Genomic DNA, 230,686 nt, shown 5'->3' with positions numbered 1-230,686 from the left:
CATCTCCTGCATGAGGGATTGCAGATAGGCCAAGTACCTCTACTGGAATCGAGGGGCCTGCATGCTCTACCATATCACCATTATCGCCTACTAAAGCACGTACGCGGCCATATTGGAAACCGGCGAGAAGAATATCACCTTTACGCAAGGTACCACTTTGCACCAATACAGTAGCAACGGGCCCCCTTCCTTTATCTAAACGAGATTCAATAACTACACCTTTTGCAGCACCATCAGTAAATGCAGTTAGCTCTAAAACTTCTGATTGCAATAGTATTGAATCAAGTAAATCATCATCCCCATTCCAGATTTAGCAGAAATATTAACAAACATAGTATCTCCACCCCATGCTTCTGGAATCACTTCATGAACCGTCAATTCATTCATAACTCGTTCTGGATCAGCATCGGGTTTGTCCATTTTATTAATAGCAACTATGATGGGTACTTTTGCCGCTTTTGCATGCTGGATTGCTTCTACAGTTTGGGGCTTAACTCCATCATCTGCTGCAACAATCAAAATTACAATATCAGTTACTTTAGCTCCACGAGCTCGCATCGCTGTAAATGCAGCATGGCCTGGTGTATCTAGGAAGGTGATATCGCCTTTAGGGGTACTCACATGGTAAGCACCTATATGTTGGGTAATACCGCCTGCTTCACCTGAAGCAACTTTAGTACGACGAATATAGTCAAGTAAAGATGTTTTTCCATGATCAACATGCCCCATAATCGTCACAACAGGAGCCCTAGATTCGTGATGGCTTCCCTCAGTAATAGACTCACCTAAACCGGCCTCGATTGCGTCTTCTTTAATAACACGGGCTTTATGGCCCATTTCTTCAATAACAATCACTGCAGTTTCTTGATCAATCACTTGGTTTATAGTAGCCATTGCACCAAGGGACATCATAACTTTTATCACTTCTGCAGCTTTTACTGACATTCTTTTCGCCAATTCAGCAACGGTAATCGTTTCTGGAAGTAAAACTTCTCTTACTACGGGTGCAGTTGGCAAAGCGAAACCATGCTTTAATGATTCCTCAGCTTCTCTATATTTATCAGACTTTTCAGTTCCCTTACGTTTTTTGAATTTACTACGCCCACCGCGTCTATGAGTCTCTTGATCCTCTTCATCACGATCGTAAGTTTGGTATTTTGGCTTTTTCTTAGCTTTTCTAAAATCAGATGAATCAGGCTCAGGTACCTGCTCTGTGTGTTTCTTCTTAATAGGCTTTTCAAGTTTATGATCTTCTTTTAGTGATAGCTCAGCTATTTCTTCAAGCGCAGAGGTCTCTTCAGTAGTATCCGACACCGACTTTTCTAAAAATTGTTCTACCTTTTCTTCTTCACTGACAGGCTCTTCATTTTGTGTTTCTTGATTCTGTTCCACATTTGTTTCAGATGGCGTCTGTGCTGCTTCAAGAACTGATTCTGTAGATTCTTCTATAGAAGAAGTTTCAAGCACAATTTCCTCAGGCTGTTGTTCGGGTACAATTTCTTCTGCGGTGACTATAGGCTCTTCGGGTTCAGGTTGCTCTATGACAGGACTTCGCTTGACAAAAACTTTCTTTTTGCGAACTTCAATATTAACGGTCTTTCCACTATAAGCATCATGGCCAATAGTTACTTGCGATAAGCTTTTTCGTCTTAAAGTAATTCTTTCAGGCGCGACATTCGTATCGCGCAAAGAAGTTTTCTTCAAGTGATTGAGAAGAATTCGTTTTTGCTCTTCATTCACAGTTTGTTGATCATCTTTAAAAGATAATCCTGCTTCCTGTAACTGGTTCAATAGGCGCTCAACCGGAATACCCACAACTTGAGCTAATTGCTTAACCGTCACATCCGCCATATTTTAATCCCCTTTCTGCAGTAACTTTATTATCTGCGTATCATTTGTACTACAATATTATCAAAATATCCATGGCTCTATAAAAACCATGGCTCTCTAGCCTTCATAATTAAAGCAGCGGCTTTATCTTCTGTCATGCCATCAAGTTCTAATAACTCATCTACAGATTGCTCTGCTAAATCTTCCATAGATATAATTCCTCGAGTAGCTAATTGATTAGCGAGATCGTGGGTCATCCCTTCCATTGTGAGCAAAGAATCGTCAGGTAAACCAGATAAATCTTTATTGGAAGAAAGAGCCATAGTAAGTAAGTTATCGTTCGCTCTATTCCGGAGCTCTTCAACGATTTCTTCATCAAATTCTTCGATAGCTAAAAGCTCTTCTTTAGGTACATAGGCAATCTCTTCGAGCGAAGAAAAACCATGTGCTACTAATAATGTAGCTATTTCTTCATCAATTTCCAGTGCAGAAGTAAATAATTTAATAATTTTGCTAGACTCTTCTAAGTTCTTATTTTCAAACTCGTCTGTAGTCATAACATTCAGAGTCCAACCTGTTAATTGGCTTGCTAAGCGAACATTTTGGCCATTTCTACCAATTGCTTGCGATAACTGATCTTTTTCTACAGCAAGATCCATAGTATGTGTATCTTCATCAACTACAATAGAAGATATATCTGCTGGTGCCATGGCATTTATAACTAATTGAGCTGGATTATCATCCCATAGAATGATATCAACTCGCTCGCCACCAAGCTCACTGGAAACTGCCTGAACACGGGCGCCGCGCATACCAACGCATGCACCTACTGGATCAATACGGCCATCATTCGTTTTAACTGCGATTTTTGCTCTATTTCCTGGATCACGAGCAGCGGCTTTAACTTCAATAACATTTTCACCGATTTCAGGTACTTCAATGCGGAAAAGTTCAATCAGCATTTCATTACGAGTACGGCTGACAAATAATTGAGGCCCTCGTGCTTGTGGTGTTATTTCATATAAATAGGCTCGAACTCTATCATTGGGACGAAACATCTCATGGGGAAGCATTTCCGTTCGAGGTAAGAATGCTTCTGCTTTTCCACCTAGGTCAATAATAATATTGTCTCTAGTTACTTTTTTTACAGTGCCATAAATCAACTGTCCTAGCTTGCCTCTAAATTGATCGATCACTAACTCACGTTCTGCTTCTCTAACCTTTTGCATAATTACTTGACGAGCTGCTTGAGCTTCAATCCGACCAAACTCAATGGAAGGCATTGATTCTTCGATACGATCGCCTACGTTTACTGAAGGGTTACGAGTCCTGGCTTGTTCTAAAGTAAGCTGGCGATCTGGGTATTCAAGATCATCATCATTCACGACATCCCAATATCTAAAAGTTTCATGATCCCCAGTACGTGGATCTAATTTAATTCTGACTCCAATATCTAGCCCAAAGATCTTGCGAGTTGCAGACTCTAATGCGGCCTGAATAGCAAGTATAATAACGTCCTTACTTACACCTCTTTCGTTTGATAACGCCTCTGCAACCAGTAACAATTCTTTGCTCATTGTTCGCCTCTCTATACTGTCAAACTTGCTTTCACAATATTTGAAAAAAGTAATTCGTGATCTTCATTGCCTAGATTAAGCACTATAGAAGTTTCAGAAGCTGAAACTAGAGTGCCAATTAATTTACGTTTACCGCCAAGTGGCTTAAAAGTTTTCACCTGAATCTCCTGCCCCAAGTATCGTTGATATTGCCAACTTTTAAACAGAGGCCTAGGGATACCAGGAGAGGATACTTCTAAACTATAATTACCATGAATTGGATCCTCTACATCAAGTAAAGCACTTACTTGATGGCTTACTGCTTCACAATCATCAATTGTTATTCCATCAGATTTATCGATGTATATTCGCAATAAAGAATGCTTACCTTGTGAAAGATATTCACATCCCCAAAGTTCATAGCCCATATCAGCAATTGAAGGAGCTAATAAATGTTCTAACTCATCTTGTATCATAATATTTATTAATTTCAATAAGGCATATCAGCCTAATACAAATACAGTACAGTAACCTAGCTGAAGATAAACATCCATGCCGAAATCCTATAGGCAGAAATTTCGCAGAATGACTTTATTCTCCAGGGCTACTATTATCTTTGTGCAGTTACAAATTAAATATAATCCTAAAAAGTTGATTTACTGTGAAGGATTGTATGTAAACCGTTTCACTGTAATCTAATTACCTTTTTTAAGATAATAAAAAACCCCATAAATGGGGTTCTTAATAAGTGGTAGCGGGGGCAGGATTTGAACCTACGACCTTCGGGTTATGAGCCCGACGAGCTACCAGGCTGCTCCACCCCGCGTCAACTGATGAGAAGTATACTGAGACTCTTCGTTCTTAGCAAGTACTTTCGTTCAAGTTTGTTAATTAAATGTGTTCTGCATCAAAAAAAGCCCAATTTATGATGCAGAAATAGGTTATTAGGGATTAAGAAGCAAAAGCATTGATACACATTACTATTAAAGCACTGGGAAAAATACCCAAATAAAGCAATGATAAGCAGTTGAAAGAGAAAATAAAAACGTTACCTTTATTTACAATAACCGGCTCATTACTAATAGGCTTATCGAAATACATTAATTTAACAATACGCAAGTAATAATAAGCACCGATAACTGTAAAGAATAGACCCACTACTGCAACCCAAGTCATTTGTGCATCGACTAAAGCTTTCAGCACGAGTAATTTGGTTAGAAATCCAACTGTAGGAGGAACACCTGCCATTGAAAACATAATGATTAGCATCATAAATGCAAGCCAAGGGCTTCTCTTGCTAAGTCCCTTTAAATCGTCAACACTGTCAATTTCCATTCCTTGACTTGACATTAAGACAATCAATCCAAAAGCAGCAGCTGAAGTAATTGCATAAACTACAATATAGTAAAGAGCTGCTGAATATCCTGACGCACTTGCTGCTAGAATACCAAACAAAGCATATCCTATATGGGAAATCGCTGAATAAGCCAGTAAGCGTTTAATACTACTCTGAACTACTGCAAATAAATTTCCTAACCCTGTTGACAACAGCGTAATTACCAGCAAAATTTGTTGCCATTGCGTACTGATATCTACCAATCCAATAGTAAGCAACCTAAAAGTCATACCAACTGCAGCGATTTTGGGTGCAGCACTAATAAATAATGTAACGGAACTGGGTGCTCCTTGATAAACATCAGGAGCCCACATATGAAAAGGTACAGCAGCTAATTTGAAAGCAACTCCTGATAAAATGAATACTAGCGCAAAAGATAGTAATGCATTTTGTTGTTGCCAATTTGCTGCAATTGCATTGGCAACATCCAAGAGATCTAATTTCCCGGTAGCGCCATAAATTAAAGACATACCATATAAAAGCATAGCCGATGCAATGGATCCCATTACAAAATATTTCATTGCAGCTTCAGAAGAATCACCATCTGTTCTGCGAATAGCTGTCATGGCATACAAAGGTAACGATAATAATTCTAAACCTAAAAATACAGTTAACAAGGAATGAGCAGAAACAAGAAGCATCATACCTAGTGCAGAAAACATACCTAAGACATAATAATCACCAGATGGCATTTGACGCTCATCTATATAGTTTCTTGAATAGATGAAGCTAAGCAAAACAGTAATGTAGATAAAAAACTTCATGATATTAGCTACATCGTCACTAATAAATAAACCACTCAAAGTAATAACTTTATACATCCCAATGTAAAAAAAGCTAATTAAGGCAGCTATAATCAATCCGATACAGGATATAAAATAGGCGATTGACTTATATCGATGCCTTAAAAATAAATCGGCAAGCAATGCGATACAGGCTGTAGCTAAAACAACCATTTCAGGAAGTGCTACATGAATATTTTCTAGTAATGCTGTCATATTGATTAACCTTGATTACAGTTTTGATTGGCTTGCTAATGCTAGAGTATGACTTACAGTTTGATGGATATACTCTAACAATGGCTTAGGATATACACCCATAACAATTACTGCCAAAGCAAGCAAGATATAGGCACTTAACTCAAAGCCCGTAAGGTCTTTTAATGCTGCAACCTTCTCATTAGCTATAGGACCAAAAATGACTCGTTTATACATCCAGAGGTTATAACCTGCTGAAGTAATTAACGTTGTTGCGGCCCAAAATGCAACCCAGAAGCCCGCTTTAAGCGAACCTATAATTACCATAAATTCTCCGACAAATCCCGAGGTTCCTGGAAGCCCCGCATTTGCCATACAGAAGAGCATAAAGAACGAAGCGAAAATAGGCATCGTATTTACGATTCCTCCAAAATCCGCTAATTTTCGTGTATGCATTCGATCATAAATATACCCGACACCAGCAAAAAGACCGCTAGAGACAAAAGCATGTGAAATCATTACGACAATTGCACCTTCTAAGATCAAACCGGCTCCACTTAAACCTGATTGTTTCGCAATGGCAAAAATGGCAAAAGATCCAAGGGTTACAAACCCCATATGCGAAATTGAAGAGTATGCAATAAGTCGTTTCATATCTTTCTGAATAATTGCCACCAAAGCAATATAGACAATCGCGATTAAAGATAGAGCAATCATTACCCCAGCATATCGACTACATGCATCAGGCACTATGGGTAAAGAAAAACGAATAAATCCGTAAGCTCCTAATTTTAGTAAAATTGCCGCTAAAACGACAGATCCACCCGCTGGTGCTTCTGTATGAGCATCTGGTAACCAAGTATGAACAGGAAACATAGGAATTTTTATGGCGAAACCTAAGAAAAAGGCAATAAAAATCAATGTTTGTGCTGTCATACCAAGTTTAATGGCATAAAAGGCTTCAATATTAAATGTACCAGCGATATATCCCATATATAAAAAGCTTGCCAGCATTAGCACCGAGCCCAAAAAGGTATATAAGAAAAACTTAATGGCAGCATAAACGCGATTATCTGAACCCCAGATACCGATAATCAGATACATGGGAATCAGTGTTGCTTCCCAAAATATATAGAATAAAATGGCGTCTAAAGCTGAAAATACTCCAACCAATAGGCCCTGCATAATTAAAAATGCAGCTAAATATTGAGAAACTCTATTGGTGATGCTCTCCCAAGTAGCTAAAAGCACAATTAAGTTAGTAAAAACACTAAGCACGATGAGTAGCAAAGATAATCCATCAATACCTAGGCTATAGCTAATCCCTAAAGCCGGTATCCATGGAAACTCTTCTAGATATTGCATTCCTAATATTTTGGTATCAAAACCTGCAATAAGAGGGATACAAAGCAACAAGCAAAGTATTACCGTGAATAAAGCCAAGTAGCGTGAAATATTCGGGTTACGATCATCTCCTACGAGAAGAACAAAAACACCGCCTATTATGGGCAACCAAATTAGTAAATTGAGCAAATAATGCATACCTTCACCCTATATTCAGCCGAGTATCAACCAGCATAAAAATCCAAATAACCCCAATACCATTACTGCCGCATAATGATACAGATAACCACTTTGTATCGCGCGACCTTTAGCTGAAAACCATCTAATAAGTCGACTACTGCCATTTACAACCATTCCATCGATTAATTTCTGATCACCGACGTTATAAAATATTCGTCCTATTCCCTTGGAGCCTTTGACAATAAATAAATTGTTAAAGGCATCGAAGCCATATTTATTAACAAGTATTTTATAAATTAGTGAAAAGCGACGTGCTAGTTGTCCTGGGATAGATGGAGCAGCTATATAGCAAACCCATGCAATAGCTACACCAATTAAAGTAATCCAAAGTGCCAAGGATGACACTGAATGCAACATACTTTCAAAAGGTGAAGTAATTTCATGAGCCATCTCTGCAAGCACATTATGTTGCGGGAGTACAAACAAAGAGGAGCTAATTAGGCTCGGGGTATCAAATAGCATAGGCATATAAAGTACATAGCCCAATATAACAGAAGGGATAGCTAGTAGAACAAGCGGGAGCCATACAACCCATGGTGATTCATGGATATGAGTTAAGGTGTGCTCATCCATACGTGGTTTACCATGAAAAGTCATAAATAAAGATCTAAAAGTGTAGAGTGCCGTTACTCCTGCCCCAAGGAGTACACAATAATACGCATAACTACCTCCTGGAATCTGTGATAATTGCGCTGCTTCAATAATTGTATCTTTTGAATAAAATCCTGCGAAAGGCGGAAACGCGCATAAAGCTAAAGAGCCTATAAAATAAGTCACATAGGTAATGGGCATTTTATTCCACAAGCCACCCATTTTTCTCATATCTTGTTCATGATGCATACCGATGATTACTGAACCGGCACCAAGGAACAACAACGCTTTAAAACATGCGTGTGTTAGCAGATGAAAAATACCTGCACTATAAGCCGAAGCCCCCATGGCCACCATCATATAACCTAATTGAGACAGAGTTGAATAAGCAACAACCCGTTTAATGTCATTCATAACCAAAGCTAAAATTCCGGTGAAAAGCGCACCGCTGGCACCAATTACCAATACAACACTTAATGCAGTAGTAGAGTACTCAATAAGCGGGGAGATACGCGCTATCATAAATACCCCAGCTGTAACCATAGTTGCAGCATGTATAAGTGCGGAAATTGGAGTCGGACCTTCCATAGATTCAGGTAACCATACATGCAAAGGTATTTGTGCCGATTTACCCATGGCCCCAACATATAAAGCCAAACAAATTACAGTCATCAATGACCAGGGATGTCCTTGAAATAACTCTATATTTTGAGTTGCTAAGTAGTTTGCATTTTGAAATACAGTTGCATAATCAATACTCCCTGTATACGCAAAAACAAGCCCAATACCTAACAGGAAACCGAAATCGCCTACGCGATTCACAATAAATGCTTTCAAGCTGCCTTCATTAGCAGACTCTTTCTGATACCAAAATCCAATAAGCAAATAGGAAACAAGACCTACACCTTCCCAGCCAAAAAATAATTGTAAGAAATTGTTCGCAGTCACCAACATCAACATCATAAAGGTAAATAGCGAAATATAGCTAAAAAACCGTTGATATCCATCATCATCTTCCATATACCCAATACTGTATATATGTACTAGTAACGATACAAAGTTAACGATAACCAGCATAACGGTACTTAACGGATCAATCAAAAATCCTATATTAAACTCAAATGGAAGAATTAGCCCACCTGTTGCCCAATGATATACGACTGTGTTCTCCGTTGGGATGCGTCCTGAGAAAAGTTGACACGCTATATATACGGATACTGCGAAAGAGATCGCAACACCCAAAATGGTGACAGTATGAGCTCCAGCTCTTCCTATTTGATTACGAAAGAAGCCAGCAATCATAGAGCCTACGAGGGGCGCTAAAACAATTATTAGACAAAGTTGTTGGATACTCACAATGTTAACCTTTTAAATGATTCATCTTATCAACGTTAATGTTACCTCTATTTCTAAAAAGCAACATCACTATGGCTAAACCTATAGCCGCTTCTGCAGCAGCCACAGTTAATATAAAAAAGACAAAGACTTGTCCACTAATTTCGCTATAATAATGTGAAAATGCAACAAAATTCGTGTTCACTGCGAGTAACATTAATTCGATGCAAACTAGCAATAAAATGATGTTTCTTCGATTCATCATAATGCCAATAAGCCCAAAACCAAATAATATAGCTCCTAAAATTAGGTAATGATTAACAGGTATCATCTAGAATTCCCCAATATTTATTTTTCTGCTTTCATATTAATTAATTCTACTCGCTGATTTTTATGCGTTAGAATCTGTTGTTTGACATTTTGTCTTTTCGATTTTCTTGGGCCTCTATGCACCAAAGTGATTGCGGAAATGATTGCTATTAGTAATAAAGCAGCTGCAATCTCAAAAGCCAATAAATAATCGGTATACAACACCATACCTAAAGCTTCAGTATTTGATAATGGTCGTTGCGCTTCAGTGGCATTTTGTTTTTCCTCTAGTAGTTGTGAGCTAATTGCATAACCTTTAACCTCTACGTTTTTCTTAAAGGTCCCTGAAGGAATAGACACCATTAGAAGTCCAATGAACAAAGCTACAAGAATCAGCCCAAAGGGTAAATAACGTTTATGGCTCTTCATTATTTCAACATCAATGTTAAGCATCATGACGACAAATAAAAATAACGTCATCACTGCGCCTACATAAACCAACACAAGAATAAGCGCGAGAAACTCCGACTCAGCAAGTATCCACAAAGCAGCACTGGCGAAAAAAGCGAGTACGAGGAATAACACGCTACGTACTGGGTTATCTTGGATAATTACCATAAAGGCAGCGCCAATTGCTAATGCTGCAAAGACATAAAAAATTACTTGAACTAATAAATCATGCATAAAAATTACCTCATCATCGGTATTTTTCGTCAGCAGCTCGATCCGCTGCAAGTTTTGGTTCCATCAAATCACCAAGTGCCAATAGCTTTTCTTTGGTCATAATGTTTTGACCTCGCTCACTTACATGATAATGATGTATGGGGGTAACAACAATAGAATCTACAGGGCAAGATTCCTCACATAAACCACAATTAATGCATTTAAACATATCAATATCATATCGTGTGGTGCGACGGGTACCATCTTCACGTGGCTCTGCTTCAATTGTGATGGCCAAAGCAGGACAAACAGCCTCACATAACTTACACGCGATACAGCGCTCTTCACCATTTGGGTAACGGCGCAACGCGAGCAACCCTCTAAAACGGGGAGAAATGGGTGTTTTTTCTTCGGGAAATTGCACTGTTATTTTTTTCTTAAAGAAATATTTACCGGTTAACTTTAAACCCAATAATAATTCTATTAAAAGAAAACTTCGTAAGTAATATTTTATATTTTGATATGCTTTTTTCATCGGCTTCTCTATTAATCATCAAAACCAAGGTTTGAGATGTGTTATAACCATTAAGGCAGTTACAATAATCCAAACGATGGTGACTGGAATAAGTACTTTCCAACCTAAACGCATAAGCTGGTCATAACGATAACGAGGAAAAGTTGCCCTGATCCACAAATATACGTAAAGGAAAAAGCATACTTTTACGAGCAACCAAACAAAACCAGGAACAATAAAAAAAATGTCTTCTAAAATCGGCATCCCCTCAAATGGAGACATCCAGCCACCGAGAAACAAGACACTAAGTAATACTGAGATTAGAATCATGCTGGCATATTCGGACAAGAAAAATAGTGCAAATCCTATCCCAGAGTATTCGACGTGGAACCCTGCAACAATTTCAGACTCTCCTTCAGCCAAATCAAAGGGAGCTCGATTTGTTTCAGCAATTCCTGCGATCCAAAATACAAAAAGAGTGGCAGCAATGGAATAAACCACCAGTGTAAAATACCCCCTCTCTGCGAATTGACCACGTCCGTTAGGTTCATGCTTCCTGCTGCGAGCAATACTCCTACCAAAGCAAAACCCATCGCAATTTCATAAGAGACAGTCTGTGCAGTACTTCTTAAGGCACCAAACATCGCATATTTAGAATTAGATGCCCAACCTGCAATGAGCACCCCATAAACACCTAACGAGCTCATTGCAAAAATATAGAGCACGCCTGCATTAATGTTTGCTAGAACCACTCCTTCTTGAAATGGAACGACAGCCCAGCCGACCAATGCAGGCACCAATGCAAACAATGGTGCAGCAATAAATAGGTATCTATTCGATCGCGTAGGAATAATGATTTCTTTTGTAATCAATTTAACAAGGTCAGCAATAGGCTGAAGCAACCCTTTAACACCTACTCGGTTTGGACCTATACGAGCCTGGATGTATCCTATTACTTTACGCTCAGCGTAGATCAAATAGGCTACACAAAGTAACAAAGGGATTACTATCACTAGTATTTTAATGATGACCCAAATTAATATGCTAATATCTTGCAGCATTTCTTTACCTGCCTAGCGCTTAATAGTTATTGCAGCAAATGAATGACCCAAATCTACCGTCTCAGGCATCGCGTTTGCAACCCATACAACATCAGCCGCAATGCGCTCATCACGTTTAAGCGGCAATGTTATCTCAATATCTCCCTGAGATACAGTAGCAACATCATCTAAATTTAATCTATCTGCTGTTTCAGGATTGATGCGTATGCATGCTGATTCTGCTGCAGCACATAATTGCAGCTCTTTAGCATTTCTGACAATTGCATCACTACGGTATAGAGGCCACTCGCCCACTCGTGCCAAAGATTGATTCATTAATGGCAAACACTCAGGATAATAAGGTTTATATTCATGCTCCATCGTAATTGCAATAATATTTTTTATTTCAGTTAAGACATCTTCAGTCGACATATACTCAAAATCATGGCAGTGGAGCAAATTGCCTAGCACTCTTAAAATCTTCCATGCGGGACGAGAGTCCCCATGTGGGGACAAAGCCCCTTTTACAGTTTGCCAAGTGTTATCGACATTAATATACGTCCCTGAAGTTTCTGCATAAGGAGCTATAGGTAAAATTACATCTGCATAATCATGCATTGAATCATGTTCATAAGCACTAAGCAGCACAACAAACTCTGCGGCAAGCATTGCTTGTCTTGCACCAAATGGATTAGCGAAATCAAAGCCAGGTTCAACACCCATTAAAAAATATGCTTTCAGTTTTGCATTGATCGCTGACTGGACATCCATGCCTGGACTGGAGATCGATTTTCCAGCTGTTGTCCTATGTGGAACCATTCCTGCCATCCATGCGCCAGCACTATTAGCACCTTGGGTTAGTCTTAAGACTTTTGCACCACTTAACTTTTCGATCAGGAAAATAAAGGTACGCAATAAGGAAGCCTCTGGGTGATTTTCGCAAAGTGCACCAGTCACTAGGCATGCATTATCTTCTTTTAAAGCTTTAGCTACATTTCGAACGGCTTCATCTGGCTCTAAGCCTATTAATAATTTTTGTATTTCCTGTGGTAAATTCTTTATATTATCTGTAAGAGCTAAAATAAGTTTGGCTAAGTGCATTGGCATTTCCAAAGGGGAAATTATAAAGCGCTCAGTCAGATCAAAACGGTATTCGAAATCTACTGGATTAATTGCATAAATTTTGGCTCCATTACGAAACGCCTTACGCAGTCGAACACCTGCCAAAGGAACTTCGCGATCGATGTTGCATCCAACAAGTAATATTGAATTTTGATTTTCGATATCCGCATAAGTTAAAGAACTTTTAGGTGTTGTTGTTTGATTGTCTTGATCTTTAAAATCAACTTGTTGCACTCTGTGATCGAGATTATGCACGCCAATTTCGCGCATAAGTTTTTGCAATAAAAACAGCTCTTCTAACGTAGACGAACTTGATGCAAATGCACCTACTTGCTCCGGTCCATTATTTTTTATAACCCGGGCGAGCCCATCTGCTGTAAATTTTAGTGCTGTTTCCCAATCAACGGTTTCCCATTGGCCATTGCGTTTAATTTGTGGCTGAGAGGCCCTGGTTGTACTTTTTAAGCCAAGATAACTGAATCGATCCCGGTCAGAGAGCCAGGTTTCATTAATCACTTCATTTTCTTTAGGAACAACACGCATTAACTCGTTTCTACGTGTATGTAAGTAAACATTTGATCCCAAACAATCATGTGGTGCAATACCTTCATGTTGGGTCAACTCCCAAGCTCTTGCTGTAAAGCGAAACGGTTTAGAGGTTAATGCTCCGACAGGACACAAATCAATAATATTACCAGAAACCTCGGACTTCATACTATGCTCAACGTAGGTGCCGATTTGCATGTGCTCACCACGTCCCGTCGCGCCTAGCTCTCTTAATCCCGCGATTTCTTCGCCAAAGCGAACACACCGAGTACAATGGATGCATCGGGTCATTTCAGTAGAGATAAGCGGGCCTAAATTATCGTCATCCACGGAACGTTTTGTTTCTTTATACTCTGATGAACCTGAACCGAATCCCATAGAGTTATCTTGTAATTCACATTCCCCACCTTGATCACATATTGGGCAATCTAAAGGGTGGTTAATAAGGAGAAACTCCATCACCGCTTTTTGGGAATGTAATGCTTCTTTGGATTTAGTAAATACTTTCATCCCATTGGTAATTGGCGTTGCGCAAGCAGGAACAGGCTTTCTGCCATTTTCAACTTCAACTAAACACATACGGCAGTTTGCTGCCACTGATAGTTTTTTATGATAGCAGAAGCGTGGAATATGTATGCCTGCCTCATCTGCAACCTCAATGATCATTTGACCATTTTCTGCTTCAAATACTTTACCGTCGATTTCAATAGTAGTAGTCATAGTCAAACCTTTTATTTTATGCTGCGACGATTGAGCGTTTATGTTTCACAAAATATTCAAATTCATCGCGGAAATGCTTAATAAAACTTTGTACAGGCCAAGCCGCTGCCTCACCTAATGCACAAATTGTACGTCCTTCGATATTATTCGCAACATTGACTAATCTCTCTACATCCCCAGGTTCGCCATGGCCCTCTTTGATGCGGTGTAATAAACGGACCATCCAGCCTGTCCCTTCCCGACATGGGGTACATTGACCGCAAGACTCATCCATATAGAACTCTGCAATACGATACAGCGCATCTACCATACAAGTAGTTTCATCCATGATGATCACCGCACCAGATCCTAATCCTGAACCAGCTTTTTGAATGCTGTCATAATCCATATCCAGGCCCATCATAATATCGCCTGGCAAGACAGGCATCGACGTCCCCCCTGGGATCACTGCTTTTATCTTTCGTCCTCCGCGAACTCCACCGGCTAACTCTAGGAGCATTTTAAAAGGTGTACCTAGCGGGATTTCAAAATTTCCAGGCTTATTTACGTGACCACTAACGCTGAAGCACTTAGCTCCTCCATTATTCGGTTTACCAATTTTCAAAAACCACTCACCGCCTTTCTCCATGATAACGGGGACGGAAGCAAAAGTTTCAGTATTATTTATTGTCGTAGGTTTACCGTATAAACCATAGTTTGCAGGAAATGGTGGTTTAAATCGTGGTTGACCTTTTTTTCCTTCGAGAGAATTAAGTAAAGCCGTTTCTTCCCCGCAAATATAGGCACCTGCACCTAAGTGATTGTACAAATCAAAATCAATGCCAGAGCCTAAGATATTTTTGCCCAATAAACCTGCAGCATAAGCTTCTTTTATGGCCATCTCGGTATGTTCGTAAGGGAGCCAAAACTCACCGCGGATATAGTTATAACCAACCGTTGCCCCCATGGTATATCCAGCTATAGCCATGCCCTCAATCAGCTGATGAGGATTAAATCTCAATATATCTCGATCTTTACAAGTGCCTGGTTCACCTTCATCTGAATTGCATACCACGTATTTTTGTACTGGATTATTTCGATTCATAAAGCTCCATTTTAATCCAGTAGGGAATCCTGCGCCGCCTCGACCTCGTAATGCAGAAGTTTTCAGTTCGTCAATAATATGCTGAGGAGAAGTTTGTTCTTTTAATATTTTTCTCCAAGCACTGTATCCACCAACACTTTCATATGCAGATAGCTTCCAAGGCTCTGGTAGATGAAATGTTCGATAGCAAACTTGATTTAATTCAACCACGGCAACCACCTCTATCTTTTATTGGTATTGTTCCAACACTTTGTCAATTGATTCAGGAGTCAAATTTTCATGATAGTCCTTATCAACCTGCATCATCGGTGCATTAACACAAGCCCCCAAACACTCCACTGCTCGCAAGGTAAAGCGCCCATCATCCGTAGTTTCACCCAATTTTATATCTAATTTTTTTTCTAGATGTTTCACAACCGCAGCTGAATCGCAGAGCATGCATGAAATATTGGTGCATACATTTATTAAGTGCCTGCCTAGTTGTTTGTGCTCATACATCGTATAAAAACTGGCCACTTCATATACTGCAATTGCAGGCATATCAAGGTAATCGGCGATTGCATCCATTAGTTCAGTAGTTAAATGGCTATGCTCTTCTTGGACAATCCGTAAAGCACTCATTACCGCAGATTGTTTTTGATCCATAGGATATTTTGCTACCCAATGATCAATTTCTTTTATTCTCTCGGCCGCGACTAGTTGACGCAAAATTTTTGCTGAATTATCAGACATTTCTAAACCTTCTATTTAGGGGGTCGTGCAAAAAACTTACATGACTCACATCATATCTTATATCATCATCTTGACATTTCATTTGCAAAATGTTTCATGTATCACTACTCATATGTGCTTGTACTTCATCAAACGTGTCAACTCGATAGCAATTCAAGCACAAGTCATATAAATTTCTACGATTTTAATTAAAATCATCCAAGGTTATAGCTAAAACCATGCAATGACAACGTATAAAATTAACGATCAATTTCACCAAATACTATATCCTGGCTTGCCAAAATAGCGACACCATCGGCGATCATGTGTCCGCGAGTCATTTCATCATAACTTGATAGATGAGCGAACCCAGGAGCACGAATTTTCATTCTATAAGGTTTGTTAGCTCCATCAGAGACCATATAAATGCCAAACTCGCCTTTAGGAGCCTCAACTGCACTGTATACTTCACCTGCGGGTAAACAAAAACCTTCAGTAAATAACTTAAAGTGATGAATCAACTCTTCCATGTCGGCTTTCATTTCAACACGTCGGGGAGGAGTAACTTTATGATCATCTACTCGAACTGGTCCAGGATTTGCCCTCAACCATTCAATACATTGTCTAATGATGCGATTTGACTGTCTTAACTCTTCTACACGAACTAGATAGCGATCATAGCAGTCACCTGTTTTACCTACAGGAATATCAAAATCAACACGATCATAAGCAGCATAACTTTGTTTTTTTCGTAAATCCCAGGCAATTCCAGACCCACGAAGCATAGGACCTGTAAATCCCCATTGAAGTGCATCTTCAGGCGAAACAACACCAATATCAACTGTTCGTTGTTTCCAAATTCGATTATCGGTTAATAATGTTTCATACTCATCGACGCAACGAGGAAAACGCTCAGTAAATGCCCACAAAAAATCAAGCAAGCTGCCATTACGGTATTCATTTAGCTTTTCAACCTCACGATCATTATGCCATTTTGATGTTTGATATTTAGGCATAGCATCAGGTAGGTCTCGCGCTACACCACCAGGTCTATAGTATGTAGCATGCATGCGCGCCCCAGACACAGCTTCATAGCAGTCAAATAAATCTTCTCGCTCTCTAAAGCAATATAAAAAGACCGTCATAGCGCCGATATCAAGTGCAATGGCACCCAACCATAAAAGATGGTTCAAAACTCGCGTTACTTCATCAAACATAGTGCGGATATATTGAGCACGCAAGGGGATTTCTATACCTAATAGTTTTTCGACCGCGCGCACATATGCATGTTCATTACACATCATAGAGACATAATCGAGCCTGTCCATATAACCAATGTTTTGTATATAAGGTTTGGTTTCTGCTAGTTTTTCTGTAGCCCTGTGTAATAAACCAATATGAGGATCAGCCCGTATGATCGTTTCGCCTTCAAGCTCAAGAACTAAACGTAACACACCATGTGCCGCTGGGTGTTGTGGACCAAAATTTAAAGTATAGTTTTTCAATTCAATCATTTTCGCTACCTTTGTTACCAATATAACGGTTATCATTACGAATAACCTTAGGTACTAAAACTCTAGGCTCAATATCTACTGGAGCATAAATGACTTTTTCAGTTTTTGCATCATAGCGCATTTCAACATGACCACTAAGTGGAAAATCTTTACGAAATGGGTGTCCGATAAAACCATAATCCGTCAAAATACGTCTTAAATCAGGATGTCCTTCAAATAAAACACCATACAAATCATAAGCTTCACGCTCAAACCAATTTGCTCCTTTCCATAAATCATGTACTGATGGAATAATTAAGTGCGACTCATCAGCAAATACTTTGACACGTATGCGATGATTTTTTTTAGTTGAGAGCAGGTGGTACACTACAGCAAAACGAGGTTTATCAAGTGTATAAGCTTTGGCCTCTTGACGCTCAACTCCGCGACAAAAACCTTTCTCTGTTGCTGCATCTGTTTCCCAATCATATTGACCATAAAGCAAATAATCTACCGCACAAAGGTCAATAAGTTGATCAAAACAAAAAGCATCTAAATCACGTAACTCGAGCATTACGGCCTTCAGATTTGATGCCTCAACTTCAATGGTTACTTCATCATGAGCGACTGATGTAGTGCTGATGTAACTTGCTAATTCACTCTTGAGTTGTTCAACCAAATAATCATTTTTTGTCATCTAATATGCACCTTTGATAATCTTACGCTTCTAAGATTTTTTTATGCCTGATTTTGTTTTGCAATTGAATTATTCCATAAAGTAGCGCTTCAGCAGTTGGAGGACAGCCTGGCACATAAACATCTACAGGAACAATACGATCACATCCACGCACTACCGAGTAGGAATAGTGATAGTATCCACCCCCATTAGCGCATGATCCCATGGAAACAACCCATCTAGGTTCAGGCATTTGGTCATAAACTTTGCGCAAAGCAGGAGCCATTTTATTACATAATGTGCCTGCAACTATCATCACATCAGATTGACGTGGACTAGGGCGAAAAATAATTCCGAACCGATCCAAATCATAACGGGCAGCACCAGCATGCATCATCTCTACTGCACAACATGCTAAACCAAATGTCATAGGCCACATAGAGCCACTACGTGCCCATCCAACAAGTTTTTCGACAGAAGTCGTAACAAACCCACTTTTTTGCAATTCAGCAACCGCCATAGCTAGCCTCTAAGCAGTTAAATATTAATAAAAAAAGAGTACTCCCAATCGTATACCTCTACTTCTAGAGAACGATCGGAAGTGAATATTTGTGCACCTAAAGATCATTCCCAGTCAAGTGCACCACGTTTCCATTCATAAATAAAGCCAATCACCAACAATCCTAAAAATAACATCATTCCCGCAAAACCAAACCAACCTATTTTGCGCAAAACTAAAGCCCAAGGAAAGAAGAAAGCTGTTTCCAAATCAAAGATAATAAAAAGTATCGCTACGAGATAAAAGCGAACATCAAAAGGGATATGTGCATTTTCAAAAGCACCAAATCCACATTCGTAAGGTGCGTTTTTGGCGTTATCAGGCATATGCTTTGAAAACAGGCTACCAGCGCCTATCATCGCTAAACCTAATGCAACTCCAATAATTATGAAAATGAGAACTGGAAAATATTGAGATAGCATTTTTGTACCTTGCACGGATTAAAATGGTGCCGAAGGCCGGACTCGAACCGGCACGGCTTACGCCACCGCCCCCTCAAGACGGCGTGTCTACCAATTTCACCACTTCGGCTTGTTTTTTTATTTATTATTACGTCTAACCATTTCTTTTTACTTTACAAAATATAGTAAAAAGATTTACTTATTCTTTTTATCATTGTTATCAATCGGAACTGGAATCGAATTCGCCGGTACAGTAGTTTGCTGCGGAATTACTTGTTGTTCCGTTTTTTGATATTGCATGGATACTAAATAAGATAACAATAAACTGGTGACAAAAAAAGTTAGTGCTAAAGCACCCGTTAGTTTAAATAAAAAGCTTCCAGTTCCTTGGCTACCAAATAACGTATTTGAAGCGCCTGAACCAAAAGCTGCGCCTATATCAGCGCCCTTACCATGCTGGATAAGAACTAAGCCAATTAAGACTACTGCAACGATTACATGAATCATTAATATCAATTGATACATTTCACAATTTCCACAAACTGTTTCGCGTTCAGCGATGCTCCACCTACCAAACCACCATCAACATCTGGCATCGAAAATAGTGCTTTTGCATTATTTTCATTTACACTACCACCATAGAGGAGGGGTAGTTGTTCTGCATCGCTATCATTTATTTCTGCTACTAACTTTCTAATGAATTTATGAACTTCCTGAGCCTGCTCCGGTGATGCAGTTTTTCCTGTACCTATTGCCCACACAGGTTCGTAAGCTACTACACAATTACGAAAGCAATTTTTATCTTGTTTACTTACTGCCAGTAATTGATTTGCTATTACTTGTTCCGTATGTCCTTTTTCACGCTCAATCAGAGTTTCACCGACACAAAGAACAGGTATCATACCATGTTCTTTTACATGGTGGAATTTTTGCGCGACAAAATTTTCATCTTCATGAAATCCATGTCTTCTCTCAGAATGACCTACCAAGATATAACGACAGCTAAAATCTTTTAACATTGGAGCAGATATCTCTCCTGTATAAGCGCCAAAATCTTTTGGATACACATTCTGCGCCCCTAAAGCAATAGTACATCCCGCAATCAAGTCTTTTACTTGCGGTATATAAATTGAAGGCGGCATAATTACTACCTGGGTATTTTGAACAGATTGCAGTAGCTCTTTAATCTCATTGGTTAATTGAACTACCTGGTGTAGCTGACCATTCATTTTCCAATTGCCAGCGACTATTTTCTGTCTCATTAATTGACCCTCTTATTCTCCATTGCGGACTATACCCAAACTCAGCCAAGATGTGTAGTCTTATTGCATTTTTTTTATTAAATGCTTTTCTGTTATGAATTAAGTATGATCCAATAATCTACTTAACGAACTCATGCTCATCAATTTGACTTATTTCATCACAAAGCTTTTGTGCGTATTGTTTTACTAAAGATTCGTTTATGCCTTCTACCATAACCCGTAGCAGAGGTTCTGTACCCGATGGTCTAAGCAGAACTCGCCCTTCACCTTTTAAACTTTTTTCTAAAACTTTAATTCGTTCAATTACTTGAGGATTTTTTGCTAAAAGCTCTGCATGATTCGTTTTGAAATTCACAAGACTTTGAGGTAATAAAGTAATACCCTGGGTAAGCTGTTGTAACGTTTTACCTTGTTTCACCATCATAGATAGTACTTGCAATGCAGCAACAATTCCATCCCCTGTTGTTGTTTTGTCCAAACAGACAATATGACCAGAGGGTTCCCCACCAATTTTCCAATCATTTTTGTGTAAGGCCTCTAAAACATATCGATCACCAACCTTTGAACGAATAAATGGGACACCTAGATCATTAAGAGCGCGTTCTAAGCCATAATTACTCATCAATGTTCCAACTACTCCTCCGTGTAATACACCACGCTGGTGTCTATCTTTGGCAATAATATATAAAATTTGGTCCCCATTAACAATGTTACCTTCTGAGTCGATTAATATGGCGCGATCTCCATCACCATCAAGACCGATGCCTATATCGGCTCCCGTACTAATTACTTTTTGTCTTAATAATTCAGGTGATGTTGAGCCACAATTTTCATTGATGTTAAAGCCATCAGGGCGATTCGCTATCGAGATAACTTGGGCGCCAAGTTCAGCAAATACATTGGGAGCAACGTGATAAGTCGCGCCATTAGCACAGTCAACAACAATTTTTAACCCTGATAATCGGGTAAGAGATGGGATAGTAGATTTACAAAACTCAATATAGCGTCCTGTTGCATCATTGATTCGAGTTGCCTTGCCCAATTTTTCAGAAGGCACTGTTTGCATCTTTTTTTCCAGCTCTTCTTCTATAGCTAATTCAACACTATCCGGTAGCTTTCCACCTTCTGCAGAAAAGAATTTGATCCCATTATCTTCAAACAGATTATGCGAAGCGCTGATCACAACACCCGCATTAGCTCTTAACGTTTGTGTTAAATAAGCAATGCCTGGAGTTGGCATCGGACCTAATAATGCAACATCAACTCCGGCTGCAGATAGGCCCGCCTCTAAAGCGGACTCTAACATATAACCAGACACGCGAGTATCCTTTCCTATAACGACTTTTTTACGGTGTCCATTAGCCAATACTTGTCCAATAGCCCACCCTAACTTTAGTACGAATTCAGGATTAATATTTGATAGTCCTACATGCCCACGAATACCATCCGTACCAAAATATTTTCGCTGATTCATCCTACTTACCTCTCATTTACTCGATACTGCCAGGGAATGGAACATCCGCATGACAGATCATATTGATCATATGTAATGCTTGTTTTGTTTCATCGACATCATGCGTTCTTATAATTCCAACGCCTTTCAATGCAGCATATACAGCCACTGTAATACTGCCGATTAAACGATCGTCAACCTCTTTTCCAAGTATCACTCCAATAGTGCTCTTACGTGATGCACCTAAAAGCAATGGCAATCCAAATGAAGCAAAAATATCAAGCTTTTTAACCAAGAGCAAATTATCTTGTACGCGCTTTCCGAAACCAAAACCAGGATCCAAAATAATATTTTGCCGATTTATTCCTTGACGCTCACATTCAGTAATACGTTCTTTAAAAAAATTTATTATTGCTGGAAGTACACCTTCTGAATAATAAGGCTCATTCTGCATATTCTCAGGTTCCCCCTGCATATGCATTAAACAAATGGGTACTGCAAGTTTTGCAGCCATTGCAAGTGCTCCACCGGTGCGTAATGCATAAACATCATTAATTAGATTAGCACCAGCATTTACAGCAGCTTCCATCACTTCAGGCTTATTTGTATCGATAGAAATGCAAATATCTGAATCAAATCGAATTTGTTCAATTACGGGAATAACTCGTTTTAATTCAGCATCCACGGATATTTGCTGTGCACCAGGCCGAGTGGATTGTCCACCAATATCAATTATATCTACTCCTTGGGTAATTAATTGAAATGCATGTTCACATGCATGATTTGCTGATAAAAACTGGCCTCCATCAGAAAAAGAATCTGGCGTAACATTTAAGATACCCATAATTAATGGTTTTTCAGGAAGGCTATCTGGCATGAGTTGGTGTTGATGCTTCAACCAACTCATAAATTGCTTTGAATCCACCTGCTTCTCTCACCTATGGCTCATAATTTCAGTGCTCTTCAGCAGGATTTACTATTACTTCAGGATCAGTTGGTTTTTCAGGTAATTTATTATTATTGATTACCTCAGAACCATCTAGGGGTTTAGATGACCCCCAGTCTTGTGGTGGTGAAGGCTCTTTACCCGACATAATTTCTTGGATTTGTTGAAAATCTATTGTTTCATATTTTATTAGGCTTTGAGCCATTAAATGGAGTTTATCCATATTAGTGACCAAAATTTCTTTGGCTCGCTTATAGTTTCTATCAATAATTGCCCGCACCTCATCATCGATTTGTTGCGCGGTTCTATCTGACATTTCTTTATGTTTATTCATAGAGCGACCTAAGAATACTTCCTCTTCCTCTTCACCAAAAGTAAGTGGTCCTAAAGTCGATAACCCCCATGTTGTAACCATTTTACGAGCTATTTCAGTAGAACGCATAATGTCATTTGAAGCACCTGTAGTCACACTTTCAGGACCAAAAATAAGTTCTTCGGCAATTCGTCCGCCAAATAAGCTAGATAATTGGCTTTCGAGGCGACGTTTACTATGACTGTATCTGTCTTGCTCCGGGAGAAACATCGTCACACCCAGCGCACGTCCGCGAGGAATGATAGATACCTTATAGACAGGATCATGTTCGGGTACACATAGACCTACAATCGCATGACCTGCTTCGTGGTAGGCGGTTAGCTTTTTCTCATTATCATCCATCACCATGGAGCGTCGCTCGGCTCCCATCATGATTTTATCTTTAGCGTTATCCAACTCCATCATACTGATTTTACGCTTATTAGCTCGTGCAGCAAATAAAGCTGCTTCATTGACAAGATTTGCTAAATCTGCACCAGAAAAACCGGGAGTACCTCGAGCAATGGCCATCACATCGACATTAGTGTCTACAGGGGTTTTTTGCAAATGTACTCTTAATATTTGCTCTCGTCCTCGTATATCAGGCAAAGGTACTACAACTTGGCGGTCAAAACGGCCGGGACGCAATAATGCAGGATCCAAAACATCTGGGCGGTTAGTTGCGGCTACAACAATAACGCCTTCATTACCCTCAAAACCATCCATCTCAACAAGCAATTGGTTCAATGTTTGTTCGCGCTCATCATGGCCACCACCAAGTCCCGCTCCTCTATGACGTCCTACAGCGTCGATTTCATCTATGAAAATAATACAAGGAGCGTGTTTTTTTGCTTGCTCAAACATGTCACGAACCCTAGAAGCACCTACCCCCACAAACATTTCGACAAAATCAGAACCTGAAATAGTGAAAAAAGGTACTTTAGCTTCGCCTGCAACAGCTCTGGCTAAGAGCGTTTTACCGGTTCCCGGAGAACCAACCAGGAGTACCCCACGTGGAATGCGTCCTCCAAGATTTTGAAATTTAGTAGGGTCACGCAAAAAATCAACCAATTCTTTAACTTCTTCTTTTGCTTCATCAACCCCAGCTACATCTGCAAAAGTAACTTTGACTTGATCTTCACCCAGCAAACGTGCACGCGATCTGCCAAAAGACATCGCACCGCGGCCACCACCTCCTTGCATTTGGCGCATAAAAAAGACCCAAACACCAATGAGAAGCAACATCGGAAACCAGTTGATAAACAAATGCAGGAGGAAACTTTCTTGTTGTTTTTCCTGACCACTTACATCAACTTTACTTTTTAACAATTCACCAAGTAGTGCATTATCTTGCATCGGCATGTAAGTTACAAAACGTTTGTTATTTTTGGTGATCCCTTTGATGATTTTATCATCTTCAATAGTGACTGAATTGACCATACCTTGATCAACTTCTTTCAAAAACTGGCTGTAAGAAAGTTTCTCAGCAACCGAGTTTCGAGGGCCGAAATTACTGAAAACTGAAACAAGCACTATTGCTATAATCAGCCATAAAAATAAATTCTTAACCATGTCGTTCAAAGTATTAACCTCGTTAGTGACGAACTGCTTTATATTGTGCAATCAAAATTATTAGATCATAAAGTTACTATAAATTGTATCCCTTTGCCAGCAAATAGGTTTCTTTTGAGCGAGCACGTGAAGCCAATGGCTTACGGATGACTACTTTTTCAAAAGAAGACCTCGCTTGTTTTACTAAATCATCGAAACCTGAACCATGAAAGACTTTAGTTAACATGGCTCCACCAGGTTTTAACATTTTTTCAGCAAAATCAAAAGCCAGCTCAACCAAATACATTGCACGCGGAATATCAATTGCTTTACTTCCACTCATATTTGGGGCCATATCTGATAATAACAAGTCTACACTGCGTTCAGGAATCAAATTTATTAATTTTTGGAATACTTCTTCTTCTCGAAAATCACCAAGAATAAAATGGACATCAGGCAAAGCATCCATGGGTAAGATATCTAAAGCGATAATATGTCCACTGCCTTTCAATTGCTCAGAAACATACTGCGTCCATCCTCCTGGAGCTGCGCCAAGATCGACTACTGTCATTCCTGGTTTAAGTAATGACTCCTTATCATCTACTTCCTTTAATTTGTATACTGCACGACTGCGATAACCCTCTGCTTGCGCTTTCTTTACATACACATCATCAAAGTGTTCTTGCAACCAGCGTTTACTGCTTTTAGTACGCTTCATAAATTTTTATAAAGATTTCAATATGTATTATGATACTGAATTTCACTACCTTTTCCCAGCAAAACGTGCAATAATTTGCCATTTTATCATTTACCCTCCAAATGACTTAGGTTAATTGGAAGATATTTAGGATTATTATAGTGGATACGTCACAGAAAAAATCACTTAAAGCAAAAGCGCATCATTTAAAACCAGTTGTTCTTCTTGGTGCCAAGGGCTTAACTGAAGCAGTGATTGCGGAAACGGATGTTGCCTTACTTTCCCATGAGCTCATTAAAGTAAAAATAAATGGCGCAGAAAAAGAAGACCGACTTAGTATGGCTCATGAATTATGTCATCAATTGAAGGCTGAATTGATACAAATGATCGGTAACACGGTTATTGTGTATCGTAAAAATGAAGAGAAACATAAGTGACAGAACTCTAAGTATTGTATACACTAGACCTTACTATTTGGCAAATAACATATTCCCTTCACCAGCTAGTCCCTACAATTACTTAAGGACGGCATAAGGGATAACTACATTATCGTATGGCCTATGATATTAAAATACATACCAAATGCGCTTACTTTGTTGCGCTTAATATTAATCGTTCCTTTTTTATTCTACTTATACCGTCATGAATATGTTATCGCTTTTTATTTATTTATTCTCGCTGGTCTTAGTGATGGTTTAGATGGTTTCTTAGCAAGAAGCTTTAACTGGCAAAGTTTTTTTGGCTCTTTTGTCGATCCCTTAGCCGATAAACTATTAATCGCTTCCAGCTTCATTTCATTAGCGTTAATCGGCATACTACCTTGGTGGTTAGTTGCATTAGTCTTTCTTAGAGATTTAACTATTTCTCTTGGGGTGGTAGCATGGTACCACTTTATTCGCCAAAAACTAGAATTTCAACCTACCGTTTTGAGCAAAGTCAATACTGCATTGCAACTCACTTTAGTGACTTCATGCCTCTTTGAATTAGCTTATTTTCCTTTTCCTAACTATCTATCGACCACGTTGATCTGTTTGACGACTGCAACCACAGCAATTACCTACATTGATTATCTTTGGACCTGGGGTAGAAAAGCCTGCCCTAAAAAAGAAATGTCAAAATGAATAAGCAGTTAGCTTTAGCAATAAAATTGAATGATCAAGCAAGCCTAGAGGATTTTAATTGGGGAAATAATAGGCTGCTGCAACAACAACTGGAAAACATGCTCCATTACAGAGAAAATCGCTTACTTTATCTCTGGGGTGTTTCAGGAAGTGGCAAATCACATTTATTACAAGCATGTTGCCAAGAAGTTAACTCAACTCAATCAGCTATCTATCTTCCTTTGACCCTTCTTAAAGAGTGGGGACCACAAACTATAGAAGGAATTGAAGATCAAACATTAATCTGTATTGATGACATTCATATTATTGCTACAGACTCTATTTGGGAAGAAGCTTTATTTCATTTGTATAATAAAGTTAAAGATACAGAGAGAAATATTTTAATTATTTCTGGGAATCAATCACCGGCAACCATTCCGATTAAACTTGCAGATTTACGTTCCAGATTAAGCTGGGGTTTAGTCATTCAACTAATGGAGCTCGATGATGAAGATAAAATTAATACGTTAAAACACCATGCATTAAAACGAGGCTTTGATTTACCAGAGAGCGTTGGTCAATTTCTACTTAATAGGTGCTCAAGAAATATGCATGATCTACATCATATACTTAATCGTCTGGATGATGCATCTCTCGAAGCACAACGAAAAATAACGATTCCCTTTGTAAAAAATATTTTAAATATTTAATGAATCTCCTCATGCTTGAGGTTTCAAACGACACCCAAGGACATGATTTCTTGATTTTCACGAACAACAGGTGAAACTGAGGATTTAAGAAAAGAATAAAAATTGGTACTTACTCGCAGATCCCCCACCGCTTTATTTTGAGTTGTATTTGAAGTCAAGGGTCGTTCGCACCTATTGATTCGATGCTCTAATTGAGCAAGTCTTTCAGTGACTCTTGCTGTACCAATCACTTTTTCTTTTAAACTTGCTAATTTCTTTGCTTCTATTTCCAACGCGTTTTTATCACATAATCGCTGTACTTTTTCCTCATTCAATCCAAACCAATTAGTCACTAATTTTTCCAATCCCGGACGCTCAACATACCAATAAATGCTGAGTGCGGCCAATCCCACAAGCACGCTAAAAACAATTATCGGCCAAAAAGTCGGGAGTACCGAATCCCAAACAAGGCTTGAAATAAAAAGAGCAACAGATTGCCCTGCAAAAAAACCACCACCAAAGAAAAACAGTCCCGATACTCCAGAAAGAGCAGTCTTAATCATTTGTACATTCTTGCTATTTAAGGCCTCATCAAATTGCTTACTGGCTCCGGCAAGAAACATTAAACGTTTCTGCAAGATAGAGAGTATTAATTCCAACTGTTGCAAATCTTCTTGTGACATCGCTACAAGAGTATAGCTGTTAATTTTCTTCCTAATTGCCTTGATCTTTTGTAATTGGGATAGATAAGCATCTAATAATTTATACTCACTTAGTTTAACGCCCAAAGCATTAGACACCTTAACTAAGTCAACTCCCAAAAAAACAATAATGGAGAGCAAAATAAAAGCAAGTCCTATCCCTAGCACAATTGAAGGTGACATAGCAAACACACTCAACATGGTTACAACACCATCAAAACCTTGGCACGCAGTGACTAAAATTCCGGCTGACGTGAGAAAAAGAAATTTGGTCTTGCTCATTGCAGAGGAATCATTATTATCTCTTTTCTCTATTCTTTCACACTCACCTTTCATAGATAGGGCTAAATCACACAAAAACTCTGTTTGTAGAGAGACAAGAATAAATTCTATCTTTTGACTTTTTTTAGACGTTTCAAATGACTGAATTGGATTAATGCTTAACCATGCAATTAAAGCTTTAAACTTTATAGAAGTAGAAGGTAAGATTTTATTTCGTCGTACACCGCTGGCAAGTAAATATTTTTTTATCCACTTTTGTGAACTCAGACTGATTGTAATGTCCATCACAACGTTTAACTTCAAATTTAACCAAAACACTTAATGCTACAACAAATCTGCTCAAATAGATATTCATTGAAAATGAATCCAGGGTTTCAACTCTTTACTTCGCTAACAAAATACGTTCGCTAGGAAAATTGAAAATCAGGTACCAGGAACCCACAAAAAATAGAGGAGAACCTAATAAGAAATAAATTGAAAATTGTATTTATATAATTTATTGAATGTACCATCTGACCAAAACTGCAATATTATTGTATTGATTTGCGCCACCTTCGCTTTGTTGGCAGGAAGTGTAGCAATACCTAACCCATTGCCTACTTTAAAGTGGCTCTTTAATACCTTGCTATATTCTGGATACTGCGAATGGAGATACAACACTGTCAAGTAGTTTCCAAATAAGGCATCTATTTCGTTATTATATAAGGCATTTACTAAATCAACGGGTCGTTTATAACCAATAACAGTATATTTATTTAACTCATTTTGAGACAAATAATTAAGGTACTCTCTTCCTTGTAATACGCCAATACGTTTATTCTCTAATTCATTGATGCTGTTAATCGGGTTATCGATTTTCAGCAAAAAGCCACCCTCAGAAATCATATAAGGTAAAGTAAAAAGATATTTTCCTTCTCTGTCCGGGGTAATAACTAAGGCACCGAGTGCAAAATCAATTTTTCCGGAATCCAAGGCCCCAAATAAATCATAGTAGTGCATGGACACATAATGACAATCCCACTTGAGACGACTACAAATAATATTCATCACATCAATATCAAGACCGGTAACACCAACCATTTTATCATTGACTGCATAAGGTGGATCATAAATAGGCGTGCCAATGATAACAGCTGCCTTCACAGGAAATTGAATAGTAAAAAAAAGTAAGAGAATACAGAAAAAATGTTTCATTTCTGAACTTTTTAAGGTTTTATAAATTATAAGCTCATACCGGATAAACTTCAAACTACGAGTTGCACAGTAATTCAAAATTATTATTTCTTTAGTTATCGTGTTACAGCAAAAAACCCTTTTTAGTAATTCTCGCTCGTATATGATTCCTTAGCTCCTAGCTCAAATGAAACAAAATTTATTCTTTTTGTACATTTTTAATTCATAACTTATAATTAAAGTACAATAATTGACCGATGGAACGAGCATGAAAAAAACGATAATCGCAGTTCTAGTACTTGTACCCACCCTACTCTTAAATGGTTGCTATGTCACCTCTTACCCAGGAGGATACTATTATAGTGGTAATTCTGGTTATTATCCAAACTACTACTACTCTGGATGGGGTGGTGGATGGGGTGGTGGATGGGGCAATAATTGGTATGGTCGTGGTTGGCATGGTGGCGGTTGGCATGGCGGCGGTTGGCATGGTGGCGGTTGGCATGGCGCTGGTTGGCATGGCGGTGGTTGGCATGGCGGCGGTCATTGGCGCTAATAGCTTCGTTTAAAAATCCTCATAAGTGCGTCAACTTATAAGTACCTATGACGAAAAGCCGGAGGTTTAAAAGGCAATCAACTAGCTAGCTCCATCCTACCAGATACCGTCACATAGACCCTGGCTTTCGCAGAAGGTGATGCCTTATAACCATCACCTTCTGCGAAAGCGAAAGGTCTAAAATGTAATAACCTTGTTAGAAATCTCACTGCGATTTAAATACAAATTTTTACTTAACAATAATTATCCAATCAAGAATTAGAGTGATTTTCTAACCCAGAGGACTTGATAAAGCATCTGGAGACAGAATATTCAACTTCATTCACTTCCTGATGAACGTTGGTATTTTTTGTTGCTATATAGCGACTTAATCGAGGTGACAATAACCACATAAACAGTGCAATTATTAGAGTCACGATACCGATACAGGCAAATACGTGAGTATAAATCATCAAAGAACCAATTCCTGGCTTAATTTGCTCAGGAAGTGCCGTATATGAAGCAACCGTCGCACCAATAAATCCAGCTATTGCAGAAGTCAAAAACCACATGCCCATCACAAAGCCTGTAATTTGTGTCGGGACTAGCTCTGCAACCATAGCCACACCTAAAGCAGAAACCAACAGCTCACCAAGACTTTGGAACAAATAGCTTATAATGAGCCACCAAGAAGAAACCATTCCATGTTCCGTATAAAAGTAACGGGCAAAAAAGAGCATCAGAAAGCTCAATCCACACATGGTCATGCCTAAAGAAAATTTATAAGGAATAGAAAATGTAATTCCCTTTTTATTGAGTAGACCATAAAAGTACGCTAAAACTGGACTCATCAATACAATCCAAATAGGATTCAATGCCTGAAAGCTTTGCGCGTCAATAGTAATGCCAAAGAAAACGGGGGTGACATTATGTACGGCAAATAAATTGAGCGACGTTGGCATTTGCTGATATAACGTAAAGAAAATGACTGCTTCAAACATTAGTGCTAAGGCAACTAACATGCGATTCCTTACCACTTTATTTTCTTTTCGCAGTATAAATATATAATAACCAATTACGGCAAGTGTAATCACCCAAAATAAATTTTTTGTGAGCATTACATGCTGCAGTAAATATGCCGAGCATTCGGTGAGAAAAATCACTCCAAAAAGTATTATTAACCAATGAAGGGCGGAGATCTCACGCTTATCTGCATCAGTATTAATATGAGCAATAAATTGGTGTTGTAGCCAATAATTTGCTAATCCAATTAACAAACCAATCGCACTCATCATATACGCATAAGAGTAACCATACCGGCTAGAAATTGAAGGACCTGCAAATAATGCAATCATACTACCCAAATTAATTGCCATGTAATATAAAGTAAAACCCTCATGTAGCCGAGGATCATTCTCCTCATAACATTTCGCCAACAAGTTCGATGGGTTTGCTTTAAATAAACCATTTCCCACACATATTAAACCTAGTGCAAAAAATACGTGTTCTTTATCAGTTATCGCTAATGAAAAATATCCCGCCGCCAATACAATAAGACCGAGAACTATCGTGCGTTTGGTACCTAGCACCCTATCGCCTAAGTACCCGCCAATAACTACCATACCGTAAACAAGAGCTGAAAAAGCGCCGAATGTATAATATGAAACCGTATCTGTATATCCCAAGTATCGGATAAAAAAAAGTGTTAAAATTCCTTGTACCGTATAAAACCCAAACCTCTCCCATAATTCCAACATAAAAATCATATGAAATGCGCGCGGTTGCTCACGAAGGATATTTACCATAAGCGTTCTTCCTTAAGGGGTAAATTTTTTGAAACCTAGAAAAACAGTTGGACACATTGGGGGCAAGATAAGGAGGTTAAAACAGTAAACTTTGGAATTTTTTTAAAAGCAAGAGCTCTCTGCACAGTTAAAAAATTCAAAAAAATCCAGTAGGTTAAGTTCCTTATAGTGCCTCATATGACTTGACTGCTCTTTCTAAGCTAAAGTAAAGGAGTTTTAATTTTTTTGCAATAGACCTTGTAGCTGCAAAACCTCTTTTGTGACTTAAAAGTGGCGTAAATTTTTAAGAAGAGAGCTTAGAAGAGCTTGCTAATTCATCTCAAACTCAACTATATTTCACATAAACATTCAATAAATTGTGACAAAAACAATCATCATGTCTAAAAAAGCCATTTATTTAGCTGGAGGCGGAGCACGCGGCGCTTATCAAGCAGGAGTACTTAAAGCAATTGGACAAATCTTGCAAGTTAAAACTCTTCCTTTTGATGTAGTCAGTGGGGTTAGCGTAGGCAGTATCAATGCTGTTGTACTTGCTGAAAATGCAGATGACTTCCCCACTGCGCTTGATAAATTGGAAACTATGTGGAGTGAAATTCATTGCCAACAAATCTACAAAGCCAGCAACTTTGCATTAGGCAAATCAGTAGTACGAAATATGAGTACCATGATGATCAAGCAGCGCCAAGCAGCACATTTATTGGATACTACCCCGCTGAAACAAATGATCGAAGAAGAGCTTGATTTTTCTAAAATCACCCAAAATATAGCTAATGGAACTCTAAATACACTAGAAATTATTAGTAACTGCTATGAAACACGTCAGACAATTTCTTTTTATGAGCATCATAATCCTGAATTTATTGATTGGAATTACCCACGACACAGCAGCAAGCGTGCCAACATTAAAGCGGAACATATCTTAGCATCCAGTGCCTTACCCTTATTTTTTCCTACAGTATTACTGGATGGATTTCATTATGGCGATGGGAGTATTGGCTTAGCATCACCACTTCGTGGTGCCATTCGTTTTGAAGTAGACAAAATTTTAATTTTAGGAACTCGAGCCATACCGACATTCGTTGAACAGGAAAATTTACGGAATAACGACGATATTCCTTTTTCGCATATCTTTGGAAACATGCTAAATGCCCTTTTTTTGGACAATCTTGATCGTGATATTGAAATGGTAAATCGAATGAATGAAATTGCCATGCTCCTATCCATCTGGAAAAAACGCCGTTCTCCTTGGCGGCCTATTACAACATTACACATGCGTCCTAGTAAAGATTTAGCACCTTTAGCTCAAGGACATTTTAAAGCGTTACCCACATTGTTAAGATATTTGCTTAACTTTTTAGGCGAAAAGAAGCATTCTGGTGATCTTCTAAGCTTTGTTCTTTTCGAACAAGATTTCACAAGAGAGATTCTTCAGCTCGGTTTTCAAGATACGATGAACAACGCGAAGGAAGTGGCTGCCTTTTTTGAGTGACATCTGTGGATTAGCCACCACATTGTGGCGTAAAATAAACGAGCCAATCCTGTAGCGCTCATAGGTTATGAGCGCAAAAACCTCAAAACCTCTTCGGTCTCAGGAAGAATCCCATGCCAGATAAAAAATGCTTCTGCTGCTTGTTCCACCAACATCCCCAAACCATCAACAGCGTCACAACCCATGTTTCTGGCATATTGAACAAAAGTGGTTATATCCTGATGTTTGTAAGACAAATCATAACAAAAAGGTTTTGCAGCCATCGTCTCCAAAGGTAGAACAACAAACCTCTCTGTCAAGCTTGCAGAAGTAGCATTAATAACAATATCAAATACACCCTCAATTTCATCTAAGCTGATACACTTAGCCTGTGGAAAATCAAGTTGCAGTGCAGCTGCTTTCTCGGGGGTACGATTGGCGATGATGAGCACCGCAGGATGCTCGTCTAATAATGGATAAATAATCCCGCGTGCCGCGCCCCCAGCACCCAATATTAATATATTCTTATTGTGTACTGAAATGTAACGACTCAAATCACGAATAAAACCAATACCATCGGTATTATCTGCATGCAGCTGATCTGCCTTTATCCATAAAGTATTCGCTGCCCCAGCTTGCTGGCAGCGAGGGCTATGCTGTTGTGCCATTGCAAAGGCGCGTTGTTTAAAAGGTAAAGTTACATTAAGCCCTTTGCCCTGTTGATTAAAGAAATCCATCACTTGTTGTTCAAAAGTACGATCTTCTGCTTTAATTTTTTCATAAGTTATTGCAGCATTGATCTGCTTAGCAAAATACTGATGGATAATAGGGGATAGACTATGGGCGATGGGATTACCCATGACTGCATAACGCTGAGGCAATTCACTCTCCTTTTTATTACAATAGAAGGCACATATGGTGATGAGTTTAATAATATCAGAAACATGATTGAATCATCATGATGACTTCCCCAATTTTTTGATCTAATTCCAGTAATTTAATTTTATAGAGCAACCTTTCGCAGCAATTTCACAGAATTTTGGTACCACAAAGACAAACGAATACAAGAATCCTTTAACTTTTCTTGCAAAAATTCATAATTTTACAATAATTAAAATAAACCCTCCTTCTTCGTATCATCTTTGTTGCCATAAAGTGATTACGAATAAAATTAAATTTGAATTAAGGAAAATTCAATGAGCGATTTTTCCGAACAAGAAAAAAACATCTTAAGAAATAGTCCATTGTTGAAGCATTTGTCTGAAAGAAACTATCAGTTATTCATGGCAATTTCTTCTAGGGCAACTTTTGGAAAAGGAGATCTCTTGCTTAAAGAAGGAGAAATAAGTGATGATTTTTTTATTATTATTTCAGGGACAGTTGGTCTTTATAAGAAAGAAGATGAGAATTCTGATCCTGAATTTATAGAAACATTAGCTACTGGTGAAACGATTGATGAAATGAGAGCCATTCAAAATCGAACTTGTGCGCTTACAGTAATCGCCACTGAATCGGTTGTTGTACTACACACCTCCATTAGTCAATTGCATGCTTTAGAAAATCAACGCTGCCATAAAGCTATTGTGGAAGCTATTATTAAAATAATTAGTGACCGATTATTTCACAGCAATGAAACCATTTTAAATAAGATTCACGAGCAAAAAAGAAAAAGTAAGCAACTTCTCTTTTCGCTCTTTACTATGCTTGTGCTAATTATTTTCTTATGTGAATTGGGTATAGGACTTTATTATACATTGAATCCCATGGATTTTTGTAATTGGATTAGTGCGCTTCCTGCTGAAAGCGCTAAAGTTTCATTATAAACAGTTCAAGCCTATGAAGTGCTAGGACGTTTTCAAATGAAGACATCCTTCAAAGTAGACCCACTGCTTTTGGTGAACATGAGTTCTTAATGTTCTGTCACACAACACTCATACTTAACCCACGCGTTTTTTGGCCAAGTTCCAAATGAGCATCAACTCATTAAAAGATTGTCCCTGTAAATTATTTAATTTCTTTTCTTTTGCAACGGTCTTCACTGCATGCAATCTATGCTCAAATTTGCCTAATGCTTTTTTAAGTGTCTCTTCAGGGGAAAATTGACAATAAACACATAAGGAAAATACTGCATGTAGTAGATCACCAATTTCTTCTTGTAACGCAGATTGGTTCATGCCTTGTTTTGACTGTAAATGTTCTGAAATTTCCATACACTCACTTTGAATTTGCTCCATAATTTGAGTTGTCGTTTCCCACTGGAAGCCAAAATCAGCAGCCTCTTGCTCTAAGAATAATACTTTTTCCAATAAATTCATTTAACTCACCTCGCAGAGAACAAAACCGTATCATACTTTTGTAATACAGGTTTGATAATAATTAATGTGCGTTTGATATCATTTTATGCTTTATCTCCAAAACATTGATTGCGATTTAGACCATCCGCTTCGCGAGGTGACAAAGTTGAGAACGCTGGAATAAGAAGGTTTCCCTCTGCAAAAGCAGAGGGTCTAATATAGAGCATGCTGCAAAATAAAATTTAGAATCAAACCTATTGCATCGAGATCTTCCGCTTTGCGGAAGGTGGTAAATCTCTTATTGCAAAAACACTTAACGGTATTCCAAACTTTTAGAAACAACTTCGGCTAAATCACGTGATAGGTTTTGCTTCGCTAATCGTTCTAACTGGTTGTGCATTAAACTCTGCCTGGATTTATCATAACGCTGCCACCGAGTAAATGGATTAGCGGCACGCGCTGCAATCTGCGGATTAATCTTATCTAAGGTAATTAATATATCTGCTAAAAAGCTATATCCGCTGCCATCGACGGCATGAAAATTACGTGGATTTGCCATACAAAATGCACTCACTAAGGCTCGAACTTTATTAGGATTTTTAATATTAAATGCAGAATGTTGTAATAAGGTTTTGACATGAGTTAAGGTATCTGGTAACTCACTGGTTGCTTGAATTGTAAACCATTTATCCAAAACCAAATCATTTTTAGCCCATTGTTTATAAAAATCTTCAACCGCCTGCTCACGTAATCCTTGGTTAGTGCAATTGGCTAATAATGAAAAGCTCGCTATTTGATCAGTCATCGTTTGTGCAGAAATAAATTGCTGCTGACACATCTCTAAAGCAGACGCTTCTTTAGCCTTCATCATGAGCCACAAACAGATATTACGTAATTTTCTACGGCCATAAGCTACCCCATGCATCTGATGATCTTCTGCTTGCCATAATTGGTGATAAAGTGTTTGGGCTGCATCATACAAATACCAACCCAATTGTTGACGGAAAAAATCTCGAGCAGTCTCCACTGCGCTCACATCAACACCATTTAATGTTGCTGCAACCTCTTCAAAACCAGGAGGGGTCAATAATTCTGCGCGTAAATCAGCATCTAATGACTCATCGAGTAAGACATGCTTGAATGCGGAACTCAAGGCAGAAGGAATCTGCCATGTATTTGATGGCTGTTCTAAATAATCCTTAATACAACTCAACACAAGACTTTGAGCGGCATCCCATTTAGCGTATCCATCTGTTTCATATCGCAATAAGAAAAGCAACTCATCTTGGCTTAAATCATGTTTCAATTTGATAGGGGCAGAAAAACCTCTTAATAAGGAGAAAACAGGTTTTTCACTTAAATCAGAAAAGCTAAAACTTTGCTCTGCTTCTTTTAACTCTAAAATGTCGCTATCTACAGGCATCATGTGGCCTTTAGAATTAAAAAGGGCCATACGAATAGGAATATGGAATGGTTTCTTATTATGGCATTCAGGCGTTGGAGGGCAATGTTGTTGCATCTTTAAAATTAATTTGCCTTTTTCATAAGTACTAATGACCTTAACCTCTGGGGTTCCTGCCTGGCTATACCATCGTTTAAATTGAGTTAGATCTACTTGGTTCGCATCCTCCATTGCCGCTACAAAGTCATCAATAGTAACAGCTTGACCATCATGGCGTTCAAAATATAAATCCATACCACGACGAAACCCGTCTTTCCCAAGCAAAGCATGCTGCATGCGAATTACCTCAGCACCTTTATTATAAATGGTTGCCGTGTAAAAATTATTTATTTCCTGGTACGAGTCTGGTCGCACCGGATGCGCCATCGAACCAGCATCTTCTGGAAATTGTGCACTACGTAATACTCGCACGTCCATAATGCGATTCACATCACGTGAATTCATGTCACAAGAAAATTCTTGATCGCGAAAAACAGTTAGTCCTTCCTTTAGACTTAATTGAAACCAATCTCGACATGTAACCCGATTACCCGTCCAATTATGAAAATATTCATGAGCAACCACTCCTTCAACATCAGCAAAATCTTGATCAGTAGCTGTATCTGGACGAACGAGAATGTATTTGGAATTAAAAATATTTAATCCTTTATTCTCCATTGCGCCCATATTGAAATCACTGACGGCTACGATCATAAAAATATCCAAATCATATTCTCGTCCATAGACCTCTTCATCCCAGCGCATAGCATTTTTCAAAGACTTCATTGCATGAGCACATTTATCCTCATTTCCGGGTTCAACATAAATATGCAAATCAATAGTCCGCCCAGAACAAGTAACAAATTGATCACTGACACGGGCCAAATCACCCGCGACTAAAGCAAATAAATAAGAAGGCTTTTTAAAGGGGTCATTCCAAATCACCCAATGACGTCCATCCGCCGAAGCGCCAGAATCAACTAAATTCCCGTTAGACAACAAAATAGGATATTGCTTTTTATCCGCCGAGATACGCGTGGTATAAGTCGCTAATACGTCAGGGCGATCTGGAAAATACGTAATTCGTCTAAATCCTTCTGCCTCACACTGAGTACAAAATAAATGATTGGAACGATACAGCCCCGATAATTGTGTATTATTTTGTGGATAAATACGTGTCACTATAGTTAAAGTGAATTCATCAGGACAATTTTCTATGATGAGTGCGTCAGATTGTAAGGTATAAGCAGAAGGTTCTAATTTTTGACCGTTCAAATGTAGACTTACTAACTCCAATTCGTCACCATATAAATGCAAAGGCCCTTTATGGCGACGAATTAATTTAAGTTCGTTGCTAACCAACGCATGATCGTCATATAAGTCAAAATTTAAATTCACAGTATCTACTGTAAAAAAGGAGGCTGGTAATTTTTCAAAAAAACAGTAGTGTTTGGCATGATTGTGACATCCTTTGCGAAAAAGCGATTAATTTATTGAGTTATATAAAAATTTACTTAGTTTAGCCTATAATAATTATAAAGGGGTAGCTTCTTAGATCAAACATTATAAAGAGTGAGAAGTTAACTAAAAACATTTATTGCTTTTATCCGTGAGAAGTATTAAATGTAAAGAAACATATGTTTATATCCTTCACAAGGATATGTATAAGGGGATGGCACATGAATACTCAAGACTTTTTAACCGGATATACCAAACGTTTTGTTGATAATAAAGAAGAAGAATTAAGTTTGGAAGAATACCTGGAATTGTGTAAGAATGACCCTTCTGCTTATGCCAATCCAGCGGAACGATTATTAATGGCGATAGGGGAGCCAGAAATGATCGATACGCGTCATGATCCTGTGTTATCAAGAATTTTCTCTAATAAAGTGATTCCGCGGTATCACGTGTTCCAAGATTTTTACGGCATGGAAGAACCAATTGAACAAATTGTCGGCTTTTTAAAACACGCAGCGCAAGGATTGGAAGAAACAAAGCAAGTCCTTTACCTTTTGGGACCTGTTGGAGGTGGTAAATCTTCAATTGCTGAAAAATTAAAAGACTTGATGGAAAAAGTTCCCTTTTATGCCATTAAAGGTTCGCCTGTATTTGAGTCTCCGCTTTCTTTATTTAATCCAACAGAAGATGCAGAATTATTGCGAGAACGTTTTGGCATCCCTTCCCGCTATTTACGCTACCTCATGTCCCCCTGGGCTGTAAAAAGACTGCATGAATTCAATGGAGACATCAGCAAATTCAGAGTGATTAAAGTAAAACCTTCCCGACTCAAACAAATTGCAATCGCCAAGACAGAACCTGGAGATGAAAACAATCAGGATATCTCCTCACTGGTAGGTAAAGTTGACATTCGTAAATTAGAAGAATTTTCCCAAGATGATCCAGATGCTTATAGTTTTTCCGGAGGGCTATGCCGAGCCAACCGTGGTCTTTTAGAATTTGTGGAAATGTTTAAAGCACCTATTAAAGTGTTGCATCCTTTATTAACAGCAACTCAAGAAGGCAATTACAATCCAACTGAAGGTTTATCTTCCATACCCTTTGAAGGAATTATTTTAGCTCACTCCAATGAGTCAGAGTGGCAAACATTTAGAAACAATAAAATAATGAAGCATTTATTGATCGCATCAATATTGTCAAAGTGCCTTATTGTCTGCGTATTTCTGAAGAAAATAAGATTTATCAAAAACTTATTGATAACAGCTCATTAACACAAGCTCATTGTGCGCCAGGTACGTTGGATATGTTAGCCCAATTTTCCGTCTTAACACGTTTAAAAGAGCCACAAAACTCAAGTATTTACTCTAAGATGCGTGTATACAATGGAGAAAGTTTAAAAGATACTGATCCAAAAGCCAAATCATACCAGGAATATCGTGATTTTGCCGGTGTTGATGAAGGAATGAGCGGTGTCTCTACTCGTTTTGCGTTCAAAATACTGTCAAAAGTATTTAATTTTGATCATAGCGAAGTCGCAGCAAACCCAGTACATTTAATGTATGTGTTAGAGCGCCAAATTGAACAAGAACAGCTCCCCCAAGAAATACAAGAATCTTACTTAGGCTTCATCAAAGAGTATCTTGCTCCTAAGTATGTTGAATTCATAGGTAAAGAAATTCAAACAGCTTATCTGGAATCATACTCTGAGTACGGACAAAATATCTTCGATCGCTACATCACTTATGCTGATTTCTGGATACAAGATCAGGACTATCGTGATCCAGATACCGGTGAAATTTTTGATCGGGCTTTATTGAATCAAGAATTGGAAAAAATTGAAAAGCCAGCAGGTATATCAAATCCAAAAGATTTTCGTAATGAGGTAGTGAATTTTGTGTTACGTGCTCGTGCAAATAATCGAGGCAAGAATCCTGTTTGGAACAGTTATGAAAAATTAAGAACCGTTATTGAGAAAAAAATGTTTACCAATACCGAAGACTTATTGCCAGTTATCTCCTTCAATGCTAAAGCCTCAGAGGATGATAAGAAAAAACATGAGGAATTCATTTCGCGAATGATAGATAAAGGGTATACACGCAAACAAGTACGCTTGCTTTGTGAATGGTATTTGCGAGTACGGAAGTCACAATAATTAAAACCTCTCATCTGCGAAGGGAGCCAGGATGGACTCAAAACTGTTTGGCTTCCGAGGCTATAATTGTGCTTCACTAAAGCTACAAATATTCACCAAAAATGATTTTGTATGGGGATAAATTATGTCGCAATTGATTGATAGACGACAAAACGCAGGGAAAAAAAGCACGGTGAATCGTCAACGTTTCCTTCGTCGTTATAAAAATCAGATCAAACGTGCTGTCTCCGATGCTGTTGGAAAACGTAGTATTACTGAAATTGACCAAGGTGAACAAATTACGATTCCAGCAAAAGACATTTCTGAGCCCATGTTTCGCCGAGGCCAGGGTGGACACATAGAGCGCGTATTGCCCGGTAATGACAACTTTATAGCGGGCGATAGAATAAAAAGACCTAGCGGTAGCTCTGGTGGAGGTGGCGATAGTTCTAGTGCGAGTGATAGTGGCGAAGGCGAAGATAATTTTGTTTTTGAATTATCACGAGAAGAGTTTCTTGATTTGTATTTTGAAGATCTTGAGTTACCTGATTTGGTTAAAAAAGAACTCGCACAAATTAGTACATTCAAAACCGTACGTGCTGGAGTAACAACCAGTGGCATCCCTAACAATATTAATGTTCTTCGTTCCATGAAACAAGCAACAGGACGAAGAGTAGCCTTAGCATCACCCTATAAAAGACAATTAAAAAGTGCTGTCGAAGAATTGGAGAAGCTGCAAGCACAACCTGTTCTAGATACAGATGAAATAAAAAAATTAGAAAAAAGAATTGAATTTTTGAAAAAGAAAATCCAAACCGTCCCGTTCATAGACACTATTGATCTTCGCTATAATTATCGTATCCGCATACCTTCTCCTTCTACGCAAGCGGTTATGTTCTGTGTTATGGATGTATCTGGATCAATGGATGAGGCTAAAAAAGACATTGCAAAACGTTTTTTTATCTTGCTTTATATGTTTCTCACTAAGAATTATGAAAAAATTGAATTAGTGTTTATCCGACACCACACCTCAGCCAAAGAGGTCAATGAAGAAGAGTTCTTTTATTCTCGAGAAACAGGAGGGACTGTAGTCTCCAGTGCATTGGAACTGTTAAGTACAATTATTGAAGCACGCTATCCACCTGAATCTTGGAATATTTACGTCGCTCAAGCATCAGATGGTGATAATTGGAATGCTGACTCACCTTATTGCCAAGAGTTACTTCAAGATAAGATTATGCCTTTATTGCAATATTTTGCTTACATTGAAATCATGCCACGCCATCATCAAAGTTTATGGGAGGTTTATCAGCTGGTTAAAGAGAGCTATCCCAATTTTGCCATGGAAAATATTGATACGGTAGCAGATATATATCCTGTGTTTCATGAGCTATTTAAAAGGAAAACTGTATGAGAAAGAAACCATTATCTACAGGCGCAGAATGGACCTTTGAATTAATCCAGGATTATGATCGTGAAATCGCACGTATTGCCAAAGACTTTAAGCTTGATACTTATCCTAACCAAATAGAGGTCATTTCTGCTGAGCAAATGATGGATGCCTACGCATCCGTAGGTATGCCTATAGGCTATCATCACTGGTCATTTGGCAAACATTTTGTAAGTGTTGAAAAAAGCTATAAACGTGGACAGATGGGTTTAGCTTATGAATTAGTGATTAACTCTAATCCCTGCATTTCCTATCTTATGGAAGAAAATTCTATGCCTATGCAAGCCTTAGTTATTGCTCATGCATGCTATGGCCATAATTCATTTTTTAAAAATAATTATTTATTTAAGATGTGGACCTCAGCCGATGCTATCATTGATTATTTAGTATTTGCCAAAAAATACATCAGCGATTGTGAAGAGCACTACGGTATTAATGAGGTTGAAGCAATACTTGATGCATGCCATGCCCTGATGAATTATGGAGTGGATCGTTATAAACACCCTGCCCCATTATCCATGCAAGAAGAAAAGATTAGGCAACAAAACCGCGAAATATACATGCAATCTCAAGTAAATGAATTATGGCGAACAATCCCACACAACAAGCAAGTGGTAAGTCAGTCTCAGAAAAAGAGTTTCCCAGAGGAGCCTCAAGAAAATATTTTATATTTTATCGAGAAAAATGCCCCCCTATTAGAGCCCTGGCAACGAGAAATTGTACGTATAGTCCGCAAAATGGCGCAATATTTTTATCCCCAAGGCCAAACTAAAGTCATGAATGAAGGATGGGCCTGTTTTTGGCATTATACGATTTTACATGCATTGTATGATGAAGGCTTGGTTACTGACGAATTTATGTTGGAAATATTACAAAGCCATACTAATGTCATCATGCAACCCCCTTACAATAGCCCCTATTACAGCGGCATTAATCCCTATACATTGGGATACCATATGATGCAAGACATCAAACGAATCTGTGAAAGTCCTACTGAAGAAGATAAACGCTGGTTTCCTTATTTAGCAAATACGAACTGGTTAACTAGTTTAGATACAGCCATGCGTAATTATAAAGATGAAAGTTTTATTGCCCAATATTTATCACCTAAATTGATTCGCGACTTAAAATTATTCCATATTGTTGATGACGATCGCAGTCCAGATCTTTACGTCAATGCCATACACAATGAATCAGGATATCAGAAAATAAGAGAAGCCTTATCAAGACAATATAATTTAGGATATTTTGAACCAGACATCCAAGTTTATTCCATTGATTTACAAGGTGACCGTTCCATGACTTTAAGATATGCACAACACAATCGAGTTCCCTTGGGTAATACAACCACAGATGTGCTCAAACATCTTTATTCCTTGTGGAAATTCCCCATAGTGTTGCAAGCAGCAAATTCTGAAAATGAAATTACTCAAGAATACCATTGCCCCCCTAAACCGCTACCGAATACTTAATGCTTTAGCATCGCGTGGAACAATTCTTAAATCTTAAAACGGCAGAAAATAAAAATGCCCCACTTAAGGGGCATTGACAATTACTCTGAGGCCATTTCAATAGCAAAAGCTAAAGCCAATTTAGAAAAATTAGTCATGTGTTCTAGGCTTAATTTTTCCATGGTGTCAGCAGAAGAATGAATGTAAGGATTATGATCTTCAAAATTAGATTCACAAGGGAATGCTGCTGGAACCCCTATATCATCCCATGAAGCATGATCACTACAACCATAGCCACACTCTGAATAATCAACCGGAACATGTACATAAGTCTTAATTAATTGAGCAACAAAGTTACTTAATTTCTCATCTGTATAATCAGTAAATACCCACATAGTAGGATCTTTAGGATCTACGCGATAACCAGTCATATCAAATTGGATTGCTGCTTTTACCGGGATAGATTTTGATCTAAAATGCTTAACCACATACTGAGAGCCTACTAAACCGCGTTCTTCTGCAGCGTACCAAATGATATAAATGGGGCGCTTAAACTCTAGTTTAGAATTTAATAATACGCGTGCCATTTCCATATTCGATGAGGAGCCGCTACCATCATCACCAGCCCCTGGCATACGTCCATCAAGCGTGTCCATATGTGCCCCAATCACTACCGCAGGTGCTTTAATGTCTTTACCAATAACCGTCACCAAGGAGGGTTGTTTGTATCGGCCTGTTTCTACAAAGAAAGTTTCAGTATCAGTACGACCACTTTCAATAACCATTCTGTTAAACTTGTCTTCTAACCAGTGAGCGGCGAATACCCCGGTTTCTTTAGTTGCAGAACGATTATGCATTGCGGTTAATTGGGATAGGGTATGCCAAATATTATCAGGGACTATCTTTTCTAATTCGTGATTAACTTCTTTTTGATGTTTAATTTCATAAGCAATATCACTTAGATGTTTTGTCTTAATTGTCTTTTGTTGTAACAGACCTTGTGCGGATTGTTTTTTTACTGCAGTTTGCGCACCTTGAATTTTATGAGTCACATTGACAAATCGTCCACAATTGACTTGATCCGCCAAATGACTTAAAGCATCCAAATCAGTCGTGGAAATATCAATGATTTTAAAATCCTTATTTTCTGCCAAAACCTCATAGGGTGTAGCAATTTTTGCTGCAAGACATTGAGGTACTTGCACTTGCTCATGAATAGCATTCGCTGCTAAAACATTCGCACTCGCAAACATCGAACCCGCTGCGATATAGGTCATCCATTGATTCAAACGCATTTAAACTCCTAGATTAAATTAATTTTTAAACGAGATTAACTCGTGGCCATTTACTTTACCTAAATTCTACAATGGGATCTACTGCTTAATTAAAGTGGCGTTACAACAAACAATGAGCACATGTTCTTTTTTTGTTCTATATGCTATTGATAATCATTTTCATTTAGGATAAAGTGATGACCCTAATCTACTCAATGAGCAAATATATGGCAATCAATAAAAAAAATTTTCCTATAAAAAAAATTCCCTATTATCTGCTTCTAACGCTTCTGACAACAGGCGCTAGTTTAATCCTTGGCTTTTTAAGTTTTGGTGGCATGTATGCATTGATTCCCGCCTTGTCATTAGCATTTGCCACTTTTGGCCTTTCGGTCGCTTATGAAGGGGAAATTTATTTACAAAATATTAAAGGTGCCTTTAAAAAATTATTTAAAAGTAATTACTTAGAAAATCATCTGGCTAAGGAGTATCTATTAAAAAATTTCCCCGAGAATACCGATGATCCGCATTGCCCTAAGTTTTTCAAGGATTATGAAAAACAGCTGCAACTGCTTAATCTGTTTCATCAGAAACAACTAGATAAGGAAAGCCAAAAGCAAAAAAAACAAATCGAAAAAACTCTTGCAGACATGGAAAAATGGTTTGCGCTACAACTTTTCGCCCCTAGAAATGCCCCAGATAAAGAAAAGCCTTCTGGATATGTACTTGAGCTAAGAGAATGGCTTGCAGAACAGGGGCAAAGCGAATGGCAAGCTCGCTTGGAAAAGCGCCAATCTACGTTTAACTATGTCAAAGGCTTTAGTGCTCTTGCTGCCTCCTTTATGGGTTTAGGCAGTACCTACCTCATCGTTGAAGCATTTAGCGTGATTCCTTTTTTTGCCGCTATTCCTTTTGCGTTATGGCCATTTATAATCATTCCCATGTCGGTCATTGCCGGAGCTGCATATGGCATGTTGACCTATAACACCATCACCGATCTGATTAACAACGATACCTTGAATAAATGGTATCAAAAACTTCGTGATGATTTGAGCCAAGGCTTAACAGTTCGTAATGTGTTTATGGCATCTATGGCCTTATTTTTGGCTGGTTTAGCAGTTGCACTTACGATTTGTACTGCAGGGACTTGGTGGACTATTGCAACAAATGCACGTCCATTATTTGAATGGATGAAAAAGATGCCTAGCTTTATTATGGGCGTGATTAATCCGATTATTACGGGATTGTCCGCTATATTCTTTAACATCCAAAATACCGCTGAATCTCTAGAAATGGTGGATGAGGCGACTCGTTCGAATAAAAATATATTTCGTAGTGTTTATGAATCAGTCATTGAAAACCTGTCTCATGTCCGGGATACAGAAAATTGGTTTCAGATTTTAAATCCATTTCGCCTCCTTTTAAAACTAACCCTTACCCCACTACGAATTCTGCTCTTTTTAGGTCATCTAGTCAGCATTGCCGTAACATCAGATCGCATGCCTGGCGTACCGCAAATTGTATCCGCGCTAGTAGGAATTATTAGTGAGGGTTTTGAAGATGCACACTATTTTGCTGGCCATGAAGAGAAGTCTTCTCAGGGCTCTAAAAAAACCGCATCGTTATTGGAAGAGCGTTTAGCAGGAGAAGCAGACAATGAGCCTAATACAGATATCCCAACTCGTCTTCTAAAAATTATAGCATCGCCTTTATACGCCTTAGCCGCAGGCTGGGATTATTTGGCCAGTCAATTCAACTCAGGCTCTACTAAAAAAGAAGTACTTACTTTTGCGCGAGCATGGGATAAACAACGCGGAATAGAAAAAGATGTAACGGTAGAAGTTCCTACAGACGCCAAACATCCTTCACAAGAATGGAAAGTAGAACATACTACCTTCTTGATTGAAAAATACTCACGAAAGCACTTAAACCAAATCAAAATTGGTACTAAATTAGCCAAAGATAAAAACAACGCGCTTCATGAGTTGAAAGAAATGGTTCGTGCAACAGCATCTAAGCGGAATTCACTCGAAAACATCCTGACTGATGCGAAAAATAATCCTGTATATAACCAACATCGACTATTTGCACTCTCTAAAGATGAAAAAACAGCAACACAGGAATTTGTTGAACGATTACCTGAGCGCGTTAACGCCATGGTATAAATTTTTTACTATCCCCGCTCTATCATCTCTGCTTGCATCAAGCAGAGATGAGACTCCTACGCAAACTGATGGAGATTAGGATGTAACATCTCCATAAATCTGGGTAGAGGGTTTTCTCTGCGCTTGTACTCAGGCTCCATAGATCCATAACCAGCCCATCGCTCGGGGATGGACACTGCTGTATATCGCTGCTCATCAAGGCCACCTTGCATTGTCAAGGTGCTGCTTCAAGCACTTGCGAATAATAAAGAAGAAATAAACCCTCAAATAGTGGCGCAACACCTCTTTCTATTGCGGAGCAAAATGGTCATGTAGCGATTGTAAATCTACTGCGTAATACACTTGAAAGTGGCAAAGAAAAAATGTCATTTTTTACCCAAAACACAAAAAAGCAGACACAAATCGATACCTTACAAGAAATGCAAAGGCCTGTTTATAGGATCAAGTAATTAATTAAGAGTGCGTCCAAACTTTCACTACCATTGACTTAAGAGGTTCATCTTGTTCGCGAAAACAGAAATCTATTTCTAGATAAGCATTGTGTCATCTACATAGCCTGCAGATTTCACAATGCTCGACGCGTTTTCATTTCTTTATTAGGATCTGAAAACAACGCTTTTATATGAAGACATTTCTTGCAATTGATGTGGGTCAAGCTCCATTTTTTGTAAATTTTTCAATGTATTATAATAATCTAGAAGCAACGATGAAAACTTAGATTTTTTTGTTTCCACCAGAAGAGAAGACTTATCAAATAACTGATACAAGGTATTATTTACTGCTTTCTCAATCTTATTGGGAACAGATACAGGAAAAGACCACAAGTTCTCTAGATAGTCAATTTTGGTTTGTACCGTTTCACAAGCAGGTGAAGTCAAAGCCAACAAAACGGCCCGCATTTGGGTAAATGCTAATCCTTTTGGATCTTTAATCTGTAAATCATGAGCATGGGATAGCATGTCATCAAAGACCATACCCAGATGCTTTGTGGCATGCCTGTATTCTTCATTTTGGGTCTGTTGGTCAACATAAGTTCTCATGCCCTGCAATAAAGAACGTAATTGAGATAATTCTTTCTTTGGCAATCTTGAGGATTGCTCACAAAAGCAAAATTGTACCATCAAACGATTCATTTCAGCATGACAATATCTATTAATGTCATCATGCTCCATTACCTGTAGTAAGATTTGAATTACTTGCTCAACGCTAACTAGTAAATTTTTAACTACTTTACTACGACTCTCCAAATTATTTAAAAATTTTTGTCCAAAAAAAGTGGTATTTTTTTGTTCATTAAGCTTTTTATTATCTAATCCTTTTAGTTCAAATAAAGCCTTGGCTTGCAATTCCAAGAGAATTTCCAAATATTTATTAGGCAAGATATAAAGGTGATTTTGTATATGATCCACTAAAACCATTCGATCAAAAAAGTTAGTGTGAGAAAGTTGATTTTTGGAGCGACGCATTAAATTTCGTTCATATAGTTTTTGTTCTTTACTAATCTGATTTGTTAAGTCGCTTAGCTCTTCAAGAAGAGATTGACAGCCATCTTGATATGAGTAGGTATTTTCTTGCTCTGTCAAGGCATACTTAAACTCCTTGCAAAACCTACGAATTGCTTTCACGCCCTGGAGTGCAGAAAAATGTCCCTCTGCAACAATGAGTTTCATCTGCTGATAACTATCCCATAGTAACTTTTTGCATTGCGCTTCAGCATTGCCTTTTTTGTCGGTTAAAATAAACTGTAGTTTATTCTCACAGTTTTTTAAGATTTGATTTAGATCACTCAATAATTTTTGATTAAACAAATAAAATTTTGCATTTTCATTCACGATTTCATGTTTTAAAGCTTTAGAAAACTCTAAATCTTGATTATTAAAAAGTGATAAATGGCATCTGAGCTCTTCATTTATAAATTGAACTCGAGACAAATTAAGTTGGGTACGTTGTAGATTAATTTCATCAATTTCTTGGGCAATACCAACGTGCAAACCTTGAGTGATACTGTCTTCGATTCTATCATAAATTGAGTTTTGTTTTTCATTTTGCGGCAACGAAGTTTGCGCCGTATGCAACTGCTCTTCGAGACGAATTTTTTTTAATTTTAAATTTTCATCTCTCCCTGCAATTGTCAGTTCAAACTTGGTGGTAATACGATTAATTACAGGTAATTTAAAGGAACTCGGCTCTTCTAATAACAAAGCAAGGTTGTTTCTGCTTGATTCACCTGGGCCGTACAATGATTCTAAGTAGTGCAATATGATTTTTATCTGTGGAGAAAGCCCACTCCATTCTTTCTTATCAAATATTTTTTGTATGTCTGAATAAACAAAGGCTTGATACACTGCTTGTGCACTAAAATAATTCCCCATTTCCGTCAGCTGTTTTGCAAGTAACACGAAGCGCTCAAATAATAATCGACAAGAAGCAGTATCCAGCCGTTTTAACAGCTCATTTCGAATATACTCACTTTGATAACTGGATAACTGGACTAATTCTTTGGTAATCGCTTGAATGGACTCACCTTGGTTTAAGCGTTCATTAACCGTTTTAGCAAACTTTGAATAGGCGTCATTTGCCATTCTAGTCATCGTACCTGCTAATAAAGAAATTGCTGTACGATTCACTGAACGAACATGATGCGCCATCTTTGGTTCGTCATGAATTTGCTCATTTATTTTCTTATCAAGTAACAACTCATCCCATTTTGTTAATAGAATTGAAAACGATGGCACATGTTGATTCGGTAACGTGTTACTTGAAAGTGAATAATCGAATTCAAAGCTTTGTGAATCTTGTAGTTCGCACAATGAGTCTTGCATCATATTATGACGTAAACAGTGCAACATCTGTTGTTTAAGTTGTGTCACAGAGTCTTTTGGCGTTTTAAATCGTGATTGCATGGGATAGTTTTCTCGTTAAGATAGTTTGATTAGATTATTATGTTGACATGATGTTAATTTAGAGCCCGATCCGGGCATTTTAAATATTACTGGGACGATTGTAAATCAAGGTGATCGTTTTTTGTTTTTACAATAGCAATATCAGGCATCAAAAGAAAAAAACACCATTGATGCCATAGGGATACAGGTAGGTCCCCTCCCCGAGAATTGAACGTTAGTTACTTTGCATTAATAATTCTCGAGCGTGGGAACGTGTTTGTTCTGTAATTTTTAATCCACCAAGCATACGTGCAATTTCATCAATTTTTTCAGCATGTTGCAGTAAACTAATATGAGTAAATGTTTCTTTATGATCACTTTGTTTTTCAACCATGAAATGATTATGTGCAGCAGCAGCGACTTGGGGTTGATGCGTAACACAAAAAACTTGTAAGCGTTCACCCAATTTACGAAGCATTTGACCTACCAAAGCAGCCGTTGCCCCTCCAATTCCAACATCTACCTCATCAAACAGCAAGGTGGGAGTTGTCCCTTGTTGTGCAGTAATCATTTGAATGGACAAACCAATTCGAGAAAGTTCTCCACCAGAGGCAATTTTACTTAGTGAGTCAAGCTCCATGCCGGGGTTAGTGCACACTTTATACTCAACTTTATCCATCCCATGCACTTGCATTTTTTCCAGAGGAGTTATTGCAATTTCTACTTGTCCCTTAGGCATGCCCAGTTGTTGGATACTTAAAGTGATTTCTTTCGCCAGCTTTTGGGCTTGTTGTTGTCTCGTCTTGCTCAGTTTTAAAGCAGCCATTTCATAGGCATGAAGCAATTGATGAAGCTGTGAGTGTAATCGGGTTAATTGACGCTCATTATTTTGTAAATTTTCAAGTTCATTTTGTAACTGTTGCACATGAGTATGCAACTGGCTACTCTCTACATGATATTTACGAGCAAGTTGATGTATGCTACTCATTCGTGTTTCTATTTCATGCAAACGTTCCGGATCTAAATAAACGCGCTCCGAAAATTGTTGCATTTCATCAACTGCTTCTTCACATTGAATTAAAGCACCATTAATTAACTCTTGGGCATTTTTGATTTGGGTTTGTTCTTGTGGCAACTGACTAAGCAAATGCAAAACCTGGTGTAGGTTTGTACAAATATCGGGTTCATCATCTGCATTTAATAGTGCATGAATTTGCTGGCAATTCTGTAAATAGTCCTTAGCATGATGCAACAGTTGATGCTCTTGGTATAAGGTTTCAATTTCACTTTCATGGAGATTTAATGCCGATAACTCCTCAATCTGGAATTGCAGTAACTCGATTTTATCTGCTTGTTGCTCCTGACTTTGCAAAACTTCTATTTCCTGTTGCAGCTTTTGACATTGTTTGTAAAGTTGAGCTACTTCTTCAAGCAGGAGCTGATTCTTGCCATATTGATCCAATTGCTGGCGATGCGTGGCATGCTGCATTAACGCCTGATGCTGATGTTGTCCGTGAATATGTACTAATTTTTCACTTAACTCTTTCACTTTTTGCAAAGGAAAAGGTTGTCCATTAATATACGACTTAGAACGTCCCTCAGCATAAATCACGCGACGTAAATAAATGTCACCATCATCACAAGGGATATCATGATCCGCAAGCCATTGTGCCGGTTCAGAATCGTGACTCACAAAAAAACCTGCGGTGATATCGCATTTTTCTTGACCAGGACGAATCACTGAAGCATCCGCCCTCTCACCTAAAGCGAGCATCAATGCATCAATCATAATGGACTTCCCCGCTCCGGTTTCACCGGTAAATGCAGTCATTCCCTGCGTAAAATCTAACTCCAAATGGTGCACAATTGCAAATTGTTTGATGCACAAAGTTGTTAGCATATACTATCCTTGATGTTTGGATTCCCAACCAAGTTTCGATCGTAATGTATCATAATAATGATAATCAAGAGGGTGAAGTAAACGTAAATGGTGGCTGTTTTTTTGAATTGCTACTTTTTGTTCAGGCTTGACCATTCGTGACTCATGACCATCACAACTCACTCGTAAATCAGTTTCGTTAAATTGACTGATATGCAGCTCAATTTGTGACTCGCCATCAATTACTATTGGCCGAGAACTCAAACTATGAGAAAACATAGGTACAAGAACAATGGCATTGAGTTGCGGGTGCATAATTGGGCCTCCTGCAGATAAAGCATAGGCAGTAGATCCTGTAGGAGTTGATAAAATCATACCATCCGAACGATAATGACTGACTAATTGTTGATTCACATAGACTGAAAATTCAATGAGGTGGGTTTCCTTACCACGCCCTAAAACAACATCATTAAGCGCATCTCCCTCAAAATAAATATGATCTTCATCATAAATGCGCGTATGTAACAAAAAACGTCTTTCTTCTGTATATTGTCCTGCTAGAACAGCACTTAATTGGGTTTCAAGTTCATTGGGTAAAATATCGGTAAGAAAACCCAGACGCCCTCTATTAATACCAATGACTGGTGTATCTACCTTAATTGCCAGGCGTGCCGCTGAAAGCAAGCTTCCATCACCACCAATAACAATAATTAAATCCTGCTCTTCTCCCATATTTTCCCGGGCTAATATGGGTAATTCCACACCAAAGCCAGTAGCTGTATCAATATCCTGAAAAATTTGCACCTTCTGACTTTTCAGGAAATCAATTAAACGATATAAGCTCTCACTGACTCCTTGATTGGCACGATGTTGGCGTGCAAACAAGATAACCCGTTTGAATGAGGTGTTATTCTTCACTATTTGCTGTTCTTGATGCTTTTTTTCGTTCATGTTCTTTCAATGATTTTTTTCTTATGCGAATGGAGTTAGGAGTCACTTCCACCAACTCATCATCATCTATAAATTCCAATGCTTGCTCTAAAGTTAATTTCACTGCAGGCGTCAAGATGATATTTTCATCAGAACCCGAAGCGCGAATATTCGTTAATTGCTTTTCTTTAGTGACATTCACTACTAAATCATTATCACGAGAATGAATTCCAACAATCATCCCTTCGTAACAAACTGTTTGGGGTTCCACAAACAATCGTCCACGTTCTTGTAAATTGAACAGAGCGAAAGCACGTGCCATACCTTGGCAATTAGAGATCAATACACCATTAGTTCGCTTGCCGATTCGCCCTTTAATCGCTGGCCCATAATGATCATAAACATGATACATTAAACCTGTGCCCGAGGTAGACGATAAAAATTCATTATGAAATCCAATAAGGCCGCGGGTAGGAATCATATAGTCAAGGCGTACACGCCCCTTTCCATCCGGGACCATGTTTTGTAACTCACCACGACGTTCACCTAATTTTTCCATAATAGTACCTTGGTGATTTTCTTCTACGTCTACAGTGAGATGCTCATAAGGCTCTTGTTGCTCTCCGTCCACCTCACGAATAATCACCTCAGGTTTACTTATAGCTAATTCATAACCTTCACGGCGCATGGTCTCAATAAGAATGGATAAATGCAATTCACCGCGACCAGAAACTCTAAATTTATCAGGATCATCACAATCTTCAACACGTAAAGCAACGTTATGCAATAATTCAGTTTCTAGACGCTCACGAATTTTTCGTGAAGTCACAAATTTGCCTTCTTGGCCAGCAAAAGGCGAGTCATTCACCTGGAAAGTCATGCTGATGGTTGGTTCATCAACCGAAAGTACAGGCAATGCCTCAACGACACTCAGATCACAAATCGTATCAGAAATCTTAAGTCCCTCAATTCCCGTAATTGCAATGATATTGCCTGCATTTGCTTCCTCAACTTCGATACGCTCAAGGCCTTTAAATCCTAATAGTTGCAGCAGACGGCCCGAACGAATGTTGCCATCCTTATCAATAATTTTTACTGCCGATTTTGCTTTAATTTGTCCACGAGTGATTCGTCCTATACCGATAGTACCTACATAGGATGAATAATCCAAGGAACTGATTTGCATCTGGAAGGGTCCATTTGCATCTACTTTAGGGGGCTCAACTTTTTCAATAATTGTTTGCAATAAAGCACTCATATCTGAGGCCTCATCTTCCAAGTGCAGCTTCGCATAACCATTTAAGGCAGAAGTATAAACAACAGGGAAATCCAATTGCGCATCTGTCGCGCCCAGATTATCAAATAAATCAAACACTTGATCCATGACCCAATGAGGTCTTGCGCCTGGACGATCAATTTTATTAATGACTACAATAGGATTTAACCCACGCGCAAAAGCCTTTTGTGTCACAAAACGTGTTTGTGGCATAGGGCCATCGACTGCATCAACGAGCAATAACACACTATCAACCATGGATAAAATACGCTCAACTTCACCGCCAAAATCAGCATGGCCAGGAGTATCAACTATATTGATTTGATGGTTTTTCCAATAAACACAAGTGTTTTTTGCAAGAATAGTAATCCCTCGTTCTTTCTCCAAGGCATTAGAATCCATTACCCGTTCAACTTTAGGGGCCCTCTCATTTAATGTGCCCGTTTGTTGAAGCAATTTATCAACTAGAGTGGTTTTACCATGGTCAACATGCGCGATAATGGCGATGTTGCGAATTTGATCAATCATAAAATAACCTTTGATGGAAAAAGCAAGTACTTGTACATAGATTTAACATTATACCTCAACAGAACACTAAAACCTATCTGATTCTTATTTTTTAGTATAGCAATCTACACTTCTTGCTTGAGTCAATAAAAAAAACCAGTTTTCCAGATACAATTGATTGTTTTATTAAATTAATTTCTAACTATTCCTGCGAGATGCTACTAATTATTTTTTAGCTGCTAAAATAAGAATGAGGGGTTAAAAAAAGGGAGTAATTATGAGACAGCTAATTTTACATCCCACCGATATTAGCCAATGGCATGCATTAGTTAATGAGGCTCAAGCTGCAACGCAGCTTATTTTGAGCGAAAACACTGAAAGTTATTTAGTATTTCTACTTATGCGCTTTTCTCAAGGGCCTAAACTAATTGAATCCATAGTTGCACTCGATTTTCTAGAGTCTATGCATAGACCGCGAACACTGCAAATGGAATTACTACGCGATGTAGGGGATAAAAGTTTATTATTTTGTGGCCTTTTTCCAGGAATTGCCAAAAGAAGGCATGTGAGTCTTGAGTATTTTTCTGAAATGGGACAAGCAGCCTATTTGACTGTTGGAGAATTAGAAGGCAAACACTCTGAAAATATATATTTTCAATTAAGTGAGCAATTTCTAATCTTAAAACAGATATTACAGGCGATGCGCGGTGAATGTGCCGAAATCATTCAAGCTGATCCTAAAATTTTATCGTCCATAAAAGTAAAATTACAATAAAGACAAACCCTGGGTGAGCCTAGCAAGCCCAGGCATGCCTTTAACCTTTATCTCTTGTCTTTTAAGGTGAACCTTGATGAGAGGCTTAATTTATTGACTTTCAACTCTTAGCTTAAATCTAGAACATTTCTTATGTGTTAAAAATATACAAATACATAACGCTCTATGTTATGTTAAATAAACAGTCATTTTGATTCATTCAAATGTATACCGAATTGACAAAACACAAAAAGACACAGAGGAGAATAGAGTATGGCAGGTATTTTAAGTTTTTTTTTAGACGTTCCAGTTAAAAAACCAAGCTCAGAAGCAGAAACCTTTTCTGAGAAAAGGAAATCGGATTTTTTACCCGATACATTCCGCATTGCTTTGAACAATATGAAATCAGAAGAGAATTTAGCAAAATATTTGCATAAGCAAGCGCAACTCCATCCACAAGAATATCGCGAAGCCATTCAGAGCTATTTCAAAGAGAAACTCGATAAGAGAACAGCTCTGATGCGCCATGTCAGTTTTTTTGACTCTGAAAACACATCAACATTGAGCTTCATGAATGTGGTACAAGGATTTAAGGACTTAGGTTTTGGTACGCTTTCTGCATATTTAAATACCGCTCTAGTTATAGGCGGAGGCATCTTAGGTACCCAAAAACTAGAGCCGCCTATTGAAAAGGTTCATAACTTAACACATCCTGTCTCTCATACCGCTCTTTTTAATCAGAACCCATCTAAATTTAATAACATTGCCCATGAAAAATTTATAAAAAATATGATCGAAAGAAAGATGAAAGGACGCGATAAGCTTGGGGAAGAAGACATCATTGCTTTAGTTGATGAAATAGGAAAACAACACCCCAAAACGGGCTTGGGCAAAGTATTCGCGGAATTTTTAAGGCCACTCCAGATTGTAGCATTCACTAACGTGATGAATTTATGTGGTGGCTTTCTAACACAACAAGATTTAGCAGATTTCTTTAGTGGTACACTTTTTTATGCTATAGCTGAACCAAGCTCTGTTGCTCATCGAGTGATGACGATGCGCTAAGTGACTCATTGAGGTTTTCGAAACGTTGAACTAAACCCCATAGTTCAACGTTATTCTACTCAAAAATTATTAACTAAAAGGACCTTAGAAGGATGTGTGTAACCTAATTGACTCATTTAATCGATTAGTAATCATTTCCTCCATTTCAGTGTTTTTATATCTTTGAGCCCAATATAAAGGGGTCTGGCCTCTTGGATCTTCCACCATTGGATTAGCTCCATGTTGCAGCAAGAGCGCTACAATTTTACTGTCATTACGGCTTGCTGCTTCAAGAAGAGGACAATTTCCGCCTTGCGAAAACTCATTAACATCTCGACCTTCGAGAATAAGAGCTCTCACGACACCAATCTGGCCAATCTCTACAGCTTTCAATATAAGATTCATATTCGTTTTAATTTCCATTTTTACTGTCCTCAAAGTGTAAATAATTAAAATTATTACATCAAGTTTATTTATTATTCAAAAACCTAAACAACAGGTGATGTTTTGTGGTTAGTTGCTTCAGGCGTATGAGCCTCCAGTTGAGCCTTGTTTAAAATTGATTCTAAACGCTGTTTGGTATCAACAGTAACTTTTATTGAAGTATCTTTAGAGATGTTATTTGATCTATCTATTATTAATTCACTGTAGTTTGACAGTTTTGGATTTTGTTTTTGTAATTCATCATAGTATCCTTTGAGATAGTCACCCATATTAGGGGGTACTGCAGCGGTTTTGGAAAAAGCACTTACAGCATTCATAAGAGCATTAGCCATATTCTCAATCTGAACTTCTCGGGTAATGTCTATAGGTCTTTGACTGGCTAATTTATTTAAAATGTTAATGTATTTTTTCACTTCAGGATTTTCAAAAAATTTTTCTCTGGTTCCTTCTGCACGAATAAAACCTACATCACTGATAATACGAGTTACCATCTTATCAATTTCAGCCCTATTAAATTTTTCGTTTGCAGGCGCGCTATATATTTTATTCTTTATTTTATCTTGAACCCATTGGTCTTGATCTTTCAAAATCGCTGCAATCGCAGGGTGCTGTTTTAATTTATCACCCAGTAATTTGTTTATAGCAACATTTAGAGCCACTTCCTTAACCCCATTTATAGTTAAGTCTTGCAGACAATTTTCGGTGATTAAAGAGTCTATGACTGCAGATACCGCTGCTTTATCAGTATCTGATACAATATAAGGTTCCTGGAGTGTATCTAATTTCGCTTTGACCTTGTCGCAGATCTCGTTTTTTATCAAATCCATACTGCTTTGTAATTGCTCATTTCTAGTTACTAAAAGTTGTTGGCTGTATTGAATTAATCTCGCTTTTTCATTTACAAACGTCCCTTCAGGTATAAATTTTGCAATCACTTCAAGATCCTCAGGAGTAACTTTATCGTTAATATTCGGATTTTTTATAATGTTTTGGAAGTTTAAATCATTTTTAAAGACAGCAAATAATTCTTTAAGAAGTTGATTACCACGCTCGGTATTTGGAATAGTTCTTAATAAAGGACCAAATAAAGAAATGTTTTTACTCTGAATCACATGATTAACAAAACTGGTTACTGCTACTTCATCATAGTTTGTATCAGAAATAGCAAGAAGTTTTTCACGATCATTTTCTGGGAGTTTAGGATTAGTATATTTTTTTATAAGATAGGAAAAAGATGGAAAATCCAGCGTTGTTGCTTCATTACTTTCAGATTGAACGGAAACTTTAATACTTTTGAGTGCAGCACAATAGTCAACCTTCCCATCACCTTGGCTCCAAGACATGTTAATTGCAGTCACAATATGCTTAGTCATTTCAAAAATTGGGTGCTCACAATCCACTGAGTAACAGCCCCATAAATTATTCCATTGTGGATAGTATTTTCTATTATAGGATACTAAGCCGCTATCCATAGCGGCTTTAGAAAAACCAACAGAGTAAATTTGGTTTGATCCAGGTGTTTTTCTTTCAAGAAGATCTTTACTTTCAGCAACATAACCATCATGTTGCCTGGCTAGATCCCCTGCAAATTTAGAATCCTCACACGTATAAACGACCTTATTGTGGGGAGATACATATAGGCCTGATTCATCGTAATAACTGGCATTCATCCCGTCTTTTTGTATATTAGAACCTATAGTTGCATTATAAAAAGCTTTTCTATCAACAATAATTGTATTGGTATCAATTTGTAAATGCCGTTTTCCTTGATTGTTAATAATGGCTCTATTTTTTATTAAATCAGCAGTACTACCCAAAGCTTCCAATTGATGCAAATAGTCTTTTTCATCTGAAGTTGCTGCCTCTTCATAGAAATCTTGTATTGTTATTCCCTCTGTCTTGCATTTTTCTGCAAGGTAATCAAAATATTCTGCTTTAATTTTTTGATAATCCTCGGAATTATAGTTTTGCCCAGTATAGTTTTCGCCGCTTTTCCAATGAGGAATCATCAGTGCTGAAAGAACAATTTGTGGCGGTTCGCGTCCAATTCCCCGGGCTGCATCATCAAAACTTTTTTTCATGATCCTGATATTAGCTACCTGACTATCGATAAATCTCTTCACCCCATCTTTATCGAACTTCCATCGTTCTTGCATTCCAAAAGTACTCAAGGTAACAACATCCTTAGATGCAACAGGTGTATTTCGCGTCATTTAATGCTCCAATATTATGCTTATATCGCATAATTCAAGCACTAAGATTGATATTTGAACAATTAATTATATTTATATATCATATTGAATTAACTAATATCTATTATTTATCATAAAATTAAGTACATTTTGTTGTTGGGCTTATGAAAAAGAAATAACAAGCTGGACTACGAAATTATTGTGGGGTACTTTGATGTAAATGCATGTGCTAATTGAATTAAACAACGTGAACAGCGCTTAGAACATCGAATGATTTAAATCATTCGATGTTCTAAGCGCTTCAACTATCCCTTATGAAACAACATGGTGATATCTATAGGATCAAAAGTATATTTCTGATTACAAAAATCACAACGAATAGATACTTCCCCCTGTTCTTTGAGTAATTCTTTTGCATCCTCTTCACCTAAAACAGTAAGCACTTGTTTCATTTTATCAAGGCTACAGCGGCATTTAAAACGAGTTTCACGCCGCTCAAATATTCTTATTTCCGTTTCATGATAAAGTCGGTACAATAATATTTCATTATCTAAAGTCAGTAACTCGTCTTCACTCACTGTTTGACCCAATTGCACTGCATATTCCCAGAATTGTTCCCTGTGTTGCGTATCTTGACCCGGCATTAGCTGCAACAACATTCCTGCAGCAGCACGTTCATTCACCGCCAACCAGACTCGCGTAGAAACTTGCTCCGATTGAGCAAAATAGTTCATTAAGTTCTCACTCATCGAAGTAGATTGAATAGGAACCATACTCTGGTAAGCATTGGTTTGATTATTTTGATTAATGGTTAAAACCATTTGCCCTTCGAGAAATGCATTCGCATACTCTATCGTTTCCAGACCTTCAATAAATTGAGCAAAGGCTCTTACGTTAAGTTCATGATCACATTGGACTAATAATAAAGGAAGCCGATTATCTCCTTGAAACTGTAGATTTAAACTCCCCTGAAATTTGATACTCGATGCTAAAAGCAAACAAGAAACAAGTGCCTCTCCTAGTAAATTTTTAACCATTGGAGGATAATTTCGTTGACTCATAATGGTTTGATAAGTGTCTTCAATGTGAACGATTTCACCACGAATATTTGCATGTTCAAAAATAAAGCGTTGCAGGGTATCTGATTGTTTCATAAACGAGCTCTAAAAAATTACGGCAATCACTAAGACTCAGTTGCAATCTCGAAGTATAACATAATTTTTTTGTAATTTTCCTGGAGAAAAAATGATTTTGAACTATGCTTTTAAAGTCCACACTAAAATTTTAAGGATGAAATCATGATAGACAAAAACATACTTGCCCCCTTATTCAAAACTATAGACAAAGTCGTTTTTGGGATTGAAGAGGTGGAAGAGCCTCAAACCAAACCTGATTTTATTGAAATAGACACTGAAGAAGAGTTTGATGTAGAGCGCTCAACGAATTAATTGTTGATTCCTAATACCTATGCGGGCAATAATCGCTCTTTTTTGAGTGAGAAGTCTTTAATATGTTGAACAGCCAACAAATGGCAGCAGTGCGTCATATAGATGGACCTTTATTAGTCCTTGCTGGAGCTGGAAGCGGTAAAACACGAGTAATCACGCAAAAAATAGCTTATTTAATTAATACATGCGGCTATGCCGCGAATACTGTATGTGCAGTAACATTTACCAACAAAGCAGCCAATGAAATGCGTGCTCGGGTTGCAGCCGTTTTACCACCAGCAACTCGAAGAGGTTTAAAAGTAGCAACCTTCCATACTTTAGGCTTGAGTATTATCAAACGCCACCTTGACTTGTGTAATTTAAAAAAGGGCTTTTCAATTTTTGACAGCGAGGATTGCGTACAAATATTGCGTGGATTTTTACCTGCGAATAAAGCAACAGAAAGAGAGTTTATCCTGCAAATTCAACAACGAATCTCACGTTGGAAAAATGATCTCCTCACTCCGGAACAAGTGATACACAATCCTTCTGATGCTCCCTATTATGAAGAAGCTGCGTTACTTTATCCTCGCTATCAGCAGGCACTCAAAGCATATAATGCGGTAGATTTTGATGATTTGATTCGTCTTCCTGTAAGCCTTTTAAACGAACATTCTTCCGTATCAAACTATTGGCAGAATAAGATTCGTCATTTATTAGTCGATGAATATCAGGATTCAAATACCAGTCAATACCTTTTAGTAAAACAACTAACTGGAATAAGAGCTCACTTTACCGTTGTAGGTGACGACGATCAGTCAATTTATGCATGGAGAGGAGCAAAACCTGAGAATTTAAAGCAATTACAGCAGGATTATTCGCAATTAAAAATAATAAAACTGGAACAAAATTATCGGTCGACAAATATCATTTTACATTCAGCAAATCATCTTATCGCGAATAATCAACATCTATTTGAAAAAAAGTTATGGAGTGAATTCGGCCATGGTGAATTATTAAGAGTTATTCGTTGTAAAGATGAAAATGATGAGGCAGAACAGGTTGTTGCTGACTTAATTAGCCATAAAATACGCGCTAGAACTCAATATGGCGATTATGCAATTCTATACCGTGGCAATCATCAATCCCGTATTTTTGAAAAAGTGCTACGCCATTATGGAATCCCTTATCACATTAGTGGTGGTCAATCCTGGTTTGCTAAAGCAGAAGTAAAAGATGTCTTTGCCTACTTGAAATTATTGTGCAATGCGTCAGATGATGCTGCGTTTTTGCGAGTCATCAATACCCCCAAACGAGGGATCGGTGAGACAAGCCTCGATGCTCTGGGCCATTATGCGCAAAATAAAGGTATAAGCCTTTATGCAGCAGCGGATCATCTTGCACTTAGTGAATACATCGCAGAAAAACCACGTGCTGCTTTACTTTCTTTTAAATCATGGATGGAACGAATAAAGCTACAAGTCATCACGGGGTCTATAGTAGAACAACTCAAACAAATGGTAGAGGACAGTAATTATGAAGCTCATATTTATGAGCTCTGCGATACTCCTGCTAAAGCACAAAAAAAGATGGATAATGTTTGGGAGTTATTAGAGTGGATTGAGCGTTTGTTAACCAAAAATCCAGCACAAACTTTAGCTGAGGTAATTAACAAGCTCATTTTAATCGATATTCTTGATCAAGCTGAAGAACAAGATAGTGATACTTTGCAGCTTATGACCTTACATGCATCAAAGGGTCTAGAGTTTCCTTATGTTTACTTAGTAGGTATGGAAGAAGAATTGCTACCACACCGAGTCAGTATTGATGAAGACCAAATCGAAGAAGAAAGACGATTAGCCTATGTTGGTATTACTCGCGCCCAAAAAGGTTTATGCTTTACGTTAGCCAAACAAAGACGTCGTGCCGGTGAATTACAAGACTGTTTGCCAAGCAGATTTTTAGACGAACTTCCTCCCGAACACCTTGAATGGTTTGGAAAAAATGTAGAACGCTCCGAAGAACAATCAAAACATTTAGCAAAAACTCATTTAGCTGGATTAAAAAGCCTGCTACTTGAACAGTAAGTTACAAAGATCGTTGTAGCGACAATGCAGCACAGGCTACAATAAGAGGTACGATTCATCGCGATTGCTCTATTGATACCATGAGAAAAAACATCATCCTATTCACTGTTGCATTAGCCATGTTCATGGAAGCAGTAGATACAACCATTATTAATACAGCAATTCCTGTGATGGCCCGCAGTTTAGCGGTCGATCCCATAGATTTGAAGTTAGCACTCATCAGCTATCTTTTGAGCCTAGCAATCTTTATTCCTATTAGTGGCTGGGTAGCAGACAAATTTGGCATCAAAATAGTTTTTATTACTGCCGTCACGATATTTACTTTAAGTTCGATTTGGTGTGGATTCACGCATAACTTATCGGAGTTGATTTTGGCCCGTATTGCTCAAGGAATCGGTGGTTCATTTACTGTACCTATAGGGCGCCTCATTATTTTTCGAACCAGTGCACGGCATGAATTAATTTCAAAAATGACCCTGGTAATTATGGTTGCCTCTGTCGGTATGATGCTAGGACCATTATTAGGCGGGATTATTACTTATCATTTTTCTTGGCGTTGGATCTTTTGGGTCAATATACCTGTAGGAATAGTCACCATCGGTTTAGCAAGTAAATTACTTCCTAACTTGCCTTCTCACCCTGTTCCCTCTTTAGATAAATTAGGATTTGTTCTATTTGGCAGCGGACTGGCTGTTTTAACTTTTGGTTTATCCATGTTCAGTGAGTCCAATGTAACCCTAACGCAAACATCGATGATGCTAACCACCGCATTAGTGTTATTGTGTGGATATACCAAACATTCTTACAAAAGAAAGCATCCTATTGTTCAGGTTGAACTTTTGTATACGCGTACCTTTTGCATTTCCGTACTAGGTAATCTATTAACGCGCTTGAGTTTTGGTGGTGTGCCATTTTTATTACCTTTATTGTTACAAATTGGTTTAGGCTACTCACCAAGCTTATCCGGCCTATTACTCACCCCTATAGCATTGGGGGTATTTTTAGTGAAACCTTTTTCTGTTTATATCCTGCGTTGGCTTGGCTATAAAAATTTATTAATGATTAATACCTTTCTTGTGAGTTTATCTTTATTGTCTTTTTTTTCAATTAACTCAAACTCCTCCATTTATGGTATTGCAATTTTAACTTTTGCCTATGGTTTTTTGGTTTCACTACAGTACACCGGCATGAACTCCCTTGCATATGCGAACATTACTGAAAAGGACCTAAGCGCAGCCACCAGCATTATGAGCACTATTCAACAGTTATCGCAAAGTTTTGGTCTCGCTGTTTCAGCGATATTGGTTGATTTTTTCACCTATAAATACTCTGTACATCAGGCTTTTTCAGTTAAAATATTTCATGATACGTTTATAACGCTAGGAATACTTACTTTTTTTTCAGGAATTATTTTTACATTCCTAAAAAAGGAAGATGGTTTAGAGCTTATTGAAACTCCTGCAAGTAAATCCTCATAAAAACTTACATCTTCATAAATGAACAAAAGCGTTAATAGGTTATCTATTTGGCTCGATTCATCACAGTTTTTAGAGAAATATGATCAATCACGTGTAATGTATTAGAATTTTTAGTCAAAATGATCTATGATAGAAATGCATTATCGTTGTTTTGCAAAAAAAAAATTTTTTGAGAAAAAAACAGCACAATTAATAAAATAATGCTACAATGTATTAGTTACAATTTAGGAAATTAAAATGTCAGATAAAATTCGTGGTACAGTAAAGTGGTTTAATGAGTCCAAAGGTTTCGGTTTTTTAGAAAGTGGCGGTAAAGATTATTTTGTTCATTTCAGTGCAATTCTAGGCACCGGGTTTAAAACTCTTGCAGAAGGTGCAACCGTAGTGTTCAAACCAAGTAATGGTCAAAAAGGTCCGCAAGCTGAAGAAGTTGAAGTAGTAGCCTAATACATTTATTTAAAACCCTATTTGCTTTAATACATCGTTATTTCTGGAGTAGGGTTTTTCAAAAAATCATTATTGCCCTCAAATAATAAACAAGTATTGAATAGCATAATAATCAAAATTCAAACTTGATCATCATGCTTTATATAAAAACAAGTCTATTATCAACAGCTAAAATACAAGGAATCGTATTATGGTTAAAAAAATTGGCGTTGTGGTTGGAAGTTTGCGCAAAGAGTCCTTCAACCGAAAAATGGCGCATCAGCTCATTTCTCTATCCCCCCCTCCCTGGAATTACAGATTATTGAAATTGGTGATTTACCTTTATACAACCAAGACCTTGATGATGAAAATAGACCGCCAGCCGCTTGGACGCAGTTTCGTGAGCAAATACAAACATGTCAAGGGGTGCTCTTTATAACACCTGAATACAACCGTTCCGTTCCTGGTGTCCTGAAAAATGCAATTGATGTGGGCTCTCGTCCTTATGGTCAAAGTGTATGGAGCAAAAAACCTGGTGCGGTGATAAGCATTTCTCCAGGTGCTATTGGTGGATTTGGCGCAAATCATCATTTAAGACAATCGTTTGTATTTTTAGATATCCCCATATTACAGCAACCTGAAACCTACATCGGCGGGGCTGGAGATTTATTTGATGCCCAAGGAAAAATAAAAAAGGAAGACACTTTGAAATTCATTAAAAAATTCATAGACGCTTATGCTGCTTGGGTTGAACTAAATACACAGAAATGAACAGAATACCTTTAATAAGCCCTAGCCTGGATTAGAGCATAGTAGAACCGGTATGTCGCTATGCTTCACCCAGGCTAGAATATACGAAGAAATGACTCTAGACCGATTTTGCGGAGTGATTTTCATTCGAAAAATGTCAGATAGAGCCTTGCCTTGATCGATTATGATCTATTGTGCTCTCTGCGTGCAACTTAATGGATCCTCTGGGTGGAAAATATAACTCTAAGAATATAGAATAGATAATACAGCCGTGTTCCCTATCCTAAGTCCATTATAAAACAGCAGGCATAAAATCCATGACAAATTACCTCGAGCAGTTTGAACAACGCAAACAAGATCATATTAAGTTGGCTTTAATGCCTGAAAACCAAACTGCTGATTTAAGTACTTTGGACAATATTAATTTAATTCATGAAGCACTTCCTGATTTAAATTTTGATGAAGTCTCTATTAGAGGAAATCGATTTGGTCGCGAAGTTGAAAAACCTTTTCTTGTTAGTTCTATGACCGCAGGACATCGACGCGCAAAACACATCAATCGAAACCTTATGGAAGCCTGCGCAAAAAATGGTTGGGCAATGGGCGTAGGCTCACAAAGACGGGAACTTACAGATTCTAAAGCAGCTTTTGAATGGCAATATTTACGTCAAGATTTTCCAGAAGTAAGTTTATACAGTAACTTGGGGATAGCTCAATTAATTGAAACATCCGTTACCGACATACAGCGCTTAACGGATGCTTTGCAGGCTGATGCATTAATTATTCATTGTAATCCCCTGCAAGAATGCATACAACCTGAAGGAACCACAACCTATAAAGGATGTTGGGATGCGTTGGCCCATCTAGTAAAAAATTTTGAGTTGCCCATTATAGTCAAAGAAACTGGTTGCGGTTTTTCACGTGAAACAATGACACGCTTAAATGATATTGGCATTGCAGCAATTGATGTAGGAGGATTAGGCGGAACTCACTGGGGACGAATTGAAGGGCATAGAGCCACTGGTGACCCAATGAGACAACAAGCCGCCATAACTTTTCGCAACTGGGGAATTGACACTGCAACCTCAGTAAAACTTGCAATGGAAATTAACCCCTCTTACGAAATTTGGGGATCTGGTGGAGTATATAACGGGTTAAATGCTGCTAAGCTTTTTGCACTTGGGGCAACAACAGTTGGTTATGCAAAACCAATGCTTGAAGCAGCACTAAAATCATCTGAACAAGTTAGTTTATGCATGCAGACAATAGAGTACGAATTAAAAGTAGCTTTGTTCTGTACTGGAAGTAGAACCCTATTAGACTTAAAGAAAAAATTGGGTTGACCTCAGTTCGACATAAGCATTGCCAAATTTTCATTAAATGAGGATGTTTTTAGGGAAGCATTTTCGGCATGAGCATATAAGCAGCTAAGCCCGATAAGAGGTAAATAAGAAAATTATCAAGCCTCCGATGTCCGGGTGTTCAATTTGGCAAATTGATTTTGCTCAATAACTATTTCAACAGTGCTATGTTGCCCAAGCAAATATTTTTGAAAAGCTACTGTTCGTTTTTGCAATAGAGCCGGTAGCAGTTTCATAGGCCTTAGGCCCTACTACACAGTCGTTTTAAAAATATGCACATTTTTATGAATCCTACTTTTATACTAAGTCGCATGAATAAAAATACCGAATTACCAAGGTATGTTATCCAGTTTAAATGAGCCATTTTTTGGTTAACTACCTGCAATATTTGTTGGTGTATAAAAATGATTGTTTGTTTAAAAATATTCTTCGTCTTAAAGAAACAGGAGATGCTGTCCAATATCGTTTTGCCAGTATATGAAATCGATAATAGTCTATACATAGGAACTATTCCCACAAAAAAACCCCCGCTTAAAGAAGCATGTTTGGGGTTTTTCTTTGCTTGATATAAAATGATTTTTAGGATGTTTAACCACAACACATTTAGATTGCGATTGCGTGTTAATTGCATCACAATATTTACAAAACTCAAATCATGGGTTATCTGTTCGCTCACTTTAGTATCAAAACGTTTCAGTGAGCCCGCACTAAAATTCTCTGTTTTGAAGCTTTCGATGATTGTTTCGGCAGCTAATCTTCCACTTTGCAAAGCATATTGTATTCCTTCGCCAGTAAACGGATTGATAAATCCTGCTGCATCACCAGTGAGTAAAACTCTGTCTTTTACATTAATTGTAGTGGGGTCATAACAAGATAAAGGCCAACCAGCTATTTTAGTTATTTGCATTCCCTGGCTCATTTTTGATTTAAAAAAAGGATCATTTTCTATCATTTCCAACAGCATGGCTTTTAAATTAGTTTCATTTTTGGGAAATGTTTTTAATACCATACCAATGCCCACATTAGCGGTTGTAGATGATGTGGGAAAAAACCAGAAGTATCCTGGAAAAGTGTTTCGTGTAAAAAAAAGCGTTGCTTGGTGCGATATACAATTAATATTTTCACAGTAGGCGCGCACTGCTACAATTTTATGTTTTGGATTTGGTTTTTTACCTTGAAGAATTCTCGCAACCATACTATTGCTTCCATCTGCACCAACCAACATTTTGATTAAAAAGTGTCTTTTTTTACCGAGTTGCTCGCATTCAACCCTAACATCCTGTTCATTAACGAAATAATTCACAAGCTTACAGTCAGTAATAACGTTAACTCCCTGTTGCTTTGCGGCGTTAACTATCCAACTATCAAGCAAAACACGTGGAATGACTCTACCATAATTAACAAAATCTTTGATTTGAGGGATATTGTCCGTTATCAATTTCTGGCCATCTACATAAACGGTGGCTTCTGTGATCATGTTAGTTGCTTTGAACTCAGGAAGATCGGTAATACCAAGCGTCATTAGTTCCTTTAAAGACATTGGAGAAACAAAATCTCCGCACACCTTATCTCTTGGGAAAGAATGAGAATCTATAAGCATTACTTTTTTGCCCGCTTGTGCCAAATAATAAGCACATATCGCCCCAGAAGGACCAGCACCTGCGATTAAAACGTCCGCATCAAAATTACTAGCTTTTAGTGAGTCGTCCTTCGCTAAAATCGACTTATCCCGACAATATGCCATATTATTCATTTCTCAAATATTCCATTAAATGAATACAACATTAGGTCTTGTAGTAAGCGTTCACTTACCTCTTCATGTAAGTATATAAAAAATATACGCCCTGACAAAAAGCAGGATCAAAGTTAAATCAAAATGAGAGCTGATTCATGAAAGACAAAAAACACCAACCTATTTAAAGCTGATACTTTATTATTAAATGGATGAAATCCTTTATAAATGACTTATAGAACAGTTAATATAACTTTGTATCGCTATTATCCAGTGCATTTTGAATAAAGTCTAATTTGAGAAGTAAGTCTTTAATCTCGTGTACAGTGAGTTGCTGCGTATTATGAGAAGTATAATCTTCATAATTAGAGATAATTTCCTCACCTTCGACAAAATATTTTTGTAATTCAAATCCCTATTATCTGCTTGGATACGATAATATCGTCCCATATCTTCTGCTTTGGCCATTTCTTCCCGAGAAATTAAAGACTCATATAACTTTTCACCATGTCGCGTCCCTATAATTTTCACTTCACTATAGCTTTGAAAAATTTCAATTAACGCTTGAGTTAAATCAGCAATAGTGGATGCAGGTGCTTTTTGAATAAAAATATCACCTTGGTTTGCATAAGAAAAAGCATGTAATACCAAATCAACAGAATCTTCAAGCGACATTAGAAATCGAGTCATTTTAGGATCAGTTATCGTCAACTCTTGTTTTGCTTTGATTTGCGCAACAAAAAGAGGGATCACAGAGCCTCTTGAGGCCATAACATTGCCATAACGTGTAGCGCAGATAATCGGGCCATTTTCAGGAACAACTCGTGATTTGGCAACGACGATCTTTTCTGCCATTGCTTTGGAGATACCCATGGCATTAATGGGATAAACTGCTTTATCTGTACTCAACACCACTATTTTTTTAACTGAACGGGCTATGCCTGCAGCCAAAACATTATCTGTACCCAAAATATTAGTTCGCACTGCTTCCATTGGATAAAACTCACAAGAAGGAACTTGCTTCAACGCTGCTGCATGGAATACATAATCTACTCCAATCATTGCATCAGCTACTGATGCATAATCACGAACATCACCAATGTAAAATTTTACTTTATCATTATTCAGCTCGTTACGCATATCCTCTTGTTTTTTTTCATCACGGCTAAAAATTCGTATTTCACGAATGTCTGATTTTAAAAAGCGCTGTAAAACAGCATGCCCAAAGGAGCCTGTTCCACCTGTAATCATCAGAACTTTATCTTTGAACATACTCATTTATCCTCATATAAACTTTTTGATTCATACATTAACGCAATCAATTGTGACCAATCAGGAGCATCGTAGCCGGTTGCATTTTTAAAACGTTCGCCATTGAGTGAACGATCAATCCTAATTTCTTCATCCGCTATAATGCTTATTTTTTTCTTATAAATCTCTGCGATCAAAGAAAGCAACTCATATTTACTAATAGGTGCCGCTGCAACATGATATAGTCCGCACAGTTCGGGTTTAGGGATAACGTAATCACGCATAACTCGTGCTAATTCGAAGGTAGGCAATCCTGAAAAAATAGCATTTACGTATCCTTTAGTCGCTATCTCCTGAGAAAGAAACCACTCTACTAATGCGGTTTTACTGTTGAATTCATGCCCTATTATTGAAGTACGCAGCGTAATTGCATTTGAACTTTCAGTAATTTCACCAATAAATTTTGATTTACCATATAAGTCTTCAGCATCTGAATTATCATTTTCAGTGTAAAAGCCTCTTTTCCCAGAAAAAACGCAGTCTGTACTAATATGAATCAACCTTACCCCTGCTAATTGACACAGTCGTGCTAATTGATGAGGTAACATTGCATTAATAGGCAACGCCGATAAAGGATCCTTAGCACTGGATAATTGTTTAATTAATCCAATACAATTAATGACAACATTAGGACGAACTTGCTCAAGAACCCCGCATAAAGCATCTAAATTAAGTACATCGATATCAGAAATGAGGAAAGGGTGAAAAGCGCTTGGAAAATATTTTAAACCTTCTTTACTTCTTAAAGTACCCCAAACTTCAAAATCCTTCTGCTGCTGGTTAAACGTATGAAACACTGCACTTCCCAGCATACCAGTTATACCTAAAACCAGAATTTTCAAAATCAGTTTACCTCTTTTTTAATTTTATTATTCAGAATTTCAATGAGTCGACGACTCTGCGTTGTCATTTCAAAATGCTCCAAGAAGAAATCTCTCGCTGCGCCTCCCAGCTTTTCTCGCTCTGAAACAGGCATATGATATAATTTTTCCATATTTTTGGCTAGCGCATCAGCATCCTCGGCAGGTGAAACTAATCCTGCTTGTGCCTCTGTGACAATACGCGCCCCCTCTCCATCTAATGCCGCTAAAATAGGTCGTCCTGCAGCTAAATAAGCCTGAATTTTACTGGGTATAGTATACGAAAAGAGCTCATCTTTTTTTAAACTGACTAAAAGAGCAGCTGCTTTCGAAAAAATAATGGGCATTGCAGCTGCTGGAAATCGACCAGGAATTAATACATTTTTTATCTTTCTTTGTGTTATCTGAAGAAACAACCAATCGCTCATACTGCCACTACCAATTAGAAGAATTTTACATTGGGTTAAATGTGAAATTTTCTCCGCGGCATTAATAATTGTCTCAAGTGCTTGCGCTGTCCCCAAGTTACCTGCAAATACAAAACAAGTATAAGACTCAAGTTCTGATAATAGATATGGAGGCAGATCTTGATGAGTGATGGATGCCTCTGGCTCTAAAAATGAATTAGGATAATAAACCACTTTTTCCAGCGAGGTATACTTTTTCATCAGCGTAGGAAATGTCTTTGATTGTACTAATAAAGTATCAGAGGCAGCATAGATACCTTTTACAACATAACCAATGATCTTTAATAAAAAGCTATTTTGAATAAATCCTGTAGCTTGAACACTTTCAGGCCACAAATCCTGTACCCATACAGCAAGATGAGCTTTTAAACGCCATTTTAAATAAATAGCAGGGATTACCGAAGTAATTGGCGAAGGTACAAATACAAAAACAACATCGAACTCTTTTCCCCTTATAAACCGAGGAAAATGATAAAGACCATTCACGATAAAAGATAAATAATTTAACATTAATTTTTTACCGCCTTTACCTCGAGGAGAAAGTGGTGCACGATGGATAGGAATGTCATGAAAGAGTTCCGTGGATTGGCCTGAGGCATTATAACCCTCAAAAATATTCCCTTCAGGGTAATTGGGCTTTCCCGTAACGACCTCTATTTGATGCCCTTGTGCTGCAAGACACTGCACTAATTCATTTATGATAAATGTTTCAGGCCAAAAATATTGTGAGACGACTAAAATTTTCACTTTGCATCGTTATAAAATGAAACAAATCTTTAAGCCGATGTTAAGAGATTTTTCCACCAAGTACAACTAAAAATGAAACATCGACTCACAATAGCGTATTGATTGGAGACCCTTTGCTTTCGCAAAGGGAGATGAGATCGCAGTGGTTCGTGAGACCATAACAAATTTGCTAAAAATCAAAACAGCTCACCGAATAGATTCTATTATCTCTGATATAAAAATCACGCGGTCATTGCGGCCATGACTCTCTTTATTATCCATTTTTGACGCTACAGGGAATAAGATGACGTGATTATTCCGATCAAGTACAACTGAATGCTTGAAGGGAGATTTTATAAATAAATCAAGATTGGTCTCACTCCTTGAGAAGGGTAATTTTTTGACCTCTTCGTCTAAAGCCTTAAGTTGAATGAAGTCCCGCCATTCTTCAGACTCGCATTTCTCACAACTGTGGATTTTATCCCCTCGCTTTATAATAAGTTCTATACCCTCATTAGTATTCAAAACATGTCTTAAGTGTTTCACATAAAGGTCGAGTGGGTAGTCTTCCGACAAAGTTAATAATAATTTCATTTTGACACCAAATTTTCTAACAAGGTATTTTCATTATATGAACCCTGAATGCCTCATCCTTTGTTTTATTAAATAAGTAGGATTTTTAGAGACAAAATACCCCCTATTGGCACATTGAAATGAGCGTCTAAGAAAAACGAGGGATCTTGCGGACGAGCCGCTGACGTCGATTGAGAGAGGCTTAAATTCATAGCAATAAACGCAGATAAGAACAAAAGAATAGCTCTCAAATTTTAGAGCGAACACGCGAAACATTGAACTAATCACGACAAATCGATTTAAGATTTTCAAGTATATGCAATTGTTATAAACTAATGACACCAAAACCGGATGAATAAACCTTAATGGGACAAACAAAACGCTTTATCGTGCTTGATAGCTTCAGAGGACTGTGCGCACTATCTGTAGTTCTCTTTCATTTGCATGTTCCCGGAACCATCACGGAACTTAATTTCTTTAGAAACGCTCATTTATGTGTAGAGTTTTTTTTCGTTTTAAGCGGGTTTGTCTTATTTCATACCTATAAAAACGCCTTCAACAATTATCATGATTTTAATCCATTTATCATCAAACGCATCTTTCGTCTTTATCCCCTCCATTTTTTTATGCTTGCTTTATTCATTCTTTTTGAATGTGGGAAATGGTATGCTGAAACGAAAGGATTTAATTTCAACGGCCATGCCTTTTCAGGAAGAAATTCATTAAAAGAAGTTCTCCCCAATCTTTTATTATTGCAATCATGGCTTAACCAAGCTGAGCCTTTATCATTTAATGGCCCTTCATGGAGCATTAGCGCAGAGCTGTATGTTTATATGCTTTTTGCTGTAATACTTATATTAAGCCGTAAATTGAGCCTTTCACTTTTTGCCATTATTTGTGGATTTTCATTTTTATGTTTAGCAATGCATTTAGATATTCTTAATAATAACATTTTACGGGTCTGTTCTTGCTTTTTTGCGGGCATCCTCGCATATTATGTTTATCAACAAATCTTAATTTATTCTTTACCAAAACAAATCCTTACGCTACTTGAAGGATTGGGTTTATTCATGATTGTTGTTCTTTTAAATTGGAATATCAAACATCAAGGAATCATAGCGAGCATTTGGTTTTGTATGGTTATTATTGTCTATTCACTAGAGGGTGGTTTTTTCTCTTCCTTATTGAAACATTCTTTTTTTATGAGATTAGGAAAATTATCTTATTCCATTTATATGATTCATTTTGCAGTGATTTTTCTTTTGATAAGTGCATCTATAGTTGTCTCAGCATTAAGTCATCATAATTTTGCGCCCATGTTGCAAGAACCCCAGACAGGTGAATTTATTCGCTACATTACTACTCATTCGTTGTTGGGAAATAATCTATTAGTATTTGCTGTATTAACTATTATTGTTAGTCTGGCGCATTGGACTTGGAAGTTTATTGAAAAACCCGGAATAATTTGGGGAGAACGACTTTTACTTAAATATAAAACAGATGCATTACGTACAGGAGCCTCAATAACAGAGCCCTCTTCTTAAACAGGAACATTCGTATGCTGCCAACGACTAAATATCCTGACTTCATGCTCAATCAAACCGATGTAACGGATAACTATCCTTTTTGGCAGAGACAAAATCATTTTTCATGCACTAATGTGAAAAAGTCCTCCCAACTCGTCTCATAGCGTGGAACATAGGGAGCAATATTGGCATAGCAAAAAGACCTCTCTATAGCATTCATCCATTTTTCAGGATCGTTTCGTGGAGCAAATAATGCTCCTGGATAACAGGAAATAACTTCTCTCGCATAATCCTCATCAATGGCAACTAATGGCTTTCCAAACATGGCTGCCTCTACCAAGGGCAAACCAAAGCTTTCAATATAACTGGGAAAAACTACCGTAGTGCATGATCTATAATAAATAAGGACTTGTTCATAACTTAATGGTCCTAAAAAATGAACATTTTCTTGCAAATTTAAACCTTGAATTAATTCAGTCAGCTCTTTATCTTCCTCTGCGGTAATTGTTAAATAAACTCCAATAGAGGATGCTGCATTTTTTTTCTTAAACTCATTTAATGCATAAATAATCTCTTCATGGTTTTTAAAAGATGCGCTGGTTGCAGGATAAAACAAGGTATATGTGTAAGGTAACTGCAATGGAGTAATGCTATTAATGTCTTTTCTCAAAATATCGGGCTTAATCACATAGACATTTTCTTCTTTTTGTTTGAAGCGAGTACATAAAGCGTGTTTCATCCATTGAGTTTGCACAACGAATTTTGTTTTTTTATCTACATGCAAAAAAATAAATAAAGGATATATGTACTTATAAAGAGCAAGTCGCCGCTCTCGACGTTTGAGAAACGACCACTTTTGTGCATGTAAAGGAAGACCTTGGTGTAAATAAATAATTTTAGGAATATCTTTTTGATACGCCAAAGAAGTATTTTGCAGGGATACTACGCTTTTAGCCTCTATCCCTTGCTTTCTTAACCATCGCTTAAGTCCCCAACTGTCCCAAAAAAGTCTTTTTGCGATCGTGGCCGTTTCTTTTTTAATCAAATAAACATTTTCATTGTCCACAGCCAGATTTAGAGAAGGATGAATAAAAAAATAATAAATTTCATCATCACGAACATGAGATAAAAACTGACGTAGAATGGATAACGCACCACCTGAATTAAGTGCTGTAGCATTAACAACAGTAACCTTTTTAAGCACCCTATTATTTTTCCTCAGTTTCATAATGAAAAAATCATGCTATAGCAGGAGAGGACCTCTTGGACCAATACTTCATCACCCAGTTGTAACAGGGGTCCATTAATTTTAATAATAATAAAACACAAAGACATTCTAATAAATTAATGAAGCCTAAATAGGGAATGTTTAATCCTGAAACACACCAATAACCCAATATTAACCCTAGTTGTGAGAGTAAGAACTTATTTCTCAACATAAAAAAACTTACCCATTCTATAGCGCACAATAAAAAACAAACAACAAACATACCCCCAAAGACTAAAAAGTGGGAATGGGCATAATTTAATATACCTACTAAACCTGGTAATGATGAAAACATGGTTTTTGGAGTAGCGTTAACATACTTATTAAGCTTTAACACATAACGTGTATAACATCCCACATCGCCTACAGAAGGTTTGGCCTGGATACTGTCTTTAAAGAAATTCCAACTTGATTGTGGAAAAGCCGTAGTCGCCATAACAGCTTCTAACCCAACCCATCGACCTACAAAGAGTTTTTTCAATTGATTAGAAAATTTCTTTTCTGTAACACTTTCCTCTAATTGAGAAGCAGTTAGAGAGGAAGATTTTTGCTTCGAATAGGCTGTATCTACGGTATAGTATTGAGCGCGAATGACGCTTACCAAAACTAAAGACAAAGCGGCAAAAGTCAAATAAACAAAAATGACCCTTCTATTCTCCCATAAAGATAACCGTCTCAAAGAAAAGTTCGATCCTGAAATCAGAATTAATAGATAAGGTAAAGTCCAGAAAATATAAATTGCCCGGCTTAAGACAGATAAGGCCGTAATAAATGCCATGAAGCAAACCCAATAAAATCGCTTTTTCTTTTGCTCCAGATCAGGCTCCCATCCTAAAAATGCAGCCATACATAACGGAACAACAATCACCATACCCCAAATCATTAACGCATTTAAATGAAAGGGCAAAACAAGCTGCGGCCGTAATCCTGTCACTGAAATATGGTAAATAGAATTGATGACATTCACTGTGACGCCAAATAAAACGAGAAAATACCAGAGGAAATTACTGTGCTTGAGATACCATTGCGGAATATTCAACTCATCCTTTTTTTGAAGTCCATTTTTCGCACTTAAGAAAAACAATAAATTAGCCAATAAAACCCCAGATGCAGCTAAACTGGATGTCAGCAAAACCTGATCCCACATCTGTGGATTTGCAAACTTAGCCGTCCAATATCCCGTCGGCTCAACAAAAAATACGCCTAAAATAAGATGGGCCATTAATTTTACCCAAAATCCCAGGAATAACATGATCTGGGTGTAACAAATGACATACGATTGGGAACAACAAAACGCAGAGAAAAGCACTGCTAACCAAATGATGTCAAAAGCAAAATAATATAGAGAAGATCCTTGATAAGAATTTAATCCCAACAGGGATAAAAGAAATAAAAATAAAACTAAAACAAACCCATATTGAGGGTTAAGTATCTTCACAGTCATTTATTTACCTTCGGTAATTTCTTTAGATAAAGTTTTTTTGTAAAATAATTTAAAATAATTCGATACATGTCTTGCTTAAGCAATTGACGTGGGTCAAGTTTTATCGTAATCCCCAAGTAACGTATCGCTGTCTTATAGCGACCTGACTCTAAATGAGTTCTAGCCGCAAATAAATAAGACCGACTTAATATTTCGTCTTTTGCATCAATTAATTTTTTATCCTGCGTTATTGTCAATTCATTTTTCATCACAGTTATGAATTCATCAGCTGTTTCAGGGCTTACTTTATTGGCGGATAAAGCCTGAGAGTGCACTCGAGAATAACCAAGTACTTTTGGTATGTACTTAAACTTACCAATTCTTGCTAAGCGTAATTGATATGCATAATCAGGCATCAAACGGTACTTCGCATCCCAACCGCCAATTTGATTGAATGCTGCTTTCAAAAAAAAGGAGCCCACTCCAATTCTACATTTTGCATGGTAAATAAAATCATAATAATCATATTCAGGCGCTGTATATTTTCGAATGACTTCAGATTGACTATTAATCACAAAATTATCAGGATAAGTTAAGATAATATCCGAATTTTCCAGAAACGCGCTCACTGCGGTACTTACTGCATCTTTGGCTAAGAGATCATCGGCACTTAAATACCCAATAATTTCTCCTCGGCTCAAATGCCAACCTTTATTCAGTGTGGCTGCTTGTCCCATATTCGCATGAGAATCATAATAAAATTGCCCTTTGTATTTTTGCAAAAATTCAGCCGTGTTATCTCTTGAACCATCATTTAAAACAATCAATTCAATATTCGGATAATCCTGAGACAAAACACTCTCTATTGCTTCCTCCAAATAAGGCATAGCATTGTAAGCAGGAATAACAATAGAAACTAAAGGTTGTGGGTTCTCCAACATCATCGTCCTTTTATATAATCTTTAATACTAAATATGAGTTACTGGATCGAAAACAAGCATCCTGTCAATTATCCAGATTATAAACACTATTTGTATAACATGAACAGATCAAATCTTTAACTAGGCTCATGTTGTCGCTGGTTTGAAAGAAAATAATAAAGATGGCTTGCCGGCCAATTACACTCGAAATGTCTACGATTAAATACTTTATCTGAAGTATAATAAGTATATTTATCAGAGCTAAAATTATATCGATATAAGTTTTGCACCATCTCCATAGCTTTTTCAGAAATATCAGAATACTTACCATAGGGCCAAGCAAAATAAGCACACTCATTTTGCAACATATCTTCTATTCTTCTCTTACATTCAATAATTTGTTGTTCCAAAAACATGGAATCACTGCTTAGTAAGCGTTCGTGATCTAACCCGTGCGCACCAATAATAAAGCCTCGATGGTGTAACTCCTGTATCATGTCCACATTCATTGGCCTTCTAAATGCCAGATGTGGTGCTTTTTCCTTAAGAAATTTACGAATATAGTCGTCACTACCATAAGTAAAATTAGGATTAATAAAAAAAGCCGCATTGACATCAAACTCGTCCAAAACAGGAGCAATTTCATGATAACAATCATCAAAGCCATCATCAAAAGTAAATGCTACAGCAGGACGATTGAGTTGACTTTTTGCCATAATTAACTCACATGCTTTTTCTATATTTAAAAAGTCAACATGATTCGATAAATAGTCTAATAATTGGCGAAATTTGTACTCACCACGCTTTCTTTGATCGCCAATAATATGGCCATTTAAAATGTGCACACAAGGAGAAATTTTTTTGAAATTTCCCAAAATAGAAAGGTAGCTATGTCGTAGGAAAGGTCTAAAAGGTATCATAATCTAAGTAGGTAAAATTAAGTGTTCTTAAGTCAGTATCAGCATTGAAATTAATATAACAATAAGCCAGGCTCTTTTTGGAAAATCCAAACGCGCCCATATTAATATTTGCTAATTGATTAGGTGAGCAATACGTTTTGATCCTCATAATCCCCATTAACGCGCAAATAAATTTCAACCGGCGTAATGCCTTCCTTACATCGGAAGGTTTTCCATAATTATACAGAGCCCCTATTCCAATGCTATCATTTTCAACTTTTAAAACCAGGAAAACCTCCTTATATTGTAAAAGGATACAATTATGACCCAGTTTATAATTAAAAAAATCCTGATCATGTATCACTCCCTGTGCATTTTTTTGAACAGAAAGAAGTTTTTCAGGCAAGGTTTCAGGAGCAGTAAAGCATTTTTTTAATAAACCTAATAAAATATTGCTATGCCAAGTCGCCAATTCCTTTTTTTTCAGCAAACGTGCATAAGGCAAAGTAGGCACCAACAAATTGACCGAAAGCATATCATACGCATGCGTCCATCCTAATTTTCTCACTAAGCCAGGATAAGAGTTTTTATTAGGGAAACCATACACAAACTGGATACCTAAGCTTTTTCCAAGTTCATAAGTCTGCTGGGCAAGTGCGACAAATAATCCTTTATTGCGGTGATTTGGATGGGTCATGGTATCACCAGATTGTGCGGCCATAACAACAGTTTCATTGAGTTTGACTCGCAGTGGTAAAATTCCATAGTAGGCAGCCGCTTCATTGGTCTCATTATGATAAGCAATATAGCCCACGTAAGAGGCACCAAAACAATCAGTTGCGTATTTCTTTTTAAATTGGTCCATATTGACATCAACGCCATAGACCACTTTTACCAAGCGCATCAAATCCGCAAAATTTGCTTCATTTAATCTACAGTATCGATAAGTGTCCATATTTAGGTTCTAACTACATAAAAATAAAAAAACTACATTGAAAACTAATAAGCAAGCTTAATTCAGGCACAATGTCTGGTGGCGCGTAGAATAACACCTGTCTCTTCAAATTGTCTATTCTTGAATACCTTAACCTCCCGCGGCTTGTTTCCGGGACATAGGAATCAGAATGGATTTTTTAAGTCATGAGCAGCGACGTTAAGGAGTAGCTGCTAATTGATAATTTTTATTTTCTTGCTTAAAGTAAAAAAGCACGATAAAGCCCATGAGCAACCAATAAGCAAAATAAGTTAATGCAAAAGCGTAGGTCACCCCTGGTAGTCCATATGTTCTTGCAAGCAGATGACTAAGACTTACAAAAATGATACTCAAAATGACTTCAGTAAAAACATATGTTTTTGTCCAAGCTTTAGCTAACAGCAAATAAGTAAACAACCAACTTGCAATGCGAAAAAAATCACCCAGAAGTTGATAAGAAAACAATTCTGTTGCTGGGGTGAATGTTTTGCTATAAAGAAGATTGATGATAAGACCCCGAAAAAGATAAATAACTATTAAAATAAATGCCATAAGCGGCATAAAAATTCGATGGGTGTCTCTTATTTCATGTTTTAATGCCTGGGGCGTTTGTAGCTCCGATAACCGGGGTAAATAATACGTGGTCAACGCTGCCGTGACAAACAATAAATAAGCATCCGATAAACGCACAACAGCCTGCCAATAACCAACACTATCCCATCCAAACAAGGTACTGAGGTCATTACGAACAATGATTTGTGCCAAAGGCACCGTTAATGTACTGACGCTACTCATAAAGGAATAACACAATAAATTAATTAAATATTTTCTTTTGATGTTCAAAGAAAATAGGAAGTGAAACCAATCTTTACGAAAAACAAATAATAATGAAATAACAATAGCCAATGATTGTGCAATCACAAAAGAACACAAAATGCTTTTTAACGGATAAAAAACGGCAGCACCGCTCATCATGATAAGACTAAGCAAACTGGAGATAATCGTAATACAGACCAGCAGGCGAATCTGTTTAAACCCGTTTAAAATGGAGCACAATAATAAATGCAGCGCAATAAACAATTGAACACCGGCAGTCCAACGCATCAAATATGCATATTGGGTGGAACCTAAAATCCATTCCGCTAATTGTTGACTATAAATAAAGCCCAGCAGTGTTGTAACAAGAGAAAATAATAAAGTATAGAGGGTCGCGGTGGGTAAAAAACTCTGGAGCTCATCTGTCTGCGCATATTCGGCAACATATTTTATTACCCCTAAAGCAATACCTCCTCCAGCAATGGTGGCAAAAATATTCGCCAATGACATAAATTGTCCAAGTATGGCTATACCTTCAGGCCCAGCATATAATGCAATTATTTTTAAACTTAACATGCCTGTTAGAATTTTAACGAGTGTTGATACCCCGGAAAAAAAAGACGTTTGTAATAATTTACTGTAAATTTTCATTGGACTCGCAACAATTTAAACGATTATTTTCTTAACAAGTAATTGCTTAGCAATATATTCTGAACCCGTTATACTTAAATGACCATAATCTGGAGTTATCATTCCAGACGGCCCAGGAGAAACCTGAGTCAAACAACCCTTTTCGGTGCATAGTAGCTTAATAAGTGATATATAGGATATCGATTTAGCCTGCACTAAATGACTTATTCCCTCATCAAACGAAAAAACCCTCGTTTCTAAATACTCACTCATTCTCGTTGGTAATTTATACAAGAAATTTCTAAGATAGCTAGAATAAATAGCCTGAGGAAGAGGCACTGTCCATTGAGGGATAGGACCCATAACTACAATTTTTTCTACTCCTGCTTTTTTTAAAGCTTTTATTAATTCATCCAACTTATTCGAAAGGATAGAAACATCAAAATTATATCTATTCCAAGCAGCAAATAGTATCACTACATTAGGCTTATGTTGTTTTATTAAAGAAAGAACATGTGCATTAGCTTTACAATCATTCACTGCAGAACAAGAATCTGTTGTATATTGAGCCACATTAAATTGAGCGCCAAAAATCTTTTTTAGTCCAGGATATAAACAGGCAGCATGTGAGTCGCCCCAGATTAGAATTGTTTTCTTTCCCAAAGATCGGGGATAACACTCTTCAGAAAATCCATTTTCTGAGAGCTCCTGAGGCAACCAACATTTCATTTGCTGTGCATCAGTATGTTTTGAATAATCATAAGAATAATTAAAGTACGCAGAGATCTCACCAGGAAACCTGGATGGCCAACCATCACAAAGATAGTCGGTTAAACCAATGCTGCCAATAATTAGTAGCATCGAGCTCAAAGCTATCTGAGGTTTTATGATATAGTTCTTGGAAAATCGTATAGGAGACTCAATAAATACATAAGTTAAATAAGAAAGAAAAATTCCCAGTATCACAGCAAATACTCGCAATCCAAATGAAGGATGAGAGGGACTCGTAATATTTATAAAGGAAAAAATTGGCCAGTGCCATAAATAAAGTGGATAACTAATTTTCCCTATTCCAGCTAAAGTATAATTAGATAGTATTCTGCGGTTTATCCAATTTTCTTGTCCACAAATAAGAAACAGAGTGCCGCATACAGGTAAAAATGCCCAGAAGCCTGGCACTTTATGATTTGCAGTTATAAAAAAACAAGAGAAACAAATTAATAACAACCCAATCCATGACGCAATTGAAGAACGAAATGATCGTCTTAATGCGCTTTGTAGAGTCAAACTATCGAATTTATAGAAAGTAATTGCGGCACCTAATACCAACTCCCAAAACCGAGAAATGGGAAAATAAAACGCAGCAATCGGCGCCGTATATACTAAAACGACGTTTAACACAAATGAGAGTCCTATTGTTAAAAGGATTAAGCGGGAAAGCCAACCATTTTTGAATCCACAATAAAGTGCGATAGGCCATAATAAGTAAAATTGCTCTTCTACACTTAAAGACCACAAATGCAATAAGGGTTTGAGAGTTGCTGAATTATCAAAATAACCCGCTTCATGCCACAAAATAAAATTTGATATAAATGTTGCACCTCCCAAAAGATGCTTCCCCAATTTCTTATATTCTATGGGCGTTAAAAATAAATGGCCTATGATTAAAGTAGCAAGCATCACGGTAATCAGTGCAGGAAAAATTCGTCTAATACGACGTAAATAAAAATCAAAAAAACTAAATGAATTCGAGTTTAATTGAGTAATAATTATTCGAGAAATAAGATAGCCGGAGAGCACAAAAAATATATCAACGCCCCAAAAACCGCCTGGCAAATACTCAGGAAAAAAATGATATATAATTACTGAAATAACGGCCAGTCCTCTGATTCCATCAAGATCTGCCCGATATTGAAAAAGTAAATTATTTATTTTTTTAAAAATCATCATTTATACACATTTTAATGCTTAGTCTATGTGGTTATCTTGAATCACTCTCCAAAAGTCTAAACATAAAATTCCATAAAATTACGAATAATCTCAATGACCGTAGCAATTTCATGAGCTTTTAAACCATAATAAAGAGGTAGACGTAATAAACGTTCACTTTCAGCTGTAGTATATTTATCCTCACCAACAAATTCACCATAAATCAATCCTGCTTTAGAGGTATGTAACGGCACATAATGAAAAACAGCCCAACAAGACTGGCGTTTGAGTGCTTCAATCAAACGAGTACGAATATCGAGATTTGCCATTTTAAGATAAAACATGTGTGCATTATGCTTGCATTCAGGAGGTATTATTGGCAGCTCAATAATTCCATTTTGAGAAATATCTGTTAATCCTTGATAATATTGTTCCCACAATCTTAAACGTTCATTATTAATCTCATGAGCTAATTCAAGTTGTGCCCATAAGTAAGCAGCATTAATATCACTAGGCAAGTAACTCGAGCCTAAATCACACCACGAATATTTGTCGACTTGTCCACGAAAAAATTTGCTGCGATCGGTACCCTTTTCGCGAATAATTTCTGCGCGCTCAATATAAGACGGGTTATTAATTAATAATGCCCCACCCTCACCCATTGTATAATTCTTAGTTTCGTGAAAGCTAAAAGTCCCTAAATCGCCCATTGAGCCAAGCGATCGACCTTTATAACTTGACATCACTCCATGAGCGGCATCCTCAACAACCAACAAGTTATGTTTCTTGGCTATTGTCATGATGGTATCCATTTCACATGCCACTCCTGCATAATGAACAGGTACAATGACCTTAGTTCGTTCGGTTATCGCAGCCTCAATCAAACGTTCATCAATATTAAGTGTATCTGGACGGATATCTACAAATTTAATTTTTGCGCCCCGCAATACAAAAGCATTTACGGTTGAAACAAACGTATAAGAGGGGGCAATGACTTCGTCTCCAGGTTGAATTTCTGCTAAAATTGCGGCCATTTCTAGAGCATGAGTGCAGGAAGTAGTCAACAATACCTTCGGAATTTTGAGCTCAAGCTCAAACCAGCGAGTACATTTTTTTGTGAAATCACCGTCACCCGCAGTTTTATTGTTTGTTACGGCTTGTCGTATGTAATCAAATTCTTTACCTGTAAATGCTGGCTTATTGAAGGGAATCATAAACTAACCTATGGTTTCGTTAAGAAATTTCTGTTCGAGGAGGAGTATCGCCTTGCTTTTTTCCTTGACACGCTTTGCAGGAATACCTGTATAGATTCCCCAAGGCTCCGTGCTTTTGGTAACTAATGTCATAGCACCAATTGAACATCCCTCAGCAATATGTACTCCAGGAAAAATGACAGCATTTGCCCCGAGAATGACGTGGCGACCAAGAGTTACCTGAGCTCTTTTTTCATTTTTATAGTCTAACGGAATTAAGGGACTCACCATAAATTGGCCACTGTAGTCATCCGACTGACTAAATACTTTTGAACCATAGGAAATCCCGGAAAAATCACCCACTGTTATTCCTTCTATTCCACCTGCAAGCAAACAGAAAGGAGCTATATGAACATAAGAGCCCAAAGTAATTTTTCCCGAGATAACACAAAAATCATCAATACGTGTATTATCAGCAACTTCGAATCGTTCAGGATCATAGATACAAGCTTTATCACTAATTTTTACATTTTTACCCAGTCTTTTAAAATTTAAAGCTTCCAGCTGTTTTTGTGAAAGATAAGCCATAAAATAACCTTTTTGTGATAAGCTGGCACAATTCTGCCATTAGATTTTAAGGAAGTAAATGAAACTGTCCATTGTTGCTACTCTTTATAAATCAGAAAAATACATCATAGAGTTTTGTCAGCGCCTTTCTTTGGTTGCTGAACAACTTGTTGGCAATAGCTATGAAATTGTTTTGGTTAATGATGGCTCGCCTGACGACAGCCTAGAAACAGCAATTAAACAAATGGATCAAAATCCCCAGATCATAGTCGTTGATTTATCTCGAAACTTTGGACATCACAAAGCAATGATGACTGGATTAGCACATGCTAGAGGAGAACATATTTTTCTGATTGACAGTGACTTAGAAGAAAAACCAGAATGGCTGCTCTCATTTGCAAAACAAATGAAAGAAGAGTGTTGTGATGTAGTTTATGGGGTTCAGGAAGTAAGAAAAGGCGGTGTTTTTGAGCGTTGGAGTGGTGCATTGTTTTATCGATTTCTACGATTTTTGAGTAGTGAGCCTTTACCAACGAACATAACTGTTGCCCGCTTAATGACACGTCGGTATGTGAATGCGCTATTGCTTCATAAAGAGCGAGAAATATATATTGCTGGCTTATGGTACCTAACTGGTTTTGAACAACATCCCCAGACTGTGAAAAAAGAAAGCTCAAGCGAAACAACATACACTTTAAGACGTAAAGTTTCTTTATTTGTTAATTCAGTGACTTCATTTAGCAATTTGCCTTTAGTAAGTATTTTTTACTTTGGCTTACTTATTATGTTCTTTGCATGTAGTTATATAGGATGGTTAATTATTAACAAATTCCTATTTCATAATATATTAGAAGGCTGGACATCAGTAATGGCTTCGATTTGGTTACTTGGAGGCCTAATTATTTCATTTATTGGGATTGTTGGAATCTATCTTTCAAAAATCTTTTTAGAGATAAAGAGGCGACCATACACTATTATTCGTCATATTTATCAAAAAATAGATCACACTACTGATGGTCACTTGAAAAAAACGAATCCGAGGATAATGGAGCCTTTAAATAATGAGATGGACTAACGGGGTACTGCATAGCAAAACTGCGATGCAATTATTATATTATGGGGTATCAGGCATTGCCATTAATGTACTCGGTTATTTTATTTTTTTATTAATGACCCATTTTAACATGGCACCAAAGATAGCGATGACAATGATTTATTTATTTTGCGCATTAGGAAGCTATCTCAGTAATTGGCGTCTAACCTTTAAGGGTTCAGGACGTTTTTCCTCAACCAGCATTCGCTTCCTCATTACTCATATCTCAGGATACTCTATTAACCTGCTTTTATTATTTATTTTTGTCGATTACTTAGGCTATTCCTATTACGAGATTCAAGCTATTGCCATCATTATTGTTGCTGCTTATCTTTTCATCGTCTTTAAATTATTTGTCTTTCCATCACATAGTGAGAAAGTTAATGAAAAAATGCCTTTCCTGCAGTAATTTTTATCCATCAAACGTCTCACTTTGCCAATATTGTGAATGGGCTCCGGAATTGATTGACGGATTTTGCGCTTTTTCACCTCAGTTTGCTCAAAAAGACTCTGGATTCAAAGTCAGCCATTTCGCACAATTAGCGCAACTTGAAGCAAATAACTTTTGGTTCCGAACTCGTAACAAACTAATAATATGGGCTCTTAATCAATATTGCCCTGTGTTTCAATCTTTTTTTGAAATAGGCTGTGGTACAGGTTATGTATTATCTGGAATCGCTGATGCATTTCCAGGGCGTCAATATAAAGGTGGGGAGTTGTTCATTGATGGTCTGAGTTTTGCCGCAACGAGACAAAATACGCCTATGGAGTTCATGCAAATGGATGCGCGACACATCCCTTTTGTTGATGAATTTGATGTAATTGGCGCTTTTGATGTTTTGGAACATATTCAAGAAGACATGGAGGTCTTATTGCAAATGAACCAAGCGTTGAAACCTAATGGCCTTCTTTTACTTACTGTCCCCCAACATCAATGGCTATGGAGTAATGCAGATAAAGCCGCTTGTCATGTACGCCGTTATTCCGCAAAAAATCTGCATGATAAAATCCAAAAAGCGGGCTTTAAGATATTACGAAGTACTTCCTTTGTCTTTTTCCTTCTACCGCTAATGATTGCATCGCGATTTAAACAAAAATTACCCAAAAAAAATGAGGACCCCTACAAAGAGCTTCGTCTTTCTCCTTGGCTTAATGCTGTTTTTGAAAAAATATTGGAGGTAGAAGTTCAAATGATTCGTAAAGGATTGAACTTTTCCTTAGGCGGTTCAAGACTCATTGTCGCCAAAAAATAGAACAGCAAATTGACTTAATTATGCTCAAAATTCTGTTTCAAAGAGCCTCAACTCTTACACTTAAAAAATCTGCCAGGCACGAATGGATTTTGAGATTTTTTCTGGTATTCTTCACAACTAAAAAGTCCGAGTATGTAACATTAATAACGTCGCAAATAAAAAACATGAGAAAAGTGAGATAAAAAGTCAATGTTAAAAATAAACTCATTGAGCCAAGGATTTTTTAATACCAAAAAAGATAGACTCCCAAGTTCCTGGCAAAAAATATTATTTCCTCTTATCCTGTTATTAGTTGGTAATTTTTATACTTACTATTCCATTACCCATAAGCATTATTCATCTTTCTTTTATCAAAATGAGTTTGCTCCTGCAGTCATGTTTGCCTGCGGCCATGGATTTGCCAACCCTGCACAGATAAGTGACTCACTCCAATCTTTTTTAGACAATAAAACAAACAATTTTGAATGCAAAAATATTGTTCAAAAAGGTCTCAAACCACTTAATTATTTTCAAAGTCTAGAGCGATACATGATTTTATTCTCCGGGTTTATGTGGAAAATATTTGGAGTGAGCTGGAATAATTTAGTTCCCTTATTTTTGCTCTTATACAGCATCAGTTTACTTGCCATATATTCCATTTTTCGACTAGGCTTAAGTCAATCATTTTCTTTGGTGCTCGCACTATTTATCGCCATATCCCCCCTACAAATGTACTATGTTGTTCAGCTAAGAGATTATTCAGTAGCACCTTTTTTACTCGGTATCGTTGGTATTATAGGAGCATTAGTAACGAACTGTCCTAACAGGAAAAAATTATTTGTCTCCTCCTTTTTTTCTGGGTCTTTATTAGGATTAGGCCTTGGATTTAGAACAGATATATTAGTTATGTTGCCTTTTTTTCTTATATCTTTACTATTCTTTGTAAAAATAGCGCACAAAGCCATTCAAAGAAAATTAGAAGCGATCCTCATTTTTTCAATAAGTTTCTTTGTGGTTGGCTATCCTGTTTTACAGGCTTACCATAGTTATGGAGGAGGAGGTCTTGCTCATGTTATTATTCTTGGACTTGCCGACTCATTTACCCCGAATTTAGGTTTAAGACAACTTGAAACCTATTCTATTATTCCTCTCTATTTTGATTTAATCCCCTATACTGTTGTGAATAGTTTCTCCGAAAGAATTTATGGTATTGAACATTTAATGCCCGCCACTGCAAAAGAATACAATTATTATAGCTCTTTGTTTTTATTGAATTATCTATCAACATTTCCTGCTGATTTCTTAGTGCGAATTTATGCAAGTATGCTCCAAGTTCCATTAATTTTTATTCACGGCTTCGTTCAAAAAATCGCTGCATACATCCCTTTAAGAAATGTAGCGGCTGTGCTCCCCTTTTTTGTCACAGCAACTATAGCCTTTTTTCAATTACGAATTGCATTATTCATATTATTTACCCTGCTGTATTTAGGAGCCTATCCCGTTTTACAATTTGATCCAAGACACTATTTTTACCTTGAGTTTGTTGGTTTGTGGTTCATTGGCTTTTTGAGTCAACACTGTATTTTTTTCATAAAGAATAAATCGAATATTACTCTTTTCGAAGCAATTAAAATTAAAGTACAGGCTCGATGGAAAATAATTTCCGTTACTTCAATAGTTAGTGTTGCGATTCTAACTATTTCAATAATTTCGTTACGCGTTTACCAAGAAAATCATTTAAATAAATTATTTAACCATTATTTAGAAGCAAGGACAGAAACAATTAACCCAATTTTAGATGAAGATCACAAGAACTATATTATAAAATTGCCTATAAAAAACAATGATATTCAGTCCTCTTATTTAGAAACTATCTATCTTAGAATTAAAAGCAAAGAAAAATGCCCTTTAAATCAAATTTCATTAAAACTACACTATCTGGAAAAACCACCGGGTTCTTTGAGCAGCCCCGAAGCCGTAACTCTCTCAACGAGTCAAGCAACGACCTATTTTTTGCCCATTTACAATTTCCACAATAGCACAGGAAATGACGTTCTTGATGAGGCACTGCTTCCTTCTTATTGGATTGATTCTTTCGAATATTCTATTTCTGATGCTATTTGTATTCAAGATATTGCTTACTTAACAGACATCAATAAAATTCCTCTTTTATTAACCTTAAAATTGCCTCAAGATTGGGAAAACACGAAACTCTATCAATATTTTAAGAAAATATAAAAAATACGGGTTCAAGTTATTCACTTTTCGACCAAACCTCACGATTCACATAATCGACATAACTGGTCACGATTCGAACAACTTTTTTTGAGACACACCCGCCCTCATAATCCGAAACAACCGCAAATGCACGTGTTTTTTGTTCGTGTTGGGAGGTAACAATACGCACCGCATTTAGAACGCTTGAGGATTTAAGCCCACACATAATTAAAGTTGCCTCATCCATTCCTTCAGGTCGTTCATGTGTATTACGTATCGTAACTGCCGGTAAATTTAACAGAGAAGCTTCTTCCGTTATCGTGCCACTATCCGATAACACACAATAAGCTTCCATTTGTAATTTAACATAATCTAGAAAACCAAAAGGTTTTAAAAAACGAATTCGCGAATCTAATTGAGTCGCATTGAGGGCTTCCAAACGCTTTCTTGTTCTTGGATGCGTTGAAACAACGATAGGCATGTCATATTCTTTAGCTAACGCACATAAGGTTTCCAGTAAGTCATTGAGATTCGCTGGAATATCCACATTCTCTTCACGATGATTGCTCACCAAGAAATATTGTTGTGGATTTAAATCAAGTTGCGCTAAAACATTTGATGATAAAATTTTAGGCATAAAATGATTCAGTACTTCTTGCATGTGTGATCCGGTTTTAATCACTCGTTCTGCAGGGATCCCTTCCTGGATTAAATAGCGACGAGCATGCTCTGATAATACAAGATTAATATCACTCAAATGATCGAGCACTTTACGATTAAGTTCTTCAGGAACACGTTGATCAAAGCATCGATTACCAGCCTCCATATGAAATACCGGTATTTTGCGTCGCTTAGCAGCGATCACTGACAAACAAGAGTTTGTATCACCGTAAAGGAGAAGAGCATCAGGTTGTTCCTTTTCCAAAACCTCATCTGCTTTTTCAATAATCCGAGCAATTGCACGTGCAGCCGTATCTCCTACTGCATCAAGAAAGTAGTCTGGTTTACGAATTTCTAAATCATCAAAAAAAATCTGATTGAGTTCATAATCAAAATTCTGGCCAGTATGAACAAGGATATGTTGGGTATGCTTATCAAACTCAGCAATGACACGAGACATTTTGATCAATTCAGGTCGTGTTCCAACTATAGTCATTACTTTGAGCATTTAAGAATATCCAAAATTTAAAACGGTAAGGAGCACAATTTATCATAAAATAAATTGCAATAACAGAATTCCTCAACGTCCGCTCAATTCAACTAATGAGAAAAAGATCAACTCATCACCATAACTAAACGTCTATGCGCACAATAATGAAACATACTAATTGAACCTGCAACAGCAAACAGTATAGGAATGAAAAAGCTAAAATTAATCCCGGTAAATTCGATAGTCAGCACAATTGCTGTAATTGGCATCTTTTGTGCCGCAGCAAGAAATGCTGCACCGCCGATTACCGCAAAAGCAGAGATAGATATTCCAGGCCATATATAGCTCCAAAGAATACCCAGAATAACGGCCATTAAAGCGCCATTTGCAAGAGAAGGTGTCAGTAACCCACCTGAAGCACCCGCCTGTATACTGGTACAAACAATTAAAATTCTAAGTATAAATAGCGCCATGGCTACCCATAGCCCTAACATATTTCCATCGAATCCTAACTGCGCGGCGGAGCGACCATTTCCCAATATTTCTGGAAAATAGATCGACAGAAGACCAATGAGAAAAAAATTTAATACACAAAATATTATGATTTTCCAATCACGCGGAGCTCTACTTTGAGCTCTGTTGGTCATTTCTTTAAACCAATAGGCGGTAAAACCAAAAAGAGGTCCTGATATTATTGCCCAAAAAACCACCGACGTATCAAGCACCAAAAAAGGAGTATGATATAAGGGCTGATTCCCCAGACCAATCCATGAGATGACGACAGCTATAGCAGCGGTAGTAATTGCAGGAATCACTGCAAACAGACGAAAAGAACCGAGTAAAACCTCTAAAGTAAACATGGCCCCGCCAAAGGGGACATTATAGACCGCTGCAAGTCCCGCTCCAGCAGCACAAGCGACAAGTATTCGGCTCTCCTTGGGATGCAATTTCATCTTATTAGTGAGCCAGCATGCAAATGTTGCAGCAAACTCTCGAGGAGCGACTTCGCGCCCTAAAGGTGAGCCTAAGGCTACAGTTATGATTTGGAGCAGCACATGGGCAACAGTGGTTTTTATAGGCATATAAGGTCTAGGTGATTTAATCGCATTCGCAATACTTACTAAAGGCCTTCCATATCGAAAAACAGCCCACCAACCAAACCCCGCAATCAAACCACAAAGCAGCAGAATGAGAACTCTCATCGATGGAGTTGCCATACTAGCAACAAACAGAAAGCTTTGATTGCCAAGAATTGGGAATACAGTATCCTCATAGGCCAAGTGCTGCAAAAAATGCAACAATATAGCCAAAAACATCCCACCAAAACCGGAGAAAACACCAATAACTAGTGTGGCAAAAAAAAGAAGAGGCCATCGAGATGCTCTATATTGGGTCATGAACTCCTCCTTTTAATTCATAACAAGATCTGAGCGTTTAATTTTCCTGCAACTTGCAATTGATGAGCAACAATACGAGCAAGGTAGTCAAACTCAATATTTACTTCTTGACCTGGTTTTAAAGAACTTAAGGTAGTGTTTAATAGTGTATGTGGAATAAGCATTAATTGGATACGTTGATCAACAACCAAATTAATCGTTAAACTCACCCCTTCTACAGTAATACTCCCTTTAGGGATTAAATACAACATTGCATTAGAGTCAAATCCACTAAGCTCTACTTCAACAAAATCGTTCATCTGTCTCAGAGAATGGATTTGCGCTATTGTATCTACATGCCCACTCACATAATGACCACCAAAACGTGTAGATGCCAGCATCGCTCGTTCTAAATTCACTGCATCATCTGATCTTAATCGACCTAAAGTAGTTCGGCTCAAAGTTTCAGGAGAAACATCAAAGCATAAATTTAAACCATCAGAAGGCAGTAAGGTTAAACAAACGCCATTAACCGCAATACTTTCTCCTACTTGTAATTGCTCAAAAGCAGATGAGATAATCAACCGATTAGCGCCGTCTTGATTCCGATTACTAATCACAATACCTTTTTTTTCAATTATTCCAGTAAACATGGATTTTTCTCACTCCTGGCTCAAATGAGTTCGCCTCTCTTGCATGGTTTCTACACTATTAATGACCGTTTGCCGACAAATCTCTTGCATTACCGGAATTTCTTGAAGCGGTACACCTTCATGAATTGAATAAGCGATAAGAAAACTATCTTGCCATACTTTTTCATTTCTTTTTCTTTAGCCTTCATCCATAAAGCAACCCATAAAAAATGAAACTGCCATTTAGCACGATGTAATTCCATCTCTTCGCTAAATACTGCATTCATGGCTTCTTTCATACGGCAAACTCTAATCCCATCCACAAAACTGCTGTTGTGATTGACTATTTTATCAATTAGAGGGTTTTCCAAATACCAGGATTCAGTAAATGATTTGCTTTTAAGCCACGACTTTGAGCGCTGCAATGACTCCTTAATTGTTTCTTGAGTAAAAGGAGTAATTTGAATGCCTAATTGGTCAAATAAATGTTCTAGATCCAATTTTTGCGGCCGTAAGCGAATACCAAGTAATTCTTGAATTTCTAAAAAATGGACACTGGGTATTTCACCATGCGCTATGGTTACTGTAAGAAAATGTTCTATAATCAGGGTAAAATAAGATAAATCAACTTCGCGCAAGGTCACATTCTCATCAAAAGCTTGTTTGTAATAATCTTTCACATCTTTTGATGAAATAGCAGGTGTTATCCATGCATCTTTAAGACCTAGCTCATATTTGAGCAATAGCCCACAAAGTCTATTTTTTCTACCTTTACCCACATGAAGAAAAATACCTTGGGAACCACTGCCGTCTACTTCTGTTGCTCTGATTGTCGCATGAGCTGTTTCAGGCTCAGGAGCAAAAACCACTCCTTTTTTGCGTTGTATTTTTATCCACGCATCAAAGAGAGAGTGGTAGTTTTCAGGATACCAATATTTAATGGTCTGTAACCGTGTGAGGGAAATAGAGGTTAACGTGACTAGCTCCATCACTTGCCCCATGGTCGCAAGAGCTATTTCACGTACGTCTGCCTTGGGATGCAACAATATAAGTAAAGCAATATCGCCACCTTCTTCGATGTTGTATAAATCAACGATAAGATCAGCAAAAAAATCAGCAGGCATGGCATAGCTTTGGGCAAAGAAATTTTCAGCGATATCAAATACAGAAAGATCTGACAATTCATGAATTAAATCACGAATTGCATCTAAATGAGATAAAGGTTCGTCTTCATTAATTAGTTCGTCCTCATCGCTTGCCAGATCATAATAAGCACCCTTTAAATCATCGGTTAGCTCAACATGAGACTCATAAAAAGAGTTTAATATAGGCAACCAAAAACTTAATGTATGTTTTTGAGAATTGATGAGTTCTGCTAAATGATTCATTAATTGTGTTAAGGTCTTAGCACTGATTTTATTTGATTCTGCCGCACCTTGTAATTGCGCAACACAAATATCCAAAGCAAAAATACATGCCGAATAAACTGAAAGTCCTTCATCCAATTTTTCTTCTAAATTATTAATAATATCGATAAGCTTAAAGGCAAGTTCTGGTTGCTGGAAAAATAAAATATATAATTGAGGATCAGGCTCAGAGTTTTGCTCAATCAAAGTTGCCATTTCAGTTAATAAACGGTACAGCTCTGGAGAATTACTGGTCATGTTTGCTTAGGCACCTGTCTTGCTTTACCCTCTTCATCTAAAGCTACAAAAACAAAAACACCTTCAGTAACTTGATATGCCTCTCTTTGAGTCGCCGGATTAGCCCATACTTCGACACAAATCGTCATCGAGGTATTACCTTGCTTTATCAAATTCACATAACAACTTACAAGATCACCAACATGAACTGGTTTTAAAAAGCTCATAGAATGGATGGCTACTGTTGCCACACGCCCTAAAGCTAATTTTTTTGCTAAGATTCCAGCCGCCAAATCCATCTGCGAGACTATCCATCCACCAAATATATCACCATTAGCATTCGTATTTGCTGGCATTGCCAAAGTTTGGATAGCGAGGTCTCCCTTTGGAGTATTGGTCATTATTTTCCACCGTATTTATGTATCGATAAAATTAAAATTAATCTGTTTGCCATTCAATTTATCTTTATCTCTACGTCTCACGAATTGTTCCTGAGGAAGCATCCGAAAAAGCCTAGCGACGAGTTTATTGCCACTCATTCAGGACTTGTTCGTGTGCTCCCAACATCATCGGACGCCACGAACAGCCTGTGAATTTATCCCGTAGCTTTTGGCCATATTACTTTAGCTACATGATCAGTTATTGATTTCGCTTTAATTTAGCTAATGCATCTGCCATTGCTGTATTAAATACCGTTTTTTTAACGGGCTCAACTTTTTTACTCATTTCCGGTTTTTTCTTATGTTCCGGTTTTTTAGCCTGATGCGCTTTTTTTGTTTCTGAAGGTTTAACTGTTTTTCTAATTGGAGTACTTGAAGGTTCATCTTCTAATTTCATACTCAAGCCAATACGTTTCCTTTCTTTATCTATCTCTACTACCTTAACGGTTACAATATCACCAGCTTTTACCACAGTACGTGGATCTGAAATAAATTTATGTGTCATTGCCGAAATATGAACCAAGCCGTCTTGATGAACACCAATATCAATAAAAGCACCAAAGTTAGTCACGTTACTGACTACACCCTCAAGGATCATGCCTTCTTCTAAATGCTCAATATCTTCAATCCCTTCTTTAAATTGGGCCGTCTTAAACTCAGGTCTAGGATCACGTCCTGGCTTTTCCAACTCACTCAATACATCTTTAATGGTCGGTAAACCGAATTGTTCATCAACAAACTGCTCTGCATTCACGCTACGTAATTGTTCTTTATTACCAATCAAATTTTTTATATCTACTTTTTTATTAGCAATAATTTTTTCAACCAATGGATAGGCCTCTGGGTGAACACACGATGCATCCAAGGGATTATCACCATTCATAATGCGTAAAAATCCAGCTGATTGTTGAAAGGCCTTATCACCCATACGACCCACATTTTTTAATTCCATCCTGTTTTTGAATGCTCCATGCTCATCACGATAGAGCACTATATTTTTAGCTAGTGTTTCATTAAGACCAGAAATGTGGGATAACAAAGCTGCTGAAGCCGTATTCACATCTACTCCGACTGCATTGACACAATCTTCAACCACACCATCAAGGGTTCGAGCCAAGCGAGTTTGATTTACGTCATGTTGGTATTGACCCACACCGATTGATTTAGCCTCGATTTTTACCAATTCTGCAAGTGGATCTTGTAACCGTCTCGCAATAGAGACTGCGCCTCTTAATGTTACATCCAGATCAGGAAACTCTTGCGAAGCAATTTCCGAAGCAGAATATACAGATGCTCCTGCCTCACTCACGATTACTTTATTGAGCTTCAAATCGGGATACATTTTGATGAGCTCAGAAACTAATCGCTCCGTTTCGCGAGAACCTGTTCCATTACCAATGCTAATGAGATTCACATGATATTTTGCAGCAAGTTTCGCTAAGTCGGTAATTGCTGCATGCCATTCGTGTTGTGGTGCAAATGGAAAAACAACGGTGTAATCCAGTAACTTACCTGTTTCATCAACAACAACTACTTTAACACCTGTTCTAATTCCAGGATCCAGTCCTATGGTAATTTTAGGACCAGCGGGAGCTGCAAGTAATAAGTCACGCAAATTCCTAGAAAAAACTTTAATCGCCTCTTCGTCCGCGATTTCCCGTAAACGAGTAAGTAATTCAAGTTCAAGCTTAGTAAATAATTTGACCTTCCATGTGAGACGCACGGTTTCTAACAACCAGCCATCTGCTTTTCTTTGGTGGTCAGCAATATGAAAATGAGCTGCAACTTTTTGTTCACCATAAGAAAGATCCTGCTCAGGTAATACCAAACTCACCTGTAAAACACTTTCACGGCGTCCGCGAAATAATGCTAAAGCACGGTGTGATGGAATTTTTTTAATCGCCTCAGCATAATCAAAATAATCTGAAAATTTGTTTATTGTTTCTTTTTTCTTAGCGCTGCCTACCGATTTGACAATACCGTGTTGCCATAAATATTCGCGTAATTCATTAATCAAATCCGCATCTTCAGCAAAATGCTCCATTAATATATGGCGCGCGCCCTCTAATGCTGCCTTGGCATCCTCAACCCCAGCATCAGGATTAACAAAATGTGCAGCTTGCTCTTCAGGATCCAGCTCTGGGCTTTTCCAAAGCTTTTGAGCCAATGGATCTAGCCCTGCCTCCACAGCAATCTGTGCTTTAGTACGACGTTTAGGCCTGAACGGTAAATATAAATCTTCAAGCCGCGTTTTAGTATCTGCTGCTAAAATGCTCTTTTCTAGTTCAGGAGTTAATTTTTCTTGTTCACGAATTGATTGTAAAACCACAGCACGACGCTCATCTAATTCACGCAAATAAAGCACGCGTTCATCAATAAAGCGTAATTGTATGTCATCAAGTCCTTCAGTAGCTTCCTTGCGATAACGAGCAATAAAAGGAACTGTTGCTCCCTCATTCAGCAGACGAATGGCTGCCTCTACCTGCGCTGGCTTAACTTTAATTTCTTGCGCAATAATTGCAGCTAATCCCGACATCTCTTGAGTCATTTACATCCCCGTAACACATAAATAGATAACAATTAATTATCTCACCCCTAAATTTTTATCATGTAGCAGGTGAAGATACGTCATAATCTGTTTCAACCAACCTACATAACTACATTTCTCCTCCTTTAAGATAAAAGAAAGAAAACAAATTAAGGATGACTTATAAAAAACGCCACATTATCACTCAACAGTTACTGATTTGGCAAGATTACGTGGTTGATCCACATCTGTGCCTTTAACAACCGCAACATGATAAGCCAATAACTGCAAAGGAATCGTATAAATTATAGGAGCAACCCAAGAACCACAAGAGGGAATCTTAATTAAGTGTGCTCCATTTGTCCGCCAGCTTTGGCTGTCATCTACAAAAACAAATAATTGGCCACCTCGCGCACTTACTTCATGCAAATTAGATTTTAATTTATCGAGCAGTTCATCATTAGGCGCAACAGCAACAACCGGCATATTTTCATCAACTAAAGCCAGTGGTCCATGTTTCAACTCACCGGAAGGATAAGCTTCGGCGTGAATATAAGAAATTTCTTTAAGTTTTAATGCACCTTCTAAAGCAACTGGATATTCGACGCCACGCCCCAGAAACAGGGCATGTGCTTTATTCACAAATAAAGAAGCTAAGCCTTCGATTTCTGCATTCATCTTTAATACCCGTTCACAACAGGAGGGTAACTCTTGTAATTGTTTGAGAACTTCGTTAGCTCGATTATCATGGCAAAGAGCTGCAGCTAACATTAAAAGTGCAGCTAATTGAGTGGTAAAGGCCTTGGTAGACGCCACACCAATCTCAACGCCAGCTCTTGTTAGAAAAACACAATCAGCCTCCCTTACTAAAGTGCTCGTAGCCACATTACAAATAGCCAAACTGGCTAAATACGGCAAACTCTTTGCTTTCTGTAAGGCAGCAAGCGTATCCGCCGTTTCGCCAGATTGAGAAATAGTGATAAACAATGAGTCTTTGGGAACTACCACATCGCGATAACGATATTCACTAGCAATCTCAACTTGTGTGGGCAACCCCGCTAGCGACTCCAACCAATATTTAGCAACCATCCCCGCATGATAACTCGTACCACAAGCCACAATGTGAATTTGTTTGATTAACGGAAATACATGAGATGCCCGCTCACCAAAACTGGCTCGAAGCACTTCAAACGTGCTCACCCGCCCCTCTATAGTATCAGCCAGAACTTTAGATTGCTCAAAAATCTCTTTGAGCATGAAATGTCGATAAGGACCTTTAGTTACAATTTCGGCATTACTCGTTAAAAGATGAGAGGGACGCTCAACAATTTCATTTGAGGAATTATAAATGACAACATTTTTGGAAGTAATAAACGCACTATCACCTTCCTCTAAATAACACACTGATTGAGCAAAAGCTTTTAATGCCAGGCTATCTGAAGCGACGAAATTTTCACCGATACCCATACCAACAACCAAAGGGCTTCCTTTGCGGACTGCAACCAGCTCCATAGGTCTTTGTTGATGGATGACTCCTAAGGCAAAAGCACCATGCATTTCTGCAGCAGCAGCCTGCACGGCAGCAAGTAAATTTTCACTTTGAAGATAATAATAATGAATCAAATGAGCAGCAACTTCCGTATCTGTTTCCGAAGTAAACAGATATCCTCTGGTGGTTAATTCATGACGTAACTTTTCATGATTTTCAATAATCCCATTATGGACCAAGGCAATTTGATCATGAGATAAATGAGGATGTGCATTTTGTTCTGAAGGCTTACCATGTGTAGCCCATCGTGTATGAGCAATTCCAGTATTCCCCATCACTTCAGTTTCTTGCATGGCATCGGCTAAATTTTGTACTTTACCCTGAATTCGTACGCGCTTTAAATGTCCATGATTATCAATTACCGCAATACCTGCCGAATCATAACCCCTATATTCTAAGCGTCGCAATCCTTCGAGTAAAATTTTACTAATATCTCTTTCTGATACAGCGCCGATTATTCCACACATAACCTACTCCTCGTTTCACTAAACCGTAGTTGAACGATACATGAATCATAAAAAACAGGAATTATGCCATAAACATGAATAAATCACTAACACGCATACCCAAAGAATTAGAAAGGATTTAAATCGCATTTATCCTCTCAAGAATAACCTGGATCTTCCCCACATCTCCAGTCTCACACCACCCTACGATGTTCCGCGGCATGTCTACGGGGCAGAGGTAGGATGCTAAAACACTGAACCCCGTGGACAGGCCACAGGGTGCAAATTCGAGATGTAATCCTGAAACTGCAAGAATAACCTTAGTTCCAGTTATCCTCCCCAAGACAGACTGCCTTTATGTTAACAGCAGTTGTCTTCAGGGCTGTAAGGCGAGTAAATCACAAAAATATAGCTCACTTTAACTACTCAATAGGATTTTTACAGGTGACTGAATATCCATGATCTTTCATCGCATTACATACTTCAAAAGCCATTAATCCGTGAGCTCGAGTACTTGGATGAATTTCATCCCAGAATAAATAACTCTCCGGAGTATCACAAACATGGTAGTTCTTATCTCCAGCAGCGAAACTTTCGTCTCTATATTGGAGAACTTGCGCATAACGAAGCACATAGTTATGGGCAAACGGCGAGGTACGAAATGCATCATACATAGGCAGTTTCACATCAATACATGCATCCTGAGTATTAGTAAAGCCATAGTTTTCTGGATTTTTTAAAGCCCTTTCCATGTACTCTTGCATATTGATATAGAGAAAATCTGCATTAGGGTAGATTTTCGCCCACTCTTGCATACGGTTTTGAAGACGTTCATTGTGCATATCGATTGCATTATTCAAAACATCTCTGTCCGTTGTTTGTACTACCCGGGGAGTATCTCCCAAATGAGGTAACCCCATAACAACAAAGCGACGCGCTCCGGCTTTCATTAATTTCATTACTGCAGAACCAGTACTTGAAAGTACATTATCGACATAGGTGCTCATGACTTCAGTATTGTAATTATCTTCAAAAAATAAAACGTTAATGTAGTCGTTGCTGCCTGAGAATACAAAAAATACTGTTTCCTCACTTAAAGCAGGATGTTCTAACAAATAAGCCTGAACAGTTAAACCAAGGCTTGGGGGAACAAGCTTACCCACAATAAGATTTTTGATTGTTCCTAGTGGATGGCGAATTAAATTCCATACGGTTAATTGGTAATCATAGGTAGCCGACCAACTTCCACCAAACGCACGGTTCAAATAAACCTCTTCATCATCTGAAGCAATAGAAATCATTTTCGCTAAATATTCATTCCATACTTGCCCATTAGAGAATCTTGAATTCCAATAAGGTTTTCCTGGCAATACTGGGACCATCTTGACTTTACTGACTAAATTCGCAATATATGGTGCTAACTGGTTATCAAAAAACTCAGTAACAATGGCAATACCTGAATCTAGCACCATTTGAGGAACATAATATTCTTCGGCGAACTCAACCATTTTATTCAATACAAATGTTTTAAATGGTGCCACTAAAAATGCAGGGTCTTCTTCCTGGCGTAAACTTTTAAGTAAGTGCGTGGTATTACCTGTATCAGACAAGCTATCACCAAAAACAACCATAGACTTTACAGGGGTAGCGGCAAAACTGACTAACGGGATAAAAATACAAAGGGCTAAAAACCAACGTAACTTCCTAATGTAATGTGCCATAATATCTCCTTATAAGCCCGGCGGGTATGAAAAACACGAATACCTGTGTTGGTATATAACAGTATGATCGCTGATTGGCTTTTGTCAACGCATTTAATTAATTTTTGCTTCATAATTTAAACCCAAGTTGTGTGCATTTAAATCATGCCTATTGATTAAATTCTGTGTAAATGGTAATTTTTGCTGAATATTTTTGTTTCTATTGTTAGGTAGTACATGAAAGAAATAGTCATCGCTGCATTTTATAAATTTGTTCCTTTAGAAAATTATGAAACTTTGCGCGAACCTTTATTAGCCAAAATGCTAGAAATGGGTATCAAAGGCACAATTATATTGGCATCCGAAGGAATTAACGGTAGTTTTGCAGGCACACGAGAGCAAATGGATCTTTTTTATCAATTCATCCATCAGGATGAACGTCTAGCCGATTTAAAATTCAAAGAAACGTTTGATAACGACAATCCTTTTGAAAAATCTAAAGTCAAACTTCGCAAAGAAATTGTGACTATGGGCATAAAAAATGTGGACCCATTAAAGACTGTAGGGACTTATCTAACCCCTCAGGAATGGAACCAATTAATTTCAGATCCTGACGTAGTGTTAATCGATACCCGTAATGATTATGAATTTGAATTAGGAACATTCAAAAACGCAATTAATCCCAATACCGAAAATTTTCGCGATTTTCCAGAATACGTACAACAATGTTTGCTTGACAAAAAAGATAAAAAGATAGCCATGTTTTGTACTGGTGGCATCCGTTGTGAAAAATCAACCGCTTATTTAAAAGAGCTTGGTTTTGAAAATGTTTTTCATTTACATGATGGTATTCTTAATTATATCGAACAAATGCCCAAAGAAAAATCGCTCTGGCAAGGCCAATGCTTTGTATTTGATAACCGAGTGGCAGTTGATCAAGAGTTAAATAGGGTCTATCCTCAACTACCATTAGATTACAAGCATGATCGCGAGCGTGCTAAAGAATAAATTTTATGACCAACAAAAAACAATCCGATTCAACTATTGTTTTCAATCGAAAAGCTAGTTTTGATTATTTTATTGAAGAACAATACGAAGCTGGTCTTGTCCTTGAAGGCTGGGAAGTGAAAAGCTTACGTGCCGGAAAAATTAATTTATCCGACTCACACGTTATTATAAAAAATAGCGAAGCTTTTTTATTAGGTGCACAAATTCAACCACTAATTACAGCCTCGACACATACCATTCCAGATCCAATCCGTACTCGAAAGCTTTTATTAAATAAAAAAGAATTGAATCAACTCATTGGAAGTGTCGAGCGCCAAGGATATACCATAATACCACTCTCCTTATACTGGAAAAAAAATAAAATAAAAATAAAAATTGCTCTGGCCAAAGGTAAAAAGGAGCATGACAAACGGGATACAATTAAAGATCGTGAATGGCAAAGAGATCGCTCACGCATCATGAAAAAAACAGGGAGAGACTGATGAATACAGGAGAATCCGTACCTAATTTTACCTTTACTGCAACAAGCGGGCTGTCAGGCCAACTTAATGATTATCTGGGACAATATGTAGTTCTTTATTTTTATCCTAAGGATGCAACTCCAGGATGCACCACTGAAGGTCAAAACTTCAGAGATGCCTATCCCCAATTCCAAGCATTAAACACACAAATATTTGGAATTTCTCGCGACAGTTTAAAATCACATGAAAATTTTAAAGTCAAACAATGCTTTCCCTTTGAGCTCATTAGTGACCAGGACGAACACTTATGCCAATTATTTGATGTCATAAAAATGAAATCCATGTATGGCAAACAAGTGCGTGGTATTGAACGCAGTACTTTTATCATTGATCCTCAAGGCAAACTGCTGAAAGAATGGCGAAAAGTTAAGGTCAATGGTCATGTGGATGAAGTGTTAGATACTTTAAAATAATGACAAAAGCCCCATCATAAAAGGTGAATTTATGGATAAAAGCAATACCATTCCAAAACTGTTTGTACTCGATACGAATATTCTAATGCATGATCCTACGGCCATCTATCATTTCGAAGAGCATGATATCTACTTGCCAATGGTTGTATTAGAAGAATTAGACAATCATAAAATGGGTACATCGGAAGTAGCACGCAACGTACGACAAACCAATCGTATGTTGGTGGAACTGATGAGCAATTCCTCCCATGAACAAATCGTCTCTGGTTTACCAATCCCCAATTATTCGGATAAAAAAAGATGTAGCGGCAAACTGTATTTTCAAACCGACGAATTTAACCAGGTAGTTCCATCTACATTACCTGGGCATAAGGTAGACAATACCATTCTTGCCACTGCCCTAGGATTACAAAAAAAACATGCAGGAACAAAGCAAGTTATTATCGTGTCAAAGGACATTAACTTGCGCATCAAAGCAGGAATACTAGGGATTCTTGCAGAAGATTACTACAGTGACCAAGTACTCGATGATGTCAATCTTTTGCATCGAGGCTTACATATACTCGACAATGAGTTCTGGGAAACTCATGCTAAAGATATGGGTTCTTGGCAAGAAAGTGGCAAAACTTTTTACAAAGTAACTGGCCCATTAATTGAACAATGGAATCCAAATGATTGTCTCAGTACCGAAGATGACCAATTTCAAGCCATCGTAAAAAAACTAGAAAATGATCATGCGGTCATTCAACTGATTCGTGACTACACCAAACATTCTGTGTGGGGAATTCATGCAAAAAATCGCGAACAAAATTTTTCCTTAAATCTACTTTTAGATCCGGAGATTGATTTTGTCAGCTTGCAAGGCCCTGCAGGTACAGGAAAAACGCTGCTGACAATCGCTGCGGGATTAACCCAAGTTTTGGATCAAAACCGTTACTCTGAAATTTTAATGACGCGTGTCACTATTCCTGTAGGTGAAGATATTGGTTTTCTTCCAGGCACGGAAGAAGAAAAAATGACTCCATGGATGGGCGCATTGATGGATAATTTAGAAGTACTCCATAGCTCACAAGTGGGAGGTAGTTTTGGACGGGGTGCCACCCAGGATTTATTACAAAATAAAATTAAAATCCGCTCTTTAAACTTTATGCGCGGTCGTACTTTTTTAAATCGTTACATTATTATTGATGAAGCACAAAATTTAACCCCCAAGCAAATTAAAACTTTGGTTACACGCGCCGGGCCTGGCACAAAAATTATTTGTCTTGGAGACATCAAACAAATAGACACTCCTTATCTAAGCGAAACAACTTCCGGTTTAACTTTCGCAGTCGATCGTTTTAAACATTGGGAACATAGTGCCCATATGAGCTTAACCCGGGGAGAACGTTCAAGACTTGCATTTTATGCCGCGGAACATTTATAACCCATAACCTTAAACAGAAAACTTATCTTTATTTGTCTTGATCGAATCACTTTTGATTCGATCACGTTTTTTGTGCGCATAAATGCACAGTGAAGAATCATATTTTACGAAGAATAAACAAAAATAGACCTGTTGCGAAATGTGCGTTATAGTATGCACTTTAAGGATTTACCATGACAGACCATGCCATCACCTTTGATGACGTTCTCCTTGTTCCTTCATACAATCATCATGAGTCAAGAAGGGTAGTAGAAACCACGAGTAAGGATCGCTTAGGCAAGCTAACCCTGGAACTACCTGTAATCAGCTCTAATATGGATACGATTACTGAAAGTGCCATGGCAAATTTCATGACCTCTAAAGGAGCTATGGGCGCTTTACACCGCTTTATGACTGTTGAAGATAATATCGCCGAATTTAAAAAGTGTAGCGGCATCGTTTTTGTCTCTGTTGGCTGCTCTACAGCTGAACTGGAACGAGCCGAAGCATTACGCGATGCAGGTGCTGACTATTTTTGTGTCGACGTTGCCCATGCTCACGCCAAATATGTGGGAAAAACACTAAAAAGCTTACGTAAAATACTCGCTGATCGTTGTCTGATGGCAGGAAATGTTGCCACCTACGCAGGCGCCGATTATCTTGCCTCCTGTGGTGCTGACATCATCAAAGCCGGAATTGGTGGTGGTTCTGTATGCAGCACCCGCATCAAAACAGGTTTTGGAGTCCCAATGTTAACCTGTATCCAAGATTGCTCACGTGCGGATCGCTCTATTGTTGCGGATGGGGGAATTAAAACATCTGGAGATATAGTAAAAGCGTTAGCTTTTGGTGCTGATTTTGTGATGATCGGCGGTATGTTAGCTGGAACGTCTCCAACTCCTGGTGAGGTCATTCAAAAAAAGGATGGCACTAAAGTAAAACGTTACCGAGGTATGGCTTCTAAAGAAGCACAAGAGAATTTCTTAGGTGAAATGCACGAATGGAAAACCGCCGAAGGCGTAGCAACAGAAGTTCCTTTCAAAGACAATCCCGATGCAATTATTGCCGATATTGTCGGAGGATTACGATCAGGTTTAACTTATGCAGGTTCGGATACCATCAGTGAGCTACAACGTAAATTAAATTACGTCATTGTCACGCAAGCTGGCCGCATTGAAAGTTTGCCTCACAAGTTATTAGGTTAAAAGACACAAAACAGACCCTGCTTATTACAAACAATAACAGGGTCTGTTTCGAAATAGGGTAAAGTAAATCGAATATCGTATAATTATAACCTTCCATCATTTGTTTTAATATTAATTAACTACTGCTTCCGCTACCCATTCCCATACTTTTACCTCCCTGTTCCATTTCTTTATCTTTATCTAAATCAGGTCCTTCTTTTGTAGACTCTCTCTTACTGGACATATCTTGCAACTCAATTTCTTGAACTTTCTGTGATGCAGATGATTTTGTGGGAGATACATCACTACTTTTAGGGGAATCCATGCCAATATTTTTACCTTGCTCCTCAGTACTTCCATCCTTTTTCGCAACATTACTTACTTTTTCGGTAGCTGATTGTACTAAACCAACCGCACTACTATTTATTTGGTCACCGATATCACCCACCTTATTTTTAATAGTTGAGAGTGTATCGGCGATAGGCTTTAGGCTTTCAGAGTTTTTCAATTCATCCCATTTCTCATTTGCGCCCTCTATAGCAGCCTCTTTTAATCTGTCTTTTGCCTCACCCAACTCCTTCTTTAAGTCACCTAAAGCCTGGCCTAATTCTGTTTTTGCGAATTTATCGCCCAGTTTCTTCATTCCACTTTTTAAGGCATCATTAACATCATCATTTATAGATTGGACCATCTGCGACAGTTCATCGATAAGTTTCATCCTTGGGTCTTGGCTGCCTGAATCGATCCCTTTTTTCTCCTTTTTGTCAGATGAAGGGGTTGCCTCTTCCCCGCCTTTCTTCGCTTTGTCTTTATTCGCATCAGGCTTAGGTCCATCTGTAGATGGCACGGTGATTTCATCAGGCTTTGGCGGAGCAACCGTATCTGTTTTTGCTGTTTGATCTGTTTTAGGCGTTGTATCTGTCTTTGGTGGCTCTTGGCTTATTGATTTGTCTTGGTTTTCATTCATATATTGAACCTCAGTAAACTACCCCTATTATTTTTAAAGATAGCACATCATCAGAGGTAATGCTCTAGAAACAGTGCTAGCATACGCTTTATTGTATACTATAATCTTATCAAGGATTATTTTTGATAAATTATATATGAAATCAATTTACTCTAAATTTTCAAAATAAATACAAAAAAAATGGACTACTCATGATTTATAATGATTTTCGTTTTATGTGCCGGGGAAAACAACTTCTTACTTTGAAAAAAGAGGATTTTTCACTTCTTAAACCCATTAACCAACGAGGCACAAAAAAAGATCGCGCCTTACTACTTCTTCATGGATTTACATCATCCCCTGCTGTTTATCGTTACCTCATTCCTCAATTAAAAAATTATGATGCCATAGTATGTCCGGCACTACCCGGGCATGCTGAAAGTATTGCTGCTTTCGCCAAAGCAAAAAGAAATGATTGGGTAGTTCATGCCAATCAAGAATGTGACCTATTATTTAAAGAATATCACAAAGTAGATGTATTAGGTGTCTCCCTTGGCGCATTGTTGGCGTGCAAGCTGAGCCTAACTTATTCATTTAATCACATGTTTCTTTTAGCCCCTGCCTTAAAATTGCAGATGAATATTGATCGCAATATCAAATTAATTACGCTACTTAAGAATCTGGGATTTTGTGAGCTACGTGGCATGGCGGGTAATCTTGTCAGTGACAATCACACCGAAATATCCTATCGCAGAGTCCCTCTTTCCGCACTCCTTGAACTGTTTGCTTTAATCCAAGAGCATCAATGGGTGCCTCCTAAGTGCCCCACAGATCTTTTTCTGGGAACTCATGATGTTGTTGTCGCATCCACCGAAGTAGAAAAAATGTTTTCTCATCTACCTAAAGCAAACATACATTGGTTAAAAAACTCAGCCCATGTATTACCCTTAGATAATGATTTAGATCAAATTGTCCACTGTGTTAATCAATGCGTGTAGCCAGTTGCTATGATTTATTTAAATTAAAATCGGGGGCGCTTAATACTTTTCTTCATTGTCACCTTCCGCCAGAGCGGAAGGTCTAAAAAACAACAATTTTTACTAGAAACTTCTCTTTTGCTGCATCACCCTTAATAGACCTCCTGCTTGCGCAGAAGATGAAAGGTTGACAAGCAACACCTTAAAAGCAAGCCTCATCTTTCCTTAAGTCGATACCTATTCGCTTGCGTGAGGAGGATATCAATATCTCCAAAATTCCCAAAATCCCTTAATTTACATTCAAAGAAATTGAACCGGAGCATAAATAGGGACTATATACAGCACTATTACAACCAAGATCGCCCCCACCCTTTATAGAAGCAGAATAGGTTACATCAGTAGCAGGACTCGGGACATTTATAGGAACAGTCACTGTTAAATAATTATTAGGCGACACACTCGTAATCGTTGCCCCAGTAATAGTGCAAGAACTTCCTATGGAAGACCCAGAACTATTACATCCCTGAAGGGCAGGTGTTCCAACACCCGCAGCAGGTCCACCCAACGATAAAGGCCCTGCTAATGTAATCCCGGCAGGTAAGCCATTATCGAATAATTGTATCGTACCAGAGCTCGACGAACCTCCTGTATTTCTAATGGTAAAGGTGTAATATTGGTTTGAACCACCAGCGATTAATGGATTAGGTGTGGCCTCTAGCGATACATCCAAGCTAGTGTCTGTTGGAATTGAAATTGCGAAATTGCGAATTTCATGAATGTTGTAATGAGTTCCAGTACTTGCAGCGAAACCAAAATACAGCATCTCTGGAGGGGTTCCAGCACCTGGAACTACATTTACCCCTGCCAGATAAGGAGTTCCGTTGAGAAACACACTGATTACTCCCGCACTTGTAAAGGTAATGCGGTAGTCCAAAGCAGTTACATTAGTGCGTAGAGATTCTCGTTGCCACATGGAGATCGTTGGATTGTTTCCAAGAATATAGGGGTTAGAGGAGTTGGGATCGCTTGTCGTTGCTCCGCGGATGCCAATGTTATTGGGATTATTTGGCGTTCCTGATGAACAAACTGGTTCCTTAGAAAAATTACCATACTCATCTAAACCAATACCCACATAACCATGGGAAATCCGACCATAACCAAGACCTGCACCCACACAGCCAAGGGCACTGGGAGGAGAACCAGCATCAGCATTGATGATCATAAAACTTATCCCATCAGCACCAGAAGCAATATCATCAGAGTAGGAGAATACCTGGAACTCCAAACTTAAGCCTTGCGAGGTGGGGACGGGAGTTGATTCAATAATGCCACTACCCTGAAATGTAGGATCAGTGGTCGTCAAACGCAATACACCATTTCCATCCTGATCTGGGGTAAGGCCATCGGGTGTTCCTGCTCCCTCTGTATTAGCCTGACAAGCAGGAATAGAGCCCGTATTATCACCCGCAGTGAGACATGCTTGGTCATTTGATGAGGCTAAGGTAATCCAGGGCAAGGTAGCTGAGGCACCCGTAAACGAGTCCCTGGCAAATAAAGCATTACACACCACCTCAACATCAGTAACCTGAGGAAATGTTCCTGTTGCATTAGTGACACTACATTGCTGCCCTGTAGGTTGAATTAGTACAGTAACATTATACGAAGTACCAGAAAGATATTTTTCAGGGAACGTAAAGGAACCATTGGCATCAAGAAGTAAATTGTCGCCTCCATTATTTTGTAGGGTGACACTATATCCTGAACCTATAGTAAGATTAGAAACACTTCCACTTAAGGTAAATCCAGCCTCCACGTTTAAATTGGTACTGTCGGATAGCGCATTTAATGTCGCCGTGATGATTGTTGTACCCGTAGTCGTATATGAAGTAGCAAGACCTTTCTGCCCTGGCTGATTAGAAACACTCGCCACTACATCGTTTGACGAACTCCACGTCACGGCACTGGTCAGATCGTATTGCTTGCTATCAGAATAAGTTCCTGTGGCGATAAATTGCTGGGTTGCTCCCGCTACTATTCTTGGATTTACCGGTGTAATCGCAAGCGATACTAAGGTAGCATTAGTCACAATTAAATTTGCAGTGCCCGATACATTATTCGCTGTCGCCGTAATTGTCGCTGTACCTGGATCGATACCTGTAGCCAGACCTGTTGTCGTGCTGATTGCGGCAATATTGGGGTCAGAAGTAGACCAAGTCAAGCCATCAGAACTCGTAAGCGGTTGGGTACTAAGATCAGAATACACTCCTGTTGCGCTAAACTGCTGGGTTGTACCATCAGCAATAACAGCAGTGGTTGGGTTGACTGTGATCGATGTTAAAACTGCATTGGTTACCGTTAAGCTCGCTGTACTTGATAGCCCATTTAATGTGGCGGTGATATGCGCCGCAGTAGTAGTAGCAGACAACCCTGTAGCTAAACCCTTGCTTCCTGCAGTATTGGAAATATTGACCGTACCGCTATCAGAACTCCAAACCACCGAGCTTGTAATATCGGATGAAGTACCATCAGTAAAGGTTCCCGAAGCGATAAATTGTTGCGTTGTACCTTTGGCGATGCTTGCCGTAGATGGTGTCACCGTAATCGATTTTAAAGTTGCTGAGGACACGGATAAGACCGCAGTACCCAATGTGGTGCCCGATCCATTAGTGTATGTTGCAGTAATGGTTGCCGGAGTAGTAGTAACAGTCAATCCTGTAGCTAAACCCTCGTTAGAAATCGATACGGCAGAGCTATTGGAAGACCAAGTCAAACCATCAGAACTCGTCAGCGGTCGTGTACTACCATCTGAATAAACACCTGTTGCGGTATAAAGCTGGGTTAATCCCGTAGCAATTACAGCATTCGCTGGAGCAACTTCGATGGATGCTAATGTTGCATTACTTACAGTTAAAGGCGTGAAGCCAGATATAGTACCTAATGTGGCAGTGATTGTAGTCGAACCGGCACTCTTTGCAGTCGCTAAACCACCATGGCTTGAAATGCTGGCAACAGCATTATTACCTGACGTCCAAGACACGGCACTGGTAAGATCGAGTTCACTGCCGTTACTATAAACTCCAGTCGCTTTATATTGTTGTGTCGTACCGTTCGCTATCTGTTGGTTTGCAGGAGCCACGCCAATAGACACTAATGTAGCAGGAGTCACCGATAAAGTCGTAGAACCCACAATACCGCTTAGATCAGCTCGAATCGTCGCTGAGCCACCAGCAATAGCAGAAGCGACCCCGGAAGTATTAATTGTTGCAACAGATGGATTAGACGAGTCCCAGTTCACTAGATCTGTAAGATTTGCGGTCCTACCATTGGAATATACCCCGGTCGCTGTAAATTGCTGCGTAGTACCTTGAACAATCGATTTATTTGCCGGAGTAACAACAATTGAGGTCAAAACTGCATCAATAACCTCTAAATTCGCGCTATTCGATACAACAGCCCCTAAAGTTGCAGTAATACCAGTCGAGCCCACAGTCAAACCCGTGGCCAATCCTTTGACTTGTGCGTCAAACGAGGCAATGGTAGGATTCGCTGCCCCCCAGGTGACTGAACTTGTAATATCGTAGGTAGTCCCATTAGTAAACGTTCCTACGGCTGTAAACTGCTGGGTCGTGCTCGTAATGATAGTTGTGCTAGTCGGTGTTACCGCAATCGATCGCAAAGTTGCTGTGCTCACGGTTAAATTTGCAGTACCTGATACAGTACTCGATACATCAGTATATGTTGCAGTGATGGTTGCCGGAGTGGAAGAAGCGGACACGCCTGTAGCCAAGCCCCTGGTTTCTGGATCATCAGAAATCGTTGCGACTGAAGGAGCTGACGAAGACCAGCTTACAGCGCTTGTCAGAGGTTTTGTACTGCCATCAGAATAAACTCCCGTTGCAGTAAATTGCTGGGTAAAACCCTGAGGAATTGCGGCGTTTGCTGGATCCACATTAATCGACACTAAAGTCGCATTCGTCACCGTCGCATTCACATTAGGGCTTGATACCGTACCTAATGTTGCCTTAACGGTTGTCGTACCCACTGTTTCTCCTGTGGCAAGTCCATTGATTACTGGATTAGAAAACGATAAAACATCATTGTTTCCAGAAGACCATTCTACAGAGCTGGTAATGTCGTAGGTAGTACCATTAGAAAAGGTTCCAGTAGCTATAAACTGCTGGGTGGTAGCCAGTGGAAGCGTGGCATTTGTTGGGGTCACAGCAATCGACTGTAACGTTGCTGCGGTTACCGTTAAAGTTGCAGTGCCCGATAAAGTACCATAAGTTGCTGTGATTGTCGCTACGCCAGGTCCCGTACCTGTAGCCTGCCCTGCATTCGGCCCTGTAGCAGTGATTAGAGCAACAGCAGCATTCGAAGTAGACCAGATCAGTGTATCTGAGTATGTCAAGTCCTGGATGCTGTTATCGGAATAAATTCCTGTCGCAGTGTATTGCAGGCTCACACCATTAGCAATGGTTTGATTTGCTGGACTAACGCTGATGGAGGTTAAAGTCGCATTCGTTACTGTGAATGGCGTATTACCAGATACCGCACCTAATGTAGCGGTGATCGTGGTTTGCCCCGCAGACTCTCCTGTAGCTACCCCCCTACTCCCGACATCATTAGAAATTGGCGCGAATGCAGGTTGTGATGAAGACCACAATACGGAGCTGGTAATATCGGAAGTACTGCCATCAGTAAAAGTTCCGGTGGCAATAAATTGCTGTGTCGTTCCCTTGGCAATGCTTGAGTTTGCAGGAGTTACCGCAATCGACGTTAATGTTGCCGCGGTCACAGTTAAACTCGTAGTGCCAAATACATTTCCTGATGTTGCTTTGATGAGCACTTTGCCTTGTGCAATACCAGTAGCTTCCCCAGTATTAGAGATCGTAGCAATGCTCGTATTCGACGAGGCCCAGTTTACAGAGTTTGTCAGATCCTGGGTGCTGTTATCCGAAAAAACCCCGGTTGCAATATATTGTAATTTTATACCCTGAGCAATGGTGCGGTTCATCGGTGTGACAAAGATCGACTGCAACACTGCATTAGTCACCGTGAGTGTCGTGGTGCCCGATATACCACCTAATGTTGCCGTGATGGTTGCCGAACCAGCAGATCTTCCTGCAGCCAAACCATTGGTTGCTAGCCGATTAGAAATGAGCGCCACTGTAGTGTTTGATGAAGACCAAACTACTGAACTGGTAATATTGTGGATACTGCCATCGGTAAAAATTCCCTCAGCAATAAATTGCTGAGTAGTTCCTTGCGCTATTTGTGGATTTGTCGGCTTCACAACAATCGATTTTAGTTTTGCTGTGGTCACTGTTAAATTCGTCGTACCAACAATAGCTCCAGATGTGGCGCTGATGGTTACCGTACCCTGAGAAATACCCTCAGCCAATCCTGTAGAACTGGAAATCGTCGCAATACTCGTATTAGACGAAGACCAAATCACCGAAGTCGTCAGATCTTTTGTGCTATTATCCGAATAAATACCTGTTGCATTAAATTGCTGAGTTATCCCTTGGGCAATTGCTGGGTTTACGGGTGTAACATCAATAGAAACCAGGCTTGGTTCGGCAGTAACTTTAATATTTAAAATATTTGCGGGGCTTGGCTGATAACATAGATTAGGATTAGGAGTTCCATTAGGGTTAGCTTGACAAAGGCCTGGCCCACCTGAAACGCCTGACGGTGGTAGTAGACTGCCGCTAATAGTTAGGGTAAGCGTGCATGAAGACGATGTCGATCCTTTAGGTCCTACAGTGCACGGTTGAGTTTGACTAACTCCTACCTGCGGCTGCATCACTAATGTGCGTTTTTTGTTTGTTTGATTGGTTACTGTGTATTTAACCGTCGCCGTACCAGTATTACTTATCGTCAAACTTGAGGGATAACCATCAACTGGCGCAAACGTCCACAAAGGTCCGCCAGCTTGTGCCATCGCCATGAATGAAAAAGCAAATAGCCCGATGAGTAATTGAATCAGAAAGTTTATTCGTTTCATATTTTTATTTTCCGCTGCCTAACAAGGCCGTTTAGATTGATTTGGATGGCTCATAATTCGTGCTGCAATCACCCTAGGGATTTGGGCTAATAGGAAAAAACTCCGTTTCATTAACGCTCCTTGCTATGTCTGCGGTTTTTCGGGGAATGGTTAGATTAGAAATTCTTAACTAAATCTTAAACATATATAACATACCCACTATTTTTAGCGGGCATCATAATATCATCTAACAGGTGATGTAAAGAGATACGATAAATTAACTTGTAAACATAAAAGAAAAGGCATTTTCATGCCTTTTTTAAGCTCACGTTAATTAAGGAAATTGCTTGTTGTAACGAGTAAAGTCTTTCAAATCGAATTGGTTCCATGCTCTCATATCCAATACCGAACCACTAAATACCATAAAATCAGCGCGAGTTGTCGGTAGATTATAATAATATATATCACTTGCATCTGTAGCAAAATTGCTTTGATGTTTCGCTACTGAAATTTCTGCAACAGAACGCCCATGTGTTTTCACAAAACTGCGTTGAGCACGTAAATAACGCCCTTTAAATCGTGCATTATTCCAAAGCTCAACATCTAATCTATTTACCGCGCCGGCTAATTGAATCGTTGAGGTATCTTTTGCACGTATGGTTAAAGTATCTGTTTTAACCCAATACAGACTAAACCAAGCATTACCTTGCATGGTTAAATTTGCTAAATTAGCGACCCCAGAAAGTTGTACTTTAGGGCTGCCTTGCAAATGGATTTGTAAATTTTGACTGGAGATACCACCAATTTGAGTTATGCCTTTGCCCTTAATGTCCAGCACACGTAAACCAATGGAGCCATTTAATCTTACGGTGCCAGTATTTACCAAATAAACATCTAATACGCTCGTATGTAATTGATTGCCTACAACAGAGTTAGCATCTTTAACCGCTAAACGATTAAGAAATTGACCTCTAATATCCACAGATATAGGTCCATAGGATGGATACCCTTTTCCTAGACTTACATAAAGCGTATTTTGCGTCACAACTGTTTTTAACGCAGCCAAATCACGACTATCACCGCTTACAATAATTTGCGGTTCTTTATACCCCGTATGCACTGCAACGTTCATTTGTCCCTGAACATCAACATGATTAAACGCACTAACCGCTCTGACTTGTTTTGTTTTAACACCTTGTGGTGCTGGAGGTAAAGAAGGAGCTTTGGGCGCATGATGTGCGCATGCAGTTAATAAAAAAACAATAAGAGTCAATAAATAGCACTGCTTTTGCATAAGATTTTATCCCTATATCATAATTACTCTACATTAGAGGAAGTTTTAACAATGTTCAAGGTTTAGGTAAGCGTTCGCGCCTCAAGCACCCAGATGTCAGTATATCCTCTCAGAGACACCTATAATTCAACTTACAGCATATGAAGACTCTGTATTAAAATTAGAAAGAACTACAGTGTTAGGACAAGTATCATTAATTTGCGAATCAGGAGCTTCATCAACTAAAGACTCTAAAGAGTCATTATCTGAGATAAGTGCCGGTAATTGAATGTAAATATCTACTAAAATACCTTTTTTACACCCTAAATATATCTTGGTCGAATTCGTTGGACCAAATGATTGAGTAATCATCTCTCGGAGATGAGTTAATTGAACTTTTTGTCCTTGATGTTGTGTTAAGTATTGGCCAAATAAAGAATTATCGGCGGTCTCTGCTAAACGAATAGCTAAAGCAAAATATTGATCTGCTGATAAAACTTGACAACTGCCATGTTTATTCCATTCATGCCGTTCCAAACAACTTCCGTAATAATAGCTTGGCATTATCTTTTTTAAAAGTTCAGAAATCTGTGGCGATAAATCCAATGGGGGATAGGCACAATGACTCGTCTTTTGCTCTACCCCACAAAACCCATAATTTTGACCACACGCTTTTTGATTAGGCCACAATCCATGCAAGGTAAGATGTTTTGCTTGATAGGAGCTCTTAGGCAAATGGGTGCATTCTGGTTTGCCAGCTTCATATCCGTAGGTTTGGCAGAATCCAGGTTGTGAACTTAATGCTAAAACATAAGAATCGGACAAACCCGCATGCTTATCACAGGAATTGCCTGGCAGTTCGATAGCGTGTACGTTAATTGAAAAAATAAGCAATAACAAAGCAATAGACTTTATCATGAAGACACTTCAATTAGCTTCTTTGGTGACATTATACAGAAGAAGATGGTGAATACTAGCTCTTTATTTCAGATTAATTAATTGAATTTAATATCAAATTAAAAAATAAAACCCTTGGTGGTTGCTCATGCATCGCGCTTTATACGAAGCAATCGTCAACCATAAAGCGCATCTCATAAAGAGACAGATTGGATAGTCAACTTCTTCAAAATCTAGTTTGAATAAAGTGGCCCCTCTTCTGAATCCATCGAAGGATCAAAATCATTGTCGTCAAGTAATCGTTTTTTCTCTTGTTCTACTGATGTTTTCTTAAAGAAGCCATGGGGCTTTTTCGTTTCTGCCTTATTAAGTGACGCATAAAAGTTTGTATATTCTTCTTGGTCGAACTCCAATGCCTTTTTTTCCTCTGGTTTAAATAATGAATCAACCAGAAGACGAGTACCCAGAGCTAACCCCAACGCGGCACCAATAGCGAGTATACCAAATCCTAAAGGCATGCATATTAAACTTACAAACACAACCGCGGGGATAAAAATATCAAGTACAATACCACGCACTAAATTTACTGATTGATAAATCATCATTTGTTTTTGATATTCTGTCTCCGCTTGGAGCTTCTTAATTTCCAAGAATAGCAGTTTTCTTTGATCGTCCGTTAACTTATGCCCCTCTCTTTTCAAGAGATCCACTTTAAGATCAAGTTCCTCTTTAATTTCCTTTCTTGTTTGATGCGTGGCGTATAATTCGATACCCCCTTTTATTGCATTATTAATGATGGTTAAAGCAAGACAAACAACCGCCCCAGCAAGAGCTAGTGTCGCAGCAACAGGTGCGGCAACAGGCAAGAACGGCATCGTTAAAAGAACAAACGCCAGCATCAAACCCACAGCATAGGCAATATTGCTAATCAATGAGAGTTTGTTCATTTGCCATTCTCGCGCACATTTTGCTTGTTCTCTCTTTAAAGCATGCAGCTGCATCTGTAATTGCCGTTCTTCCGCAGCTCTCTCTTGTTTACCCTCTTGTTGTGTATTGCCATTAAGAACTTTAAGTCGCTTTTCTATTCTGGCGATATCTTCAGAATATTGCAGCATGGCTTTATTGTATTTCGTTTTCTGCTCTTCAAAATCCCAAATAGCGATGCTGATGTCAAAAATCAATAAAGCAACGGTTATTGCATCACCCCAAGTTCCTAAAATACTCTTTCCAGTTAACCAAAAAAAGCAAACTAAATTTGCTGTTCCCCAAAGAGAATCATTCAATAAGCTAAACTTTCTTTGATCCCATTGAGTTTGAAAACGCTCATACCAAGGCATTTTTGCCTCTTCTTCACTCATCCAGGGACCTTTAATGGTATGTTTTAGTAATAAAGAAAGATTTAATGCAAACCGCGCATAATATAAAGCCCAACTCAGTGTCCCTGTATAAGGGTCTGGATATCTGATTGCCTGTGCAGCCTGACCGGCATTAGGATGATCTTTAGGAACTAAATCAATTACTGTTTTTAAAAAAGTTGACTGCCATACCCAATTCAATCTCTTCTCATTTAGAGACCCCATGTAATCCTTAATCGTTTTGGTCGCGCCTTTTTCGGTTTTGGTATCAGTCCAATCTACAATTTTTTGGCCAAGTTCATAACCAACCGCCCACCCTAAGTACTTTAGCGGCTTATCCTGATTCAGCTCCGCTTGCTCCGGAGATTTTATAATGAAATTTTGATATTCTGGATCGAGTACGAGAAGAAATTCGACACACCGTTTAATGTGTTGAGTATATGCCTTGCGATTTTCAGTTTTTTGATAGTCTATTTCATGTTGTTGTTGCGCCAGTAAAAGCAAAAGTGTCATTTTTAGATCAAATCTTAATTGCTCTTTTTGCTGCTCATTCATATAGGCAAACATGACTCTGTCCGTATCACCTAATATCCCCAAATAAAAATTTAAGGAAGGAAGAAAATCAGCACTACGATGTTCATTAAAAGCACGACCAGTTACTGATCTTATTTCGTTTAGTGTATGTCCTTTTGCTTTTTTATAAGATGGAGTGCATTTTTTTCTTAATTGCTCGTAGTCATCTTTATTATCTTTGTTTTTTTCAAGCGCAATAACTTTTTGATTTTTTGTATCTGCGAAATAAAGTTTATCTTGGTGGGCAATCACCATATTTTTGTGGTAGAGTAAGGGGGTAACCTCAGTAAATTTGTTGCTGGGATCAAAATCGACCTCAATGAGACCACATTCTGCTCTACTAAATTCAAGAAACTCTTTACGCAGCTTAAGTAGATCTTTAAAGTGCCAATCAGCAACGTTCTTGTTTTTATTTAATTTATCGTTAAGAAAAGAGTGAAGAATTCCGCTGCTGGTAGCCATAATATTACCTTTGAGTTTATAAATCTTAGGCGACTAATTCCTTTAATCACAGTAAAAATCAATGTGTTCTTTTTTATAACATAGCACTAATTTTAAAAACAAGGTGGGTATTGATTGATTTACAGTATTGAAACTAAAATTTGCATAATCTAATTAAATAAGTTACATAGAAATTTCAGCCCTTAATACAGGGCATAAAACTCTGAAATATATAAGCTGAAAAACTAAAATTTGAAAATACGGAATTATAAAAGATCGCGTGCGTAAATATCATCAAATCGCTTAATGTCATCCTCTCCTAAATAAACACCACTTTGGACTTCTATTACATAAAGAGGTTCATTACTTGGATTACTTAAACGATGAAGGGTATTTTGCGCAATATACGTAGATTGATTTACTGATAAATAAATGGTTTGTTTGTCATTAATGACTTCTGCTTTCCCTGAAACCACAACCCAATGCTCTGCTCGATGCTGGTGCATTTGCAGTGATAGTCGTGCGCCCGGTTTCACCATGAGCCGCTTTACTTTAAAGGATGCACCTTCAGCTAAAATTTCATAATACCCCCAAGGTCGTGATACCCGTTGGTGATCTTGGATTAATTGATAGTGATCTTTGCTTAAAGAATTAACTAAATCTTTAACTTGTTGCGAATACTGCTTATCAGCGACCAAAACCGCATCTTGAGTAGCAACAATAATTTTGTCTTCTACTCCTACTGTTGTCACTAAGAGATCGGTACTGTGAATAAAACAATTTTTGCTGTTTTGTGCAACCACTTTTCCAGTAACTGTATTCCCATCTTCATCAGGTTTATTCGCATCTGCAACTGCAGACCAACATCCTAAATCACTCCATTGCATTGCCACAGGAATAACGACTGCTTTATCTGTCTTCTCCATAATTGCATAATCTATTGATTCTGCTTCGCATCGTGAAAACTCTTCCAAATCAAGACGTAAGAAGTCATGATGATGTTGGGCATTTAAAACCGCCTCGCGACTAAAATAATGAATGTCTGGTTGGTGCTCCACTAATTCATCTAGATATACACCGGCACGACACACAAAAATACCGCTATTCCAAAAATAGTTAGTACTCGCGATAAATTCTTTTGCCTTATCAGCTGAAGGCTTCTCTCTAAAACTTACTACTTGATGTACTTTTTCAGCAAGGGATGCTCCCGCCTCTATATAGCCATAACCAGTTTTAGGACTATCAGGTTGAATGCCAAAAGTCACTAAAGCTTGTTGTTCCGCGGCAAATTGCGCACCAATCCTCATCGCCTCTTGCCACGCTAAATCATCAGCAATCCAATGATCCGAAGGCAACACTAACATCACGGCATCAGAACCAGCAATTTGTGATATATAATGAGCTGCACTTGCAATCGCCGGCGCCGTATTGCGTGCACATGGCTCCAATAGGTAAGTTATTGAATGAGCAAAAGGATTGAGTTGCTCCTGACATAGAAAGTAATGTGCGTCATTACTTACAATAATGGCGTGTGCACTCTCCAGACTTTGTGCTCTTTTTACAGTTTGTTGCAGAAGAGACAATTCCCCGTTTAGGGCAAGAAACTGTTTAGGATAGTTTTTTCGCGACAAAGGCCATAAACGAGTCCCAGAACCTCCTGCAAGGATAACGGGATAAAGAGTAGTCGTCATAAAGTTCCATGTTATGGCATAATTGGCGCATTCTAACAGTATTTTAAACCTAAAAAAAGCGATTATCTTTTTTACAGCACACATGGCTAACAAATTCCATTTAGGTTAAAAAATAAGTCATTTATGGGGACTTTCAATGAAAAAAGCAGTTATTTTACTCTCGGGCGGGCTCGATTCCACAACCTGCCTCGCTTTGGCAGCTTCAAAAGGCTTTACCTGTTATCCAATAAGCTTTTCGTATGGACAAAGACATTCAGCAGAATTATTTGCAGCACAGCGTATTGCCGCACATTACAAAGCAAGAGAACATCAAATTGTAACCTTGGATACTGAATTATTTCGTAACTCAGCGTTGACTGACACAAACTTAGATGTCCCTGAGTTTAAGGAAGGATCAGAGATCCCAGTAACTTATGTTCCTGCACGCAATACTATTTTTCTAGCCATGGCATTGGGGTATGCAGAATCTATAGGCGCTAGAGATATTTTTATCGGAGCAAGTTCTGTGGATTACTCTCACTATCCTGATTGCCGTCCCGAATTTATTACTGCCTTTCAAACTCTCGCTAACTTGGCTACCAAGGCAGGAGTAGCAGGGAACTCTTTCACGATTCATGCCCCCCTACAGTATTTAAGCAAAGTACAAACCATCCAACTTGGAATAAGCCTGGGCGTAGATTATAGCCTGACCGTTTCTTGTTATCAGGCTAACGATGCAGGTGAAGCATGTGGTCATTGTGATAGTTGTACCTTTAGACAGCGAGGATTTATAGGCGCTGGAATTGATGACCCAACACGATATCGTCATCTTAAATAGAATCTCTTTTGAAATTGAGTAGGGTGCCGTCCTCGAGAGTATCAAAAATAAAATAACTTCTCAAAATACAACTTACACTTTGTGCTTGGGAAGTTCGCTTCTTAATCTCATAGCCATGGGGCATAAGCAGAGAGGCGGGCTTTTTATTTAGCATCAACACCATTAAAGCAAGTTACAAAATTCTAGAAAACAGTCTTGCTACTATTAAACCAATATGGGTATTAAAAGACAGGCGTATATCAGGTTTTATTAAAAACGGCTCTTTTAGAATAAATAATATCAAAAATGAAAAACAATTAACCAATAAGTTGTTTAAAGTCAAATTATTTTACACTTTTGTTACAACAAATTGAGCATTTTTGATTCACATGTTGCAAATTCATTGCTATCATCCGTTCTGATTTATAACCTTGGAGTAAAAAATGAAAAAATTTATGCGGACGGTTGCTTATTTACCAGCTGATGTTTTTAGCGGTGCGGTTAATCTTGCATTAGGTTCTTCTCAAAAAGATAAAGAAGGTGAAATCAAGACAAATCGCGGTCTTTTAGGTCTTCTTCTTGACGGTGTTAAATATGTTGCTCAATCTACTGCTAATTTCATCGCTGCGCATAAAAAAGCAATTTCTGTTGCTGCATGGCTCTCTCTAGCTGCTGCTGCTGGTGTTGGTCTTACATTATTCTTGTGGCCTGCTGCTTTAACTGCTGTTGCTACTTTTACAGTTTATGGCTTCTCTATTGCTGGCATCGTTGGTGCTAACACTGCTCTGCAAATTGGATTTGCTGCTGGATTAGCTGCTGCTGCTGCTTCTGTTGGTACTTATTTGACTGCTGCTGTAGTAAACAGTGTTTCTGCAATTGCTAGTTACTTTAAGCGTCCTAGCAAAACAGAAAAATTGCTTGCTAGTAATGAGGAATCTTTAAGTGAAGAAAGTTCACATAGCCATGATGACATTCCTGATACTAACCCAAGCCTCACCTTATTAAATTCACAAGCGCCTAAGACTACAAGTACTGTTACTCAAGAGAGCGCACCACAATTTACGGAACTATTCTCAAGTCAAAAACCCGTTGTTGAGAAGAAAGATTCAGTAGATGAGCTTCGTCTATCTTGCTAATCATGCAAATAATGGATTAGAAAAAACGCGGCTGAAGCCGCGTTTTTTATTTCCGGCCTTCTGACTAAAAGCTGTTTACAATTCTACTTCTCTTGCTAAAGCATTTGCATCCCTTTTGCGTTATAATCAATCATCTGTCATACAAGTAGGTGCTTTATTTTGATGAAACAACGCAAAATGCTGGTTACCAGCGCTTTACCTTATGCAAACGGACATTTACATCTGGGACATTTAGTGGAGCACATTCAAACTGATATTTGGGTCCGCACTCATAAAATGTCTGGGATTGAATGCATCAGTATTTGTGGCGATGACGCGCACGGCACCCCCATTATGTTGAAAGCAGAACAAATGGGAGTTAGTCCAGAAGCATTAACCGCTGAAATAAAGCTGAGTCATGAACGCGATTTCAACGCCTTTGCTATAGATTATGACTGTTATCACACCACCCATTCGCCAGAAAATCAGACTTTAGCTGCAGCAATTTATGAAAAGCTCAAGAAAAATGGCTCTATTATTAAAAAAACCATACATCAAGCTTACGATCCAGTAAAAGAAATGTTTTTACCCGATCGTTACGTCAAAGGAACTTGCCCTAAATGCGGTGCTAAAGACCAATATGGAGATAATTGTGAAGTCTGTGGTGCTACCTACTCACCAACAGATCTCATTGATGCTGTCTCCGCCATTTCTGGTGCTAAACCTATCGAAAAAGATTCAGAACATTATTTCTTTGATTTACCACGTTATGAAAATCTTTTAAAAGAGTGGACTCGAGGCGGTCATTTGCAAACAGAGGTTGCCAATAAATTGGATGAATGGTTTGCGTCAGGTTTAAAACAATGGGACATTTCTCGTGATGCACCTTATTTTGGCTTTCCTATCCCGGGAACGACTGATAAATACTTTTACGTATGGTTAGATGCCCCTATAGGTTATATGGCAAGTTTTAAAAAATACTGTGATGAGCATGGAGTTTCATTCGCAGAATTTTGGGATAAAGACTCTGCCACGGAATTGTACCATTTTGTAGGTAAAGACATTGTTTACTTCCACGCTTTATTTTGGCCTGCAATGCTCGCCGCTAGTGGTCATCGCACACCTACCGCGGTTTACACACATGGCTTTTTAACAGTTGACGGACAAAAAATGTCTAAGTCACGTGGAACTTTTCTTGAGGCCCGTACTTATCTTGAATACCTGCACCCAGAATATTTACGCTATTACTTCGCTGCTAAACTCAATGGGCGTGTCGATGATCTGGATTTAAATTTTGATGATTTCACCAATAGAATTAATGCCGACCTCGTGGGTAAAGTAGTTAACATAGCAAGTCGATGTGCAGGATTCATCAATAAACGATTTGCCAACACCTTGAGTGAACACTTAAGTGAACCTCAATTATATGCGGAACTCATCGCCGTACGTAGCGAAGTCATTGAATCATTTGTTTCTCGTGATTATGCACGTGCTATTCGTCACATTATGGATTGTGCCGATAAAGTCAATCAATACATTGACGCTCACAAACCCTGGATATTGGCAAAAGAAGAAGGACGTCTCTCCGAAGTACAAGATATTTGTACTATGGGGATTAATTTATTTCGCATTTTAATGACTTATTTAAAACCGGTGCTGCCATTAATGAGTAATGCGGTAGAAACGTTCTTAAATTGTGATCCCTTAAATTGGGAAGCAATCAATACCCCTTTATTGAACCATCAAATCAATACGTTCCAGCCGTTAATGGTTCGTGTTGAAAAAGAAAAAATTCAAGCCATGGTGGAACAATCAAAACAGGTGCATCATGGCCTCAGTTAAAGAAATAGATGCTCTTTTACCACAAACTCAATGTGGTGAATGTGGTTATTCAGGTTGTTTGCCCTATGCTGAAGCACTTGTCCAGGGCATAACCTCGATTAATAAATGCCCACCAGGCGGTGTCGCTACAGCAACAGCATTAGGTGCGTTACTCAATATAGATCCCGCACCTTATCTTGATGAAGTAAGAGCAAATACCCGCCCCCCCTCCGTTGCAGTCATTCGCGAAGCAGAATGCATAGGCTGCACCAAATGCATTAAAGCGTGTCCTGTAGATGCAATAATTGGCAGTGGCAAATTAATGCATGCAGTGTTGACACACGAATGCACTGGTTGTGGTTTGTGTGTTGCACCTTGTCCTGTAGATTGTATTGAGATGGTAGAGTTGCCTGCCGTAGAATATGATAAAGATTTAGCGCGTGTCCGTTTTCATGCCAAACAAACCCGATTATTAAGAGAGGATCATGAAAAACAACAAGCTTATAGAGAAAAACGCCAATTAGCGATGCAAGCCACTAATAAAGCACAAGAGATAAAAGCTAAGCAAGATTATATCCAACTGGCTTTGGCTCGTGTGAACGCTAAAAAAACTCATGAATAAACAAAAACGACGTGAAATTTTTCTGCGCTTCCAAGCGCAAAATCCACACCCAGTTACTGAATTGGTCTACCATTCTTCTTTTGAATTATTAATAGCTGTTATTCTTTCAGCCCAAGCAACGGATGTTGGGGTAAATAAAGCCACAGCTAAATTATTCCCCGTGGCAAACACTCCTCAAGCGATCCTTGATTTAGGTTTAGAAAAACTCAAAGACTATATAAAATCTATAGGTTTATATAACAGCAAAGCACAAAATATCATAAAAACCTGTGAGTTACTGCTCAAGAATTACCATGGACAAGTTCCTGATCGGCGTGAAGCATTAGAAGCATTACCTGGCGTAGGCCGAAAAACAGCAAATGTAGTACTTAATACTGCTTTTGGACAACCTACAGTGGCTGTGGATACCCATATCTTTCGGGTAGCAAATCGAACAGGAATTGCCAAGGGTAAAACGCCTTTGGAAGTGGAAAAAAACTTACTAAGGAGTACAGCATCTGAATTTTTAAAAGACGCACATCATTGGCTTGTATTACATGGGCGTTATGTATGTACTGCACGAAAACCGCATTGTAAATCATGTATTATTGAAGATCTTTGCGAATATCCTGAGAAAAATTTATCATAGTTAACGTGAGTTCGACATAAAATGCATAAAAATAACTTTTATGTCGAACTCATGCTAATTGCTAAAGCACGAAGCAATTTCTCGTTATCTGAGTGCACCACGATGAGTAACAAACTTTATAGTCATCACTGACAAACATAATAGGAAGTTAGGTATAACAAGTATGAATGCACGGAATAAAAATACATTTATAAATAAAATCCTATTAAAGTTCTATCGCTTTTTATCAAAAGAAGATCGTGTGGCAAAAAGAACTTATTTATATAATTTTGGGCAAATGATCCAAGAGATCAAACCTGGTGATGTTCTTCTAGTCGAAAGTCACACGCGTATCGGTAACATCATTAGGCTCATTTCTGAAAGCACTTGGACTCATGCAGCTTTATATATTGGCCGTATCGATGACATCACTGCTCCAGATTTACATGAATTAGTGCAAAAACATGTAAAAAATTTATCCTCAGATCAATTAATTATTGAAAGCATCCTCGGAGAAGGAACTCGAGTGTCTTGCGTCGATGAATACAAAAATGAGCACATAAGAATTTTAAGACCTTCTCTTTTATTACCAGAAGATCGTGAACAAGTTATTGCTTCGGCGATTCATAAAATTGGAAAAAACTACAGCTTACGACATCTTTTTGATCTGGCACGTTTTATTTTTCCTTGGAGTATTTTTCCACGCAGATGGCGTTCTTCGTTATTCCAACATAATATGTTACAACCCACAGAAGATATTTGCTCTTCAATGATTGCCGATGTTTTTCAATCCGTGAATTATCCTATTTTGCCTTTGATTACAAAAGATAAAACAGGCTATGCATTAATACATAGAAATCCCCGTCTCTACACACCAAGCGACTTTGATCTTTCTCCATTTTTTGATGTCATCAAATACCCCATTTTACCGCTAGGCAAAGGGCAAACTTATAGAGATTTACCATGGAAAAAACAATTAATTAGTGACGATATTGCTGTGGTTCCACTGATAGATGAAAGTCAGGAACAAAATTAAGCAGTTTTGCGTCATAAAAACAATAAACAATAGTAGAATCATAGCACAATGTAGTGTTACTGTACTTCATGAGGAAAAGACTAGCATTTCTCATTTTTTCCTCATACAATGAGATTTCCTAGTTGCACGGAGAGCAAGAGTATGAACTGGTGGACGTCAGTAATAGATGGAGCTAAATCATTTGGTGATGGAGCAGCTTGGGTATTTAGCAAAGCCCCCATCACGCAAGCAGTAAGCTATGCCGCAGATACAGCATTTTATGTAACCGAACAAGTGTTAGCGCTACGCGAAGCAATTCCTGCTTTAATTGCTCCATTTAAAACTCGCGTAGAAGAAATGACACCCGCAATGGAATCCGTACAAAAAGTTATTAAAGGAATGGGGAATGTTGTATTCCACGACGTACTTCCCGTGGTAGCTGTAAACTATGTGAACAACGGCATTCAAAGTTATTTTCGTGAGGGTTATAGCGAAGAGCAAGGTTCGTTTTTGGCTCCCTACGCTCTTTTTTTATCCACTCTTTCTTTAGCCAATTACGGTGTTCAGCTCTATAACTATAGACAAGCAACTAAATTAGTAGCCCATACTTTAGTTCTCGACACAATAGCACCCTCTGCGTTTAACGAACACAAAGCACTCGTTCCATCAAATCCGACCCTTTGTGTCGAAGAAGATTGTAATTTTAAACGAAAGTTTAAAGGTTCCCTACGAGGGACAATAGGATTAGCTTTAAATGATCTTGTGCTATGGGGCATTAGCCAATTTCCGTATGGTGGCAAGCAAATCTCATGGGTGTTAGGCCTTTATTTTTATGGTGAATATATTACCTATATGGCCACACCTGAGCGATGCGAACGTCATAAGGGAATGAAATCAGAATCCATACTTTCTTTGGGTTTAGCGTACACTGGAACCTCTGCGCTTATGAATTACGCACTTGAATCCACTGTAGGAGTCCCTCCTTACCTGTATAACAGAACATTACAACATTTGCTGCTTTTACTGCATATTAATGTTGCCTCTCATATGTCGCTGCCCTTAGTCAAACCACAAAAGGAAACATCGATTCCAGTTGATCCCTTATTTTTGTATGATCGCACAAAGCGATTTATTATTGATGTAGTCTTTGCTGGTTTAATGAAAAGGGTACCCATCGATTTTAAACCACCTGAAGGAGCAAAGCCTTTTATTCCACTTTCAACCGTATTTAAGTTTTTCACTAAAATATTGGAAAGTGATTTAGAAAAAGTGCAGGTCTCCGAACCTGGATTTTTTAAGCAAGCCACCAGGGTTGTTTTGCCTAATATGTTTCATAATCCTAAAAATGCCGTTAATGATCCAGTGATCAAACAATTTTGGCCAGAAATACGCAGTGACTTACTTAATATTATAGATATTGTGGAGTCTACAAAACCTATTCAAACGTTAACAACAGGGGCCAAGCCAATTGCTTCTACAGTTAAATACACCTTGCCTAAAATTCTTTGGTATCGTTTTGGTTTACCTATAAAGCTATCTGAATTTCTTTTATCTTTAAGTAAAAAAGAGGACTTTTGGAGTTTTGTAACCGCACTGAAACGTTGGATTGAACGCAATGATGTCTCTCGTGAAATCATTTTAACTAAAATAAATTCTAAAGCAGGATTGCACGATACAGACAAGATAATCGAACTGCCACCTGATACAAAAAAATCAACAACAATACCTCCATCAATAGAAGAGTTAAAAACACCTCGCCCATCAATGATCGCTGATGCAAAACAGTTGATTTCTCATAAACCATCATCTGTAATCACTGCCAATAGCTTATTCTCTACAAAACAGCGAAAAAATCTAACCAGCGGCCCTAAAATTGATGAGATACAGGCAGTACAATACAACTAGAATTGAACGTAGTGTGTCGACATTGTAGTCTGATGAATCAGACTACACCCAGACTCACCTTTATATTTGAATTCGTTCAAAATACGTGAAATAAACCCTTTTATTGCTAGAAATCAACCTATTACCTTCTTTTTTTTTACCAAGAGAACACCAAGAAGCCTTATCCAAACTGCTGTTAATTACTTGCCATATTAAACACTATAGTGTTATATTTGCGCACGAACTAGCTCATTACAAAGCAATTATCGCAGAAAAACCAGGACTGTTTATGGAAATCCAACACAAATGAATCAATCGTTGCCTGCACAGAACTCTCCCGGTTTTTTGTTTTTGACTGTAAGCGCCATTACCTCTCTAATTTTATTAATTAATGTATCGTTTAAAATTGTCCTACTTCAAGGACTGATGTTTTCTGTGAATGGTTTAATCTGTCCACTAGTTGCAGGATTATATTTGTTAGCCTTAAGAAACTTCACTATAAAAGAACAAAGGCATTTTTTGAACATTTCTTTAATGACTGTATATGTATTTTGTATCGGCGTATTTGTATTAGTGAATTTGCCCGCCGCTGAATATATGCACAATAATCCGGTGTACCAAATCATTTTTGAAGATATTCCCAAAAAATTCTTTGCAACTACTACAGCTTTTGCACTCAGTTTTTACTTACCGCACCTTCTGTTTTATCCAAAATCCAGTAGGACGCTTCCCACATCAAAACAATGCATGCTTTTGGCTGTTCTTGGTGGGTTAAGCTTTTTTGGTTTGGATTTTTTTCTTCTATTTTCTGGGACATACCTACCTAATTTTAAACAAATTTTTATTGACTCGTCGATGATAGCTTCTCTCATATTGCTTATGATTGGAATTTTTTATTTGACTTTTTTGCTCAAACATCAAAACACATCTTTTACCCCCGAACGAGGTAGCGAAAAACTACCTTTATATGATTACCTTATTTGTTTTGCAATCATCGTCATGCTGATCTGTTTGGCTTGCGAATACAGAATAATTACGCTCATTAGTAAACACAATATCCTATCAGCAAGTTCTTTATTTTTTCCTATAACCCTAGTAATCAGTACGATTTTAGGTGAGTTATGGGGCTATAAAGTCAACTTAAAATTGTGTCTGGTACTTATTGCAACTCAATTTATATTTGATGTCTTATTAATGGTTGTTGTTGCCTTACCCTCTCCTACATTCCTTAATTTGAATCCCTTTTACAGCTACATCATGCTTAAAAGGCTGCCTGCTGCATCGTTGACTTTGTTTCTCGCCTTTATAAGCAATGCGATGTTACTGCATCATTTAAAACAACCTAAATGGGCTTTGCAGCGCCCTCTTCGTATTTTAATTGCTAATATTTGTGCGAATTCTTTATTGTGTTTGATAGATTACAGTTTATTGTTTGGTGGGATTTATCCCTATGATCAAATTATTAATTTAGTGGCTAATGTATGGGATTACAAGCTACTAATGACGTTGATTTCTTTGCCCTTTATTCTATGGCTATGCGCCCATATGGAAAAAAATAAAACTTTAAATACCTTACAATATGATTAAAAAATATCTTTTATAAAGATAATTAGAAGAAATCACCCTCTGCAAGGACAAGAGATCTACTAGGCTGCAGCGAAATTTCTGGCAAAGTTTACTGCGTTGCCTTTTAACACCCCCAGTGGGATGACGCAGTCAATTTTTCCTTAAATTGACCACCCGAAGAAGAAGAGGATATGCCCATTCACCAAGATTCTATCGATACAGATTCGTTAAGTTGGAAGCATTCTTCATCCAGTGAATTTTCTTTAATCCTTTTTAATGGGACGCTTCCAGCCATATACCGTTTTTTGTTTTGACTCTGTTAAAGTTAACTCACCAGGAGGAACGTTTTTACGTATTGTACTCCCAGCACCAATAGTTGCATGAGCGCCTACTGTTACTGGGGCAACTAGTTGCGTATCTGAACCAATAAATACACCATCTTCAATAATCGTTTTGTGCTTATTAACCCCATCGTAATTGCAGGTTATAGTGCCAGCACCAACATTAACTTCTTTTCCTAATTCAACATCACCTAAATAGCTTAAATGGCTGGCTTTTGATCCTTCATCAAATACTGCTTTTTTTGTTTCTACAAAGTTACCGATTTTGCAATTTGCAGCCAACTGTGTTCCTGATCGTAAACGAGCAAAAGGGCCAATTTTACAATCATTTGCTATATTACAACCCTCTAATACACTATGAGCATAAACCTCGCAGCCTGCTCCTAAAACCACATCTGCCAAGATACAATTAGGTCCTATAATACAACCATCACCCAGTATTACTTTTCCGTGAAAGACGCAATTGACATCTATTGATACATCTTTGCCACAAATTAATTCTCCTCGTAAGTCAAAACGATTTGCATCAACAATCGTTACCCCTTGTTGCAATAACTCCTTCGCTTTCCTTGTTTGCCAGATGCGTTCCAACTCATGTAATTGAAGTCGATTATTAACTCCTTGGATTTCTGCATCATCTTTTGCACTTAGTGTTCTAATAGATGTTTTATTGGCAACAGCTAAGGCAATAATTTCTGTCAAATAGTATTCGCCCTGAGCATTATCATTACTCAATTTAGGCAACCATTTTTCTAAATCATCGGAAATTGCACAACAAATCCCCGAATAAATTTCTTTTATATTCTTTTCTTGCTCATTTGCATCTTTTTCTTCTACAATGATGGAAACTTCACCTTGATTGTCTCTAATAATACGCCCAAGACCACTGGGATCTTCAAGATGAGCAACCAAGAGTGTCAAAATGGAATGATAAGAATTTGCTGGATGGCTGCATTCAATTAAAGCCCTTAATGTACTTGCTTGGATAAGCGGCACATCAGCAGATAAAACAAGAACTTGTGTTTGTGGTGGAATAAAAGGTAAAGCTTGCATCACGGCGTGGCCTGTACCCAATTGTTCTGCTTGATATACCCAATGCACAGGTAAGTCAGGGAGTGAGTTCTTAAGCTGTTCACCACCATGACCATATATAACATGAATTGCATCAGGATTTAGTTGCTGCGCGGTTTCCACTACCCGAACCAGCATAGGCTTCCCAGCAAGCGGGTGAAGTACTTTTGGGATATTGGAATACATTCGTTTACCCTGGCCTGCAGCTAAAATGATAATTTGTAAGTTCATGAAATTATAATTTCCTAGGTTAAAAACAATAACAGGTATGCAATGAAACAATCTACCTAAATATAAATAGCAATAAAGGTATGATAACTAAATTGCAGTTCAAGGAGTAGAGCGATGACCGTTTTTATTAGAGCAGCTAAAAGATTAATGCTTCAATGCCTAGATAAGTCGATGGAAGATTCGAGTGCCAAAAACCAAAGCTGGTTTGGCGGCTTTAGAAACGCAGAGCTTTCTGAGGCACAAAAAGAGTTAACTCTTAAATTAAGGAGACAAATTGATGACTTTGTTCCCAAAGAAACAGATTTGCAAAGTTTGCTTGCTTTAAAAAAAGCAATCGCCGAACTTGATGCGGAAGTTGAAGGAAAGCGCAAAGAATATCAATTTCCTCGTGGAAATTTGAATACAACCTTAACCGAAATGAATTCCAATTTGGAACGATTTTATAATACTATTTCCACCTTATCCTTTAAGACCACTGAGGCAACTGTCCCTTTTCCTCTGTGTGATATAGAAAACTCAAAACATCCCTTCAATATTCTTTGTGCCCATGCCGCATACTATTTCGGTGAAAATATTTTTAACCCCGTCGATGAAGGCTATATCGTGAAGGCTGTTTCATCGCTTGTCGGGGCTACATCGACGGTGAGCGTTAGAGAGCACAAAGAAGCATGTTTACTTTCTCATCTGAAAAAATGTGATGACCTATTAAAAGGGGTAAAAGAAGGAGAGGAATTTGATGGAATGCGTCAAGAATTGGTGCTTCGAGAAGTGGATGCGATTAAACGGGAAAATGCTGAAATTTGTAGGCAAGCACAACCCATAACGAGCGTTCCCGTAAGTCTCTCATTTTTTGCCACAGCGAATGTGAAAGCGCCCACGCTCAAACCAAGTAGAGGTCGATTAGAAGTATGTATGCAGCACGTACTCGAAGAAATTGCGTCGCTTAAAAAATCAGTTGTCATGGAACCACTGTCGCTTTAATTCCAGCGAGAAACATAGCCTGGGGAAATCTAGGCTATGAAGTTAACTCACCACAAAGATCTGTTTCTATTAATTGCTTAATTTTTAAAATATCCAATCTTTTGCTCAATAAATACAACAACTTGCAATGGGCTGCCTCTGGAGTCATATCGTGGCCGCTAATAAGTCCTGCTTCTTTTAAAGAGTGTCCTGTAGCATATTGGCTCATCTCCACGCCCCCTTGCTGACATTGAGTGCAATTAATAATGATTACCCCGCGTGCGCAAGCATCTGTTAATTGTTTTAAAAAACGCAGATCATTATTTTGTGCATTCCCTGCGCCATACGTCTCTAAAATTAGACCACATAAGGGTTGATTTAATATGTATGCTAAAACATCCGTAGCAAAACCTGGAAATAACCTAAAATTAGCAATAAATTGAGGCTCAATAGTTTGTAGATGAAATGGCTTTTGTGGTCTTTTTAACAAAAGGTTTTGATGTACTTTAATATCAATCCCTATAGATGCCAAATGAGCATAATTGGGAGAGTCAAATGCTTTAAACCCCTGGGAACTTATTTTTTGCGTGCGATTCCCACGCAACAAATGTTGATTAAAATAAATGCATACCTCATGTATTGGTTGATGTACACATAACCATAAAGAAGTAACGACATTATCAATAGCATCATTACGAACTTCAGATAAAGGAATCTGAGAACCAGTAAGAATCACAGGCTTTCCTAAATTCTCCAACATAAATGATAACGCGGAAGCCGTGTAAGCCATGGTGTCAGTACCATGAAAAACGACGAAGCCATCAAAATGATCATAGTCATCTGCAATATCCTTAGCAATTCTGTTCCAATCATGTACCGTCATATTGGAGGAATCGAGTAAAGGTTGGTATTCCTTAATAATATATTCAGGCATATCTTGATGCTGAAGCAAAGGAATTTGCTGTAATGCTGATGCCACATAACCCAAGGATGGTTCATAACCATTTTTTGTTTTGATGCAACTAATGGTCCCACCGGTATTAAGTATTAGAATTCGCTTGCGCATGAGATCGCCACTTAGAAATTTTGTTCCAATTATATAACTAAACGAGTGGCGACTCACATCAATTCTTGTAATTTATATCAAGCTTGAGATATAGATTTTATTAGAACCAGTGCCATTTGGTTTGCTTCGGGCCATATAACGATTTATATTTCTACTCAAATTGATGTAAATTTAACGATGAAAACCACCGATAAATCACCAGCACTGCAATATAAATATCAAATCAGCTAAATTTTAAGACATAAGTATCTTGAAAAAACAATTCAATTTATTTACAATCATTATCCAATTTAATCTTAATGGTGATTATAATGCCAGAACCAATTAGTATAAAAGATCAAGCTTGCCATACATTTGCTTTAAGCGGTGATGTGACTGGAAAAAGAGATATCAATAAGCTTTTTGAAGATCTAACCAATCGGATCGGATTTAGACTTAACTTCGGTGAAGGATTAAATGAAAACCAGCTGTACAAGGTAAGACAACAAGTCATGAATCTTATATCCAACCTTAGAGATGAAACAGTGGAAGAAGCTGATGACCTCTATGTATGTGGTGGATTTAGAGAAGGACAAGTTAGTCCTGAACATTTGTGGCTAGAAGACAGAGCTACTGGCTATACTTATGATACTTTCATAAACCAGCCAATTGTGCGAATCAAAAGTGTCGGTGTTGACGGTATGCCTTTCAGACCCGGATGTGAAGGAAGTCCTTTTAAAGGGGATGAAATATTTAGAGTAAAAGTGAGTGGTTATACTGCTGGACAAATCGCCGCGTTAACTGCTTTTGCTCCTAAGCCATCAAAATCAGGTATTTTCTCAGGTCAAAATGATAAACATGATACAACAAAGCCTGAAGATCGAAACAGTTTGAGCCTGCGCTAGAACTCTAATCGAGAGTTGAAAAAGCAAATGAAGCAGGTTTTGCTATTTTTAATGTGTCACTACAAAAGTAGTGACACATTTGTACATTTATAATGCCCTAATAATTTTTTTCTGGAATTACTGCGCCTGATAGAACTCGCATTTACCTTCAAAATTAGCATCTCTCCTGTTTTTCTCTGAACAACTTTTCTAATTATAGTGTTGCACAACTCCCCCTGGAACTAATTTAGTATCCTAATCCAACCCACATCTTAGCTCCATCCACCTAGTATCTTTAAAAAAGAGACTCTTTAACCGTTATTACCAGGCAGCAACAGACTCATTTTGATTGTTCTATTGCAGCTTAATCTTCCATTATTTGTAAATTTTTTCATTCATGCACCCACAGGAGAAAATATGTACCTATAATTAAATTGATGGTTATTAAAACAGCAATGAGGTCGCATCATGCCCAAATCCAAAAAGACAACTGCAGCGTATAATGCTTTGTTTCAAGAATTTTCACCTCCATCAGTTGGATTAAATCGTAAAAAGGAAGCTTTTTTAACAGTGGATACGGGGCAGTCCTGCCATGTGTTTGCTACAGCAAGTGCACCCAGTTGGACTACAAGAGATTCAGTCAACAAGAAATATGAAACTATCGGTACTGAGAAAGCAATGCGACGCTTACAACAGCAGATTAATCATGATCTTGACGAAGAAGATAAAAAGAGAATGAATCCAGAGTATGTCATACAGCCCTTTCCCCAGCCATCCGTAGAGGAACGAACGCAAGAGCGCAAAGCCAACATGGAGGAAATTCTTCAGCTTAGAAATCTGCAAGAAACGGTATTACCAGTGGAAAATATGTACCTTTGTGGCGGTTTTCGTGAAGGAAAAATGACTCCTGAACATATGTGGATCGAAGACCATACAAACAATAAAACCTATGACACATTCATTAATCGCGGCGGTGTCGCCGTCGTAGATGGAGTAGGTAAAGACGGGGAAGCCTTTAAACCTGGATGCGAAGGAAGTGCATTTAAGGGAGAAGATATTGGTCGGGTTAAAGTAGCTGGGTACACCTATGGTCAATTGATTGCCATCGCTTCTGGGGCTGAGAAGCAGCCACCTTTTCCCGATTCAATTGCCAACACACCACAAGTGTTAATGGCCATGGAGACTGTGAAGCTCGTCAACGAAGCGCTAGCAAAAGTACCTCCACCCGCGCTCACAGAAGCGGAACAAAACATATTAAAAAAAGTACAAGAGGAGCAAATAAAAAAGAAGTCCGATATCGAAATAAAAAAAGTGGTTACTGATTTGACCGGAGCAGATAAAGTTAACTATGAAAGCGCATTGGATAAATTAGCAGACGAAGCGAGGCAACAAAGAGAAGTGGCTACTGCAATCGTAGGGAGAGGTTTTAATCCCTTTGTGAAATTAAGCCAAGATTTAAGTGCCATTAAACCCGACCCCATTACAAATACTGACTCAATCGATGAAGCCGTTCGCCTCAAAAACGGTTTATTGGAAGAAATAAGAACGCTGGAGCAGAAAAAAGGTACTATCGCTCCAGAATACCAAGAAAAATTTCAACTAAAAATTGACGAAGCAAGAAATAGAATTAGCTCCGCACTCCCAGAAAATATAGAGAAGTTGGGGCAAGACTTAAATTCCATAAAACCTGAGCAGATAAAACAATCTAAAACGCTAAGAGAGGCAAACAACCATTTTGAAACGCTTACTAACAAAATACAGCAACTTGAAGAGAAAAAAAATACCTTGCCAGAAAAATATCAAGCAAAATTTCAAGAGAAAATTGATACGTTAAAACAATCAGTTAACGCAAACTTTGACGACAAGGTAAAGGTCCGAGAAAAGGTAGAACAAATTCGAAGAGCCGCAACAGATTATTTAGAATGGTCTAATAAAAACGCCAAAGGTTTTCGCTTTAGTTTCTTATCTCATGGTTCATATGGTAGGGAGCAAGCACAAAAGTTATTAACCATGATTCAAAATCAAGATACACCTATGGCCAATATATTAAAAGTGGCGAATGAAACGGTTAAAACTTCCGGCACCAATAAAAACTCCTTTAGTCGTTATTTATATGATGAGCTACAGGGTAAGAAGAATCTTGTTGGTGTTGATTCACTTACTCAAAACTTTAAAGATTATAAAAAACAGATGAGCACTATATTACATAAGGAAATAGAAAAAGAAGAAACAAACACGAAGGGTATGCAGATCTAGGAATGTATCACTTGAATATAAAGTTCATCTAAAAGAAAAGGGTGTGGTTTTACTTGGAAGTGATAGTGAGGAGATGCTTTGTCCTTGTGTTAGAAGTTTGGTAGTTGCCCTAGCATCAGCGCCTTGGCGTCAATTTTTAAGTTGACGCTTATGTGCATCTTATTAGAGATTTTACCTTGCAACATACCTTCAAGAGCTCCCTGTTTTCACAGAAGGTGACACCCTTTTCATCTCACAAAAGCAAAGACCGATGTTGATCGGTGGGCACAATGCGTCCACTTTCGTCACAATCTCATATCATTTATAAACTTTTTACTCATGCCCACACAATAGTAAATATGTATCTATAATTAAAATGATGGTTATTAGAATAGCAGTGAGGTAACGTCATGCCTAAATCCAAAGACACAACGCCAGCTTATAATGCTCTATTTCAAGAGTATTCGCCTCCTTCAATTGGATTAACTTCAAAGAAGAAACCTTTTTTAACAGTTGATACAGGGCAGTCCTGCCATGTATTTGCTACAGCAAGTGCACCGAGTTGGGAAAAAAGAAAATCAGTAAACGAAACATATGAAAACATCGGTACCGCTAGAGCATTTGAACGCCTGGAAAGGCAAGACCAGCATGAATTCTCCGAAAAGCGAAAAAAAGAAAGAGATCCACAATATGTCATAAAACCGTTTCCAGAACCATCCGTAGAGGAACGAACGCAAGAACGTAAAGCCAACATGGAGGAAATTCTTCAGCTTAGAAATCTGCAAGAGACGGTATTACCAGTGGAAAATATGTACCTTTGTGGCGGTTTTCGTGAAGGAAAAATGACTCCTGAACATATGTGGATCGAAGATCACACAAACAATAGAACCTATGACACGTTCATCAATCGTGGCGGTATCGCCGTCGTTGAAGGAGTAGGTAAAGACGGGGAAGCCTTTGAACCTGGATGCGAAGGAAGCCCATTTGAAGGAGATGAAATCGGCCGGGTTAAAGTAGCAGGGTACACCTACGGCCAACTCATTGCCATCGCTTCCGGAGCTGAGAGTGACAAGCCGTTTCCCGATTCAATAGCCAACACACCGCAAGTGTTAATGGCTATGGAGACTGTGAAGCTCGTCAACGAAGCGCTAGCAAAAGTACCTCCACCCGCGCTCACAGAAGCGGAACAAAACATATTAAAAAAGTACAAGAGGAGCAAATAAAAAAGAAGTCCGATATCGAAATAAAAAAAGTGGTTACTGATTTGACCGGAGCAGATAAAGTTAACTATGAAAGCGCATTGGATAAATTAGCAGACGAAGCGAGGCAACAAAGAGAAGTGGCTACTGCAATCGTAGGGAGAGGTTTTAATCCCTTTGTGAAATTAAGCCAAGATTTAAGTGCCATTAAACCCGACCCCATTACAAATACTGACTCAATCGATGAAGCCGTTCGCCTCAAAAACGGCTTATTGGAAGAAATAAGAACGCTGGAGCAGAAAAAAGGTACTATAGCTCCAGAATACCAAGAAAAATTTCAACAAAAAATTGACGAAGCAAGAAATAGAATTAGCTCCGCACTTCCAGAAAATTTAGAGAAGTTAGGGCAAGACTTAAATGCCATTAAGCCTGAACAGATCAAGCAATCGAAAACCATGAAAGAGGCAAGAGGACAGGTTGAAATCCTTAACAACAAAATACAGGAGCTTGAGGAGAAAAAAAATACCTTGCCAGAAAAATATCAAGCAAAATTTGAAGAAAAAATTAATACATTAAGACAATCTGTTCAAACTGAACTTAAAGAAAAAGAAAAGATTGAAGTGACGGTAAATCACATCAAAGACGCTGCGACAAAATATTTGGAATGGTCTAAGAAAAATGCTACAGGTTTTCGCTTTAGCTTTTTATCTCATGGTTCACATGGCAGGGAACGAGCCCAAAAATTACTTGACATGATTCAAAATGAAAATATGCCTATGGCAAATATATTAAAAGTAGCGAATGAAACAGTTAAAACGTCTGGCACCAACAAGAATTCTTTTAGTCGCTATTTACATGATGAGCTAAAAGGTACAAATCTTACTTTTACAGATTCACTTACTAAAAACTTTAAAAATTATAAAGAAGAGATGCGATCGCTATTGCATAAAGAAGTGGAAAATGAAGAGAAAAACACGAAAGGAATACGGATGTAATATTGTATCAATCCTTACTTAGTATGAGAGAGCGTGGTTTTACTCAGAACCCCGATTCTGGATACACCGCACTCGCTTTAAAAGACTTGTAGTCGGGTCGAACTTACCAAAAGATCCTGCTTTCGCAGGGGTGACATTCTTCTCATCTCGCCAGCAAGTGCCGATTTTTCCTGAGTTAAAACGACTAGGCACGATAGCTTAGTCCATGTTGATGAGGTGCAATGCGCCCCCCCTTCGTCGCAATAATACCATATCATTTGTAAACTTTTTATTCAGAGACACACAATAGCAAATATGTATCTATAATTAAAATGATGTTCATTAAAATAGAAAAGAGGTCACATCATGCCTAAATCCAAAAACACAACTCCAGCTTACAATGCATTGTTTCAAGAACATGAGCCCCCTTCAGTAGGAAAAAATGAACGGCGTGGCGGGCATTTTATGAAAGTTGACAAAGGGCAATCCTGCCACGTATTTGCGATAGCGAGTGCACCGACTTGGGAAAGAAGTAACGAAGTGAACGTAGCATACTCTAATATCGGTACTGAAAGAGCAATGGAACGCTTAAACAGACAGTTTCAACATGAGTTTGCTGAAGAGGACAAACAAAGGCTAAATAGGGATTATGTGATACAGCCTTTCCCAGAGCCATCAGAAGAAGAGAGAACTGAAGAACGCATGTCTAACATGAGAGAAATTCTTGATGTTAGAAATCGACAAGAGACGGTATTACCAGTGGAAAATATGTACCTTTGCGGCGGTTTTCGTGAAGGAAAAATGACTCCTGAGCATATGTGGGTAGAAGACCACTCAAACAATATATCCTATGATACGTTCATCGACCGAGGTGGTATCGCCGTCGTAAATGGCGTAGGCAAAGATGGAAAACCATTTAAACCGGGATGCGAGGGACATGCGTTTAATGGAAAAGATATTGGTCGAATTAAGGTAGATGGATATACCTATGGCCAACTCATTGCCATCGCTTCTGGGGCTGAGAAGAAGCCTCCTTTTCCCAATTCAATAGCCAACACCCCTCAAGTGCTAATGGCCATGGAAACCGTTAAACTCGTAAACGAAGCATTAGAAAAAATTCCTGGCCCCATACTGACTGAGGATGAAAAAAGAGTAGTAAAAGCAGTACAGGAGGAGCAACTAACAAAAGACTCTGACACTGCAATAAAAAAAGTGGTTACAGATTTAAAACAACCTGAAAAAGGATTCTATGAAAGTGCGATGGCAAAATATGCAGAGGTAGGAAGACTGCAAAGAGAAGCAGCTCGCGCAATCGTAGGTACAGGTTTTCATCCTTTTGTGAAGTTAAATCAAGAATTAAATGATGCTATTAAACCTGAACAGATAACGCAATCTAAAACATTAAAAGAAGCACACGGTCATTATGAAACGCTTATCAACAAAATAAATGAACTTGAAGAGAAAAAAAATACCTTACCTGCAGAATATCAAGACAAATTCCAAGAGAAAATTGATACGTTAAGAAACTCAGTACAAACGCAATTTGACGCAAAGGTAAAGGTTCGAGAAACAGTAGAGCAAATTCGAAGGGCTGCAACAAGTTATTTAGAATGGTCCAATCAAAACGCTACAGGCTGGCGACTCACTAATTGGTCTTATGGTTCATATGGAAGGGAACAAGCACAAAAACTACTTGACATGATCAAAAATGAAGATACACCTATGGCTAATATATTAAAAGTAGCGAATGAAACGGTTAACACGTCCGGTACCAACAAGAATTCATTCAGTCGTTATTTACATGATGAGCTAAAAGGTACACATCTTGTGGGTAAGGACACGCTTACTGAAAAATTTAAAAATTATAAAGAGGAGATGAAAACTCAATTGCGTGTCGAAACGGAAAAAGAAGAGAACAATACGAGAGCGCGGATATAAGAGAGTATCAATCATTTATTTAGTATAAGTTTCGTATAAAGGAATATAATTTTAACTCGAGCATCGAGTTTTGATGCTCACTAGTTTTCCTGAAAGCGGGGTCATGTTAATGAGGTGTAATGCCACTATTGAAATGAGTTTCCGCTTTCGCGCGAATGATAAAGACCTTCAGTTAACGCAGTATAACCCGACCAACACCTTTACTTAGTCGATAAGAAGATGCCAGACTCCAGGCATTGATATGATCAATTAATAAAAAATAATTTGTAACAATGGTTATTGAATTACAACAGGATAATTTGATAATCCTATTTGCAATTAAATATTTTGCAGATTTGTTATTCGCACCCTCTCCTCCCCAAAAAAATTAATATGCGTCTATAATTAAATCGGTGACTTTTAAAATATCAACGAGGTCAAATCATGCCCAAATCCGATAGAACAACTCCAGCGTACAATGCCCTGTTTCAAGAACATTCATCCCCTTCCGTAGGATTAGATCGATATAATCGAACTTTTCCAACAGTTGATACTGGACAGTCTTGCCATGTGTTTGCGACAGCGAGTGCACCTAGTTGGGAAAAAAGAAAATCAGTAAATGAAACATATGAAAATATCGGTACCGCTAAAGCATTCGAACTCATGGACAGACAGGATCAGCATGAACTTGCTGAAAAGCGAAAAAAGAGACAAAATCCAGAATATATCGAAAAACCATTTCCAGGGCCATCAGTAGAAGAGCGACGCCTAGAGCGCAACTCCAACATGGATGAAATTCTTGAGCTTAGAAATTTGCAAGAAACGGTATTACCAGTGGAAAACATGTACCTTTGCGGTGGGTTTCGAGAAGGAAAAATGACCCCTGAGCACATGTGGATCGAAGACCATACAAACAATAGATCCTATGACACATTCATTAATCGCGGTGGTATCGCCGTCGTAAATGGAGTGGGGGTTATAGGCCAACCCTTTAAACCCGGATGCGAAGGACATGCATTTGACGGAGATGATATTGGTCGAGTTAAAGTAGCCGGGTATACCTATGGCCAACTGATCGCCATTGCTGCTGGAGCCGAGAAAAAACCGCCTTTTCCCGAATCAATAGCTAATACACCACAAGCATTAATGGCCATAGAGACTGTCAAGCTCGTCAACGAGGCGTTAGCAAAAATACCTCAACCCGTGTTCACAGAAGCGGAACAAAACATATTACGAAAAGTGCAACAGGAGCAATTAAAAAAAAGCTCTGATAAGGAAATAAAAAAGGTGGTTGAAGATTTGGTAGGTGCAGATAAGATTAACTATGAAAGTGCACTGGATAAATTAGCAGAAGCAGGAAGGCAGCAAAGAGAAACAGCTGTCGCAATCGTAGGAACAACTTTTAACCCCTTTGTGAAGTTAAGCCAGGATTTAAGTGCCATCAAACCCGAGCAAATCACAACAGCGCCATCAATAGAAGAGGCTACCGAACTTCGAACCAACTTACTAAGAGGAGTAGAAGCGCTCGAGAATAAAAAAGGGACTATCGCTATCGAATACCAAGAAAAATTTCAACAAAAAATTGACGAGGCAAGAAATAAAATTGAATCTGCATTTGCAGCAAAAGAAAGAATACCTTTAGAATTAATGCTCCAAGAGTTAAACAACACCATTAATCCTGAACAAATAAAGCAATCCAAATCGTTTAAAGAAGCAAAAAATCATTACAATGAGCTCATGAAGAAAATTAATCAGATTGATGAAAAAGCCAATACTTTGCCAGAAAAATTGCAAGGTGAGTTAAAAAAGGAAATTGAGTCCCTCAACGAAAAAATCAGACAAGAGTTTAAGACAAAGTTAGAGGCTCGCGCCATGGTAAGTAAGATCGAAACTGCAGCGACAAAATATTTAAGTTGGTCTAACCAGAATGCCACCGGCTGGCGCCTTAGTAATTTGTCTTATGGTTCCTATGGACGGGAGCAAGCACAAAAATTGCTTGACTTGATTAAAAATGAAGATACGCCTACTGCCAATATATTAAAAGCGGCGAATGATATCGTTAACACCTCAGGCACCAACAAAAATTCATTCAGTCGTTATTTATATGATGAGCTAAAATCCCAGCAACTTGTGGGCCAGGATACACTAAAGGAAAAATTTAAAAATTATAAAACAGAATTGCAAACTGAATTGAATCAAGAAACGTTAAAAGAGGAGAGAGATACAGGAATGCGCTTCTAAGTAAATCTCTTGATTAAATCCGGATCATGGCTTTATGATTCGGATTTAAAAAGACAGCTGAACAAGAGGAAAGTAAGGAACTCATTTAGTTATTTCCCTTGACTGAAATTAGCAAGCATTTTAACAAAAAATAGTGTTTTAGGAATGGCTTTTGAATAGCACCAACCAGCACTTTAAAACAGCAATGGCGGTTTATATAACGAACGTTCCAACATTATTTTTATTGTGAATGCCTCATCTAAACATTTTGTGACATTTTCCCTCACCGAATAAAACCCATTTTTAAATAATAATTACGGATTTAATTGCCAAGGTCTTGTAGTTTATGAAAGAATCAATACATTAGCGGTTTAATTGAAAACAGTGACATCATGGTAATTGATCGAGCCGGATATCGGCTGAATGTAGGAATTATCCTTGTCAACTCACAAAACAGAGTTTTTTGGGGAAGAAGAAGCGGTCATGATGCTTGGCAATTTCCACAAGGGGGATTAGCTGCTGGTGAAACATCACTAGAAGCAATGTTTCGAGAGTTGCATGAAGAAGTAGGATTAGATAAAGAAGATGTTGAGGTCATAGGCTCTACAAAACGTTGGCTTAGATACAGGTTGCCTAAGCAATATCTACGCCATGGCAGCGAGCCCTTAGTAATTGGACAAAAACAAAAATGGTTTTTGTTAAAGCTTACAGCCAGCGAACAAAAAGTAAAGCTTGATCTCAGTGATTCTCCTGAATTTGACAGTTGGCGCTGGGTTGATTTTCATGAACCCGAAGGGCAGGTCATCTTTTTTAAACGTCAAGTGTATATCCAGGCGTTAAAAGAGCTAGAACCTTTATTAAAAATAAAGAATCGCCGTACACCTTACGGACTCAAACGAAGAAAGAGGTAGTAATAAGCAGAGATGCTCAAGGTACTTAAACGGATAGTTCAAGAAGTCACGGCAGCAAGACAGCTTTCTGAAGCGCTTGGTGTTTTAGTGCAACAAATTAATAAAGCCATTAATGCGGAGGCTGCTTCCGTTTACCTTATCGATACCAAACATGCCGAATATGTACTTATCGCTACGGAAGGTTTAAACAAGCAAGCTCAATTTCGGGTACGCATTTCATTAGATAGTGGTCTTGTTGGGCTTGTTGGACGGCGTGAAGAGCCAATTAACATTGAAGATGCCCCAGCTCATCCTGATTTTTATCATAATCCTCTATTAGGTGAAGAACATCTGAAAGCGTTCTTGGGGGTGCCGATTATCCAGCATCGAAAACTCTATGGTGTTCTGATTGTTCAGCAAGCAGAACAGCGTCATTTTGATGATACAGAAGAGTCCTTTTTAATTACCTTGGCCGCCCAGCTAGGTGGAATCATCGCTCATGCAGAAGCTACAGGAGAGCTCGCAGAGTTGACGCTACCCAAGCCCATGGGGGTGACCAAAGTCGAAGTAAGCTCAGCAGCACTTACCGGGATTGGCTCCGTACCAGGAATTGGGATAGGTAGCGCTGTAGTTGTGTACCCTCCCGCAGATATCGACGCGGTTCCACTTCATCCTGTTGAAACATTGGATGAAGAAATCAAAGCATTTTATGAGGCGCTTGAATCCACCCGAGAGGACATGCACCGCTTAAGCAAACGCATGAAAGCAGTGGTAGCAGAAGACGAGCATGCACTTTTTGACGTGTATTTGCGCATTCTCGATAAAGACAGCTTGGGAGTGGAAGTTGAGCACGTCATTCGCAAAGAAAAAATTGGGGCACAAGCAGCTTTAGCTACAGTTGTAAAAAGCATATCGCCCAATTCGAAAGCATGGAGGACTCTTACTTACGCGAGCGTGCCAGTGATTTTCGTGATTTGGGGCGTCGTGTTTTAGCTGCATTACAATGGTCGCAACAAGAAGAGATTGTTTATCCCAAACGAACTATTCTTGTCGGTGAAGAGGTCACTGCCGCCGCCCTGGCAGAAGTGCCTGAAGGTTATTTAGCTGGAGTTGTATCAGCAAAAGGTTCAAATAACTCGCATGTTGCTATTTTAGCCCGTGCATTGGGTGTGCCCACAGTCATGGGCGTGCGTGGTTTAAAATTAGAATCTATTTCTAAGCGGGCTATTGTTGTCGATGGATATTATGGACAAGTTTATATTTCGCCCTCTAAATCCGTTCTTGCCGAATTCAAACTTCTTGAACAAGAAGAACAAGCATTAAATCAAAGCTTAATCAGTTTACGAGATAAAGCCGCAGAAACTATTGATAGCTACAAAGTTTCTTTACAAGTAAATACCGGATTGGCGATGGATGCGGGTTTATCAATGAGTGTGGGAGCAGAAGGAGTTGGTTTATATCGCTCAGAAGTCCCTTTTATGAGCCGGGATCATTTTCCTTCAGAAGACGAACAAACCATTATTTACAGACAAACATTAAAAGCTTTTGCACCACGTCCAGTAACCATGCGAACGCTAGACATAGGGGGCGATAAAGTACTCCCCTACTTCCCAGTTAAAGAAGATAATCCTTATTTAGGATGGCGAGGAATTCGAGTTACTCTGGATCATCCAGATGTCTTTCTAATGCAAGTACGTGCCATGATGCGTGCCAGTGAAGAATTAAATAATTTGCGTATCATGTTGCCTATGGTTACTAATTTAAGTGAAGTTGAGGAAGCAGCCTATCTTATTGAGCAAGCATTTACCGAATTATTGGAAGAAGGATGCGTCATTGAAAAACCTAAATTAGGGGTGATGATCGAAGTACCTGCGGCTGCTTATTTAGCTCGTGAAATTGCGAAGCGAGTTGATTTTATCTCTGTAGGGAGCAATGACTTAACCCAATACTTCTTGGCTGTAGATAGAAATAATGCGCGCGTCGCAGGCCTTTATGATGCGATGCATCCAGCAATGCTGCGTGTTTTACTCAAAGTAGTAGAAGGAGGACACGCCGCGGGAGTTGAGGTGAGTATTTGTGGCGAAATGGCCAGCGATCCTTTGGCAGTCATTTTGTTAATTGCCATGGGATTTGATACCTTAAGTATGAACTCTTCTAGTTTACCAAGAGTAAAATGGGTTATTCGTAATTTTGCTATTGCGAGCGCACGCAAAATACTTGCAGAAGTCCTGGAATTTGAACATCCCGCACAAATACGCTTTCATTTGCAAAAATCTCTGGAAGAAGTGGGCTTAGGCAGTCTCATCAGAGCTGGAAAATCTTTATAAAGATCAATATGATAAAAATTATATTCTGGGAAACAAGGGGGGCCTTGGAATTCTATGCGCTCTAAACCTAGATTCTTAGCCTCCACCCAAGCTACAATGGACGCCATTTTTTATTATACGAAGCATGGCTAGAGCGTCATCCACTAAATTCTAGACAAGGCACAAGTAAAGTGAGGTGAGGAAGTGTACAAAAGTACATAACAGCCGAACGAACTTGCAACATGGTCTCGAACTTAACAAGTGGCGCTATATAAAAAAGGAACCTAAAAATATATGCTCACTTTCCCCTATATCAATCCAATTGCTTTTTCAATAGGGCCATTAGAAGTCCATTGGTATGGTTTAATGTATTTGCTTGGCTTTGTCAGTGCCTGGTTATTGGCCCATTGGCGCAGTAAGCACTATAAATTAGACTGGACATCCGAACAAATCAGCGACTTGATCTTTTATGCCGCCCTTGGAGTAATTATCGGTGGCCGTATGGGCTATATGCTTTTTTATGATTTTCCTGAACTGATACATAATCCTCTGTCTTTATTTAAAATCTGGCAAGGTGGGATGTCTTTTCATGGCGGTTTGCTCGGCGTAGTAGTCGCACTGTGGATCTTTGCTTACCGCCAAGGTAAACCTTTTTGGGAAATTGGTGATTTTATTGCACCATTAGTTCCTATAGGTTTAGGAGCAGGACGTATCGGTAACTTTATTAATGGTGAACTTTGGGGGCGAGTAACTGACATGCCTTGGGGTATGGTTTACAGCCATGTTGATAACCAACCGCGTCATCCCTCAGAACTTTATGAGTTTGGGTTAGAAGGGGTGTGCCTGTTTTTACTCGTGTGGATTTATGCAAGTAAACCTCGCCCTACGGGCCGAGTGTCTGCTGTATTTTTAATGGGTTATGCAGTATGCCGAATCATTGCAGAATTTTTCCGACAACCCGATCCTCAATTAGGCTTTATAGCCTTCGGATGGTTGACAATGGGGCAAATTTTATCTATTCCCATGCTGTTGCTGGGAGTTTGGTTATGGTGGATTAAACGATGAAAACTTATTTGAATTTGTTAGAACATATTTTAAAAAATGGAGCAAGAAAAACCGATCGAACAGGGACGGGAACCTTATCCATCTTTGGATATCAGATGCGTTTTGATTTAAGCCAGGGATTTCCTTTATTAACCACCAAGAAGCTGCATACTCGCAGTATTGTGCACGAATTACTCTGGTTTTTAAGTGGAAATACAAATATTGCCTATTTAAATGAAAATGGGGTCACTATATGGAATGAATGGGCCGATAGCAACGGAGATTTAGGCCCTATTTATGGCAAACAATGGCGAAATTGGCCAACAACTGATGGCCGGACAATCGATCAGCTTAATCAAGTTGTACAAGAGATTAAATCCAATCCTGACTCTCGTCGCCTCCTGGTCAGTGCTTGGAATGTTGGTGAATTGGATCAAATGGCGCTCATGCCCTGCCATGCCTTATTTCAATTTTATGTTGCCAATAATACTCTTTCTTGTCAGTTATATCAGCGCTCTGCGGATGTATTCTTGGGTGTGCCATTTAATATCGCCTCTTATTCTTTGCTCACCCACATGGTTGCCCAACAATGCAATTTACAAGTAGGCGATTTTATATGGACGGGGGGTGACTGTCATTTGTATTTGAATCATTTGGAGCAAGCGCGCACTCAATTAACGCGAGAGCCTTTGCCCTTAGCCACTTTAAACGTTAAGCGTAAACCTCAATCGTTGTTTGAATATACTTTTGATGATTTTGAATTTTTGAATTATCAATCTCATCCTGCGATTAAAGCACCAATTGCTGTGTAACATATTTTTTATTAATACCCCGTCTTTTAGCTGGTTTAGCCAAAAAAGTCGGGGTGTAAAACTGTACGGATATTTTTTGAATATGATTGTGTAGTGACATTTGCGAATCAAGTCACCATAGGGTAAGCATTGCATCTAAAAGAGAAAAAGGATATTTAATGAATAAAAATAAAATCGCGCAGTTGCTAATGATTTTAATGGCTTGGTTAATAATTCTAATACAGGCTCATGCGTCATTGTCTATTATACCTAATAAAAATTGCCTCAGCAAAAATCATCTTGGTGATTGTGTCGTACAAATGACAGCTGGTTCTAGTGTACCGGCTACTGTCACCATTTTTAATAACTCGAAAAGAGTAACAGCAGCGAATATTCACGCCACTTTACCTTCTGATTGGACCGATGTTTCTCAAGATGCCTCCAATTGTGTTATTTTACCTCCACAAAAGAGCTGTGTCCTTAAATTTTTGCCTGGTAACACTGCACATCCAGCCACGTCGATACCTATCGTTGGTACTAGAACAAGCACTTCTTATATTACCATGGAAGTTGTTGCTGCCGGCTATACCATAGGAGGTTCAGTTGCCGGATTAACGGCTAACGGTTTAATTATTCGAAATAATGGCAAGGAAGATTTATCGATACCGGCGAACGCGACTTCATTTCAATTTCCAACACCTATCCCAGAAGGTGGAAGTTACGAGGTCACCATCGTACAACAACCAACTGGATTAACCTGCTCCATCGAAAACGCTTCGGGCACTGATGTTATGGGAAATGTAACCAATATAAGTATTGTCTGTAGTGTCCCTATGTATACCATTGGAGGGTCAATTTCTGGTCTAACGTCTAGTGGATTAACTCTGCTCAATAATGGTACCGATACTTTATCTGTGCCGGCTAACTCGACTTCATTTCAATTTTCTACACTAATTGCAGCGGGAGGAAGCTACAGCGTGACTATCCAGCACCAACCAGCTGGACTAACATGTACCATTGATAATGCTTCGGGCACTGATGTTATGGCGAATGTGACGAACATAAGCATTGTCTGTAGCGCAACGACGTATACAATCGGAGGTTCAATTTCAGGATTAACTACGGACGGCCTGGTCCTCCAAAACAACGGTGGCGACGATTTACCCGTTTCTGCTAATGCAACCTCATTTCAATTTTCTACACCTATCGCAGAAGGCGGAAGCTATGCCGTCACCATACGACACCAACCGGCTGGATTAACCTGTACCATTGATAATGCTACAGGTTACAATGTTATGGCTAACGTGACCGATATAAGCATTGTCTGTAGTGTAACGACATATACAATCGGAGGGTCAATTTCGGGATTAACTACGGACGGCCTAGTCCTCCAAAATAATGGCGGCGACGATTTATCCGTTTCTGCTAATGCAATCTCATTTCAATTTTCTACACCTGTTGCCGAAGGTGGCGGTTACGACGTGACCGTAAAGCAACAACCCAGTGGACTCAAATGTAGTGTGAGTAATGGGTCTGGTTCAAATGTTATGGCAGATGTGACGGACATAAGCGTTACTTGCGTGGTTTTATATACCTATGTAACCAATAGTGGAGCAAACACGGTATCTCTTTGTAATATTAATCAAACTACTGGGGTATTAACATGTCCAGGAACAACCGGTAGTGGATTTAACAATCCGCGTGCCATACATATTAATCCAACCGGTAGCTTTGCTTATATAGTGAATCAAAATAATGGCTTAATTACTCTTTGCAATGTGAATCAAACCTCCGGAGTATTAAATTGTCCAGGAACAACCGGCGGTTCCTTTCAGAGCCCTATTGATATTGCGATTAATCCTGCAGGCACTATGGCCTATGTCACTAATAGTGGAAATAACACCGTTTCTCAGTGTGTTATTAATCAAACCACTGGTGAGTTAAGTTGCCCGAGTACGACAGGCAGTGGATTTAACGGGCCGGGGGTATTACAGTAAACTCCGCAGGTACTTTTGCTTATATAGTTAATGAACTGGCTAATAATATTTCTGCATGTGGCATTGATCAAAGTACGGGTAATTTTACTTCTTGTGCTGTTTATACAGGAGACTTTAATCATCCTAATCGGATCACCCTGAATCCTGGTGGAAATTTTGCATACGTGAGCAATGGTTTTGGTGACACCACCCCTAGTCAAGTTTTTCTATGTAGCGTTGAGCAAAGTACTGGAGCCTTGACTTGCCCGGGCACAACAGGAAGTGGATTTAATCAACCTTTTGGCATCACGATCAACTCCGCAAATACTATTGCCTATATAGCAAATAGCGGCAATAGTTCCGTATCTTTATGTAATATTACTCAAAGTACTGGTGCATTAAGTTGTCCTGGAACAACTGGAAGTGGATTTACTAATCCAACTGGCATTGCAATAACCGGAAATCTGTAATTACACATCGTTTCATTTTAAATGGGCTCGCTCCTTGTTGCCATGAGCCCATTTAATAAGTCAAAACGGTCAACAGGTCGCAAGAGGTTCACATCGCTTAGATGTCTTCTTGCCCGCTACACCTCTATGTTTTGCGCAGCTATTATCGTTTGAAATACATCCAATAGATCCCCTCCTTGGTAGAAGCAGGTATTAGCTTATTCCCCTATTGGCAACCGATAATGAGCTCTGCAAGCTCCGTTGGAGGCATAGTTACCAAGCTATCTATAGCGGCATTTGTACTCACATTCGCTACTAACTCCATATTGAGTTCATTACTCAGTATAACAGCCTCATTTTGGGTGGGCAGCGCCATATTTGCAGCACTTAAGCTGCTGTAAGTATTCCAGGGAATACGGCCTGGAGTAAATTTTTGATTTTTATCAAATGAGCCACTAGCAAACTTTTGTGAAGGACCGAGAAGTTCGTTGCCACTTTTTACCATTCCTTCAGTAACTTGGATGTATGTTTTTTGTGGTGCTGCAATGAGTTTGAATTGCGTGCCCTGAATCGCAAGGGCGACAACAGGTGTTTGGATGAGACCTTTCTTTTTTCCAGTAGATTTGTATTCAATTGCACCATTATTTAATTTGGCTTTTAATTTTAATGCTGCCTGTGGTGTATACGCCACAGTCTCATAATTAGAGTTTTTTTGTACCGCGACAAGAGTACCGTTTTCATATTGAATATCTATTTTGGCATTCGCTTTAGTGATGATTGATTCTCCTATATGAATAGTTGAGCCTGGAGAAAGTATTCGTTGTATGTTGCCCTTTTTAGCGATTGCTGTATTGGTGACATTTAATACTTTAGCAACAGGTTGTGCTACTGCATTGATGGAGTAAAAGAGTACACTGATAACCATTAAATTTTTCATTTGCTTTCCTAGCAATATATTAATTAAACAATAGACAACACTTATTTTTGCGTATGAACAAACACACCGTTCCAGTCTTTTGGCGGTGGTTTTTGAATGAACTCTTCAATACGACTCAAAAAAATTTGATAAAGATGCCGTTCGGGATCTCGTGCCAGTAATTTTAGAAATTGTTCTTTTGCCTTGTCCCACTCTTGTCCATAATAGCATTTTAATCCTTGCTCATATTCTTGTAACCCGGCTAAAAGCTCAGGTGAAGCATCTTGTTTATAGCCTAAAGGCTCATAAATTTTTAATGGAATATGTCGTCCCTTCACGGTAATTTGATCCACTAAACGCCATAGAAAAGGAGTCTCTTTCATTTGTGATGACTCATTAACTAAGATAGGAATTTGATAGTATTTGGTTAAATCTTGTAACCGTGATGCTAAATTTACGGTATCACCTAGGACTGTGTAGGAACGACGAAACTCTGATCCCATGTCTCCTACATCCATTAATCCCGTGGCAAGTCCCATACCTATCCTGATGTAGGGCAAGTTCACCTCTAATAATTTTTTATTAATTTCTTCTAAATTATCTTTAATCGTTAAAGCGGCTGAAATAGCATGATAACAGTGATCGTCATCAGGTAAAGGCGCCCCCCAAAAAGCCATGATCATATCGCCCACGTATTTATCGATTGTGCCTTTATGACTAAAAATAATATCCGTAATTGGCGTAAAAAACTCATTCAGTAACCGTTTAATTTCTTTAGCCTCTAAATGTTCACTTAAGGTAGTAAAATCACGGATATCTGCAAAAAAAACTGTCATCTCACGCGTTTCACCTTCCATACTGTACGTTTCTGAAAAATCCGTAAGTTTCTTTACATAAGAAGGAGGAACATATTGCCCAAATAATTGTTTTATTTTGTTTTTTTGTCGCTTTTCAAGGATGAAATCATATGAAAAATTAATAATTGCTAATAAAGTACTTAATAAAAATATTAGTGCTGGGGCAATAAAGATATTTTGATAATTAAACAATAAAAAAGAAATGCCTGAAATTACAATAATAATAAGAAAATAAAAAAGCAGCAGGATAAAAGGACTACACAAAGGAAATGCGAGCACTAAAATACCACCTAATGCACAAATCGTCAGTATGCCCGTGATGGTATTCCAATTAAATTCGACCAGGGCTGCTTGAGTCAAAATGGCTGTAATTATATTGGCATTTATTTCAGCGCCTGGAAAAGTTTGAGATAAAGGAGTTTGGTGGAGATCAGCTAAAAGTACCATAGTGGAACCAACAATCACAATGGAACCAGCAAGCTCATTGGGTGATAGTTTCTTTTGTATCACATCACTTGCTGAATAGTAATCAATAGTGCCTGGTAATCCCCAAAAGGGGATAAGTATTTGCCCTTTATGATTCGTCGGGATAAAAATATCTTTAATGGTGATCCCATCTAAAAGTTCTTTACCACGACTCACATGCGTCACTAATTTTACGTGATCCGCCGCTAGATATTGCATCGCAGCTGCAAGCGCAATGTTTGCATACAATTTATTGGCATAATTTCCTAATAAGCTTCCATGCCGAATTACACCATCAAGATCTGGAATATTGGAAACGAAACCAGCATGGGGAGAAGCCTTTAAGAATAAAGGTAAAATTCCATTATACCCCAAAAACTCAGGTACAATGTAATTCGTGGCATCAATAGGTTGCTTATTTTGATCCAGCAAAGGGCGAGGTAAAGCACCTTTTTTTACCTGCGCATCATAATGTAATAAATAACCGAGAACGGCATTGTTACTTGATAAGGAAGAAGCGAAAATTTGATCATTATCGACATAGGGTTCTATCTCACTCAGTAGGTGCAGAATTTGCTGTTGCATATCCTTTTGTGCAAAAGGTAGTTGAGCTACTTTTTCTTTTAGACTTAGGGCATAATTTTTTTCAACCTCAGAAAACACGATGTCAAAAGCAACAACCTGTACCCCAAGATTTTTTAGATTATTCAGTAGGAGAGCGATTTTATCGCGCGGCCACGGCCAACGACCTTCTTGTTGGACAGAATAATCGTCAATATCGATAATCGCTACTCTCGGGAATTGCTTTTTTTGATGTAAACTCAATTTGGATAAATAATCATAGACAAGACCATTAATACGATTTAAAAAAGCAGGTTGTTCACTTTGTAATAAAAGAATAAAAATGAGGCAGAGGCTCCCCAAACCTAATTGAATCGTTCTAGTTTTAATTGCCTTAATCAAAGCCCCCTCCCTTAATCCATGGCAATTTTTAATGAAACTATGGAGAGGTTACTATGATAAACATTAGCGCGTTGTACATATTGTTGTTCCAAACGCAAGGTCACTTTTTTCAATGCAAAATTAACGCCTCCACCAACTTGGAATCCATTTTGATTTAAATTAAATTCAGGCGCGGTACTCACTAATGTACCTGAGATAAGCGGACGGCTATTTGAAAACTGGACAACCTGAATTAGGCCTCCATTGATAAAAGGTTCTATGGTTTGGGTGATTTTGTAGCCTATCTCCGCGTTTTCTAAAAGATACGATGACTTATTGGTGAGCGGTGCTATGGTATTGGAGACTAAATTAGGGCGGAAAAAATAAGTAAATCCATTTTGTTTAATTTCGTTATGCAAAACACTAAAAGCACCGGTAATTAAAAAATTATGAAAAACAGTGTTATATAAAGTACTTAAACTTACAAACCAATTATTGCTATGATTCGTAGCTGAAGCAGTTTGTTGATTAGGCGTATTAGGCGCCATTAATGAGAGATAATTAAGCTTATTTTGTCCATAACCACCATAAAAATCGACAAATAAATGGGGCATAATCGATTTTGTTAAATGACCAAAAAGCGAATTGTTATGGATTGATTGGGTTGTTTTAATAAGCGGGGTAGGAAAAATAAGCACGTTAGACCCCAAACTCATGTCAGCCCTGTAAATAAATAAACCTCCGGTAAGCCCCTTCATTATTTGCAGGTTATTGGCCCCTAATGCATAAAAATTTGAATGGCCTTGAAAACTGTTATAATTCGCAAATTTAGCTGATTTAAATTTGAAATCGCGATAACTATAAATGCCTTGCAGGTAAAATAGAGGATTATTATTAACCCCTGTTGTTTGCTTTTCCTTATTCAATGAGGTAGAGGCAAAACTTGAAATGAGATAAAACGAACAAAATAAGCTAAGTACAATCCTTTGTTTTTTCATGGTATCCTCAAACAACAAACTAAAATCAATTATACACCGGAAGCGCAACATTTATAGTTACATCTATGTGGCCGAGAAGCAATAACGGCTTCCCACTTTTTATCCCAATTATTGCTTGTAATAGCCATTCTCATGCGAAATGAGCTCAAATTGACTTAACTTAAACACCATAATTATTTGAAGTGAGTTTCATTGTTGCCAAATAAAAATTGATGAGAAACAGGGGGCTTACAATTATTGATCCGCAATGTTTCTTTATTTTTCCTTAATCCATTTTGCCCAATCAAGAATACATTATTCAAAATTAGAGTTCTGCGATCAGCGTTTCATAAGATTGGCTTGTTAAGCTTTTTAATATGAGCTTAAGAAATTAATCGTAAAACCATGGCGGTATACGAGAAAAATTTGGAATGCCTAGAACAAATAAATCAATTTCATAATTATAAAAACCAATTGGAACATTTGAAAAATGTTAATGAAATCAAAAATAATTCAGAAAATGAAGTAAGCCATAAAACATTACACACAGTGTAGGAAGAATATTATGTCTAATAAAGAACTCATTGAAAAAGTAAGAAGTGCATTAATCAAGCTGGCTAATCTACAAAAAGCAGACCTTGAAGATACGAATGATATGACAAATTATAACGAATCCACTTCTCAAATAATAAAAATCAGGGCGCTTATCAATAGAAACTTTACCCCTGATAAAATTTTACCTATTGTAGAGAACTTGCAAAAAAATGCTTTAGCTGAACTGGAAAGCGAACTCCCGAAAATGATCGCGAAACATCAAATGGAAGAAGCCGCGAAACTATATAAAGAGATCAAAACAAACATCAACACGCTTGTATTTGAATTAACGGATCAGCAACCTTCTCCATCGATTGCAAAACCTTAATTTAAAAGTCTGTCATCCCAAATTTCTCACGATAGCAGACTTCTTAAAGAAGAGAATCATATTTCACAAGAAATAAAACAACTAGTTACATCATTCGCATCATATATTTTTCTAATTTTATCAGTAATTAACTAATTTTTTTATATCACATATAAATTCATTTGGTTGGATTAATCAAGATCTGATTGTTCTAATTGTGTTCTCTCTGGCTCGATATCGCATTTGGTGAGTAATACTGTGGCTTAAAGAAAAACGGATAAGTTTCATTTTTCCAAAAAAGAATGTCACCGATAAGGCGAGTTAATTAATTTTTAGCAAAATTTTTAAAATTTTACAGGGTGATCATCATGCCAAAATTTACTAAAGAACAAGATGCAAGATTAGAATTAGGTAAGTTACTAAATAGCCTTAAAATAAAGATAAAAGATGCAGAACAATCTTCTGAGGCACAACTAAAACTTCGTTTATGCAAAGAAATAATAACTGAATATAATGAATCTATGGAAACTTTAAGCCATATGGACGACTACAGCAAGAGAACTAAGCGTTCTAGAAAAGTAGCATTTAAAGAGATTAAAGATGAATTGAAGCACCAATTAGCAATAACTAAAGGGATCTATATAACCGAACAACTGAACCGAATATTTGATAGTAACAATTTTAGCACGCGCAAAGAACATATCAGCACAATTAAAGAAGTGATTTTGTTCACTAAAACAGCGACAAAGGATAAAAAGGATGTGTTAAAAGGACAAATACAAGAAGCTAAAAAATTATTAAAAGAACTGGAACATCAAGAGCAAGAAGAAGCTTTGGTTAAAAACACGATAATAGATCAACCAGTACTCATCCCACAAGAACTCGAAGCAATTACCCAGGAAGAAGCAAAAGTCATTTTAGAAACAGAAGTAATCACCGCTGTAATGGATAATGAAAAAGAAAAAAATCTTGCAAATGAAACAGAAGAAGCTCAAATTACCCCGATAGAAATGCATCCACCACTTTCTAACGAGACGGCAATAAGTGCGAAAGCAAATGACGTAGATATGCTGCAGGATCTTCTTAACAAGGCGAATGAAAACGACTCCCAAGTCATTGGAAGAAAATACTTTTTAGACTTCATTACTGCTCACAAAGAACAATTTAATGCTTTGATGGTTAATCTTCCGGAAGAGAAAAAAGCAACATTTATTGAAGATATGGCTCCCCTACAAAACCTAACTCAGGCTGATAGTGTGAAATCCACAGTATTAGCCACGATGAGTTGGGTTACAATGCCAATGACAGTGATGGTTAGATCAATAGCGCCGTCCATGGTCGAACGGTTCAATTCCTTGCTTCCTGAAACACAAGACAGTTATTGCAAAGCACAATTAAAGAAATTAATTTCAGAAACATTAGAGGACATGAGACGCAATGAAGCAACAGTAATGCATAAAGAATTTGACGCAACGGCACCAGTAACTCTAGATAAAGAAGAAACAAATAAGCGAGCACTGAAACCAATTACAATACAACAACAGTTTGAACCAATATCCGAGGAAGGAGTACAAAAAGCTTTAGATAAAGTGCTATTAAATGCGCAACAAGAACACCAGCAAAATTTTGTACCAATTGCCAAAGCAGCAGCACAAAAAGCTTTCGATAAAGCACTATTACAGGCACAGCAAGAACACCAGCAAAATTTCGTACCAGTTGCCAAAGAAGCAGCACAAAAAGCTTTCGATAAAGCACTATTACAGGCACAGCAAGAACACCAGCAAAATTTCGTACCAGTTGCCAAAGAAGCAGCACAAAAAGCTTTCGATAAAGCACTATTACAGGCGCAGCAAGAACATCAACAAAACTTCATACCAATTGCCAAAGAAGCAGCACAAAAAGCTTTCGATAAAGCTCTATTACAGGCGCAGCAAGAACATCAACAAAACTTCATACCAATTGCCAAAGAAGCAGCACAAAAAGCTTTCGATAAAGCTCTATTACAGGCGCAGCAAGAACATCAACAAAACTTCATACCAATTGCCAAAGAAGCAGCACAAAAAGCTTTCGATAAAGCACTAGTGAAGGCGCAGCAAGAACATCAACAAAACTTCATACTAATTGCCAAAGAAGCAGCACAAAAAGCTTTCGATAAAGCACTAGTGAAGGCGCAGCAAGAACATCAACAAAACTTCATACCAATTGCCAAAGAAGCAGCGACCAAAGCGCTAGCGAAAATGCTAATTGAACAGAAGAGCGAGTATTTAAATTTTGTAAAACAATTTAATGTGATTGTTTTGGATCTACAACAAAAACAAAAGCACAACGCAAACTACAAAAATGTGACTCAAGTCGCCTTAAATTTGTATGGCAAGTTAAAAGATGCCGCACTTTTTTTTGAACAGCCCTCTGCAGAAGGCTTTGAAGTATTTAAACAGTTTTGCAATGGCAGTTTTCATGAAGCGGCAAGAGAATTTAAACAACACCGTGATTTATGGCATACAATTCATCCCATTCTCAAAGGTATATTGGGTGTAGTCGCAGCGCTTACTGTAATCCCTGCGTTATTGGTTGCTACAACAAAAACAGGATATGTTAATACATTCTTCAAAACACCTGAAACCGCATCATCTAAAAAATTACACCAACTCAAAGAGATGCTCGAGAGCGTGGAAAATGAAGTGGAGCAAAAAATAAAAATACAGTAGTTCAAACGCGATCTGACAGCTCCAGTTTTTCAGGAGGTCCTGTCAGATCAAATTCCGCGATAACGTAATACACTCATTGAAGCATAATAAATATCTAATGAGCCCGAACTATTTTTCAATGGTGTGGTATTGCATAAAGAGTACGAAAGATATCAGGTAATGGGACTGATTTATTTTGCGTATAATCCACCCAAACAATTTTACAGCTACCATGCGCCATAAGGACTTCATTGTGATAAAGCTCATGATCCATCACCATACTGGAATTACCAAGACTATGAATTTTAGAACATAAAGTAACCCTAGCAGGGTAAACCACCGGTTTTAGAAAAGTACACGCCACATGAATCACTACGGGACCAGTGTTTTCCGTCATATTAATATTTAAGTCTCTTAACCATTCAATACGCGCTTCCTGAAAATACTCAAAATATCGTGCATTATTTACATGCCCTAGGGCATCCATGTCGCCCCATGCAATAGAGAACACTTTTTTATGTATTTCAACTTTTTGCTCATTCATTTTTGATTCCAATTTGATATTTTATTAAGATAAATCTATAGGGTCCACATCTATATTCCAGCGTATACCATTACTTAATTTATTTTTTGTAAGCTCTTCACGCAATTGGGTTAAAGCATTTTTTAGAACTTTTCTTGAAGATGATTTGATCAATAATTGCATCCGATACTGATTGGCTTTACGTGGCATAGGCGCTGGTGCAGGCCCCATAACGATCATAGCGGACGTTTTTATTTGCTCTTTAACCGCATGTAAAAATTTGGATACATTTGTTGCTGCTTTTCCCTGCGCCCGGACTACTGCCAGATAATGAAACGGTGGCATTTCGGCTTGCTGACGCATGGTTAATAAAACATCTGCAAAATGATCATAGCCCTGCTGAATCAACAAGTTAAGTAAGGGATGATCCGGCATGTGGGTTTGAATTAAAACGTGTCCTGCAGAATCTGCACGTCCTGCACGACCTGAAACCTGGGTTAGTAATTGTCCTAAATGCTCCAGAGCACGGAAATCTTGGTTGTACAGTCCGGCATCCGCATCGAGAACCACTACCAAAGACAGGCGCGGAAAATGGTGACCTTTTGCCAACATTTGCGTGCCAACAATCAGCTGAGCCTCGCCACTATGGATTTTATCTAAATGTTCGTCCATAGAATTCTTTTTACGCACTGCGTCGCGGTCGATACGCACAACTTCTACATGAGGAAAATACATGCCCAAAAATTCATGAATACGCTGGGTACCTGCTCCTACGGGAATCAACTCCGTGCCTTGGCAATTCGAGCAATGCCCAGGCTTTTTTTGCGTCAAACCACAATGATGACAAATCATCTGCCCTATTTGTTTATGGAGCGTCAAATGGCTATCGCAAGCACGACAATCAACCATCCAGCCACATTGATGGCATAACAATACTGGCGCAAAACCACGGCGATTAATAAATACCAAAACCTGATTTTTTTTTTGCAGGTGTTCTTGGATCACATGCAAGGTTGGGGTTGCTAAACCATGTTGCACTACTTGAGAGCGCAGATCTACGAGTTGGTAATGCAATGGCGTTGTCGATAACGCTTTATGAGTTAAGCGCAACAATTTATATTTTTGCTGTTTGCTATTATAGATGCTTTCAAGACTTGGTGTGGCTGAACCCAAGATGATGGGAATATTTGCCAAATTTGCCCGCATTAATGCCGTATCACGAGCCGAGTAACGCACCCCTTCCATTTGTTTTAAAGAAGGATCATGCTCTTCATCAACCACAATTAGCCCTAAAGCAGGCATTGGAGTGAAAATAGAAGCTCTAGTTCCGATGACTATCTTCGCTTTATTTTCTTTTGCCAATTGCCAAGAAATTTGTCGTTCAGATTCATTTAATCCAGAATGGATCACTGCAATAGCTTGTTGAAAACGCGCCGTAAAACGGGCTACTAATTGTGGCGTTAACCCAATTTCAGGAACCAAAACTAAAACTTGCTTCTCTTGCCCCAAAACTTCAGCAATCACCTGCAAATAAACTTCCGTCTTACCACTGCCCGTAACTCCTTGTAATAAAAAGCATTGATAATGATTTAGCTGTTCTTTAATCGTCGTGACAGCAGCCGCTTGTTCTGAATTCAGCATCAATGGCGGTAATGGTGAAATTTTTGCTGGTTGAGGAAGTAAGACTTGTTGCGATTGAGAAAGAATTTGTGCGGCGAGTAAGTGCCCCAATTGATTGGTATTAAATCCTTTTTGAGTTAAATCGCGTTGAGCAACAGGCTCGTGTTGCGTACTTAAAAATTCGATAAGTTCTAGCTGTTTATGCGCACGAGCAGAAATACGTGTTTTAGCCTCATCCAAAGGTAATGCTAATTGATAAAAATCTCCCATAGGCAATTGGCAGGCGTGGCCCAAGCGATATTTTTTGGGTAAAGCCAAAGGTAATACTTCCGATAAGGGTGATTGGTAATAACTTCCTATCCACGAACATAAAGTCAATATTTTTTCATCAATTACAGACTCTTCATCAATAATAGCGCTGATGTTTTTTAATAATACACTATCCTGCAACGAGTCATTCGCGCTGATTACAATTCCAAGCCGTGTTTGTTTGCGAAACGGAACCCAAACGCGGGCACCGATACGGGGAGAAAATTCATCGGCAATATAATCAAAATAATCTCGGTTGGTATGGGGGACACACACTTGATAAACAGTATTGACTGTCATTTGATGTGCCGATAAGGTGCTTAAATCCTTACCTAACTTCATAGGTGCGCTCCTTATCTTCTGGCATTTTTAGCTCTGCAATCACTTGCAGAAGAAATTTATTCATCCGCTCTTTGCCATTCATGGCTGGCGGATTGTCCAGGAGCAGAGAAAACCTTGACTACTACCTTCTCAATGCGATGCCTATCCAATTCATCTTTATCTTGAATTAACTCATGAACAAACCACTTTGAAAGCTCTTCGACGGTAATATTGGTTACTGGTAATAAAGTGACATCTTCCTTAAGAAAAGGAATTTTTTTATAGTTGAACGTAAAATAATAATATGCGTCATCTTCAGCATATTCTAAAAAAGGGGAAAATTGCGGCATCAAAAAAGTTTGGTTCAAATAACGACATAATTTATGGATGCGCTCTTTATAATAACGGTAATCAAAGGTCATCCCATTTTCTTCAACCCAGGTAGTCAATGCAAGATAGACTCCATACATATGACCATGCAATGGTTCTCTTTCGGTGGCAGAGAAGATTGTAGTATGACCAGCAGAAAACTTCATCGATTCTTTTTGCAGTTCTACAGTAGTAAGATATTTTTTTTCGTTCATAAACTCACTCGTTTATCATTTAGTTGAAATCCATGGAAAGCAACATCCATCTCTTTGCTCAATGCGATTACTTTAAACAACTCACCCATTTCACTGGGTTGTGTCAACTGTTTTATCGCTTGTTTTGCGCGCATCTGTTCTAATTCACTTGTCGACGAATGAATAAAGCTTAACAAACCATTGGCCAGCAAAAAAGAGGCTTGATTGGTATAACCTGCAATATGAAAACCTGCTTGTTGTCCGGCCTCTGCTACATGGGTAAAGTCTACATGTGCAGTAATATCTTGCTCTCCAAGATGCAATAAAGGATTTGAATGACTATGATGCTGATAATGACACATCAAAGTTCCCTGATTTCGATCGGGATGATAATACTCATGGCGTGGAAACCCATAATCAATCAAAAAAACAACACCTTGCTTCAGCATACGATAATTATTCAAAATCCAATCATCAATAAAGAGATTGACCTCTGAAAGATAAGGGACACCTAGCGAAGTTATTTTGTGATTTATATAGTGTTGCAAACGCTGATTTTGGCAAGGTTTGAAAATCTCAATCAATTGTTGATGTTCGTTTAGACGCACATAACTTTCCATAATCCCGTGTTCGGTGTTCATAAAACGATGCACAGGCATGGCATCAAGGACTTCATTCGCCAAAACCACGCCATTAAACGGGGTTTCTGGCCAACGATCCAGCCAAGTGACAAGATACGCTAAATGAGGAATTTTTTGCGCAATCATTTCACGTTGGCGATGACTTAAATTAGCACTGACCTCAAGGATGTAATAGGCTTTGGGCAAAGAATTATGTTCTGCAAGATGCTCTAATATAGAAACACAAAGTGCACCAGAACCCGCGCCAAACTCAAAGATTGAAGGTGAATCAAGGACATCGAACACTTGCAGGCATTGATTTGCTAAAGTCTTGCCAAACAAAGGTGTTAATTCAGGAGCAGTGATAAAATCGCCATGCTTCCCTAATTTTTGCAATCCCGAACTATAATAACCTTCACTTGGAGCATACAATGCGAGTTGCATGAATTCTACAAAAGGAATCGCTTGGCGTTGGGTCAGCTGTTCTTGTAGTGTTTGTAGTATACTCATAACGAAAATGACTAAAAAATCTAGGAAAAATACCTTGAAATTCGAAAAAACACAAGAAGCAAAGCTGGCTTTAGTTACAGGTGGGGCGCGCCGTGTTGGTGCCGCAATAGTCCAAAAGTTACATGACAGAGGATATAAAGTAATTATCCATTGTCATCAATCATTGCAAGAAGCCCAACTTCTTGCAAAAGGCCTAAATACCCAACGTACAAACAGTGTTTTTGTGGTACAAAAAGAATTACTTGATCCTCGCGCTGCTGAAGACATTATGACTGCAGTAAATGATTGGGCTGGGCGGTTGGATTTACTCGTGAACAATGCATCTCTTTTCCTACGCACCGAAATGACATCCTTTAGCTCACCTGATTGGAATGCTTTGTTCGATATTCATGTCAAAATCCCATTTTTATTAAGTCTTGCCGCCCGTCCTTTACTAGCAAAGCAATCCGGATCCATTATCAATGTGACTGACATCCATGCGGAAAATCCCCTGAAAGGATACTCTGCCTATTGCCAAAGCAAAGCGGCCTTGGAAATGCAAACAAAAAGCTTAGCGCGCGAATTCGCTCCTGAAATCAGAGTGAATGCAATTGCTCCGGGAGCGATCATCTGGCCAGAGAACTCCAATACATTAACGCCAGAAATACAAGAAAAAATTATTACAAAAATACCTTTAAAAAAGCATGGCAATCCAGAATACATTGCTCAAGCTATTTTAGCCTTAGCTGAAAATCCTTATATCACCGGACAAATTCTTAAAGTTGATGGCGGAAGAAGTATACTGAGCTAGCTGACTATACATACGAACATCTTGCTCATTAGTACTGTAATAGTAATACTCTTATTGGCTTTTTTCATACATTATTTATTTTTATCATGCCTTGATCATACTGCCTTAATATAAATCAAATACAATAGACGCCTACATAACAATTTTATAGGGTTTCAAATGAGATACTTGAAAGGTGTTACGGTATACTATTGGAGCGCGAATCATATTGCGCTTAATGTGACTCAAGGCGAACATACTTATAAGGATGGCACATTTTCTCCAAAGTATGATGAGGAAGAAAATCTACTGCATTCTGACAAATTCCGAGCTCTGACACATGATAGCGATCCGGAGTTACAATGTACCTCAAACATTGTCCCAGAAACTCTTAAAGATTTTATTAATACTTATTTTGATAATAAAAAAAGAAAACATCCCTCCCTTATTGATGATTTTTGGGAGGATTGTTCACTTTATATTCGTGAAGACCAGGTTGAATTACTGAAATCGCTTTATCAAATCATGATCGAGCACCACGCATTTGATGATGATGAAGATTTAGAGGATGGTTATGATGACGATGACATTGAGGTCTTAAGACAAGCAGGGATTGAAGCTAAAACTGGTTCAGAAAAACGCACTGAATCATTAACCCAAGCCGAAACACATGAGGCATTACATCCTCTGATAGAGAAACTACGAGAAGAGAGGACGGCTCTTGAAAAGAAATATATTATTTTAGAGTTTGTAGAACAACTAAAAGCTCAAAAAGGCCTGGGAATTGACGTTGATGGTGCTGATGAAGATACTATGTACGGCAAATTGCCTCTTAAGGAATGGGTTTTACCGTTAGGAAATTCACTTACCTTAGACGATAAAAATGACTACCTTGAGCATTTAAATTTATTCGGATTAAATGTACAAGGAATAGAAAATGGTATAAAAAAATTTGAAGATCCAAAAGATATTGTACATCGAGGAGTCAAAGAAACCTATTATAAATTTTTTAGTAGGTATCATAATTGCGCAGGATATTCCCGGTTCCTACTCGAGCAAGGTGGGATTACTGCTTTTTGCTCCACTAATGCACTGGAAAAATTTGGCGTAACCGATCCGGCTTTATACGATGCCTACATGGCTAAAGTTCAAATCACTTTATCAGAGCTCAATCAAAAAGCTCGAGATTTAATGAGAAATGCAGGAATTACCCCCAAACCCCTTGATTCAATTGATACGAACTATTTAGCTCATTTCAAAAAAGGTGAGCCAAAGTTTGATGAATTACCGAGAGAAATTCGAAGCATTATTGATGAATATAATCAAGAATTAGTTGATGTCAGTTATGAACATAAAATAAAAATTTTAGCCAATCTTGTTAATAAGCTGCACAGCAATCATATTAAACAACCCGAGATCATTGACGCTTTTCAAAAGGAAACAAGAAGAAACTATGAGATTAATTTCGATGCCCAATTCTCTCATAATCATTCATTTCAATTGAAATGCTTGGGAGCACTATCAGCAATCAGTCTTGGCGGATTAGCAGTTGGTATTCTGGCCATCGCATTTCCACCCCTGATTCCAATTACGTTGGCTGCCGCGGTGGTTATTACTGCGGTTGCCGCCACAACTCTTGTTGTTGCAATGGGATTATTCGCAAAAAAAATGCAACCCCAAAGGCCATCTACTGAACCAGGCATAGTGAACCTAAACCATCACAACAACACGGCGAGGGATGATGAATCAGATCAAGAAAATACGGATAATGCATTGCTTAATCCTATATAACATAAGCTCGGGGTAGCGATTCTTGCGATCGAGTAGAGGCATTATGCCTCCTGCAACAGGGATTTCTGCTCTGGCACCTAGGCGCCTTAAGAAAAATTGACGCCTGGGTGCAAAACGGAGATTCAAGTTGATGAAGACCTTGGCATTAATTCTGCGCTTTTATTTGTTGCAGCCAGGTTTCTAAAACAGAAATAGTTCCATAACTCTCTAATAAAGAGATCCGCTTTGAATTTAATACATCTTCATTAAGGATCATGTGATTCATTAAATCAATTTGATAGGTATATAATGAAGCCTCGGCCGCTACGTGAATTTCCAGTGCAGGTTCATTATGCCGGTAAAGTACAAGCCGATTATTGTCTTGTGTTGGCAGCCAAGGATTCGTTACTACCTGCAAATGACCTTCAGTCCCATAAACATCAAATTGCCAATACATCTCTATATCATCCGCTGTAGATACCACTGCCATTGCATTATTTTCAAATTTTAAAAGAATACTTGCTTGATTATCATTGTTACTGCCAGGATTTGTTCTACCCATTGCTTTTATCTCAATAGGTTCAGCATCAGCTAAAAATCGTATTAATGAAATGGGGTAGCATCCTAGATTACGAATACATCCACCGGCAATAGGATTGGCGATTTCAGCAATGTTTGCAGTATAAGTCGCATTATATAGTTTGACCTCTCCAATGCTTTTATTGCAAATAACTTCTTTTATTTTTTGCGTCAAAGGATGAGATCGATACATCAATGCTTCCATGCAAATGACCCGAGATTCTTCAGTAATTGCAATCACTTCTTGTAGCTCATGTACATTCATGACTAAAGGTTTTTCACAAAGAATATGCTTCCCTGCTAAAGCGGCACGAATGATCCATTCTTGATGTAAATGGTTCGGCAATCCAATATAAACTACATCAATTTCAGGGTTATCCAGTATTGCTTGATAATTATCATAATAATGAGGCACCGCAAATTTTTCTGCAAATGATTGTGCAGTTAATTTTGACCGGCTCCCTATGGCCTCCAATTGACCCGCAGAAGACTCTTCGATAGCGCGTGCCATAACTTCGGAGATATAACTTGTCCCAATAATTCCCCACCGAATACTATCTCTTCCCATACTAAGTCTCCCTTTCAGTCAATTGCCTCTGTTGCAGTAACATGAAAAAATGCGCTATCTTTTCTAAAGAATCCAACTGATAAAAACGATTCAACAAGGAGATATCCAACACTTTTCCAAAATAGTAACGTATCAAAGATTTACTTTGTAAAACAGCTTTATACTCATCTTCTAATGCAGCAAGGCCTTGTAAGTGCCTTATAAAGAGATTAATTTTTTCAGAGAAGCTGACGGCTATATTTTTTTGCGCCAATAACTCTTGATAAAGCCAGGGTTTACCGCTTCCTGCACGCGATATCATATAAGCATCGCAACCACTTAGTGCCACAGCTTTTTGCAAACTATCAAGATCATGAATATCGCCATTAGCAATAACTGGAATCGCTAAACGTTGTTTGATGCATGCAATTTGATGTAAATCTGGAGTTACTTCATAATCATCAATCCAACGACGGCCATGGACAATCAATGCATCGGCCCCTGCCTCTTCAATTTTTTTTGCCAAAATAAAATCCTGCTCATTTCCCTGGATGCGAATTTTAACGGTTAAAGGTATCGTCAGTGCCGCGCGCACTTCATTAATAATTTTCACCAATTGGTCTGGGGTTTCAAGTAATGCGCTTCCAGCACCTTTTTTACGGATTTTAGGCTTGGGACAACCACAATTTATGTCAATAATATCAGCACCATAGCGTTGTAGTTTTTGTGCTGCTTGCGCCAAAAGATGGGGTTCTCTACCTGCAATCTGATAAGAGAGAATCTGTTCTTCTGGAGCTCGATAAATATAGCGAGAATTTTTTGAGTGTTTGTAAAGAATATCCATTGCAGAACTCATTTCAGTCACACAGTATGCTGGTGAACGATAATCATCAAATAATGTTCTAAATGGGGCACAACTATAGCCTGCTAAAGGACCTTGGATAAGTCGATGAGGGAGTGTTAAAGATCCAATTTTCAAAGAACTGTTAATAAAAGCGTGCATCGATTTAATTCATGGATATAATGAGTGCGAATTTTAACATACTTGAAAAAAAATCGAATTAAATAGGATAAATCCTTCATGGACAAACGTTATTTATCTCCTTTAGAAATACTCAATATTGCCACACAACATGCCTATGCCGCAGATTATTTGCTTCAGCAACTCACGCATGGCACGGTGAGGGACGCAGATTCTCTAACTCTATTAACACCAGTCACTTCATTGATGTATCAAGCCTTTCAACTTACATTAAAAGCTTATTGCTTGCATGAGCATCGTCCAATCAAGGAATATAAGAAGCTCATGGAACTGGTAGAATTAAACAGTCATTTGGGATTCTCGCACCAAGAAATCCTTTTATTAAAAACATTGACCAAACAGCAGGCTTTTCACAAAGGCACTGATTTTGATCTGTGGGAAAACCAGCAACAACTTCATGTCTTTTGTGAAGAAATACTTTCCCTTTATCAGCGCTTACAAATGATGATGCCTTTGGAACTTCACCCTGATTACCAACGATAGTTTTTTTAAAAACACTGCCTCTTCCAGCTGTAACCGCTACCTTTGCCGATGCCATGGAGTGTCTAAAAACAGAGTTAGATTGGTTTATAGCGAAGCATTTGTATTTTTTATCAATTTTTCAAAAAGTTAATAACAAATCCCCTTCGAGGTCGGTCAACTAATGATCAACTGGTGTCTGTGGGACTTGGCAGCAGATGCAATTCACGTTAGGATAAGTTCTTTATTTTAGAACCTGTTGACAATTCATTCTAAGTTGTCTACTTCTCGAACTTTATGTGCGAAATTCAGGCTATATTGAATCGATAAGTATCATGTTACTTGAATATCATCAGCGCTGACCCCACATGTAAAGAAAGAACGACACGTAAACTTAGGAGGCATATGTCAATAGCCTCTAATCTCAGTATTGAATTTATTCATATTTAAGGTAGAAAACTATGGAGCAAGTAGAAGACAATAAAACTGAAAATTCGGTGCAACATCAAATATTACAGTTAAGTCATCGCTTAAACTCGCAAATTTTAGGCCAGAAAGGATTAATTTCACGGCTGCTCATCGCCTTACTTGCTGATGGCCATTTATTGGTTGAAGGAGCACCAGGCTTAGCAAAAACACGTGCTGTTAAAGAGTTATCGGATGGAGTTGAAGGCAATTTTCACCGCATCCAATTTACACCCGATTTATTGCCTGGGGATTTAACAGGAACAGATGTATACCACCCACAAAATGGCTCTTTTGTTTTTCAACCAGGCCCAATATTCCATCATCTGCTTTTAGCAGATGAAATTAATCGAGCCCCTGCTAAAGTACAATCTGCGTTACTCGAAGCCATGGCAGAAAGACAAGTTACTATAGGAGGCAAGACTTATCCGTTGCCGGAATTATTTTTGGTCATGGCAACTCAGAATCCTATTGAACAGGAAGGAACGTATCCTTTGCCCGAAGCACAGTTGGATCGATTTTTAATGTATGTAAAAATTAGTTATCCTGATGCGCAAGTAGAGCATGATATTTTAGCGCTATCTCGCAAAGAAGCATTGGGTCTAGCGATGGCCAACAAGCCAGTTGCAACTGAAAAATTACCCCAGAAAATATTATTTGAAGCGCGTAAGCAAGTACTGAATGTTCATACTAGCGAAGCATTGGAAAACTATCTGGTACAATTAGTGGTCGCTACCCGAAATCCTGGCGTTTATAGCGAAGAATTAGCAAGATGGGTACGTTTTGGTGCCAGTCCTCGTGCTACCATTGCTTTAGATCGTTGTTCAAAAGCTCATGCTTGGCTTTCAGGAAGGGATTACGTAACTCCAGATGACATTCATGTGATTGCTCATGATGTCTTACGACATAGAATTTTATTAAGTTTTGAAGCTGAGGCAGAGGGAATTAATAGTGATGACTTTATTGACTCCTTGTTACGCTTAGTTGCTGTTCCTTAGACTTGCTCTTCAAGTTGTTCATGCTTGCTTTTTCACAATATAGACTCCCCGCGGAAAAGTCGCAGGAAGCTGGTATTGTAGGAAGTCAAGAAATAACTTGAGGATCAAGTTAAAGAATCTAATAGGCTAAGTATTATGAAGTACTAGAGGTTTTTATGGCAAATGGTGTTGTTGCAGAACTCAATGAACTGATTGAATTAAGACGTTATGTACAATCTGTTCGTTATCATCCAGAAGGTAAAGCGATACGCTCGGGCAATCATTTATCCAGATTACGTGGCCGCGGGATGGATTTTGCTGAAGTAAGAAATTATCAAGCGGGTGATGAAATTCGTCACATGGAATGGCGCGTCACTGCACGTACGGGTAGACCCCATGTCAAAGTGTATCAAGAAGAAAAAGAGCGTCCTGTAGTCATCCTTACTGATTTTAATCCTTCAATGATTTTTGGTACTCGCATCGCATTTAAATCCGTCATCGCCGCGCGATTAACTGCCCTTCTTGCCTGGACGGTAATTAAGGAAGGAGATAGAGTGGGCGGCTTATTTTTTTCAGCCACCGAGCATAGTGAGTTTACACCTCGTAGCCGCGATGTAGGAGTTCTTCCTATTCTCGCCTCGTTAAGTCATTATACGGCGCAAACCGAAGAACAACGCGAAGCTCAGCCAAGACAACTCAGTGATGTATTAATTCGCTTGCATCGTGTGATTAGACCAGGAAGTATTTTGGTTATAATCAGCGACTTTTATTCTCTGGATAATGAAAGTGAACGGCATTTAAATAGGTTGCGTTCGCACAATGACATTCTGGCATATCATATTTGCGACAAAATAGAGCTTGCGCCACCAAAACCACAGCAATATGCGATTACCAATGGAAAACAAGAAATAATTCTTGATACCAGTCTGCAATCAGTAAACATTGCTTATGAACATTACTGCCAGCAGCGCATCACCCAACTACAAGAACAATTACGTCGCTTACATATTCAGTATGTTCAAGTAACTGCGGATCTCGATTTAGCTCCGTTAGTACGTCAAACTTTTCCGAGGAGGTCATCCCATGGCTAACACTGACCCCTTGGCGCAATTAAAAGATATACATCTTCCCACACCTGTAGGCTGGTGGCCTCTAGCCCCAGGCTGGTATATTGTTATTGCACTTATTGTATTAATATTCATCTTTATTTTATATTGTATTTACAAGAACCATCGTCATGCAAAAGCAAAAAATTACGCTTTAATTTTATTAATGAATTATCAAAAAGAATTCGAAAACGAACGCAATGCAGCCCTGACAAGTGCCCGTATTTCGGAATTATTACGCCGAGTCGCCTTGGCCTATTATCCAAGAAAAGAGGTTGCCAGTTTACATGGCGAAGACTGGCTGCGATTTTTAAATGAAACAGGTAAAGGGATAGATTTTAACTTGGTAAAAGAGATGCTTTTAGATGCCCCTTTTAAAACAGCTCAAACCATGGATCTCACCCCCTTATTCAACACTGCACGACTTTGGATTAAACAACGGAGAGTGCCATGTTCGAATTAGCTAATCCTTTGATTTTATTATTTTTTCCTTTGCCTTTAATTATCTGGTTTTTAATGCCAAGGGTAAAAGTGAAATTACCTACTGCATTAAGAGTGCCTTTTTTTGCAGCTATGATCGATATAGCAGATCAGGAAAAGCGATCTATTTCTGGGCAGCACTCACTGTTAATACCGGCCTTAGTATGGTTATTGCTTGTATTTGCGTTAGCTGGGCCACGTTGGATTGGCGCCCCTAAGCCCATTTCTCGTGAAGGATATAACATCATGATGGCCTTGGATTTATCAGGGAGCATGGAAATTCCAGACATGATTTTGCATGGAAGACCTACAAGCCGTTTGAATATAGTAAAAAGCGCCGCAGAGCAATTCGTGCGTGATCGCTCTGGTGATAAAATTGGTTTGATTCTTTTTGGTACCCGAGCTTACTTACAAACACCTCTAACCTACGACCGACATTCAATACTTTTACGCCTTGAAGATGCCACAGCAGGACTTGCCGGCAAAACGACTTCAATAGGCGATGCGGTTGGCCTTGCTGTCAAACGTTTAGATAGTGCTCCTCAAAAAGGACGTGTTATTATTCTATTAACTGATGGAGCGAATAATTCAGGCGTACTTGCTCCACTAAAGGCCGCTGAATTAGCAAAAGAGGAAGGAATTAAAATTTATACCATTGGTTTAGGTTCTGAAGCTGATCCCAGAGCCCTCGCCGGTGATTTTCTTATGCAGAACCCAGCAGCAGATTTAGATGAGGAAACCTTGAAAAAAATGTCTGATATGACGGGAGGACGCTATTTTCGTGCAACAGATACTGAATCACTCCATTCAATCTACAAAACGATTAATCAACTAGAAACAATAAACCAAGAGCAGGCTACTGTACGTCCACAAAAAGAATATTATCCCTGGTTTGTTGGTTTCGCATTACTTCTTTGCTTCTATTGGCTGTTTGAAAAAACCGATCTGGTTTTAAGATTAAACTTTTCAGCAGGAAGAAAGGAGGCACTAAAACCATGATTGCGACTTTTCATTTTTTAAGACCGTGGTGGCTTTTGATGATCATGCCTTTATTAGGATTGACCTTGATTTTATGGCGACAAAAACCCATGTTACATGCGTGGTCTGAGGTGTGTGATCCGCATTTGCTCAATCACCTACTGCAAAAGAAAGAACAAGGACAACGAAGGGGGTCTTTGTTGTGCTTAATAATTTGCCTTTTATTTATGATTTTAAGTATTGCAGGACCTGCATGGTATAAATTGCCTGTGGCGACCTATAAGCCAACACAGCCCAGAGTTGTGGTTTTGGACATGTCTGAAAATATGATGGCAAATGATTTAACACCCAATCGCTTAAGTCGCGCTAAGTTTAAATTGCACGACTTATTTGCTCATAAAGAGGTAGGTCAATTTGGCTTAATAGTTTTTACTAGCGAACCTTTTGTCGTCTCCCCTCTTACTGATGATGGACAAACCATTTCATCATTACTTGCGTCTTTAACCCCGGATATCATGCCAGTGACAGGTCAAAATTTAGATAGCGCATTAAACGAGGCCAGCGCTTTAATCAAACAAGCAGGTTATAATCAGGGACAAATCCTAGTCATGACTGCGGACTCCCCTTCAAGTGAATCAATTGCGCTTGCAAAAAAACTAGCAGAGTCAGGCATTTCTTCCTCAATCATGCCAGTCAAAGCAGATAAAAATTTAAATCCATTATTTCAGCAATTTGCCCATGCAGGGGAAGGACAATTAATAAAATATACCTCCGATTCAAGTGATTTGGATCAGTGGCTCAAATCAGGAAATACCAACAAATTTACTCTTAGTGAAGACCAAGATATCCCACTTTGGCGCGACGAAGGGCGATGGTTTTTAATCCCTGCGTTGCTGTTACTCTTACCCGTGTTTCGACGCGGTTGGATGCAGAGGGTAACCGTATGAAGCGCTGTCTCATTTTTTTATTATTTTTATTCTATTCCTTCTCTGTTCATGCCTTTAATTGGCTCGATTTATGGATTACTCCAGACCAACAGGGGCAAGATTTAATGGCGAAAAGTCAATTTAAAAAAGCCAAAGAGACCTTTACACGAAATGATTGGGCAGCAACCGCTGCATATCGGGCTGGAGACTATCCAAAGGCAGCAGAATTATATAAAAATCTAGGAAATGAGCAGGGATATTATAACGAAGGAAATGCTTTAGCACATATGGGAAAGTACGAAGAAGCCCTGAAAGCTTACAATAAAGCATTAGCAATTAATTCATCAAACCAAGACGCACTTTACAATCGTAAATTGGTTGAAGATCTTTTAAAGAAAGATAAAGAAAATAATCAAAACCAACAAAACAAAGATCAACAAAACAAAGATCAACAAAACAAAGATCAGCAAAACAAAGATCAACAGAACAAAGATCAACAGAACAAAGATCAACAGAACAAAGATCAACAGAACAAAGATCAACAGAACAAAGATCAACAAAACAAAGATCAGCAAAACAAAGATCAGCAAAACAAAGATCAACAGAACAAAGATCAACAGAACAAAGATCAACAGAACAAAGATCAGCAAAACAAAGATCAACAGAACAAAGATCAACAGAACAAAGATCAACAGAACAAAGATCAACAGAACAAAGATCAACAGAACAAAGATCAACAAAACAAAGATCAGCAAAACAAAGATCAGCAAAACAAAGATCAACAGAACAAAGATCAACAGAACAAAGATCAACAGAACAAAGATCAGCAAAACAAAGAACAACAAAACAAAAAAATAAAACCGCTCAAAGCAGTGAAGCTCAAACTGAAGCTGAGCGAGAAAAACAACAAGCCAAAGAACAATGGTTACGTTTGATTCCGGATGATCCTGCTGGATTAATGCGAGAAAAATTCTTACGTGATCATTTACGAAGAGAACGTGGATGGTATCAATGAAAAAATTATTACTAATTGGATTCTTTTGTTTCTTTAATTTAGTGGCTCATGCAGAAATACAAGTGCAAGTTGACCCATCTCAAGTCAGCATTGATGAGTCATTTAAATTGATTTTAACTCAAGATAATTTACAAAATGGAGGTGTCCCTGATCTAACTCCCTTACAAAATGAATTTGTAATTCTAGGCACCGAACGCCGAATGAATTATTCGATTATCAATGGACAAACTCAATCCTTGAGTGAATGGACCATCACCCTAAAGGCACAAAAAGAAGGAAAATTAACAATTCCGGCTATTAAGATAGGCAGAGAGTATACCGCGCCTTCAACCATTAATGTAAGCGCTGCGAGTGTATCCACACCACAAAGCACAGCTACTGATTCCAGCCAACAACAAAGTATTTATTTGACTACTTCAGCCAATCAAAAAAGCCCTATGTGAACCAGCAAATTATTTATAAAGTAACTTTATATAACTCAAAACATCTGTTAGATGCTGATTATCAAGGTCCCCAAGTTGAAAACGCTTTACTCATTCCCTTAGGACAAGAAAAACGTTATCAAACCCAAAAGAATAATATTAATTATCTTGTTGAAGAGCAAAACTACGCCATTTTCCCCCAAAAAAGTGGCCCTTTAAAGATAAAATCCCCCATATTTACCGCGTTAATTTATGATTTTAATCCAGAACGTGTTAAGGCAGAGGACAAAACGATTAGTTTAGAAGTACAGCCAATTCCTAAGGAGTTTTCTGGTAAGACCTGGCTTCCCGCTAAAGAAGTTAAATTCACTGAGCACTACGAAAACCCAGAATCAACAATCGCCCAAGGTAACACACTTGTTCGTACGGTGACTTTAGAAGGCAATGGAGTCCCAGCCCAACTTTTACCAACACTCACTTTTTCGGAAATTGATGGCGTTAATATTTACCCTGAAAAAGGCAAAGATAAAAATCAAGTTATTCAGGGCGAGTTAATTGGTCGTACGGAAATGAAGATTACTTATTTGTTTAACAAATCAGGAAAAATTACTATTCCTGAATTAAAACTCCCTTGGTTTAATACCGAAACAGGCAAAGAAGAATTTGCTATTTTACCCTCAAGGGTTATCGATGTTACAGCCTCAGCCACTATGCCCGTATCAAGTTCAAATCAACCTGCCCCGGCAAATAATCAAAATGAGCTACAACCAACAACCCAAATAAATGAATCCAACGCCAAAAATCAGTTTAATTGGGCCTGGATAGTTGCAGCATTCTTTGCTTTTGCCTGGTTAGTCACTTTGATTTTATGGGGACGGCAGAAACATCATAAATCCTCTGAAAAAGATCAGTACAAAAAAACTCTTAACGAACTCCACAAATCATGCATGCAGGCAAATCCTCAACAAGCACGTGATGCATTACTCAAATGGGCTAGATTACATTGGCCAGATGCAACTATACTTAACCTCGCTGATTTAACACGACGAAGCACTCATGCTGCTTTTAAAAAACAAGTGCAGATTCTTTCACAAATTTTATACAAAAGTCATGAAAAAATTTTGTGGCGTGGTGATGAGCTATGGGACAGTATTCAGCACATGAAAAAAAATAATACGCATAAAAAAGAAAGCAAAACCGATTTACCCCCCATCAATCCCTCTTAAATATCTTCGGAGGAATATTACTCAAGATTGTAGAGATTGCTTACCTCTTTAAAAAAGAATCAGCTGCTCTCCATTCTCATGGGTATTTTGGTCCACTATATCTTTGTCCGGCATGACCGTTATTGTATCCGCAATCAACGACGGAGTGCTTTTTTGGACTAAATTTTGTGACAAAGTAATGTGTCCCGGTAAATCATTGTCTGATAATCCTTTGTGTTTTTTTGCTAATTCACCTCCTGCTTTTTTAAAAGCAGGATTTTTAAGCATAGATAAAATATCTGAATGGACGACAGTATTTTTTTCGCTTGAATCATTTTTTAATTCTTGCGCGGTTTGCTGCTCATTATCAGGAGCGGGCCTTTTTGCAACCGCATTAATGATCTTATCTACCAACAACTTCATCAAAGGAACCGTTACACGCGCAACAAAATAAGCCACGCCTAAAGAGGCTGTAGCAGCAAGTATTCCAACTCCCACAGGAGGAATAATCAAACTGGTTACAATACCAACTAATGCAAGAGCAGCAAAGCCAACACCTACGGTTTTATCTAAAGCAGCTGCCGTGCCCAATTTTTCTAATTTTTGCTTACAATATTCTCGTGTATCGTATAGCCCTTGAAGTTCGTTTAACTGTGTAGTGATTTGCGATTTTAACGAGTCTAAATCTTTATCTTTTACCGCCTCTGCAACATTTTCTAACTTCTTTAATTCAAAAATTAGCGTGTTTATTTTCTTTGTTTTCTCAGTAATGTCCTTTTCCACCTGTGCTAATTTATCTTGAGTTTCCAGGCGCTTATAATAAAGGTTAGCTAAAGTAACTACACTTTGACCTAATGCAGCAACTCCAGCAACTAAAGCGATAATAGGCGCTGCGGGCGGAAACGCTACTGCAGTAATAGCGAGTCCTAAAATAACGGATGAATATAAAAGTTTGGCATTACGCGAAAAAGTGAAAGGGACTTCTTGCTTGGCTATAAGAGCCCCCACATAGATAGCTGGAATCCTAAAGAAATCAATAACCGCCGTTCCTAATTTAATATACTGAAACGCACTTGCTGCTGTTTGAGTAGCATTATTGACAAGTCCTTGTATTTCTATCATACGTGTAATTGCATTCCCAGCACCGCTTGCAGATGCTATAAATTTATTAAAAAAGGGGATCAATTTCAGTATCGATAAAGCAATAGATTTTTGTGAAGCAACGCCCTTCATTGATGCTAATTTTTTTTCGAACCCTACAGCATCTTCATTTAATTGGGGCTGTTCCATCGTTTCAATTTCAGTTTTGTTAAGAGACATTGGCTTATCCCTCTAATTGCTTATTCATTACACAGTATAACAATCAAAGATTATCTAAGTATTACCTAGAGATTAAATACATTTCATACCCTATGAAAAATATTCATTGGTGATGCCAAATCGATCGCATGGAAATAAAGTATTTCGTCTCTCTTTATCGCACTTAATTTGGCTTGCACATAACCTCTAAAATTCATTTTTTGTTTTAAAGCACGTTGAGTTACATCCCTTATCATTCCAGGTGCAACGGGAGACGATTGAGGTAGCAACCAAATTTATTAAGAAGGGGCATTCTAGATATTGGGACAATTGGCAAAAAAGTGTATAATTCCTTTTTTTGTTACACAAATATTGATCAGAAATGAATCTTGAAAAATTATATGACGTTATTATAGTCGGTGGTGGACATGCGGGCACAGAAGCGGCTCTTGCTGCAGCACGTATGGGGATGCAAACATTATTACTGACTCACAACATGGATTTACTCGGTCAAATGTCGTGTAATCCGGCAATAGGTGGAATCGGTAAAGGCCATTTAGTAAAAGAAATTGATGCCTTAGACGGTGCGATGGCAAAAGCCGCTGATAAAGCAGGAATTCAATTTCGTATCCTTAATGCGTCTAAAGGGCCAGCTGTGCGTGCAACGCGCGCGCAAGCAGATAGGGTATTATACAGACAGGCAATTAGAGAACAATTACAAACGCAAGAAAATTTGACCCTTTTCCAACAGGCGGTCGATGATTTATTGATCGAAGGAGAACGAGTAGCGGGCGTTATTACCCAAATGGGGTTTACTTTGCGAGCTCGTGCCGTTGTGTTAACTGTGGGCACTTTTTTGGGAGGGAAAATTCATGTAGGCATGAATCAATATGCTGGCGGACGTGCAGGAGATCCCCCTTCCGTCGCATTAGCAAAAAGCCTGCGTGATCTTGATTTGCCAGTTGGTCGTTTAAAAACAGGAACACCACCACGAATTGATCGTCGCTCATTAGATTACAGTCAAATGATTGTACAACCTGGTGACACTCCCATTCCTGTCTTTTCATATTTGGGGCATGTTAGTGATCACCCCCAACAGATTCCTTGTCATATCACGCATACAACTGAAGCCACTCATGAGATTATTCGTAACAATCTCCATAAATCGCCCATGTATGCAGGAGTTATTGAAGGTGTTGGTCCTCGCTATTGTCCCTCTATTGAAGATAAAATCGTTCGTTTTGCAGACAAATCATCTCACCAAATTTTTGTTGAACCTGAAGGATTGACTACTGAAGAAATCTATCCAAATGGTATTTCTACAAGTCTTCCCTTTGAAGTACAAGTCCAATTTGTGCGGACAATTAAAGGGTTTGAAAAGGCACACATCACGCGGCCAGGCTATGCGATTGAATATGATTATTTTGATCCTCGAGGGCTTACCTCATTTTTGCAAACCAAACCAATTCCAAACTTATTTTTTGCAGGTCAAATTAATGGGACTACGGGATATGAAGAAGCTGCAGCACAAGGAATTATCGCAGGCATGAATGCTGCGTTATATGTTCAAGACAAAGACCTCTGGTGTCCACGGCGTGATGAAGCTTATATAGGTGTACTTATTGATGATTTAATTACACGTGGGACTCAAGAACCCTATAGAATGTTTACATCCCGAGCTGAATATCGTTTACTTTTACGTGAAGATAATGCCGATTTGCGTTTGACTGCAAAAGGAAGACAATTAGGTGTAGTAGGAGACACACGCTGGCAGCATTTTTCGACGAAACGTGACGCAATAGAATCCACGCAGTCACTATTACACAATACTTGGGTGCGAGTGAGTCATAATGAACTGCTTTCTGATGTTCTAGTTAATCCGATGCAACATGACACGAGAGCCGTAGAATTTTTGAAGCGTCCAGAAATTAATTACCAGCATTTATTAAAGCTTCATGATTTAAATCTGCCTGAATTAGCATCTGAAGTCAGTGAGCAAATAGAGATTCAAAACAAATATGTGGGTTATATTGAAAGGCAACAGCAAGATATAGAAAAAATGCGTAAACAAGAGAATACCGTATTGCCTGAATGGATTAACTATAGTGAAGTAACCGGATTGTCCAATGAAGTCATCCAAAAACTCACAAAAATTCGACCAACTAATTTAGCACAAGCATCGCGTATCTCTGGAGTGACTCCTGCAGCACTCTCATTGCTCTTAGTTCATTTAAAAAAACAGCGAATTGATGCATGAAGGATGAAACACAAATTAAGCTACTGCTTGAACAAGGTTTACAGTCATTTGATTTAAAAGCCATAAGTGCTTCATTAGCAGATTACTTATTCTTATTGAACAAGTGGAATTCAACTTACAATCTCACTGCAATTCGTGATGTTGAGGCTATGGTTGGTAAACACATACTTGATAGCTTAGCGATTTTGCCTTGGCTTAAAGGCAATCGAATTATCGACGTAGGTACTGGCGCAGGTTTACCAGGGATTCCACTTGCGATAGCTCAGCCGGAAATAAACTTTGTATTACTCGACTCTAATGGGAAAAAAACGCGCTTCCTCAATGAGGTAAAGCGGCAACTCAATTTAAAAAATCTTGAGATAGTACAAAATAGGGTCGAGAACTACCACCCGACAGAAGGTTTTGATACAGTATTAAGCCGAGCGTTTAGTAGTCTTGGACAGATGATTCAGTGGACGCACCACCTGATTGCTGATGAAGGAATCTGGTTGGCAATGAAAGGGCGTTCCCCTGATATAGAATTGAATGACATAAAACAAAACTGCACAGTAAAATCATATTCTGTTGCAGGTGTTGACGGTGAACGCTGTTGCGTCATTATTGAAAACACAACTAAGGAATAAATCATGGCAAAAGTCATAGCCATTGCCAATCAAAAAGGTGGTGTAGGCAAAACTACTACCGCCATTAATTTAGCTGCTTCTTTAGCAGCAAATCGACAACAAGTTTTATTAATTGACTTAGATCCTCAGGGAAATACAACGATGGGGAGCGGTGTTGATAAAAATCAACTGGTACATACAACCAACGATGTGTTACTGCATGATTGTCTGGCGGGTCAAGCATGCCTAACCACCAGTGGCGGTTATGACTTGATACCTGGGAATGGTGATTTAACTGTTGCTGAAGTCAGTCTCATGGAACAAAATCATCGGGAAACTTTTTTGTACAAAGCATTGCAGCCTATTCAAAGTAATTATGATTTCATTCTAATTGATTGCCCACCGGCATTGAATACTTTAACTATTAATGCTTTTGTTGCTGCAGACTCGGTTCTCATTCCCATGCAATGCGAATATTATGCCTTAGAAGGTTTGGCTGCCCTACTTTCAACCATTGAGCAAGTTAAAGCATCGGTAAATCCTCGTTTGCAGCTTGAGGGGGTGCTCCGAACTATGTACGATACGCGTAACCGTCTTTGTTCTGAAGTATCAAAACAATTAATGGAGCATTTTCCCACTAAAGTGTATAGGACTGTAGTCCCTCGTAATGTGCGATTAGCTGAAGCACCAAGCCATGGGCTACCCGCATTGCATTACGATAAAACATCGCCTGGCGCAGCAGCCTATATGGTACTTGCCTCTGAACTTATTAATAAACAAACTGTTGCAGGATGAGGGGTAATTTATGACAGTAAAACGTAGTAGTTTAGGACGTAATTTATCCGCTTTGCTAAGCCAATCAAGCAATGTTCTTGTCAATGAAAAGCCCCAGGCTGAACGTCTCATGCTTGCAGTAGATTGTTTGCAACCAGGAAAATACCAGCCTCGTGGCGAAATGGAAGAAACACCATTACAAGAACTTGCCCAATCCATCAAAAAGCAAGGTTTGTTGCAACCCTTATTAGTTCGCGAATTAAGTGATGGTCGTTATGAAATTATTGCGGGTGAGCGTCGCTGGCGAGCAAGCCAAATGGCAGGCCTTGCTGAAATTCCTGTGATCTTAAAACAGGTAGATGATGAAACTGCCATGGCAATGGCATTGGTTGAGAACTTGCAACGTGAAGATTTAAATGCAATGGATCAAGCACGTGCGATGCAACGCTTGATCAATGAGTTCTCATTAACTCATCAACAAGTTGCTGAGCTCTTGTGCAAATCAAGAACTGCAGTGAGTAATTACATACGCTTACTGGCCCTGTCCAATCCTGTAAAAAAACTTTTAGAACATGGCGATATTGATATGGGACATGCCCGTGCGTTATTGATCTTGGAAGAAGAACAACAAAATCAAGTCGCCCAACTTATTGTCGCTAAAAATTTATCCGTTCGCGAAACAGAAAAATTAGTTGAGCGTATTAAAGCAGGGAAAAATGATCATGATAGTCATCACTCTAATGATATAAACCCTTCTCTTTTATATCATGACCAACTAAAAAATCTATCCAGACATTTGCAAGCAGCAATTAAGTTAAAACCAGGCAAAGCTGGCAAAGGATCTTTAGTCATTCACTATGACAATCAACATAATTTGCAAACAATTATTGAGCAGTTAATTAAAGGAGTATATTAATTGCATCCCCCAGCATGAACCTCATACGAAGAGTGTATTATAGTTACATTAAGTTTAATAAATACTTAAGTTTATATGAAAGAATAGAATGTGACCTGTCACTAAAATCTGTTCATCCCAAATTCTATAGTTTTTTTATCACTTAAATGTTTATTATCGATTAATTTCAACCTTTTATTTTCATCAGTAATGACAGGGGGCTGTTTACTCCATAATGCACTTGTTAAAGTTGATACGGTCCCATAACTTCCCGCTGTATAGGTTATTTTAGATTTTGTTAAAGCAATTTTTAGGGCTTCGATTGAGCGTGATCCTGTACCATATCCTATGTCTTCGGTAAATTTTTTAAAGAGTTCATTAAATAATTCATGTGGGTTTTTGTTCTTTATATTTTCCGTGTTGAATATAATCTGAGGTTCTTTTAAACCATTTTTTTCTACTATCTCTATTTGAAAATAATCTTTAAAAGCTTCGAGCTTAGTTTGAAGTTCTTCTATTGTCCCTCCACCTTTTAGGTAACCTTTATACCCACAATACTCGTCTACAAATATGCTCATAATTTTTTGAACACGCTGTAAGTTCATCTTCTTCTGTAAATCTTGCCATTTATCTTCTTCCTGATTTGGTTCTATAATCTGATTATTCGTGTTTTCGGATTCACGAGGTAGATCTTTTTCACTTGTCTTCTGAACTTGGTAGGACTCAATGAGCTCTCTAAGTTCAAGGTTCATGAATTTTGAGAAAATAGAACCTTCTTCTGACTTATAAAAACAACACTGTTCTGTATTTGATATTTTTAATGTTTTTATTAACTGTTTAATGATAGATTGCTCAGCATCTATATCGATTTTCTGCGGTTTTAATTTTGACATTGCTGCATTTAAAGCATTCTCTGTGCTTAAGATTACTCTAACTAAGTCTTCTTTTCTTATCGGCATATCCTCTTTTAAAGCATTCAATAATTCTATTGACTGATTGATGATGCCTGTGATGAGTTCATGCTGATTACTGCCAAATTTTTTTGCAAAAAAACCTTTATTTTCAGGTTTGGTTTGTTCTAACTGTTTGATACCCTTATCGATTAATTCGGAGAGTTCTTTTTGGTATTGTAAATTTTCCTGTTTAGACGCAATGATGATGTCTTTAGACTTGTCTAAAAATTTTTCCAGTATCTTGAAGAAATCCATTTCTCTTGGACCAGATTCTTGGAAGAATTTATTGTAAGCTTCTTTATCGTAAGTAACGAGTATCATGTTTTTATCGGTTACTTTAGGGATGTCCCAACCCACGTAACTATACCAGTCCTTCGAAGCTTCGTAGGTAATTTGACGCTTATCAAGAGCTTGTTTTAAAGCAGTTTTAGACCGAGAAAATAACGTACTCTCATGATAAAATTGATCAAATAATTGGTTTAAAAATTCGATGGGATTTACATCACATAGAGCCTCACTATTTACAGTATAATCAAGCATCTCCCGTTCATTCTCTTTTGTGATTTTAAACGTGAAATATTTTTCATAGGGTTTGAGTTTTTTTATTATTTCCTCGTTACTTGCTCCTTGGTCTAGATATGCTTGGATGAAGTCATTCATTATTAGTACTAATTTTTTTGCTGATTCATTTCTAGGAATGGCAATTTTAGACACAAATTCTCTTTGTATTTGTTCGAATTTCTCACAAACTTCTTTAAATTGAGAACTTAAACTCGATTCACATTGTAAATTTTTCGTAGAAAAATGATCAGCAATATCAAATACAAATTGCATTGTATCCAGCATTCGATGTTCTTTTTTATAGTATGCTTTGATTTCTTCCAAAAAATCTTCTGTTTTATTGATACATAAATATGCATAAACATCACCCATAGCTTTATACAAATGAGTAAGTTGTTGTTGTAACTCTATAAGTTCTTCAGTTTCCTTTTTTTCGCATTGGAGATTTTTCTTGATAAAAGTATTATATTTTTCTAATACCTTAGCGAGTTCTTCTTTTATTTCTTGGGCAGATATTTGTTTATTATTAACTTTAAATTTTTTATTATCTGTTAAATCATTAATATTAACTTTCCAATGGTCCATTAAATAGAGGAACTCTTCTGCCCGGGAAACACATTTATTAAGAACTTCATTAACCTTTTTAAGTCCTACCCCTATATTTACAGCTCTTTCTTGCATCTTACAAACCTATACACAATATGATCTATTATTAGTATGGATGATCTATTGTTGAACATAATAATCAGCAATGGTTTCCTGTGAGGTATCAGAATATTTACAACTGTTTCATGTTTATTCCGCCCTAATTTCAGAAAGAATTTTTAAAAATTAATTTAAAAACAAAGGAGCTATAAAAATCGAGGCACTACAAATTAAGAATGTGAAATAAATTGAAATTTTTATGTTTTTTGATTTTTAAGGCTTGATAAACAGGAATTAATTCTTCGGGTCGGTTTTCGAGTAGCTCAAATGACTGCAGAATTCACTATTTTCACTTTCGCTACGCACCTGGGAAGGCGTAACGCCGAGGCGCGTAGTCCGGAAGACACCCTGAAGGGATGCATAGTAAATCTTTCTGCAATCGTTAAGTCATTGGCGCAGATATACGTTTTGCTCATTCAGAGCAAACGTACCGTAGACAGGAAGATCGCGGCCTTTAACCTGTTGCGTTGGTGAGTGAATTCTGGAGACTGGGATGTCCCAAAATTTATAATGAGCTAGCGACACGCTTGCTCACTATTTTGCTTCTTAGCAAAAGAACTAACATATAAAGCCATGTGAATTATTAACTTGACACGTTAATCCAGGTGTCTGCAGCGTTAATACCGTTTTTCCATAGGTTACTTTAAGTTGTTGTCCATTTACTTGTAGTGTTGGATTCTCATAGAGCTCGAGTATTTGACATGCTCGTGTTGATTTATTAATAATCCATTTACTGGTAATCGGTGATGCAATAGATTGCATTGTTGGTACATATTTATTTAGGGGACACCGGTTAAAAGGATCATATGAGGATTGTAAAGCTAAGTCTGTAGGCGAAGGTGCTGCGATAATAGTACGGCCTGAGATTGCTAGCTGTACGGCATTATTTGCATTAACAATGCCAATACCACAAGATTTGATTCCCTTACAAGAGCGTTCAGGATCAGTAGTATTTCCAAATGGCATCACACTTTCTAAAAGAATATTTTTGACTTCTTGGGCACTAATGTTAGGGTTCAATGCATAAATTAATCCTGCAATTCCTGCAACATGAGGCGTTGCCATACTGGTACCTTGATAAAATGAGAAACCGCTATTTTGACATCCAGTATTCGTTGAAACTGTAGATAAAATTCCTCCCGATTCACATGCACCTCCATTAGGTTGTTCTCCTCCTGGCGCTGCTAAAGTAACGCGTGGGCCATAATTTGAATATTCAGCTCTATAGCCATCGATTTGTGTCGCCGCTACCACGAAGACATTACTACAAGAGCGGGGAGGATTATTAGAGGCTGGCTCATCATCATTACCAGCACTTACTGTAATGGTACCATTATGATCATTGATGAAGGTATCAATTGCCTCTTGAAGTGAAACAGGACAACCAACTTCTAATGTATTACGAAAGCTCATACTAATGACTTTAGCAGGATAATTATTATGCGGAACTCCATAAACCGTTCTACCCATTGCCCAATATATAGCAGTTTCTATTCCTGAAGCGGTTATTTCTACTTCTATAGGTAAAATTTTAAGCAAAGGCCCCATGCCTGCAATGCCTGAAATAGAGCCTGTGGCAGCTATGGTCCCGGCAGTATGTGTTCCATGATCCTCTTTTGGATCTGAGGTATCAGTATTATTTTTGACAAAACTCCACCCGGGTGATAATAAATTGGGATTTAAATCCGCATTTGAATTAATCGCTTCAAAATTGGTTAACACAACGGGAGGATTAGCATAACCTAATGTTATTGCCCAAGCACCGTCAAATGCGCCCGCTGATGATTCTAAAAAAACCCCTCCGGGACCATTAAATTCATCCCATTGAGAAGCATGAGAAATCAATACCAGGTTTGACGCTTGTAGCGATGATTTTTTATTAATGTCAGAAGGCCTGATAGGACAAAATGTAAAATCTCGATCAGCATATTTAACATCAGAGCGCTTTAATAATTGAGCAATCGCCTGATTAAAATAAGCATTTCTAGATAAATTTTTTGTTGTTGCTAACTTTTTAAGTTGTTCAGAGTCAACCACAATAAGATAAGCACCGCTTGGCATAGGCTTGATTGACTGGATAGGTAGCTCACTGTCTTTTGAAAAGGTATCCCAAAAGCGACTACCCAAATCAGGTTTGTTTATGCTGCTTACCGTATTAAACTTTAAAATAATTTGATCTAAAAATTTCCCACATGGCTTTTCTGCCGCAAATAAGTGAGAACCTATAGAAGAAAGCACCCCAAAAGTGCCAAGTATAAAATAATTCCTTATATTCATCATCTATCCTAATTAGACGGGATCTTTAACCAAAATAAAAAATAAAATTAAGTTTTGGCCCGAGTAGATAAGCATTTTTTGCAAAAACGTTGGTTTCGGTATAATCATCCTCATCCCTTGAAAAAGTGCCAAATGGAATTTTTCCTAACCAAATATAATCTACACCTAAATCAATAAAAATATTGGATAGTGCTGCATACCTTATCCCTGCAGATACTTGAGGGCTAAAATTACTTCGATTTTTATTAGATTTCATTAATAAATAAGTATCATCCTCATTGGATTGATAATTTAATGAATTCTTAGTTCTAATATTGGCAGCGCCTAATCCTGGGGCTGCATAGACTGAATATTTTTTATTTATTAAATATTCAATATTGAGAATACCTGCGACAACATTCCCTTCCATCTTTGTATGGAGCGTATTAGTAATATCAGTACCTTCGAAAGGGCCAATCATAAATGGATCAAGGGTTTTTGAATACTTTCCTAGTTGGAAATAGGAAACTTCGGGGCTTAATTGCCAAGAAGACGATACGTGTAGTGTAAATCCAACTGCGAAATTTCCAGCCCAGTTTCCGCTATTGAGAGAACCAGAATTAATAGAAGGCTCTAAGGTACCCGGAATAGGATGAATGCGTGTAAATGAATAGTTACTGCTTTGGCTCCACAAATAATCTGGACCTAATTTTACATAAATAGGTACCTGTTGGAAGGCAAATGCACCGTTAATTCCCCCAATTGACAAAATTAATACAGATATAATATATTTGATTTTCATCTTATTCCTTATTAAATATGGTTAACATATAAATCCATGTGAATTATTAACCTGACACGTCAATCCAGGTGTTTGCAGCGTTAATACCGTTTTTCCATACATCACTTTGAGTTGTGGTCCATTCACTTGAAGCGTTGGATTTTCATACACACTAAGCGTTTGACACGCAATAGTTGTATCATTAATAACCCATTTGCTGGTAACGGGTGATGCAATAGACTCAGCCTTGATAACATATTTATTAGGTGGGCACCGATTAAAAGGATCGAATGAAGTTTGTAACCTTAAATCAGTAGGTGAAGGGGCTGCTATAATAGTTCGACCTGAAGTGACAAGCTGTACCGCTTTATTTGCATTAACAATCCCAACACCACAGGATTTAACTCCTTTGCAAGAACGCTCTGGATCAGCAGTATTTCCAAATGGCATTACACTTTCTAATAAAATACTTTTCACTTCTTGAGCGTTAAGATAAGGATTCAATGCATAAATTAATCCTGCAATTCCTGAGACATGAGGCGCGGCAAAACTTGTACCATCCATAAATGCAAATCCACTGTTTTGACACCCGGTATTTGCAGCAACTGTAGATAAAATACCTCCTGGGTAACAAGAATCCGATCCTGGTATTTCTCCTCCTGGTGCGGCTAATGTCACCAAAGGACCATAATTCGAATAATCTGCTCTATATCCATTGATTTGGGTAGCCGCGACAATAATGATATTTTTGCACGAAAGGATAGCATCCATATCGTCTACTATAGACTTATTATTATTTCCCGCAGCAACGATAATAACCCCATTACTCTTATTAAATTGATCAATTGTTTCCTGCAATGAGGCTGGACATTGCGTCGATCCTTTAACATAAAAGCTGGCATTGATGACTTTTGCGGGATAATTGTTATGTGGCACACCAGGAATGTCTCTTCCCATTGCCCAATAAATAGCAGTTTCTATCGCCGCATAATTATAGTTTGGTTCAATAGGTAGAATTTTCAAAAATGGGCCCATTCCGGCAATATCACTGCCTGTATTATTCTGACTCGATCCTGCTGCTGCAATAATTCCTGCAACATGTGTGCCGTGATTGTCCTTAGCATCTGAAACATCGGTACTATTGTCAGAAAAACTCCACCCAGTTAATACATTAGGCGCCAAATCCGGATTATAATTAATGGACTCTAAGTTGGATAAAACAATAGGTGGATTTGCATAACCTAATGTCGTTGTCCAAGCGCCATTGAAGGCACCAGGCGAAGATTCTAGAAAAACCCCTCCAGGGCCATTAAATTCATTCCATTGCGATGAATGAGAAATTAATTGATTGGGTGCTAATACTAATTGCGCTTTAGTGTGTACAGGAGACTTAATCACACAAACAGTCGCATTTCGATCAGCATATTTTATATCATTTTTGTTTAATAATTGGGTAATAACATTATTGAAATATTCTTCTTTGGATTTATTTTTTATTTGTGATAATTGCTCGATTTTTTTAGGGTCAATCGTAACTAAATAAGCACCACTTGGCATAGGTTCAACAGATTGGACTGGCAGCCCATTCTCTTTTGAAAACTCATTCCAAAAGGGCTTACCTAGATCAGGGCTTGTTACACTACTTACTGTATTAAATTTTAAAATGATTTGATCTAAAAACGCGCCACATTCTTCATTTTCTGCAGCAAATAGATGAGAACCTATAGATAGAAATGCCCAAAAGGTATTGAATAAGAATAATTTCCTTATACTCATGACTCATCCTATAAAATAAATAGAGCCCCGCCTACTCAGTTCTATACAGCGTTACAAAGCTTACTCGGCTCAGCATGTACTTCTGTACACTTCTTCACGCCATAGTACTTGCACCTTGTCTAGAACTGAGTGGATGACGCTCTATGATAATTCCATTTTAGAAAAGCTACGGAAGGGTCTCACTACAATCACTTTATAATGAGGCAAGCGATAGAAACCTTTTGATTAGCTTAAGTAAAATATTTCTATTAATCAATAGGTTGAAAAATAATTTATAATGACTCAATAAATTAACACAATAAGGCCCATTTGCTCTGCAATGTGCTCTTATGAGATCGTCACAAGGATACAATTTAGAAAAGATTACTATGCTTATTGGTGAATTCGCTATTTCATACTAAGTTTTTTAATTTCACGGTATTAGTTCGTGCATGAAAAACAAGCGCGCAAGAACGCAATTCTACAAGAAGAGTCGAGCGCTTTTTAGGTACTGTCCGCGTGCAGGATGATGGAATTAATATTGCAAGGTATCTATCACCATGGAAAGTCTTTTCGAAAGTTAAAAAGTTGCTTACAGAACAGGAGAAGTAAGATGAGAGTTGCATGTAATATAGATAAAACAGATCGGATAAACCGGACAATAATTGGTTCAGTACTGTGTATTGCGGCAATGTTTGGAATAGGGAAATATTTTTATATTGCATTAGGACTGGCATTGATTATAGAGGGCATTGTTGGTTGGTGCTCTATCCCTTATGTGCTAAGTAAGATCAAGCGATTGTTCTAAATACGAGCTTTAGTTTTACTATCCAAAATTAACCTCTTTAGTTAATAAGAACCATAAAATAAATTTAATCCAACTTGCTATTTGAATAGTTGGTAGAACTCTCACTACCTGAATACGGAGACCGTCAGATTCGATATGAGTGCTTACTTGATTCGATGTTGTTGGGAGAAAATATAAGTAAGTTATTGTAATTTCTTTCTTAGGTATAAGATTAGGGATAATTATTTCTTTTTGTCCTCCTGGTGAATCGTTTACTTCATACTGAATATCTGGATATGCCTGAAAATCAAGGTAAAATATTATGACCTAAACAGATATCTTTAGCTGCTTTGCGTCCATTGCTTCTTAAAACAATTGAATGAAAATTCACTATAGTGGGGTTCGTTGCACTAGAGGGTTTGATTCGTGAAGCATGTCCCAGGAAATCGCCGGTGATTATTGTGATGCGACTGTGTATTTCAATATCTTTTAAAGCAATTTCACGTACTGCCAATTGCATACGTCCATCCAGGTAATTTTAACGATAAAATGACTTTCGAAGAGTTAAATCAAAAACCGATAACTGAGCTCATGCGAACCTATTTTAAAGGTGTATTCATTGCCACGGAACGCTATGAATTTCAAGAAGATCACGAAATAATGATGAATAGAGAGAATGATTTGCCAGGAATTGGCAGGCTCTTTATTGCAAGTCCTAATTTACTTCCAAAAGTACACCGTAATGAAGCAATAAAACTCTATGATGCATCGATGCTCACTACTTTATTCCAAACTGGTCTTTCCTGGATAAAAGGAAAGACTTGCTCATGACAAGCTGGCCTTTGAAAATCACAACTGTTTTTAAAACCAAATTATTGTGAGCACATACTCTTATATCCTTGCAAAAGATCTGTATGTTTTATAAAAGAAATTTCAAAACATCAAATTATTTGATATGACATATCAAGATTTCCTATTGGCCTAGACAATTTTTAATCAGTTAAATAAACGATTTTGTCGATAGGTTTAATGGGGAGATAATATGGGAAAGTTTAAAAGTGGTATGGTTAAATATGGCAATAATTGGAAAGCTGTATTTAATTTCGATGATTCTGCGCGCGAGCAAATATTAGCAGCTAATCATTTAAATCATGCTGAGCAATTGGTTACTGCACCAATACGAATTACTGTAAATACTATAACGGCTGGTATTCTTGGTACTGGGTTGGTCGTTGGTGGTGTTTCCTGTTTAGCATTTGGCTTGCTTTTTAGTAAATCAATCGCTAAAGATGGAATATTTTTGACTTTGTTAGGAGTTACCGAACTTGGGGCAGGAGTAGCTGGAAGTGTCGAGATTTTATTAAAGATCCCATATAATGGTGTCAAAGCATACCAACACCGGAAGAGGAAGTCGGAGAACAACGAGCATGTAGTCCAACCCGAAATAAATACCTCATCTGGACTAATAATACGTCAACTGGAGCAAGAGTCTCCGGCTAACACCACTCTTTCGGCAACCGAACAAAATAATCCTCAAGACAAATGGGGGCAACAAAACCCAATTAACGTTGAATCAATACCTACGATACTTCAACTGATAGTTCAATCTTTTGAATGTCCTATTACGCATGAGTTAATACAAGAGCCTGTCCTATGTACTTTAGATGGTAGAACGTATGAACGAGAAGAGATTACTCAATGGCTTGCTGCACATCGTAGCTCTCCAATTACACGTGAAAAAATGACACCTGATCAAAAAATAGCAGACGTGTTAAAACCAAATCGTGCCCTAGCTGATGCCATTGCGGGGTTTCGAGTTGAACATCCCGAGTTATTTGAAAGTAAGAGTCGATCAAGCTCTTTATCCGGATGATAAAAAAAAGCAACTGGACTGTATGAAAGAGAAGCCAAAGAACATTTCGGAACAAAACGTCCAAAAACCATCACCTACTATAAGGTGATGGTTTTGCTCGATGTTCCATATGTATTCTTTGCTATGGTTTGGATGCATTTAAAATAAAACTTAATTTACCAGTCCGCTCGAGACGCGCTGCTTTTACCTGGCGTAAATCGTCATGATGTACTATTCCAATTTTATGGTGCTGAAAAGCCCCAAATGCAAATAGCCAGTGCAAAAAAATGATGACGCTGCTAGCGGCCATAGACGCTACAAGCGGGGATGAACCATTAATCGCTCGGCTTAATATCGAGCCCATAATGATAACCAGGACAAAATCAAACGAGGTTTGTAAATTAAATCGTCGATTGCCAATACGGATTAAGAAAATAGCATAAATATAGATAATAAACATTCGGATGAGTATATAAATGAGATTATGAAAATAAATGTTTTCATTGGTCTAGCCCCAGTGCTTTTTTGTTAATAATTAATCCAAACTCAAGCTTCATTTACTTCTACCGATATATTATCCAAGATGCTCAATATGGAGTCTGTCATGGATAAAATTGCACAATTTAATATTGGAGATTTAGTCATTCACAAACACAGCCGTTATAGAGCGATCATTGTCGATGTAGATCCGCTTTTTCAGGCTTCCGGACGCTATAACCCTCAAGCTAAAAAACGTGAATTTGCTACGCGCAATCCTTGGTACCGGCTATTAGTTGATGACAGCAGTCAAATTACCTATGTGGAAGAATGCATGCTTATTGCGGACAAAAGCACTTTGCCCATTAACAATCCAAACCTAGGTTTTTATTTAAAAGAAAAAGAGGGGCATTATTGTAGTGCAAATTTCACCCATTAAGCATCAGGGAAGTCGTTCTGTTTCTATAGAAAAAGCCGATCGCCTTCCCCATTTCAAAGCCCAAGGGAGATGATATATAAATCAGTACAATGTGCTGCCAAAATTGATTTATAAACAGGTCTATTCTATAAAGAGATATAATGACCTTTATGTTTGATCATTGCATAAGGATAATTTTTTAATGGACTTCCCAGGCATTAAGAATGAGCAAATTGAAAATAAGCTTATAGCCGAGTCATATAAAAAATTTTATGTTTTAATTATTGCAGATTTTTTTGCAACACTTTTCTATGCCGCAATTATTTGGCCATCAATGAATAACAAGACTCCGGTAGTAATATGGATCTTGGTGATGTTTCTTTTCAATCATGTGCTGCGAAGCTTATTTTTATTTCAATATCATCGTCGCAAAAAACAAGATGGTTTATTTCATCCTGCTTTTTGGAAAAAATATTTTATAGTGAATAATCTCCAATCAGGTATCTTATGGGCTTTAGGAGGGTCGCTGTTTCTTTACGTAGAAGATCCGCTACATCGCATGGCCATTTTTGTTTATCTCATTGGATTACTTGGCGCACCTGCGGCTAAATTACTAACCATGCACCTTGCTTTCATTTCATTTATAGTACCAATTTGGTTGCTCTTGGTTTTTTTATCTGTATCCATTACTCCTTCACTCTCATTTGTCTTACTTATGGCAACCCTGCTTTATGTGGTTACGGTGCTGTATGCCACAACACAAGTCAATCAATTTTTAATGAGATCAATTTATTTGGAAATATACAGCTCAAATATTTTGTCTGATTTAAGACATAGTGAAGAAAGTTTTCGCAATACCATTGAAAATGCCCCCATAGGCATGGCTATTGTCTCACCTGAAGGAAAATGCATTCATACCAATCGCACCTTGCAAGAAATCCTGGGTTACAGTGACGAAGAGTTGCTTAATAAAAATATGCTAGAAATCACATACCTTGATGATGTAGCAATGACTCAAGATGCAATGAATAAACTGCTTCATGGGGAATTACGTATTTCACATATGGAAAAACGCTATATACGCAAAGACGGTAGTATTATCTGGGGAATGGTTAGCTCAAGCCTAATTCGTAATGAGCAGGGAGAACCAATTAATTTTATTATACAAATGAAGGATGTAAGTGATCGCATTCAAAATGAAGAAAAAATGCGCCAATTAAATGAAAAAACAATGGAAACGTTGAATGAGTTAAAACTATTAGAACATGACGAGAGTTTATTAAATAAACTAAATCGTTCACTACAAATTTGTATTACCGCAGAAGAAGCTTACCCACGAATCAATTTAATTGCTCAAGATTTATTTCCTGACTTAAGTGGCGGCTTATCAATTTATAATAGTGTCATCAAACAGATGGAGACGGAAGCCGAGTGGGGAAAGGAAAGATTATTACCCGACAAATTTCTTCCTATAGACTGCTTTTCAATTCGTGAGGCAACCACTCATGTAGTGGATGATCCTCATAAATCTGTGCCTTGTGCCCATTATCAAATTCCTCCTCAGGGAGGATATATGGCGTTACCACTGACAGTGCAAAATGAATTGATTGGTGTGATTCACCTGTGGGCGCCAAAAGACAAGAAATTAACGCAACATCAACAAGACATAGCTAATTCATTTGGAAATATAGTGAAGCTCGCCATTGCTAATATTAATCTGCGCGTGTCATTGAGTGAATTGTCATTACATGACCCATTAACCAATTTATATAATCGACGTTATTTAAATGAAATTTTGTCACGAGAACTCATTCTAATTGCTCGGGAAAACAGGACATTATGCGTAGCAATGTTGGATATCGATAATTTCAAGAACTTTAATGATAGTTACAGCCATTTAGCGGGAGATGAGTTGCTCAAAGTGATAGGAAAATTATTAAAAAATAGTTTTCGTGAAAGTGACTTTTCTGTACGTTTTGGCGGAGAAGAATTTGTCGTTGTATTGTTAAATATAACGATAAATAATGCCGTGAATAAAATGGAAGAGCTTCGTGAAAAAATAAAAAATATAACCATCTATTTTAAAGGCAAACCGTTAAATCACATTACCATTTCAATTGGTGTTGCAGAAGCACTGAAAGATGGTGCTTCGATTGAAGAAATAATTAAAGCCGCTGATCACGCGCTTTACGCTGCGAAACAGGCCGGCAAAGATAGAGTAATAGCCTATACTCATAACACCTAATCCTATCACTTTATGAATCGTAGAACTCCATGAATTTTTGAGAATTTAATTTCGCATTGAGCTATTGAGACACGCGGCATTGCCCCAGACCCTGCATAATTAATCGCGAATCAATAGGATTGGCATTTATCGCCAGACACATACATAGCCCCTATGCAAGAGATATTAAAGACTGCATATTGCTTTTGTTTATAATTAAAATAATATGACCTAATCATTCTAATAGGAGTTTTTAGTGAGTAAGGCTTTTACTAAAGAAGGTACTGAGTATACCAAACCCAAGCGTCCAGAAAGAGAGTTGCCACGTATCAAAAATTATATGACCCCCAATGGCTTTGCAATGCTGCAAACTGAATTACGCAATTTAGTCAGTAATGAGAGACCGGAAATTGTGAAAGTTGTAAGTTGGGCAGCGAGTAATGGAGACCGCTCGGAAAATGGAGATTATATTTATGGAAAAAAACGTTTACGTGAAATTGATAGACGCATTCGCTATTTGACGAAACGATTAGAAAGCGCACAAATAGTTGATCCTAAACTTCAAGTCGGTCTTACCCAAGTGTTTTTTGGAGCCACTGTCCAATACATCAATGAACAAGGTGAATCTCATTGTGTCAAAATAGTAGGTCTGGATGAAGCAGATATTAATGCAGGGAAAATAAGCTGGGTTTCACCCTTGGCGAAAACATTATTGAAGGCTCGAGTTGGCGATAGCAGAATCTTACGGGTTGGTGATGAAGAATGTAATTTAACGGTGACGGATATTTCTTACATCATCTAATGTTAGATTTAAAATTCAAGTTATCACAATGCCAGTATTCATTAATACATGCTCTATAGCGCCAACATCGACGATGATTTCTAACCCGCGTTTTCGAATCCATGCAAGGCCTGATGGGCAGTTATAAGCTTTCCTCTCATCAAGCTCATGTGCCCATTCGTACTATCCTCTTTTTGCTATCATTGCTAAAGAGGGTGATTTAGTGTTTGATGACTCGGAAACATTACCCCCAAAAAATCGATTAGGATTTTGGGACAACCCGACTTCTTGTTTTTCCGTGATTTCAATTTTTGAGAAAAAATCTACCATTAAGCCCCCATGTTTAAACAAATGGGAGTTTATCGTTGAGGTTAACTCAAAAGCCTTATCGATGAGAAGAATGAGGCTAGATGAAAAAGAAGAGCCATATTTGTTTGATAAGTACCTTTTAAATTCTTGCTGTTGTTCCCCACTGACATTGAGACTTTGTATTTTCTGGGTCTCTTCTTCACTCAATGGCTCCCCGTCAATGCCTTTATCCCAGGCTATTTTAAGAGCAATACAATTGTTTGGATGGATTTCTTTTTTGAAATGGGTCACCAAAAACTCATTAAGCTCCGCTTTAATGACATCTTCTGTAACGAGTTTTAATAAGGGATGACCAAGTACGGATTGAAAAAGCCTGCGCTTAACACCTGAATAACAACTGGGACGATCACCTTCAAGATCATCATATTGTTCGAGTTGGCCGTTATTTTTACGTCTGCTTTTATCCCAATTATGCGCACGTCCTATATGAGCCAACTCTGCGATAAAATGCGCAACACGCGTAGCAAAAGTATAATCATCAATACAGGGGGTCTCCTTATCAAGCGCTGCGAGATACAAAAGACTGATAAGCGATTGATGTTCTTCAAACGTAGACCACCGCTCACTATGATCGTCGTTAATGTACACATAACTTGCATGTTCATGCATCCAAGGATTGGGCTTGGAGAGATAACGCCAGGCGGTATGGGCTTTGTTTTGGTAGTACGCTATTAATGCTTGCTCTTGTTGCTCTGGCGTTAATTGCAGTACGGCAAAGTCATTCCAAGTCATAGGCAATACTAAGTCTTCATGCTGATCCTCTTTTTTAATGTTGAGAAGAGCAGGATGAGCTTCATAATGCGCTTGCAAAGTAGAGCGCAAATCGATCATCACTTGAGAAACTCCAGTTTGATGTAACAAGGGCTGATAACGGTCGATTACCGCTTGTAACTGTGTTTGCTCTCCTTGAGTTAAGGCGGTCATGGAAGATTCATGATCTGCTGCCAAAGCAGCTAAATCAAGACGCCCTTCTTGTTCCTCTCGGTAATAATTTCTTTGTTCAGCAAGGGTACGTACAGCAGCAATATTGAGCAATACACGCGCTGCATCTTGATTGCCTACAGATAAAGCAAGACGTAACAACTCATTAGATTGGTTAGCTGTCACCTCTGTATGAGCTAAAGATTTGACCGAAGGTAGATTCAGCAAAAAGCGTAAATCATCAATTAAGACCGCATCGTTTCTGCGGATCAGGTTGCGTGCTATATAAAACAAGAGTTTTGCTTCCTCAGCAGGCACATCAAAGACTGCATCTAAGTTATTTGCTTCCACTTCTTGTTGTTGCCTATACAGAGCAGTGAGTTGTTGTGACATAAAGGGCCAAACACACTGTTGCCCCCATTCCTCTTGGTGCGCTTCAGCGTAAGCAAATACACTAGGGTAACTTAACATATACTGAACTACGGGAAGATGGCCCTTTATTGCTGCTAATTGAAAAGCAATAAAATTATTTCTTTTAAGCATTTTAAGCATCTTATCAGGTGCTTTTTCTTGCAAATATTTAAGAACCTCCAGATGACCATGAGAAGCCGCAAATCGAAACGCACAAAAGGCTCCCGCTTTAATCATGTCTTGTAGTTTCTCAGGCATTTTAGACTCTAGATATCGGAGCACAGCAAGATGACCTTGATTCGCTGCCCATCGAAAAGCATAGTAATTCTGCGCTTCCATCATGTCGTGCAATTTATCGGATACTTTCGCCTCCAGAAACTTAAGAACATCAAGATGCCCACCCTCTGCTGCGCCTCGAAAAGCAGCACATGAGTCATACGTTATCAGCTCTTGCAATTGACTCCGAGTGACTTTAGGTTCGATCGTCTCTATGAGGTATTCCAAGGTATTTAAATACCCTAATTTGGCAACCCGTTGGACTCGCAAAGAATAATTTTTAACCACACTGAAACTGTCTATTTCATTGAATTCTTGTTGAGAATATCGCGTCAATAACTCTAAATGATTCGTATGATTACTTAACATCACGACAAGATTAAGACGTTCAGAATTGCAAAGTCCCAATAAATCACCTAACTCAAGAAGCTGCTGATTATTTAACGAAGGATGGCTCAGTGCTATGGCTATCCACGCCTTGTTTTTTTCTGCATCGCTTATAGAAGTTAGTTTTTTCTTTAACACGTCATAGGGCATACTCATCCAAGAGATAAGACTGTTGGGAAATTCGTTGTCATTAAAAATTTCGGACCATACGGCCTCTGGAATTAAACCGGCTTGAGGATGTTGCTTTCTTTGGATTTCGTTAAAAAAATGCATTGAATTAAGTTTTTATCGATTAGCAATGCGCGCTATATAACCGGACCGAGCTTAATCAATCCAATTAGTTATATTAATATGTCATATCAAATGATTTGATAGTATTTTATTTTCAATATCTTATGTTCGAAACTAAAATAAATTATCTGGATTCTGCGGTCAAGCCGCAGGTACTGGGCTTATGGAACTAGCTGATGAAAGGCATGCATGAAGAATGCACGCTTACTATTGAGCACACTTCGAGTGCTTATCCTGGCAATTAACAAAAAGAATTCTGTTTTAAATGGATAAGCAAAGAAAATACAGGCTATGTGTTTCTTAAAATCAAAACCAGTACCGCAATAAAAGCAATCAAAACAAGCGCTAAAATTCCCATTGTAGAAAAACTTTTATTCAAATTTTCTTTACTAAATTGGCCAGGATTGCCTTTAATTGTACGGTACAAAATGAAAATAATCATCCCCGCACCAATTAGAGCTAAAATTTGATATAAAGTTTCCATGAATCTTTCCTTATTTATGCGCTAAACGTTTATTCTATTACATCTTTTTAATTTCAAAACTAAATGCATCTGAAAATAAATGCTCCGGTGAAACCCCCTTATTTACTAATGCATCTCTTGTGCTATAAACCATGTCAAAAGGACCACTAATCACAATTTGCCATTGATTCAGATCACGAGGATGTCTGTCTAACACCAAAGAAGCCAGGGGCTTACTGTTATCATCCGAAACAGAGGAAAAATAATTAAAACGACTGACATGAATATTCCAGCTACTCACCTTTTCATCCAGATACAAATCACTTTGTAAGCGTGCTCCCCAAAATAACTCAAAAGGTCGGGTATCTGAAGTCGCTAATAACTGCTCTATCATCGCTTTTACTGGGGCAAATCCCGTTCCCCCAGCAATAAATATAATGGGGCGCTGTGCGTCTAAATGCTCAATGGAGCATACACCAAAAGGCAGACGGATGTTGACAAATCCATGCTCTTTAATGTGTGCAAATAAGCGTTGTGTGTATGGGTTTTCCAGGCTATGTCGAATATGCAGCTCATATTTATGTGACCCTAAAGGTGCATTAGCAATAGAATAGCTAAATGCATCTTGGTCAAAAACAATTTGCAGATATTGACCAGCTTGATAATCAACGTATCGTTCAGGAGCCAAAATCAAGCTCATAATACTATCGGTCAGTGGTGAAATGTCTTCTACCTGTGCTTTGATGATTTTTTCCGTCATTTACCTAATCCCAATGCAGGCCAATAATCATTCACTTTTTTAAGGATTTCTTCGTCCATAACAATAGACACTCCCCACTCTCTTTGTGTTTCACCAGGCCATTTGCTGGTAGCATCCATACCCATTTTTGAGCCTAAACCCGACACAGGTGAAGCAAAATCCAGATAATCAATAGGTGTATTTTCAACCATCACGGTATCTCGGCTCGGATCCATACGTGTAGTCATTGCCCAAACTACATCCTGCCAATTGCGCGCATCAACATCATCATCACACACAATAACAAATTTGGTATACATAAACTGTCGCAAAAAGGACCATACCGCCATCATAATTCGTTTTGCATGACCAGGGTATTGTTTCTTAATAGTGACCACCGCTAAACGATAAGAACATCCCTCGGGAGGCAAATAAAAATCAACTATCTCTGGGAATTGTTTTTGCAATAAAGGAATAAAGACTTCATTTAACGCAACCCCTAAAATGGCAGGCTCATCTGGAGGCCGGCCGGTATAAGTACTGTGGTAAATAGGACTATCTCTATGAGTAATACGCTCTACGGTAAACACAGGGAAACTTTGTACTTCATTATAATAACCAGTATGATCCCCATAAGGCCCTTCAGGCGCCTCAACCCCAGGTTCCAGGAACCCTTCAAGAATAATTTCTGCACTTGCCGGCACATGCAATTCGTTACCAATACACCGTGTTAATCGGGTACGTTGCCCTCGTAATAATCCAGCAAATGCATATTCAGATAAGGTGTCAGGCACAGGCGTTACTGCCGCGAGTATCGTTGCGGGATCTGCCCCTAACGTTACTGCCACCGGGAAACGCTCTCCAGGATAAGCTTGCTGCCAAGCCTGGTAGTCTAAAGCCCCTCCTCGGTGTGACAACCAACGCATAATCAATTGATTTTTATTTAACAATTGCTGGCGGTAAATCCCCATATTTTCACGCGCTTGATGCGGTCCTCTGGTAGTCACAAGCCCCCAGGTTATTAATGGCGCAGCATCTTTAGGCCAACAGGTTTGGATAGGCAAGGAGGTAAGATCGACCTCATCTTTTTCCCAAACATGAGTTTGGCATTCCGCTCCATTTATATATTTTGGCGCCATATTAAGTGCTTGCTTTAACAAAGGCAGTTTATTAAAGGCATCCTTAAATCCTTTAGGAGGCTCAGGCTCTTTTAAAGCAGCCAATAATTTACCTACTTCTCGTAATGCCTCGATATTGTCTTCACCCATGCCCATTGCTACTCGCTCAACCGTACCAAACAAATTAGTCAATACAGGCATTTTAGAATGAGGCGTATTAGTAAAAAGCAAGGCGGGACCAGCAGAACGCAATACCCGATCACTAACAGCCGTCATTTCAAGATAGGGTGATACAGGGTAAGTGATCCGTTGTAACAGTCCACGAGATTCAAGTTGGGCAATAAAATCTCTTAGATCAGAGTATTTCATGAATAAATCCCTTGAGTAACTTGGGTGAAGTGGACATCACTGCCAGACTTCAGGGTATTGTCATTGTCGCGAAAGCGGAAATCCATTTCTATTTGAGCATTGTGTCTACCTCAAAATAGATCCTCGCTTTTGCGGGACAACAACATGTTCCTTAAATCTAGGGTCATGCTCCTTAGGCTAAACGGTCTAAGTAGCGACTTGATCCTCAGCATCTTAATTTTATGAGGATTGTTCAGGATCAAATCACAGGACATAAAGATAAGTTCCTTACTTAAATAGCAGTAAGTTATAGTCTTCACCCAGACTATTTTTTATATTTGCAAATGACTTACTCTTGACGTTTCATTGCATCAAAGAATTCCGCATTAGTTTTATGATTCTTCATACGCTCCAGCAAGAATTCAATTGCATCACACTCATCCATGGATTGTAGAATTTTACGCAATATCCAGGTACGTTGCAGATCTTCTGGACTCAACAACAGATCTTCACGACGAGTACCGGAACGATTGATATTAATCGCAGGGAAAACTCGACGTTCAGCAATATTACGACTCAAGTGGATTTCCATATTACCGGTACCCTTGAATTCTTCGTAAATCACTTCATCCATTTTGGAGCCTGTGTCCACCAACGCCGTAGCAATAATGGTCAAACTACCGCCTTCTTCTATATTACGTGCAGCACCATACAAACGCTTAGGTCTTTGCAACGCATTTGCATCAACACCCCCGGTAAGAACTTTACCTGAAGAAGGAATCACCGTATTGTAAGCACGCGCTAAACGAGTAATCGAATCCAATAAAATCACCACATCACGCTTGTGCTCAACCAAACGCTTCGCTTTTTCAATAACCATTTCCGCAACTTGAACATGGCGATTAGCGGGTTCATCGAAAGTACTGGCAACCACTTCACCTTTTACGGAACGCTGCATTTCAGTCACTTCTTCGGGGCGCTCATCAATCAGTAAAACGATGAGATAACATTCTGGGTAATTTTTTTCTATGGAACGAGCAATGTTTTGCAGCATCAATGTCTTACCCGCTTTTGGAGGAGAAACAATTAAGCCACGCTGGCCTCGACCAAAAGGAGCACAGAGATCGACAACTCGTGCAGTCAAATCTTCAGTACTGCCATTTCCTTGCTCCATCACCAAACGCTCTGTAGCAAATAATGGAGTGAGGTTTTCAAATAAAATTTTCCGTTTAGCACTATCCGGTGAATCATAGTTGATTTCATCAACCTTTAATAAGGCAAAATAGCGTTCATTGTCTTTGGGAGGACGAATTTTACCTGAAATAGTATCGCCAGAACGTAGACCAAAACGTCTGATTTGACTGGGGGATACATAAATGTCATCCGGGCCTGCCAAATAAGAACCATCGGCAGAACGCAAGAAACCAAAACCATCAGTCAAGACTTCTAAAACTCCATCGCCGTGTATATCTTCACCTTTTAAAGCATGAGCTTTAAGAATGGCAAATATAATTTCTTGTTTGCGCATACGGGAAGGATTTTCGACACCAATCTCTTGTGCGATGTTAAAGAGATCGGCAATAGGCAATTGCTTAAGTTCACTAAGATTCATACTTCTCACTTGATTGGTTGTTTAACGAATTGAATATCCGGGATAATGTTTATTAAGAATAGCAGCTAAGGATTCAATGCTGCCTATGTGATATATTATTAGTATATCACATATTGCAAACAGGCTATCACAGCTTTACTAAAAGATACAACATTTTTATGTAGAAAAATAAAAATTTATACGTGACTCTCAACAAAAGCACTTAATTGAGATTTTGAAAGCAATCCCATTTTTACTGCTTCAACTTGACCATTTTTAAATAAAATCAAGGTAGGAATGCTCATCACGCCATATTTTGCAGGAGCTTGTGGATTCTCATCTATATTAATTTTTGCAAATGTCACTTGTTCGCTATGCGTACCAGCTACTTCTTCCAATATAGGTGTTAATGCACGGCATGGTCCGCACCACTCCGCCCAAAAATCAACTAATACCGGCTTATTGGATTGCATGACTTCTTGTTCAAAGCTTGCGTCTGTTACGGTTTTAATAAGATCACTCATGTGTAAACCTCTGTTGTTTAAAATTGGTTAACTTACCTATTATAGATCACCACCTACCGCTTGCAACACACTTAATGCAGTAATTGCCGCTGTTTCCGTACGTAAAATTCTTGGGCCTAAAGAGAGAGGCTGAAATCCATGCGTACATGTATATTGCACCTCCTGTTCACTTAACCCACCTTCTGGTCCAATCAATAAAACAACATCCGCTGCTTTCAAAGTGTAATCACGCCAAGTTTTATTTTTTCCTGGATGTAAAATAAACTTTAATTCAGCTTGGACTTCATCCACGTAACGGTTGAGGGTTATAGGAGGATGAACTGTAGGGACACGATTACGTCCTGATTGTTCACAAGCAGCAATTACTATAGCCTGCCACTGGTGAAGTTTTTTGGCCATTCGCTCTTGATCTAATTTGACCACACAGCGTTCTGTAATAATAGGAGTGATGCTGGCCACACCTAATTCAACCGCTTTTTGCATCACCCATTCCATACGCTCCCCTTTGGAAATGGCTTGCGCTAAATGAATCGCTACAGGAGATTCTCGGCTTACGTCTTTTATGGAACCGACAACAACAATAACTTGCTTTTTTTTCACCGTCTCGATGATTGCATCAAATTCTCGATTATCACCGCAAAATAAAGTAAGGTGCTCGCCCACTTGCATGCGCAAAACAACCCCAACATGTTGACTCGCCTCTGGAGACAATTCAAGTAGCTGGCCTGTGCCGTAGTTGCCTGGCTGGTAAATACGTACTGCTCTCATGAGTTTTTTGTTCTCTTTCGTTGTCCAACTCAGTTAAAACTTTACCCGAACTATAACAAAAATTACTTATTTTTGTCCCATATGATAGAATTTTTTATTTCATTAACGGGGCAAGGAAATTAGAAATTATGAGTAAAACACGTATCGAATCCGACAGTATGGGCGAAATTTCCGTTCCTGCTGATAAATATTGGGGAGCACAAACCGAGCGTTCGCTACATCACTTTAACATAGGCAAAGACATTATGCCGCGCGAAGTGACACACGCTTTTGGGATTTTAAAAAAGGCTGCGGCACTCACTAATCTTGATTTGGGTAAATTACCTAAAGAAAAAGCCGATCTTATTATTCAAGCAGCTGAGGAAGTCAGTAAAGGAATGTTGGATGAACATTTCCCTTTGCATGTCTGGCAAACAGGCAGTGGCACCCAATCAAACATGAATGCGAATGAAGTCATTTCCAATCGCGCAATCGAATTAGCAGGCGGAACTATGGGCAGCAAATCGCCCATTCATCCCAATGACCATGTGAATATGTCTCAATCATCAAATGATACATTCCCCACAGCGATGCATATAGCCGCTGCCATTGCGTTCAATAAACAACTCATTCCTGCAGTACAAAGCTTGCGTGATGCCTTTGCAGTAAAAGTGGCTGCATTTAAAGATGTAGTTAAAATTGGCCGTACTCATTTGCAAGATGCGGTACCTATTACTCTAGGCCAAGAATTTTCAGGCTATGTTGCTCAACTTGATGCATGTATTCAACGATTCGAAGAGGTTTTACCTGAGTTATATGAATTGGCAGCAGGGGGAACTGCGGTAGGAACAGGATTAAATACTCATCCTCAGTTTGCCACCAAAGTCGCAGAACATATTGCACAAATCACCAAACTACCCTTCGTCAGCGCACCTAATAAGTTTGCCGCCCTAGCATCTCATGAGCCTTTAGTTTTTGCCCACAGTGCGATGAAAACCCTGGCTTGTGCACTCATGAAAATTGCCAATGATATTCGTTGGTTAGCGTCAGGACCTCGATGTGGTATAGGCGAGCTGATAATACCTGAAAACGAACCGGGTTCTTCTATTATGCCTGGCAAGGTAAACCCTACTCAATGTGAAGCAATGACTATGGTTTGTGCCCAAGTTTTAGGTAACGATGCCACTGTAGGTATCGCCGACAGCCAAGGTAATTTTGAATTGAATGTGTTTAAACCCGTGATCATCCTTAATGTGCTTCATTCTCTGAACCTATTGACCGATACCTGCCGCTCTTTTCAAGAGTTTTGCGCCGAAGGAATCGAGGCCAATCACAAAGTGATTGATTACTATTTACATCATTCTTTAATGTTAGTTACCGCATTAAATCAGCATATTGGTTATGATAAAGCAGCTAAAATTGCTAAAACGGCACATCATGATAACTCTTCTTTGCAAGAAGCAGCAGTTAAGCTAGGTTTTTTAACTGCAGAACAATTTGCTGAATTTGTAAAACCAGAAGAAATGACCTCACCCCATTAATCTAGAAAAATCCTGTGAGTGAAGGTTTTTTACTTATGCTTGCCTTTCTGCCTTATAAGCAGAAAGGACAACTCTATTCAATATTATTGAATTACAGGAATTTGAGGCAACGGATTAGTACTTGTTTGTCCGGCAACACCTTTCATTGAGGCATCAGGCCATAAGTCAATTTTCCATGAGTTATAACTAATTAGTTATAACTCATATTATTTTGTTTATCCTCAGAAGAATCAATATTATTGGGATTTGCTTTGAAGAAAGAAGGTGAAGATTGGGATTTATTTCCTTTTAAACCAGATTGCCATTCTTCAACTGACATAATCTTTACAAAATGTGTGTCTGGTACAGCATACCAATCCATCCTAAGTGCGCCACCCATATGATAATTACGTACTAACTCATTCATGTCTTCAATTGATTGGCAAATAAACATTTTAGCCATACCATTCATCCCAAATTGATTATATGCACATGCAACATGCCATCCGTAATCAACTTTAGGAAAATTTGTAACATTACCCTCATAATCGGTGGTAACTTTTAATGATTTTAATTCTTCTTTGGAATATTCACTTTCTTTTCCAGCTGGAATTAACATGATTTCTCCTTTGATAAGTCTGCCTAAAAAGCAACTCAGATATTATCCAATCAAAGTAAAAAACAAACAGCTGTCATAAAATGATAGGTAGAGGGGGCAAGCCGTATCGTCATGATAACTCTTCTTTGCAAGTAGCAGCAGTTAAGCTCGGTTTTTTAACTGCAGAACAATTTGCTGAATTTGTAAAACCAAAAGAAATGCCTCACCCCATTAATTGAGTCATACTCAGTCAATAAAGACGTTTATTGATACTCGCCTTTCTGCCCTGTAAGCAGAAAGGCCAAGACAGGTTAATATTATTGAATCACAGGAATCTGAGGTGCCGCTTTACGAGCAGGCCCTGGAGTAGCTGGCTGAGTAGGATCTTTGGAAGCATAGGTCTTTTGCTGTGCTTTTGGTTTAGTAACCGCCTGCTTTTCAGACTGCGTTTTATTCGTTGGTTCATAAGATTTAGGATAATTCGATTGCTCTGAGCGTTGCATATCCATGCTACATGCACCTAACCCCAGAGATAAAGCTATTCCAAAACACCATTTTAATGATTTAAAATTTGGCATAGTATTGCTCCCTGCTTTTTATTATTTTTAATGAATCACCATTTAATATAGATTAAAAAAAATAAAAGCACCACTTAAAACAATGTGAAATGTCACCACAAAATTAAAATGACACCCAAAATACCCTACTAAATTTGAATACAGCCCTATGCTGTTGCAGAGAAACGGGGCAACACCAACTCCAACGCTAAGAATCAATTTTTTCAATAAATAATTTACTCATAGAATTACTTAACAATTCTTTAATCAAAGTAATGTAAAATAGTACAAATAAAATAAAAAAAATGCATTCGTTTTGATTGAACATGAATTAAAACATTTTAACAACCGATCTGTGTTTTATAAATGTCATTTGTCTGAATATACGAGGTATATACTATTATGTTTTCAAGAATACTAACTGGTGCGGGTAGTGCTACAAGTCGCTACAATATCCAAAGAGTTACTTCATATCTTGTCAATGGGGCTCCCAGTCGCGGGATATCTACCTATGCTTCCACTCGATTTGATAAAGAATGGGAAAATCCTGCAAAACAAGATATCGCAAAATCAATGACATTGGCAACAATAATCCCAACAACCCACTCTTCGCGAGAGTCAGCTGAAATCCAACCACCATTAGCTTCAGGAAAAATAGTTCATCCATCCATTGTATATGCCCATGGAAGCACATATGGACAGAATTGCGCGGTTGATAAGATTTTTGCGGTTTGTCCAGAACATTTATTATTAATGCGAACAGCAATTGGAATATTAAGAAACCCAACCTCTGAAATTGAGCATATCACTCAGATTATAGCGGCTGAGCTTGGGAAGGAATTAGCTAAATTAGATGCAAAAACATTCAGAAGTCTTTTTGAGCTGGGCTCCAATGTTAATGAAAGCCGCTCTAAAGATATGATCGTAGACCAGACTGAGCTAATTCGTATCCTTACTGGTGAAAAAACAGTTCCGCCACAACAACTTTCAAGAATTCTTGAAGTCGTGTTATCCCCTCTGGGTACGATTGCGAATACTTATGGGACTCCTTACTGCAAAGTTGCTAAGGCTAAAAAAGAACAAAGAGATATAGGCGATTTAGAGCATTTTATGGATAAAGTAATGATGCCTTCATTAAGTATTTTTCATGTGCCATATATCAAAGCACCGGGCTCACCTTACGCGCATTTGCAGATGCAGCAATATACCCACGGAGCGCCAATAACAGAGGAAGAGCGCGTTACAATTAATCATTATCTTGAGTGTTGTTCACGTAAAGGCGGCCCTCTTCCAGAAATCCCACAATTACGCAGCGTCATTGTAAAAGATCCCAGGGGCAGAACCATCCAACTTCATGATCATATGAATTTGCCACACTTTTTTGATGTTTCGGGAACTACTGGAGCAGTGATGCAAGCTTCATTGGGACTTTTACATAAAGCAGGGAAGTCAGGGCTTGTAGATGGCCCGAATGCAACCATTGGTTTAGGTATGGTACTGGCAGGATGTAATTTTTACAAACAAGGATATCATAATTATTATGAAGTTCTTCCAGCCTTACATTGGGTTAATCATAATGTTTGGAAACAACCTTTCGTAGAATTGACGCCAACAGAACTTCTGTATGCTGTTCCACAATTATTAAAGGAGTGCGTCGATCCACAAAGTTCGATGGCGTCAACAGTGGGTGATACATTGGATTTGGTGACTGAACATTTTGCATTGCACTATGAACTCTATAAGGAAAATCTCCTGACTAGCGAACAGGACAAAGATCAATCATTATCTTGTGGTCTTAGTGGAAGCAACAAGGATTAGAGTAATCAGAGTGTCATTCCCTATAAGTTATTGTTTTTAGAGCACAACTAGATATCGTTATACACTAGGTCATTCGTATTCAATATGACGTTATCATGGGTTTAATGACAGCTTTCGTGGCGTACCGGAGTAGTTGCTTTATCACTGCATTAAAGTGAGCAATGAAATGGTACATCAAATTAACAGTGACCCAAATTTGGCAAGCTGCTGCAATCCAGATTCTTTGCGTCTTAAAATTTGACTACAACACGTTCTTTCGTCCGAAAAACTAAATTAACGATACCATTTGCACATACAATGTCTTTGTGGGTTGCACTTGTAATTAGAAGTAACCCAGGCTGTATTGCCCCCTAAAAAGTAGACAATTTGCAAAACAATTATTTCCTATATCCATACCATTTGGATTATGAATAACTTCCATTTTTTCATTTGGATTCAAGAGATTGTTAAGTTCTTGAACAAAGGCATCGCCAGCTTTAATCGGAGCAGGGTCTTTGGATCTAAAAAAACGATAACACCAGCCATCTACTTTTGCATTTCCCTCTGCAACGCCTATCGCAGCCCCCATACATGCCCCTATTATCAAACCGGTAATCAGTAGGGGTAAACTCATGGAAATAGCCCCTAACAGCAAACCCAAGCAAGTAGAAAAAGAAATTGTATAAAAAGCTACCATTGCAAATCTAAGTCCATAATTGCAAATACGTTCCGGCATGCCAGGCATCAACCCGTATATTTTCTGTTAGTACTGGTAAAATTCATAAGGGGTTAGAGCAACCGAACTACTTAATTGAGTAGCTAAGACATTCATTTCTTTTAAGAAAAGAAATACTCTATTGCACTCAAAAATGCTTATTTTATCAAATTTTTCAAAAAAGAATGCGCATTCCCGATAAAATTTTTGAAACAATTCCTGGAGTATTTCGTTATTAAATTTTTTTAATTTTGCAATATTGAGTTGTTCGCGTATGTCGACTATGGAAGGCTTAAACATATTTAATAAAGACTAAACAAAAAGAATTCAGGTATTATTAATCAAAGAAAAAAATAAACAACTGTCATAAAATGGCAGATAAAGGACTGTGCTGACATCGTCAATTAGCTTTTCGGAACGAAAAAAGTGCGGTGGTCGAATTTTAAAAACGCTAACAACCTGAGTTGCAGCAGCTTGTCAAATTTGTTTCGCTGGTGAAATTGAGTTCTCCGTTGTGGTGCTAAATTGGTGTAACGTCCCACGAACACGGCGAATACAACTCTAGTTCTCCCCAGCGTAGCTCCCGCAAGTGATTTAAAGCGAACGCGGTGCTGGATTATTTACCCCGAGATCAAACACTTTTTCCAGTGGGGTATAAGATTTGACATCAAGTAAACTATGATCGATATAATGAATAGGAACCCCAGCCTCTGATTTAGTTGTAATGCAATTCACATCACACAAGAGTTCATATTTACCAAGTTGAGCGTAATATGATTTTGCCATTTCCAGCCATTCATTTTTTTCATTGTGAGTAATAGCCTTTAAGATTTGAGGATTATATACTGGGCCAGTGTTTAAAAAACGCGGTTCTACTGCAGTAATATTTAACCCAACAAGTTCTGTTCCTTTGCGTAATGTAGTCAGATCGGTGGGTATATTATCCAGCTTAAATAATTTTTGCTGTAGTTGTAGGTACTCTGTACTATGCGGTCTCGGTATGTGATGAATAGATGAAGAAAATAAACGATTCATGTCTTGAGCAATGGAAGAGTTACTCACGTTTCTAGATATTCGAGGCACTGCACGATTTACAACGGGAAAAAGGCGGGCAAACATACTAAATCCTTGTCAAGAAGTAAAGTCTGAGAAACATTATATCAGTGTTAAAATATTAATCAATCCATTTCAAAATTACTTCAAACCTTAAGCTAGAAGAATTTTTTTTTTGCGATTAAAAGACCTATAATAAAAATCCCTATTTTTTAATCAAGGACCCAATATGATTTATCCGAACATACTTGCGACCATTGGACATACTCCCGTCGTAAAAATTAATCGTCTCGGCCAAGATCTCGACTGTGAGCTCTATGCCAAATGTGAATTTTTCAATCCGGGAGGCTCCGTAAAAGATCGTATTGGGTATGAGATGGTTGTTCATGCTGAACGAGATGGACTTATTAAACCCGGCGACACACTTATAGAACCCACTTCTGGGAATACAGGGATAGGTATTGCTTTAGCAGGAGCTGTACTCGGTTATAAAGTTATTATCACCATGCCCGAAAAAATGAGCCAAGAAAAGCAATCGGTACTCGAGCGTTTAGGGGCAAAAATTTATCGCACGCCAACTGAAGCAGCATATGATGATCCCGAGAGCCACATTTCCTTAGCAAAAAAATTGCATGCAGAAATCCCCAATTCACATATTCTTGATCAATACGCCAATCCCAATAATCCCAATGCCCATTATCATGGTACAGCCCAAGAAATTATTGATGATTTCGGCAAGGACTTACATATGATTGTCGCTGGCGTTGGCACCGGTGGTACTATCACTGGGATAGCAAAGCGTCTTAAAGAATACAATCCCTCAATTAAAATCATTGGCGTTGATCCTGAAGGTTCCATTCTTGGTGGTGGCACTGAAATTAAATCCTATCAGGTAGAAGGCATAGGTTATGATTTCTTCCCAGAAGTATTAGATAATCATTTAATCGATAAGTATATTAAAATCAATGACATCAATTCATTTCAAACTGCCAGAGATTTAATTCGAGAAGAAGGCTTGTTGGTAGGAGGCTCTTCTGGTGCTGCTATGTGGGCTGCACTACAAGCTGCAAAATCCTTAAGTAAGGGACAAAAATGCCTCGTCATTTTACCTGATTCAATTCGTAATTATATGTCTAAATTTGCCAATGAGGAGTGGATGAAAGCACAAGGATTTCTCTAATCCTTTGGTTTGCCGAGCGGAGTTCACAAAACTCCGCGCCACTTGCACTAATGAATATTATCTTAATGCAGCTGTAGATTGATTTTCTATTTGATCAAACAAACTATCTGGTTCAACTTGCTTTGTACTAATCCAACTGGCTAAAGCACTCGCCAATAACTCTTTCGTATGTTGCTCTTTCTCAGCAGGGATATCAGCAATAACTGGCGTTCTCACTGCCTGATCTAAGGTAGATAACGATAAAGCATTGGTTGATTGCGCAGGCAAAAAGGTAATATAAAGACTCATGAGTTGATTGTAGGTTAATTCGCCAGCAAGTACCATAGATAAAATTGTCTTTCGCCATTGATCGTAGGACTGTAATAACTCTTTATTATCTTGGGCTATCAGATGCATAATATCAGCAAGAGTTTCGTCCTGCTCATGGGTATCCTCGGCAGGTTTAGGCCCATTAATGGCCAACTGACCCACGTAAGCAAATTCTGTTTTATGTTTTACAGCAGGGAAATACTGCTCCCCTTGAATTTGAATCATTAAATTAAGTTTAGACATTATGCTTCTCCGTCATATACATCTCTTTTTCTCAGTTCCTTTCCTGGTTCTTTAAAAGATAAAGTAACAGTAATCCCCAAAGCATGTGCCAGAGCATTTAAAGCACTAGGAGGCAACTTGACTTTAGGATCACGTAAGTAATTTTTTGGAGTTTCAGCACTTAACCCATTAAATACCTCACGATATTTTAGAGGATGAATATATATCTCATCTACAGTCAGCTGACGTAACACATAAGCCATGCACTCAACAAGTTCTGTCTTACGAGTATTATTAAGCAATATTCCCATACGCTCTGGCAACGTCAAAAATGGTTGGCTCGCAACATATCTAGGAAAATAATGATAAAAACGCTCTAGTATTTTTTTCAAAACTGCGTCATTACCGCGCTGTGTACTATATAAAGAATCAATCAAGGCCACTGCCGCAGCATGAAACTGCTCATTTCCTACATTGATGAAGCTATACTCTTCGCGCGGCTTATATCCATGTGTTTTATTACTAAAAAAACCACTCGAAAGTGCAACCATAATGCTCTCTCCAAACCCCAATATATTTCCATTCTAATGAATCAAAATTAAGGAAATATTAACTAATTACACATCCTGGAATATAAATTTACACTTATTTTTATTTCTAAGCAAAACATCATAATAAAATAGCACTTAACATTATAATTTTATACTACGTACAATAATTTTACTTATTCGTCTTTGCAAGAGTTAAGTTTATTTATTCGATTAATATTTTGAAAATAAAAAGAATTTAGGTTTGTATGGGGCTCTTAAGAGGATAAGAAGACAATAATCAGCTATAGTAACGTGAGTTCTGCGGAAGTAATGAGAAGAAGTTCAAATTTATAAGGAATTATCTTGAACCAGTTCATACCGTATTTTTTCTGCTTGTTTATCGTACTTCTAGTAGCGTTAATTCATTGGCACCACAAAAAAAATATTTCCTAATTAAGCGTTGGCAAAAATCGTTGCATTTGAAAGAGCATTCGCAAATTTTTCATAACCTATATAAAACAAGTAATGGATTTATGTTATCGCAGAATGCGCGCCGAAAACACGACGCAATGGAGTATTCGTATGGAGAAATTGAGTTTTTTTCTTTCATCGCGCTTTTATCATTAATAAATCCAAATGAAAATACTGTATTTTATGATTTAGGCTCAGGGACAGGAAAAGCAGTAATCGCTTGCGGGATGGTATTTCCTGTAAAGAAAAGTATTGGTATCGAATTGTTTCCTGAATTATATTTACACTCCTGCCAACAGGTAGAACAATTAGCAGCCATCAAGCAATATGAGCGACAAGCCCCAAAAATTAAGTTTCGCTTGGGTGACTTTCTCGAAGCAAATCTCAATGATGCAACACTTATTTTCATTAACTCTACTGCCTTTTTTGGTCCAACCTGGGAGAAACTGTGTGTTAAAATAGATTACTTACCGCATCTCACCACAATAATTACTACCAGCAAACCCCTATCTTGTATCCATTTCAAACTGTTGAAACACACAAAAGTAAAAATGAGTTGGGGGGTAGTTTCCGCCTATATTCATACACGAAAAAACATATTGGACTAACTGTCTTGAAAATATTGAATAATTTTTTTACCCGTCTATACTTATAAATAGGTAATAATTGCTAGCCGAATCTTTACTGGTGGCACACTTTGACATATGCGACAACAAGGGGTGGATATGATTAAATCGGAACTCATTGAACACATCGCTTCTCGAATGACGCATCTTACTGAGAAACAAGTAGCTGATGGTGTAAATAGGATTCTTGAATTAATGAGTGATGCACTCATTAAAAATCAGAGAATTGAAATTCGAGGCTTTGGTAGTTTTTCTCTTCATTATCGTCCACCACGCAATGCGCATAATCCCAAAACGGGGGAAAAAGTGGTGACTACAGCCAAATATAGTCCTCACTTTAAACCAGGGAAAGAATTACGCGAACGTGTTGATGCGTCACGCGGTAAGTATGAGCTACCCGAGGAGTAACAGGCCGATTCCAATCTGAGGACGGCCCTAGGGGGCGATGCTTAATAAAAAAGCATGAGTGCCTTAAAAGTACTCATGGTGACATGGCCATTAGAATCATCAGCTCATCAATTTGCATGATCTGAATTGCATCTTAGGCTAATATCTACGTTATGCTTTGGGCAAAGTTACTCCTGTTTGTCCTTGATATTTCCCATTTCGATCACGGTACGAGACAGCGCACACTTCAGTGGCCTCTAAAAACAGCATTTGAGCCACACCTTCATTTGCATAAATTTTGGCAGGTAACGTTGTCGTATTTGAAAATTCCAATGTCACATGTCCTTCCCATTCCGGCTCTAAAGGGGTCACATTGACAATGATCCCACAACGCGCATAAGTAGACTTTCCAAGACAAATTGTAAGAACATTTCGAGGGATACGAAAATACTCCACGGTTCGCGCTAAAGCAAATGAATTGGGTGGAATAATACACACATCGGAATGAACATCAACGAAACTGTTTTCATCAAAGGCTTTGGGATCGACAATTGCTGAATTAATATTAGTAAAAATCTTAAATTCATTAGCGCAACGAACATCATAGCCATAGCTGGATACACCATAAGAAATAATTCGTCCCTTATCATTTTCACGCACTTGCCTTGGCTGAAATGGAGATATCATTCCATGTTCCAGCGCCATTTTTTCTATCCATTTATCTGATTTAATTGACACAATAGAAACCTCATGACTCATCAAAAGAATGAGTTCTATCATAAATATTGAACAAACGAAAGAATGTTTGCTTATACTTATTAGTAAGAGCTGCAGAATTCCGATAGAAATAAGTGGAAAATGGCACCCGAAGCATAATTTTTATTTCCTTATTCAAAAGGTTAAGAAGTGAAAATAAAAAAAATCGAAGAAATTGAATATCGATATGGGGAAGAAGAAAATCTCAAGCAAATTCTTTACCATTCCAAAGTTCCTCTCTTAATAAAAATCAAATCGTTTACTGAAAAATACAATTTAGATTATTTTGCAAACCTTGTTTATGGAGAAATAATCTATGATACCTATGAAAGTGATCTCTGGAAATCGTGTCAACCCGGTGATTTTAAATCCATCATGCAACAAATGGACAATAACATGCCACATCGGATTTTTGGGTTGATTCTGCCCAAGTATCTTTCAGCGGAAATTGAAAAACATGTTCCTCTTTGGCAAAAAATTCCATTTCGGCCAAGATATTTTAATAAAAATTAAAAGTTTCTTATTTCTTTGGTGGAAAAGGCGCTCATACAGAAATGCATTTTGACAGAGAGCATTGCAGTAATCTGCATTTTTGTATTAGTGGAAAAAAGCGATTCTTACTATTTACTGAAGATCAAAGCGAAAATATTTATAAACTACCCTTTGTTGGTGATAGCTTAATTGAATTTGGTCATCCGTGGGAGTCTTTATGTCAACAATTTCCAAGATTAAATCAAGCAGAAGGATATAATGTCACGCTAGGCCCAGGTGATATGTTATTTTTGCCTAAGAACTGTTGGCACTACACAACCTATCTTGAAGCTTCAGCTGCGGCCACTTATGTTTTCTACCCGAATAAGCTTTATCAATTTTATGGATATTTTACCGGCCATTTCTTTATGGGTTATAAAGAAGCAAGTGGTCTTAAAATTGCTGATTGGCCTATTTTTAGAAAATTTAGTGAACACTATGCTATGGCAGAAGGGAAAAAAAAGTATCTATTTAAAATAATAGAGGCTCTCTCTTACGTATTTTTACTCCCGACAATAAGCATTCTTATCAAAATTTCATTATTAGTAAAACCACGCCGATTTTTTTATTAAATCCAGGGGCTCAACTAAATTAGAAACAACCTCAATAATTTCTAATAAGTGCTATCCATTACTTCTTTGCCGCCATATTCGCTAAAATCTCCGCTAATTCTATGGGCATTGGGAAAATTATAGTTGAATTGTTATTCGTTGCTATTTGAGATAACGTTTGTAAATAACGTAATTGCATGGCCTGGGGTTGTTGCGCTAACACCTGTGATGCTTGCAATAACTTTGCTGAAGCTTGTAACTCACCCTCTGCATGAATTATTTTAGCCCTTCTTTCGCGCTCCGCTTCGGCTTGTCGAGCAATCGCTCTTATCATACTCTCATCTAAATCCACACGTTTAATCTCAACGTTTGATACTTTAATTCCCCAGTTATCCGTTTGAGAATCTAATATCTTTTGGACATCACTATTTAATCGATCCCGCTCGGAAAGCATTTCATCCAACTCGTGCTGCCCCAGCACGGAACGTAAGGTAGTTTGTGCTAATTGGCTGGTTGCTTCATAATAGTTGGCCACCTGGATAATTGCATTCTCGGGTGCTACTACGCGGAAATAGACAACAGCATTTACCCTTACTGAAACATTATCTTTAGAGATTACGTCTTGGCTTGGCACATCCATAACGATAGTCCGCAGATCAACACGAACCACTTGTTGAATTATAGGGATAACAAGAATTAATCCAGGGCCTTTAACACGCCAAAAACGCCCTAGCATAAATATGACACCTCGCTCATATTCTCTAAACACTTTAATGGCTGATGTAAAGAACATAATGGCTAATACTAAAATAATTATTAAAACGGGCCCCATTTTTACTCTCCTTGATTCTCCAAATCCTCTTTAACTTCCAGGATAAGGCCTGATGCCTTGATTACCCTTATTGGCGTACTCGCTGCAATAAATCCTTGCGTACGTACACTCCAAATTTCGCCACGAATAATCGCCTGACCTTCCCGATCAATATCGCCAAATGCTCTCCCTCTAGCCCCTTCCAAAACAGCTAGTCCATGTTTCACAGTTTGACCTCTTGCTTTTAAAGCTACGCCTAACAGCACTATAAAAAGAAGTATATTTATGAACGCCATTATCCATATCACTGACCAAGCAATCCGATACATTTGATTATGAGTATCAAATAGCATAATAGATCCGATGACAAAAGCTATAGTACCACCCCCACCTAAGGATCCATATGCAGGTATAAATGCTTCTGTAATAATAAAACCTATACCTAAAATAATGAGGAAAAATCCTGCGTAATTGATTGGCAATAATTGCAATGCATAGAAAGCAATACATAAAGATATAGCGCCAATTACCCCCGGTAATACCTGTCCTGGATTAACTAATTCAAAGAAAATGCCATATATCCCAAGCAAAAGTAAAAGATATGCTAATGTTGGAACAGTGATCAATGATAAGAATCGCGTACGCCAATCGGGATTAATAATCTCTATAATTGGGTTATCGGTATTTAATATCATCTTTTGATCATTTTGGATCACTGCTATGCCATTTAATTGGGATAAGAGATCTTTTTCGTCCTTTGCAATGTAGTTTATTACTCCTTGTTTTAAAGCTTCTGTAACAGTGAGTGTAGACGCATTTAAGACTGATTTTTGCGCAAACACAGGGTCTCGTCCTCTTAGTTGTGCTAGAGTGCGCATGGTTGCCAGCGCATCATTAGCCATCTTTTCCTTTCTTGTTGATTGTTTTTTTGTATCACTTTCATCTGTAAATCCTATTTCATTTAAACTCACAGGACTAGCTGCACCTAATTGTGTTCCAGGTGCCATTGCAGCCAATGTGCTGGCATAAAGTAGGTAAGTTCCGGCGCTTGCAGCGCGCGCACCTTTTGGACTGACGTAGGTTACAATAGGTACTTTGGATGATAAAAATTTTTGGATTATAATTCTCGTTGCTTCATCAAGCCCGCCAGGGGTATCAAGAGTAATTAAAATCAAATCTGCATGTTGTGCATTATCAATATTACGAACGATGTAATCTACTGTAGCAGGGCCAATTGCTCCCTTTATATTTAATTCAACTATTCTTGCCGCATAAGCATGTGAACTGTAAATAAATAAAATAAAGAAGAGAATATTAAATGCAGATATCCTTATAGATGTTGGCACCGATATAGATCTTGGCATCATGTGAATTTTACCCACACGCTAATCCCTTTCAAAGATCCCATAAATTAAAAGATAGCACAAATTAACTCATTATTAGGGTCAACAGACCCTAATCTTATTGTTTATCAATGGATTTTGACTCGACTGATTCTAATCAGAAACGATCATCCTCAGAGTTTTAGAACGTTAACACTTGGTGATTTATCGGGCCTGGGCGCCTACGAGCACCCAAGCTGTTTATGTTTTACTAGAAATAAACTCCAATTTGCGCAGATACGGTATCTGCAGTACCTCCTGTGCCTAATGTAGGTGCATTTACAAGACCCGGAGGAGCCGCTCCATTAGCAAAATCATTTACGCTATAATCTATTTCATGTCGATACTCAATGCTTTCTACAGTATCCTTCCAAATTGAGATGTTAAATACACCAATAAATCGCTGTTGGGGTAAATTCAGCGCCAGAGCATCCTTAGTCCATTGATAACCCACACCAATAGATGAAGGTCTATTGAATGCTCTAAAAGTCATATCAATCTCTGTTTGTAATGCCTGTGGTTTTGCACCACGTCCGTTAAAACTTAGATCCTGCGCTCTAAATGCCTGTGTTGCACCAACCCATTCCGCTGCAAAATTGAACCGGTCGTATCCCATATTTCCATAAACATCAACCGCTTGGGTTTTACGCACGGCTTCGTTTCCATTAAGTAAGGAACCAAACCCACCAAAAGTACCTGGATTAGCTGCCGTATTTTGCATTCCTGCTGCATCATCTATGGAGCTAATATAACTTGCCCCTACCTCACCGCGAATCTCATTGAATGCAAAACTATAACCTGCATTCGCACCACCTACTCCAGCTCGCCCTAAGGTCGTATCACTTCTATATATATAGGTTGCAACAAATGGCCCCGTATCTTCCTGAGACTTGTAGCCTAAGATGAACGGCCTTGTCTTCGTTCGTGCTAGATTTAACGTTAATGGTGCACTGATCATCGAACTTGAATAACGCCCAAAAGGTACATATAACTGCCCTGCAGTAAAATAAAAGGGAGTTTTATCTAAGTTACCAATATTTACAAAACCCATATTCAGGTTAAATGCAGAGTTGTTAATTCTTGGCCCCACATCTGGAGGGTTTGAATCATAAGCAATTGCAATATAAGCCTCAACATTTTGGTTGAGTGCAGCTGCAACATCCACTTCACTCGATCCTAAAGTCAAATCCACATTTGTCCCACCAACATAGTCACTGTTCATCATGCCTACGGGTTCCGCTTTACCGCTAATTGCGATTATGGGTCTCTCGGGAATGGGATAACCTATAGTTTGATAGGCTCTATATAATTTACGACGTTGCTGCATTAAACGGATATCACGGTTAATACTTGAAATATTAACGATATAATCAGACCCATCGAATGCAGGGCGATCTCCTAAGTATGGGGAAGCTACTACAGGGGTTCCAGCAATATACGTCACTACACGATTATCTGCAACTAAGGCAGTGGGATAAAATCCTATAGACTCTGGATGTTCTTCTGGCGTATGAACTGAAATACTTGATGAATGATATTTGATCATTTCATCTTTCTTACTACGAACATGAACCTGTTTTTTAGCAGACTTTGACACAGTTTTTGTGACAACTGGCTTTACTGTTTTACTTGTTTGCTTCACTTTATGAGCCACTACCTCTTTTTGTAATGCCTCTAATTGCGTTTGTAACAGTTGGGCCTGTTTTTGTAACAGTGCTATCTGGCGTTGTAGTTGTTGATCATTTTCTGCATAGAGTGGTGATGATAAACAGATCAAAGCCAATAAAACCATTTTGAACTTCATGTGGTACTCCTGTTTATTATTTTTACTTCCACAGCGGGAGGGGGTGAAATTATATCTTGACAAATAAAAACTGACTAGACATTTTATTATAAATTTGCATAATTTTTGTAACTATAAATCAAAAAAAACCCATGCCAGATGGGTTTTTATTTTGACTTTAATTTTTGAATAAAAAAGAACCAATAATTACGCATCACCAACGAGCTTTAGTCCAAAATATGGACCAAAAAGTCCATAATCAACTGGGCGAACGGGGCCTACTAAATTTGCGAAGGATTGAGCCTCCAATACGTGGAAGTAATTAATTGCTTGATAACCTACTTGAACATTGGCTACTCCTATAGGAGTAGCATGAGCATAATTAACCCCAAGCTTCGCCTCCAAACTAGGGACTATGCCTTTTTTACGAAAAAAAACTTGCTCAACAATAGCATCAAAGGGAGCCATGACAAAACCAGCTTGGTAACGATTAGTTCCATAAAGTATTGATCCCGCCCCATTAGCAGTGATGCTTAGTGCGTCCGTGATGTAGTATGAGTAGTCTAGCCCAACAGCAGGTCCAAATCCTTTATAATTGGTGTTATTAAATTTACTCAAAGGATTGCTTGCTAAAATTGGAATTGGGAGTTGTTGCGTTATATAATAACTCGTTGCTGTTGATTGTATGTTGGCATACTGTAACCCCCCATAGAAACGGATCTTGTCTCTAACACTCAGGTTAGTATATTGTCCCATGACTATATTTACTTGATCAATCCTATTAAAACTTGTTAATTCAAAGGGCGTAGGAAGAGGTGGTAATCCTATTGCCGGAATGGTAAGAATTCCAAAAAAATTAGTTGGATCTATAGAACTACTGAAATGCATCCAATTAACACTAATATCATTTCCTGTGTTGAAGTGATAAGAGCCTTCTAAGCGGTATCCCCAATTCCATTCATTTTTTACCTCTTTATTTAGAGGTGCAGTACCTGGTTCAAATGCTTTTTCACTACCATAAACGGATCTCAAATAGAGAGCTTGTGCACTAAAGTCCCAAAGTTTTGCCTCGCAAGGAACGGTAACATTACCGGGGGTACAAGCTGGGCCCATAGTTCCGGCGATAGTTACATTTGCTGCCAATCCTAACACAGCGATAGTTACTTTTTTAAACATGAATACTCCATCAAAAAAAAAGCCCATCTTTCAGACGGGCTTTACAAAATCTTAATCAATTAAGAAATTAAACGTTTCCTACATATTTCAGACCGAAGTAAGGACCTGCAGCAGAAAAGTCAGTAGCTGTAGTTTGTAATACAGTTGTATTTAATGCATGGATGTAGTCGAACCACATGTAACCAGCATCTAGAGTTAAGTCACCTTGTGCCATTGCATAAGTATAGCTAGCACCTAACTTAGCTTCTAATTCAGGAACAACTGTTGTTCTAGTTCCAGCGATGTTTAAGTCAAATACTTCACCACCAGCGCTTGTGAATACGTCAAGGTCGTAACCATGCTTAGCACTACCAACTAATAATGCAGCAGCTGCTTTAGCATAAATTCCGAAACCGTTACCAAACACATAGTTCATGTCAATACCAGTACGTGGACCGAAGCCATTGAATTGGGTATTTCCACTGAAACGAGCAAGGAAATCATCAGCATCAGCATCTACGTCAGCAGCAAATGCATGAACGCTTCTCTTAATGCTTGCGAATTGGAAACCGCCATGGAAACGGATTTTCTTGTTAGCGCTGACGTCAACAAATTGACCCATTTCACCGTTAACTGCATCCCATCTGTTTTTGTGACCAAAACCAATTGCTAAGTCTGGTGCAAAATCTGGAGTAAATGTGGTGTTGTTCCAGCTTGTATCCAGGTGATACCAAGTTAAGGTAATATCATTTCCAGTGTTGAAGTGATATGAACCTTCGATTTGGAAACCCCAGTTCCATTGTGCATCTAAATCAGTATTGATAGAAGCACCAGCTACAACAGGGTTAGCTTCTATACCTAGTGAAATATTATTATCAGTCATTGTTTGCAAGACTAATGCTTGGCCACCAACATTCCATGCACTGCTTGGGCAAGGAACAGTCACGTTACCTGGGGTGCAAACTGGTCCCATGGTGCCAGCGAATACTGCACTGCTACCTAAAGCAAGAACAGCTAACGCTGTTTTTTTCAAATTTAACATGCTTATCTCCACTTTTTATTATTATTTCCGTTCGTTACCAATTTAAATTGTTAGCAACGGTACGCGTATTCGCTCTATTACCGAGAGCGTACCTTGCTCAATTATCTTACCGGACCTTTATAAAGTCAACAGTATTAATTAAATTTCTTAAAATGATAGCGAATTAAATGTTACCTATATACTTCAAGCCAAAGTAAGGGCCTGCAGCAGCAAAATCAGTAGCTGTAGTTTGTAATACAGTTGTATTTAATGCATGGATGTAGTCAAACCACATGTATCCAGCATCCAGTATTAAATCACCTTGAGCCAATGGATAATCATAGCTAGCACCTAACTTAGCTTCTAATTCAGGAACAACTGTTGTTCTAGTTCCAGCGATGTTTAAGTCAAATACTTCACCACCAGCGCTTGTGAATACGTCAAGGTCGTAACCATGCTTAGCACTACCAACTAATAATGCAGCAGCTGCTTTAGCATAAATTCCGAAACCGTTACCAAACACATAGTTCATGTCAATACCAGTACGTGGACCGAAGCCATTGAATTGGGTATTTCCACTGAAACGAGCAAGGAAATCATCAGCATCAGCATCTACGTCAGCAGCAAATGCATGAACGCTTCTCTTAATGCTTGCGAATTGGAAACCGCCATGGAAACGGATTTTCTTGTTAGCGCTGACGTCAACAAATTGACCCATTTCACCGTTAACTGCATCCCATCTGTTTTTGTGACCAAAACCAATTGCTAAGTCTGGTGCAAAACCAGGAGTAAATGTGGTGTTGTTCCAGCTTGTATCCAGGTGATACCAAGTTAAGGTAATATCATTTCCAGTGTTGAAGTGATATGAACCTTCGATTTGGAAACCCCAGTTCCATTGTGCATCTAAATCAGTATTGATAGAACCACCAGCTATAACAGGGTTAGCTTCTATACCCAATGTAACATTATTATCAGTCATTGTTTGCAAGACTAATGCTTGACCACCAACATTCCAGCCAGTGCTTGGACAAGGAACTGTTACATTACCTGGGGTACAAACTGGCCCCATAGTCCCTGCGAAAAGTGAACTACTGCCTAAAGCTAAAATTGCCAAAGTTGTTTTTTTTAAACTTAACATGCTTATGTCTCCGCATAAATTATTATTGTATTTCTATAGTCATTGATAACTCTCTACTAGGAGTTGTCATTAGCATGCGTTCGTCGCTTCAGGTCGATGCATGCAACAGTGTTGAGTATTAGCAGTGGAGTGGAATATGTCAAGAAAAATTATTAAAAAAAATAATAATTTTCAAGTAGATATATCTTTTTTGCGCATCAAATATTTTTTTTAATCAAAATGAAAAAAATTAATATTTTTCAGAATAAGTCCATTACTCATCAGTCCAAATAGGAATAAACATTATCATTCTGCGTCTTGAAGAGTAATTCGTGTTATCCTTAGTACTCTACAAAATTACGAGATTTTTATGGTACAAATGTTACGTATTAATCGTCCTGACGATTGGCATGTTCATCTCAGAGACAATGAAATGTTACAGCACACTGTAATAGGTAGTGCCAAACATTTTGCCCGAGCACTAATCATGCCAAATCTTAAACCAGCACTTACCTCATTGTCTTCAATTAATGATTATAGAACTAGAATTCTTGCCGCCTTACCCAAAGACAGCACTTTTGAGCCTTATATGACTTTTTATTTGAACGATTCGGTAGATGCCGAAGATTTAAACAAGGCCGCACATATACCTTATATTTTAGGAGCAAAACTCTACCCCGCTGGCGCAACAACCAATTCTGAGGCTGGAGCAAAATCACTTACTGCTCTCTATCCTCTTTTTGAAGTATTACAAAGCAATAACTTGGTACTGCAAATTCATGGAGAGGTAACTCACAGCGATATTTTTGAGCGGGAGTCCTTATTTATAGATGAATATTTAAAGCCTATAGTCAGCAATTTTCCACAGCTAAGAATAGTGTTTGAACATATTTCGACTCAAGCTGCTGTAGAATATGTACTGCAAGCGCCAAAAACAGTAGCAGCCACAATTACCCCACATCATTTATTATATAATCGTAATAAATTGCTTGTGGGCGGAATTAGGCCACATTATTATTGCCTGCCCATTTTAAAGCATGAAAAAGATCAAAAAGCATTACAAAATGCTGCGTGTAGTGGAAATCCAAAATTTTTTGCCGGAACAGATAGTGCCCCCCATAGTGTAGACACAAAAGAAAATGCTTGCGGATGCGCTGGAATTTATTCGGCTCCATTTGCCTTGAGTTTATATACACAAGTGTTTGATGAATTAAATCAACTACAACACTTGAATCACTTCCTAAGTCAATTTGGAGCTGAATTTTACCAATTGCCTATTAATCAGCAGCAAATTGAATTAATTAAATCACCACAAACAGTACCCAACTTTTTACCCTTAGGTTTGCGTCACGTTGTTCCTATAGCAGCTGGAGAAACGATTCAATGGAGAACCCATGAATCATAATCCTTTATTCGGCATGCATATAAAAGAACGGTTTCGTGGCTTTTTACCTGTAGTTGTCGATGTGGAAACTGCTGGGATTGATCCACATAAAAATGCATTACTAGAAATGTGTATCGTACTCATTCTAATGGATGATCAAGGTAAGTTTTATCGAGGAAAGAGCCATTTCGAACATATTTTACCCTTTCCCGGCTCGGAACTCGATCCTAAATCACTCGAATTTAATCAAATAGATCCCTTTCAACCATTACGCTTTGCAATCGATGAAAAAACTGCCCTAGAAAATTTATTCCATCCGATTTTTGCGGCAATCAAAATGTTTCAGTGCCAACGTGCTGTTTTAGTAGGCCATAATGCATGGTTTGATTTGTTGTTTATAAAAGAGGCAATAAAGAGAACCGGGGTTAAATCGCCATTTCATGCGTTTACTTGTTTTGATACAGCAACCTTAGGTGGTTTTATTTACGGGCAAACGGTATTAGCTAAAGCAGCTCAGGCGGCCGGAATTACTTTTGATGCACAAGAAGCTCATTCAGCAATTTATGATGCAGAGAAAACAGCCGATTTATTTTGCCATATGGCAAATTTGTGGCAGGAACGACAAGCAAAGACAAAGCCTGAGTAAGAGCAACTCAGGCTGCAAATTTTATAATGAATCAGAATGCTCTGATAAATATGCGGCAACACCTTCAGTAGAAGCGGTCATGCCTGCTTTTCCTTTTTGCCAACCAGCAGGACAAACTTCCCCATTTTCTTCAAAGTGCTGTACAGCATCAACGATTCTTAGCAGTTCATCTATGTTACGTCCAATGGGCAAATCATTGACAATTTGTGAGCGAACTATACCGTTGGTATCAATAATAAATGCGCCACGGAAAGCAACGCCTGCAGCAGGATGCTCCACACCATAAGACTGACAAATACTATGAGTCATGTCTGCGACCATAGTATAACGAACAGAACCAATACCCCCTTTGTTCACTGGAGTATTTCTATACGCATTATGAGTAAAGTGTGAATCAATAGAAACAGTAACCACCTCAACATTACGGCTTTTAAACTCATCAATGCGATGATCTAAAGCAATCAATTCAGAAGGGCAGACAAAGGTAAAATCCAAAGGATAAAAAAATACAAGACCATATTTACCTTTCAAATGCTCGTGTAAATTAAATTTATCCACAATTTCACCATTTGCCAAAACAGCAGCCACAGTAAAATCAGGAGCTTTTCTTCCCACTAATACACTCATTCTATGCTCTCCATTAATTATTATAATTATGTAGTTTCTTTAGAGCCTGTTGACAATTCCTATATCTTAGCAAAATGGGGCGCTGGCATTAATAGGCTATACGTTACTACTCTAAACCACATCATTTTGGCTCAATCTAAGGAGTTGTCAATAAAACCTATGTTATGCAGCAATTGCGTCACGCAGCATGGTTTCTAATTCACCTTGTTGAAATAACTCAGCAATAATGTCAGAACCGCCTATCAACTCTCCTTTTATATAAAGCTGTGGAAAGGTAGGCCAATCAGAGAACTGAGGTAAAGTTTGACGAATATCGGGATTAGCAAGAACATCTACATATGCAAAATCAACACCACACGCCTCGATACATTGGACTGCGCGTGCAGAAAACCCACATTGTGGCATCTTCGGTGTACCTTTCATATAAAGCAAAATAGCGTTTTCAGTTATTTGCTTTTTAATTTTATCTAAAGTATCCACTCACACACCCTTTAAGTAATAAATTTAATGACGTCATTATTGCGAAAACCTATCAGCTCACAATCAATAATATTTTGGCACGTTAGCTTAACAGATCTTTGATCAAAAGCCAACCAACAGCCCATTTGATCAAATAACATCCAAAAATAAATTATCAAAGTATAGTCCAATTAATCTAAATCGTTACAAGCAATTACAAAAGCTTTTTTGTTAAATAGGGATAATCTTCATTGAATATCACCATCTACCTGCTAAACTTAGCGCAAAATAATAAATTAGGAGATTAGGATGACCTTTACACTACCTGAATTACCTTACGCAAAAAATGCGTTAGAACCCCATATTTCGAGTGAAACGCTTGAATACCATTATGGCAAACATCATCAAGCTTACGTGACTAACTTAAATAAACTAATTCCTGGCACTGAATTTGAATCCATGAAATTAGAAGAAATTATTAAAGAATCAAAAGGAGGAATATTTAATAATGCGGCACAAGTATGGAATCATACTTTTTATTGGCATTGCCTAAGCCCAAATGGTGGTGGAGAACCTCAAGGAAAAGTTGCTGAAGCAATTAATAAATATTTTGGCTCTTTTGATTCATTTAAAGAAAAATTTACCCAAACCGCAATTACAACTTTTGGCTCGGGTTGGGCGTGGCTTGTTCAAGACAAAGCTGGTGAATTAAAAATAATCAGTACTAGTAATGCTGGCACACCGATGACCGAAGGATTAACCGCACTGTTGACCTGCGATGTGTGGGAACATGCTTATTATATTGATTACCGTAATGCTCGACCAGATTATGTGACTGCATTTTGGAATTTGGTAAATTGGGATTTTGTAGCTGATAATATGAGGTAGGTACCTTTTACCCTGTCCTAAAGAAAGAGAACGGTAAATGGTGTCCACTTAAAAATTGATGCGTTTACGTATGTCTGAAGGTCTAAAAAGCAACAAATCTTGCTAGAATGCTTCTTCCTGCAGCATACCGATCAATAGACCCCTGCTGTTGCAGAGGGTGACGCCCTCCCAAAACGTCACCTTCTGCGATAATATGAAGCTCTTTTATACTGAAATGATTCACTGTATTACTCATATAATCTTTTTTCATAGCAACATAATAGCCTATTGAATTTTTATTCTCATGTAGCGCAGGAAAGAAAGTTGTGGCTATAATGTGGGCTATTACTAGCTCTTCCATAAAAATAAGAAATAATCTATTTAAAATGGAAATCCTTAAGTTTTAAAGGAAAAACATTATGGCTTTAATTACAAGTTACAATCCTATGCCAATAACGTTCACACATGGAGAAGGAGTTTGGTTGTATGATGAACAAGGTAAAGCCTACCTAGACGGCTTGAGTGGGATAGCCGTTTGTGGGTTAGGACATGCCCATCCTGATGTCACACAAACAATACAACAACAAGCAGCGAAACTGATTCACACATCGAATACCTTTCATATTAAGCAACAAGAATTACTCGCTGAAAAACTCACAGCCATGACTGGCATGGAGCAAGTTTTCTTCGCCAATTCAGGTGCTGAAGTGAATGAAGCAGCAATAAAATTAACGCGTCTTTTTGGACATAAAAAAGGAATTGAAACACCATCAATCATTGTTATGGAAAAAGCCTTTCATGGTCGCACGATGGCAACATTAACCGCATCAGGAAGTCGTAAGGTCCAAGCAGGATTTGAACCTTTAGTTCCTGGGTTCATTCGTGCTCCTTTTAATGACTTAGACGCCATCCATACGATTGCAGCGAACAGAGAGGATGTCGTCGCGGTGATGATTGAACCTATCCAAGGCGAGGGTGGCATCCATGCAGCAGAAGAAAGTTACCTTCGCTCTGTCGCCAAACTTTGTGAGCAACATGATTGGATGCTTATTTTAGATGAAATCCAAACTGGAAACGGCCGTACTGGAAAATTATTTGCCTGTATGCATTACGATATTCAGCCTGATGTTCTGACAACAGCCAAAGGCTTAGCGAATGGCGTTCCAATCGGAGCTTGCCTCATTAGCAAAAAAGCGAAAGATTTATTTAAACCTGGAAACCATGGTTCAACTTTTGGCGGTAATCCTTTGGCTTGTGCGACTGCTTTAACTGTATTAGAGGTGATTGAACGAGATAAAATTTGCGAAAAAGTCACAAAAAACAGCGCGCTATTAATGGAAATGCTGATCAAAAATCTTGGTGAGCATCCGAATGTTAAAGCAATTCGTGGTAAGGGGTATATGATAGGTGTTGAACTGGATAGACCCGCCAATGATATGCGTTTGCTAGGACTTGCTAATGGAGTACTCTTTAATATCACTGCGGATACTGTTGTACGACTATTACCGCCATTGATCATTAATGAAGATGAAATCAATGAATTAGTAAACCGATTAACCTTAACGATTAATCAATTTACTCAATAATAAGAGAACACACAAAAAGTCACTATGCGCAGAATAAATACTCTGGATACATTAATAGACAACGTAGATAATGCTTTGCGTACACTATTCCCCCCAAAAAAGCGCATAGGCACTCGTCCCTCACCGGCCAAGGATTTTCCTGAGCCATCACTCTCTTTCCAAGAAAAAAAAAACATCTCCGGATTAATGCGCGTCAATCATGCGGGAGAAGTTTGCGCACAAGCACTTTATCAGGGCCAAGCCTTAACCGCACAATTAACTCATATCAGAAAACAAATGAGTGATGCAGCTGCTGAAGAAATTGATCATTTAGCCTGGTGCGAAGAGCGATTGGCCGAATTAGGCTCCCAAACAAGTCTACTCAATCCCCTATGGTATGGAGGTTCTCTTATATTAGGGGCGTTCGCCGGATTAGCTGGAGATAGAGTTAGCTTGGGGTTTGTAATGGAAACAGAACGACAAGTCTCTGCCCATTTATACCGACATTTACAAAAATTGCCAGCAAAGGATAAAAAATCACATTCCGTGTTAGCTAAAATGAAAGAAGATGAAGAGCAGCACGCAACGCTAGCTAGGGAGTCTGGGGCTATAGAATTACCCTATGTTGTCAAACTATTAATGCATATTGTATCTAAATTAATGACTAAAAGTAGTTATTATATATAGGATTCTAAGGAATGGCCTTGGTATGGATTCAACCTTTTTATTTACATTTTTTGTAATTATGGTTGCCTACGCTTTTGACTTCATTAATGGTTTCCATGATGCAGCAAATTCTATAGCTACGATCGTTACTACAAAAGTTTTGACTCCCAAACAAGCCGTGATATGGGCTGCATTTTTCAATTTTATTGCTTTTTTAGTTTTTAACCTCACGGTGGCAAAAACTATTGGCAGTGGCCTAATTGATGCTCACATTATTAATGCGCATTTTATTTTAGCCGCATTAACAGGCGCTATATTCTGGAATCTGGTGACTTGGTATTACGGACTTCCATCAAGCTCTTCACACGCTCTTATCGGTGGTTTAGCTGGCGCTGCAATAGCTAAGGGAGGTTTTTCATCACTTAAAATGACTGGTTTTGCTAAAGTAATTGGTGGTATTTTTGTTTCGCCAGCTCTTGGATTATTTGTTGCACTATTGATTACCTATTTTTTTTATACGTTTTCGAAAAATTCAGAGAGCACGCATTTCAAGCTCTTCAAAGGATTTCAATTATGTTCTTCTGCATTACTTAGTCTAACCCATGGAAGTAATGATGGCCAAAAAACGATGGGTATCATTTCGATACTACTCTTTTCAGCAGCTTGGATTGAAGGACCTTTTTATGTTCCATTTTGGGTGGTCATTTCATGTCAAGCAGCAATAAGCCTTGGGACCCTTGCAGGAGGCTGGCGTATTGTGCATACCATGGGAACCCAAATAACAAAACTTGACACTATGAAGGGTTGCGCAGCCGAAACCGGGGCAGCCATTTCTCTTTTTATTGCAACGCAATCAGGCATCCCTGTCTCTACTACTTATACTGTCACCGGAGCGATTGCTGGGGTCGGATTAACCAATGGAATTGCTGGTTCCCATTGGCGCGTTATCAGAAGAATTTTCTTTTCATGGCTCATCACAATTCCTGCCACCGCAAGCATTGCTGCAGCATTGGTATTAAGCAACATTTAAGCCATCTATTTAGAGCGAACTTAACCATATTGGCGACAAAACAAAGAGGGATGCCACAAATTTTTCAAAGACGCGCCAGAGCGTCTCTAGTGGTTACTTCTTACCTTTTGATAACTGACTGTTTTTGTGGGCAAAAGAAAAATAGACTACCAAACCAATCACCATCCAAATCACAAAACGCATTAATGTAATAAAAGGTAAATTTATCATAAGGTAAAAACAACTAATCATTCCTAAGATAGGCACATAGGGCATACCTGGTGTTTTGAATGGTCGATATAGTTCTGGTCGTTTATAGTGTAAATATAAAACACCAGCGCACACCATAAAAAATGCAAATAAAGTACCTATATTTACTAATTCTGTGAGATCATGCATCGAAATAAATGCAGCAAATAAACTCATGACAATACCGCTTAATATAATGACGCGGATAGGAGTATGTGTGTATGCATTTGTTTGAGAGAAAATCTTAGGCAACAACCCATCGCGAGACATTGCTAACATAATTCGCGTTAAACCATAAAACAACACCAGCATTACGGTAGTTAAGCCGGCTATCGCTCCCACACTAATAAAACTAGCAATTGATTTATATCCCAAAACTAACAAGGCATGACTGATTGGAGATGCAACATTTAGCGTACTGTAATGCGCAATACCCGTCAACAAACCTGCAACAATCATATATAAAAGGGTGCAAATAAATAACGATCCTATTATTCCAATAGGCAAATCACGTTGAGGGTTAATCGCCTCTTCAGCAGCAGTTGATACCGCGTCAAATCCAATATAAGCAAAAAATATTAGGGATGCCCCCTTAACAACCCCCTCCCAGCCATATGGAAAAAAAGGCGTCCAGTTTGAAGGATTAACTTCTCCAAGGGCTATCACAATAAACATTAAAATGACTAAGAGTTTGATAATTACCATAATATTATTAACCCGAATACTGGATTTAACACCCCAAGTGAGTAATGTCATCAAGATAATAATTATGGTACATGCAAGTAGATTAAAAAAACCTCCATTTTCTGGTCCATGTAAGAATGCAGCCGGGATGTGTATTTTTAGCGCCAAAAAGAAATCATTAGCATAACTACTCCATCCAACAGACACGGCAGAAACTGAAATGGTATATTCAAACAATAAGTCCCAGCCAACAATCCAGGCTACAATCTCGCCAAAACCTGCGTAAGCATACCCATAAGCACTGCCACAACCACCCAGAGAGGAAGCCAATTCAGCATAGGACAATGCAGAAAAAATACATGCAAGTCCGGCTAAGATATAGGAAAAAATCACTGCCGGACCAGCATCTGTTGCAGCAACGATTCCAGTTAAAACAAAAATCCCAGCGCCAATTATGGCGCCAATACCTAAAAGAGTAAGATCGAATGCAGTAAGACATTTGACAAGGGATGGTCCTTCTTCAAATGATTCACCAATCTCTTTTTTACGAAACAAGTCCATGTTAGTATGCTCTTATTTTTATGGTTAAACTTAACAAGCAAGAACTCTGCAAATCAATATGAGGTAAATTCGATCAACTTTAAACTGTGGTATTATCCCCTCTAGGTTATAAGTGAATGAATAAATTGACTGTACGTAATTTCATTATAGGGCTATTAATAGTATTTTCTCTAAATGCTTTTAGTAACTCGTCAACAATTTCAAATTCTTCGTCTAATAATAGTATAGACAAGAACTTGAATGTTAATACAATCAAAGTACAACCATATGACCAAACCTCAAAAGAATCAGAGTCAGCCACTGTAGAACCCAAAGGATGTAAGTATTGGCTTCCCTTATTCAAGCCTATTTGTCATCGACTCCATCAGGTATGGACGGAGGGACATACAGATCTTTACCTTTCAGGCTATGCGTGGCACAACAGATTCACTTACTCACCTGAGCGAATACGAGAAAAAAAATATAACGAGCTCGCCTGGGGTGGCGGACTAGGTAAAGGTTTTTTTGATGAAAAAGGAAACTGGCATGGCCTTTATGCCTTTGCATTCCTAGACTCCCATCGTAATGTTGAGCCCACTGCTGGATATGCCTATTTAAAAGTAGCAAATATCACTAAAGAATTTAAAGCCGGTTTAGGGTTTTCTGTGCTTATTACAGCTCGCCCTGATATCTTCCATAATATTCCTTTTCCAGGAGCAGTGCCTTGGGCTGGAATATTTTATAAAAAACTTTCACTTAAAGCCGCTTATATTCCTGGCTCCTCAACCAATGGAAATGTGCTGTACCTAGTGGGAACGTATGCTTTTGATAAATAATTAAATCAGTTTGATGCGCTAAAAGACCGAGCTTTAATTATCTTCCTGATTTTTTTAATAGGATGTGCTATGTTTTAAGTATAACCACTCGTTCTATTTTTAAAATGAAACCATTTATTGAACAAGCTCAATTTTATGCTGCCTATCACCATAATATTAAAACACGCTACACTCATTTGGCAGGGGTGCCAATTCTCATTTTATCGATCATGATTTTCTTGGGTTTTATCAAAATAATTATGCCGGGTGTTTTTGCGACGAATCTTGCGTTTCTCGCTACTTTGGGTGCCCTAGTTTATTATTTTCGTTTAAATTGGCAATTGGCTTTAGCGCTTACACCAATTCTGCTTATTCTGTTGTTAATTGCAAATTGGTTTAGCCAAGATGGGCCAACCCCCTTTGGCGTTTGGTTTTTTATTCTCTTTTTTATCATAGGGTTAGGTCTTCAATTATATGGGCATTATTTGGAAGGGAAAAGGCCTGCTTTTATGGATAATTTCAGTCAAGCCCTAATTGCACCTTTGTGCCTGGTTGCAGAACTGTTTTTTATGGCCGGATATATGCAACCTTTAAAAGAACAAATGTATGGTTCTGAAGAAAAAGTCCTTTAAGATGAAAGCCTTAGATACTTGATGGACGGATCAACGGCTAATAGTGTTGAAAATAGGCGTTCAAAGAGAAACGGAAAATAGGGCGCGTTTATCTTTTTGTCAGCTCGTTTTTTTAAAAGTATGTCTCTTAAATAAAGTGGACTTTCATATAAAATGTAATAGTAAATGGGCAGTGTAAACGCCATATATTTTTCCCAAAATAATTCATTTCCTACCCAATAATTGCAGTAAGCAGTGTTGTTTATATCATTTTGAATGGAGAATAAATCAATATCGTATTTAAGTTGAAT

Annotated in this window: 187 protein-coding genes, 2 tRNA genes and 12 pseudogenes (2 of these 201 only partly in view); 87 read left to right on the top strand and 114 right to left on the bottom strand. The window is 38.3% G+C overall.

Annotation, left to right across the window (positions count from 1 at the left end):
* The 26 genes and pseudogenes from infB to rlmE all read right to left on the bottom strand — a co-directional run.
* A pseudogene (infB, locus tag EL220_RS01200) lies at nt 1–1,263 on the bottom strand (translation initiation factor IF-2) (its annotated part extends 752 nt beyond the left edge of the window); the annotation flags it as partial.
* A gap of 198 nt (nt 1,264–1,461) precedes the next feature.
* Nucleotides 1,462–1,851: pseudogene (locus EL220_RS19870) on the bottom strand (translation initiation factor IF-2 associated domain-containing protein); the annotation flags it as partial.
* 77 nt (nt 1,852–1,928) lie between these two features.
* Nucleotides 1,929–3,407 carry a transcription termination factor NusA gene (nusA, locus tag EL220_RS01195; protein WP_027272541.1) on the bottom strand — a complete coding sequence of 493 codons (1,479 nt, stop codon included), beginning with the start codon at nt 3,405–3,407 and terminating at the stop codon, nt 1,929–1,931.
* Between the two features lie 11 nt (nt 3,408–3,418).
* A complete protein-coding gene (rimP, locus tag EL220_RS01190) occupies nt 3,419–3,862 on the bottom strand; it encodes a ribosome maturation factor RimP (protein ID WP_027272540.1) in 444 nt (147 codons plus the stop codon).
* A gap of 273 nt (nt 3,863–4,135) precedes the next feature.
* Nucleotides 4,136–4,212: transfer RNA gene (locus EL220_RS01185), tRNA-Met, on the bottom strand.
* 125 nt (nt 4,213–4,337) lie between these two features.
* On the bottom strand, nt 4,338–5,780 hold the full coding sequence (gene nuoN, locus EL220_RS01180; RefSeq protein ID WP_027272539.1) for an NADH-quinone oxidoreductase subunit NuoN: 1,443 nt from the start codon (nt 5,778–5,780) through the stop codon (nt 4,338–4,340).
* 15 nt (nt 5,781–5,795) lie between these two features.
* Entirely contained in the window at nt 5,796–7,301 is a 1,506-nt protein-coding gene (locus tag EL220_RS01175) for a complex I subunit 4 family protein (protein WP_027272538.1), read from the bottom strand.
* Between the two features lie 15 nt (nt 7,302–7,316).
* Nucleotides 7,317–9,290: an NADH-quinone oxidoreductase subunit L gene (nuoL, locus tag EL220_RS01170; RefSeq protein ID WP_027272537.1), complete on the bottom strand. Its 1,974-nt coding sequence runs from the start codon at nt 9,288–9,290 to the stop codon at nt 7,317–7,319.
* 4 nt (nt 9,291–9,294) lie between these two features.
* Nucleotides 9,295–9,600 (bottom strand): NADH-quinone oxidoreductase subunit NuoK, encoded by a 306-nt coding sequence (gene nuoK, locus EL220_RS01165; protein WP_027272536.1) that lies wholly within the window; start codon nt 9,598–9,600, stop codon nt 9,295–9,297.
* Nucleotides 9,601–9,617: 17 nt separating this feature from the next.
* Nucleotides 9,618–10,262: an NADH-quinone oxidoreductase subunit J gene (locus tag EL220_RS01160; protein ID WP_027272535.1), complete on the bottom strand. Its 645-nt coding sequence runs from the start codon at nt 10,260–10,262 to the stop codon at nt 9,618–9,620.
* A 13-nt stretch (nt 10,263–10,275) separates the two neighbouring features.
* Nucleotides 10,276–10,776, bottom strand: a complete 501-nt coding sequence (nuoI, locus tag EL220_RS01155; RefSeq protein ID WP_027272534.1) for an NADH-quinone oxidoreductase subunit NuoI — start codon at nt 10,774–10,776, stop codon at nt 10,276–10,278.
* 18 nt (nt 10,777–10,794) lie between these two features.
* Nucleotides 10,795–11,816, bottom strand: a pseudogene (gene nuoH, locus EL220_RS01150) (NADH-quinone oxidoreductase subunit NuoH).
* A 12-nt stretch (nt 11,817–11,828) separates the two neighbouring features.
* Nucleotides 11,829–14,183, bottom strand: coding sequence for an NADH-quinone oxidoreductase subunit NuoG (gene nuoG / locus EL220_RS01145; RefSeq protein WP_027272532.1), 2,355 nt, complete (start codon nt 14,181–14,183; stop codon nt 11,829–11,831).
* A 16-nt stretch (nt 14,184–14,199) separates the two neighbouring features.
* Nucleotides 14,200–15,477, bottom strand: a complete 1,278-nt coding sequence (nuoF, locus tag EL220_RS01140) for an NADH-quinone oxidoreductase subunit NuoF (protein WP_027272531.1) — start codon at nt 15,475–15,477, stop codon at nt 14,200–14,202.
* Between the two features lie 18 nt (nt 15,478–15,495).
* The gene (nuoE, locus tag EL220_RS01135) at nt 15,496–15,999 is read right to left on the bottom strand and encodes an NADH-quinone oxidoreductase subunit NuoE (protein WP_027272530.1); all 504 of its coding nucleotides are present in this window, start codon (nt 15,997–15,999) and stop codon (nt 15,496–15,498) included.
* A gap of 239 nt (nt 16,000–16,238) precedes the next feature.
* Nucleotides 16,239–17,492, bottom strand: a complete 1,254-nt coding sequence (locus EL220_RS01130) for an NADH-quinone oxidoreductase subunit D (RefSeq protein ID WP_027272529.1) — start codon at nt 17,490–17,492, stop codon at nt 16,239–16,241.
* On the bottom strand, nt 17,485–18,168 hold the full coding sequence (locus EL220_RS01125) for an NADH-quinone oxidoreductase subunit C (protein ID WP_027272528.1): 684 nt from the start codon (nt 18,166–18,168) through the stop codon (nt 17,485–17,487). The genes EL220_RS01130 and EL220_RS01125 overlap by 8 nt, the downstream gene beginning before the upstream one ends.
* Nucleotides 18,169–18,190: 22 nt before the next feature.
* Nucleotides 18,191–18,667 (bottom strand): NuoB/complex I 20 kDa subunit family protein, encoded by a 477-nt coding sequence (locus EL220_RS01120; protein ID WP_003633367.1) that lies wholly within the window; start codon nt 18,665–18,667, stop codon nt 18,191–18,193.
* A gap of 104 nt (nt 18,668–18,771) precedes the next feature.
* On the bottom strand, nt 18,772–19,128 hold the full coding sequence (locus EL220_RS01115) for an NADH-quinone oxidoreductase subunit A (RefSeq protein ID WP_027272527.1): 357 nt from the start codon (nt 19,126–19,128) through the stop codon (nt 18,772–18,774).
* Between the two features lie 24 nt (nt 19,129–19,152).
* Nucleotides 19,153–19,237: transfer RNA gene (locus tag EL220_RS01110), tRNA-Leu, on the bottom strand.
* Nucleotides 19,238–19,302: 65 nt separating this feature from the next.
* Entirely contained in the window at nt 19,303–19,632 is a 330-nt protein-coding gene (secG, locus tag EL220_RS01105) for a preprotein translocase subunit SecG (protein ID WP_027272526.1), read from the bottom strand.
* Nucleotides 19,620–20,369, bottom strand: coding sequence for a triose-phosphate isomerase (tpiA, locus tag EL220_RS01100; RefSeq protein WP_027272525.1), 750 nt, complete (start codon nt 20,367–20,369; stop codon nt 19,620–19,622). Before tpiA ends, secG begins: the two co-directional genes overlap by 13 nt.
* A 118-nt stretch (nt 20,370–20,487) precedes the next feature.
* Nucleotides 20,488–21,843, bottom strand: a complete 1,356-nt coding sequence (gene glmM, locus EL220_RS01095) for a phosphoglucosamine mutase (protein ID WP_027272524.1) — start codon at nt 21,841–21,843, stop codon at nt 20,488–20,490.
* Between the two features lie 16 nt (nt 21,844–21,859).
* Nucleotides 21,860–22,747 (bottom strand): dihydropteroate synthase, encoded by an 888-nt coding sequence (gene folP, locus EL220_RS01090; RefSeq protein WP_027272523.1) that lies wholly within the window; start codon nt 22,745–22,747, stop codon nt 21,860–21,862.
* A gap of 28 nt (nt 22,748–22,775) precedes the next feature.
* Entirely contained in the window at nt 22,776–24,692 is a 1,917-nt protein-coding gene (ftsH, locus tag EL220_RS01085) for an ATP-dependent zinc metalloprotease FtsH (RefSeq protein ID WP_035906706.1), read from the bottom strand.
* A gap of 76 nt (nt 24,693–24,768) precedes the next feature.
* Nucleotides 24,769–25,389: a 23S rRNA (uridine(2552)-2'-O)-methyltransferase RlmE gene (gene rlmE, locus EL220_RS01080; protein WP_027272521.1), complete on the bottom strand. Its 621-nt coding sequence runs from the start codon at nt 25,387–25,389 to the stop codon at nt 24,769–24,771.
* 140 nt (nt 25,390–25,529) lie between these two features.
* On the opposite strand from rlmE, the gene yhbY reads away from it, so the two are divergent.
* The 3 genes from yhbY to hda all read left to right on the top strand — a co-directional run bounded on the left by yhbY (nt 25,530) and on the right by hda (nt 27,178).
* The gene (gene yhbY, locus EL220_RS01075; protein WP_027272520.1) at nt 25,530–25,805 is read left to right on the top strand and encodes a ribosome assembly RNA-binding protein YhbY; all 276 of its coding nucleotides are present in this window, start codon (nt 25,530–25,532) and stop codon (nt 25,803–25,805) included.
* Nucleotides 25,806–25,928: 123 nt separating this feature from the next.
* Nucleotides 25,929–26,489, top strand: a complete 561-nt coding sequence (locus EL220_RS01070; protein ID WP_027272519.1) for a CDP-alcohol phosphatidyltransferase family protein — start codon at nt 25,929–25,931, stop codon at nt 26,487–26,489.
* Entirely contained in the window at nt 26,486–27,178 is a 693-nt protein-coding gene (hda, locus tag EL220_RS01065) for a DnaA regulatory inactivator Hda (protein ID WP_027272518.1), read from the top strand. Before EL220_RS01070 ends, hda begins: the two co-directional genes overlap by 4 nt.
* 23 nt (nt 27,179–27,201) lie before the next feature.
* Here hda and EL220_RS01060 read toward each other — a convergent pair whose 3' ends face one another.
* Nucleotides 27,202–28,425, bottom strand: a complete 1,224-nt coding sequence (locus tag EL220_RS01060; RefSeq protein WP_027272517.1) for a hypothetical protein — start codon at nt 28,423–28,425, stop codon at nt 27,202–27,204.
* Between the two features lie 174 nt (nt 28,426–28,599).
* Nucleotides 28,600–29,334, bottom strand: coding sequence for a transporter substrate-binding domain-containing protein (locus tag EL220_RS01055; RefSeq protein WP_027272516.1), 735 nt, complete (start codon nt 29,332–29,334; stop codon nt 28,600–28,602).
* 247 nt (nt 29,335–29,581) lie between these two features.
* Here EL220_RS01055 and EL220_RS01050 point away from each other — a divergent pair, with 247 nt between their 5' ends.
* Complete coding sequence (locus EL220_RS01050) at nt 29,582–29,869, top strand: hypothetical protein (RefSeq protein ID WP_027272515.1); 288 nt, start codon at nt 29,582–29,584, stop codon at nt 29,867–29,869.
* Nucleotides 29,870–30,120: 251 nt separating this feature from the next.
* Here EL220_RS01050 and EL220_RS01045 read toward each other — a convergent pair whose 3' ends face one another.
* Nucleotides 30,121–31,653 (bottom strand): oligopeptide:H+ symporter, encoded by a 1,533-nt coding sequence (locus tag EL220_RS01045; RefSeq protein ID WP_027272514.1) that lies wholly within the window; start codon nt 31,651–31,653, stop codon nt 30,121–30,123.
* 376 nt (nt 31,654–32,029) lie between these two features.
* On the opposite strand from EL220_RS01045, the gene EL220_RS01040 reads away from it, so the two are divergent.
* Nucleotides 32,030–33,142, top strand: a complete 1,113-nt coding sequence (locus EL220_RS01040; protein ID WP_035906704.1) for a patatin-like phospholipase family protein — start codon at nt 32,030–32,032, stop codon at nt 33,140–33,142.
* A gap of 65 nt (nt 33,143–33,207) precedes the next feature.
* Here the strand turns inward: EL220_RS01040 and aroE are convergent, their stop codons facing one another.
* Nucleotides 33,208–34,002 carry a shikimate dehydrogenase gene (gene aroE / locus EL220_RS01035; protein WP_027272512.1) on the bottom strand — a complete coding sequence of 265 codons (795 nt, stop codon included), beginning with the start codon at nt 34,000–34,002 and terminating at the stop codon, nt 33,208–33,210.
* Nucleotides 34,003–34,317: 315 nt separating this feature from the next.
* Between aroE and EL220_RS01030 the strand changes: the two genes are divergently transcribed.
* A complete protein-coding gene (locus tag EL220_RS01030) occupies nt 34,318–34,944 on the top strand; it encodes a Crp/Fnr family transcriptional regulator (protein ID WP_027272511.1) in 627 nt (208 codons plus the stop codon).
* 114 nt (nt 34,945–35,058) lie between these two features.
* Here the strand turns inward: EL220_RS01030 and EL220_RS01025 are convergent, their stop codons facing one another.
* Nucleotides 35,059–35,436 (bottom strand): MazG nucleotide pyrophosphohydrolase domain-containing protein, encoded by a 378-nt coding sequence (locus EL220_RS01025; protein ID WP_027272510.1) that lies wholly within the window; start codon nt 35,434–35,436, stop codon nt 35,059–35,061.
* 292 nt (nt 35,437–35,728) lie between these two features.
* A pseudogene (pepN, locus tag EL220_RS01020) lies at nt 35,729–38,313 on the bottom strand (aminopeptidase N).
* A gap of 222 nt (nt 38,314–38,535) precedes the next feature.
* Between pepN and EL220_RS01015 the strand changes: the two are divergent.
* The 3 genes and pseudogenes from EL220_RS01015 to EL220_RS01005 all read left to right on the top strand — a co-directional run bounded on the left by EL220_RS01015 (nt 38,536) and on the right by EL220_RS01005 (nt 43,367).
* A pseudogene (locus EL220_RS01015) lies at nt 38,536–40,466 on the top strand (PrkA family serine protein kinase).
* A gap of 124 nt (nt 40,467–40,590) precedes the next feature.
* Nucleotides 40,591–41,859 carry a YeaH/YhbH family protein gene (locus EL220_RS01010; protein WP_027272507.1) on the top strand — a complete coding sequence of 423 codons (1,269 nt, stop codon included), beginning with the start codon at nt 40,591–40,593 and terminating at the stop codon, nt 41,857–41,859.
* Nucleotides 41,856–43,367, top strand: a complete 1,512-nt coding sequence (locus tag EL220_RS01005; RefSeq protein WP_027272506.1) for a SpoVR family protein — start codon at nt 41,856–41,858, stop codon at nt 43,365–43,367. The genes EL220_RS01010 and EL220_RS01005 overlap by 4 nt, the downstream gene beginning before the upstream one ends.
* 80 nt (nt 43,368–43,447) lie before the next feature.
* On the opposite strand, the gene lapA is transcribed toward EL220_RS01005, so the two are convergent.
* Complete coding sequence (gene lapA / locus EL220_RS01000) at nt 43,448–44,641, bottom strand: aminopeptidase LapA (protein WP_027272505.1); 1,194 nt, start codon at nt 44,639–44,641, stop codon at nt 43,448–43,450.
* A 206-nt stretch (nt 44,642–44,847) separates the two neighbouring features.
* Between lapA and iroT the strand changes: the two genes are divergently transcribed.
* Nucleotides 44,848–46,785, top strand: coding sequence for a T4SS effector ferrous iron transporter IroT/MavN (gene iroT, locus EL220_RS00995; RefSeq protein WP_027272504.1), 1,938 nt, complete (start codon nt 44,848–44,850; stop codon nt 46,783–46,785).
* 56 nt (nt 46,786–46,841) lie between these two features.
* Here the strand turns inward: iroT and EL220_RS18095 are convergent, their stop codons facing one another.
* From EL220_RS18095 to typA, 5 genes are all read right to left on the bottom strand, one after another.
* Nucleotides 46,842–46,997 carry a hypothetical protein gene (locus tag EL220_RS18095; protein ID WP_155833985.1) on the bottom strand — a complete coding sequence of 52 codons (156 nt, stop codon included), beginning with the start codon at nt 46,995–46,997 and terminating at the stop codon, nt 46,842–46,844.
* Between the two features lie 384 nt (nt 46,998–47,381).
* Nucleotides 47,382–49,688: a RasGEF domain-containing protein gene (locus tag EL220_RS18440; RefSeq protein ID WP_232002568.1), complete on the bottom strand. Its 2,307-nt coding sequence runs from the start codon at nt 49,686–49,688 to the stop codon at nt 47,382–47,384.
* A gap of 214 nt (nt 49,689–49,902) precedes the next feature.
* Complete coding sequence (gene recN / locus EL220_RS00980) at nt 49,903–51,567, bottom strand: DNA repair protein RecN (protein WP_027272503.1); 1,665 nt, start codon at nt 51,565–51,567, stop codon at nt 49,903–49,905.
* Between the two features lie 3 nt (nt 51,568–51,570).
* Nucleotides 51,571–52,497 (bottom strand): NAD(+) kinase, encoded by a 927-nt coding sequence (locus EL220_RS00975; RefSeq protein ID WP_035906699.1) that lies wholly within the window; start codon nt 52,495–52,497, stop codon nt 51,571–51,573.
* Nucleotides 52,454–54,280, bottom strand: a complete 1,827-nt coding sequence (gene typA, locus EL220_RS00970) for a translational GTPase TypA (protein ID WP_027272501.1) — start codon at nt 54,278–54,280, stop codon at nt 52,454–52,456. Before typA ends, EL220_RS00975 begins: the two co-directional genes overlap by 44 nt.
* A 256-nt stretch (nt 54,281–54,536) precedes the next feature.
* On the opposite strand from typA, the gene EL220_RS00965 reads away from it, so the two are divergent.
* Together EL220_RS00965 and EL220_RS00960 are read left to right on the top strand one after the other, a co-directional pair.
* Entirely contained in the window at nt 54,537–55,034 is a 498-nt protein-coding gene (locus EL220_RS00965; RefSeq protein ID WP_027272500.1) for a hypothetical protein, read from the top strand.
* A 252-nt stretch (nt 55,035–55,286) separates the two neighbouring features.
* Nucleotides 55,287–56,078 carry a caleosin family protein gene (locus tag EL220_RS00960; RefSeq protein WP_027272499.1) on the top strand — a complete coding sequence of 264 codons (792 nt, stop codon included), beginning with the start codon at nt 55,287–55,289 and terminating at the stop codon, nt 56,076–56,078.
* A gap of 84 nt (nt 56,079–56,162) precedes the next feature.
* On the opposite strand, the gene EL220_RS00955 is transcribed toward EL220_RS00960, so the two are convergent.
* From EL220_RS00955 to hslO, 3 genes are all read right to left on the bottom strand, one after another.
* Nucleotides 56,163–56,480, bottom strand: a complete 318-nt coding sequence (locus EL220_RS00955) for an ankyrin repeat domain-containing protein (protein WP_035906697.1) — start codon at nt 56,478–56,480, stop codon at nt 56,163–56,165.
* A gap of 65 nt (nt 56,481–56,545) precedes the next feature.
* Entirely contained in the window at nt 56,546–58,714 is a 2,169-nt protein-coding gene (locus EL220_RS00950; protein WP_027272497.1) for a hypothetical protein, read from the bottom strand.
* 284 nt (nt 58,715–58,998) lie between these two features.
* A complete protein-coding gene (gene hslO / locus EL220_RS00945) occupies nt 58,999–59,847 on the bottom strand; it encodes an Hsp33 family molecular chaperone HslO (RefSeq protein ID WP_027272496.1) in 849 nt (282 codons plus the stop codon).
* A 144-nt stretch (nt 59,848–59,991) separates the two neighbouring features.
* On the opposite strand from hslO, the gene EL220_RS18090 reads away from it, so the two are divergent.
* From EL220_RS18090 to fni, 6 genes are all read left to right on the top strand, one after another.
* Nucleotides 59,992–60,141, top strand: coding sequence for a hypothetical protein (locus tag EL220_RS18090; RefSeq protein ID WP_164480580.1), 150 nt, complete (start codon nt 59,992–59,994; stop codon nt 60,139–60,141).
* Between the two features lie 62 nt (nt 60,142–60,203).
* On the top strand, nt 60,204–62,207 hold the full coding sequence (locus EL220_RS00940; RefSeq protein ID WP_027272495.1) for a UvrD-helicase domain-containing protein: 2,004 nt from the start codon (nt 60,204–60,206) through the stop codon (nt 62,205–62,207).
* Nucleotides 62,208–62,287: 80 nt separating this feature from the next.
* The gene (locus EL220_RS00935) at nt 62,288–63,685 is read left to right on the top strand and encodes an MFS transporter (protein WP_027272494.1); all 1,398 of its coding nucleotides are present in this window, start codon (nt 62,288–62,290) and stop codon (nt 63,683–63,685) included.
* Nucleotides 63,686–63,922: 237 nt separating this feature from the next.
* Nucleotides 63,923–64,132, top strand: coding sequence for a cold-shock protein (locus EL220_RS00930; RefSeq protein WP_027272493.1), 210 nt, complete (start codon nt 63,923–63,925; stop codon nt 64,130–64,132).
* A 273-nt stretch (nt 64,133–64,405) separates the two neighbouring features.
* Nucleotides 64,406–64,882 (top strand): NAD(P)H-dependent oxidoreductase, encoded by a 477-nt coding sequence (locus EL220_RS00925; RefSeq protein WP_331852668.1) that lies wholly within the window; start codon nt 64,406–64,408, stop codon nt 64,880–64,882.
* Nucleotides 64,883–65,178: 296 nt separating this feature from the next.
* A complete protein-coding gene (gene fni, locus EL220_RS00920; RefSeq protein ID WP_027272491.1) occupies nt 65,179–66,204 on the top strand; it encodes a type 2 isopentenyl-diphosphate Delta-isomerase in 1,026 nt (341 codons plus the stop codon).
* 259 nt (nt 66,205–66,463) lie between these two features.
* On the opposite strand, the gene EL220_RS00915 is transcribed toward fni, so the two are convergent.
* The 6 genes and pseudogenes from EL220_RS00915 to EL220_RS00895 form a co-directional block, all read right to left on the bottom strand.
* Nucleotides 66,464–67,975: an NAD(P)/FAD-dependent oxidoreductase gene (locus tag EL220_RS00915; RefSeq protein ID WP_027272490.1), complete on the bottom strand. Its 1,512-nt coding sequence runs from the start codon at nt 67,973–67,975 to the stop codon at nt 66,464–66,466.
* A gap of 223 nt (nt 67,976–68,198) precedes the next feature.
* On the bottom strand, nt 68,199–68,327 hold the full coding sequence (locus EL220_RS19435; protein WP_269471021.1) for a hypothetical protein: 129 nt from the start codon (nt 68,325–68,327) through the stop codon (nt 68,199–68,201).
* A 113-nt stretch (nt 68,328–68,440) separates the two neighbouring features.
* A pseudogene (locus EL220_RS00910) lies at nt 68,441–69,205 on the bottom strand (polysaccharide biosynthesis protein); the annotation flags it as partial.
* A gap of 23 nt (nt 69,206–69,228) precedes the next feature.
* Nucleotides 69,229–70,062: a dTDP-4-dehydrorhamnose reductase family protein gene (locus tag EL220_RS00905; RefSeq protein WP_232002567.1), complete on the bottom strand. Its 834-nt coding sequence runs from the start codon at nt 70,060–70,062 to the stop codon at nt 69,229–69,231.
* A 47-nt stretch (nt 70,063–70,109) separates the two neighbouring features.
* Nucleotides 70,110–71,339 carry a glycosyltransferase family 4 protein gene (locus EL220_RS00900; RefSeq protein WP_027272487.1) on the bottom strand — a complete coding sequence of 410 codons (1,230 nt, stop codon included), beginning with the start codon at nt 71,337–71,339 and terminating at the stop codon, nt 70,110–70,112.
* 186 nt (nt 71,340–71,525) lie between these two features.
* Nucleotides 71,526–71,912: a hypothetical protein gene (locus EL220_RS00895; protein ID WP_027272486.1), complete on the bottom strand. Its 387-nt coding sequence runs from the start codon at nt 71,910–71,912 to the stop codon at nt 71,526–71,528.
* A 344-nt stretch (nt 71,913–72,256) separates the two neighbouring features.
* On the opposite strand from EL220_RS00895, the gene EL220_RS00890 reads away from it, so the two are divergent.
* The gene (locus EL220_RS00890; RefSeq protein ID WP_027272485.1) at nt 72,257–73,435 is read left to right on the top strand and encodes an acyltransferase family protein; all 1,179 of its coding nucleotides are present in this window, start codon (nt 72,257–72,259) and stop codon (nt 73,433–73,435) included.
* 97 nt (nt 73,436–73,532) lie between these two features.
* On the opposite strand, the gene EL220_RS00885 is transcribed toward EL220_RS00890, so the two are convergent.
* The 9 genes from EL220_RS00885 to EL220_RS00845 all read right to left on the bottom strand — a co-directional run bounded on the left by EL220_RS00885 (nt 73,533) and on the right by EL220_RS00845 (nt 84,055).
* A complete protein-coding gene (locus EL220_RS00885) occupies nt 73,533–74,645 on the bottom strand; it encodes a glycosyltransferase (protein ID WP_232002566.1) in 1,113 nt (370 codons plus the stop codon).
* Between the two features lie 10 nt (nt 74,646–74,655).
* The gene (locus EL220_RS00880) at nt 74,656–76,128 is read right to left on the bottom strand and encodes a hypothetical protein (RefSeq protein ID WP_027272483.1); all 1,473 of its coding nucleotides are present in this window, start codon (nt 76,126–76,128) and stop codon (nt 74,656–74,658) included.
* On the bottom strand, nt 76,125–77,051 hold the full coding sequence (locus tag EL220_RS00875) for a glycosyltransferase (protein ID WP_232002565.1): 927 nt from the start codon (nt 77,049–77,051) through the stop codon (nt 76,125–76,127). The genes EL220_RS00880 and EL220_RS00875 overlap by 4 nt, the downstream gene beginning before the upstream one ends.
* Nucleotides 77,052–77,164: 113 nt before the next feature.
* Nucleotides 77,165–77,872, bottom strand: a complete 708-nt coding sequence (locus tag EL220_RS00870) for a polysaccharide deacetylase family protein (protein ID WP_232002564.1) — start codon at nt 77,870–77,872, stop codon at nt 77,165–77,167.
* A 61-nt stretch (nt 77,873–77,933) separates the two neighbouring features.
* On the bottom strand, nt 77,934–78,881 hold the full coding sequence (locus EL220_RS00865; RefSeq protein ID WP_027272480.1) for a GNAT family N-acetyltransferase: 948 nt from the start codon (nt 78,879–78,881) through the stop codon (nt 77,934–77,936).
* Between the two features lie 198 nt (nt 78,882–79,079).
* Entirely contained in the window at nt 79,080–80,366 is a 1,287-nt protein-coding gene (locus EL220_RS00860; protein ID WP_027272479.1) for an O-antigen translocase, read from the bottom strand.
* Nucleotides 80,367–80,381: 15 nt separating this feature from the next.
* On the bottom strand, nt 80,382–82,295 hold the full coding sequence (locus EL220_RS00855; protein WP_027272478.1) for an acyltransferase family protein: 1,914 nt from the start codon (nt 82,293–82,295) through the stop codon (nt 80,382–80,384).
* A gap of 56 nt (nt 82,296–82,351) precedes the next feature.
* Nucleotides 82,352–83,488: a dTDP-4-amino-4,6-dideoxygalactose transaminase gene (rffA, locus tag EL220_RS00850; protein WP_027272477.1), complete on the bottom strand. Its 1,137-nt coding sequence runs from the start codon at nt 83,486–83,488 to the stop codon at nt 82,352–82,354.
* Between the two features lie 3 nt (nt 83,489–83,491).
* The gene (locus EL220_RS00845; RefSeq protein ID WP_027272476.1) at nt 83,492–84,055 is read right to left on the bottom strand and encodes an acyltransferase; all 564 of its coding nucleotides are present in this window, start codon (nt 84,053–84,055) and stop codon (nt 83,492–83,494) included.
* 58 nt (nt 84,056–84,113) lie between these two features.
* Between EL220_RS00845 and EL220_RS00840 the strand changes: the two genes are divergently transcribed.
* The 4 genes from EL220_RS00840 (at nt 84,114) to EL220_RS00825 (ending at nt 88,597) form a co-directional block, all read left to right on the top strand.
* Nucleotides 84,114–85,109, top strand: a complete 996-nt coding sequence (locus EL220_RS00840; protein WP_065236245.1) for a glycosyltransferase family 2 protein — start codon at nt 84,114–84,116, stop codon at nt 85,107–85,109.
* Nucleotides 85,096–85,536, top strand: a complete 441-nt coding sequence (locus EL220_RS00835) for a GtrA family protein (protein ID WP_027272475.1) — start codon at nt 85,096–85,098, stop codon at nt 85,534–85,536. The genes EL220_RS00840 and EL220_RS00835 overlap by 14 nt, the downstream gene beginning before the upstream one ends.
* Nucleotides 85,511–86,380, top strand: coding sequence for a class I SAM-dependent methyltransferase (locus EL220_RS00830; RefSeq protein WP_081779109.1), 870 nt, complete (start codon nt 85,511–85,513; stop codon nt 86,378–86,380). The genes EL220_RS00835 and EL220_RS00830 overlap by 26 nt, the downstream gene beginning before the upstream one ends.
* 189 nt (nt 86,381–86,569) lie before the next feature.
* Nucleotides 86,570–88,597 (top strand): hypothetical protein, encoded by a 2,028-nt coding sequence (locus EL220_RS00825; protein ID WP_027272473.1) that lies wholly within the window; start codon nt 86,570–86,572, stop codon nt 88,595–88,597.
* Between the two features lie 16 nt (nt 88,598–88,613).
* On the opposite strand, the gene wecB is transcribed toward EL220_RS00825, so the two are convergent.
* The 8 genes and pseudogenes from wecB to plaC form a co-directional block, all read right to left on the bottom strand.
* The gene (gene wecB, locus EL220_RS00820; RefSeq protein WP_027272472.1) at nt 88,614–89,744 is read right to left on the bottom strand and encodes a non-hydrolyzing UDP-N-acetylglucosamine 2-epimerase; all 1,131 of its coding nucleotides are present in this window, start codon (nt 89,742–89,744) and stop codon (nt 88,614–88,616) included.
* Nucleotides 89,745–89,851: 107 nt separating this feature from the next.
* Complete coding sequence (locus tag EL220_RS00815) at nt 89,852–91,123, bottom strand: chloride channel protein (RefSeq protein ID WP_027272471.1); 1,272 nt, start codon at nt 91,121–91,123, stop codon at nt 89,852–89,854.
* Nucleotides 91,124–91,140: 17 nt separating this feature from the next.
* Nucleotides 91,141–91,755 (bottom strand): riboflavin synthase, encoded by a 615-nt coding sequence (ribE, locus tag EL220_RS00810; RefSeq protein WP_027272470.1) that lies wholly within the window; start codon nt 91,753–91,755, stop codon nt 91,141–91,143.
* A 9-nt stretch (nt 91,756–91,764) separates the two neighbouring features.
* A pseudogene (locus EL220_RS00805) lies at nt 91,765–93,398 on the bottom strand (hypothetical protein).
* Nucleotides 93,395–93,778, bottom strand: a complete 384-nt coding sequence (yciA, locus tag EL220_RS00800) for an acyl-CoA thioester hydrolase YciA (RefSeq protein WP_027272468.1) — start codon at nt 93,776–93,778, stop codon at nt 93,395–93,397. Before yciA ends, EL220_RS00805 begins: the two are co-directional and overlap by 4 nt.
* 238 nt (nt 93,779–94,016) lie before the next feature.
* A complete protein-coding gene (locus EL220_RS00795) occupies nt 94,017–96,365 on the bottom strand; it encodes a Tex family protein (protein ID WP_027272467.1) in 2,349 nt (782 codons plus the stop codon).
* Nucleotides 96,366–96,545: 180 nt separating this feature from the next.
* Nucleotides 96,546–98,360, bottom strand: a complete 1,815-nt coding sequence (gene glmS, locus EL220_RS00790; RefSeq protein ID WP_027272466.1) for a glutamine--fructose-6-phosphate transaminase (isomerizing) — start codon at nt 98,358–98,360, stop codon at nt 96,546–96,548.
* Between the two features lie 401 nt (nt 98,361–98,761).
* The gene (plaC, locus tag EL220_RS00785; RefSeq protein WP_027272465.1) at nt 98,762–100,060 is read right to left on the bottom strand and encodes a lysophospholipase/glycerophospholipid:cholesterol acyltransferase PlaC; all 1,299 of its coding nucleotides are present in this window, start codon (nt 100,058–100,060) and stop codon (nt 98,762–98,764) included.
* Nucleotides 100,061–100,276: 216 nt separating this feature from the next.
* Between plaC and trhO the strand changes: the two genes are divergently transcribed.
* From trhO to EL220_RS00760, 5 genes are all read left to right on the top strand, one after another.
* Entirely contained in the window at nt 100,277–101,047 is a 771-nt protein-coding gene (gene trhO, locus EL220_RS00780) for an oxygen-dependent tRNA uridine(34) hydroxylase TrhO (RefSeq protein ID WP_027272464.1), read from the top strand.
* 5 nt (nt 101,048–101,052) lie between these two features.
* A complete protein-coding gene (gene smpB / locus EL220_RS00775) occupies nt 101,053–101,529 on the top strand; it encodes an SsrA-binding protein SmpB (protein WP_027272463.1) in 477 nt (158 codons plus the stop codon).
* Nucleotides 101,529–101,981, top strand: a complete 453-nt coding sequence (locus EL220_RS00770) for a peroxiredoxin (RefSeq protein ID WP_027272462.1) — start codon at nt 101,529–101,531, stop codon at nt 101,979–101,981. Before smpB ends, EL220_RS00770 begins: the two co-directional genes overlap by 1 nt.
* A 31-nt stretch (nt 101,982–102,012) precedes the next feature.
* Nucleotides 102,013–103,407: a PhoH family protein gene (locus EL220_RS00765; protein ID WP_027272461.1), complete on the top strand. Its 1,395-nt coding sequence runs from the start codon at nt 102,013–102,015 to the stop codon at nt 103,405–103,407.
* A gap of 173 nt (nt 103,408–103,580) precedes the next feature.
* Entirely contained in the window at nt 103,581–104,591 is a 1,011-nt protein-coding gene (locus EL220_RS00760; RefSeq protein ID WP_027272460.1) for a guanosine monophosphate reductase, read from the top strand.
* A 115-nt stretch (nt 104,592–104,706) separates the two neighbouring features.
* On the opposite strand, the gene EL220_RS00755 is transcribed toward EL220_RS00760, so the two are convergent.
* Nucleotides 104,707–105,537: a hypothetical protein gene (locus tag EL220_RS00755; RefSeq protein ID WP_027272459.1), complete on the bottom strand. Its 831-nt coding sequence runs from the start codon at nt 105,535–105,537 to the stop codon at nt 104,707–104,709.
* A 191-nt stretch (nt 105,538–105,728) separates the two neighbouring features.
* Here EL220_RS00755 and EL220_RS00750 point away from each other — a divergent pair, with 191 nt between their 5' ends.
* Nucleotides 105,729–106,514, top strand: a complete 786-nt coding sequence (locus EL220_RS00750; protein ID WP_027272458.1) for an alpha/beta hydrolase — start codon at nt 105,729–105,731, stop codon at nt 106,512–106,514.
* A gap of 268 nt (nt 106,515–106,782) precedes the next feature.
* Here the strand turns inward: EL220_RS00750 and EL220_RS00745 are convergent, their stop codons facing one another.
* From EL220_RS00745 to EL220_RS00725, 5 genes are all read right to left on the bottom strand, one after another.
* A complete protein-coding gene (locus EL220_RS00745; RefSeq protein ID WP_051544802.1) occupies nt 106,783–112,500 on the bottom strand; it encodes a beta strand repeat-containing protein in 5,718 nt (1,905 codons plus the stop codon).
* Between the two features lie 313 nt (nt 112,501–112,813).
* Complete coding sequence (locus tag EL220_RS00740; protein ID WP_027272457.1) at nt 112,814–113,773, bottom strand: GIN domain-containing protein; 960 nt, start codon at nt 113,771–113,773, stop codon at nt 112,814–112,816.
* Between the two features lie 126 nt (nt 113,774–113,899).
* Nucleotides 113,900–114,670: a ribonuclease T2 family protein gene (locus EL220_RS00735; RefSeq protein WP_027272456.1), complete on the bottom strand. Its 771-nt coding sequence runs from the start codon at nt 114,668–114,670 to the stop codon at nt 113,900–113,902.
* Nucleotides 114,671–114,882: 212 nt separating this feature from the next.
* Nucleotides 114,883–117,039: a hypothetical protein gene (locus tag EL220_RS00730; protein WP_027272455.1), complete on the bottom strand. Its 2,157-nt coding sequence runs from the start codon at nt 117,037–117,039 to the stop codon at nt 114,883–114,885.
* Nucleotides 117,040–117,284: 245 nt separating this feature from the next.
* Nucleotides 117,285–118,709 (bottom strand): mannose-1-phosphate guanylyltransferase/mannose-6-phosphate isomerase, encoded by a 1,425-nt coding sequence (locus EL220_RS00725; RefSeq protein ID WP_027272454.1) that lies wholly within the window; start codon nt 118,707–118,709, stop codon nt 117,285–117,287.
* 136 nt (nt 118,710–118,845) lie between these two features.
* Here EL220_RS00725 and queC point away from each other — a divergent pair, with 136 nt between their 5' ends.
* From queC to EL220_RS00685, 8 genes are all read left to right on the top strand, one after another.
* Nucleotides 118,846–119,526: a 7-cyano-7-deazaguanine synthase QueC gene (gene queC / locus EL220_RS00720; protein WP_027272453.1), complete on the top strand. Its 681-nt coding sequence runs from the start codon at nt 118,846–118,848 to the stop codon at nt 119,524–119,526.
* Nucleotides 119,527–119,948: 422 nt separating this feature from the next.
* Nucleotides 119,949–120,641, top strand: a complete 693-nt coding sequence (locus EL220_RS00715) for a hypothetical protein (protein WP_027272452.1) — start codon at nt 119,949–119,951, stop codon at nt 120,639–120,641.
* Between the two features lie 177 nt (nt 120,642–120,818).
* Nucleotides 120,819–122,462, top strand: coding sequence for a methionine--tRNA ligase (gene metG, locus EL220_RS00710; protein WP_232002767.1), 1,644 nt, complete (start codon nt 120,819–120,821; stop codon nt 122,460–122,462).
* Nucleotides 122,449–123,063 carry an RnfABCDGE type electron transport complex subunit B gene (locus tag EL220_RS00705; RefSeq protein ID WP_027272450.1) on the top strand — a complete coding sequence of 205 codons (615 nt, stop codon included), beginning with the start codon at nt 122,449–122,451 and terminating at the stop codon, nt 123,061–123,063. The genes metG and EL220_RS00705 overlap by 14 nt, the downstream gene beginning before the upstream one ends.
* Entirely contained in the window at nt 123,056–123,691 is a 636-nt protein-coding gene (gene nth / locus EL220_RS00700; RefSeq protein WP_027272449.1) for an endonuclease III, read from the top strand. Before EL220_RS00705 ends, nth begins: the two co-directional genes overlap by 8 nt.
* A gap of 163 nt (nt 123,692–123,854) precedes the next feature.
* Nucleotides 123,855–124,706 carry a YiiX/YebB-like N1pC/P60 family cysteine hydrolase gene (locus EL220_RS00695; protein WP_027272448.1) on the top strand — a complete coding sequence of 284 codons (852 nt, stop codon included), beginning with the start codon at nt 123,855–123,857 and terminating at the stop codon, nt 124,704–124,706.
* Between the two features lie 141 nt (nt 124,707–124,847).
* Nucleotides 124,848–126,590 (top strand): hypothetical protein, encoded by a 1,743-nt coding sequence (locus tag EL220_RS00690; RefSeq protein ID WP_027272447.1) that lies wholly within the window; start codon nt 124,848–124,850, stop codon nt 126,588–126,590.
* A gap of 285 nt (nt 126,591–126,875) precedes the next feature.
* Nucleotides 126,876–128,156 carry a VUT family protein gene (locus tag EL220_RS00685; RefSeq protein WP_027272446.1) on the top strand — a complete coding sequence of 427 codons (1,281 nt, stop codon included), beginning with the start codon at nt 126,876–126,878 and terminating at the stop codon, nt 128,154–128,156.
* Between the two features lie 242 nt (nt 128,157–128,398).
* Here EL220_RS00685 and glmU read toward each other — a convergent pair whose 3' ends face one another.
* Nucleotides 128,399–129,778, bottom strand: a complete 1,380-nt coding sequence (gene glmU, locus EL220_RS00680) for a bifunctional UDP-N-acetylglucosamine diphosphorylase/glucosamine-1-phosphate N-acetyltransferase GlmU (protein WP_027272445.1) — start codon at nt 129,776–129,778, stop codon at nt 128,399–128,401.
* A 114-nt stretch (nt 129,779–129,892) separates the two neighbouring features.
* Here glmU and EL220_RS00675 point away from each other — a divergent pair, with 114 nt between their 5' ends.
* Nucleotides 129,893–130,759 (top strand): hypothetical protein, encoded by an 867-nt coding sequence (locus EL220_RS00675; protein ID WP_027272444.1) that lies wholly within the window; start codon nt 129,893–129,895, stop codon nt 130,757–130,759.
* Nucleotides 130,760–130,793: 34 nt separating this feature from the next.
* Here the strand turns inward: EL220_RS00675 and ansA are convergent, their stop codons facing one another.
* Nucleotides 130,794–131,804 (bottom strand): asparaginase, encoded by a 1,011-nt coding sequence (ansA, locus tag EL220_RS00670; RefSeq protein WP_027272443.1) that lies wholly within the window; start codon nt 131,802–131,804, stop codon nt 130,794–130,796.
* A gap of 311 nt (nt 131,805–132,115) precedes the next feature.
* Here ansA and EL220_RS00665 point away from each other — a divergent pair, with 311 nt between their 5' ends.
* The 12 genes and pseudogenes from EL220_RS00665 to EL220_RS19745 all read left to right on the top strand — a co-directional run bounded on the left by EL220_RS00665 (nt 132,116) and on the right by EL220_RS19745 (nt 148,689).
* Nucleotides 132,116–132,688: a hypothetical protein gene (locus tag EL220_RS00665; protein ID WP_027272442.1), complete on the top strand. Its 573-nt coding sequence runs from the start codon at nt 132,116–132,118 to the stop codon at nt 132,686–132,688.
* A 447-nt stretch (nt 132,689–133,135) separates the two neighbouring features.
* Nucleotides 133,136–134,923, top strand: coding sequence for a hypothetical protein (locus EL220_RS00660; protein ID WP_128130799.1), 1,788 nt, complete (start codon nt 133,136–133,138; stop codon nt 134,921–134,923).
* A 389-nt stretch (nt 134,924–135,312) separates the two neighbouring features.
* Nucleotides 135,313–136,125 carry a hypothetical protein gene (locus EL220_RS00655; RefSeq protein WP_128130798.1) on the top strand — a complete coding sequence of 271 codons (813 nt, stop codon included), beginning with the start codon at nt 135,313–135,315 and terminating at the stop codon, nt 136,123–136,125.
* Between the two features lie 77 nt (nt 136,126–136,202).
* Nucleotides 136,203–137,096, top strand: a complete 894-nt coding sequence (locus EL220_RS00650; protein ID WP_128130797.1) for a hypothetical protein — start codon at nt 136,203–136,205, stop codon at nt 137,094–137,096.
* Between the two features lie 345 nt (nt 137,097–137,441).
* Entirely contained in the window at nt 137,442–139,013 is a 1,572-nt protein-coding gene (locus EL220_RS00645; protein ID WP_027272440.1) for a hypothetical protein, read from the top strand.
* Nucleotides 139,014–139,436: 423 nt separating this feature from the next.
* Nucleotides 139,437–141,233, top strand: coding sequence for a hypothetical protein (locus EL220_RS00640; protein ID WP_027272439.1), 1,797 nt, complete (start codon nt 139,437–139,439; stop codon nt 141,231–141,233).
* Nucleotides 141,234–141,604: 371 nt separating this feature from the next.
* Nucleotides 141,605–142,123, top strand: a complete 519-nt coding sequence (locus EL220_RS00635; protein WP_027272438.1) for an RNA pyrophosphohydrolase — start codon at nt 141,605–141,607, stop codon at nt 142,121–142,123.
* A gap of 12 nt (nt 142,124–142,135) precedes the next feature.
* Nucleotides 142,136–144,429 (top strand): annotated as a pseudogene (ptsP, locus tag EL220_RS00630) (phosphoenolpyruvate--protein phosphotransferase).
* 273 nt (nt 144,430–144,702) lie between these two features.
* Nucleotides 144,703–145,473: a prolipoprotein diacylglyceryl transferase gene (gene lgt / locus EL220_RS00625; RefSeq protein WP_027272436.1), complete on the top strand. Its 771-nt coding sequence runs from the start codon at nt 144,703–144,705 to the stop codon at nt 145,471–145,473.
* Nucleotides 145,470–146,264 carry a thymidylate synthase gene (gene thyA / locus EL220_RS00620; RefSeq protein ID WP_027272435.1) on the top strand — a complete coding sequence of 265 codons (795 nt, stop codon included), beginning with the start codon at nt 145,470–145,472 and terminating at the stop codon, nt 146,262–146,264. Before lgt ends, thyA begins: the two co-directional genes overlap by 4 nt.
* Before the next feature lie 158 nt (nt 146,265–146,422).
* The gene (locus EL220_RS00615; protein WP_232002563.1) at nt 146,423–148,240 is read left to right on the top strand and encodes a beta-propeller fold lactonase family protein; all 1,818 of its coding nucleotides are present in this window, start codon (nt 146,423–146,425) and stop codon (nt 148,238–148,240) included.
* Nucleotides 148,231–148,689: a beta-propeller fold lactonase family protein gene (locus EL220_RS19745; RefSeq protein WP_414973832.1), complete on the top strand. Its 459-nt coding sequence runs from the start codon at nt 148,231–148,233 to the stop codon at nt 148,687–148,689. Before EL220_RS00615 ends, EL220_RS19745 begins: the two co-directional genes overlap by 10 nt.
* A 205-nt stretch (nt 148,690–148,894) precedes the next feature.
* Here the strand turns inward: EL220_RS19745 and EL220_RS00610 are convergent, their stop codons facing one another.
* From EL220_RS00610 to EL220_RS00600, 3 genes are read right to left on the bottom strand one after another with little or no spacing between them, the layout of a single operon-like run.
* On the bottom strand, nt 148,895–149,605 hold the full coding sequence (locus tag EL220_RS00610; protein WP_027272433.1) for a FecR domain-containing protein: 711 nt from the start codon (nt 149,603–149,605) through the stop codon (nt 148,895–148,897).
* Between the two features lie 41 nt (nt 149,606–149,646).
* Nucleotides 149,647–151,869 (bottom strand): CHASE2 domain-containing protein, encoded by a 2,223-nt coding sequence (locus EL220_RS00605; RefSeq protein WP_232002561.1) that lies wholly within the window; start codon nt 151,867–151,869, stop codon nt 149,647–149,649.
* Nucleotides 151,870–151,880: 11 nt separating this feature from the next.
* Nucleotides 151,881–152,846: an autotransporter outer membrane beta-barrel domain-containing protein gene (locus EL220_RS00600; protein WP_027272431.1), complete on the bottom strand. Its 966-nt coding sequence runs from the start codon at nt 152,844–152,846 to the stop codon at nt 151,881–151,883.
* 544 nt (nt 152,847–153,390) lie between these two features.
* On the opposite strand from EL220_RS00600, the gene EL220_RS00595 reads away from it, so the two are divergent.
* Both EL220_RS00595 and EL220_RS18430 read left to right on the top strand, forming a co-directional pair.
* A complete protein-coding gene (locus EL220_RS00595) occupies nt 153,391–153,747 on the top strand; it encodes a hypothetical protein (RefSeq protein WP_027272430.1) in 357 nt (118 codons plus the stop codon).
* 347 nt (nt 153,748–154,094) lie between these two features.
* Complete coding sequence (locus EL220_RS18430) at nt 154,095–156,434, top strand: hypothetical protein (RefSeq protein ID WP_232002560.1); 2,340 nt, start codon at nt 154,095–154,097, stop codon at nt 156,432–156,434.
* Between the two features lie 115 nt (nt 156,435–156,549).
* Here the strand turns inward: EL220_RS18430 and EL220_RS00585 are convergent, their stop codons facing one another.
* From EL220_RS00585 to EL220_RS00570, 4 genes are read right to left on the bottom strand one after another with little or no spacing between them, the layout of a single operon-like run.
* Nucleotides 156,550–156,957, bottom strand: coding sequence for an acyl-CoA thioesterase (locus tag EL220_RS00585; protein WP_027272429.1), 408 nt, complete (start codon nt 156,955–156,957; stop codon nt 156,550–156,552).
* 24 nt (nt 156,958–156,981) lie between these two features.
* Nucleotides 156,982–159,207: a primosomal protein N' gene (locus EL220_RS00580; protein WP_051544801.1), complete on the bottom strand. Its 2,226-nt coding sequence runs from the start codon at nt 159,205–159,207 to the stop codon at nt 156,982–156,984.
* A gap of 56 nt (nt 159,208–159,263) precedes the next feature.
* Nucleotides 159,264–159,770, bottom strand: coding sequence for a 6-pyruvoyl trahydropterin synthase family protein (locus tag EL220_RS00575; protein ID WP_027272427.1), 507 nt, complete (start codon nt 159,768–159,770; stop codon nt 159,264–159,266).
* Nucleotides 159,767–160,879 carry a class I SAM-dependent methyltransferase gene (locus tag EL220_RS00570; protein WP_027272426.1) on the bottom strand — a complete coding sequence of 371 codons (1,113 nt, stop codon included), beginning with the start codon at nt 160,877–160,879 and terminating at the stop codon, nt 159,767–159,769. The genes EL220_RS00575 and EL220_RS00570 overlap by 4 nt, the downstream gene beginning before the upstream one ends.
* 34 nt (nt 160,880–160,913) lie before the next feature.
* Between EL220_RS00570 and EL220_RS00565 the strand changes: the two genes are divergently transcribed.
* Both EL220_RS00565 and EL220_RS00560 read left to right on the top strand, forming a co-directional pair.
* Nucleotides 160,914–161,669, top strand: coding sequence for a pteridine reductase (locus EL220_RS00565; protein ID WP_027272425.1), 756 nt, complete (start codon nt 160,914–160,916; stop codon nt 161,667–161,669).
* 159 nt (nt 161,670–161,828) lie between these two features.
* Nucleotides 161,829–163,439: a hypothetical protein gene (locus tag EL220_RS00560; protein WP_027272424.1), complete on the top strand. Its 1,611-nt coding sequence runs from the start codon at nt 161,829–161,831 to the stop codon at nt 163,437–163,439.
* Nucleotides 163,440–163,584: 145 nt separating this feature from the next.
* On the opposite strand, the gene EL220_RS00555 is transcribed toward EL220_RS00560, so the two are convergent.
* Nucleotides 163,585–164,565, bottom strand: coding sequence for a Gfo/Idh/MocA family protein (locus EL220_RS00555; protein WP_027272423.1), 981 nt, complete (start codon nt 164,563–164,565; stop codon nt 163,585–163,587).
* Between the two features lies 1 nt (nt 164,566).
* The gene (locus EL220_RS00550) at nt 164,567–165,547 is read right to left on the bottom strand and encodes a tRNA dihydrouridine synthase (RefSeq protein ID WP_027272422.1); all 981 of its coding nucleotides are present in this window, start codon (nt 165,545–165,547) and stop codon (nt 164,567–164,569) included.
* A gap of 78 nt (nt 165,548–165,625) precedes the next feature.
* On the opposite strand from EL220_RS00550, the gene EL220_RS00545 reads away from it, so the two are divergent.
* The 7 genes and pseudogenes from EL220_RS00545 to EL220_RS19740 all read left to right on the top strand — a co-directional run.
* Nucleotides 165,626–166,069, top strand: a complete 444-nt coding sequence (locus tag EL220_RS00545) for a hypothetical protein (RefSeq protein ID WP_027272421.1) — start codon at nt 165,626–165,628, stop codon at nt 166,067–166,069.
* A gap of 437 nt (nt 166,070–166,506) precedes the next feature.
* The gene (locus EL220_RS00540) at nt 166,507–167,508 is read left to right on the top strand and encodes an AAA family ATPase (protein ID WP_027272420.1); all 1,002 of its coding nucleotides are present in this window, start codon (nt 166,507–166,509) and stop codon (nt 167,506–167,508) included.
* Between the two features lie 155 nt (nt 167,509–167,663).
* Nucleotides 167,664–168,578, top strand: coding sequence for a DUF58 domain-containing protein (locus EL220_RS00535; RefSeq protein WP_027272419.1), 915 nt, complete (start codon nt 167,664–167,666; stop codon nt 168,576–168,578).
* Entirely contained in the window at nt 168,571–169,056 is a 486-nt protein-coding gene (locus EL220_RS00530) for a DUF4381 domain-containing protein (RefSeq protein ID WP_027272418.1), read from the top strand. Before EL220_RS00535 ends, EL220_RS00530 begins: the two co-directional genes overlap by 8 nt.
* Entirely contained in the window at nt 169,044–170,072 is a 1,029-nt protein-coding gene (locus EL220_RS00525) for a vWA domain-containing protein (protein WP_027272417.1), read from the top strand. The genes EL220_RS00530 and EL220_RS00525 overlap by 13 nt, the downstream gene beginning before the upstream one ends.
* Entirely contained in the window at nt 170,069–170,998 is a 930-nt protein-coding gene (locus EL220_RS00520; protein WP_027272416.1) for a vWA domain-containing protein, read from the top strand. Before EL220_RS00525 ends, EL220_RS00520 begins: the two co-directional genes overlap by 4 nt.
* Nucleotides 170,923–171,300: pseudogene (locus tag EL220_RS19740) on the top strand (hypothetical protein); the annotation flags it as partial. The gene EL220_RS00520 and the pseudogene EL220_RS19740, both read left to right, overlap by 76 nt.
* Before the next feature lie 13 nt (nt 171,301–171,313).
* Here EL220_RS19740 and EL220_RS19735 read toward each other — a convergent pair.
* Nucleotides 171,314–171,709 (bottom strand): annotated as a pseudogene (locus EL220_RS19735) (pentapeptide repeat-containing protein); the annotation flags it as partial.
* 279 nt (nt 171,710–171,988) lie between these two features.
* On the opposite strand from EL220_RS19735, the pseudogene EL220_RS00510 reads away from it, so the two are divergent.
* Nucleotides 171,989–173,640 (top strand): annotated as a pseudogene (locus EL220_RS00510) (BatD family protein).
* A 48-nt stretch (nt 173,641–173,688) separates the two neighbouring features.
* On the opposite strand, the gene EL220_RS00505 reads toward EL220_RS00510, so the two are convergent.
* A complete protein-coding gene (locus tag EL220_RS00505; RefSeq protein ID WP_027271988.1) occupies nt 173,689–174,939 on the bottom strand; it encodes a hypothetical protein in 1,251 nt (416 codons plus the stop codon).
* Between the two features lie 361 nt (nt 174,940–175,300).
* Between EL220_RS00505 and mnmG the strand changes: the two genes are divergently transcribed.
* The 4 genes from mnmG to EL220_RS00485 are packed head-to-tail and all read left to right on the top strand — an operon-like array spanning nt 175,301 to nt 179,467.
* Nucleotides 175,301–177,175 (top strand): tRNA uridine-5-carboxymethylaminomethyl(34) synthesis enzyme MnmG, encoded by a 1,875-nt coding sequence (gene mnmG / locus EL220_RS00500; protein ID WP_027271989.1) that lies wholly within the window; start codon nt 175,301–175,303, stop codon nt 177,173–177,175.
* Entirely contained in the window at nt 177,172–177,798 is a 627-nt protein-coding gene (gene rsmG, locus EL220_RS00495) for a 16S rRNA (guanine(527)-N(7))-methyltransferase RsmG (protein ID WP_027271990.1), read from the top strand. Before mnmG ends, rsmG begins: the two co-directional genes overlap by 4 nt.
* A gap of 3 nt (nt 177,799–177,801) precedes the next feature.
* Entirely contained in the window at nt 177,802–178,572 is a 771-nt protein-coding gene (locus tag EL220_RS00490; RefSeq protein ID WP_027271991.1) for a ParA family protein, read from the top strand.
* A gap of 10 nt (nt 178,573–178,582) precedes the next feature.
* On the top strand, nt 178,583–179,467 hold the full coding sequence (locus tag EL220_RS00485) for a ParB/RepB/Spo0J family partition protein (RefSeq protein WP_027271992.1): 885 nt from the start codon (nt 178,583–178,585) through the stop codon (nt 179,465–179,467).
* Between the two features lie 101 nt (nt 179,468–179,568).
* On the opposite strand, the gene EL220_RS18085 is transcribed toward EL220_RS00485, so the two are convergent.
* The 4 genes from EL220_RS18085 to EL220_RS00465 form a co-directional block, all read right to left on the bottom strand.
* The gene (locus tag EL220_RS18085; protein ID WP_027271993.1) at nt 179,569–181,641 is read right to left on the bottom strand and encodes a hypothetical protein; all 2,073 of its coding nucleotides are present in this window, start codon (nt 181,639–181,641) and stop codon (nt 179,569–179,571) included.
* A 582-nt stretch (nt 181,642–182,223) separates the two neighbouring features.
* The gene (locus EL220_RS00475; protein ID WP_027271994.1) at nt 182,224–183,942 is read right to left on the bottom strand and encodes a S8 family serine peptidase; all 1,719 of its coding nucleotides are present in this window, start codon (nt 183,940–183,942) and stop codon (nt 182,224–182,226) included.
* Nucleotides 183,943–183,967: 25 nt separating this feature from the next.
* A complete protein-coding gene (locus EL220_RS00470) occupies nt 183,968–184,723 on the bottom strand; it encodes an outer membrane protein (protein ID WP_027271995.1) in 756 nt (251 codons plus the stop codon).
* A 21-nt stretch (nt 184,724–184,744) separates the two neighbouring features.
* On the bottom strand, nt 184,745–186,478 hold the full coding sequence (locus EL220_RS00465) for a S8 family peptidase (protein WP_027271996.1): 1,734 nt from the start codon (nt 186,476–186,478) through the stop codon (nt 184,745–184,747).
* 505 nt (nt 186,479–186,983) lie between these two features.
* Here EL220_RS00465 and EL220_RS19730 point away from each other — a divergent pair.
* Entirely contained in the window at nt 186,984–187,265 is a 282-nt protein-coding gene (locus tag EL220_RS19730) for a YgaP family membrane protein (protein ID WP_081779088.1), read from the top strand.
* A gap of 286 nt (nt 187,266–187,551) precedes the next feature.
* Here EL220_RS19730 and EL220_RS18425 read toward each other — a convergent pair whose 3' ends face one another.
* On the bottom strand, nt 187,552–187,764 hold the full coding sequence (locus EL220_RS18425; protein WP_027271998.1) for a hypothetical protein: 213 nt from the start codon (nt 187,762–187,764) through the stop codon (nt 187,552–187,554).
* Between the two features lie 29 nt (nt 187,765–187,793).
* Between EL220_RS18425 and EL220_RS00455 the strand changes: the two genes are divergently transcribed.
* Complete coding sequence (locus EL220_RS00455) at nt 187,794–188,075, top strand: hypothetical protein (RefSeq protein ID WP_027271999.1); 282 nt, start codon at nt 187,794–187,796, stop codon at nt 188,073–188,075.
* Between the two features lie 211 nt (nt 188,076–188,286).
* A complete protein-coding gene (locus tag EL220_RS00450) occupies nt 188,287–189,117 on the top strand; it encodes a U-box domain-containing protein (protein ID WP_035906429.1) in 831 nt (276 codons plus the stop codon).
* 121 nt (nt 189,118–189,238) lie between these two features.
* Here the strand turns inward: EL220_RS00450 and EL220_RS18420 are convergent, their stop codons facing one another.
* Nucleotides 189,239–189,460 carry a DUF421 domain-containing protein gene (locus EL220_RS18420; RefSeq protein ID WP_051544774.1) on the bottom strand — a complete coding sequence of 74 codons (222 nt, stop codon included), beginning with the start codon at nt 189,458–189,460 and terminating at the stop codon, nt 189,239–189,241.
* Nucleotides 189,461–189,700: 240 nt separating this feature from the next.
* Between EL220_RS18420 and hspQ the strand changes: the two genes are divergently transcribed.
* From hspQ to greB, 3 genes are all read left to right on the top strand, one after another.
* Nucleotides 189,701–190,012 carry a heat shock protein HspQ gene (gene hspQ, locus EL220_RS00440; protein ID WP_027272001.1) on the top strand — a complete coding sequence of 104 codons (312 nt, stop codon included), beginning with the start codon at nt 189,701–189,703 and terminating at the stop codon, nt 190,010–190,012.
* A 181-nt stretch (nt 190,013–190,193) separates the two neighbouring features.
* Nucleotides 190,194–192,236: a GGDEF domain-containing protein gene (locus EL220_RS00435; protein WP_027272002.1), complete on the top strand. Its 2,043-nt coding sequence runs from the start codon at nt 190,194–190,196 to the stop codon at nt 192,234–192,236.
* A 235-nt stretch (nt 192,237–192,471) separates the two neighbouring features.
* Nucleotides 192,472–193,017 carry a transcription elongation factor GreB gene (greB, locus tag EL220_RS00430; protein WP_027272003.1) on the top strand — a complete coding sequence of 182 codons (546 nt, stop codon included), beginning with the start codon at nt 192,472–192,474 and terminating at the stop codon, nt 193,015–193,017.
* Between the two features lie 162 nt (nt 193,018–193,179).
* On the opposite strand, the gene EL220_RS00425 is transcribed toward greB, so the two are convergent.
* From EL220_RS00425 to EL220_RS00395, 7 genes are all read right to left on the bottom strand, one after another.
* Nucleotides 193,180–195,633 (bottom strand): ankyrin repeat domain-containing protein, encoded by a 2,454-nt coding sequence (locus tag EL220_RS00425; protein ID WP_027272004.1) that lies wholly within the window; start codon nt 195,631–195,633, stop codon nt 193,180–193,182.
* A gap of 307 nt (nt 195,634–195,940) precedes the next feature.
* On the bottom strand, nt 195,941–196,135 hold the full coding sequence (locus EL220_RS00420) for a hypothetical protein (RefSeq protein ID WP_027272005.1): 195 nt from the start codon (nt 196,133–196,135) through the stop codon (nt 195,941–195,943).
* Nucleotides 196,136–196,172: 37 nt separating this feature from the next.
* On the bottom strand, nt 196,173–196,874 hold the full coding sequence (locus EL220_RS00415; protein ID WP_027272006.1) for an NAD(P)H-flavin reductase: 702 nt from the start codon (nt 196,872–196,874) through the stop codon (nt 196,173–196,175).
* Nucleotides 196,871–198,340: a 4-hydroxy-3-polyprenylbenzoate decarboxylase gene (ubiD, locus tag EL220_RS00410; RefSeq protein WP_027272007.1), complete on the bottom strand. Its 1,470-nt coding sequence runs from the start codon at nt 198,338–198,340 to the stop codon at nt 196,871–196,873. The genes EL220_RS00415 and ubiD overlap by 4 nt, the downstream gene beginning before the upstream one ends.
* Before the next feature lie 328 nt (nt 198,341–198,668).
* On the bottom strand, nt 198,669–199,931 hold the full coding sequence (gene rho / locus EL220_RS00405) for a transcription termination factor Rho (protein ID WP_027272008.1): 1,263 nt from the start codon (nt 199,929–199,931) through the stop codon (nt 198,669–198,671).
* A gap of 176 nt (nt 199,932–200,107) precedes the next feature.
* The gene (trxA, locus tag EL220_RS00400; RefSeq protein WP_027272009.1) at nt 200,108–200,434 is read right to left on the bottom strand and encodes a thioredoxin; all 327 of its coding nucleotides are present in this window, start codon (nt 200,432–200,434) and stop codon (nt 200,108–200,110) included.
* A gap of 39 nt (nt 200,435–200,473) precedes the next feature.
* Complete coding sequence (locus tag EL220_RS00395) at nt 200,474–201,202, bottom strand: 16S rRNA (uracil(1498)-N(3))-methyltransferase (RefSeq protein WP_027272010.1); 729 nt, start codon at nt 201,200–201,202, stop codon at nt 200,474–200,476.
* Nucleotides 201,203–201,330: 128 nt separating this feature from the next.
* Here EL220_RS00395 and fumC point away from each other — a divergent pair, with 128 nt between their 5' ends.
* Nucleotides 201,331–202,722 (top strand): class II fumarate hydratase, encoded by a 1,392-nt coding sequence (fumC, locus tag EL220_RS00390; protein WP_027272011.1) that lies wholly within the window; start codon nt 201,331–201,333, stop codon nt 202,720–202,722.
* A gap of 190 nt (nt 202,723–202,912) precedes the next feature.
* Here the strand turns inward: fumC and EL220_RS00385 are convergent, their stop codons facing one another.
* Nucleotides 202,913–203,320: a hypothetical protein gene (locus EL220_RS00385; protein WP_027272012.1), complete on the bottom strand. Its 408-nt coding sequence runs from the start codon at nt 203,318–203,320 to the stop codon at nt 202,913–202,915.
* Between the two features lie 80 nt (nt 203,321–203,400).
* On the opposite strand from EL220_RS00385, the gene EL220_RS18075 reads away from it, so the two are divergent.
* Complete coding sequence (locus EL220_RS18075; RefSeq protein ID WP_155833975.1) at nt 203,401–203,538, top strand: hypothetical protein; 138 nt, start codon at nt 203,401–203,403, stop codon at nt 203,536–203,538.
* 78 nt (nt 203,539–203,616) lie between these two features.
* On the opposite strand, the gene EL220_RS00380 is transcribed toward EL220_RS18075, so the two are convergent.
* On the bottom strand, nt 203,617–203,877 hold the full coding sequence (locus EL220_RS00380) for a hypothetical protein (RefSeq protein ID WP_027272013.1): 261 nt from the start codon (nt 203,875–203,877) through the stop codon (nt 203,617–203,619).
* A 381-nt stretch (nt 203,878–204,258) separates the two neighbouring features.
* Between EL220_RS00380 and EL220_RS00375 the strand changes: the two genes are divergently transcribed.
* Entirely contained in the window at nt 204,259–205,674 is a 1,416-nt protein-coding gene (locus tag EL220_RS00375) for a hypothetical protein (RefSeq protein WP_027272014.1), read from the top strand.
* A 322-nt stretch (nt 205,675–205,996) separates the two neighbouring features.
* Here EL220_RS00375 and EL220_RS00370 read toward each other — a convergent pair whose 3' ends face one another.
* Together EL220_RS00370 and EL220_RS00365 are read right to left on the bottom strand one after the other, a co-directional pair.
* Nucleotides 205,997–206,389, bottom strand: a complete 393-nt coding sequence (locus tag EL220_RS00370; RefSeq protein WP_128130796.1) for a hypothetical protein — start codon at nt 206,387–206,389, stop codon at nt 205,997–205,999.
* A 573-nt stretch (nt 206,390–206,962) separates the two neighbouring features.
* Nucleotides 206,963–207,487 carry a hypothetical protein gene (locus EL220_RS00365; protein ID WP_051544775.1) on the bottom strand — a complete coding sequence of 175 codons (525 nt, stop codon included), beginning with the start codon at nt 207,485–207,487 and terminating at the stop codon, nt 206,963–206,965.
* A gap of 163 nt (nt 207,488–207,650) precedes the next feature.
* Between EL220_RS00365 and EL220_RS00360 the strand changes: the two genes are divergently transcribed.
* Nucleotides 207,651–208,601 carry a pyridoxal-phosphate dependent enzyme gene (locus EL220_RS00360; protein WP_027272016.1) on the top strand — a complete coding sequence of 317 codons (951 nt, stop codon included), beginning with the start codon at nt 207,651–207,653 and terminating at the stop codon, nt 208,599–208,601.
* Nucleotides 208,602–208,658: 57 nt separating this feature from the next.
* Here EL220_RS00360 and EL220_RS00355 read toward each other — a convergent pair whose 3' ends face one another.
* Nucleotides 208,659–209,153 carry a hypothetical protein gene (locus EL220_RS00355; protein ID WP_035906431.1) on the bottom strand — a complete coding sequence of 165 codons (495 nt, stop codon included), beginning with the start codon at nt 209,151–209,153 and terminating at the stop codon, nt 208,659–208,661.
* Nucleotides 209,153–209,683: a hypothetical protein gene (locus EL220_RS00350; RefSeq protein WP_027272018.1), complete on the bottom strand. Its 531-nt coding sequence runs from the start codon at nt 209,681–209,683 to the stop codon at nt 209,153–209,155. Before EL220_RS00350 ends, EL220_RS00355 begins: the two co-directional genes overlap by 1 nt.
* 512 nt (nt 209,684–210,195) lie before the next feature.
* Here EL220_RS00350 and EL220_RS00345 point away from each other — a divergent pair.
* Complete coding sequence (locus tag EL220_RS00345; protein WP_232002558.1) at nt 210,196–210,741, top strand: class I SAM-dependent methyltransferase; 546 nt, start codon at nt 210,196–210,198, stop codon at nt 210,739–210,741.
* A 117-nt stretch (nt 210,742–210,858) separates the two neighbouring features.
* Nucleotides 210,859–211,167, top strand: a complete 309-nt coding sequence (locus EL220_RS00340; RefSeq protein ID WP_027272020.1) for an integration host factor subunit beta — start codon at nt 210,859–210,861, stop codon at nt 211,165–211,167.
* Nucleotides 211,168–211,317: 150 nt separating this feature from the next.
* Here EL220_RS00340 and dcd read toward each other — a convergent pair whose 3' ends face one another.
* Nucleotides 211,318–211,884, bottom strand: a complete 567-nt coding sequence (gene dcd, locus EL220_RS00335) for a dCTP deaminase (protein WP_027272021.1) — start codon at nt 211,882–211,884, stop codon at nt 211,318–211,320.
* Between the two features lie 168 nt (nt 211,885–212,052).
* Here dcd and EL220_RS19725 point away from each other — a divergent pair.
* Nucleotides 212,053–213,005: pseudogene (locus EL220_RS19725) on the top strand (cupin-like domain-containing protein).
* Between the two features lie 58 nt (nt 213,006–213,063).
* On the opposite strand, the gene EL220_RS00325 reads toward EL220_RS19725, so the two are convergent.
* The 6 genes from EL220_RS00325 to EL220_RS00300 all read right to left on the bottom strand — a co-directional run bounded on the left by EL220_RS00325 (nt 213,064) and on the right by EL220_RS00300 (nt 220,274).
* Entirely contained in the window at nt 213,064–213,816 is a 753-nt protein-coding gene (locus tag EL220_RS00325) for a slipin family protein (RefSeq protein ID WP_027272023.1), read from the bottom strand.
* A gap of 2 nt (nt 213,817–213,818) precedes the next feature.
* Complete coding sequence (locus EL220_RS00320) at nt 213,819–215,159, bottom strand: NfeD family protein (protein WP_081779089.1); 1,341 nt, start codon at nt 215,157–215,159, stop codon at nt 213,819–213,821.
* 229 nt (nt 215,160–215,388) lie between these two features.
* Nucleotides 215,389–216,981: an LbtU family siderophore porin gene (locus EL220_RS00315; protein ID WP_027272025.1), complete on the bottom strand. Its 1,593-nt coding sequence runs from the start codon at nt 216,979–216,981 to the stop codon at nt 215,389–215,391.
* 186 nt (nt 216,982–217,167) lie between these two features.
* On the bottom strand, nt 217,168–218,136 hold the full coding sequence (locus EL220_RS00310; protein ID WP_027272026.1) for an Lpg1974 family pore-forming outer membrane protein: 969 nt from the start codon (nt 218,134–218,136) through the stop codon (nt 217,168–217,170).
* A gap of 67 nt (nt 218,137–218,203) precedes the next feature.
* The gene (locus tag EL220_RS00305) at nt 218,204–219,157 is read right to left on the bottom strand and encodes an Lpg1974 family pore-forming outer membrane protein (RefSeq protein WP_128130795.1); all 954 of its coding nucleotides are present in this window, start codon (nt 219,155–219,157) and stop codon (nt 218,204–218,206) included.
* A gap of 163 nt (nt 219,158–219,320) precedes the next feature.
* Nucleotides 219,321–220,274 (bottom strand): Lpg1974 family pore-forming outer membrane protein, encoded by a 954-nt coding sequence (locus EL220_RS00300; RefSeq protein ID WP_128130794.1) that lies wholly within the window; start codon nt 220,272–220,274, stop codon nt 219,321–219,323.
* Between the two features lie 349 nt (nt 220,275–220,623).
* On the opposite strand from EL220_RS00300, the gene pyrC reads away from it, so the two are divergent.
* Nucleotides 220,624–221,658, top strand: coding sequence for a dihydroorotase (pyrC, locus tag EL220_RS00295; RefSeq protein WP_027272213.1), 1,035 nt, complete (start codon nt 220,624–220,626; stop codon nt 221,656–221,658).
* Nucleotides 221,648–222,283, top strand: coding sequence for a ribonuclease T (rnt, locus tag EL220_RS00290; RefSeq protein WP_027272212.1), 636 nt, complete (start codon nt 221,648–221,650; stop codon nt 222,281–222,283). The genes pyrC and rnt overlap by 11 nt, the downstream gene beginning before the upstream one ends.
* A gap of 21 nt (nt 222,284–222,304) precedes the next feature.
* Here rnt and EL220_RS00285 read toward each other — a convergent pair whose 3' ends face one another.
* Entirely contained in the window at nt 222,305–222,910 is a 606-nt protein-coding gene (locus EL220_RS00285; protein WP_027272211.1) for a peroxiredoxin, read from the bottom strand.
* A 162-nt stretch (nt 222,911–223,072) separates the two neighbouring features.
* Nucleotides 223,073–223,390, bottom strand: a complete 318-nt coding sequence (grxD, locus tag EL220_RS00280) for a Grx4 family monothiol glutaredoxin (RefSeq protein WP_027272210.1) — start codon at nt 223,388–223,390, stop codon at nt 223,073–223,075.
* Between the two features lie 288 nt (nt 223,391–223,678).
* Between grxD and sodB the strand changes: the two genes are divergently transcribed.
* Entirely contained in the window at nt 223,679–224,257 is a 579-nt protein-coding gene (gene sodB / locus EL220_RS00275) for a superoxide dismutase [Fe] (protein WP_027272209.1), read from the top strand.
* 82 nt (nt 224,258–224,339) lie between these two features.
* Here sodB and EL220_RS00270 read toward each other — a convergent pair whose 3' ends face one another.
* Nucleotides 224,340–224,597, bottom strand: a complete 258-nt coding sequence (locus tag EL220_RS00270) for a hypothetical protein (protein ID WP_027272208.1) — start codon at nt 224,595–224,597, stop codon at nt 224,340–224,342.
* Nucleotides 224,598–224,655: 58 nt separating this feature from the next.
* Here EL220_RS00270 and EL220_RS00265 point away from each other — a divergent pair, with 58 nt between their 5' ends.
* From EL220_RS00265 to EL220_RS00255, 3 genes are read left to right on the top strand one after another with little or no spacing between them, the layout of a single operon-like run.
* Nucleotides 224,656–225,822: an aspartate aminotransferase family protein gene (locus EL220_RS00265; protein ID WP_027272207.1), complete on the top strand. Its 1,167-nt coding sequence runs from the start codon at nt 224,656–224,658 to the stop codon at nt 225,820–225,822.
* 24 nt (nt 225,823–225,846) lie between these two features.
* The gene (gene coq7 / locus EL220_RS00260; protein WP_027272206.1) at nt 225,847–226,488 is read left to right on the top strand and encodes a 2-polyprenyl-3-methyl-6-methoxy-1,4-benzoquinone monooxygenase; all 642 of its coding nucleotides are present in this window, start codon (nt 225,847–225,849) and stop codon (nt 226,486–226,488) included.
* Nucleotides 226,489–226,510: 22 nt separating this feature from the next.
* Nucleotides 226,511–227,497: an inorganic phosphate transporter gene (locus EL220_RS00255; protein WP_027272205.1), complete on the top strand. Its 987-nt coding sequence runs from the start codon at nt 226,511–226,513 to the stop codon at nt 227,495–227,497.
* 93 nt (nt 227,498–227,590) lie between these two features.
* Here the strand turns inward: EL220_RS00255 and EL220_RS00250 are convergent, their stop codons facing one another.
* Nucleotides 227,591–228,970 (bottom strand): amino acid permease, encoded by a 1,380-nt coding sequence (locus tag EL220_RS00250; RefSeq protein WP_027272204.1) that lies wholly within the window; start codon nt 228,968–228,970, stop codon nt 227,591–227,593.
* A 116-nt stretch (nt 228,971–229,086) separates the two neighbouring features.
* Between EL220_RS00250 and pagP the strand changes: the two genes are divergently transcribed.
* The gene (gene pagP, locus EL220_RS00245; protein WP_027272203.1) at nt 229,087–229,785 is read left to right on the top strand and encodes a lipid IV(A) palmitoyltransferase PagP; all 699 of its coding nucleotides are present in this window, start codon (nt 229,087–229,089) and stop codon (nt 229,783–229,785) included.
* Nucleotides 229,786–229,889: 104 nt separating this feature from the next.
* The gene (locus EL220_RS00240) at nt 229,890–230,396 is read left to right on the top strand and encodes an Mpo1 family 2-hydroxy fatty acid dioxygenase (RefSeq protein ID WP_027272202.1); all 507 of its coding nucleotides are present in this window, start codon (nt 229,890–229,892) and stop codon (nt 230,394–230,396) included.
* On the opposite strand, the gene EL220_RS00235 is transcribed toward EL220_RS00240, so the two are convergent.
* On the bottom strand, nt 230,393–230,686 hold the 3' portion of the coding sequence (locus tag EL220_RS00235) for a rhamnan synthesis F family protein (RefSeq protein WP_027272201.1). It continues 1,224 nt past the right edge of the window; the window shows 294 of its 1,518 coding nt (coding positions 1,225–1,518); its start codon lies beyond the right edge, outside the window; the stop codon is at nt 230,393–230,395. The two genes, EL220_RS00240 and EL220_RS00235, sit on opposite strands and share 4 nt — an antisense overlap.

It is taken from the genome of Legionella sainthelensi, assembly GCF_900637685.1.
GTDB lineage: Bacteria > Pseudomonadota > Gammaproteobacteria > Legionellales > Legionellaceae > Legionella > Legionella sainthelensi.
The sequence above is the reverse complement of the archived record's forward strand: the minus strand, read 5'-3'. Positions and strand labels throughout refer to the sequence as shown.

Bases quoted from the DNA above. Each gene is read 5' to 3' on its own strand.
- nusA (WP_027272541.1), bottom strand. From the start codon at position 3,407: ATGAGCAAAGAATTGTTACTGGTTGCAGAGGCGTTATCAAACGAAAGA.
- rimP (WP_027272540.1), bottom strand. From the start codon at position 3,862: ATGATACAAGATGAGTTAGAACATTTATTAGCTCCTTCAATTGCTGAT.
- nuoN (WP_027272539.1), bottom strand. From the start codon at position 5,780: ATGACAGCATTACTAGAAAATATTCATGTAGCACTTCCTGAAATGGTT.
- EL220_RS01175 (WP_027272538.1), bottom strand. From the start codon at position 7,301: ATGCATTATTTGCTCAATTTACTAATTTGGTTGCCCATAATAGGCGGT.
- nuoK (WP_027272536.1), bottom strand. From the start codon at position 9,600: ATGATACCTGTTAATCATTACCTAATTTTAGGAGCTATATTATTTGGT.
- EL220_RS01160 (WP_027272535.1), bottom strand. From the start codon at position 10,262: ATGCATGATTTATTAGTTCAAGTAATTTTTTATGTCTTTGCAGCATTA.
- nuoI (WP_027272534.1), bottom strand. From the start codon at position 10,776: ATGAAAAAAGCATATCAAAATATAAAATATTACTTACGAAGTTTTCTT.
- nuoG (WP_027272532.1), bottom strand. From the start codon at position 14,183: ATGACTACTACTATTGAAATCGACGGTAAAGTATTTGAAGCAGAAAAT.
- nuoE (WP_027272530.1), bottom strand. From the start codon at position 15,999: ATGTCTGATAATTCAGCAAAAATTTTGCGTCAACTAGTCGCGGCCGAG.
- EL220_RS01130 (WP_027272529.1), bottom strand. From the start codon at position 17,492: ATGATTGAATTGAAAAACTATACTTTAAATTTTGGTCCACAACACCCA.
- EL220_RS01125 (WP_027272528.1), bottom strand. From the start codon at position 18,168: ATGACAAAAAATGATTATTTGGTTGAACAACTCAAGAGTGAATTAGCA.
- EL220_RS01120 (WP_003633367.1), bottom strand. From the start codon at position 18,667: ATGGCGGTTGCTGAATTGCAAAAAAGTGGGTTTGTTACGACTTCTGTC.
- EL220_RS01115 (WP_027272527.1), bottom strand. From the start codon at position 19,128: ATGCTATCTCAATATTTTCCAGTTCTCATTTTCATAATTATTGGAGTT.
- secG (WP_027272526.1), bottom strand. From the start codon at position 19,632: ATGTATCAATTGATATTAATGATTCATGTAATCGTTGCAGTAGTCTTA.
- tpiA (WP_027272525.1), bottom strand. From the start codon at position 20,369: ATGAGACAGAAAATAGTCGCTGGCAATTGGAAAATGAATGGTCAGCTA.
- glmM (WP_027272524.1), bottom strand. From the start codon at position 21,843: ATGAATCAGCGAAAATATTTTGGTACGGATGGTATTCGTGGGCATGTA.
- ftsH (WP_035906706.1), bottom strand. From the start codon at position 24,692: ATGGTTAAGAATTTATTTTTATGGCTGATTATAGCAATAGTGCTTGTT.
- rlmE (WP_027272521.1), bottom strand. From the start codon at position 25,389: ATGAAGCGTACTAAAAGCAGTAAACGCTGGTTGCAAGAACACTTTGAT.
- EL220_RS01070 (WP_027272519.1), top strand. From the start codon at position 25,929: ATGATATTAAAATACATACCAAATGCGCTTACTTTGTTGCGCTTAATA.
- hda (WP_027272518.1), top strand. From the start codon at position 26,486: ATGAATAAGCAGTTAGCTTTAGCAATAAAATTGAATGATCAAGCAAGC.
- EL220_RS01060 (WP_027272517.1), bottom strand. From the start codon at position 28,425: ATGGACATTACAATCAGTCTGAGTTCACAAAAGTGGATAAAAAAATAT.
- EL220_RS01055 (WP_027272516.1), bottom strand. From the start codon at position 29,334: ATGAAACATTTTTTCTGTATTCTCTTACTTTTTTTTACTATTCAATTT.
- EL220_RS01050 (WP_027272515.1), top strand. From the start codon at position 29,582: ATGAAAAAAACGATAATCGCAGTTCTAGTACTTGTACCCACCCTACTC.
- EL220_RS01045 (WP_027272514.1), bottom strand. From the start codon at position 31,653: ATGGTAAATATCCTTCGTGAGCAACCGCGCGCATTTCATATGATTTTT.
- EL220_RS01040 (WP_035906704.1), top strand. From the start codon at position 32,030: ATGTCTAAAAAAGCCATTTATTTAGCTGGAGGCGGAGCACGCGGCGCT.
- EL220_RS01030 (WP_027272511.1), top strand. From the start codon at position 34,318: ATGAGCGATTTTTCCGAACAAGAAAAAAACATCTTAAGAAATAGTCCA.
- EL220_RS01025 (WP_027272510.1), bottom strand. From the start codon at position 35,436: ATGAATTTATTGGAAAAAGTATTATTCTTAGAGCAAGAGGCTGCTGAT.
- EL220_RS01010 (WP_027272507.1), top strand. From the start codon at position 40,591: ATGTCGCAATTGATTGATAGACGACAAAACGCAGGGAAAAAAAGCACG.
- EL220_RS01005 (WP_027272506.1), top strand. From the start codon at position 41,856: ATGAGAAAGAAACCATTATCTACAGGCGCAGAATGGACCTTTGAATTA.
- lapA (WP_027272505.1), bottom strand. From the start codon at position 44,641: ATGCGTTTGAATCAATGGATGACCTATATCGCAGCGGGTTCGATGTTT.
- iroT (WP_027272504.1), top strand. From the start codon at position 44,848: ATGGCAATCAATAAAAAAAATTTTCCTATAAAAAAAATTCCCTATTAT.
- EL220_RS18095 (WP_155833985.1), bottom strand. From the start codon at position 46,997: ATGCAAGGTGGCCTTGATGAGCAGCGATATACAGCAGTGTCCATCCCC.
- EL220_RS18440 (WP_232002568.1), bottom strand. From the start codon at position 49,688: ATGCAATCACGATTTAAAACGCCAAAAGACTCTGTGACACAACTTAAA.
- recN (WP_027272503.1), bottom strand. From the start codon at position 51,567: ATGCTAACAACTTTGTGCATCAAACAATTTGCAATTGTGCACCATTTG.
- EL220_RS00975 (WP_035906699.1), bottom strand. From the start codon at position 52,497: ATGAACGAAAAAAAGCATCAAGAACAGCAAATAGTGAAGAATAACACC.
- typA (WP_027272501.1), bottom strand. From the start codon at position 54,280: ATGATTGATCAAATTCGCAACATCGCCATTATCGCGCATGTTGACCAT.
- EL220_RS00965 (WP_027272500.1), top strand. From the start codon at position 54,537: ATGAGACAGCTAATTTTACATCCCACCGATATTAGCCAATGGCATGCA.
- EL220_RS00960 (WP_027272499.1), top strand. From the start codon at position 55,287: ATGGCAGGTATTTTAAGTTTTTTTTTAGACGTTCCAGTTAAAAAACCA.
- EL220_RS00955 (WP_035906697.1), bottom strand. From the start codon at position 56,480: ATGGAAATTAAAACGAATATGAATCTTATATTGAAAGCTGTAGAGATT.
- EL220_RS00950 (WP_027272497.1), bottom strand. From the start codon at position 58,714: ATGACGCGAAATACACCTGTTGCATCTAAGGATGTTGTTACCTTGAGT.
- hslO (WP_027272496.1), bottom strand. From the start codon at position 59,847: ATGAAACAATCAGATACCCTGCAACGCTTTATTTTTGAACATGCAAAT.
- EL220_RS18090 (WP_164480580.1), top strand. From the start codon at position 59,992: ATGATAGACAAAAACATACTTGCCCCCTTATTCAAAACTATAGACAAA.
- EL220_RS00940 (WP_027272495.1), top strand. From the start codon at position 60,204: ATGTTGAACAGCCAACAAATGGCAGCAGTGCGTCATATAGATGGACCT.
- EL220_RS00935 (WP_027272494.1), top strand. From the start codon at position 62,288: ATGAGAAAAAACATCATCCTATTCACTGTTGCATTAGCCATGTTCATG.
- EL220_RS00930 (WP_027272493.1), top strand. From the start codon at position 63,923: ATGTCAGATAAAATTCGTGGTACAGTAAAGTGGTTTAATGAGTCCAAA.
- fni (WP_027272491.1), top strand. From the start codon at position 65,179: ATGACAAATTACCTCGAGCAGTTTGAACAACGCAAACAAGATCATATT.
- EL220_RS00915 (WP_027272490.1), bottom strand. From the start codon at position 67,975: ATGAATAATATGGCATATTGTCGGGATAAGTCGATTTTAGCGAAGGAC.
- EL220_RS00895 (WP_027272486.1), bottom strand. From the start codon at position 71,912: ATGAAATTATTATTAACTTTGTCGGAAGACTACCCACTCGACCTTTAT.
- EL220_RS00890 (WP_027272485.1), top strand. From the start codon at position 72,257: ATGGGACAAACAAAACGCTTTATCGTGCTTGATAGCTTCAGAGGACTG.
- EL220_RS00885 (WP_232002566.1), bottom strand. From the start codon at position 74,645: ATGAAACTGAGGAAAAATAATAGGGTGCTTAAAAAGGTTACTGTTGTT.
- EL220_RS00880 (WP_027272483.1), bottom strand. From the start codon at position 76,128: ATGACTGTGAAGATACTTAACCCTCAATATGGGTTTGTTTTAGTTTTA.
- EL220_RS00875 (WP_232002565.1), bottom strand. From the start codon at position 77,051: ATGATGTTGGAGAACCCACAACCTTTAGTTTCTATTGTTATTCCTGCT.
- EL220_RS00865 (WP_027272480.1), bottom strand. From the start codon at position 78,881: ATGGACACTTATCGATACTGTAGATTAAATGAAGCAAATTTTGCGGAT.
- EL220_RS00860 (WP_027272479.1), bottom strand. From the start codon at position 80,366: ATGAAAATTTACAGTAAATTATTACAAACGTCTTTTTTTTCCGGGGTA.
- EL220_RS00855 (WP_027272478.1), bottom strand. From the start codon at position 82,295: ATGATGATTTTTAAAAAAATAAATAATTTACTTTTTCAATATCGGGCA.
- rffA (WP_027272477.1), bottom strand. From the start codon at position 83,488: ATGATTCCCTTCAATAAGCCAGCATTTACAGGTAAAGAATTTGATTAC.
- EL220_RS00845 (WP_027272476.1), bottom strand. From the start codon at position 84,055: ATGGCTTATCTTTCACAAAAACAGCTGGAAGCTTTAAATTTTAAAAGA.
- EL220_RS00840 (WP_065236245.1), top strand. From the start codon at position 84,114: ATGAAACTGTCCATTGTTGCTACTCTTTATAAATCAGAAAAATACATC.
- EL220_RS00835 (WP_027272475.1), top strand. From the start codon at position 85,096: ATGAGATGGACTAACGGGGTACTGCATAGCAAAACTGCGATGCAATTA.
- EL220_RS00830 (WP_081779109.1), top strand. From the start codon at position 85,511: ATGAAAAAATGCCTTTCCTGCAGTAATTTTTATCCATCAAACGTCTCA.
- EL220_RS00825 (WP_027272473.1), top strand. From the start codon at position 86,570: ATGTTAAAAATAAACTCATTGAGCCAAGGATTTTTTAATACCAAAAAA.
- wecB (WP_027272472.1), bottom strand. From the start codon at position 89,744: ATGCTCAAAGTAATGACTATAGTTGGAACACGACCTGAATTGATCAAA.
- EL220_RS00815 (WP_027272471.1), bottom strand. From the start codon at position 91,123: ATGACCCAATATAGAGCATCTCGATGGCCTCTTCTTTTTTTTGCCACA.
- ribE (WP_027272470.1), bottom strand. From the start codon at position 91,755: ATGTTTACTGGAATAATTGAAAAAAAAGGTATTGTGATTAGTAATCGG.
- yciA (WP_027272468.1), bottom strand. From the start codon at position 93,778: ATGACCAATACTCCAAAGGGAGACCTCGCTATCCAAACTTTGGCAATG.
- EL220_RS00795 (WP_027272467.1), bottom strand. From the start codon at position 96,365: ATGACTCAAGAGATGTCGGGATTAGCTGCAATTATTGCGCAAGAAATT.
- glmS (WP_027272466.1), bottom strand. From the start codon at position 98,360: ATGTGTGGAATAATCGGCGCTGTATCAGAAAGAGATATTAGTAAAATT.
- plaC (WP_027272465.1), bottom strand. From the start codon at position 100,060: ATGGCACATTACATTAGGAAGTTACGTTGGTTTTTAGCCCTTTGTATT.
- trhO (WP_027272464.1), top strand. From the start codon at position 100,277: ATGAAAGAAATAGTCATCGCTGCATTTTATAAATTTGTTCCTTTAGAA.
- smpB (WP_027272463.1), top strand. From the start codon at position 101,053: ATGACCAACAAAAAACAATCCGATTCAACTATTGTTTTCAATCGAAAA.
- EL220_RS00770 (WP_027272462.1), top strand. From the start codon at position 101,529: ATGAATACAGGAGAATCCGTACCTAATTTTACCTTTACTGCAACAAGC.
- EL220_RS00765 (WP_027272461.1), top strand. From the start codon at position 102,013: ATGGATAAAAGCAATACCATTCCAAAACTGTTTGTACTCGATACGAAT.
- EL220_RS00760 (WP_027272460.1), top strand. From the start codon at position 103,581: ATGACAGACCATGCCATCACCTTTGATGACGTTCTCCTTGTTCCTTCA.
- EL220_RS00755 (WP_027272459.1), bottom strand. From the start codon at position 105,537: ATGAATGAAAACCAAGACAAATCAATAAGCCAAGAGCCACCAAAGACA.
- EL220_RS00750 (WP_027272458.1), top strand. From the start codon at position 105,729: ATGATTTATAATGATTTTCGTTTTATGTGCCGGGGAAAACAACTTCTT.
- EL220_RS00745 (WP_051544802.1), bottom strand. From the start codon at position 112,500: ATGAAACGAATAAACTTTCTGATTCAATTACTCATCGGGCTATTTGCT.
- EL220_RS00740 (WP_027272457.1), bottom strand. From the start codon at position 113,773: ATGCAAAAGCAGTGCTATTTATTGACTCTTATTGTTTTTTTATTAACT.
- EL220_RS00735 (WP_027272456.1), bottom strand. From the start codon at position 114,670: ATGATAAAGTCTATTGCTTTGTTATTGCTTATTTTTTCAATTAACGTA.
- EL220_RS00730 (WP_027272455.1), bottom strand. From the start codon at position 117,039: ATGGCTACCAGCAGCGGAATTCTTCACTCTTTTCTTAACGATAAATTA.
- EL220_RS00725 (WP_027272454.1), bottom strand. From the start codon at position 118,709: ATGACGACTACTCTTTATCCCGTTATCCTTGCAGGAGGTTCTGGGACT.
- queC (WP_027272453.1), top strand. From the start codon at position 118,846: ATGAAAAAAGCAGTTATTTTACTCTCGGGCGGGCTCGATTCCACAACC.
- EL220_RS00715 (WP_027272452.1), top strand. From the start codon at position 119,949: ATGAAAAAATTTATGCGGACGGTTGCTTATTTACCAGCTGATGTTTTT.
- metG (WP_232002767.1), top strand. From the start codon at position 120,819: ATGCTGGTTACCAGCGCTTTACCTTATGCAAACGGACATTTACATCTG.
- EL220_RS00705 (WP_027272450.1), top strand. From the start codon at position 122,449: ATGGCCTCAGTTAAAGAAATAGATGCTCTTTTACCACAAACTCAATGT.
- nth (WP_027272449.1), top strand. From the start codon at position 123,056: ATGAATAAACAAAAACGACGTGAAATTTTTCTGCGCTTCCAAGCGCAA.
- EL220_RS00695 (WP_027272448.1), top strand. From the start codon at position 123,855: ATGAATGCACGGAATAAAAATACATTTATAAATAAAATCCTATTAAAG.
- EL220_RS00690 (WP_027272447.1), top strand. From the start codon at position 124,848: ATGAACTGGTGGACGTCAGTAATAGATGGAGCTAAATCATTTGGTGAT.
- EL220_RS00685 (WP_027272446.1), top strand. From the start codon at position 126,876: ATGAATCAATCGTTGCCTGCACAGAACTCTCCCGGTTTTTTGTTTTTG.
- glmU (WP_027272445.1), bottom strand. From the start codon at position 129,778: ATGAACTTACAAATTATCATTTTAGCTGCAGGCCAGGGTAAACGAATG.
- EL220_RS00675 (WP_027272444.1), top strand. From the start codon at position 129,893: ATGACCGTTTTTATTAGAGCAGCTAAAAGATTAATGCTTCAATGCCTA.
- ansA (WP_027272443.1), bottom strand. From the start codon at position 131,804: ATGCGCAAGCGAATTCTAATACTTAATACCGGTGGGACCATTAGTTGC.
- EL220_RS00665 (WP_027272442.1), top strand. From the start codon at position 132,116: ATGCCAGAACCAATTAGTATAAAAGATCAAGCTTGCCATACATTTGCT.
- EL220_RS00660 (WP_128130799.1), top strand. From the start codon at position 133,136: ATGCCCAAATCCAAAAAGACAACTGCAGCGTATAATGCTTTGTTTCAA.
- EL220_RS00655 (WP_128130798.1), top strand. From the start codon at position 135,313: ATGCCTAAATCCAAAGACACAACGCCAGCTTATAATGCTCTATTTCAA.
- EL220_RS00645 (WP_027272440.1), top strand. From the start codon at position 137,442: ATGCCTAAATCCAAAAACACAACTCCAGCTTACAATGCATTGTTTCAA.
- EL220_RS00640 (WP_027272439.1), top strand. From the start codon at position 139,437: ATGCCCAAATCCGATAGAACAACTCCAGCGTACAATGCCCTGTTTCAA.
- EL220_RS00635 (WP_027272438.1), top strand. From the start codon at position 141,605: ATGGTAATTGATCGAGCCGGATATCGGCTGAATGTAGGAATTATCCTT.
- lgt (WP_027272436.1), top strand. From the start codon at position 144,703: ATGCTCACTTTCCCCTATATCAATCCAATTGCTTTTTCAATAGGGCCA.
- thyA (WP_027272435.1), top strand. From the start codon at position 145,470: ATGAAAACTTATTTGAATTTGTTAGAACATATTTTAAAAAATGGAGCA.
- EL220_RS00615 (WP_232002563.1), top strand. From the start codon at position 146,423: ATGAATAAAAATAAAATCGCGCAGTTGCTAATGATTTTAATGGCTTGG.
- EL220_RS00610 (WP_027272433.1), bottom strand. From the start codon at position 149,605: ATGAAAAATTTAATGGTTATCAGTGTACTCTTTTACTCCATCAATGCA.
- EL220_RS00600 (WP_027272431.1), bottom strand. From the start codon at position 152,846: ATGAAAAAACAAAGGATTGTACTTAGCTTATTTTGTTCGTTTTATCTC.
- EL220_RS00595 (WP_027272430.1), top strand. From the start codon at position 153,391: ATGTCTAATAAAGAACTCATTGAAAAAGTAAGAAGTGCATTAATCAAG.
- EL220_RS18430 (WP_232002560.1), top strand. From the start codon at position 154,095: ATGCCAAAATTTACTAAAGAACAAGATGCAAGATTAGAATTAGGTAAG.
- EL220_RS00585 (WP_027272429.1), bottom strand. From the start codon at position 156,957: ATGAATGAGCAAAAAGTTGAAATACATAAAAAAGTGTTCTCTATTGCA.
- EL220_RS00580 (WP_051544801.1), bottom strand. From the start codon at position 159,207: ATGAAGTTAGGTAAGGATTTAAGCACCTTATCGGCACATCAAATGACA.
- EL220_RS00575 (WP_027272427.1), bottom strand. From the start codon at position 159,770: ATGAACGAAAAAAAATATCTTACTACTGTAGAACTGCAAAAAGAATCG.
- EL220_RS00570 (WP_027272426.1), bottom strand. From the start codon at position 160,879: ATGAGTATACTACAAACACTACAAGAACAGCTGACCCAACGCCAAGCG.
- EL220_RS00560 (WP_027272424.1), top strand. From the start codon at position 161,829: ATGAGATACTTGAAAGGTGTTACGGTATACTATTGGAGCGCGAATCAT.
- EL220_RS00555 (WP_027272423.1), bottom strand. From the start codon at position 164,565: ATGGGAAGAGATAGTATTCGGTGGGGAATTATTGGGACAAGTTATATC.
- EL220_RS00550 (WP_027272422.1), bottom strand. From the start codon at position 165,547: ATGCACGCTTTTATTAACAGTTCTTTGAAAATTGGATCTTTAACACTC.
- EL220_RS00545 (WP_027272421.1), top strand. From the start codon at position 165,626: ATGGACAAACGTTATTTATCTCCTTTAGAAATACTCAATATTGCCACA.
- EL220_RS00540 (WP_027272420.1), top strand. From the start codon at position 166,507: ATGGAGCAAGTAGAAGACAATAAAACTGAAAATTCGGTGCAACATCAA.
- EL220_RS00535 (WP_027272419.1), top strand. From the start codon at position 167,664: ATGGCAAATGGTGTTGTTGCAGAACTCAATGAACTGATTGAATTAAGA.
- EL220_RS00530 (WP_027272418.1), top strand. From the start codon at position 168,571: ATGGCTAACACTGACCCCTTGGCGCAATTAAAAGATATACATCTTCCC.
- EL220_RS00525 (WP_027272417.1), top strand. From the start codon at position 169,044: ATGTTCGAATTAGCTAATCCTTTGATTTTATTATTTTTTCCTTTGCCT.
- EL220_RS00520 (WP_027272416.1), top strand. From the start codon at position 170,069: ATGATTGCGACTTTTCATTTTTTAAGACCGTGGTGGCTTTTGATGATC.
- EL220_RS00505 (WP_027271988.1), bottom strand. From the start codon at position 174,939: ATGTCTCTTAACAAAACTGAAATTGAAACGATGGAACAGCCCCAATTA.
- mnmG (WP_027271989.1), top strand. From the start codon at position 175,301: ATGAATCTTGAAAAATTATATGACGTTATTATAGTCGGTGGTGGACAT.
- rsmG (WP_027271990.1), top strand. From the start codon at position 177,172: ATGAAGGATGAAACACAAATTAAGCTACTGCTTGAACAAGGTTTACAG.
- EL220_RS00490 (WP_027271991.1), top strand. From the start codon at position 177,802: ATGGCAAAAGTCATAGCCATTGCCAATCAAAAAGGTGGTGTAGGCAAA.
- EL220_RS00485 (WP_027271992.1), top strand. From the start codon at position 178,583: ATGACAGTAAAACGTAGTAGTTTAGGACGTAATTTATCCGCTTTGCTA.
- EL220_RS18085 (WP_027271993.1), bottom strand. From the start codon at position 181,641: ATGCAAGAAAGAGCTGTAAATATAGGGGTAGGACTTAAAAAGGTTAAT.
- EL220_RS00475 (WP_027271994.1), bottom strand. From the start codon at position 183,942: ATGAATATAAGGAATTATTTTATACTTGGCACTTTTGGGGTGCTTTCT.
- EL220_RS00470 (WP_027271995.1), bottom strand. From the start codon at position 184,723: ATGAAAATCAAATATATTATATCTGTATTAATTTTGTCAATTGGGGGA.
- EL220_RS00465 (WP_027271996.1), bottom strand. From the start codon at position 186,478: ATGAGTATAAGGAAATTATTCTTATTCAATACCTTTTGGGCATTTCTA.
- EL220_RS19730 (WP_081779088.1), top strand. From the start codon at position 186,984: ATGATGGAATTAATATTGCAAGGTATCTATCACCATGGAAAGTCTTTT.
- EL220_RS18425 (WP_027271998.1), bottom strand. From the start codon at position 187,764: ATGCAATTGGCAGTACGTGAAATTGCTTTAAAAGATATTGAAATACAC.
- EL220_RS00455 (WP_027271999.1), top strand. From the start codon at position 187,794: ATGACTTTCGAAGAGTTAAATCAAAAACCGATAACTGAGCTCATGCGA.
- EL220_RS00450 (WP_035906429.1), top strand. From the start codon at position 188,287: ATGGGAAAGTTTAAAAGTGGTATGGTTAAATATGGCAATAATTGGAAA.
- EL220_RS18420 (WP_051544774.1), bottom strand. From the start codon at position 189,460: ATGGGCTCGATATTAAGCCGAGCGATTAATGGTTCATCCCCGCTTGTA.
- hspQ (WP_027272001.1), top strand. From the start codon at position 189,701: ATGGATAAAATTGCACAATTTAATATTGGAGATTTAGTCATTCACAAA.
- EL220_RS00435 (WP_027272002.1), top strand. From the start codon at position 190,194: ATGGACTTCCCAGGCATTAAGAATGAGCAAATTGAAAATAAGCTTATA.
- EL220_RS00425 (WP_027272004.1), bottom strand. From the start codon at position 195,633: ATGCATTTTTTTAACGAAATCCAAAGAAAGCAACATCCTCAAGCCGGT.
- EL220_RS00420 (WP_027272005.1), bottom strand. From the start codon at position 196,135: ATGGAAACTTTATATCAAATTTTAGCTCTAATTGGTGCGGGGATGATT.
- EL220_RS00415 (WP_027272006.1), bottom strand. From the start codon at position 196,874: ATGACGGAAAAAATCATCAAAGCACAGGTAGAAGACATTTCACCACTG.
- ubiD (WP_027272007.1), bottom strand. From the start codon at position 198,340: ATGAAATACTCTGATCTAAGAGATTTTATTGCCCAACTTGAATCTCGT.
- rho (WP_027272008.1), bottom strand. From the start codon at position 199,931: ATGAATCTTAGTGAACTTAAGCAATTGCCTATTGCCGATCTCTTTAAC.
- trxA (WP_027272009.1), bottom strand. From the start codon at position 200,434: ATGAGTGATCTTATTAAAACCGTAACAGACGCAAGCTTTGAACAAGAA.
- EL220_RS00395 (WP_027272010.1), bottom strand. From the start codon at position 201,202: ATGAGAGCAGTACGTATTTACCAGCCAGGCAACTACGGCACAGGCCAG.
- fumC (WP_027272011.1), top strand. From the start codon at position 201,331: ATGAGTAAAACACGTATCGAATCCGACAGTATGGGCGAAATTTCCGTT.
- EL220_RS00385 (WP_027272012.1), bottom strand. From the start codon at position 203,320: ATGTTAATTCCAGCTGGAAAAGAAAGTGAATATTCCAAAGAAGAATTA.
- EL220_RS18075 (WP_155833975.1), top strand. From the start codon at position 203,401: ATGATAGGTAGAGGGGGCAAGCCGTATCGTCATGATAACTCTTCTTTG.
- EL220_RS00380 (WP_027272013.1), bottom strand. From the start codon at position 203,877: ATGCCAAATTTTAAATCATTAAAATGGTGTTTTGGAATAGCTTTATCT.
- EL220_RS00375 (WP_027272014.1), top strand. From the start codon at position 204,259: ATGTTTTCAAGAATACTAACTGGTGCGGGTAGTGCTACAAGTCGCTAC.
- EL220_RS00370 (WP_128130796.1), bottom strand. From the start codon at position 206,389: ATGCCGGAACGTATTTGCAATTATGGACTTAGATTTGCAATGGTAGCT.
- EL220_RS00365 (WP_051544775.1), bottom strand. From the start codon at position 207,487: ATGTTTGCCCGCCTTTTTCCCGTTGTAAATCGTGCAGTGCCTCGAATA.
- EL220_RS00360 (WP_027272016.1), top strand. From the start codon at position 207,651: ATGATTTATCCGAACATACTTGCGACCATTGGACATACTCCCGTCGTA.
- EL220_RS00355 (WP_035906431.1), bottom strand. From the start codon at position 209,153: ATGTCTAAACTTAATTTAATGATTCAAATTCAAGGGGAGCAGTATTTC.
- EL220_RS00350 (WP_027272018.1), bottom strand. From the start codon at position 209,683: ATGGTTGCACTTTCGAGTGGTTTTTTTAGTAATAAAACACATGGATAT.
- EL220_RS00345 (WP_232002558.1), top strand. From the start codon at position 210,196: ATGTTATCGCAGAATGCGCGCCGAAAACACGACGCAATGGAGTATTCG.
- EL220_RS00340 (WP_027272020.1), top strand. From the start codon at position 210,859: ATGATTAAATCGGAACTCATTGAACACATCGCTTCTCGAATGACGCAT.
- EL220_RS00325 (WP_027272023.1), bottom strand. From the start codon at position 213,816: ATGGGGCCCGTTTTAATAATTATTTTAGTATTAGCCATTATGTTCTTT.
- EL220_RS00320 (WP_081779089.1), bottom strand. From the start codon at position 215,159: ATGCCAAGATCTATATCGGTGCCAACATCTATAAGGATATCTGCATTT.
- EL220_RS00315 (WP_027272025.1), bottom strand. From the start codon at position 216,981: ATGAAGTTCAAAATGGTTTTATTGGCTTTGATCTGTTTATCATCACCA.
- EL220_RS00310 (WP_027272026.1), bottom strand. From the start codon at position 218,136: ATGTTTAAAAAAGTAACTATCGCTGTGTTAGGATTGGCAGCAAATGTA.
- EL220_RS00305 (WP_128130795.1), bottom strand. From the start codon at position 219,157: ATGTTAAATTTGAAAAAAACAGCGTTAGCTGTTCTTGCTTTAGGTAGC.
- EL220_RS00300 (WP_128130794.1), bottom strand. From the start codon at position 220,274: ATGTTAAGTTTAAAAAAAACAACTTTGGCAATTTTAGCTTTAGGCAGT.
- pyrC (WP_027272213.1), top strand. From the start codon at position 220,624: ATGGTACAAATGTTACGTATTAATCGTCCTGACGATTGGCATGTTCAT.
- rnt (WP_027272212.1), top strand. From the start codon at position 221,648: ATGAATCATAATCCTTTATTCGGCATGCATATAAAAGAACGGTTTCGT.
- EL220_RS00285 (WP_027272211.1), bottom strand. From the start codon at position 222,910: ATGAGTGTATTAGTGGGAAGAAAAGCTCCTGATTTTACTGTGGCTGCT.
- sodB (WP_027272209.1), top strand. From the start codon at position 223,679: ATGACCTTTACACTACCTGAATTACCTTACGCAAAAAATGCGTTAGAA.
- EL220_RS00270 (WP_027272208.1), bottom strand. From the start codon at position 224,597: ATGGAAGAGCTAGTAATAGCCCACATTATAGCCACAACTTTCTTTCCT.
- EL220_RS00265 (WP_027272207.1), top strand. From the start codon at position 224,656: ATGGCTTTAATTACAAGTTACAATCCTATGCCAATAACGTTCACACAT.
- coq7 (WP_027272206.1), top strand. From the start codon at position 225,847: ATGCGCAGAATAAATACTCTGGATACATTAATAGACAACGTAGATAAT.
- EL220_RS00255 (WP_027272205.1), top strand. From the start codon at position 226,511: ATGGATTCAACCTTTTTATTTACATTTTTTGTAATTATGGTTGCCTAC.
- EL220_RS00250 (WP_027272204.1), bottom strand. From the start codon at position 228,970: ATGGACTTGTTTCGTAAAAAAGAGATTGGTGAATCATTTGAAGAAGGA.
- pagP (WP_027272203.1), top strand. From the start codon at position 229,087: ATGAATAAATTGACTGTACGTAATTTCATTATAGGGCTATTAATAGTA.
- EL220_RS00240 (WP_027272202.1), top strand. From the start codon at position 229,890: ATGAAACCATTTATTGAACAAGCTCAATTTTATGCTGCCTATCACCAT.